The organism is Microbacterium sp. KR10-403 (assembly GCF_040196215.1).
Taxonomy (GTDB): Bacteria; Actinomycetota; Actinomycetes; order Actinomycetales; family Microbacteriaceae; genus Microbacterium.
Genome location: NZ_JBEGDC010000004.1, coordinates 115344 through 342243, shown reverse-complemented (window position 1 = coordinate 342243; position 226900 = coordinate 115344). Strand labels below are relative to the sequence as shown.

The window sequence follows — 226900 nt, the reverse complement described above, 5'->3', positions numbered from 1 at the left end:
GGGCTCACCGGTGCGGTCATACAGGGCGGCGCGGAGCATCGGCAGGCCTCCAGAGACTCAGTAGGTGCGCAGGATCTGCTCGGGCTCGAGCTGCACGGCCCATCCCTCGATGGTGCCGGCGTTCTCATACTCCTCTATCTGGAGGATCTGCCGGCCGCGTTCGACGGTCTGGTCCATGCCGGTCGTCACGAACGCGTAGATGTTCAGCCAGGCCGAGCCCTCGTATGCGACCCCGTCGATCACCAGCACGTTCGCATCGACGACCGCGCGGGCGGTGGCGGCGGCGCGGGGAGAGGTCGTGGTGACGGCGCGTGCGCCGTTGACCTTGTTCGCCGCGACGACCCCGGCCAGGGCCTCGTCGACCACGAGCACGGCGAAGGCGTCGATGCCGGCATCCTGGTCCTGCACCACCGCCTTCGCGACCGCGATCGCGTACGCGGGGTAGTCATCGCCCGGGTCGACCTCGTCGGCACCGTGCCAGACGACCTCGAAGCCGCCGTCGAGGGCGCGCTGCTCGAGCTTGCGGCCGAGTTCGTAGCCGCCGTGGTCGACGGCGAAGTGGATGCGTGTCATGATGCGGTCTTCCTTCGAGTCAGAGAGCGGATGCTGCGCGGGGTCACACCGGCGGGGCGACGAACAGGCCCTTGTCGATGTCGTTGAACGACTCGCGGGCGACGAGTTCGCTCATCTCGGCCGCGGTGCCCCATTGGTCCTGCGTGGACAGCTCGCTGATGTCGTGGCGGTGGGCCTCCCACAGGTCGTCGTCGACCATCGCCAGCTCGGTCGTGTACTCGATCGTGTTGCCCGCCGGGTCGAGGAAGTACGCGAACGTGTTGTCGCCCGCGTTGTGACGGCCCGGTCCCCACACCATCCGGGCGCCCGAGCGCAGGATCTTGCCGGCGCCGCGCATCCACTCCTCGATGCCGCGCATCTCGAACGACAGGTGGTGCAGCGAGTGGTGCGGGCCCATCGCGACCGCGATCGAGTGGTGGTTCGGGTTGCAGCGCAGGAAGTGCATCATCTCGACGCCGTCGGGGCGCACGAGCGAGTCGGAGATCGTGAAGTCGAGGTGGTCGACGTACCACTGCGCCGTGTCGTTCAGGTGCGCGGAGTTGAACACCATGTGCGAGAGCTTGGCCGGGATCGGCTCGCGCTCGCGGATCTTGCGCGCCTCGCGGGTCTGATACCCGGTCGAGAACTCGAGCACGCGGCCGTCGCCGTCGAAGATGCGGAAGCCGTAGCCGCCGCTGAACCCGGTGAGCTCCTGCGGCTCGTGTACGAACTGCACGTCCTCGGCATGCAGCTTGGCGGCCAGGGCGTCGACGTCGGCGCGGTTGCGCACCGCGAACCCGGCGAGGTCGACGCGCTTCTCGTCGCGGCGCAGGCGCAGGATGAAGGGCTCGGTCGAGCCCTCGGCGGCCAGGTAGCTCAGGCCGTCCTCGCCGTGCACCTCGGTCAGGCCCCAGTGCCGGATGAAGAAGTCGCGCTCCTCGTCGAAGTTCGGCACCGCGAGTGCCCCGTAGCGCAGATGTGAGACCAGTCGCTGTGTCATCGTCGACCCTTCATCGGGAGGGGACGCGGAGGGATGCCGCGGCCCGAGGCTTGTGACTCGAGCGTAGGTCGCCCGCGCCCGCGGTGGCCATGCGCCCACCGGATACCATGCATCTGTGGTCGACGAGGAACCCGATCTGAACCTTCTGGTGGCGCTGCGCGCGCTGCTGGAGGAGGCCAACGTCACGCGCGCGGGCGAGCGCGTCGGCATCGGGCAGTCCACGATGTCATCGGCCCTGTCGCGGCTGCGGGCGCTGTTCCAGGACGAGCTGCTGGTGCGCGTGGGCCGCGACTACGACCTGACGCCGCTCGCCCGTCAGCTGCTGCCGCAGGTGCAGCTGACGCTGCCGCTCGTGGCCCAGGCGCTCGGGCAGACCGAGCCGTTCGACCCGGCCACCTCGCGTCGGCGCTTCACGATGGAGATGACCGACTACGCGGCGCTCGAGTTGCGCCCGCTGCTCGCGCTGGCCAGCGCCGAGGCTCCGGGCATCAGTGTCGAGCTGTCGAAGCTCGACGTGGTCCCCACCGAGGGCAACCGCGACCTGCTCGCGCACGACTTCGTGGTGGCACCGCCGGCGATCGGCATCGACCTCGACGGCGTCGAGCTCTTCCGCGACGAGTACGTCGTCATCGCCGACCGCGACAATCCGGTCGTCGCCTCCGGCGCGATCTCTCGGGAGGACTTCGCGGCGGGCCCCAGCGTGCGCTGCGAGTTCGGGCACGCGCACATGATCCCCGTCGAGCGGCGCATGCGCGAGCTCGAGCTCTGGCCCCCCGTGCGCGTGACGACCTCGACGCTGCTGTCGATCCCGCTGGTGGTGCGGGGCACGTCGCTGATCGGGGTGGTGCCGCGCCGCCTGGCGCAGCGCAACGCGGCGGTGACCGGAACCGTCTTCGTCCCCACCCCGTTCGCGCCGGTGGAGCTGATCGAGCGCATCTGGTGGCATCCCTCGCGGGCGAACGATCCCGCGCACGCCTGGTTCCGTGCGCTCGCGGAGCGTGCCCGCGCCGACGGACTGTTCGCCGTGTGACGGCGCGATAGCAGTCATCGCGCACGACGATTGGTTCCGACCGCCGATCCCTCATACGTTCGAGCGGTGAGGCGTGAAGACGCGCCGTGAGAGGAATGGCGAGGATGTCGGTTCGGAATGTGCTCATCGTGGGCGGTGGATTCACCGGTTTGACGACGGCGATCGCCCTGGCACAGCGCGACGTGCGGGTCACCCTCGTCGACAAGGCGCCGGCATGGGCGCGCGTCGGCCACGGCCTGACGATCCAGGGCAACGCGCTGCGGGTGTTCAAGCAGATCGGGGTGATCGACGAGGTGCTGGCGGTCGGCCAGCCGGAGGAGGGCCTGACCCTCACCCTCGCGAACGGTCATGTGCTCGCCGAGACCCACACGCCCCGTACGGGCGGTGACGATCTGCCGCCGACGATCGGGGCCCTGCGTCCCGACCTGCACGAGATCCTCGTGGCGAAGGCCGAGTCGCTGGGGGTCGAGATCCGCCTCGGGCTCGAGCTCACCTCGTTCGAGACGCACGGCGACGAGGCGACCTCGGTGCTCTCCGACGGCACGACCGAGACCTGGGACCTCATCGTCGCGGCCGACGGCATCAAGTCGCAGAACCGGCCGAAGATCGGCATCACCGAAGACCGCGCCCCCAGCGGGCTGGGCATCTGGCGTGCGGTCACGAGCCGCCGCCCCGACATGACCGGCGGCATCGCGTTCCCGACCGAGGACGACGGCGGAGCCTTCAAGGTCGGCTACACGCCGGTCAGCGACACCCAGTGCTACATCTTCGTGCTGTGCCGTCCGCAGCGCCCCGACAACGGGCTCGAGGACTGGCAGGAGGTCCGCCGTCTCATGGAGAACTACCACGGCGAGTACGACGCGCTGCGCGAGTCGATCACCGCCGACACGTTCTTGAACTTCCAGGAGATCGAGTGGATCTTCGTCGAGGGCCCGTGGCACACCGGCCGCGTCGTCGCGCTCGGCGAGGCCGTGCACGCCGTGCCGCCGCTCATCGCCCAGGGCGCCGCGCAGTGCCTCGAGGACGCGGTGCTCTTCGCCGAGTACGTCACCGCCGAAGGCGATCTCGAACAGCAGCTCGCCGACTTCTACGCGCGCCGCATCCCGCGCATCAAGGGCGTCGTCGACGCGTCGATGCAGCTGGCGCAGTGGGAGCAGAACCCCGGCACCCCCGACGCCGACCCCGAGCGGGTCATGAACGACGCGCTGCTGGCGCTGGTGCCCGCACCATGAGCACCGGGGAGGTGGATGCCGCGGCCGCCGGCCTGCCGGAGGGCACCGTGCCCCGCCGCGTGGTGACGGGCCACGACGCGAACGGGGTGTCGGTCGTCGTCTCCGACGGGATCGTCCCCGTGCACCGGGTCATGCCCGAAGACGGGGCGGGCTTCTACGAGGTGTGGCAGACCAGCGGGATGCCGGCGCCGATCGTCGCCGACGAGGGCGATCCCACGATCGGGTCGATCCGAGTGCCGCCGCCGGTGAACGGCACGAAGATCCGCGTGAACGAGTTCTTCCCCGGGCACGTCGGTCCCGAGGGACGCCAGTCGCCCGTGCACCGCACCGAGTCGGTCGACTACGGGATCGTCCTGGAGGGCGAGATCGTGCTCATCCTCGACGACAGCGAGACGACGCTGCGCGCCGGCGACATCTGCGTCCAGCGCGGCACCGACCACGCCTGGGCGAACCGCACCGATCGGGTGTGCCGCATGGCGTTCATCCTCATCGACGGGCACTTCGAAGACGAGCTGCTCACCGTGCTGCCCGGCGATGTGCGCGACCAGCTCATGACCGCGGGGCCGCACGGGCCCGGCGCGCGGGGGGAGAAGAACTGAGATGACCCTGCACATCGACCACGTCGGCCTGTCGGTCGGCGATCTCGACGCCCAGCGCGACTGGTATCAGCGCGCGTTCGGCTTCGGCGCCGCGGGCGCGTTCGACGTGCCCGGCGCAGGTCTCCGCGGGGTGTTCCTGATCGGCCCCGACGGCATCGCCCTGGAGCTGCTCGAACTCCGCGGGTCGACGCACCGGGCAGCGGCATCCACCCCTCCCGACGAACTGCTCGCGCAGGGGTACGGGCACGTCTGCTTCCGTGTCGAGAGCGTCGACGAGACCTTCGCAGCCCTCGTCGAGGCCGGCGCGATCGTGGTCACCGAGCCGGGGCCGTCGCCCGAACCCGGGGTGCGCTTCGCCTTCGTGACCGACCCCGAGGGCAACTTCATCGAGCTGCTCGACCGCAAAGGACCGGTGACCGCATGACCGATCTGCAGCTGCCCGGCATCGCCGGCAATCTCTTCGTCGTCACCGGGGCCGCCGGCGGCCAGGGCGCGCAGGAGGCGCTGCTGCTGGCCGCGCAGGGTGCCGACGTGGTCGCGGCCGACATCCGCGACGATGCGCCCGAGCTGCTCGCCGATGCCGCGGCACTGCCCGGCACCGTCACCTACCGCACGCTCGACGTCGCCGACGAGGCGGGCTGGCAGGCGTTGGCCGCCTCGCTCGACGGCCGCACGGTCAAGGGCCTCGTCAACAACGCCGGCGTGACCCAGCGCACGCGCATCGGCGCGGTCGTGCGCGAGGACTGGGATCGCGTGCTCGCCATCAACGTCACGGGCCCCATGCTCGGCATCCAGGCCCTCCTTCCGCTCATGCGCGAGGGGTCGGCGATCGTGAACGTGGGCTCGGCCGCCGGCATGACCGGCCACTACACGGCGGCATACACCGCCAGCAAGTGGGCGATCCGCGGGCTGTCGCACTCGTGCGCGACCGAGCTCGGGCCGCGCGGCATCCGGGTCAACCTCGTGCACCCGGGCTACATCCACACCGACATGACCGCGAGCGCGCCGGCCGCGTTCCTCGCGGCGAACGAGGCCGTCTCGCCGCTGCATCGCGGCGGGCAGCCGCAGGAGGTCGCGAACGTGGTGGCGTTCCTGCTGTCGGACGCCGCCTCGTACGTGACCGGCGTCGACGTTCCCGTCGACGGCGGCCAGTACGTCTCGGGTGTGGCCACCTATCTCTCCGACGCCGTGCGCGCCTAGCCGCGGCATCCACCCTCCCCTGCGAAGGAACCCCCTATGTACATGTACTTCCCGACCAACTACGTGTGGAGCATGTCGGTGGTCGCGACCCTCAACAACGGCGGCCTGATCGACGACGTCGACAAGGCGTCGCGCCCGGTGCTCGAGGCGTCGGAGCACGGCGATGACGTCGGCACCGAGCTGCTGTACGCGTCGTGGCAGGCCGTCGCCGACCGGCTGCTGGCCTCGGCGCAGGAGGACGAGGCGCGCGGCTGGCGCCGCGGCGCCGCCGACAAGTACTACCGCAGCGCCCTGTACACCTCGCAGGCCGAGCGCCTGCAGTCGCCGAAGTGGGAGGGCCGCAAGGCCGCCTACCAGAAGTCGATCGACCTGCTGCTCAAGCACGTCGAGCTGGGCGACGTGCCGTTGACCACCGTCGACGTGCCGTATGCCGGCGACGATGCGCCCGAGGGCTCGGCCTTGCCGGGCTACTTCTACCGCGCTCCGGGCGAGGGGCCGCACCCGCTCATCGTGATGTGGAACGGCCTCGACTCGACCAAGGAGATGATGTACACCTCCGGGTTCGCGCAGGAGCTGGCCGAGCGCGGCATCTCGACGCTCATGATGGACCCGCCAGGGTCCGGCGAGGCGCTGCGCATGCGCGACCTGCACGCCCGCTACGACACCGAGGTGTGGGCGGCGTCGACGCTCGACTGGATCGAGGCGAACGCGTCGGAGCTGGGGGTGGATGCCGCGAAGGTGGGCCTCGTCGGATGGTCGCTGGGCGGCTACTACGTGCCGCGCGCGACCGCGTTCGAGAAGCGCATCGCGCTGGCGGTCGCCTGGGGCGCGAACTACGACTGGGCCGCTGTGCAGGAGGCCCGCCGGCGCCGCGAGGGCGAGAACCCCGTGCCGCACTACTGGGACCACGTGCACTGGGTGTTCGGCGCGAGCGACATGGACGACTTCATCGAGAAGACGAAGAACATGCGGCTCGAGGGCGTCGTCGAGAACATCACAGTGCCGTTCCTCGTGACGCACGGCGAGGGCGACCGGCAGATCCCGGTCGAGTACGCCCACAAGGAGTACGAGGCCGCCGTGAACTCGCCCAAGCGCGAGCTGCGCATCTTCACGCAGGAGGAGGGCGGCGCCGAACACATCGGCCTCGACAACATGCCCTACGTCTCGCAATGGACCGCCGACTGGGTGGCGGAGACCTTCGCAGAGCTGGCCTGACATGCGCATCGCGCGGTGGGAGACGTCCGCGGGGCGCGCCGACGGGTTCGTCGTCGACGACCGTGTGGTGCCGTTCCCCGGCGGGCTCACCGTCGCGGACGTGCTGGCGCAGGGGTTGGATGCCGCGCGCGGCATATACGAGCGGGTGAAGGGCTCCGCGGGCACGCCGCTGGCGGACGTGCGCCTGCTCGCGCCCGTCGCGCCTGCCTCGATCCGCGACTTCGTCGCGTTCGAGGAGCACGTCGAGGGCGTCAGTGCCTCGGTCGACGGCGAGGGCGGGGTGGTGCCGGAGTGGTACGAGGCACCCACGTTCTACTTCACGAATCCGCACACCGTGCTCGGCCCCGGCGCGCCGGTCGCCCCGCCGGTCACGCAGCGGCTCGACTTCGAGCTCGAGATCGCCGTGGTCATCGGCGCGGCCCCCGGTGTCGGTGAGACGAACCTGACGGCGGCGGAGGCGGCATCCACCGTCTTCGGCTACACGATCATGAACGACTGGTCCGCCCGCGACCTGCAGGCCCGCGAGATGAAGGTGCGGCTGGGGCCCGCGAAGGGCAAGGACTTCGGCCTGAGCCTCGGACCGTGGATCGTGACCGCCGACGAGCTCGAATCGTATCTCGATGACGACGGGTTCCTGGCCGTGCGGGCCGAGGCGTGGGTGAACGACCGGCTCGTCGGTGAGGATCTGGTCTCGAACATGGGCTGGCCGCTGCCCGAGCTCGTCGCGTACGCGTCGCGCAACTCGCGGGTCGTCCCGGGTGACGTACTCGGCTCGGGGACGGTCGGCAACGGCGGATGCCTCGGCGAGCTGTGGGGCCGGGGCGTCGACATCCCGGCGCTGCAGACCGGCGACGTCGTGCGGATGGCTGTCGAGGGCATCGGCGAGCTGACGGCCGCGGTCGGGCCCCAGGTCGCGGCGCCTGAACTGCCGCCGGCCCGCCCGCGCAGTCGCGCGCGCCGGCGCTGATACGGCCGCCGCGGCGTCCCGGCCGCCGGTGCTGAGGCCCCGCCCCGCGGCATCCCGCCCCGCAGCTCTGTCGGTGTGGGGCGTTTCCGCGCGCCGGAGCGCGCGACGGCGACAGATGTGCGCGGCGCGCGGGCCGGGGGTCTCCCGGACTACTCCTCGTCGGCGGCGCGGGTGGCCTTGCGGTCGGCGATGAGCGTGTCGCGCACGCGGCGGCGCAGCACCTTGCCGATCAGCGACTTCGGCAGCTCGTCCCAGACCAGGTACGACGTGGGGCGCTTGTACTCCGCGAGGCTGTCGCGGGCGGCGGTGCGTGCGGCGTCCTCGTCGAACGTCGCGCCCGGCTCGAGCACGACCACGGCCGTCACCACCTCGGCCCCTCCGCCGCGCGGCAGTCCCACGACCGCCGACTCGGCGACGCCGGGCACGCCGTTCACGACCCGCTCGACCTCGCTCGGCGAGACGTTGAAGCCGCCGGTGATGATGAGCTCCTTCTTGCGGTCGACGACGGTGACGAAGCCGTCCTCGTCCTGCACGACGAGGTCGCCGGTGCGCAGCCAGCGGTCGTCGACCATGGCGGCGGCCGAGTCGTCGGGCCGGTTCCAGTACCCGCCGAACACCTGGGGACCCGCGATAAGCAGCTCGCCGACCTCGCCCTGCGCGACCTCGCGGGTGGGCTGCTCGGGATCGACGACGCGGATGTCGGTGGACGGGAACGGGATGCCGATGGCCCCGATCTTGCGGACGTCGCTGAACGGGTTCGCCAGCGCCACGGGGCTCGTCTCGGTCATGCCATAGCCCTCGTTGAGCATGGAGCCGGCCAGGTCCTCCCAGCGCTTCACGATCGCGGGGGTCAGCGTCATGGCGCCCGAGATCGAGTACACGACCTGACTGAGGTCGAGCTTGCCGTCGCGCGCGACGCGCGCGAGCCGGTCGAACATCGGCGGCACCGCCGGGATGAACGTGGGCGGGAAGCGCTTGGCCGCCTGCGCCACCAGCTCGGGGTCGAACGTGGGGAAGAGCACCGCGCGCGATCCGGTCTCGACCGAGTAGATCACCGACAGCAGCAGCCCGAACGAATGGAACATCGGCAGCAGACCGTAGATGCTGCCCGCACCGCGCTCGAACTGCGGCATCCACGCCGCCCCCTGACGGGCGTTCGACCAGAGATTGCCGTGCGTGATGATCGCGCCCTTGGGCGTGCCGGTCGTGCCCGACGTGTACTGCAGGCACGCGGTGTCGCCCACCTGCGGACGGGGGTGGGATGCCGCGAGCGGCGCGCTGCGCTCGAGTCGCGCGAACGGCACCGTGCCGGGGGCGGGTGCGTGCAGCGCCGCGCGCGAGGCGCGGGCCTTGGCGATCGGCAGCCGCAGCGCGAGGCGCGTGCCGAACGGCATGGCGCGGGTGACGTCGACGGAGATCACGGTGCGGATGCCGAGGTCTGCCGGCAGCGCCTGGATGGTGGGCGCGACCTTGTCCCACGCGATGACGGTCTGCGCGCCGTGGTCGCGGAACTGCGTCTCGAGCTCGTCGGGCGTGTAGAGCGGGTTGTGCTCGACGACGATGCCGCCCACGCGCAGCACGGCGTAGAAGGCGACCACATGCTGCGGGGCGTTGGGCATGACCAGCGCGACGCGGTCGCCGGCCTTCACGCCGAGTTCGCGCAGCCCGTTGGCTGTGCGCGCGACCCGGTCGGCGAGCTGCCGGTAGGTGACCGTCGCGCCGAAGAAGCTGATCGCGTCGCGGTCGGCGAACTCGGCGACGCGCTCATCGAGCAGGTCGCACAGTGAGCCGGTGGCCGTCTCGATGTCGATGGGGGTTCCGGGGGCGTAGAACCGGTTCCAGGTGCGCGCCTCGTTCATCTGCACCGATCAAGCCTACGCGCCGCGCCGCGGCGCCACCTCCGGCGCCGCGCTCAGACCGAGGCCGCCCCGCGCTCAGACCGAGGCCGCGCCGCGCTCAGACGCGGGCCGCGGCATCCACCCGCGACGCGAGCCGGTCGACGAGCTTCAGGCCCCGGCGGGCCCAGTCGATCTCGCCGCGGGCGCGCTCGGCGAGCCCCTCGTACGAGAAGCGCTTGTACTCGATCGTGGCCTCGCGCTCGGTGTCGGGCGTGACCTCGAGCCGGCGGTTGAGCATCGAGCTGTCCATCCGCGCGATGTGGTCGAGCTCGCCCTGGAACGCCTCGAGCTCGCTCTCCCAATAGGCGATGTGCCGGCGGAGGAAGTCGCGGGCCGCCGCAGGCGTCGTGTTCTCGAGGTACGCGGCGCGCAGATGAGCAGGGTCGCGCACGCGCTGGTAGTCGAGCGGCGTGGCCATCCACTCCCGGTATGCGCGGTCGCCGGCCTCGGTGACGTGGTAGACGCGACGCATGCCGCGCTCGCCGCGGCGTTGCTCCTCGCCGACGATGAGGCCGTCGCCCTGCATCTTGCGCAGCTCGGGGTAGATCTGCGAATCGGGCGCATGCCAGACGTGCCCGACCGACTGCGAGAACTGCTTCTGCAGGTCGTAGCCCGAGAGAGGGCCGACCCGGAGGATCGCCAAGAGTGCGTAGCGCAGGCTCATACCACTCCTTCCGCAACGAGGTTAGCGGTGCGCGCCGGGATCCGCCGGAGCGTTACGCACCGTCTCGTCATCGGTGAGAGTGCATCTGGTGGACGAGAGGTAGGGAACCACCCATGCTCTCGTCCGCCCGTTGCACTCTCAACGAGAAGCGGGCGGGAGGGGGGGATGCCGCGGCCCGCGGCATCCCCACCGCTCAGTCCTGTCCGTACCCGGTGCGCCAGCCGCCGTGATAGGTCTGCCGCGCGACCGTCGAGTACGGCACCGGGCTGACCACGGCGCGCACCGCGACCTGCTCGTGCGGCTCGACCGTGGCCTTGGTCGTGTTCGGGTCCTCGCCCCACAGCACGGTCACCTCGGCGCCCTCGGGCACGTCGGGGTTCACGGTCGCCAGCGACAGCGCGCGGCGCTCGTTCGAGCTGTAGCCGGTGAACATGGAGTATCCGACGACGGCGCCCGCGGCATCCGTCACCGCGTCGTAGTTCGCCGAGCCGTAGTTGGCCAGCGGCAGGTCGAAGAACTTGTAGCTCGGGCCCTCGACGTCGAACAGCGAGGCGTAGAGCTTCGTCATGTCCTCGGCGTTCCAGGCGAGGGTCACCTTGCGGCGCTGGGTGTCCGGGTCGATCTTCTCGAGCGCGTCGCGTCCGATGAAGTCGTGGTCGAACTTCACGAACGACCCGTAGCCGAGCTCCCAGGGGGTCAGGTAGTAGTCCTCGATGTCGTCCGAGACGAACGATCCCGCGAGCGTCCCGGTGGCCTCGTAGCTGTCGACGCCGAGCCACTCGCGGTAGCCGCGCTCGCCCTCGCCGGTGTAGATGGCCGGCAGCGGCGAGGGGATCCACCCCGACTCGAGCGTGTTCGACGGGTACGCGCGCGACCCGACCGGCAGCATCCCGAACTCGGCGCCGGCGTCGATGATGGCCGCGGCGATCGCGTCGTGGTCCTCATACGGGCCCCAGACCTCGAGACCGGGCGCACCGGCCATGCCGTGGCGCAGCGTGCGCACGGTCTTGCCCGCGATCTGCATCGTCGCCATCGTGAAGAACCGCAGCTGCTCGAGCGGCCCCCCGTTGAGCTTCTCGATGATCTGCCACGCCACCGGCCCCTGGATCTGGAAGCGGTAGTACTGGCGCGACACCGCGTGCCCGTACGGCCGCGACGGCGAGCGGCGGTCGACGCTCAGGTCGAGGTTCGCATACCCGCCGGTCTCGGCGTGGTACATCAGCCAGTTCGACGCCGGCGCCCGGCCGACGTAGACGTACTCGTCCTCGGACTGGTGGAACAGGATGCCGTCGCCGATCACATACCCCTGAGAGGTCGTGGGCACATACTGCTTGGCACGGTCGACAGGGAAGTTCGCCACCGAGTTGATCGCGGTGTCGCTGATGAGCCGGATGGCATCAGACCCGCGCAGGAACACGTTGTCCATGTGGTGGGTCTGGTCATAGAGCACGGCGGTGTCGCGCCAGGCACGCTGCTCCTTGATCCAGTTCGTGAAGTCCGCGGGGACCACCGGGTAGATGTACGACCCGATCTGCGAGTTCCGCAGCAGCTCGACGGGATTCGTCTCGTCGATCAGCTGTTGCAGGTTGTCTGCCATGGGAACCTCCTTGTTCATGGATGGTGGATGCCGCGGCTGCGGCGTCCGGTCAGGTGAAGACGATGGTGTGGTTGCCGGATCGGATCACGCGGTCTTCGGCGTGCCATTGCACGGCGCGGGCGAGGACTTCGCGTTCCACGTATGCGCCGCGGGCCTGCAGGTCGGCGGCGGACATCGAGTGGTCCACCCGGGCCACGTCCTGCTCGATGATCGGCCCCTCGTCGAGGTCCTTGGTCACGTAGTGGGATGTCGCGCCGATCAGCTTCACGCCGCGCTCCTTCGCCTTGCGGTACGGGGCGGCGCCGATGAACGCGGGCAGGAAGGAGTGGTGGATGTTGATCACGGGCACCCCGACGTTCTGCAGGAAGTCGTCGCTGATGATCTGCATGTACCGGGCCAGCACGATGAAGTCCACGTTCCCGGACACCAGCTCGAGGATCTTCGCCTCGGCCGCGGACTTGTCGGGACCCTGCGAGGGCACGTGGAAGAACGGCACCCCGAAGGTGCGCACGTCCTCGGCGGTGTTGGTGTGGTTGCTGATGACCATCGGGATGGTCACCGGCAACTCCCCGCGCCGGTGCCGCCACAGCAGCTCGAGCAGGCAGTGGTCACTGGTGGAGGCCAGGATCGCCATCCGCTTGGGGATCGACTGATCGGTCAGCTTCCACGCCACGCCGTACGGCTCCAGCGTCCCGGCCAGATCCGCCTCGATCGCGGGGACCGCGGCGGCCAGATCTGCCCGGTGGAACACGACCCGCTGGAAGAACTCCCCACCGGCCGGGTTGTCGGAGTACTGGTCCAACGAGACGATGTTGCCCTCGTTGCGGGTCACCAGCGCGGTGACCGCCGCGACCAGACCCGGCTGATCCGGGCCGTGCACGATCAGGCACGCGTGATCACGCAGGGCTTCGTTGTGGACTGTCACAGAGGGGCCTCCTCAGGATCGTTCTGCGATGAAGCGGTCGGCCCACTGAGCCGTCGCCAGCAGTCCGCCGAATGTGTAGAAGTGGAGCTTGACGCTACCCGATGCCGGGTCCTGCGCGAGCAGGGCCGACAGGTCGGTCACGAACCGGTCGGGGCCGGCCGTTCCCATCAGGTTGGTCAGGCTGAATCCGTACTTCTTCACGATCATCGCATTCGCACCGATGCCGAAGCGGCGGGCGAAGCCGAGGAGTCGCTTGATCCCCGCGGGGCCGGGGGTGCCGATGCGGATCGGCGTGTCGATGCCGCGTCCGCGCACGGCGTCGATCCACGTCAGCACGGGATCGGTGTCGAACGCGAACTGGGTCAGGATGACGGCATCCAGTGCCTGCTCCTGCAGGGCCGCCGACTTGTCCTCGAGGTGCTGCCAGAGCACGTCGGTCGCGATGTCGGGGTGCCCCTCGGGGTAGCCGGCGATCGAGACCTCCTTCACGCCGTACTGCGGCAGCACACCGGTGCGGATGACGCTCAGCGCGTCGGCGTATGGCCCCTCCGGGGTGGCGGGGTCGCCGCCCACGCAGAACACGTGCTCGGTCGCGCCCACCTCACGCAGCGCCGACAGGAACTCTTCGAGGTACGCCTGCGACGGGATGCGGCGGGCCGAGATGTGCGGCACGGGGGTGAAGCCGAGATCCTTGACCCGCTTGGCCGCCGCCACGCGCATCTCGAGGTCCTCGTTGCCGAGGAAGGTGACGTTGATCTTCGTGCCGGCAGGGAGGGCCTGCGCGGCCTCTTCCAGTCCCGGGACGTCTTTGCCGGTCATCTCGAGTGAGAAGCCGTCGACCAGGTCGAGGGCGGCGGTCGTGTCGGGTGCGGGGCTGTGCGCTGTCACGTCGGGATCCTTCCGGGCCACAGGAGCGCTGCTCTGCGCTCGTTCGCCACTTTAACTATGCCCATAGGTAAATAGCAAGAGGGAAAAGCGGATGCCGCGGCCCGCGGTGCTCTCGTTCGATCACACGCCGCGGCCCACGGCATCCAGCCCCCTAGTCTGTGGCGAGGTTGAAGACGATCGAGTGCGAGCGCTGGTAGGACTCCATGGCCTCCGGGCCGCCTTCGCGGCCCCAGCCCGACGCCTTCACACCGCCGAAGGGCACCGACGGGTCCATCAGCGCCCAGCCGTTGATCCAGGTGATGCCGGCCTGCAGGCGGGAAGCGACGCGGTGCGCCTTCGCGAGGTCGCGGGTCTGGATGCCCGAGGCCAGACCGTATGCCGTGCCGTTCGCCAGCGCCACGGCTTCGTCTTCGGTGTCGAACGGCTGCACGGTGAGCACCGGGCCGAAGATCTCGTCGACGACCGCCTCGGCGTCCGCCGCCAGATCAGCGAGCACGGTCGGCCGGTAGAAGAACCCGTCTGTGCCGACCCGTTCGCCACCGGTGACGACGGTGGCCCCGGCATCCTTCGCCCGCTGCACCATGCCGGTCACCTTCTCGAGCTGGTCGGCGCTGGCGAGCGGGCCGATGACCGTCTCGGGCAGTGTCGGATCGCCGAACGGCACCTGCGGCACCGCATCGCGCAGGATGCCGAGGACCGTGTCGTGGATCGGCCGCTCCACGAGCAGCCGGGGGCCTGACATGCAGAACTGGCCGGAGTTGAACACGAACGCCGAGATCACGGTCTGGATCGCCTGGTCGAGGTCGGCGTCGGCGAACACGATGTTCGCGGCGTTGCCGCCGAGTTCGGCGGTGAACGGGGTGAGGGATGCCGCGGCGAGGGATGCTGCATGCGCACCGACCGCGGTGGATCCGGTGAAGGCGACCTTGTCGACGTCGGGGTGCGAGACGAGGTGGTCGCCGATCGTCCCGCCCGCCCCGGTGACCACGTTGTACACGCCGTCGGGCACGCCCGCCTCGGCGAGGATGCCGGCCATGAGCAGTGCCGACAGCGGGGTGTCGGAGGCCGGCTTGTGCACGACCGTGTTGCCGGCGATCAGGGCCGGGGCGATCTTCGAACTCGACAGGATGAGCGGGAAGTTGAAGGGTGTGATCGCCGCGACGACCCCGAACGGCTCCTTCTTCACATAGGCGTGGGTGGCGCCGGTGGTCTCGCGCACGGCGCCGTCGAGATGGTGGCCGTAGGCGGCGTAGTACTCGAACAGCTCGGCCGCGTTGTTCACGTCGACGAACCGGGCGAGCATGATCGGCTTGCCGACGTTCGCCGACTCGGCCTGGGCGAGCTCTTCCGTGTGCTCGCGCATCAGCTCGTACGCGCGCTGCAGGATGCGCGCGCGCTCGCGGCTCGACATGCGCGGCCACGGGCCGGAGTCGAAGGCATCGCGCGCGGCGGCCACCGCGGCGTCGACGTCTGCGGCGCTCGCCCGGGCGACATCCGTGATTTTCGCGCCGGTGGCGGGGTTGATGACGTCCTGGCGGGATCCGTCGGAGGCATCGCGCCACTGTCCGCCGATGAACAGGCGGCCCGGAGCGAATGCGGCGACAGGAGGTTCGGTGATGGTCATGGCCAGTTCTCCTCTGTGAGAGCGACATGCGCGGGCCGGTGCCCGGCCGGGATACCGGCGGCCCGCCGTTGGTTCGAGTATGGCGCGCGCGCCGGGGTGCCGGGCCGGTGCTCGGCGCCCCGTCCCGTTGATTCGGCAGTCAGCTTCTGCAGCTCTGAGCTCGACGCACCCGCCGAAGGCGACTGCTGAACCGGGCGCACCGAATCAGCAGTCGATATCTGCGGCCGCGAGACGCGGCGGGTTGCAGATACCGACCGCTGAACCGAAGGGTGGATGCCGCGGTGCGGTGCGTGGGCGGCCGCGGCGCGGTGCGTGGGCGGCCACGGCGCGGTGCGTGCGCGGCCGTGTCGAAACCGCGGCCCGCGGCATCCACCCCCTTCGTTCGGTCGTCACGAATCACCGTTTTCTCGCGCTACGGCGGTGATTCGCGACGACCGAATGCCGGCGCGGGGGCCGACGCCCGGCCGACGCCGGGGCAGGCGCCGGCCGCGACGAGCGTCAGCTGCGCGACCAGCGGTGGTGCACGGGCGTGTAGCTGCGGGCGTTGGCGAACACCGGCGGGCGGTAGTCGATGAAGCTGCTGTCGCCGTATCCGGTGCGGTCGGCGGCGCGGGTGAGGGCCCGTGCCGTCGTGCTCGGCCAGTGACCCGTCGACACCCGGGTGTGCAGCGTGTTCAGGGCGCCCACGATCTCGGCGGCGGTGAAGTTGCAGTGCCCGATGGACTGCGTGTACGCCTGCCGCAGCAGCGACGCGCGGCCGGCGCGCTGCACCTGCTTGGCGTACAGGTTCTCGTACGCGATCGGCGCGAGCTGGTCGCTGATGGTGTGCATCGTCAGCTCGGGCACCGTGATGCGTCCGGTGACCGTCGAGGTCGCGGTCAGCGACTTCAGCGCATCCGTGTCGGGGGCGATGTCGGCGGTGCGGGTGAGCGTGCGCAGGTCCTTGTCCAGGTTGAGTCCGGCCTGCCGGTAGAGCGTGCGGATCTGCGCGTAGTGCTCCGAGGAACGGATCAGCTTCGCGTAGTCGACCCCGACGTTCCACGAGGCGTTGCCGCCGGCCGAGGCCTCGATCGACGGGCGGCCCGAGATCGTGAAGCTCAGCATGCCCGGCAGCCAGGCGGCCTCGTGGGCCTCCTGCTCGGTGTACGACGTGGGCGGCTCGTCGCCGCTGATCCAGTCGGGCACCTGCATCAGCGCGGCGGCCAGCGCGATGCGGGCGCGACCCTCTGCGGTCTGCTGCCCGGCGTTCACGGCGTCCGTGAGGGCGGTCGTGGCCGCCTGCACCTCGGTGGCGTCGGCGTAGTCGACGAGCTGGATGTCGGGGTCGTCCGCCAGCAGCTGCGCGATCGCGTGCTCGCCGTCGAGCTGGTAGTTGTTCAGGTTGACGCCGCCGCCGAGCAGGCCGCAGGTCGACAGCGCACCGTCGATGCGGCCGTTGCCGCGCTCGGCCTCCTGCGCACTGATGAGCCCGCCCATCGAGGTGCCGAGCGCGAGTACTTGGCGCGGATGGCCGATGACCTTCTTCGCCGCCGCAAGGGCGGCGAATTGGTCATCGGTCGCCGAGGCGAGGGCCCACATGGTCGAGCCGCTGTACGACGAGCCGACCAGGGCGTAGCCCGAGTCGAGCAGTGCCTCCTTGGTGGCGGCGTTCGGGGCGTCCGATGCGTTCAGCGGGCCGAAGCCGTGGCTGTACAGCACGAGCACGCCGTTCCAGTGCGCGGGCTTGTCGGCGATCCAGGTGGCGCCGTCCGCGAGACTGCCGCTGAAACTGGTGGACGTGTCGGCCGTCGTCTCGACGGCCTGGGCGGCGATGCCGCCGGTGAGCACGAGCGCCGACGCGGCGACGATCGTGGTGAGGGCGCGTGTGATCCTTCTGGTCATGCGAACTCCTTCGTCCGGTGGGTGACGGAGTCAGGAGTATCAGGAAACCTGATAATTGCACAAGGGGGTGGATGCTGCGGATCACGGCCCGGCATCGATCGCGGATCGGGGGTTGACGGGGCGGTATGCGGCGTTCATACTGCCTGATAGTCAGGCAACCTGATACCCGCCCGGCTTCCTGCATTCAATGACGAATCGGAGTGACGATGAAGTCCAAGACCCTGCATGCCGCCGCGGCCCTCGCGGTGGCATCCGTCACCGCTCTCGCGCTGGCCGGCTGTTCCGGCGGCGCGAGCACATCGCCGACCGGCAACGCCGGCGGCACCATCAAGATCGGCGCGGTCATGCCCCTGACCGGCGCGCTGTCGGCGCTCGGCGCGGGTGACAAGGAGGCCGCCGAGCAGGCGGTCGACGACATCAACGCGGCCGGCGGGATCAACGGGCAGAAGGTCGAGCTGACCGTCGCGGACGACAAGACCGACCCGACCGAGTCTGTGAAGCAGTTCAACCAGATGGCCTCCGACTCGAGCTACTCGGCGATGCTCGCGAGCTCGATGACCTCCGCCGCGGCGGCCGTGAGCTCCAGCATCCTGCAGTACAAGATCCCGACCATCGCACTCAGCCCCGTCGACCAATACGTCGACGGCAGCAACGCGTACGCGTTCACCTCGCCCGGCAGCACGAAGATCTACGCGCAGGCGCTCGTCGACTACTGGAAGACCCAGGACGTGAAGAACGTCGCCGTCGCCTACACCGGCACCGACCTCTACGGTCAGACCGGCGAGAAGTCCACGAAGGAGCTCGCCGAGGCCGCCGGGATGAAGATCGTGCTCGACGAGTCGTACGACCCGTCGGCCACCGACTTCACCCCGCTGATCACGAAGGTCGTCGCCGCCCACCCCGACGCGTTCGTGCAGTGGGGCTCGGGACCGGCGCCGGTCATCATCACGAAGCAGATCGCCGGCAAGGGCGTGCCGTTCTATGTGACGGGCTCGCAGGCTTCGAACCTGTGGCTGGAGCCGTCGGGGGATGCCGCCGAGGGCGTCATCGGCGCGACGACCGCGGCCCTCGACCCCGACGCGCTGCCCGACGGTGCGTACAAGGATCTCGTGATGGCGGTCGCGACGCCCTGGCGCGCCGCGAACAAGAACGTGAACCCGCCCGAGTTCGCCTACGGCGGGGCGACGGCGATCCAGCTGATCAAGAACGCGATCGAGAAGGCCGGCTCGACCGACCGCGACAAGATCCGCGACGCGCTGGAGCAGACCGACCTGCTCACGCCGAACGGTCACTACCACTACAGCAAGACCGACCACATGGGGCTGGACTCCAGCGCCATCGGCATCATGGTCGTCAAGGACGGGGTGTGGAAGGCCACCGACTGGCAGATCGACAAGTTCAAGACGGACGCCCCGAAGTAGCCATGCTCGAGGTGGACCGGCTCTCGCGGGCGTTCGGTGGGGTGTACGCCAACCGTGACGTCACCCTCACCGTCGCCGACGGCGAGCTGCGCGGGGTGATCGGCCCGAACGGGGCGGGCAAGTCGACGCTGTTCACGATGATCAGCGGACACCTGCACGCCCAGTCGGGCCGCATCGCCCTCGACGGGCAGCCCCTCGACCGGCTGCCCCCGCATCGACGGGCGCGGCTCGGCGTGGCGATCGTGTTCCAGGGCGCGCGGCTGTTCCCGGGCATGTCGGTGCTCGCCAACGTCGCCGTCGGGGCGACTGCGCGCACCCGCGCGGGCGCCCTCAGCGCCGCCCTGCGGCTGCCGCGGCATCGGCGCGAGGAGCGCGGGATCTTCGCCGACGCATACGAGGCGCTGGCCCGGGTCGGGCTCGAGGACTGGGCGGATCGGGATGCCGAGCAGCTGCCCCTCGGGCAGCAGCGGCGCCTGCAGCTGGCGCGTGCGCTGACCGCCCGGCCGTCGCTGCTGCTGCTCGACGAGCCGGCCTCGGGGCTGCGCGCGAACGAGCGGCGCGAGCTGGCGCACCTCATCCGCGATCTGCACCGCGACGGCATGACGATCATGCTGATCGAGCACGACGTGGCGATGGTGACGAGCCTCGCCGATCGGATCACGGTGCTCGACCTCGGCGAGGTGATCGCCGACGGCACGCCCGACGAGATCCGGCGCGACCCACGGGTGATCTCCGCCTACCTCGGCAAGCAGGCCGCCGCATGATGCTCTCGGTGGACGACCTCGTCGTGCGCTACGGCGCGGCGACGGCCCTCGACGGCGTCTCGCTGCATGTCGACGACGCCGAGCTCGTGGCGCTGGTCGGCCCGAACGGGGCCGGCAAGACGTCGCTCGTGAACGCCATCTCGGGCATCGTCAAGCCCGTCTCGGGCCGGATCGAGGTCGGCGGCCGGGTGGCGCAGGTGCCCGAGGGGCGCCAGATGTTCGGCGAGCTCAGCGTCGAGGACAATCTGCGCCTGGGCGCATGGCGGCACCGCCCGAAGGACCCGACACCGGTCTACGAGCTGCTGCCCGACCTGCGGCGCCTGCGCAAGCAGCGCGCCGACACCCTCTCCGGCGGGCAGCAGCAGATGGTCGCCGTCGGCCGGGCGCTCATGGCGCAGCCCGACCTGCTCGTCGTCGACGAGCTGTCGCTGGGGCTGGCGCCGATGGTCGCGTCGCAGCTCGTCGAGCACCTGGCCACCCTCAACCGGACCCGCGGCACGGCGGTGCTGCTCATCGAACAGGAGATCGGCTTGGCCTTCGAACTCTGCTCGCGCGCATACGTGCTCGAGTCGGGGCGGATCAAGGCGGAGGGCCCGACGGCCGAGCTGCGCGACGCCCCCGAGCTGCAGGATGCCTACTTCGGCGGCCTCGACCTCAGCGGAACGGGGGAGTGACATGCAGGCGCTGCTCACCTACATCATCTCCGGACTCGCGCTGGCCGGCTCGTTCGCCCTCATCGGCAGCGGCATGGTCGTGGTCTACCGGGTCACGCACGTGCTCAACTTCGCCCAGGGCATGCTCGCGGTCTTCGGCGCGATGATCTCGTACTCTCTGCTGGGCGGGATGCTGCCGCACGGCCTCGCCGAGCTGGTCGCCGTCATCTGCTGTGCGGTCATCGGCGTCGCGATCGGCGTGATCGCGATCGGCAAGCCGGGCACTCCGCCGATGATCTCGCTGCTGATCACGCTGGGCATCGGCATGATCGCGCAGGCGGTGGTGATCGCGATCTGGGGGCAGGACCCCGTCTCGCCGCCGGGCATCAGCGGCAGCATCCAGATCCTCGGTGTGAACCTCGCCACCCAGCGGCTGCTCGTGTTCCTCGTGGCGCTGGTGACCTTCGCGCTGCTGAGCCTGTTCTTCGCGCGCACCGATATCGGCAAGGCCCTCACCGCGGCCGCGGCGAACCCGCGGGCGGCGCGGCTGGTCGGCATCCACCCCCTCGCCATGGGCCTGGTCGCGTTCGCGATCGCCGGCGCGCTCGGCGGGCTCGCCGGCGTGCTCATCGCGCCGACCACGGCAGTGTCGGTGTCGTCCGACCTGCCGCTGGTGCTGAGCGGGTTCGCGGCGGCGATCTTCGGGGGGCTCCGCAGCCCCTGGATGACCTTCCTCGGCGCGGTGATCCTCGGCGTGGTCGGGCAGCTCGTCGCCGCCTACGGCAACGGGTCATACCAGACGCCCATCGCGCTGCTGATGATGCTCGTCATCATGATCGTGCGCGCGGGCCGCATGGCGACGGAGGAGGCGAAATGAGCACGAGTGCCGTTCGGGTGCGCCCGAGTCTGGGACGCGCGCGCTGGATCGCGGCGATCGTCGTGTTCATCGTGCTCGCAGTCATCCCGCTGCTGCTGAACGATCTCACCTTCTTCGTGCAGACCGTGCTGGCGGCCGTGGTCGTCACCGGGCTCTCGCTGTTCATGGGCTATGCCGGTCAGGTCTCGCTGGGGCAGAGCGCGTTCGTCGCGGTCGGCGGGCTGACGGTCGCCGCGCTGACCGTCAACCTCGGCCTTCCGCCGCTGCTGACGCTCGTGCTCGCGCCGATCCTCGGGGCGGCGGTGGCGGCGCTGATCGGGTGGCCGCTGCTGCGGCTGCGCGGACACTACCTGGCCTTCGGCACGCTGGCCGTGCTGCTGATCATCCAGACCGTGATGGCCACGGTGCCGTTCCTCGGCGGCGGCATCGGCATCTTCGGCATCCCGCCGCTGTCGATCGGCCCGATCGTGTTCAGCGGGCAGCTGCCCTACGCGTACCTCGCGCTGGCGGCGCTCGCGGGCGCCATGGCGGTCGCGCACAACCTCGTGAACTCGCGGTTCGGCCGCGGCATCCGGGCGCTCGCCGGCAGTGAGAGCGCGGCGGCGTCGAGCGGCGTGCCGGTACTGCGCAGCAAGGTCGTCGTCTTCGCGGTCGCCGGTGCCTTCGCCGGGCTCGCGGGCGGCATCGGTGCGTTCTTCACGCCGTTCGTCAGCCAGGACACCTACCCGCCCTTCACCTCGTTCGGCTACGTGATCATGGCGATGGTCGGCGGGCTCGGCACGCTGTGGGGCGGCGTCGTGGGAGCGGTCGTGCTCAGCCTGTGGCTGCAGCTGCTCAGCACCCTGGCGTCGCTGCCCGGTCTGCCGCCCACGGCGGGGCCGATTCTGCAGTACGCCGGATACGGCGTGGTGCTCGTGGTTTTCCTCCTGCTGCTGCCGCGCGGTATCGTGCCCTCGGTGGGGGATGCCGTGGACCGATGGGCCACGCGACGCCGTCTGCCCCCGATCCCGGCCGACGAGCAAGAGGAGGAACGCGTCGATGCCCGCTAGCGCACGGTCGACCGTCACCGCGACGACCGCTGCGCCTCCGGTGACGCTGCTGTACCTCATCAAGCAGGTTGAGCTCGCGGTGCGGTCGCGCCTCGACCAGCTCGCCGCCGCGCATGGGATCACGACGATCCAATACACCGCGCTGACAGTGCTCGAGCGGCACCCGGGGGCGATCGCGGCCCAGCTCGCGCGCACGTCGTTCGTGCGTGCGCAGAGCATGACCCAGCTGCTGGACGCCCTGGAGCGCCGCGGACTCATCGAGCGCCGCCCCGACCCGTCGTCGCGGCGCCAGCTGCGCATCTTCCTCACCCCGGCGGGGCAGGAGCTGCTCGACCGCATGCGCGACCCCGCCGCAGAGATCGAGCGCGACATGACCGCGATGCTCGACTCCGGCGACGTCGACGCGCTGAGCGCGATGCTGCAGTCGTGCCGCGTCGCGCTCGCCGACGCCGCCGCGCGCTGAGGCGGCGCCGGGGCTTCGCGTCGGACGGGGACGCGCTGCGGCGCGCCGTGGCAGCCGGCGCCGGTCCGCGGCATCCGCTTCCCGCTCCCGGTGCGCCCGCCCGCGGCATCCACCCCCGTTCGGTCGTCGCAGATGACCGTTTTTCCGCGACAGAACGGTCATCTGTGACGACGGAGTGATCGCTCAGTCGTCCCGCGGGTGACGCCCGGTTCAACAGTCGGTTCCTGCAGGCCCCGCGCGCGAGCGGCTGCAGTTGTCGACTGCTGAATCCCGCGGCGAGATTTCAACAGTCGGCATCCGCAGGCCGACGCGCTCGTGGGCCGCAGAAATCGACTGCTGAACATTTGATGCCCGCGCCCGGCCGCCCGCGACCGCGGCCCGCGACGCCCGCGACCGGCTGCGCGCGGACGAGTGGATGCCGCGCCCGACCCCGTCAGCGCGCGTACTGCTCGCGCAGATCGCCCTTGCGGATCTTGCCGCTCGCGGTGCGGGGCAGCTCGTCGACGAACACGACGTCGCGCGGGATCTTGTACTTGGCCAGGCGCCCGTCCAGTCGCTCGATCACGTCGGCCGCCGTCAGCTGCGCGCCCTCGTCGAGCGTCGCGACGGCCAGCGGCACCTCGCCCCACTTCGCGTCGGGCACACCGATGAGCGCCACGGCCGAGATCTCGGGGATCTGCATGATCGCGCCCTCGACCTCGGCCGAGTAGATGTTCTCGCCGCCCGAGATGATCATGTCCTTGAGCCGGTCGACGATGAACAGGTAGCCGTCTTCGTCGATGTAGCCGAGGTCTCCGGTGTGCAGCCAGCCGTCGACGATCGTCTCGGCCGTCGCCTCGGGGCGCCGCCAGTACTCGGTGATGACGTTGGGTCCGCTCACCAGGATCTCGCCGACCTCGCCGGGCGGCAGCATCCCGCCGTCGTCGCCGACGATCCGCACGTCGGTGAAGAACTGCTTCAGACCCGACGACCCCATCTTCTCCATACTCATGTGCGCGGGCATGGCGGTCGCGCCCGGCGAGGTCTCGGTCATGCCGTAGCCGCACGAGAAGTGCAGTCCGCGCTGCTCGTACGCCTCGAGCATGCGCTTCGGCATCGACGAGCCGCCGCAGGTCAGGTGCCGCAGGCTCGACAGGTCGGTCTCCGCCCAGTCCGGGTGCTCCTCGATGAGCTGGTAGGTCGTCGGCACCCCCGAGAGCATGGTCACCCGCTCGTCCTGGATGGCGTGCAGCACGGCGCCCGGGTCGAACTTCTCATGAAGGATCACGGTGCCGCCCTGCAGGAGGATCGGCAGCGCGCCCATCCCGAGCGAGGCGACGTGGAACATCGGTGAGATCAGCAGCACCCGCTCACCCGACCCGATGCCGTAGTCGACCAGGGCGTTGAAGGTGTTCCAGGTGAGGTTGCCGTGCGTGAGCACGGCGCCCTTCGGGTACCCGGTCGTGCCCGAGGTGTAGAGGATGAGCGCCGCGTCATCGAGCGCGACCGGCACGTCGTGGTACTCGGCAGCGCCCGAGGCGACGACCTCGTCGTAGTCCTCCGCGCCGGGGATGTCGCCGCGGCCCACGCAGATGCGCCGCCGGGCCGACGACGACCAGGTGCCGGCACGTGCCAGGTCGAGCAGCGCGTCCTGGAAGATGAGCGTCGTCGCGCCCGAGTTGTCGACGGCGAACTCGATCTCGGGCGGGGCCAGCCTGGTGTTCAGCGGCACGAAGATCGCGCCGAGCATCGTCGTCGCGAACAGCGCCTCGAGGAACGAGGGATGGTTGTTGCCGAGATAGGCGACGCGGTCGCCGGGCTGCACGCCGCGCGTGCGCAGCGCGTCGGCCAGGCGCAGGATGCGCTCGTCGAGCTCCTCGTATCCGATGCGCCGACCGCGGAACGAGATCGCCGCGTCTTCGCGCATGCGCTGTGCACGCCGGTTGACCCAGGTGCCGATGCCGTTGTTGAGCATGTCTGTCCTTCGTCGTTGAAGGGTGAAGAGGGGGATGCCGCGGGCCGCGGCCTCAGGCGTACAGGCGCTGCAGGCTGCGCGCGACGACGGCCGGCTTCGTGCCGCCCTCAGTCTCGATGGTGGCGTCGACGACGAGGTGGCGGCCACCCGGGACCTCCTGCACCTCGGCGATCGTCGCCGTCATGCGGATGCGGGCGCCGACCTTCACCGGCGAGACGAACCGCACCTTGTCGAGGCCGTAGTTGACCTTCGTCGTGACGCCCGTGACCTCGAGCAGCTCGGTCCACAGCGGGATCAGCAGCGACAGGGTCAGGAAGCCGTGCGCGATCGCGCCGCCGAACGGGCCGTCCTTCGCCCGTTCGGGCTCGGTGTGGATCCACTGGTGGTCGTCGGTCGCGTCGGCGAAGGTGTTCACCCGCTCCTGCGTGATCTCGCGCCACTCGGTGTATCCGAGGTCCTGGCCGACGAGGCTCGACAGGTCGTCATAGGCGACGGTGGTGGTCATGTTCTCTCCTTGTGTCGTGAATGGGGGATGCCGCTGCCCGGCGTCGCTCAGCCGGCCAAGCCCAGCAGCCGCACCGCGTTGGTCTTCATGATCGCGGGCAGCACCTCGGGCTTGAACAGCTCGGCCTTCTCGGCGTCGGCGATCCAGCGGTCGGGTGTGATCAGAGGGAAGTCGGAGCCGAACAGGATCCGCTCGCGCAGGAACGAGTTCGCGGCCCGCACGAGCTGCGGCGGGAAGTACTTGGGGCTCCAGCCCGACAGGTCGATCCACGTGTTGTGCTTGTGCGTGGCCACCGAGATCGCCTCGTCCTGCCACGGCACCGAGGGATGGGCCATGATGATCTGCAGATCGGGGAAGTCGGCGGCCACACCGTCGAGCAGCATCGGGTTCGAGTACGCGAGGCGGAAGCCGTAGCCACCCGGCAGCCCCGCGCCGATGCCGGTCTGCCCGGTGTGGAAGAGTGCGGGCACGCCGGCGTCGGAGATCGCGGCGTACAACGGGTAGTACTGCTCGTCGCTCGGGTCGAAGCCCTGCACGGTCGGGTGGAACTTGAAGCCGCGCACGCCCGACTCGTCGACGAGCCGCCGAATGCGGTCGAGGGCGTCGGCCCGCCGCGGATCGACCGAGCCGTAGGGGATGAGCACGTCGTTGTTGCGGGCGGCGCCCTCTGCGATCGCGGCGCTGTCGACCGGCGGGTGGACCAGCTGCGTCTCGGCGTCGACCGTGAACACGACCGCCGCGGTCTTGCGCTCGCGATAGTAGGCGGCGACGGCGTCGAGGTCGCGGGCGGGGCCGCCGGCGCCGAAGTACTTGTCGGCCGCGGCGGCGAGCTCGGGCGGCAGCGAGTTGCCGCCGTGCCCGTCGTCCTCGATGTGCACGTGCGTGTCGATCGCCTGCAACGCGGCGACGTCGATCGCGGGTTCGTAGCGGGTCATGGGTGCCTTTCCGGTCGTTGAGCGCGGGGCGACGAGTCGAAACGACGCGGCTCTACCGCTGCAGCTCCTCCGGCAGGGGCGGGAACGTCTCGCCGACCGACTGCCGGTGCGCGTCGATGATGTCGCCGAAGGCCTCGTCGAGCGCCGAGACGCTCCAGCCGCCCTCGCGGTAGGCGCTGAAGACCGGCTCGGGGTGCGACCAGATCTGCAGCCGGTCGCCGCCGACGCCGACGGCCTGGCCGGTCACGGCGGCCGCGGCATCCGACGCGAGATACGCGACGAGTCCCGCGACGTCGTCCGCCGTGCCGAAGCCGAGGTCGTGACGGAAGAACGGCGGCATCGCCTCGCCGGCGGCGTCGGCCTCGACGGCCGCGGCGAAGTACGGCATGGTCGCGGTCATCGCGGTCGCGGCGACCGGGATCACGGCGTTCGCGGTGATGCCGGCCTTGCGCAGCTCCATCGACCAGGTGCGCACCATGCCGACGATGGCGGCCTTGACTCCCGAGTAGTTGGTCTGCCCGAAGTTGCCGCGCTGGCCCGCCGGCGAGCCGATGCAGATGATGCGTCCGGCGATCTCATGCTCGCGCATGTAGGTCGCGGCGGCACGCACGCAGGTGAAGGTGCCGCGCAGGTGCACGTTCACGACGGTGTCGAAGTCGTCGTCGCTCATCTTCCACAGCACCTTGTCGCGCAGCACGCCGGCGTTGGTCACGAGGATGTCGAGGCGCCCGAAGGTCTCGACCGCGGCCTGCACGAGGCGGTCGGCGGTCTCGGCCGAGCCGACCGGCGCGACGACGGCCGTCGCGCGGCCGCCGGCGTCGGTGATGGATGCCGCGGCCTCCGCCGCGGTGCTCTCGTCGACGTCGTTCACCACGACCGCCGCGCCCTGACGGGCGAGCTCCTGCGCATATGCGAGACCGAGTCCGCGACCCGATCCGGTGACGATGGCGACCTTGCCCTCGAGTGACATCCCTGCTCCTTCGCTCTTGCCGACGCGCTTGCGGTGGACCCGGCGTTCCTGCGGGTGCACCGATGCTCTTGCGCTGATCCGATGCAATCGCACATCATTGAGATTGTCAATGATTGTTTTCTGGCAGGATAGTCGCACGAGGAGGCCGGATGGGCGAGACGACGCAGGCGACGGCATCGCCGCTGTGGGCGACCACGGTCGGCAGTGACCCGGCCTTTCTGCTGGCGCGGGCGAATGCGCTCTCGCTCGCCGATGCGACATCGGCCCTCGCCCCCCTCGGCCTCAAGGTGCGCTCCTACTCGGTGCTCGCGCTGGCCGTCGCCGGTGCGCGGCCCACGCAGCGCGAGCTCAGCGAGTTCCTGCGGCTCGACCCGAGCCAGGTCGTGAGCGTGCTCGACGACCTCGAGCGACGCGGGTGGGTGCGGCGCGAGCCCGATCCGAATGATCGCCGGGTCAACGTGGTGGTCGCCACCGATGCCGGCCGCGACGCCTGCGACCGCGCGCGGACGGCGGTCGAGGTCGTGCAGCGTGCGCACTTCTCCGTGCTCGACGACGACGAGTTCGAGACCTTCACGGCGCTGCTGCGCCGCCTCGCCGGCGCGGGGGAGTAGCCCCGGTTCGCGGTTTCGCCCCGTGTTCAGCAGTCTGTTCTTACCGGCGCCAGCGCGCGACGCCTGCAGAAGCTGACTGGCGAACAGATGCCTCTCATGTTCAGCAGTCTGTTCTTACCGCCGCCGGGCCGTGACGCCTGCAGAAGCTGACTGCTGAACGGAGGAGGTGCTGCGCGGTCGGGGGCCGCGCCCGCGCTGCGCAGCCCGCTCGACAGTCTCTCGGGCGCTCCCGATGACTACGCAGATAGGCATATGCCCCGGCCGCGAGTAGCGTTGCTGATCATGCCCGACCGCCCCGCAGCATCCCGCTCCCTCCCGGTGCTCATCGTCGTGATCGTGCTGTCGGCGGCGATGCTGCGCGGCCCGATCCTCTCGGTCGCGCCCGTCGCGCGCGCGATCGGCGCCGACCTCAGCGTCGGCGCGGGCGTCGTCGGTCTGCTGACGACGATCCCGGTGCTCTGCTTCGCCGTGTGCGCACCGCTGGCCATCGCGATCATCCGGCGCGCGGGGGCGGATGTCGCGCTGTCGCTGACCCTCGGCGGGGTCGTGCTGGGCAGCATCCTGCGCTCCGTCGACGGCATCGCGATGGCGCTGGTCGGCACGGCGGTGCTGGGCGCGTTCGTCACGATCGGCAACGTCGTGCTGCCGATCATCATCGCGCGCGAGTTCAGCGCCCGGCGCGCGCACACGATGACCGGTGTCTACACGGCAGCCCTCAACGTCGGCACGATGACCGTCACCCTCGGCACCGCGCCGCTGGCCGACGCCGTCGGATGGCGCTGGGCCATCGCCTCATGGGCGGTGTTCGCCCTCATCGCGCTCGTGGTCTGGGTCGGTATGCGCGGGGTGCGGGCCGCGTTCGCGCCGAAGCCCGGTCCGCGCCGCGACGCCGATACGCCCCGGGTCTCGGTGATGCGGCACGGCCCGACCTGGCTGCTGGCGGCCGCGTTCTGCGGGCAGGCGTTCGCGTTCTACGCGATCACGGCCTGGCTGCCCACGCTGCTCGGCGATCAGGGCTTCGACAGCAGCGCCGCCGGTGCCATCGCCGCGCTCTTCCAGGTCGGGGGCATGATCGGCAGCCTGCTGCTGCCGGTGATCACGCTGCGCTCGTCGATCCTCATCGGCGTGCTGTGCGTGGGCATCGGATGGCTGACAGTGCCGCTCGGCTTCCTGTTCGCGCCAGGGCTGTGGCTGGCGTGGTGTGTCATCGGGGGACTGGCCCAGGGTGGCGGCATCACGATCGTCTTCATCATGATCAACGCGTTCGGCGACGACGAGCACACCACGGCCGGCCGCTCGGGCATCGTGCAGGGCCTCGGCTACGCGGTGGCCGCGTCAGGCCCGCTGCTGCTGGGCGCGCTGCACGAGGCGACCGGCGCCTGGACCGTGCCGCTGCTCGTCGAGCTCGTCGCCGTGCTGCTGTTCCTCTTCCCCGGGCTCGCCGTCGCCCGGCATCTGCGCACCCCTGCGCGCGCCGCGTGACGTAGTCTCGTCCGGTGACGTCTCCCGAACCGCTGCTGCTTCCCGCCCCCGCCGACACCCTCGCCTGGATCGGCACCCGCTGCGACGGCCAGCTCGACCATGCCCGCGACCTGGTCGCCCGGCTGCGCGCCGAGCGTCCGACCGACGCGCTCGCCGTGCTGAACGCCTGGAACGACGTGGAGCTCGCCGTCGCGAACGCGGCGGCCGCGGCATCCGTCTATTCCCAGACGAATCCCGAGCAGACGGTGCGGGATGCCGCCGACGAGGCCGAGCAGCGCGTCGACGCCTTCCACACCGAGCTGGGGCTCGACCGCGAGCTGTTCGAGATCGTCAGTGCCGTCGACCCGGCGGGCCTCGACGCCGACGCGACGCGGCTGCTTGAGCGGGTGCTGCGCGACTTCCGCCGTGCGGGCGTCGACCGCGACGAGACCACGCGCGCACGCCTGCGCGAGCTGGCGCAGCAAGAACTCGAGGCCAGCCAGGAGTTCAGCCGCAACATCCGGTCCGGGGTCCGTGAGATCCGGGTGCGCCCCGACGAGCTCGCCGGCATGCCCGGTGACTGGATGGCCGCCCACGCGCCCGGCGGCGACGGCCTCGTGGCCGTGTCGACCGACTACCCCGACGCGGTGCCGCTGGGAACGTACTGCTCCGTGGCATCCACCCGCCGTTCCATGACGCTGCAGCGCCTGAACATCGCGTGGCCCGAGAACGACGCCGTGCTGCACCGCCTGCTGACGCTGCGCGCCGAGCACGCGCGGCTGCTCGGCTACGCGAACTGGGCCGACTACGACGCCGAGGTCAAGATGATCGGCGACGGACGCGCCATCGGCGGGTTCATCGACCGGATCGCGGATGCCGCGGCCGACGCCGCGCAGCGCGACAAGGCCGTGCTGCTCGAGCGGCTGCGGCAGGACGTGCCCGACGCCGTCGACATCGACGCCGCCGACCTCTCCTACTACTCCGAGCTCGTGCGCAAGGAGCAGTTCGCGGTCGATGCGCAGCTCACCCGCACGTTCTTCGCGTTCGAGAAGGTGCGGCAGGGCCTGCTCGACGTGACCGGGCGCCTGTTCGGCCTGAGCTGGCAGCGCGTCGAGGTGCCGATCTGGCACGACGACGTCGCCTCGTACGATGTGCTGCGCGACGGCGTGCGCATCGGGCGCATCCACCTCGACCTGCACCCGCGCGAGGGCAAGTACAAGCACGCCGCGCAGTTCGACCTCGCCTCCGGCGTGCGCGGACGGCAGCTGCCCGAGGGCGTGCTGGTGTGCAACTTCGGCACCGGGCTCATGGAGCACAGCGAGGTCGTCACGCTCTTCCACGAGTTCGGCCACCTCATCCACCATGTGCTGGGCGGCGACCAGGAGTGGGTGCGCTTCTCGGGCGTGGCCACCGAGTGGGACTTCGTCGAGGCCCCGAGCCAGATGCTCGAGGAATGGGCGTGGGATGCCGCGGTCCTGGCGAGGTTCGCGACCGACGACGAGGGGCACACGATCCCCGCCGACCTGGTCGAGCGCATGCGCACCGCCGACGACTTCGGCAAGGGCTTCCACGCCCGCACGCAGATGTTCTACGCGGCGCTGTCGCTGCGCATCCACGAGCGGGTGCCCGACGACCTGACCGAGACCGTGCGCGAGACGCAGGCGCAGTACTCGGTGTTCCCGTACATCGACGACACGCACTTCCACTGCGCGTTCGGGCACCTCGACGGCTACAGCTCGGGCTACTACACCTACATGTGGTCGCTCGTGATCGCCAAGGACATGTTCAGCGCCTTCGACCGTGCCGACCTGTTCGCGCCCGAGGTGGCTGCGCGCTACCGCGACCGCGTGCTCGCGCGGGGCGGATCGGGCGATGCCGCAGACCTCGTCGCCGACTTCCTCGGCCGGCCGTACACGTTCGACGCGTACGCGGCCTGGCTCGCGGAGTAGGGGAGTGTTGGGCGGCTGCGCCTGGCACCTCACAGACTTCGGATGATGTGATGAAGTTCGGACCCGATCCCGCGATCGCATCCGAAGTTCGAGCGATTATCCGAAGCCTGTGAGGCGCGTGCCGTTCCGCCGCCTGCCTCAACCAGGGGCGGCCTCAGACGATGCGCTCCAGCGGCCAGCCGGTGTAGGCCTCGGCGAGATAGGTGCGCCCGGCGTGCGAGTCGGTGACGCTGCGCAGTTCGCCGAGCTGCCGCATCCGATCGAAGTCCGACGCATCGGGCATCTGGTGCAGCATGCTGGTCATCCACCACGAGAAGTTCTGCGCCTTCCAGATGCGGTGCAGCGCCGTCTGCTCGTAGCCGTCGAGCAGTCGGGCGTCGTTCTCGAGCAGGAACGCCCGCAGGGCTCCGGTCAGCAGCAGCACGTCGGCGATGGCCAGGTTCATGCCCTTCGCGCCCGTCGGGGGCACCGTGTGCGCGGCATCCCCCACCAGCACGATGCGGTCGCGGCGCAGCTCGCGCGCCACGAAGCTGCGGAACTGCAGCACATCGCGCTGGAAGATCGGCCCCTCGTGCAGCGTCGTGCCCGGCACGCGCGACTGCAGCGTCTCCCACAGCTGCTCCTGCGTGTACGCCTCGGGGTCGACATCGGGGGCGCACTGGAAGTACATCCGCTGCACGGTCTCGCTGCGCTGGCTGATCAGCGCGAAGCCGTTCGGCGAGTTGCTGTAGATGAGCTCGGGGGCGCTCGGCGGCGCCTCGCAGAGGATGCCGAACCACGCGAACGGGTACTCGCGGTAGAGCCCGGCGCGCGGGCCTGACATGGCCTTGCGCACGATCGAGTGCGAGCCGTCGGCGCCGATGACGATCTCGGCGACGATCTCGGTCTCGGCGCCCTCGGCATCGGCGACGACCACGCGCGGACGGTCGCCGGTCACGTCGTCGACGCGCACGGCGGTGTGCGCGAAGCGGATGTCGGCGCCGGCCGGCACGAGGGTGGCCAGCAGGTCCTGCAGCACCAGGTGCTGCGGATACAGCCAGACCCCGCGCCCGACGAGATCGGCGAAGTCGATGCGGTGCCCGGCGCCGTCGAAGCGCAGCTCGATGCCGTCGTGGCGCATGCCGACCTGGTGCGCGTGCGTGTCGACACCGGCCGCGACCAGAGCCTGCACCGTGCCCTCCTCGAGGATCCCGGCGCGGATGGTCTGCTCGATCTCGTCGCGTGAGCGGCTGTCGACGACGATCGACTCGATGCCGGCGTTCCGCAGCAGCTGTGCCAGCAGAAGCCCGGCGGGCCCGGCCCCGACGATGGCGACCCGGGTCTTCACGGTGGTGGTCATGTGCGTCTCCCTCGACTCCGCTCCCCATTGTGGATGAGGAGGGATGCTGCGGGCCCATTGTTCCCGTTGAATGGGAGTCTGCACGGGTCGTGGCGCGGCCCCTCGGCTGAGCCGAGGGGATCTGCTGCAGCGAGGAGAAAATCGGGCAGATCGGTCCGCGATCCGGCAGATCCCCTCGCCTCGGGCGAGGGGCGGGTGGGGGGCTGGGTGAGGGGTGGAGTGGAGGTGTCCCGGGGCGCGTGTTCAGAACTCCGGTCATCTCGGGGTGAAACGCCCCGAAGTGGCCGACCTCGGGGCTTTTGTGTGCGGATTTGCGGAGTTCTGAACGCGGTCAGGCGCCGAGTGTCGAGTGGATGCCGCGTGCCGCCGCGTGCAGAGCGGCCAGCGGCGGCTCCACCGCGGCGTCGCGGGCGACGACCACCGAGAGCGCCGCGACGACTCGGCCCGCGGCATCCCGAACCGGCACGGCAAGGCCCGTCGCGACCTCTTCGATCGATCCGGGCGCCACGGCGTGCCCGAGCCGGCGCACCTCGGCGAGTTTGCGGCGCAGCGCGGCGGGGTCGGTGATCGTGGCGCGGGTGAGTGCCGGAAGGGGCCCGGCCAGCACCTGCTCCTGCAGCTCCGCCGGCCCGTACGCGAGCAGGACGAGCCCCGAGCTCGAGGCGTGCAGGGGGAGGCGCCCGGCGATCCGGGTGATGTTGGAGGTCGCATCGCGGCTCGACAGGCGCTCGAGGAAGAGCGCCTCGCCCTGCTCGAGGATGGCGAGCTGGGTGTGCTCGCCGACGGCGGCCTGCACGCGTTCCATGGCCGGCATCGCCGCCTGGCGCAGGCGGAGCGCGGCCGAGGAGCGGGTCGCGAGCTCCCACAGGCGCATGCCCACGCGGATGCGCCGGTCCTCATCCCGCTCGAGCAGCCCCGTCTCGACGAGTTCGCCGATGAAGCGGTGGGCCGTCGACGCGGGGAGCCCCGCGCGGCGCCCGATCTCCGAGGCGCTCTGCACGGTGCGCGTCGGCGTGAAGGTCTCGAGCACCCGTAGCAGCCGCTCGGTGACCGAGTCGCCGGTGGGGGAGTTGGCCATGCCCCACTCTCTCACGCGAGGTCGCACGTGTTTTCGCGAGGTCGCACGGTTTTTCGCGAGGTCGCATGGGCCGACGGCATCCCGCACTGGAATCGTTGGGGTACTGACGATATAGTGGAGGCGCTCCACCGCAGGAGCGACGCATCGAGCCCGGATCGAAGGAGATCGCATGCAGTACTACCGTGACGGGTATCGGCCCGGCGACCCCGACCTCCAGCCCGCGGCGCCGCAGGCGGCATCCCGCACCGCCGAGTTCCCCGCCGAAGTCGATGTCCTCATCGTCGGCACCGGCCCCGCCGGCACTGTGCTGGCCGCACAGCTCGCGGCATTCCCCGACATCACGACCCGCATCGTCGAGCGCCGCGACGCGCCGCTCGCGCTCGGCCACGCCGACGGCGTCGCGTGCCGGACGGTCGAGATGTTCGAGGCGTTCGGCCTCGCCGACGCGCTGCTGCGCGAGGCGTACTGGGTCAACGAGGTGCACTTCTGGGGTCCGAGCGACGACGATCGCTCGCAGATCGTGCGCACCGGCTGGGTGCAGGACACCCCCGACGGGCTCAGCGAGTTTCCGCACGTGATCGTCAACCAGGCGCGCATGCAGCACTTCCTGCTGCAGCACGCGGCGCGCTCGGCGAGCCGCCTCGAGGCCGACTACGGCGTCTCGTTCGTGACGCTCACGGTCGGCGAGGGCGACGACCACCCGGTCGAGGTCGTGCTGCAGCGCGGCGGCGAGCAGTTCACCGTGCGTGCGAACTACGTCGTCGGATGCGACGGGGCGCGCAGCGCGGTCCGCACCGCCATCGGGCGGGAACTGGCGGGGGATGCCGCGAACCACGCCTGGGGGGTGATGGACGTGCTCGCGACCACCGACTTCCCCGACTGGCGCACCAAGAACGTCGTGCAGTCGGCCGGAAAGGGCAGCCTGCTGATGATCCCGCGCGAGGGCGGCAACATGGTGCGCTGCTACGTCGACCTGGGCGAGATCCCCGCCGGCGACAGCGCGATCCGTGCGACCACCGCCGAGCAGCTCACGGTGACGGCCAACGCGATCCTGTACCCGTACACGATCGACGTGAAGCAGGTCGCGTGGTCGAGTGTCTACGAGGTCGGGCAGCGCCTGACCGACCGGTTCGACGACGTCGATGATGAGGGCCGCACCCCGCGCGTGTTCATCGCGGGCGACGCGTGCCACACGCACTCGGCGAAAGCCGGTCAGGGCATGAACGTCTCCATGCAGGACGCGTTCAACCTCGGCTGGAAGCTCGCGGCCGTCCTGGAGGGCCGTTCGGCGCCCGCCCTGCTGCACACCTATTCGGGCGAGCGGCAGACGGTCGCGAAGGACCTCATCGACTTCGACCGGTTCTGGTCCGACTTCATCGCGCAGCCGACCGTCGACCCCGAGCACCCCGAGCGCGGCGGTGTCACGTCCGAGGCCATGCAGGCCGAGTTCGCGCGGCAGGGGCGGTACACCGCAGGGCTGGCGACGCGCTACGAGCCGTCGACGCTCACCGGAACGAGCGAGCACCAGGCCCTGGCATCCGGGTTCGAGATCGGCACCCGCTTCCACTCCGCGCCCGCCGTCCGCGTCGCGGACGCCTACCGCGGCGAACTCGGCCACGTGCACCGTGCCGACGGGCGCTGGCGCCTCTACGCGTTCGGCGACGAGGGCGGGCAGGGTCTGCGGGCGCTGGCGGAGTGGCTGACGGATGCCGCGGACGCGCCGACCGCACGGTTCACGCCGTCGGATGCCGACGTCGACAGCGTGATCGACGTGCGCGCGGTCTTCCGCGAAGACCACCACGACGTCGCGCTGGGCGGCCTGCCCGAGATCCTGCTGCCGCGCACGGGACCCCTGGGACTGCAGGACTGGGAGAAGGTCTGGGCCACCGGCGCGGCCACGGACGTCTTCGCGGCGCGCGGCATCGCGCCCGAGGGGGCGATCGTCATCGTGCGTCCCGACCAGTACATCGCACACGTGCTGCCGCTGGATGCCCGCGACGAACTCACCGCGTTCTTCGGCGGATTCCTGCTCGAGGCGGCGCGATGAGCGATCCGGTCGACGTGCTCGCCGCGCTCGACGTCGAGCCGCAGCGTCACCTCGGATACCTGATCCGCCGCGCGCAGCAGCGTCACGTCGCCACCTGGGCGCGGGTGGCCTCGACCGAGACGACGAGCGTGCAGTACGCGATCCTCGCCGTCCTCGACCGCCGCGGCGAGGCGAGTCAGCGCGAACTGTGCGACGAGGTCGACCTCGATCGTTCGACGGTCGCCGACCTGCTCGCGCGCATGGAGCGACGCGGTCTCGTCACCCGGCGCCGCGCCGCCGGCGACGCGCGGCGCAACGTCGTGACACTGACCGCGACGGGCCTGGGTGAGCGGCGCCGTCTGCGTCCGCTCGTCGAGCAGGTGCAGCGCGAGCTGGCAGAGGGCATGGATGCTGACGAGGTCGCGACCCTCGAGCGCGCGCTGCGCACGTTGCTGACCGGACGCGACTGACCCGCGGCATCCCGCCTCGCCGACCTCGCGAGGTCGCACGCTTTCTCGCGAGGTCGCGCGCTTTCTCGCGAGGTCGCGCGCTTTCTCGCGAGGTCGCGCGCTTTCTCGCGAGGTCGCGCGCTTTCTCGCGAGGTCGCGCGCTTTCTCGCGAGGTCGCGCGCTTTCTCGCGAGGTCGCGCGGAATCTCGCGAGAATCCACGCGACCTCGCGAGATTCCATGCGACCTCGGCGGAGACCACAGCCACGCGCTACCCTCGAGCCCTGGGGAGGACGGATGCCGGACGACGGAATGCTCGCGCGCGTCATGCGCGTGCTCTCGTGCTTCTCGGCCGATGAGCCGGCCGTCGGAGCCGGCGAGATCGCGGCGCGCAGCGGCATCCCGATCTCCACGGTGCACCGGCTGCTCGGTGATCTCATCGCCGAAGGGCTGCTGGCCCGTGCGCCCGGCCGCACCTACACGATCGGCTCGCGGCTCTGGGAGCTCGGCGAGCTCTCGCCGCTGTCGCTGCGCCTGCGCGAGACCGCGCTGCCGCACATGGCGCGGCTCTACGAGGCGACCGGCGAGAACGTGCACCTCGCCGTGCTCGACGGCGCGACGCCCGAGACCTCCGTCGCGCTGTACGTCGGCCGGGTCACCGGCACCGGGTCGATCCCGACGCTGAGTCGCATGGGCGGACGCCAGCCACTGCACACCACGGGTGTGGGCAAGGCGCTTCTGTCCACGCGCGATGAGAGCTGGCTCGAGCAGTACTTCCGGGTGCCGCTGCAGCGCGAGACCACCCAGTCGATCGTCGACGAGCAGCGCCTGCGCAGCGAGCTGCGACGCGCACAGCTGCGCGGATACGCCACCACGCGCGAGGAGATGACGCTCGGCAACGTGTCGGTCGCCGCCCCCCTCTCTCCCGTGCAGGGACTGCCGCCCATCGCGCTCGGCGTCGTCGTGCACCTCGGGCGCGCCGATGAGCGGCGGCTCGCGCCGCTGGTCGTGCAGGCGACGCGCGACCTGCATCACGACCTGCGTTCCTCTCAGTGAGTGAGATATACGACGGCCACGGGCCCGCGTTCCTGCGACCCTGGAGAGGTCCGTCACCACGTGGACGGTCGAAGGAGACACCATGACAGACACTCAGTCCACGGCGGCGGCGCCGGAGAGCCTGCTCGCGTCGGCCGATTTCCCGCCGCAGGCGCAGATCACCCGCGAGATCCAGGACATCCACGCCGAGTACGCGCGCCGCGAGGCCGCCGGTGAGAAGCTGCCCGCCACGATCTACGACTTCCCGCCGTACCGCTCGAGCCTGCTGCGCCACCCCACCAAGAACCCGCGCCTGGTCGACCCCGAGTCGATCGAGCTGTACTCCCCGGCATACGGGCAGCGGGATGTCGCGGCCATCGAGTCCGACCTGACGCTGCAGCACGCCGGCGAGCCGCTGGGCGAGCGAATCACCGTGCGCGGGCGCGTGCTCGACTCGTGGGGGCGCCCCGTCGCCAACCAGCTGATCGAGATCTGGCAGGCGAACTCGGCCGGCCGCTACATCCACCAGCGCGACCAGCATCCCGCCCCGCTCGACCCGAACTTCACCGGTGCCGGACGCGTCATCACCAATGACGCGGGCGAGTACCTGTTCACGTCGATCAAGCCGGGCGCCTACCCGTGGAAGAACCACCAGAACGCGTGGCGGCCCGCCCACATCCACTTCTCGGTGTTCGGCAGCGCGTTCACGCAGCGCATCGTGACGCAGATGTACTTCCCGGGCGATCCGCTGTTCGCGCTCGACCCGATCTACAACTCGATCCACCGGCAGTCCGACCGCGATCGCCTGGTCAGCACCTACGATCACGACCTCACGGTGCCCGAGTTCTCGATGGGCTACCGCTGGGACATCGTCATCGACGGCCCCGACGCCACGTGGCACGAACCCGAGGAGGGCGAGCACTGATGCCCGAGAAGATCCTGCAGCCCACCCCGGGCCAGACCGTCGGTCCGTTCTTCGCGTACGGCACCGTCTTCCCGAAGATGCACGAGGTCGTCCACCCGTACAGCCCCGGCGCGATCGTGCTGGGCGGCACGGTCTATGACGGCAACGGGGCGCCGATCCCCGACGCGATCGTCGAGATCTTCGGCGCCGACAGCGACGGCTCGGTGCCGCACGCCCGCGGAACCTTCCGCCGCGACGACCACACCTTCACCGGGTTCGGCCGGTCGTTCACGACCGACGACGGGCACTACGAGTTCTGGACCCGCAACCCCGGCGCCGAAGCCGGCAAGGCGCCGTTCTTGGCCGCCATCGTCTTCGCCCGCGGACTGCCCAACAAGCTGCACACGCGCATCTACCTGCCCGATGACGAGGAGGCGCTCGCCGCCGACCCGCTGCTGGCCTCGCTCGACGCCGACGAGCGCGCGTCGCTGGTCGCCACGCGCCAGGCGGACGGATCGCTGCAGCACGACATCCACCTGCAGGGCGAGGGCGAGACCGTCTTCCTGACGTTCTGAACAGGAGTTCGGGATGCCGCGGGCCGGTGGGTCTGCGGCATCCACCCGTTCGCTACGCTTCGCAGGGGAGGTGCCATGACCGCCATCGATGAGGGGCTGCTGAGCCCGGTGAGCGTCGGCCACGACGACCTCGTGAGCGACCGGTCCTTCCTGGATGCGCTCATCCGCGCCGAGGGCGCCCTGGTCAGCGCGTACGCGAGCATCGGGACCGCTCCGCGCGAGGCGCAGCGCGATGTGGACCACGCGCTCGGACTCGACGAGAAGGGCGCGCCCATCTCGTTCGACGTCGCCGAGATCGCGGCGGCCGCGGCCGGCGGCGGCAACCCGGTCATCCCGATGGTGCCGCGCCTCAAAGAGGCCGTGCCCGCCGATGCCCGCGTGTGGATCCACCGCGGCGCGACCAGTCAGGACATCTGGGACACCGCGATCATGGCGACGGCCCAGCGCGCCACCGCTCAGGTGCGCTCGTCGCTGGGCATCGCCGCGCACTGGCTGCGGCAGCTCGCCGCGACACACCGCGACGACCTCGCCGTCGCGCGCACACTGACCCAGCACGCCGTGCCCACGACGATCGGGCTGCGCGCCGCCACCTGGGCGCGCGGACTCGACCGCGCCGTCGCACGGCTCGAGGCCCTGACCTTTCCCGCCCAGCTCGGCGGGGCCGGCGGAACCCTGGCCTCGTTCGTGGAGATCACCGGATCGGTGGATGCCGCGCAGCGCCTCGTCGCCGCGTACAGCAGCGCCGCGGGCCTGGCCGCCCCCGATGCGCCCTGGCATGTCACCCGATGGCCGGTCACCGAGCTGGGTGACGCCCTGGTGCAGGCGGTGGATGCCGCGGGCAAGCTCGCGACCGACATCGCCACCCTGAGCCGCACCGAGATCGGCGAGGTCGCCGAGGGCACGGGCGGCGGTTCGTCGGCCATGCCGCAGAAGCAGAACCCCGCCGAAGCCGTGCTCATCCGCTCGGCCGCGCTGCGCGCGCCGCAGCTGGGCGCGACCCTGCACCTGGCGGCCGCGCTCGCCGGCGACGAGCGGCCCGACGGAGCCTGGCATGCCGAATGGCAGACGCTGCGCGAGCTGCTCCGGCTCGCACTGGGCGCCTCCCGGCACGCCTCGTCACTGGCCGCGCACCTGCGCGTCGACGTCGAGGCGTGCCGGCGCAACCTCGATCTCACCGGCGGCCTCGTGCTGTCGGAGCGCCTATCGCTCGTGCTCACCCCGCTCATCGGCAAGGAGCGCGTCAGTGCCCTGGTGCGGGATGCCGCGGCCGGCGGCGACCTCGTCGCCCTCGTGCGGGCGCTGCCCGAGGCATCCACCCTCGACGTCGATGCGCTACTCGATGCCTCCGGCTACACGGGGTTGGCCGGCCCCCTCGTCGACACCCTCCAGGAGAAGAGATGACCGTTCCCTCCCTCGCCGTCACCGAGCCCGTCGGCCCCGCCGGCGCACCGCTGCTGCTGCTCGGGCCGTCGCTGGGCACGTCGACGATCCTGTGGGACGACGTCGTGCCCGACCTGGCCGAGACCTGGCGGGTCGCCGCGTGGGACCTGCCCGGGCACGGCACGTCGCCTGCGGCGACCGCGGCGTTCACGGTCGCCGACCTCGCCGACGGCGTGGCCGACATCGCGGGTCGACTCGGATCCTCGCGCATCCTCTACGCGGGGGTGTCGCTGGGCGGAGCCGTCGGGCTGGAGCTGCTGCTGCGCCACCCGGACCTGGTGGGTGCGGCATCCATCATCTGCTCCGGAGCGAAGATCGCCGAGACCGCCGGCTGGCACGATCGCGCCGCGCACGTGCGCGCGCAGAGCACCTCGTCGCTGGTGGTGCCGTCGGCGCAGCGCTGGTTCGCGCCCGAATCGCTGTCGCGGCGTCCGGTCATCACCGGGCGGCTGCTGCACGCCCTGCAGGACGCCGACGACGAGAGCTACGCGCTGTGCTGCGAGGCGCTCGCCGCCTACGACGTGCGTGATCGGCTCCGTGAGATCACGGCGCCCGTGCTCGCCGTGTTCGGACGCTTCGATCAGGTGTGCCCCGAGGCGAGCGCGCTCGAGATCGCGCGCGGCGTGCAGAACGGCGAGGTGGCGGAGGTGCCGGATGCCGCGCATCTCGCCCCCGCGGAAGACCCCGAGGTGACCACGCGCCTGCTGCGCGACTTCTTCGCCACCGCCGGTCGCTGAGCGCGTGGAGACGACAGAACCGAAGGAGAACCCCATGACCGACCGCCTGTCAGACCAGGAGCGCTTCGACCAGGGCATGGTCGTGCGGCGCGAGGTGCTCTCCGACGCGCACGTGGATGCCGCGAACGCGAAGATCACCGACCTGACGGCCGACTTCCAGGACTTCATCACGCGCACGGCGTGGGGCGATGTGTGGTCGCGGCCGGGGCTCGACCGCCGGTCGCGGTCGGTCGCGGTGATCACCTCGCTGATCGCGCACGGACACCACGAGGAGCTGGCGATGCACCTGCGCGCAGGCCTGCGCAACGGCCTGACCGTCGATGAGATCAAAGAGGTCATCCTCCAGTCGGCGATCTACTCGGGCGTGCCGGCGGCCAACACGGCCTTCCGCATCGCGCAGCAGGTCTTCGCGGAGTCCTGACTCGCGCGCGAGTCGCCGAGGTCGCACGCTTTTTCGCGAGGTCGCACGACTTTTCGCGAGGTCGCACGACTTTTCGCGAGGTCGCACGTCTTCTCGCGAGGTCGCACGTCTTCTCGCGAGGTCGCACGTCTTCTCGCGAGGTCGCACGCTTTCTCGCGAGATCTGGTGCGACCTCGCGAGATCTGGTGCGACCTCGCGAGATCTGGTGCGACCTCGGCGCCGCGGGCTCAGACGCCGGCGCGGCGCGCGCCCTCGCCCAGGGCCTCGAGCTTCGCCCACGCGATGTCGGGGTGCACGCGGCCGCCGAGGCCGCAGTCCGTCGAGGCGATGACCCGCTCCGGCCCCACGATCGAGACGAACCGTCCGATGCGCTCGGCGACGAGGTCGGGGTGCTCGACGACGTTGGTGGCGTGGCTGACGACACCCGGGACCAGCACGAGGTCAGCCGGCACCGCGGCATCCCGCCACACCGACCACTCGTGCTCGTGGCGCACGTTGCCCGCCTCGAACGAGATCGATCCGACGTTCGCCTGCAGCACGACCGGCAGGATGTGCCGCAGCTCGATGTCGGTGGTGTGCGGCCCGTGCCACGAGCCCCAGCACAGGTGCAGCCGCACCTGCTCGCGGGGCAGCCCCTCGATCGCCCGGTTGAGCGCGTCGATGCGGATCTTCGTGAACGCCTGATAGTCCTCCACCGAGGGCTCGGGGTTGATCTGGTCCCAGTTCTCGGCCAGCGACGGGTCGTCGATCTGCAGCACGAGCCCGGCGTCGGTGATGGCCTTGTACTCCTCGCGCAGCGCGTCGGCCCAAGCGTCGATGTGCGCCTGCTCGGTGGCATAGTGCGTGTTCACGACACGCGCGGCGCTGCCCGGCGAGATCGCCGTGAGGAAGCCCTGCTCGCCCGGCTGCAGCGCGGCCTTCAGATGACGGATGTCGGCGGCCACGGCATCCTGCCCCCGATAGGAGATGGCACCCGTCGTGGTGGGGAATGCCGTCGCGATGTGCCCCTGCGGCACCGTCTCGGCGTCGTGGTACACGGCGGGGAACCGCTGCCGGTCGCGCCGGTCGACGAACGAGGTGAGGCGGATGCTGCCGGGCTCCGACCGCACGGCGCGCTGCCCGGCGAGGTCTTGCCCCGCCTCGGGCGCGGCGATGATCGGGTTGACGTCGGTGAGCGAGAGTCCCGTCACGCGCTGGAACGAGTACGACCACCACGCGCCGTAGTCGACGGCGCTCGACATCGCCTTGCCGAACTCGCCGTCGCCGACGAGCGTGATGCCCGCCGCGCGCTGCCGGGCGACGACATCGGCGACGGCGGCGGTCACGAGGTCGTCGAACGCGGGAGTAGTCTTCAGCGTGAACCCGTCGTCGGCGAGCTCGCGCGCGCCGTTCGCGTCGATGAGCGCCTGCGTGCGGGGAAGGCTCCCCGCGGTGGTGGTCGCGATCTGTGCCATGGTGCGCCTCTCGTCGTCGAAGAACGGTTCGCTCGCGAGCCTAATCGGCGGGTGGATGCCGCGGCCCGCGCATGTCGCCTCGTGACGGCGCGTGCGGCTCGGACGGCGATCGAGCCCTCGCCCGGGCTAATGACGACCGTGGGCCACGGGCACCGCAAGGAAGCCGATCGCCTGCTTGATGAGCAGGTCGTCGTCCAGGATGCGCTGACGGTCCACGGCGGGGAGGAAGGCCGACTCGGGCAGTCGTTCGTGCAGGGCGAGCGCCTGCGGGGCGTCCGGCTCGTCGATGATCAGCACCGGGGCGTGCAGCTGCGCGGGATCCAGACGCACGCCCGGGCTTGGAGCGAGCACGTCGACGTGCGCGTGGGAGCACAGGATGCCGATGCTCACCTCCGCATCCGTCATCTCCTGCGGTGTGATCCCCGTCGGCGTGAGCGAACCGGTCTCGTCGAGGTCGACTCCCGACGGATGCCACAGCACCACGCGGCGCACCCGTGCATCGTTGAGCGCGAGCAGGAGCGCGGGCGCCGCGCCCGTCCCTTCCGCCACCACGTCCACGGCCGGGGCCTGCACGTCGTCGACGGCGGCGGCCAGGGACTGCGCCAGGGCGAGATCGGGGTCGTGTCCCAGCGCGTGCGCCGAGTCGATCGTGCGGAGGTAATGCTCCTCGACGGTCGCCGACGAGCGGTGCGTGGACTGCAGCGCGGCCGTGAACCGCCGCCACACGTGCGCCGTCTCGATCAGGAAGCCCTGGTGCATGAGCACGAGGGGACCGGTGCCCGGCTCGGTGTGCAGGCGAGCGGCGCGCAGGGGAGCGAGCGCGGGCGACCATGGCCGGGGCGGGTCGATCAGCGGCATTGCTGCCCCCTATCATGGAGTCGATCACGGAGGGATCGGATCGGGAACGGTTCGGTCTCAGAGACGAAGATACGCCCTTATGGTTGTTCTGATCGGCTTCATGGGTGCCGGCAAATCCACGGTCGGCCGCATTGTCGCCGACCTGCTGGGGGTGCCCTTCGTCGACAGCGATGTGCTGATCGAACGCCGCGAGGGGCGATCCATTCGCGAGATGTTCGATCTCCACGGCGAGCCGTACTTCCGCCAGATCGAGCGCACCGTCGTGGCCGAGCTGCTCGAAGACCGCACCGCCGTCGTCGCGCTCGGGGGCGGGGCGGCGCTCGATCCCGAGATCGGTCGGATGCTGGCCTCGCACACCGTCGTCTACCTCGAGGTGCCGTACGACCAGGCCATGGAGCGGATCAACGGCGACGCGTTCCGGCCGCTCCTGCAGACCTCGGGGGTGCGGCAGGTCTATGAGCGCAGGCTCCCCGTCTACGAGTCCCTGGCGACCATCCGGATCGACACGGGCGGACGCCGGGCCGACGACATCGCGGTCGAGGTCGTCCGGGCGATGGTGCCGCCGCCCGTGCTGCCCGAGGTGTCCAGCCTGCTCGTCTCCACGGTCGGCGGCACGTACTTCGCACACTCGGGGCCGCGACTGATTCCCGAGACCGCTCGGCTGATACCCGGAATCGGGGATGCCGAGCACATCGTCCTCGTGACGGCCCGTGTCGACGAGACCATCGCCGAGACGGTCGCGGAGCAGCTCGGGCGTGACCGCGTCCTGATGCTCCCGGTCGACGACGGAGAGGCGGGCAAGACCTTCGAGGTCATCGCCGACATCGCCCAGCGGATGGCCGAGAGGGCGGTGCACCGCAGCGACATCGTCGTCGGGATCGGCGGCGAGGCCGTCTGCGAGATCGCCGGACTCGTGGCGTCGCTTTTCAACCGGGGGATGCCGCTGGCCCTGGTCCCGACGACGCTCGTCGCGCAGGCCGACTCGGCGCTCGGCGGCAAGAACGCCATCAGCCTGCCGCAGGGACGCAATCTCATCGGCACCATCCATCAGCCCGTCGCCGTCGTCGCGGACACCGATGTCGCCGCCCGCGCGGACCAGCGCGGGTACAGCGCCGGACTGGCGGAGATCGCGAAGCACGCCCTCCTGGACGGCGCCGCGGCCGTGGAACGGGTCATGGCGCTGGCGCCGCGCCTTCGTGAGCGCGAGCAGCAGGCCGTCGCCGAGGCGGTCGCGGCCAGTCAGGAGTTCAAGGCGGCGATCGTCGGCCGCGACGAGCGCGAGACGGGCGAGCGCACCTACCTGAACTACGGCCACACCTTCGGGCATGCGATCGAATGGCTGCTCGGACTCGATGCGAGCGTCGAGGGCACCCCCATCGCCGTCGGGATGATGGCGGCGGCGCACCTCGCCCGTGTGCAGGGGCGTCTCACGGATGCGGATGTCGACACGCACCGTCGTCTGCTGCACGCCCTCGGCCTGCCGATCGCCGCACGTATCGACGTCGATCGGCTGCAGAGCGCCTGGACACGAGACAAGAAGTACGACCACGGCGTGCGCCTCGTGCTGCTGGACGGCATCGGGGCCCCCGCCCGCGGCTGCACGGCCACGCGCGAGGAGCTCGCCGCGGCGCTCGACGCGCTCGCAGCCCACTGACGTCGACCTCGTTCCTGCCGTACGACCCCCGCTTCCCGGCGCGTACCGGCGTTAGTCGAACGTGAGCACACTGTGTTTACGAACCGGTGATCAATAGTTCTTGACGGATAATCAGGGCCGCTTTATGTTCGATGAGAGAACGCTCGTTCGTATAGCGGGCACTCCGGAACTGAGGCGGTGCGGGTCAGCAGCGTTGCCGCCTCCCCGACACGAAGAGGTGCAAGATGGTTCAACGTCGAATCAAGAGGACCGTGGTCCTGCTTGCCGGCGCCGCGGCAATGGGCATGCTGTTGGCCGGGTGCTCCGCACCCGGTGCGAACAAGGGTGCCAAGGCCAGCGACTCCAGCGGTCCGATCAAGATCGCCATCGTCGATGCGCAGAGCGGTCAGCTGAGCTCGCTGGGCGACTGGGAGGCCAAGGGCGCCAAGATGGCGTTCGACGAGCAGAACGCGGCGGGCGGCATCGACGGGAGGCAGATCTCCTATACGGTCTACGACGACCAGGGCGACCCGACGACCAGCACGAACCTGGCGAACAAACTGGCCAGCGACGGCAACATCGCGATGATCGGAACGGCCGAGAGCGCCGACTCCCTTGCGATGGCGCCCATCATGGCGCAGAACAAGATCCCGATGATCACGTCGGGGCAGTCGCCCCAGCTGGGCGAGCTGCACAACTCCTTCGTCTTCCTGAACAGCCCGTCCAGCACCGCGTACGACGTGACGCTGGCGAAGTACCTGGTCTCGGAGAAGGGATATAAGGACATCGCGATGATCACCAACAACGGCGCCTACGGTGCGGGCGAGCGCGACGCGTTCAAGGCCGCGCTGAAGGACCTCGGCGTCACGCCGCTCGCCGATCAGGTGGTCACCCCCGACCAGAAGGACTTCAGCTCGGCGTTGACGTCGATCCGCGGGAAGAGCCCCAAGGTGCTCTTCATCGGCGCGGAAGAGGTGGAGACCGGTCTGATCGTCAAGCAGGCCCGCCAGCTCGGGATGGATGCGGTCATCGCCGGAGGCGCGCCCGCAGGCACTCCCGTCTATGTCAAGACCGCCGGCGTGGACAACGCTGCGGGCACGATCGTGAGCACGCCGTACCTCGGCAACGACACGAACGACCAGACGAAGAAGTTCGCCGCCGCCTACAAGGCGAAGTACAACGAGACGGCCGAGCTGCACGGTGCGAAGGCATACGACGGCGCCAAGATCCTCATCCAGGCGCTGGAGAACTCCAAGGTCGCGACGGGGCAGGACCTCACTGATGCGATCCGTGCCGTCAAGTACGACGGACTCGTCGGCCACTTCGACTTCGACGCCAACGGCATCGGCGTCCACGAGACGCAGATCGGCGAGATCGACAAGGACGGCAACCTCGTCCCCGTGAACGGTTGATCCGTTCGGGTGGGGCGCAGCAGCGCCCCACCCACCCCCCAAACATCCGCTCTCCCGCGCCGAGCATCGTCGCTCGCAGGCGCGGGGAACCCGGGAGGTCACCATGCAGTTCGTACTGCAGACACTCGTCGGGGGCATCGGGCTCGGCGCCATCTATGTGCTGGTGGCGCTCGGCTTCTCCCTCGTCTACCGCACGATGGGCCTGGTCAACTTCGCCCACGGCGACATCCTCATGGTCGGCGCCTACCTCGCCGCGACGTTCTTCATCTCCGCGAAGATCCCGTTCTGGGTCGCGATGATCATCGCGATCGTCGCGACGGCCGTCATCGGCCTCGTCATCGAGCGGATCCTGCGACCGCTCGAGAACAAGGACTTCGATCTGATGCTCATCGGCACCATCGGATTCGGGATCATGCTCGAAGGCGTCGCGATCCTCATCTGGGGGACGACCGGTGAAGCGGTCCCCACCCCCATCGGCGGCGCACCCTTCGAGCTGTTCGGCATCTTCATCAAGCGCTACGAGCTCGTCGTCGTCATCGTCGCGGCGCTCGCCTCGCTGGTGCTGTGGCTGTTCCTCGACCGCACGAAGCAGGGCATCGCGATGCAGGCGGTGGCCATCAATCACGAGGAGGCCACCTCCCTCGGCATCAACGTCGGCCGCAGCAACGCGATAGCGTTCGCCATCGGCTCCGGCCTGGCCGCGCTCGCCGGCGGGCTGGCGGGACCCATCCTCTACGTGAGTCCGACCTTCGGCTCGAGTCTCGGGATCATGGGCTTCTCGGCCGCGATCCTCGGCGGCTTCGGCAACATCAAGGGCGCGATCGTGGGCGGCCTGCTCTTCGGCGTCCTCTACGCATTCGCATCCGGTCTGTCGCAAGGCTATGCAGATCTCGTGGCGTTCGTCGCGTTCGCATTGATCGTGATCATCCGTCCCACGGGGATCTTCGGAGAGAGCACGGTGAACCGCGCATGATTCTCAAGAAAGCGGCGACGCTCGGCATCCCGCTCGTCGTCCTCTTCGTCCTCGCACTCGTCTTCCCCTACCTGGTCGACCCGTACACGATCCACGTCAGCAACGTCGCCATGCTGTTCGGCCTGCTGGCCATCGGACTGTTCCTGTCGATGGGCATCGCCGGGCAGTTCGACCTCGCCCAGGTGGCGTTCCTCGGCGTCGGCGCCTATACGTCGGCGGTCCTGACGCTGCATGCCGGCTGGAACTTCTGGCCGGCGGCCCTGGCGGGCGTCGTGGTCTCGATCCTCGTGTCGCTCCTGGTGGGCATCCCGGCGCTGCGGGTGCAATCGCACTATCTCGCGATCGTCACCCTGGGGCTGTCGCTCGCGTTCACGAGTCTGATCGTGAACCTCCCGATCACGGGTCAGGCCGAAGGGCTCAGCGGCATCCCCGCACCGGTGTTCTTCGGCATCGACCTCGCCGACGACTACCTGTTCTACTACTTCGGTCTCGCGCTGCTCATCCTCGGCATCGCCTTCGCGGCGTTCATCGTCCACACCCGACTCGGTCGGCGCATGCGGGCGATGCGCGACGACTTCCTCGCGGCAGCGGCGATGGGCACACGCGTTCCCGTGCTGCGGATGATCGCGTTCGCCTTCGGCGGGCTGTACGGCGGCGTCGCCGGTGCGGCGTATGCGGGTCTGATCCGATTCATCGCGCCCGAGTCGTTCAGCCTCGCGAACATGTTCCTGCTGCTGGCGATGGTGATCATCGGCGGGCGGCACAGCCTGCCCGGTGTCGTGATCGGTGCGGTCGGACTCATCTTCGTCAGGTCATGGCTCGCCGACTTCTCGATCTACGCGCAGCTCGGCTACGGCGCCCTGGTCGTCATCTTCGTCGTGTTCCTGCCGACGGGCATCGCCGGGATCCCGGCGCGGCTCGTGCAGATCTGGCGGAGCAGGCGCATCAAGGAGTCCGCCGGCGGAATGGCGGTCGCGCCCTACGAGGCCTTCGCCGTCGACCTGCCGGGCGCCGTGCTCTCACCGGCCGAAGATGCGCCGGTCGTCCTGCAGGCCACCGACGTCGTCAAGTCGTTCAAGGGCCTGAAGGCTCTCGCGGGTGTGTCCCTGACGGTGCGAGAGGGTGAGATCCGCGGGCTCGTGGGTCCGAACGGGTCGGGAAAGACGACCCTGTTCAACGTGCTCAGCGGCATCCACCCGCCGACGTCGGGATCCGTGGAGATCTTCGGGGAGCGGTCCACGACGACCCCCTCGTACCGGCTCTCGCTCCGGGGAGTCGCCCGCACATTCCAGAACCTGCGACTGTTCCCGCTGATGTCCGTGCGCGAGAACGTCATGATGGGCGTGGACCGCACCAAGAGCAGGTGGAGCTGGCGATACATCGTCCGTCCGCTGTCGGTGGTGCGGGCCGATGCCCGGATGCGGCAGGAAGCCGACGAGATCCTGGAACGCTACGGGCTGCTGACCCTCGCGGAGGCGAAGCCGTCAGAGCTGTCGTACGGCGCGCAGCGCCGGGTGGAGATCGCCAGGGCGATGGCGACCAGGCCCCGCCTGCTCCTGCTGGACGAGCCCGCCGCCGGACTCAACGGCGACGAGGTCAATCAGCTCAAGGCGATCGTCAACGACATCCGCGCGACGGGTGTGACGGTGATCATCATCGAGCACAACATGGGCCTGGTCATGTCGATGTGCGATCGGGTCACCGTGCTCTCCACGGGCAGGGTCATCGCCGACGGCCTGCCCGAAGAGGTGGGCCAGTCTCCCGAGGTCATCGAGGCCTACCTCGGCGACGACGCGAAGCTGGAGAAGGAGATGCTCGACGCCAGCGGCGAGCAGACGGAAGGAACGGTGCGATGAGTGACGCATTCACAGCTGCGCATCGGCTGACATCGACCTCGGGCCACGCCCCGGCGAAGCTCGTCGTGGAGGGGCTGCAGGTGAACTACGGCGGTGTCGCCGCGGTGCGGGGCGTGAGCTTCGCCGTCGACATCGGGCAGGCGGTCGGGATCATCGGCGCGAACGGCGCGGGCAAGACGTCGACGCTGAAGGCGGTCCTCGGGCTGGTCGGGCGGCGCTCCGACAGGCTCGCCTACGGGTCGACGGACCTCGCCCGGGTGCACGCGCGGAAGATCGTCCGTGAAGGCATCGGCTACGTGCCGGAGGGGCGCCATGTCTTCGGTGGGCTCAGCGTCGAGAAGAACCTGCTGCTGGGGGCCTACATCCAGCGCTGGAACGCCGAGACGCGTGCGCAGCTCGCGGAGATCTATGAGATCTTCCCCGTGCTCGGCGAGATGCGCTCGCGGCTCGCCGGAGCGCTGTCGGGCGGGCAGCAGCAGATGCTCGCCATCGGCCGCGCGCTGATGTCGAAGCCGCAGCTGCTCGTGCTCGACGAGCCCTCGATGGGACTCTCGCCGAAACTCGTCGACGAGGTCCTGGCCGTCGTGCAGCGGCTGAACGGCGCAGGCATGGGGATCCTCCTGGTCGAGCAGAACGCGAAGCTGACGTTCGAGGCGACGACGTACTGCTACGTCATGGAGAACGGGCGCATCGAGATCGAGGGCTCCGCCGATGATCTGCGGGTCGACCCCCGCGTCCGCAAGATCTACCTGGGCATCTGAACGGAGCGGCGCGAATGGGACGGACGATGGCGGCGGAGCCGGAGGCGGAGCATCGGCACGGGCGATTCCTCGTCGGGCTCATCGGGCGGGGGATAGGACCCTCGCTCTCGCCCCCGCTGCACACGGCGGAAGCGCGGGCGCTCGGCTTCGAGTACGAGTATCGTCTCCACGACCTCGACGCGCTCGGCCTGCCGGCGGAGAGCGTCGGGGACGTGCTCGACGACCTCCGCGCCGCCGGGTACTCGGCCGTGAACATCACCTATCCGTGCAAACAGCTCGTGATGGCGCATCTCGATGAGATCGATCCGGACGCCGCACGACTGGGCGCCGTGAACCTCGTCGTGATCCGGGACGGCCGGTACATCGGCTACAACACCGACTGGGTGGGCTTCCGCGACGGCGTGATGGACGGCCTCTCCGGCCGCTCCGTCGATGACGTCGTGCAGTACGGGGGCGGTGGTGCCGGGTCGGCGTCCGCGTATGCGCTGCTGTCCTCAGGCACACGCCACCTCACACTGGTCGACATCGAGCCCCAGCGGGTCGAAGACCTCGCCGAACGGCTGCGCGGGTCGTTCCCCGACCGTCGCGTCGAGACCGCGGGTGCCGACGCCGCGGCGGCGTTCCTCGCCGCCGCGGACGGTGCGGTCAACGCGACGCCCGTCGGCATGGCCGCCCACCCCGGGACGCCGTTCGATGTCGCGGACCTCGCCGACACGGCGTGGGTCGCCGACGTCGTCTACTTCCCGATCGACACGGAGCTCCTCGTCGCGGCACGCGCCCGCGGCCTGACGACGCTGGACGGCGGACGCATGAACGTCGGCCAGGCGGTGGCGGGGATGCACCTGATCACCGGGGTCCGTCCCGATCCCCGCCGGATGCGCGCGCACTTCCTCGAGCTCGTCGAGGCGCGTGCCCACTCCGCGGCGCAGTGACCACTCCTCACCACGACGATCGACAGGGAGACGACGATGACACGGATCATGGTGCTGAACGGCCCGAACCTCAATCTGCTGGGACTGCGCGAGCCCCATCTGTACGGGACGGACACGCTCGACGATGTGCAGCGCCTGTGCACCTCGGTCGCCGGTGAACTCGGCGTCGAGATCGAGTTCCATCAGAGCAACCATGAGGGCGAGATCGTCGACCTCATCCAGCGCGCCCGCACCGAGGCGGACGGCATCGTGCTGAACCCGGCGGGGTTCACCTCGACCTCGATCGCGATCCTCGACGCGCTGCTGGCGGCAGAACGGCCCGTGGTGGAGGTGCACGTCACCAACATCCACCGGCGCGAGGAGTTCCGTCACCACTCGTACGTCTCGAAGGCGGCGACGGCCGTCATCATGGGCGCGGGCATCCAGGGGTACGAGTTCGCGCTCCGTCACCTCGCCGCGCTGACGGGCTCCTGACTCCGTCAGACCGCGACGACGCTCCCCGTCTGGGCGGAGGCGGTCACAGCCTCGACGATCTCGAGGTCCCTGGCGCCCTCGCGTGCATCGACGAGCGGCGCAGCCAGGCCGGCCGCCACCTCCCCCAGGTGCCGCAACTGCACGACGTAGGGGTCCTCGAAGACGACCTGCTCCCGATCGGCGTGCTGCGGCGTCGTCCACTCCGCGGGCCCGTCATGCTCCCAGACGTGGAGATCGGGCAGTGTCAGAGCGGCCCTCTCGCCGCCGATCCGGTGCGAATCGACATCGTGCACAGGGAAGCGTGGGGAGTCGCCCGCCGTCAGGTCCCAGCTCCACGGTCCGGTCGCGGCGTCCGAGACGACGAGACCGGCCAGCGCCCCTTCCGCGAACGAGAGCGCGATGGCGCCCGTGTCTTCGACGTCGAAGCCCCGTGTCGCCGACGACGCGAGGGCCGAGACCTGCGAGATCTCGCCGACGAGGTGCCGGAGGAGGTCCACCTCGTGGATGAGGTTGATGAGGAACGGACCGCCGGTGCCGTGCTCCCGGCGCCATGCGACGTCGAAGTAGTCGGAGGGCTTGCGCAGGAATGCCGTCGCACTGACGGCCACGATGCGGCCGAGACGCCCGGACGCGATCATCTCCTTCGCCCGCCGGACGACCGGATGATGGCGACGGTGGTGGCCCACGAGCACCGGGACACCTCGTGCCTCCGACGCCGCCACGAGCGCCTGTGCTTCGGCCGATGTCGTCGCGATGGGCTTCTCCACGAGGGTGGGGATGCCGGCGGCGACGGCATCCAGCGCCATCGGGACGTGCAGGTCGTTCGGCGTCGCGATGATGACGGCGTCCACCCCGCCCGTGGCGAGCAGCTCGTGGTGATCGCGATACACCGGTGCACCGAACTCTTCGGCGAGGGCTGCTCCGGACGGGAACGGGTCGGCCACGCCGGCCAGCTCGAACCCGGGCGTGCTCGCGATCGCCTGCGCGTGTGTGCGCCCGATGACCCCGGCGCCGATCAGTCCGATGCGCGTCATGACGCCGCCCGGTCGGCGGCGGCCGCGGCACCGGCGAGGAAGGCGCGGGTGATCGCGGAGCCGATCGTCGCACCTCCGCCGGGGTAGTTGTTCCGGAAGACCCCCGCGCTGGCGTTGCCGGCCGCGTAGAGGCCGCCGATCGGCGCGTCGTCCCACCCGAGCACACGGCCTTCGTCGTCGGTGCGCAGGCCTCCGGAGGTGCCGAGCACGCCGGGGTGCAGGGGCACGGCGGCGTACGGCGGTTCCGTCAGAGGCGCCAAGCAGGGGTTGGGGGCATGCGACGCATCGCCGAGGAACCGGTCCTCCGGCGTGCCGCCCCGTCCGAACACGGGGTCGTGGCCCTGCGCGGCATCCCCGTTGAACCGGTCGACGGTCGCCGTCAGCCCGTCGACGTCGATCCCGCACGCCGCGGCCAGCTCCTCGATCGAGTCCGCCGTGACCGCCCAGTCGGGTGCGGCACCGGGACCGGAACCGGCGATCGGATACTTCTGCGCGAACGCGTGGTCGAAGACGAGCCAGGCGGGGATGTTGCGCGGCCGGCCGGTCGCGGGATCCGTGTCGCCGAACATGCGGCACGTGTCGTGATAGGCGAGCGCCTCGTTGACGAATCGCTCACCGGCGGCGTTGACCACGATCGAACCGGGGAGGGTCATCTCGACGTTCGCCATGCGTCCCGACGGCTTGCCGTCGTAGCTCTGGGCGGGCGGCGTGATGACGGGAACACCCCAGATCGCGGTCATGTCCGCGACGGACGCGCCCGCTGCCATCGCCAGCTCCAGTCCGTCGCCCTCGTTCGACGGCGCGCTGATGGGCGTCACCGGGAAGGCGAGGAAGGCCGTGCGCAGGCGCGGGTTCCACTCGAAGCCGCCCGTCGCGACCACGACGCTGTGCGCGTGCACGGTCACATCGTCGAAGGCGACGTCCCATCCGTCATCGCGGGGCTTCAGGCCCGTCGCTCGTGCGCCGGCGATGATCGGGATGCCGCGGTCCAGTGCCGAGGCGACGAGAGCACCGACCAGGGCGCCACCCATCGTGCGCACCCCTCGGACCGTGCGGTCGGACAGGAGCCGGGGATCGGGCGCGCGCCCGTTGAGGTCGTCGCGTTCGGCCATCGACAGGGGCGGGAAGTAGGACGACGGCCGCAGCATCTGCGCGAGTCCCGGGAACGCGGAGGGGTCGAAGGCGTCGTTGTCGAGGCTGCGCCCGCCCTGCGCCGCACCCGGCCACTCACCGCGATAGTCGGGTCGTGCCAGTGGCGTCAGCCGCACACGGGTGCGGGTGACGAGGTAGTCGACGGCATCGCGCGCCGTCTGCACATAGCCGGTGATCGCCGCGTCGTCCATGACGTGGCCCGCCGAGGCCGACAGATAGGCGATCGCGCGATCCGGCGAGTCGGAGAACCCTCGCGCGCCGGCCAGCTCCGTCGCCGGCGCCCACATCACTCCGCCTCCGGCGCTCGTCGTCCCCCCGAGCAGCTCGGCCTTCTCAGCGACGCACACCGCCGCGCCGGCATCGGCGGCGCGGACGGCGGCGACGAGCCCGGCCGCGCCGGAGCCGAGCACCAGAACATCCACGGACGCGGGCAGGTGCTCCGTTCCTGTGGGGATCGGACCGGTCATTGCGCCGCACCTCCCTCCGGAGAGACGCGGATCACGATCTTCCCGGTCGGCACCGACCGGTCCGCCATCGTCCGGAACGCGGTCTCGAGCTCCTCGATCCCGAAGCGATGGGTGATCAGGGTCTCCGCCTCCTGTGGGTGACGGCCCAGCAGCGCGAGGGCATCCGGGATGAGTCCGCGGCTGTTGCGACTGCCGAAGAGCTCGATCTCCTTGTCGGTGAGGTCCTTGACCGTGATCGAGGCCTGCGCGCTGGAGATGCCGACCTGCACGATGCGGCCCGCGGGTGCGATCAGCCGGATGGCGTTCTGCAGGGAGGCGGGCGCTCCGGTCGCCTCGATGATGATGCGCGGCCCGGCGCCGCAGGTCAGCTCCGCAAGTGTCTGCTCCTGTGCGGCATCCGGGAACCGCGGGCCGACCGCGAAGGCGGCATCGGCGCCGAAGCTCTGCGCCGATGCGGCCCGTGCGGCGTCGATGTCGGCCGCGACGACGGTGACACCGAGATCGGTCAGCGCGACGGAGGCGAGGAGGCCGATGGGTCCGCACCCCAGAACGAGTGCGACGTCGCCGGGGCGGGGCTCGGCGCGCGTCACCGCCTCCATGGCGATCGATGTGGGCTCGGCCAGCGCCGCCACGTCGCTCGTCATCCCTTCTGGGACGCGGTGCAGCCGGGGAGAGGGGATGCTGAGGAACTCGGTGAGTCCTCCATCGCCGTAGCAGCCGAGCACCGAGAGGCTCGGGCAGACGTTCGCGTGGCCGGTGCGGCATGCGGGGCATGCGCCGCACGACGTGAGGGGGTCGACGACGACGCGGGTGCCGGCGGGGAGATCGGCGTCGGGGTCGGGGTCCACGACGGTGCCGCAGATCTCGTGGCCCTGGACGATCGGGAGGTCGGTGGCGTAGTCGTCCTGGAAGATGTGCAGATCGGTGCCGCACAGGCTGACGGCGTCGACGCGGATGAGGCATTCACCGGTTCTCCGTTGCGGCATGGCGACGTGTTCGAACGACAGCGTCTCCTTCTCGACCGTGCGTGCGGCCAGCGCGGTGCTCATCCCTGCGCCGTTCGAGGGTCGAAGACGACCCGCCACTCGGCGATGTCGCGGCGGGCGATCAACCCGTTCGCGAAGAACGGGTCCTGGTCCATCCGCGCCTCCAGGGCGGCACGGTCGGCCTCCTCCAGGATGAGGGTCGCGCGGGGAGGATCGTCGACCAGGGGGCCGCTCATGTACAGGACTCCCTCATCGTGCAGCCGTGTGAGGAACGCGACGTGGTCGGGACGATGCACGTTGCGGCTCTCCTCGCTGTCGTCTGCGTACTGATAGATGACGACGAACGTCGACATGAGTCCTGCCTCCTGGTCTGTCTCCCCGGTCCGTCGCCTCGTCGATGAGACGCCCACTGGTGGGGGTCCTTTCCAGTATTGATCGAAACTGTGTAAACAGAACGATGAAATTGATCATTGATTCTGCTTGTTAGCATCTCAATACCGCACTACCGTGGCCGCATGTCACACGTGTCGTTTTCGTTCAGCGGGATGCATGTCGTCGTCACGGGAGGGGCGGGCGGAATCGGGCGCGCCGTGGTCCGCCTGTTCGCCGAGTCGGGCGCGGAGGTCGTGGTGTGGGATGTCGCGCCGGCGGACGACGAGCACGCGACAGCGGTGCTGCGGGTGGACGTCACCGACGAGGGCTCGGTGCACGAGGCGCTGACCGCCACGAACGAGATGATGGGACGGATCGACGTCCTGGTGTCATGCGCCGGCGTGACGGGGCCGGTCGCATCCGCCTGGGAGTACGACGTCGAGCAGTGGCGCCGCGTCGTCGACCTCGACCTGACCGGGGCGTTCGTGACGGCCAAGGCGGTCATCCCGGGAATGCGCGAGCGCGGCGCGGGGCGCGTGATCACGATCGCGTCCATCGCCGGGAAAGAGGCCACTCCGGGGATCGCCGCCTACGTCGCGGCCAAGCACGGCGTCGTGGGCATGACGAAGGTGCTGGCCCGCGAACTCGTCGGGTCGGGTGTGACGGTGAACGCGGTCGCGCCCGTCATGGTGGAGACCGACCTGTTCGCGCAGCTCACGCCGGAGTTCATCGAGAAGACCCGCGCGCTGATTCCGATGGGACGGTTCCTCCGCGCGGACGAGGTCGCCGCGACGGTCGCGTGGATCGCGAGCGATCAGTGCGCGTTCACGACCGGGGCGGTGTTCGATCTGTCGGGCGGACGCGCCGACTACTGAGGGGCGCGTACATCGTCGCCGCGGACGGGGGAGTGGGTCGTCAGCGGGGCGCCGCGTGCTGCGTCGGTGTCGGCAGGATGCGTTCGGCGAGCTCGAGCACCGCGTCGAGGGCGGCCGTGTGGTCCTCGGTCATCCACGCGATCCCGTGGTACATGTAGACCTCCTGATCGTTCAACGGGACCCAGTGGACACCGCGCGGGAGGATCGATTCGAGATCTTTTGCGACGATGCTCACGCCCATCCCGGCGGCGACGAACGTGAGCAGCATGTACGGATCCGAGATCTCCTGGACCACGCGCGGGCGGAACCCGGCGGCGGTGCAGCAGCGCATGAGGGCCTCGGCCATGGCCGACGACCCGTCGGTCGGCATGCAGAGGAAGTCGTCCTCGGCGAGTTGGCTCACGCTGATCGAGGGCTCGTGGGCGAGGGGATGGTCCTCGGGCACGACGGCGCCCATCTCCATCGCGGAGATGAGCCGCGATGAGACGACGGACTGCGATCCGACCGGGAGGCCGACGAAGGCGAGGTCGATCGTGCCGTTGCGCAGTCGCGTGACCCCCTCCCCGGTGTTCACACGACTGATGAGCTCCAGCTCGATGTCGGGGAGCTCGCGGCGGATGGCGCGCGCCAGCGCGGGCAGCGTCAGGTGGTTGAACGCGCCGGAGAACGCGATGCGCACGGTTCCGCGCACACGGCCGGATGCCGCCTGGGCCGCGGCCGTGGCCAGCGACACGTCGCGCAGCACCCGATAGGCCATCGGCAGCAGCGCGGTGCCGGCGGCCGTGAGCGACACGCTTCGCGTGTTCCGGTCGAACAGGGGGACGCCGATGCTCGTCTCGAGCCGCCGAATGGTCTGGCTCAGCGGTGACTGCGCCATGTGAAGCCGCTGCGCGGCGCGTCCGAAGTGCAGTTCCTCGGCCACGGCGACGAATGCCTCGAGCCAGCGTGCTTCCACAGTGCCCCTAACCGTCTGCGTCGTGTGCGGCGTCCAGGGCGGCGACATACCCGAAGGTCATCCCCGCACCGACCTGGCATCCAGCCCCAGGGTACTCGGCCCCCATCGGCGAATCCGCGTCATTTCCCGCAGCGTACAGTCCCGCAACGGGTTTCCCGTCGCCGTCGAGGACGCGCGCATGCACGTCGGTCTTCAAACCGAGGGCGGTGCCCAGCGGGGTCGGGACGACCGCAAGCGCATAGAACGGGCCGGTCCGGATCGGGCCCAGGTTCCCGTTCGGCTGATGCCGGGGGTCGCCGTACTGCCGGCCGAACGTCGTCGTGCCCTTGCCAAACTCTTCGTCGACGCCCGATGCAGCCGCATGGTTGGCCGTGCGCACGGTCGTCTCGAGCCCTTCCGGATCGACACCGATCCGTGCGGCGAGCTCGCGGATGGTCCGCCCGCGGTAGAGGTAACCGTCGCGGATGTACTTCGTCAGGAACGGCCGTGACGTGTGCGGGCGGATCATCCCCAGCCCGTACGCGTGCAGCGTGGCGGCGTCGAGGACCAGCCATGCGGGCACGGTCTCGTCGTCGGTGTTCGCCCGGTACATGGCCCGCACGAACCGGTCGTACGACACCGATTCGTCGACGAAGCGGCGGCCGGATCGGCCGACAGCGACGATGCCGGGCTTCGCGCGGTCCCAGATGTGCGGGAACACCATCAGCGAGCCGTCACGGCGACGTCCGATCGAGCTCGGGAACCAGAGCGCGTTGTCACCATGGTCGGGGCCGAGCACGCCGCCCGCCTGCATGCCGAGCGACAGGGTGTCGCCGGTCGCGCCTTCGGCGGCCCGCGTGAACTGGGGGGTGGGGTGGGGCAGGTGCTCCTTCCGCCATGCGGCGCTTGCCGAGAATCCGCCGCCGGCCAGCACGACGCCCCGCCGGGCCGCGATCCGCACCTCGCGGCCGTGCGAGCCGACGACGGCTCCGACCACCCGGCCGCCGTCGAGGATGAGCTCTTTCGCCGTGCTCGAGAACGACACGTGCCCGCCGTGCTGTTTCAGCGTGTGGAAGAGATGGGCGACGAGCGCGTTCCCCATCGCCAGACGCGTCCCACGCGGGTGGCTGAGGCGGTCCACGAACCAGCGGACCCCGAGGCGAAGGGCCAGCCAGGCGGCGCGCGGCGATCCGCGGAACAGCTCGAGCAGCGTGTTGACCTCGGCGCGACGGACCATGAGGGTGCCGCCGAAGAGCGCGAATTCGGGGACGGGCCAGCGCACGCGGCGGAAGTCCTCGTCGCCGAGCAGGCGCCCGTCGAACGTCTCGGGCTCGAGGGCGCGGCCGATGCCGGCGCCCTCGACCTCGGGGTGGTAGTCGACGACGGTCCGTGAGTGCCAGAAGCGCACTCCGAGGTCGTCGAAGAAGTCGATCATCTCGGGCCCGCGATCCAGGTACGCCTCGCGCAGCTCACGCGGCGCCTTGTCGCCGACGATCAGGTCGAGATACCGGAGTGCGGCGTCGTGCTCGCCGGTCTGGCCTTCGGCACGCTGGTGGCGGTGCCCCGGAATCCAGCACGTGCCCGCCGAATACGCGGTCGTTCCGCCCAGGTACTCGGTCTTCTCCAGCACGAGGACGTCGAGGCCCCGAGCCGCCGCCGTCGTCGCGGCGGACAGCCCGGCCGCACCGGACCCGAGCACGAGCAGGTCGACGGTCTTGTCCCAGTCGGTCTCAGGCATCACGATCGCCTTCCGCGTTCGACGCGGCCGCGTCCGTGCGGTCGAGGAGCTCTCGTGCGGCCCGGACGTTGCGTGCCGCGAACTCGGTCGCGGAGAGGGTCTCGCGCAGGTGCTCGTTCGGAACCTCGAGGCTCACCGGCACATCGGCGGGAACGGCCGCGAGCAGCTCGGCCAGCGGCAGCTCGCCCTCCCCGACGAGAAGCCTGTGGCGCCGCGCCTCGTAGCGCCGCGCGTCGTCATCGTCGGCGCCGAGCTCTGCCGGCGCGTCGCACAGCTGCACCACGGGGACGAGATCGGCCTCGAGCGCGGCGACGTCATCGATGCTCGATCCGCTGCGCTGGATGTGCAGAGGATCGAGCATGAGGGCCGCTCCCGCGGCGCGGGCGATGGCGGCGGCTTCGGCGACGGTGGCGACGGATTGATAGGAGATGGCCTCGAGGGCGGGGCGGATGCCGAACCCCGCGGCCTCCTCGCAGAGCCGGCCGAGCGTGTCGATCAGCCGTGAGCGATCGGGGTCGGCGCCCGCGACGGTGAACACGCTCGCAGAGAGCAGTGCGCCGGACTCGAGCGCCCCGCGCCAGTCATCCGGCGTCGTCCGTGCGGTGATCGGGAGGAACTCGATGTCACGCACGGTCACCTCGCTGTCGCGCAGGCGGGAGAGCGTCTCATGCAGCGCCGGGGAGTGCGGGTGCATGTCGGCGATCTCCTCGTCCGGAGTGACGCGGTGCACGCGCAGGCCGACGAAGTCGAGGCCGACGGCGGCGGCGACGTCGACGACTTCGGGAGGCGTCAGCGGCAGCAGCGTGAGATGTGCAATGCCGAGCTGTCTGGTCATCAGTGCCCTCCTCGGGCTGTTTCGGCGAGTTCGCGGCCTGCGACGAACCCGAAGGTGAGAGCGGGGCCGATGTTGACGCCGCCGGCGGGATAATGGCCGCCGAAGACGTTGGCCTGGTCCGCGCCGACCGCATACAGGCCGTCGACCGGCCGCCCCGCGGCATCCAGCACCCGCGCATGGTCGTCGGCGGCCAGGCCGGCGAAGGTGCCGAACGAGCCCGGCCGCACCTGGACGGCGTAGTACGGCGCCTTGCTCAGCGGCGCGAGCGAGGGATTCGGCGTGCAGCCCGGGTCGCCGCCATAGCGGTTGAAGGGTGTCGCACCGCGCCCGAAGTCATCATCGGCGCCCCTGCGTGCGGCCGCGTTGAAGCGGGCGACCTCATCGACGAGGGCATCGGGATCGATGCCGCACTTGCGCGCGAGGGCCGCCAGCGAGCGTGCTCGCACGAGGTAGCCGCTGCGCAGGTAGGGGAACAGCGGCACCGGCCTCGGCTTGGCCATGCCGAGGGGGAAGCGTCGCACGAACCGCGCGTCCCCGATCTGCCACGAGCGCACCGGCTCGCCGTCGGGCGCCGCCTCGAACATGGCGGTGACGTAGTCGAAGTAGCCGTTGGCCTCGTTGACGAACCGCCGGCCGGTGCTCACGACCCCGATGCTGCCCGGCTTGGCGCGATCCATGATGTGCGGGAAGACCCCGACACGGCCGCTGCGGTAGGGCACTAGCGACACCGGGCACCACGCGCCGGCCGAGGCGCGCTGGGTGAGGACGCCCCCGACGCTCTCGCCGAGCGAGATGCCGCTCCCGTCGGCCGTCGTCGGCGCCAGCGTCCAGTGCTCGGCTCCGGTCGGCGTGCGGGGGAATCGTTCGCTTCGCCGGGCGACGTCGTTGGGGAAGCCGCCGGCCGCGAGGACGACGCCCGCGCGGGCGGTGAACGCGCGGGTGCCCGTGGGGGTGCGGGCGACGACGCCCGTGACACGCCCGTCTTCGTCGGTCAGCAGGCGCTGGGCGGGTGACGAGACGCTCACGCGGACGCCGGCGTCCTCCGCCGACTGGAGCAGGCGCCCGATGAGCGCGGTCCCGTTGACCAGCTGCATCCCGCGCCTGTAGAGGATGAGATCGAACACGTGGAGCGCCACGCGCCACGTCGCGTGCCAGAGCCCCTTCAGATCTCCGCGTGCGGCCGCGAGGAACCCCCCGAGATCGGGGCCGGCCATGATGCCCATGCCGAGGAAGGAGGTCTCATAGAGCTGGCGGCGCAGGAGGGAGCGCACTGCCCTGCTCAGCCGCCGCGCGTTGATGGGCTTCGCCCCCGCAGAGCGGTTGCCCGTGCCGGCGTGCGGCAGGTCTCCGTAGATGTCCTTGATCTGCGATCCGGGGACGAAGCGGAGCGCCGTGCGGGTGTGGAAGAACTCGATCATCTCGGGGGCGGCACGGAGGAACGCGTCGACGCGTTCCTCGTCATAGTCGTCGCCGACGGCCGCGCGCACATACTCCTTCACGTCCTCGATCGGCTCGTCGACACCCTCGGCCTTCGCGAGCATCGACCGGGGCGCCCACAGCCACCCGCCCGACCACGCGGTCGCCCCGCCGCACACCTCGGCGGCCTCGAGCACGAGCACGGTGGCGCCGCCGTGGGCTGCGCGGACGGCCGCTGACAGCCCTCCCGCTCCGGCGCCGACGACGATGACGTCGAAGGCGTCGTCCGTTATCGGGTCCGTCAGCGTCGACATGAATTACCTCCATTGGTCCATCGCACGGCGCCGGCACACACACTATGTTGAATATAGATATAAATGCCGATCGACCGTGTTGTCTGAACGCTATATCGTCATTCCTGTCTGCGCAAGGGCGACGTTCTTCCTCTCGGCGGTGTGCGGAGGTAGAATGTCCGTAATGCGCACGAGCGTTCGCAGTACGAACATCAGTCCGGCGAGACGCACGGTGCAGCTCACTGAGGAGGACCCGTGATCGACAAGACCGTGGCGGATGTCGCATCCGCCGTGGCCGGAATCCCCGATGGCGCGACCGTCATGATCGGGGGGTTCGGCCGCGCTGGCCAGCCCGTCGAACTCATTGACGCGCTCATCGAGTCCGGTGCGAAAGACCTGACCATCGTCAACAACAACGCGGGCAACGGTGATGTCGGGCTCGCGGCGCTGCTGGCCCGCAAGCGCGTGCGCAAGATCATCTGCTCGTTCCCGCGGCAGGTCGACTCATGGGTCTTCGACGGCCTCTACCGCGCCGGCGAGATCGAGCTCGAGCTCGTTCCGCAGGGCAATCTCGCCGAGCGCATTCGCGCCGCCGGCGCCGGCATCGGGGGCTTCTACTCTCCGACGGGCGTGGGCACGCAGTTGGCCGAGGGCAAGGAGCACCGCACCATCGACGGTCGTGACTATGTGCTCGAGTACCCGATCCGCGCCGACTTCGCCCTCGTCAGCGCCCGCAAGGCCGACCGCTGGGGCAACCTCGTCTATCGCGAGACGGCCCGCAACTTCGGGCCGATCATGGCGTCGGCGGCGTCGGTCACCATCGTCCAGGTCGACGAGATCGTGCCGCTGGGTGAGCTCGACCCCGAGGCCGTGGTCACCCCCGGCATCTTCGTGGACCGCGTCGTCGCCGTGGGCGAGCGCCGCTGGCTGCAGGGCGGCGCATTCGTGGGCGGCGTCGACCTCGAAGGCAATCCCCGTGAAGACGCCGAGCAGGAGGCCGCACGATGACCACCATCTCCCGCAATGATCTCGCCGCGCGCATCGCCGCCGACATCCCCGAGGGCTCGTACGTCAACCTCGGCATCGGGGCGCCGACCCTCGTCGCGAACTACCTGCCCGACGATCAGGAGATCATCCTGCACACCGAGAACGGCATGCTGGGCATGGGCGGTGCGCCCGAGCCGGGGCGCGTCGATCCTGATCTCATCAACGCCGGCAAGCAGGCCGTCACCGCGCTCCCCGGCGCCGCCTACTTCCACCACGCCGACTCGTTCGGCATGATGCGGGGCGGGCACCTCGACGTGTGCGTGCTCGGTGCGTTCCAGGTGTCGCAGACCGGCGACCTCGCCAACTGGTCGACCGGAGCGCCCGGGGCGATCCCCGCGGTCGGCGGGGCCATGGACCTCGCGATCGGCGCGAAGAGCGTCTACGTGATGACCGACCTGCTCACCAAGAAGGGCGATTCGAAGCTCGTCGCCGCGTGCACCTATCCGCTCACCGGCGTCGGCTGCGTCACCCGCGTGTACACCGACCACGCGGTGTTCGACGTCACGCCCGACGGCTTCGCCGTCCGTGAGGCGTTCGGTGACACCACCGTCGCCGAGCTGGAGCAGCTCACCGGGCTTACCCTGATCGATGCGACGGGGGATGCCGCGGCATCCACCCCCACGAAGGAGTGATCATGACCGCAAGCTATGTCTATGACGCCGTGCGCACGCCGTTCGGCCGCGCGGGAGGAGCGCTGTCGGGCATCCGGCCCGATGACCTCGCCGCGGTCGTGATGAAGGCGATCGTCGAGCGGACGGGGGTGGATGCCGCGCAGATCGACGACGTGATCTTCGGCGACGCCAACCAGGCGGGGGAGGACAACCGCAACGTCGCGCGCATGGGGGCGCTGCTCGCGGGGTTCCCGACGAGTGTGACCGGTGTGACCGTCAACCGGCTGTGCGCGTCGTCGCTCGAGGCGGTCGTGCAGGGGTCGCGGGCGATCGAGGCCGGCGACGCTCGGTTCGTGCTCGCCGGCGGTGTCGAGTCGATGAGCCGGGCGCCGTTCATCGTCGAGAAGTCGGCGAAGCCGTGGCCCGCCACCGGCAACCAGACGATGTGGAACACCTCGATCGGCTGGCGCATGATCAACAAGGCACTGCCGGCCGAGTGGACGATCTCGAACGGGCAGTCGGCCGAGAAGGTCGCCCGGCAGGTCGGGCTCACGCGCGCGCAGCAGGACGCCTTCGCGCTGCGCTCGCATCAGCTGGCGGCCAAGGCCTGGACCGACGGCGTGTACGATCGCGAGATCGTGCAGGTGCCCGGCGCCGAGCTGGCGCGCGACGAGGGCATCCGCGACGACACGTCGCTGGAGAAGCTCGGAAAGCTGCGCGCCCTGTTCGCGAGCGATGACGCCGGGACCGTCACGGCCGGCAACTCGTCGTCGATCAACGACGGGGCCTCGGCGGTGCTGCTCGGTGCGGAGGGCGCTCTCGACGTCGAGCCGCTGGCGCGCATCACCGGGCGCGGGGCCCACGGTGTGGACCCCGACGTCTTCCCGCTGGCGCCCATCGAGGCCGCGAACAAGGCACTCGCGCGCGCCGGCCGCACCTGGGCCGACGTCGACGTCGTCGAGCTCAACGAGGCGTTCGCGTCGCAGTCGCTCGCCGACATCAAGGGCTGGCCCGACCTCGATCCCGAGAAGGTGAACATCCACGGCGGGGCGCTCGCGATCGGCCATCCGCTCGGCGCCTCCGGCGGGCGCATCGTGGGCCACGCGGCCCACGAGCTCGCGCGCCGCGGCGGTGGGGTCGCGGTCGCCGCGATCTGCATCGGCGTCGGTCAGGGCCTGGCCGTGGTGCTCGAGCGGTAGAACGGTAGAACACGCCAGTCCACCACGGTAGAATGAGCTCATGAGTCTGAACATCAAGAACGAGCGCACGCACGCGCTGGTCCGTGAGCTCGCCGAGCGCACGGGGATGAGTCAGACGAGCGCGGTGGAGGATGCCGTGCGCCGACGCCTCGCTGAGTTGGGCGCGCCGACGGGTGCAGCGCGCAGGCCGGACTTCTCGCCTGAGGAGGTGGCGCGCCGGCGGGCGGCGGTGCACAGGATCCTCGAGGAGTTCTGGGCGGACACCACCCCCGAGCAGAGAGCAAGCCTCGCCACTGCTGAGGACGATCTCTATGACGACCTCGGGCTTCCGAAGTGATCGTCGACTCGTCCGCTCTTGTGGCGTTGCTTCAGGGAGAAGGTCTCGCTCCCGTCATAGAAGAACTGCTCGTCGAGCACGAATCATCCATGTCCGCGGCCACTCTTGTCGAGGTGCGTGCCGTGGTCGGGTCGCGGCTCGGCGAGTCAGGGCTGCGTCGGCTCGACGCGGTGCTGCGGCGATTCGCGACCGAGATCGTCGCATTCGACGCCGATCAGGCCGGCGTCGCGAGCATGGCATACCGCCGCTTCGGCCGCGGCTCACGGCATCCGGCCAAGCTCAACCTTGGCGACTCGTACAGCTACGCCCTCGCCTACGTCGAGGACGAGCCCCTGCTGTACGCCGGCGACGACTTCTCGCACACCGACATCCGCTCCGCTCTCGAGGAGTACGCCGAATGACCGACCAGGCCTCGCCCGACTTCGTCCAGTCCCTCGCGCGCGGGCTGGCGGTGATCCGCGCGTTCGACGCCGACCATGCGAGCCTCTCGCTCAGCGAGGTCGCCACCCGCACCGACATTCCGCGTGCGGCGGCGCGGCGCTTCCTGCGCACGCTCGAGACGCTCGGCTACGTGCGCAGCGACGGCCGCGCGTTCTCGCTCACCCCGCACGTCCTCGAGCTGGGCTTCAGCTATCTGTCGGGGCTGTCGCTGCCCGAGGTCGTCCAGCCGCACCTCGAGCGGCTCTCGCACCGGGTCGACGAGTCGGTGTCGTCGGCGGTGCTCGACGGCACCGACATCGTCTACGTCGCCCGCGTGCACACGCGCCGCATCATGAGCGTGCGCATCACGATCGGCACCCGTTTCCCCGCGCACGCCACGAGCATGGGCCGGGTGCTGCTGGCGGGGATGGGGGATGCCGCGCGCGACGCGGCGGTCGCGGCATCCACCGATCTGCACCTCACGGAGAAGACCCTCACCGGCGCCGCCCTGGCGGCTGAGCTCGATCGCGTGCGCGCCCAGGGCTGGGCGATGGTCGATGGCGAGCTTGAGCCCGGGCTGCGTTCGGTCGCCGCGCCCGTGCACGACCGCTCGGGTGCCGTCATCGCGGCGCTGAACGTCTCGACGAGCACCACCCGGGTCAGTGAAGAGCGCGTGCGCGACGAGTACCTGCCCGCGCTGCTCGAGACGGCCGGTGCCGTCGACGCCGAGCTGCGGCTGGTGTGACCTGTTGAACATCTGTTGAACTCGGCTTAGGCTTCACCTATGCCCAGCACGATCGGATTCCGGCCCACGGCAGAGGACGCCCGCATCCTCCGCGAGGCGGCGCGGCCCGGCGAGGCGACGTCCGACACGCTGCGGCGCGCTCTGCGGCTGCTCGATCACGAGCGGTGGCTGGAGGACTTCCGAATGGATGCCGCGGCCCTGGCCGACGAGGACGTGAACGCAGAGCCGGAGGCCTGGTGATCCGAGGTGCCGTCTACCGCATCGACCTCGGGCAGGCACGTGGCCACGAGCAGCGAGGACGGCGTCTCGGTGTGGTCGTGTCACCGTCGAGATCGCCCCTGACGGTTGTCACCGTGGTTCCGACGTCGACCTCGGCCGGCCGGGCGATCCATCGCCCGGAGATGGAGCTCGCCGGGCGGCGCACGGTGCTGCTCGTGGATCAGATCCGGTCGATCGACGTGGACTTCGTATCCGACGATCCCGTCGATTTCCTCACCCGCGAGCAGCTCACCGAGCTCGAGGGCGCACTCGCGCACTACCTCGGCATCCACGAGCTGTGGGGCGTCTGAGGTCCCACGCCGTCGACGCCGAGCTGCGCCTCGTGTGTGGGACGGTGGCGCCCAGCCTCTGATTGCACCACTTCATTCACATAGAGAGGCGTGAGCAGAGGCTGGTGGAGCCCGTGCAACAGCTTGAAAACGCGGGCGTGCTGCAGGCGATCGGACCGTAACGGCGCAATCGCGTCTGGATCGCCCAGGATGTCGTCGATGCGTTGGATGCATTCGCAGCGCGCCGGGCAGCGACGCTGAGGGCCGTTGTCCCGCGACGGCCCTCCATCGGAACGACCCATCCGCCCCATTCGCGCTCCGTATCATCCCTCGCGCGAGGACGCCGTCCGTCGATATCAAGGGAGGCGTACGCGTCTCACCGGAGGCGCGCGGAGCGAAGGAGTGATGGATGGCCCTGATTTCGAGTGCCCTCGTCGTCGGAGGAGGGATCGCGGGACTCGCCGCCGCGATCGCTCTCGAGCAGATCGGCGTCCATGTCGACGTCGTCGAGCTCGGTGAGCGCTTCGGCGCGGTCGGTGCGGGGATGGGGATCGCGGGGCGCGCGCCCGACGCTTTGGCCGAGCTGGGCATCTACGAAGAGGTCGCCGCGACCGGGCAGCCGGGCCTCGGCGCGCCCGGCATGTACGACATCGCCGGCCGGCTGACCAGTGCGCTGCCGCCCGCGCCGCCGGAGGGGCAGGGCCGCGGTCCGATCGGCGCCTATCGGCCGGCCATCGCCGAGATCCTTGTGCGGCGCGCCCGCGCGGCCGGCGCCCATCTGCGCACAGGGCTGACGGTCGATGCGATCGACGAGATGCCCGACGGAGTGACGGTCACGCTCTCCGGCGGCGAGGTCCGGCGCTACGACATCCTCATCGGGGCGGACGGCGCGTATTCCCGGATCCGCTCGCTGGTCTTCCCCGATGCACCCGCGCCGGAGTACGCCGGGCAGATGAGCATCCGCTGGCTGGCCGACGGTGATCCGATCGAACCGGAGGGCTGGTACGTGGCCGGCGCGCCCGGCCGGATGGCCTTCTACTACCAGCCGTATCCCCGCAAGCTGTACGTGCCCTTCGTCGTGAACATGCCGCGCACCCATCTGTCATCCGAGGATGCGTACGAGCTCGTGCGCGACTTCATGGCCCAGTACACGGCGCCGGCGATCGTCGAGCTGCGCTCTCGACTCACGCCCGGCGATGAGATCATCCCGCGCCCGTTCGACTGGCTGCTGTTGAAGGAGTGGTCGCGCGGCCATGTGCTCCTCATCGGTGACGCCGCGCACGCGACCACCGCTCACCTGGGCATGGGTGGGGGGATGGCGCTGGAGGACGGCGTCGTCCTGGCGCGCTGCCTTGCCGAAGCGGATACGGTCGCGGGCGCTTACGAGGCGTTCTTCGCGCGCCGGTGGGAGCGGGTGCGGACGGTCGTGGAGACGAGCGTCGTGCTGTCGCAGCGAGAGCAGGAGAACCTGCCGCCCGATCCCGCGCTCATGCACGGGGCGATGGCCGTGCTCGAGAGGCCGTACTGATGGCGCCGCAGACCGCGGCGGACGCCGCGGCGCATGCCGCGATCGCACGCCTCGTGGCACTGTATGCGAAGGCGCGCGACACGACCGAGCCCGCACTGTACCGGGAGGCGTTCGCCCCGGACGCCATGATCATCGCCGGCGACGGGCGGGTGCTCTCGGCGGGGCTGGAGGAGATTCTCGAGAAGGTGTGCGGCGACCAGGACCGTTTCACCCCCGGATACCGCCAGGGTGAAATCACCTGGAGTGTGATGCGCCATCAGGTCGCGAACCTCCTCGTCGATGTGGACGGTGATCGAGCCCGATGCGAATACCAGGTGGCGACGCTGGTGTATGACGAGGAGGAACGTCGACCCATGATCATGGCGACCGCCCGCAACGAGGATCTCTGTGAGCGGCGGGACGGGCGCTGGTGGATCATCCGGAGCACTCTGCACTTCGGGTGGTCCGACGAGCGGATGGCACGGCGCCTGCAGGTCGGGCCGTGGACCCCGCCTGCTTACCGCCGCTGAGGGTCTCTCCCGGTCAGGTCGAGGCCGGCCGATCGAACGCGTCGGCGTCGATGCCGGCCGTCGCGACCCGAGCGAGACGGGTCGGCAGGCACTTGTCAGGGCTCTCGCCTGCGATCACGCGGATCTGCTGTGGGGAGATGAGGATGTCGAGGATGGCCCGCGGATCCGGATGCCCCGTGATCTCGCCGCGCTCGCGGGCACGGTCCAGCATCCGGGTCAGATCCCTCACGCGCTCGCCGATCAGCTCCTCGCGTTGGGGCTGCAGCTCGCGCAGCACGTCGGGGGAGAAGAGCACCCGGGTGAGCGCCGTGCCGTCCGCGGTGGCGAGGTAATCGCCCAGAGCCTCGGCGTAGGCGGTGAGGTCACCGGCGAGCGTCCCGGTGTCGGGGGACCCTCCCTGCTTCTCGCCTTCGCTCACGATCGCGTCGAGGATGAGGTTCTCCCGGCTCGTCCACCGCCGGTAGACGGAGGTCGCGTTGACCCCCGCGGTGGCGGCGACCTTCGCGACCGTGAACTCTTCGACGCCCTCGTCCCGCAGAAGCTGCAACGCGGCCTCGATCACGGCGCGGCGGACGCGCTCAGACCGCCCGCCGGTCCGGCGTCGCACCTCGTGGTCGGTCATGGCGTTCCACTGTAGCGGCTCGGCGGCGGGCGTCCCGGCGCGCTCAGGCGGCGCGGGTGGCCGCGACCAGGCGGAGCAGATTGCGCGTCTCGACGGCGAAGTGTTCGGCGTGCTCCTCGACGTACACAGGCGGGCATGCGGCGGGATACCACACGCGCAGGCTCGCCTCGAGCCCCTCCGGGGTGTCGCGGAACTGCTGCAGCACGTACGTGAACGGTGTCCCGTCGTCGAGTGGGCCCTGCCCCGCGCGGCGGACGGGGTACGACTCGTCCATATGCGCGGCGACGAAGTCGGGCGGGGTCTCGATCGGGGCGATCCGCGTGAGGGTGGGCAACCCGCCCATCGTCTCGACCACGCCCGCGCCGGGGAGGACCATGTAGTGCTCGGGATGCGTCGGGAAGCCGGTGGCGAGGACCATGGCCTTGCGCTCCTCCTCATCGGCGGCGGCGCCGCCCAGCATGCTCTGGATGCCGGCGAGCAGCTCGGCGATGTGCACGCCGCGCGCACTCACCTCGACGTGGCACTCGGTGAACGCGCCGGCCGAGGCGGCGGCATACTCATGCGCCCGCCGGTCGGACTCGGCGATCTGGTCCGCAAGAAGGGCCTGCATCGGTGCGCCGTACAACAGGCGGCGCAGGTTCGTCATCCCGCGTCGCGCGGCCGCCAGCTCCCAGGCGTCCACTCGCGTGTCGTCTGCGGGGCCGTGCGCCGTCCGGACGTGGACCGTCACGTGCTCGTCCGTGCTGATGGCCGAAAGGCCGTCGTCTTCTGTCATGGGGAGATCCTCTCGTTAACGCAAGAATAGTTGCATTAACTGCGAAGGAGGTCAAGATCCGAGAGGCGACCGATTGCGGAAGTGCTCGAACTGCGCGCGCACCCACATGTGCTCAAGGTCGCCGTCGTAGGACGGATGCCACCAGAAAGCGAGGACGATGGGCGCGAGCGGGAACGGCGGGGCCATCACCCGCAGGCCGTCGTGCGGACCGAGGGCGTGCAGAAGACGCTCCTGGATGAGGGCGACCCGCTGCGTGCCGCGCACGCACAGCGGCATATCCGAGAAGCGGTCCACCACCACCGCCACGTCCCGGGCGATCGAGGCCCACTCGTGCCGGTGCATCTCTGCCGGCGAGACCAGAGCTGTCTCGAAGGTCGTCACCCAGGGCAGCTCGCGCAGCTCGCCGGCGCCGGGGCGGTCACCGAGCGCGGTGTTCTGCGCGTCGGCGATGATCACCCAGCGGTCGGCGAGCACATCGAAGTGCGGCATGTCCTCGGGGAACAGCCCATGGGGCGCGAGGATTCCGTCGACGTCGCGCGTGTGCACCTCGTACGGCGTGAGCTGCTCGACGGCGATCGAGCGGAAGGCAAGACGCATGTTCGGGGCGAAGCGGCCCACGCGTGCGCTCCATACAGCGCCCACAGCGCCGATCCCGTAGTCGGATGCCGCGATGCTGAAGCGCCTGGTGGAGGTCTCGGGGTCGATCGCCCGGTGCGCGGCGAAGACGCGCTGTGCCGAGTCGAGCGCGTCGGCGACCATCGGGCGCAGCCGCACGGCGAGTGGCGTCAACTCCATGTCCTTGCCGTTGCGTCGCAGGAGTTCGTCGTCGAAGTGCCGGCGGAGCCGGGCCAGCGACTGGGAGAGCGTCGGCTGGGTGAGGTTCAGCCGCTCGGCGGCGCGGGTGACGCTCGCCTCGCGCAGGAGCGCGTCGAGGGCGAGCATCAGGTTCAGGTCGAGGCCGCCGATCTTCACGGGCCCATTCTGCCCCGGCACTCCGCACTCGCCCATCGGCGGCAGCGATGACGCCCATCGTCGCTGTCCATCCGGTGATGAGCCACGGCCCGTTGCCCCGTTCAATGGAGTTCCGGGCGCATCCCGACGCCCGCCGGCTGTCATGTCGTCGAAGGAGACCACAGTGACCCTCCACTCCGCTCCCGATTCCCCGCAGATCAATGCCCCGCCGCGCCCGGCTCCGCGCCACCGCGGATGCAGTGGGGCATCGTCATCCCGATGGTGTTCGCGACGCTCGGGCTCTGGATGGTGGTCCTCGCACCCGTCGTGCTGCTCCTGCCGCTGCAGGTGGCCGCGATCGTCAACCCGACACACTCCGCCGGGGTGGACACCGGCGGGCCGCTCTCTCTGGTGCTGGCACCCGGAGCGCTCGCAGCGATCGTCCTGAACCCGATCGTCGGCCACTTCAGCGACCGGTCGTTCGCGCGTACCGGCAGCAGGCGCGTCTGGCTGCTGGCGACAGCGATCGCCGCGGCGTGCGGTGTGCTGTTCATCGGTGCCGCCGGATCGCTCTGGATGCTGGCGCTCGGTTGGGCACTCGCCTCGGCCGGCGGCAATGCGCTCCTGTCGATCATCTGGTCGCTCATGCCCGATCACATCCCGGTCGCCCGCCGAGGTGCGGTGTCGGGTCTGCTCGGCGTCTCGCAGGCGATCGCCGGAGTGGTGGCGGTCCTGATCGCGGGCTTGCCGACGATGACGGCGGTCTCGATCCTCGGCGGGGTCGCGGTACTCAGCGTCGTTTGGTTGGCGGTACGTCTTCCCCGCAGTGCGCCTCGACCCGTGGCATCCGGCGGCGGTCTGCTGGCCCTGGTGAAGTCGTACTGGGTGAACCCGGTGAGGCACCCGAACTTCGGTTGGACGTGGGTCAACCGCTTCCTGTTGTTCCTCGCGACATCGATGGTCGTGAACTATCAGGTCTACTTCCTGATGAGTGTGGTGCGCACGACAGCCGCCGAGACACAGCGGATCGTGCAGATCTCGACGCTGGTGATAACGGTCGGGACATTGCTCGGCTCGTTCCTCGGCGGCTTCCTCTCCGACCGCCTCCGTGGCCGCAAGTACTTCGTGGTCGCCGCAGCGCTTCTGGTGGTCGTCGGGTTCGCTGTCCTGATCCTCACCCAGAGCATCCCCGGGTTCTTTGTCGCCATGTTCCTCGTCGGCCTCGGCAACGGCACCTACTTCGCAGTGGACATCGCGGTGGCGACGCAGGTGCTGCCTGACGAGGGCCGCACCGCCGGCAAGGACCTGGCGGTCTTCAACCTGGCCAACAACCTGCCGCAGTCGCTCGCTCCGGCGATCGCACCGCTGTTCCTGGCGATCGGGGGCGTGGCCGGCGGCAACTACGTCGCGCTGTACATCGCCGGGTCGATCGTCGCGTTCGTCGGCGCCTTCCTCATCCTCCCCGTCCGCGGCGTCAAATGATGCTCTCAGCTGAAAGGCTCTCTATGACCGACTACCTCGTCCTCTACCGGCTGGCGCGCGGCGCCCCGGCTCCGGCTCCTGACCCGGCTGAGCTCGAGCGGGGGAAAGCCGCGTGGGGAGCCTGGCTCGGCTCGATCGGTGCTGCCCTGATCGACCCGGGTGCGCCGACCCGGCCGATCGGGCCGGAGGTCTCCGGGGTGGTGGATCGCGTCAGTGGGTTCACACTGCTGCGAGCCGCGTCGGACGACGAGCTACTCGGGATGCTGGCATCCCACCCCCATCGCGAGGTCGGCACATTCGAGGTGCACGCCGTGGACGTGCCCCCTATCGCACGCCCTTCATGAGCTTCAGCACGGGCTTGCTGCCCAACCACAGGCCGATGCCGACGACCACCGCGATGATGCCGAGGATCGAGAAGTAGGGCGCTTCGTTCTCGGGGTCGTAGAACTGCACGAGCCAGCCCGAGATCGCGGTGCCCAGTGCCACCGAGAGGAAGAACAGCGCCACCATCTGCGTCTGGAACGACGCCGGCGCGAGCTTCGTGGCCACCGACAGCCCGACCGGCGACAGCAGTAGTTCGGCGACCGTGAACACGAACAGGATGCCCACGATGGCCAGCAGCGGCGTCGAGTTCGGGCCGCCGCCGGCGAACGGCAGGAACAGCAGGAACGCGCCGCCCATGATGATCGCGGCCAGGCCGAACTTCACCGGCGTCGACGGCTGGCGGTGGCCCAGGCGCGTCCAGATCGCGGCGAACACGCCCGACAGGATGATGATGAAGACCGGGTTGATCGACTGCACCCAGGAGACCGGCATCTCCCAGCCGAACAGGTTGCGATCCAGCCGCTTGTCGGAGTACACCGTCAGCACCGTGAACTGCTGCTGGTAGAGCGACCAGAACGCGACGCTCGTGATGAACAGCGGCAGGAAGCCCCAGACGCGCGAGCGCTCGGTCGCGTCGATGCGCCGGCTGGAGAGGATCACCGCGAAGTACGCGATGGCCGCCACCACGGTGCCGATGATCACGATCGTGGAGAGGTTCTCGGCCCGGATCGCCCCGACCAGCACCAGCACGACGATGAGCACGATCGCGACCGCGGCGACGACCGCGACCCACATGTAGCGGTTGCGGGGCAGCGGGTTGGGCACGTGCCGCGCCTGCTCGGGCAGCTGCTTGCGGCCGAACGAGTACTGCAGGAGACCCAGCGCCATGCCGACCGCCGCCAGCCCGAAGCCCCAGTGGAAACCGATCGACGACTGCAGCAGACCCGTCAGGATCGGGCCGAAGAACGCACCGAGGTTGATGCCGAGGTAGAACAGCGAGAATCCGGCATCCCGCCTGTCGTCGTCGGCGTCGTACAGCGTGCCGACCACGGCCGTCGCGTTGGCCTTCAGTCCGCCCGACCCGAGCGCGACGAGGATGAGGCCGACCGCGACGCCGGCCACTCCCGGGATGAGGGCGAGCGCGATGTGACCGGCCATGATGACGATCGCGCTGATGAACAGCACGCGCTCGGAGCCGAGCATGCGGTCGGCGATCCATGCACCGAGGATCGTCGACAGGTAGACGGCGCCGCCGTACGCGCCGACGATGCCGCCGGCCACGCCCTGGTCGATGCCCAGGCCCCCGTCGGTGACCGAGTAGTAGAGGTAGATGAGCAGGATGCCCTGCATGCCGTAGAAGCTGAACCGCTCCCACATCTCGACGCCGAACACGTGGGCCAGGGCCCAGGGCTGTCCGAAGAAGCGCGTGTCGGTGCTGCCGTGCGATTCCTTCGTCTCGCTCATGGGTCAACGGTAGCGAGGCGGGGCGTGGGGCGCCTCCCCCTGTTCGGAGGACACGACGGGGCCGCGCGTTGCTGTTGACATTACTTAAGTGACTTACGAAAATAGAGACGTGCGTGGAGGGGCCAGGCACCTGTTCGGCCTCAGGAGGACACGTGGGCACGACGACACTTGACGGCGAGTGGACGCTCACGGCAGTGCGGGGACAGATCCCCGACGACATCGCGGGGCGACGCGTGCCCGCGATCGTGCCGGGATGCGCGCACACCGACCTGCATCGGGCGGGACTGATCGCCGACCCGTTCGACGGCGACAACGAGTCCGCCCAGCAGTGGATCGGCAGCACGGTGTGGCGCTACGAGCGCGCGTTCGACTGGCAGCCCGACGGCTCGACCCGGTATGACCTCGTCGCAGAGGGCCTCGACACGCTCGCGACCGTCTTCGTCAACGGCTCCGTCGTCGCCACGACGGCCAACCAGCACCGCTCGTACCGTGTCGAGGTCGGCCACCTGCTGACCCCGGGTGCCAACACGATCGCCGTCGAGTTCGATGCGCCCGTCGACGCCGCCGAGCGTATCGCCGCCGCTCACGGGGGAGCGCTGCCGCACGTCAACCACCACCCGTACAACTCGCTGCGCAAGACGGCCTCGAACTTCGGGTGGGACTGGGGCATCGACGTCGCGACCAGCGGCATCTGGAAGCCTCTCGCCATCGAGGGGTGGAGTGACGTGCGCATCGCGGCCGTCCGCCCGCTCGTGGATGTCATCGGCGGCGACGGCGTGCTCACCGCCCACGTCGACCTCGAGCGGCTCGGCACCGGGCCCGTGGATGTGGCCCTCAGCGTCTCGCGGGGCGGTGCGGTGGTCGCCGAGGCCGCCGGCTCCCTCGCCGAGAGCGGTGCCGTGCGGGTCGTCGTCGCGGACGCCGCGCTGTGGTGGCCCGTCGGGCACGGCGAGCAGCCGCTCTACGACATCGTCGTGAGGGCGGGGGATGCCGCATGGCACGGCCGCGTCGGGTTCCGCACCGTGACGCTCGACACCTCGGCCGACGAGCACGGCACGCGGTTCGTCGTGCACGTCAACGGCCGGCCGATCTGGATCCGCGGCGCCAACTGGATCCCCGACCACGCGTTCGCGACCGAGATCACGCCCGAGCGGCTCGCGCGCCGCGTCGACGACGCGCTGGACGCGCACATCAACCTGCTGCGGGTGTGGGGCGGCGGCATGTACGAGTCGGAGGACTTCTACCGCCTCTGCGACGAGCGGGGGCTGCTCGTGTGGCAGGACTTCCTGTTCGCGTGCGCGGCGTACGCCGAGGAGGAGTGGCTGGCCACCGAGGTCGAGGCGGAGGCCCGCGAAGCGGTGACGCGGCTGTCGCGGCATCCCTCCCTCATCCTGTGGAACGGCAACAACGAGAACATCGTCGCGTACGCCGAGTGGGGCTGGCGCCCGGAGCTCGGCGACCGCACCTGGGGCAACGGCTACTACCGCCGAGTGCTGCCGGCGATCGTCGCCGAGCTCGACCCCACCCGTCCGTACACCCCGGGCAGCCCCTACTCGTTCGCGGACTACCTGAACCCGAACGACGACCGCAACGGCTCGGTGCACATCTGGGACGTCTGGAACGAGAAGGACTACACGGCCTACCGCGAGTGGAAGCCGCGCTTCGTCGCCGAGTTCGGGTTCCAGGGACCGCCGGCCTGGTCGACGCTCACCTCCGTCGTGCACGATGAGCCGCTCGCCCCCTACGGGGCGCAGATGCTCGTTCACCAGAAGGCCGATCAGGGCAACCTGAAGCTCGAACGCGGGTACACGGGGCACTTCCCCGCACCGACATCGATCGACGACTGGCACTTCACGACCCAGCTCAACCAGGCGAACGCCATCCGCTTCGGCATCGAGTACTTCCGCTCCCTGACGCCGTACAACACGGGCACGATCGTCTGGCAGCTCAACGACGACTGGCCCGTGGTCTCGTGGGCGGCCGTCGACTTCGCCGAGCGCCGCAAGCCGCTCTGGTACGCGCTGCGCGACGCCTACCGCCCGCGACTGGTGACCATCCAGCCGGGCGACGACGGCCTCGAGGTCGTCGTCGTCAACGACACCGACGAGGCGATCGCGGCCCCGCTGCGCATCGAGCGGCTCTCGTTCGACGGCGCCGTGCAGGCGTCGGCGGTCGTCGAGGTCGAGGTCGCGGCACGGTCGGTGTGGCGGGGCGCCGTCGCCGCGCAGGTCGCCGCGGTGCAGGACGTCGCGGCCGAGATCGTCGTCGCCACCCTCGGCGAGGCCGACCGCGGCGAGCGTGCGATCTGGAACTTCGCCGAGATCGTCGACCAGGCACTGGCTGCCGATGCCGTCGACGCCCGTGCCGAGCAGACCCCCGACGGCGCGCGCATCACCGTCACCGCGACGGCCTACGTGCGCGGACTGACGGTGCTGGCCGATCGGGCGGATGCCACGGCCTCGGTCGACGCGTCGGTCGTCGACCTGCTGCCGGGCGAGACCGTGGTGTTCGAGCTGCGCGGTGCGGCGCCGATCCCGGCGGAGGCCGCCCTCTCGCCGTTGGTGCTGCGGCACGCGAACCAGCTCGTCGCGGCGGCGCGCGCCGTGTCGGCATGATCGTCGGCGTCGAGACCGGCGGCACGAAGGTCGTCTGCGCGTCGGCGTACGAGCAGGCGCCGACGCGGCTGGTCGACGCGGTCACGATCCCGACCGCGGATCCCGTCTCGACGATCGGGGCGATCCGCCGCGCGGTCGACCGCCTCGGCGGGCCTACGGGGGCGGCGGCGCTCGGCGTCGCGGCGTTCGGCCCGCTCGACGTCGATCCGGCCTCGCCCCGGTACGGGTATGTGACCTCCACGCCGAAGCCCGGGTGGTCGCAGACCGACCTGCTCGGCCCGCTGCGTGCCGGGCGTGAGGCGCCGACGGCGCTCACGACCGACGTCAACGCGGCGGCGATCGCCGAGCATCACGCCCGCGGCGCCGCGGCACCGGCCAACCTCGCGTATCTCACGGTCGGCACGGGCATCGGCTCGGGCGTGCTCGTCGACGGACACGTCGTCGGCGGCACGGGATTCCCCGAGGTCGCACACCTGCGGGTGGTGCGGCACCCCGACGACGACTTCGCAGGGGTGTGCCCGTTCCACGGCGACTGCCTCGAGGGGCTGGCCTCGGGCCCGGCGATCGCACGGCGGTGGGGGAGCGACGCGTCGCACCTCCCGGGCGCGCGGCGGGCCGCGGCCGTCGACATCGAGGCGTTCTACCTCGCCCAGGTCGCCGAGACGCTGCGATACCTCGTGGGCACCGACCTGCTCGTGCTCGGCGGGGGCGTCGCGAAGACGCCGGGGCTGCTCGCCGCGGTGACCGCCCGCATCGGCGGCGACGGGGCGGCCGCAGGCTCGGGGCGCGCGTCCCTGCGCGTCGAGAAGGCCGTCCTCGGCGACCACGCCGGGGTCACCGGCGCGCTTCTGCTGGCCGCGGGGCGACTGGAGGGGGCATGGGCTGTTGGCTGAGCTGCGCTGGGGCGGGCCGGCGCTCGACCTGACCTTCCTGCTCGACGCCGAGGGGCCCGTGTGCCTGGTCGCGGTCGCATCCGCCGACGGTGCCGACGCCGTCGTGCATGAGAGCGCGCGGGCATACGACCCGCACCGCGACCAGCCGCTGGTCGAGGTGTCGGCGATCGGGCACGGGCGGTTCCCGGGCGGGTTCCGCCACGTCGACACGGTGATGGGTCGCCGCCTCCGCTACGACGGGCACGACGAGACGGTCACGTCCGTCGGTGACCGGATGCTGCGCATCCATCAGCACGATCCGGTCACCGCGCTCGCGGTCACGAGTGTCTTCGTGCACCGCCCGGGCGTGGCGGCGTTCCGCACCTGGACCGAGCTGGCCCTTCAGACCGGTGCGCTCGTGATCGACTTCGTCTCGTCGTTCGCATCGGCGGCGGTCTACGACACGACGCGACGCGACGTCGACGGGCTCTCGCTCGTCTCGGCGGCCAGCGACTGGGTGGCCGAGAGCCGGTGGACGACCGTGCCGCTGCGACGGTGCGGGCTCGCCCGCATCGACCGCGAGCTGCAGCACCACCCGCCGCGCAGCCGCTGCGTCGTCATGAACCGCGGTGCGTGGTCGACCGGCGAAGCGCTGCCGACCGGTGCGCTGGTCGCCACCGACGGCGGGACCGATGCGGCGGCGGTCGCCTGGCAGGTCGAGCACAACGGGCCGTGGCTGTACGAGCTCGGCGAGACGCGTGCGTCGGCCTACCTGCTGCTGAGCGGGCCCACCGATCAGGAGCACCAGTGGACCACGACGGTGGCACCCGGCGCGCCGTTCGTGTCGGCGTCCGCGTCGATCGCGCTGGGGCCGGCGGGCGCCGGGCTCGACGGCGCGCTGGCCGCGCTCACCGACCAGCGCCGCGCCATCCGCCTGCCGCGTGGCGCCGATGAGGCGCTGCCGATCGTGTTCAACGACTACATGAACACGCTCATGGGCGACCCCACGACCGCGAAGCTGCTGCCTCTCATCGACGCGGCCGCCGACGCCGGCGCCGACATCTTCTGCATCGATGCCGGCTGGTACGCCGAGGGGCACTGGTGGGACACCGTGGGGGAGTGGATGCCGTCGCCCGGCCGCTTCCCCGGCGGGTTGCGCGAGGTCGTCGACCGCATCGTCGCCCGCGGCATGGTGCCCGGCCTCTGGCTCGAGCCCGAGGTCGTCGGCATCCGCTCGCCCCTGGCCGGCGCACTGCCCGACGCGGCGTTCTTCTCCCGCCGCGGGGTGCGGGTTGCCGAGCACGGACGGCACCTGCTCGACCTGCGGCATCCGGCCGCCCGCGCGCACGTGGACGCCGTGGTCGACCGGCTCGTCGCCGAGTTCGGCGTCGGCTTCATCAAGATGGACTTCAACACCATGCCCGGGCCGGGCACCGATCGAGACGGGCTCGCCCCCGGCGAGGGCATGCTGGGCCACGCCCGCGCTCTCCTCGACTGGTTCGACGACGTGCAGAAGCGGCATCCGCACCTCCTCATCGAGAGCTGCGCGTCGGGTGCGATGCGCATGGACTACGCGACCCTTGCGCGGCTGCACCTGCAGTCGACCTCCGATCAGCAGGACCCGGTGCCGTACGCGGCGATCGCCGCCGCCGCACCGGCGAGCATCCTGCCCGAGCAGGCCGGCAACTGGGCGTATCCGAACCCCGCGATGGGCGACGAGCTGTTCGCGCTGTCGCTGGTCAACGGCATCCTCGGCCGTCTGTATCTGTCGGGCCATCTCGGACGCATGTCGCGCGCCCAGCACACGATGGTGCGCGAGGCGCTCGCCGTGCACCGCCGCGTGCTCGAGGTCGAGCCGCGCACGCACGCGCGCTGGCCGCTGGGGCTCCCGGGGTACGACGACGAGTGGGTGTGCCTGGCCCTCGATGACGGCGCCGGCATGTTCATCTCGCTGTGGCATCGGGCCGCCGGCCCGGCTCAGACGCTCATCGCCCTGCCGGAATACGCCGGACGAGACGTGGATGCCGCGGTCCTGTTCCCGGCGGCGGCGCCGGGGTGGTCGCTCGAGTGGGATGCCGCGGCCGGCGCGCTGCGGGTGGGCACGACGGCGACCGAGGCGACGGCCCGCGTGGTGCGGGTCGAGCCGCGCTGAACGAACGCCGGCGAAGAACCTGACGGATCGGGCCCCGCCGAAAACGCTCGGCGGGGCCCGATCTCATGCGGCCGCGGTCTCGAGCCGGCCCTCGGCCTCGGCCTCGTCGATCGAGACCCAGTCGCCGCGGTGGTGGTCGTAGCAGCGGCTGTTGTCGAGGCGGGCCCGGTCGACCGCGGCCTCGTCGGAGACGACCTTGCCCAGCCGCTCGGGGTCGGGTGCGGCCGCGGCCAGCAGCCGGGTGTAGTCGTGATGCGGGTCGAGGATCACGGCGTCGGCCGGCCCCCGCTCGACGACGCGCCCCTTGTAGAGCACGAGGATGTCGTCGGAGAAGTGCCGGGCGGTCGCCAGGTCGTGCGTGATGTAGAGCACGGCCAGGTCGTCTTCGCGCTGCAGGCGGCCGATCAGGTTGAGCACGCCGAGACGGATCGACACGTCGAGCATCGAGACGGGCTCGTCGGCGATGAGCACCTGCGCGCCGGGCGCCAGGGCGCGCGCGATCGCCACCCGCTGCCGCTGCCCGCCCGACAGCTCATGCGGCCGCCGCGCCGCGAACGCCTCGGCCGGCGTCAGGTTGACGCGCTCGAGCATCTGCAGGGTCAGGTCGTGGATCGCCGAGGCCCCGCGCGCACGGTGGTGGATCGCGAGGGGTCGCGCGATGTGGTGCGCGATCGAATGGAACGGGTTCAGCGACGCGAACGGATCCTGGAAGACCATCTGCACGTGTCGCCGATACGCCGATCCGGGCACAGGCGTGCCGTCGTCGAGTCGCACGTCGATCGCGCCCGAGGTCGGCTTCTCGAGCCGGGCGAGCATGCGCGCGATCGTCGACTTGCCCGACCCCGACTCACCGACCAGCGCGACCGTGCGCCCGGGGACCAGGTCGAAGCTGACCCGGTCGACGGCGCGGAACGGCATGCGCCGCAGACCGCTCTTGATCGTGAAGTCCTTCGTGAGGTTCACCACGCTCGCACTGGTCATCGCACGGCCTCCTTCTCTTCGTCGACGCCCGTGCGGATGAACGCCCCACGGTCGCCGCTCAGGCTCGGGAACGACCCGAGCAGCTTCTTCGTGTAGGGGTGCTGCGGCGACCGGTAGATGTCGTCGGCCGACGCGAGCTCGACGATCTCGCCGGCGAGCATGACGGCGATCCGGTCGCTGATCTCCAGCAGCAGCGGCAGGTCGTGCGTGATGAAGATCACCGCGAACGACAGCTCGTCGCGCAGTCGGACGATCTCACGCAGGATGTCGCGCTGCACCACCACGTCGAGAGCCGTCGTCGGCTCGTCCATGATCATGAGCTGCGGCTCGAGCAGCATCGCCATCGCGATCATGACGCGCTGGCGCATGCCGCCCGACAGCTCGTGCGGGTAGGACGTGAGCCGCGCGGGATCGACGCCGACCCGGCGCAGGACGTCGGCCGAGCGCTCGCGACGCTCGGCGCGGCTCATGCCCGGGCGGTGCGTCCGCAGCGTGTCGTCGAGCTGAGAGCGGATCGTGGTGACGGGGTTGAGGGCGTTCATGGCGCCCTGGAACACCATCGACAGCTTGTCCCAGCGGAACGCGCGCAGCTCGTTCTCGCCGAGGCCGAGGATGTCGACGTCGGCGCCGTCGCGGTCGTGGAACACGATCGACCCGGAGGCGATGCGCGCCGGCGGCTTGTGCAGGCGGTTGATCGCGTACGCGAGCGTCGTCTTGCCGCACCCGGACTCGCCCGCGAGCCCCAGGATCTCGCCGGGGGCGAGCGACAGCGTCGCATCGCGCACGGCCGTGACCGGCTCGTCGACCTCGTACACGACCGTCAGGTCCTCGACGGTCAGCACCGCCGGGCGGTGTCGGGCCGCGGCATCCACCGTCGTCATGCTGTCGCCTTCCGTTCGAGTCGGCGCGCCGCGCGGGCGCGCTTGCGGTGCAGTCGCACGTTCTTGAGCTTGGGGTTGATGATCTCGTCGATCGAGAAGTTGATGAGCGAGAGTCCGGTGCCGAACAGCGCGATCATGAGGCCCGGCGGCACGAACCACCACCAGGCGCCCAGCGGCAGCGCGAACCCGTTCTGCGCGTAGAAGAGCATCGTGCCCAGGGTGGACGAGTTCGACGCGCCCAGTCCGAGGAACGACAGCCCGGCTTCGCCGAGGATCGCGGCGATGACCGCGAACACGAACTGCGACGCGAGCACCGGCAGCAGGTTCGGCAGGATCTCGACGGCGATCACCCGCCACGGGCGCTCGCCGGCGACGCGGGATGCCGCGACGTAGTCGCGATTGCGCAGCGACAGTGTCTGCGCCCGCAGCACGCGGGCCGACGCCGCCCAGCCGGTGATCGCCAGCACCACCGCGATCGTCCACAGGCCGCGCGACTCGCGGGGGACGAACCCGGAGATGACGATCACCAGCGGCAGGCCGGGGATCACGAGGAAGACGTTCGAGAAGAGCGAGAACGCCTCGTCGACGAGGCCGCCGAGATAGGCGCCCAGGATGCCGAACAGCGCCGAGAGCGCAGTGGCGAGGATGCCCACGAGGAACCCGATGACGAGCGACCCGCGCGTGGCGATCGCCAGTTGGGCGAGCACGTCCTGCCCGGTCTGCGTCGTGCCGAGCAGGTGCTCGGACGACGGCGGGGTGAGCCCGATGTCGCGGATCGTCGTCGGGTCGCCGGTGAAGAACGGGGCGAAGGCGCCGAAGGCGATGATGCCGAGCACGAGGACGAGGCCGATCGCCAGCCACGGGGTCATCGTGGGCAGCATCGAACGCCACGCGGAGCGGCTTGGGCGGCGTTCCGACTCCTCGATCACGACGGCGACGGTGCTGTTGTCGACGACCGGTTCGACGGCCTGTTGCACATTGGTCATGGCAGTGTCCTTTCCGGGTCGCCGGTCAGCTCTGCGCCCGCGTCCGCGGGTCGATGAGTCCGTAGAGCAGGTCGACGACGAGGTTCGCGCCGAGTACTGCGAGGGTGATGAACAGGAAGATGCCCTGCATGAGCGCGTAGTCGTTGTTCGTCACGGCCGACAGCAGCTTCGAGCCGATGCCGGGGTACGAGAACACCTGCTCGGTGACGATCGAGCCCGACACGACGAAGCCGAGCGAGATCGCGAAGCCCGCGATCGAGGGCAGCACCGCGTTGCGGGCCGCGTAGTTGCGGAGGATGCGGCCCTCGGCGAGCCCCTTGGCGCGTGCGGTGAGGATGTAGTCCTCGCCGAGCGTGGAGACCATCATGTTGCGCATCCCGAGCAGCCATCCGCCGATCGATGCCACCACGATCGTGAGCGCCGGCAGGAATCCGTACCGGATCGTGGAGGCGATGAAGTCCCACGACCAGCCGGGGTCGAGGGTGACGTCGTATCCGCCCTGTGAGGGGAACAGATGCAGCGTCGTGGCCAGCAGGTAGACGAAGATGAGCGCGAGCCAGAAGTACGGCACCGCGGCCAGCAGCGTGGTGGCCGGCACGAACGAGTCGAGCCAGGTGCCCGGCTTCCACCCGACGAAGGCGCCGAGCAGCACGCCGACGAACGCCGCGATGATCGTGGCGATGCCGACGAGACCGATCGTCCACGGCAGCGAGGTGCCGATCACCTGTGACACCGGCGTCGGGAAGTAGCTGACCGACGTGCCCAGATCACCGTGTGCGATCTGGACGAGGTAGTTCCAGTACTGGACGATCAGCGGGTCGTGCGAGTTGCCGCCGAGGAGGAGCTCGTAGGCCTTTCGGGTCTCCGCGGTCACCGTGCCGCCACGCTGCTGGAGCTTGGCCAGCAGGATGTCGACCGGGTTGCCGGGCAGAAGGCGGGGGATCAGGAAGTTGATGGTCAGCGCGGCCCACAGCGCCACGACGTAGAACCCGATCTTCCGTGTGAAATATCTCATCGTGAACACCCACCCACGACGAACTCCTCCTCGGTCATGCCACTCCTACTTACCGGTCGGGGTCAGCGCCTTGAAGATCTCGGCGTTGTCCGGTGACTGCCACACGGCGGGGAACGCGTACAGGTTGTCGGCCGTCGGCCATCCCGTGAACTTCTTCGCGTTGTACTCGCTGGTCGTGCCGCCCGTCAGGATCGGGATGTAGGGCATGTCGTCGACGACCTGCTTCTGGATGATGTCGAACTGCTCCTGCCGCGCCGCCGTGTCGGTCGGGTTGATCGATGCGAGCGCCTTGACCGCCTTGTCGACCGTGGCGTCGCTGAAGCGCGCGATGTTGACGGGTGCGGCCTCACCGACCTTGGCGGTGTTCGCGGTGGTGAAGTAGTTGTTGTACAGGTAGTACGGGTCGGCGGTCGGGCCCTGGCCGAGCGAGTCGATCGCCAGCTCGTAGTTGCCCTTCGACTTCTTGTCGGTCCACTCGTTCCACGACGACTGCGCGGCGTTCAGCTCGATGCCGGCCTTCTTCAGCTGCTGCGTCATGGTGTCGATGGCCGTGATGTAGTCGGTCCATCCGGTGACGACCTCGACCGTCAGCGACAGCTTCTTGCCGTCCTTCTGGTAGATGCCGTCCGAGCCCTTCGTCCAGCCGGCGTCCTCGAGGAGCGAGTCGGCCTTGGCGGCGTCGGCGGTCTCGGGCGCGACCGGTTCGGCGATGGCCGACGAGATCTGGTCCTTCTGCGTCGTGGTCAGGGCGAACGTCGGCGAGATCTCGCTCGCGGTGTTCTCGAAGGCGAGCGAGTTGAGCTGCTTGCGGTCGATCGCGTAGTAGATCGCGTGGCGCACGGCGGGGTCGGTCTGCGGTCCCTCGCAGCCGAGCGCGGCGCTCGAGCAGGTGAGCAGCGCCATCTGGTTCATGGCGACCGTGATGCCCTTGTAGCCCGGGTAGGTCTTCTCGATGTTGGCGATGTTCGGCACCGGGCCGGTCTGCCAGTCGATGCTTCCTGCGGCCAGCGCGTCGGCGCCGGCGGTGTTGCCCGACAGGGAGAGGTAGCGCACCTTCTTCACCTTGGGCTCGCCGCCCCAGTAGTCGGGGTTCGCCGACAGGGTGAACGCCTGGGGCTTGAAGTTGGAGAGCGTGTAGGGGCCCGTGCCGACGGGGTGCTCGACGACGTCGGTGGTCGGGTCGATGTCCTTCCACAGGTGCTCGGGGACGATGACGCTCTTGGCGAGCACGTACGGTCCGCTCACGAACGCCGTGTGGTCCCAGGTGAACTTCACGTGCGTGTCGTCGACCTTGGTCACGGTGCCGTCGAAGCCGTTGGAGTTCAGCGACGGGTACTTCTTGGGAATGCCGAAGGTGAACACGACGTCGTCCGCGGTGAACGGCTCGCCGTCCGACCACTTCACGTCCGAGCGCAGGGTGACGTCGAGCTCGGTGCCGTCGTCGTTCCACGTGTAGTCGGTGCCCAGCAGCGGCTTGGCGTCATCGCTGTTCGCGTTCGAGAGGAAGAAGAGGCTCTCGAAGATGGTGCCGATGCCGCCGATCTGCGAGGGCGAGAACGGGTTGAAGTTGATCTGGTAGTCGCCCGACTGCCCGGTGTAGGCGATGAGCGTGGAGGCGCTGTCCGAGGTCTTCGAGGTCGTCGTCGAGCCGGAGCACGCCGTCAGGGCGAGGGCTGCTGCCAGCGCGGCCGCACCCGCTGTCGTCGCACGGCGGGCGAGGCGCCGCCGTCGTGCTGTGCTGAGGAACATCCTTGATCCTTTCTCGCCCGCCGCCGAGGCGACGATGCATCACTTGGGGGTGGCGCCGATGCGCCGTGGCGATATTCTTGCCGCATTAAATAAAGTAGGTCAAGTTATTACGGCAAATTGATGGCGGATGGAGACGCAACGATGCGAGGACAGGTGCCCACCCTCTCCGTGGTGCTCGAGGCCATTCGGGATCGCGGCACCGTCAGCCGCGTCGAGCTGGCGCAGGCGACGGGGCTGACGGGGGCGACGATCACGCACGCGGTGCGCAGGCTCATTCAGCTGCGCTTCGTGCGCGAAGCGGGCCAGGTCAGCTCCGGCACGGGCACGCCCCGGCGGCTGCTCGCCCTCGTCCCGGAGGCGTGTCACACCGTCGGCATCCAGTTCGATCGATTCCGCACGGTGACGGTCGTGCTCGATCTCGCGGGGCGCGTGGTGGGCAGACGAATGGATGCCGGAGCCGGGGTGCGCGATCCGGAGTCGATGACGACCGCCCTGGCCGGGATCGTGACCGCGCTCCTGGCCGAGACGGGCGTCGCCCGCGCGACGGTGCTGGGTGCGGGGGTCGTCACGTACGGCCCGCAGGACCAGGAGGCCGGCGTGCTGCTGACGCCGCAGCCGACCGACGCCTGGCAGGGCTACCCTCTCGCCGACGAGCTCGCCCGGGCCCTCGGCATCCCGGTCCTCCTCGAGAACGACGCGACCGCGGCCGGTCTGGGCCACGCGGGTCTCGGCAGCGCCCGGTCGAGCTTCGCCACGGTGTACATGGCGGGGGGCATCGGGGCCGGCGTCATGCTCGACGGCCAGCCCTACCGCGGCTCGAGCTCGAACGGCGTCGAGCTCGGCCACATCTCCGTCGACGCGGCGGGCGAGGCGTGCACGTGCGGCAATGTCGGCTGCCTCGAGAACGTGGCGGGGCCGACGGCGATCGTCTCCCGGGCTCGTGCCGACCCCGCACTGTCGGCGCGCGTCGACCTGGCGGCCGACACGCTGACGGCGTTCCGGCGCATCGGGCGCGCCGCGCTCGGGGGAGATCGCGCCGCGGCCGAGCTCATCTCCGCGTCGGCGAACGCGCTGGCGATCGCCACGGTGACGCTCGTGAACCTCTTCGACGTCGCGCGCGTCGTGCTCGCCGGCGACGCGTTCGCCGACGTCGGCGCCGTCTACCGCGATCGTACGCAGCAGGCGCTCGCGCGCGCGTCGTTCATCCGCGCCGTGCATGCGGTCGACGTCGAGCTGTCGGTGCAGTCGACCGATGCCGCGGCGATCGGCGGCGCCGTCACGGTGCTGCGCGACCTGTTCGAGTCGGCGCGCCGGCCGCGCGTGCGTGGCTGAGTGGGCGCGTGGCTGGGCGGGAGCGTGGCTGAGCGCGGCGCGTCAGGACGCGCGCGGCGGAGTCGTGGTGCCGCGTTCGACGACGACCGCATCGGGCGCGCGCACGGTCGTCACGACCCGCCCGTCGATGACGTCGAGCAGAGCGGATGCCGCGGCGAAGCCGAGCGAGCGCACGTCGCGGTCCATCACCGACAGCGGCGGTTCGCTGAGCTGGCAGACGGCCGAGTCGTCCCACGCGAGCAGCGAGAGGTCGTCGGGCACGGTGAAGCCGAGGTCCTGCGCGGTCTGCACGCCGGCGGCGGCCGACACCGCATTGTCGTAGACGATCGCCGTCGGCGGCTCCGCGTCGGCGAGGAGCGTGCGGGTGCCCTCGCTGCCGGTCTCGGCCGTGTAGCCGCCACCCACGGTGCGCCCGGTGACACCGTGCTCGGCGAGCGCGGCGGCGAAGGCATCGGCGCGTGCACGGGTGTGCAGCAGGTCGGGTGGGCCGCCGACGCGGCCGATGCGCCGGTGCCCCAGCGTCGCGAGATAGGCGATGGCGTCGCTCATCGCGCGTGCGTTGTCGACGTCGATCGTGGGCAGGCTGCTCGACGGCTCGCCCCCGAGGAGTACGGCCGGCAGGCCGAGCTCGGTCACGAGGCGCACGCGGGGGTCGTCGGTCACGAAGTCGACGATGACCACGCCGTCGATGCGACCGTCGGACGACCAGCGCCGGTAGTCGGCGAGCTCTTCGTCGACGTCGTCGGCCATGCGCAGCAGCGCGGAGCCGCCGACCTCTCGCAGGCGGTCTTCCATCCCGGCGATGAAGTCGTTGTAGAACGGGTCGATCCCGAAGCTGTCGGGTGCCCGGCGCGCGGTGAGCGACAGCGTCAACGGTCGCCGGCTCGAATGCTGCACGATTGTAGTATTACGCAGATCTGCGCATCGGCCGTGGGGAGGAGTGCGCCGTGGTGAACCCGAAGCCCGACCTCGGCGGCGTCACCAGCCGCGGGGTGGTGCTCGATCTCATCCGAATGCGCGGACCGATCAGCCGCGTGCAGCTCGCGGATGCGACCGGGTTCACCCAGGCGACGATCTCCAACATCGTCCGCCAGCTGACCGCCGAGGGGCTCGTCCTCGATTCGGGTGCGCGCGAGTACACCGGCGGCAAGCCCCGCGTCATGCTGAGGCTCGATCCCCGCGCGCGCTTCGCCGCCGGCATCCAACTCGGCGCGGACTCGACCACATACGTCGTCATCGACATGATGGGCGATGTCGTGGGGCGCGTCCGCGCGCGCGGGCTGCGCGACGACGCGCCCGAGCAGGCCGTGCCGTTGCTGACCGATCGCGTCGTCGAGCTGCTCGAGACGCTCGACATCCCCCTCGCCGACGTGGTGGGTCTCGGTATCGCAGCGCCCGGTCCACTCGACCTCGAGGGCGGCAGCATCATCGGCGCGCCGACCATGCTGCAGTGGCGGGACTTCCCGCTGCGCGCCGACATCGAGCAGGCGATCGGTCTGCCGACGGTGCTCGACAACGACGCGACCGCCGCGGGCGTCGGCGAGTTCTGGCGCGGCGGCACGACCGATGCCGCCGCGCACTGCACGGTGTACATGGGCGCCGGGATCGGCGCAGGCATCATCATCGGCGGATCCGTGTATCGCGGGGCGAGCGGCAACACGGGCGAGATCGGCCAGATGCGGGCCGTCGGCCCCGACCCGGCCGCACGGGTGAGCGTCGAAGACGTCGCCGCGCCCCGCGCCGTGGCCGCGGCGGTGCGCGCGGCGATCGGCACCGGGCGGGTGACGGCGGCCCGGCTCGGCGAGACCGATGACCCGTTCGCGGACTTCTCGGCGGTCGCGCACGCCGCGACGCGGGGCGACGCGCTCGCGCGCGAGGCGATCGGCGCATCGGCCGAGGCGCTCGCCGACGCGGTGCTGGCCGTGGCAGACATCCTCGACCTCGACTCCATCGCGCTCGCAGGCCCCGCCTTCGCGCTCGCCGGCCCGCTGTACCAGCAGGCCATCCAGCACAGGCTCGCGCACGACTTCGGCGCGGGCGCGCGGCACCCCGTGCGCGTGGCTCTGTCGCATCATGTGGTGGATGCTGCGGCCGTCGGCATCGCGACGCTCGTGCTGCAGCAGCAGCTCGCCCCGCGCACGCTCGGGGTCACGGCATTCTCGGCGTGACGCCGACGCGGGAGGAGTGTCACACTGGGGTGATGGTCGAGCTTTCGGCGCCCGTCGACGTGCGGATCGCACCGCTCGAGACGGTCGAGCAGGTGTTCGCGGCATCCGCCGTGCTCAGCGAGGTGTGGGGCGGAGACCGATCGGGCATGCCGCCGAACCTGCTGCGCGCGCTCGCACACTCGGGCAACTACGCGGTCGGTCTGTATGACGGCGACCTCATGATCGGGGCATCCGTCGCCTTCTTCGCGGCGCCCTCCGCCCGGTCGATGCACTCGCACATCACGGGCATCCTGCCTCCGTACCGCGGGCACGAGCTGGGGCGTGCGCTCAAACAGCATCAGCGCGAGTGGGCGCTGGCGCGCGATGTCGGCCAGATCACGTGGACGTTCGACCCGCTCGTCGCGCGCAATGCGCACTTCAACCTGCGCGTGCTCGGCACGCGGGTCACCGAGTACCTTGTCAACCAGTACGGGCCCATGGACGACGGCGTCAACCGCGGCGACGAGTCCGACCGGATCATGGTGACCTGGGTGCTCGCGGCCCCGCCGGTGCCGACCCCCGATGACGCCGACGTCGTCGCGACCGTGCGCGTGCCGCCGGACGTCGAGGCGCTGCGGAAGGAGTCGCCGCGGGAGGCCGCGGCCTGGCGTCTGCGCGTGCGCGAGGAGTTCGACGAGTGCCGCCTCGAGGGCCTGGTGTGCCGCGGCTTCGACGACGAGCGCGGCTATCTGTTCGTGCGCCCCTGACGGGTCCCGCCTTCCGCGCCCGCCGCGGCGGTCCGCCGAGGTCGCACGCCGAGGTCGCACGCTTTTCCGCGAGGTCGCACGCGCCGAGGTCGCACGCATCTCCGCGAGGTCGCACAGGTTTTCGCGAGGTCGCACGGGTTTTCGCGAGGTCGCACGCTTCTTCGCGAGGTCGCGTCGCATCGATAGGGTGGGCGGATGCTCCCTGCAGACTGGACACCCCACCGCCGTGACGACGGCGAACTGCTCGGCTGGATCCGCCCGGCCGGCGACGACTGGGTCGCCGTGGATCTGCTCGGGCGGGCAGCATCCACCCCTGTCGACTGGCTCGAAGCCGAAGAAGCCCTCGAAGAGCGCGGCATCGCCTGGCTCGCCGACATCTGGGTACTGGAGAGAGTGGATGCAGCGCCCCTGCGCGTGCGCATGGTCGAGGTGACGCCCGACCACGTCGTGGTGCAGACCGACGACTTCGGTGCGATCGACGCGCCCGTCGAACGGTTCGAGCTGGAGTGGCCGGCGCCGGCCGCGCTGCGTCCGCGGCGGGCCGACGACCCGGATGGGCGCGTCTTCGCCCCCTGACGCGGGACGACGATCCGGATGGGCGCGTCTTCGCCCCCTGACGCGGGACGATCTCGCGAGATCTCGTGCGACCTCGCGAGATAACGTGCGACCTCGCGATAGCGACCTCGCGAAGAAGCGCGCGACCTCGCGAGAAAACGCGCGACCTCGGCGCGAGGCCGGCCGGCCGCGCGCGCCGGCGTAGCCTGTGGCCATGCCCATCACCAGGCCCGCGGCATCCATCACCCTCGACGGCTTCGAGCTGCGGGTGCTGCACATCCCGCTCGTGGCGCCGTTCACCACATCGTTCGGCACCGAGACGATGCGCGAGGTCATCATCGTGCGCGTGCTCACGCCCGACGGCGACGGCTGGGGCGAGATCGTCACGCAAGACGCTCCGCTGTATTCGAGCGAGTACACGCAGGGTGCGTGGGATGTCGCGCGACGCTTCCTGATCCCCGCGCTGCTCGATGCGCACACGCTCGCGCCAGAGCAGGTCGCGCCGATGCTCGAGCCGTTCGTCGGGCACCGCATGGCCAAGGCCGGTCTCGAACTCGCTGTGCTCGACGCCGCGCTGCGCACGCAAGATCGCCCGCTCGGCGAATACCTCGGCGCGACCGTCGACCGGGTGCCGAGCGGGGTGTCGGTGGGTATCCAGCGCGACCCCGCCGCGCTCGTCGACACGGTGGCCGCCTACCTCGACGAGGGCTACGTGCGCATCAAGATCAAGATCAAGCCCGGCCGCGACGTCGCCGAGACCGCCGCCGTGCGCGACGCGTTCGGCACGATCCCGCTGCAGGTCGACGCGAACTCGGCCTACACGCTCGCCGACGCCGACACCCTCGCCGAGCTCGACCGCTTCGACCTGCTGCTCATCGAGCAGCCGCTGCAGGAGGACGACCTCGTCGACCACGCGACGCTCGCCACGCGCCTGCGCACCCCGATCTGCCTCGACGAGTCGATCGTGTCGGCGAAGGCGGCGCGCGATGCGATCGCGCTGGGCGCGGCATCCATCATCAACATCAAGGCGGGCCGCGTCGGCGGATATCTCGAGGCCCTGCGCATCCATGATCTGTGTCGGGATGCCGGCCTGCCGGTGTGGTGCGGCGGCATGCTCGAGACCGGGCTCGGCCGTGCGGCGAACGCCGCGCTCGCCGCCCTGCCAGGATTCACCCTGCCCGGCGACGTGTCGGCGTCGAGCCGCTTCTACGAGCGCGACATCGTCACCGAGCCCGCGGTGCTCGACGGCGGCCACATCGCGGTGCCGACCGGCCCGGGCCTGGGCGTCGAGATCGACCCCGTCGCCCTCGACGACTTCACCGTCGAGCGAGTCGAGGTGCGGCGGTAGTTCGGTGTCACGGACGGCAGGCGTTCAAAACTCAGCACATCGGCGGCCTCAAGGCGCCTCAGACGCCCTATCTCGCCGATCTGTCGTCAGATTTGCGGAGTTCTGAACGTCACCCCGGCGCCACACCCTCATAGAGCAGGATCGACTCGGGCGGCAGCGGACGGTCGTGCACCCGCCGGTGCCGCACGTCGACGTCGGCGAACCTGGCGGCGCGCAGCGCGGGCAGCGGGTCGCGGTCCTGGTGGCATCCGCCGCACCACCGCCGCGTGAACGGGGTCGCCGCGCGCTGCAGTGTGCGCAGCGTCGCGCTGTGCGGCGCGAGGATGTGCTCGACCAGCAGCACCCGCCCGCCGGGAACGAGCACGCGCCGCGCCTCGGCGAGCGCGGCCGCGACGTCTTCGACAGTGCAGAACACGTAGGTGGCGACGACGGTGTCGATGGATGCCGCGGCCAGCGGTACCCGCTCGGCGACGGCGTCGAGTGGCTCGGCGGTGTGGCTCCACTCGTGCGCGCGGCGGGCGAGCTCTTCGCGCCGCTCGGCGTCGGGCTCGAGTCCGTTCCAAGTGATGTCAGGGTCGAACGCGCCGAAGTTCTCGCCGCGTCCCGCACCCAGCTCGAGCACGCGCCCGCGGGCTCTGCCCATCAGCTCGCGCTCGAGGTCGTCGAGCGCGTCGTCGTCGATCATCGGGGGCTTCGGCATGCCCCCAGTCTGCAACGACCCGGCCGCGGTGTCTTATGACGGGTGGGCCAGACCGGGTGTGACATCCGTCACCGGCGCTGCACGAGGAAGAGCCCGGTGTCCCCGCAGGCGACGACCGCGCCCCTGTCGGAGAGCGAGGTGCACCCCGACCGAGCCGCCGCCGCGAGGGCGTCGCTGAGCCCGTCCACCCGCAGGATCGCGCCGGTGGGCGTGCGCGGGTCGGTCGACAGCACCGTGCGCGCCGACGCGTTGACGAGCGTGAGCGACGCGTCGGACTGCAGCAGCGCGGGCAGCAGCAGTCGCTCGAGCCGTGCGACGTCCAGGTCGATCCCCGTCACGCCGGCGGTGTCGCCGTCGCGAACCGGCGCGGTCACGGTGATCGTGTAGTCGTCCGTGCAGAGGAAGTCGATGTACGGCCCGGTGAGGTGGCGCCGGCCGGTCTGCACCGGGACCCGCCACCACTCCAGAGCGGTGTAGTCGCGGAACGACTCGGAGTCGGGGTTCGCCGACGTCGCCAGGCGTCGGGCCGATGTGCCCGGGGCCGGCGGCGACAGCCACCAGGCGAGATGCCATTGTGCGTCGGCGAGGCGTCCCGGGGTCGCGACGAAGCCGGCGCCCACGATCGCGGTGCCGTCCGCCGTGACCCGCGGCACAGCCAGCCGTTGCATGTGCGCGTCGATCTGCGCGGAGTCGACCTCGGAGGCGCCCTCGAAGAAGAGCTCGAGGTCGCGGCGCCACAGCTCCACGAGGTCGATGAGCGGCGTGAACGTCTCGACCAGGTGCGCGGCCGCCGATGCGGTGTCGGTGATGGTGCGAATCATGATGCCTGCCCCTTCGCACGCTCGATTGCTGTCTTCTCGGCGACCAGCCACTCCGCCGCCTCGTCGATGAGGGATGTCGTCGCTGACCGTGCCGCCGCCGGGTCGAGGTCGCGCAACGCGTCGATCACGCGCAAACGCGCCCGATGGCTGCGTACACGGTACTCCTCTTCGCGCAGGCACAGCCACAGCACGGGGCCGACCTCGGCCTGCAGCTGCAGCTCGACATGCACGAGCCGCAGCGACTGGCTCGTCGCCGCAACCTGCAGCTGGAAGCGACCCACGGCCCGCCGTGCGGCGCCCGAGTCGGAGAGATCGGCGCGCGCGTCGATGTCGGTGAGCGTCTGGAGGTCGTCCTCGCCGGCACGGTCGGCGGCGACCTCGGCGGCCATGCCCGCGATGGCCGCGTAGTGCACCGCGAGGTCGCGCAGTTCGAGGCGGCTGAGGGCGTCGACGCGGGAACGCGTGATGGCCTCGGCCGCGTCGGGGTCGAAACGGACGTAGCTGCCTCCCGCACGCCCCCGCCGGGTGACCAGCAGTCCTTGTGCGCGCAGTGTCTCGAGGGCTTCGCGCGCCGTCACGACGGCCACCCCGAGCCGGGCTGCCAGGTCGGACTCGCTCGGCAGACGCTCGCCGTCTTCGAGCGTGCCCGACACGATGGCGTCGGTCAGCCGTTGCGTCACGCGCTCGGCGCGGCCGGTGCCGTCCAGCGCCGAATAGACGACGGCGTGCGCGGCGTCCATCATGACCGTCGCCTGGGGCATGGGCTTCCTCTCGCGGATCGTGACATGACCGTAACACGCAGGGTTTGCGTCAAACATCTATCACCATATGATTAGTCAGCATCTGGTTTCAGATGATTTGTGCATCGAGGGAGATGACATGACCGCAGCAGAGCCCGCCATCCGGTTGACCGGTCTCACCAAGCGCTTCGGAACGGTCACGGCCGTGGACGACGTCGACCTGGAGATCGCTCCCGGCGAGTTCTTCTCGATGCTCGGTCCCTCCGGCTCGGGCAAGACCACGGTGCTGCGCCTCATCGCCGGATTCGAAGCGCCCACCGCGGGCAGCGTGCAGCTGTTCGGCGAAGACGTCACGTCGCGCCCGCCGTTCGACCGGGATGTGAACACGGTCTTCCAGGACTACGCGCTGTTCCCGCACATGACCGTGGTCCAGAACGTCGCCTACGGCCTGCGCGTGCGCAAGGTCGGCCGCAAAGAGCGCACCGAACGCGCGTTGCACGCGCTCGAGTCGGTGCGCCTCGACCACCTGGCCGACCGCAAGCCCGCCCAGCTCTCGGGCGGTCAGCGCCAGCGCGTCGCACTGGCGCGGGCCACCGTTGTGCAGCCCAAGGCTCTTCTGCTCGACGAGCCGCTCGGCGCTCTCGACATGAAGTTGCGTGAGCAGATGCAGGTCGAGCTCAAGCAGATTCAGCGCGACCTGGGCATCACCTTCATCTTCGTCACGCACGACCAGGAAGAGGCGCTCACCCTCTCCGACCGCATCGCGGTGTTCAACGCCGGCCGCATCGAGCAGTTGGGCACCCCGTTCGAGCTGTACGAGAACCCCGTCTCGCGCTTCGTCGCGGACTTCGTCGGCTCGTCCAATCTGTTCGACGAGCAGCTGTCGGCACGCGTGCTCGGGCGCGACGGGTTCCACTCGTTGCGCCCTGAGAAGCTGTCGGTCTCATCGCAGCCGCCCACCGCGGAGGGTATTCGCAGCGCCGCGGGGGTGGTGGCCGAGTCCATCTACCTCGGCAGCGGGACCCGTATCGTCGTCGACCTCGACGCGGGCGGCCGGGTCAGCGTCCTCGAACAGAACACCCGTGACCGCATGCGCGGCGCGCACGGCGATCGCGTGCACGTCTCGTGGCACGACGACGACGTCGTCGCCGTCGACGGCGCGCCCATCGGCGCGCAGAACGCGACGCCGACCTCCACCGTCCGCATGATGCCCGGCACCGCCGGCTGACCCGCGACGCCGGCCGACCAGCGAAGCCGGCGGAGACCCCGACCCCGGCCGACGCACACGGCCGACACCAAGAAGGAGACGACGATGTTCCCACCCACCAAGCGCCTCGGCCGCGTTCTCGCGGTCGCGGCGGTCGCGGCATCCATCACTGCACTCAGCGCCTGCGGCACAAGCTCGGGCACGACCGATGGCGGCGGGGATGCCGCGCAGAAGCTCGGCGAGAACGAGGGCGCCATCTCGATCCTGGCCTGGCCGGGATACGTCGAAGACGGGTCGAACGACCCGAACGTCGACTGGATCCACCCGTTCGAGAAGGCCACCGGCTGCACCGTGACCGCCAAGACGTTCGGCACCTCCGACGAGGCGTTCAACCTGATGAAGACCGGCGACTATGACGTCGTCTCGGCCTCGGGCGACGCCTCGCTGCGCCTGATCGCCTCGGGCCAGGTCTCGCCGGTGAACACCGACCTCATCCCGAACTACGCCGACGTGTACGACTTCCTGAAGATGCAGAAGTGGAACTCGGTCGACGGCAAGTCGTACGGCGTGCCCCACGGCTACGGCGCGAACGTGCTCATGTACAACACCGATGTGTTCACCACGGCCCCCACCTCGTGGGACGTCGTCTTCGACAAGGCGAGTGAGCACAAGGGCAAGGTGACGGCGTACGACTCGCCGATCTACATCGCCGATGCGGCGCTGTACCTGATGAAGCACAACCCTGAGCTGAAGATCACGAACCCGTACGCCCTCGACGAGGACCAGCTCGCGGCGGCGGTCGACTTGCTCAAGGAGCAGCGGCCCAACATCAGCGAGTACTGGTCCGACTCCCTGAAGGAGGGCCAGTCGTTCCAGAACGGCGACTCGGTCGTGGGCACCACCTGGCAGGTCGTGCAGAACACGATCGGCGCCGAGGGCGCGAAGACCGCCGTCACGCTGCCCGAAGAGGGGGCGACCGGCTGGTCGGACACCTGGATGATCTCGTCGACGTCGAAGCACCCGAACTGCGCGTACGCCTGGCTGAACTACATCATCAGCCCCGAGGCGAACGGTGCGGCCACCGGCTACTTCGGTGAGGCGCCCGCGACGCCGAAGGCCTGTGACTTCCGCACCGACTGCGACGACTACCACGCCGGCGACGCCGACTACGCCAAGCAGATCTGGTATTGGACGACCCCGATCGCCGAGTGCGTCGACGGCCGCACCGACGTGAAGTGCACCGACTACTCGCAGTGGACGCAGGCCTGGCAGGAGATCAAGGGATGACATCCCTCACGGCGGTTGCCCGCCCGCGTCGCACGGCGGCGCGGGCGGGGTCCGCCTTCCTCATGCGTCACGCGTGGCTGCGGCTGACGCTGCTGCTGACCGCGCCGATGTTCTGGCTGGGCGTCGTCTACATCGTGGCTCTGGCGCTGCTGCTGGTCACCGCGTTCTGGTCGGTCGACAGCTTCACCGGTGAGATCAGCACCACGTTCACGTTCGCGAACGTCGCCCAGGTGCTCACCGACTCGCTCTACCGCGCGGTCACGCTGCGCACCCTCGGCGTCGCCGTCGCGGTGACCGTGATCGACGTGCTGCTCGCACTCCCGATCGCGTTCTTCATGGCGAAGGTCGCGACGCCTCGTGCACGCGGCATCCTGATGATCATGGTGCTGATGCCGCTGTGGGCGTCGTACCTCGTCAAGGCGTACGCCTGGCGGTCGGTGCTCTCGCATGACGGCATCCTGCAGTGGATCCTCACCCCGTTCGGCGGCCATACCCCCGGGTACGGCCTGACCGCCACGATCATCACGCTCTCGTACCTCTGGCTGCCGTACGTGATCCTGCCGATCCACGCGGGGCTCGAGCGCGTGCCCGACTCGCTGCTCGAGGCCTCTGCCGACCTCGGCGGGGGCACCTGGCGCACGATCAGGCACATCGTGCTGCCGATGGCCGTGCCGGCGATCATCGCGGGCACGATCTTCAGCTTCTCACTGTCGCTCGGTGACTACATCACGGTGAACATCGTCGGCGGCGCGAGCCAGATGCTCGGCAATCTCGTCTACACGAACGTCGGTGCCGCCAACAACCTTCCGCTGGCGTCGGCGATCGCGCTGATCCCGATCGTCATCATCTTCGCCTACCTGTTCCTGGTGCGTCGCACCGGGGCGCTGGACAACCTCTAAGGAGGGCCGATGCGTCTGTCGCGCGCCGCCCGCATCACGCTGGGCGTGATCACGGGACTCATCCTCGTGGTCGTCTACCTGCCGCTCGTCGTCGTGCTGCTGAACTCGTTCTCGACTTCGAAATCGCTGTCGTGGCCGCCACCCGGGTTCACTTTCGAGTGGTGGGTGAAGGCGTTCCAGAGTGAGGGAGCATTGGATGCCGTGGGCACAAGCGTGCTCGTCGGCCTCGTCGCCACCGCGATCTCGCTGGTGCTGGGCACGCTCATCTCGATCGCCCTGCAGCGGTTCCGGTTCTTCGGGCGCGACGTGATCAACTTGCTCGTGATCCTGCCGATCGCGCTGCCGGGCATCATCACCGGTATCGCGCTGAACAACTTCTTCCGCACGATCGTGGGGATTCCGCTGTCGATCTGGACGGTCGTCATCGCCCACGCGACGTTCTGCATCGTCACCGTGTTCAACAACGTGATCGCGCGCCTGCGGCGCATGGGTACGAGCCTCGAAGAGGCGTCTTCCGACCTGGGCGGCGGCATCTGGACGACATTCCGCCTGGTCACGTTCCCGCAGCTGCGCTCGGCGCTCCTGGCCGGTGGACTGCTCGCCTTCGCCCTGTCGTTCGACGAGATCATCGTGACCACGTTCACCGCGGGGTCGGGCGTCGAGACGCTGCCGATCTTCATCATGACCAACATGTTCCGGCCCAACCAGGCGCCGACCGTGGCGGTCATCGCCGTGGTGCTCGTGGTGGTCTCGATCGTGCCGATCTGGATCGCCCAGCGGCTGGGGGCCGACACCGACCAGCGGCGGTGATGGGCGGCGGCACGAAGGCAGGTTCTCCTGAAGTGCCCCCGCCGTGACGAAATCTCGGCCGGTGTCGTATCCGGCCCGCGCTGTTCGTTGAAGAGGTGAAAGGCGCCCCAGGGGTGGGCGTCGACGCCACGCAGAACGGACAGAGATGAAGCTCACGACGATCACCCAACTCACTCTCGACGGTGTGACCACACGACATACCGGAGGGGACAGCGCCATGACCACCCCAGAACCCCGCACCACCGACGAGGTCATCGACCGCTACAACACCGCTTTTCGTCTGCACGATCCGTCGCTCCTGGAAGACCTGATCGCAGACGACTGCGTCATCGAGGACACGAGTCCGGCCCCCGGCGGTGTTCGCCGCGAGGGCGGACGAGCCTGTCTCGCCCGCTGGTCCGAGCTCGCGGGCAACGCGGATCTCCGCTTCACGCCCGAGACCGGGGAGATCTTCGGCGATCTCGCCGTGGCGCCGTGGATGCTGCGCTGGGGGCCGGGTGAGGATGACTGGGTCCGCGGCATCAATCTCATCCGTGTCCGTGACGGCAAGATCGTCCAGGCACGCGGTTACATCAAGGCGTGAGTTCTGATGCACTGGGGGCGGATGGTGAGTTCGCGTAAGGAGGGGAGTTCGACATGCAGTACTTCGTATCCGTGATCGACGACGAGAGCGTCTCTGACAACACAGATAGGCGCCCCGCGATCAGCGCGTTCAACGAACGGCTGATCGCCCAGGGGTACTGGGTCTTCGCGGGCGGCCTCGCGGACACCGCCGCGGCCACCGTCGTCGACAACCGCGGCGAGCACCCGGTGATCACGGACGGGCCGTTCATCGAGTCGAAGGAGTATCTCGCCGGGGTGTGGGTGTGGGATGTGCCGGATCTGGATGCCGCGATGGCCCTCGCCACGGAAGCCTCGAAGATCTGCGATCGAAAGATCGAGGTGCGACCGTTCGCGTGAACGAGGCCCGTGAGGCGGTCGCCCGAGCCCACCAGGACGAATGGGCTCGAGTGGTCGCCGCCCTCACCCGGCGCTTCGGCAGTCTCGACATCGCCGAAGAGGCCACCGCCGAGGCGTTCCTGGTCGCGGTGGAGCGATGGTCGACCGACGGCGTGCCGCCGCGCCCGGGAGCCTGGCTCACCACCACCGCCAACCGCAAGGCCATCGACCGGTTGCGGCGCGAGAACAAACGCGAAGACAAGCACAGGGAGGCGCAGATGGTGCAATCGGGCGCCCCTCCCGAACCGGTCGGCGCTGTGCAAGACGACCGGCTCCGATTGATCTTCATCTGCTGTCATCCGGCGCTGGCGATGGAGAGTCGCGTGGCCCTGACGCTCCGTATGGTCGGTGGTCTGACGGTGGCGGAGATCGCACGCGCGTTCCTGGCGCACGAGAGCACGATCGGGCAGCGGATCACCCGTGCGAAAGCGAAGATCACGGCGGCCCACATCCCGTTCCGGGTGCCGTCAGAACTCGATCTCGCCGACCGCGTCTCCGGCGTCCTCGCCGTGCTCTACCTGATCTTCAACGAGGGGTATCTGGCCACCGGCCCGGGTGCCGCCCCGGTGCGCGCCGACCTGACGGCCGAGGCCATCCGGCTCACCCGCCTGCTGCGCGCCCTCCTGCCGACGAACGGCGAGGTCACGGGCCTGCTGGCGTTGATGCTCCTCACCGAGGCCCGCCGCACGGCTCGGATATCGGCTGCCGGCGAGTTGGTGTCTCTCGAGGAACAGGACCGTGGGGTGTGGGATGCGGCGCTCATCGCCGAGGGCCACGCGCTCGTTCGGGAGCGCCTGGCCGCCGCTGTGGCGGGAGAGGCGCCGGGGCGCTTCGCGATCCTCGCGGCGATCGGCGCCGTGCACACGTCCGCCCGAGACTTCCGCAACACCGATTGGTCACAGCTTCTCGCTCTCTACGACCGGCTCGTGGCCATCGACCCGTCACCCGTTGTCGCCCTCAACAGGGCCGTCGTCGTGGGCGAGATCGACGGGCCAGACGTGGCCCTTGCGATCATCGACCGACTCGAGCCGGAACTGAGCGGGTATCACGCGTTCCACGCAGCCCGCGCCGAGATGCTGCGCAGGCTGGGTCGTCGCTCTGATGCCCGCGCCGCCTATGACCGGGCGATCGAGCTGGCGGGCAACACCGCCGAGACCGCTGACCTGAGACGCCGTCGCGATCGGCTCGGGTAGCGCGCGTCGACGGACACCGTCTCAGTCCGCGTGTGCGCCGATGGTGAAGTCGACGTTGAGCGAGTACCGCTGAGGGACGTAGGCGCTCGAGGTGTACTCAAGGGGAAGGCCGCTGATGTCGTGGATCGTTCTGGTCTCGACCAGGAGAGCCGTGTCCGGGGTGACGCGAAGCCCGAGTGCGTCCTCGTCGGCCCTGCGGGCGCCGAGCGTGGAGTGGCCACCGGTCGGCACGCAGCCAAGAGCCCGCATCGCCGCGTGGAGGGAATCGGTCTCCAGATTCAGTTCCAAGAGTGCGGCGAGCGCGGGAACGAAGACGGCGCGCTCGATTGCGACGGGAACATCATCGAAGCAGCGGATGCGGGTGATCGAGATGACGCTTTCGGGGTTGCCCAGGGCGTGAGACTCCGTCGCCGTCGACGCCCGCCGTTCCGCCGAGACGACCACGGAGGTCGGCGTCTTCCCGGCGGCCAGGGCTTGGTCGTGGAAGCTGACGAGCTGGGCGATACGCCGGGATGTGAGTGACTTCCGGACGAAGCTGCCGCGTCCGGGGATGCGCTCGAGGAGTCCGTCACGTTCGAGCGCGCTGAGTGCTGCCCGCGCGGTCATTCGTGCCACACCGAACTCGTCAGCGAGTTGGTGCTCGGAGGAGACGCGGTCTCCGTCGCTGAGTGAGTCGATTCGCTGCCGCAGTCGGTGTTCGATCTGTTCATACAGGGGCTGTTTCGCCATCCGCCATCGCCTCTCGTTCGCTCCCCTGGATGCCGACGCTACAGGGTGGCGGTATGCTCGAAGCTGTATAGACAACCTAGACAGTGAGAAGGTGAGGATCGCAGATGCCTGAAGTGGCCGAGAAATCGAGGATGCCGCGCATGGTCATCCCGGAGGGAGTGCGCGGACAGGTGCGGGGAGCGCTCTTCGACTGCGACGGGCTGCTGGTCGCGACGGAGGACTTGTTCACGGTCGCCGAGACCGCGATCTTCGCCGATCGCGGGGTTGTGTTCACCCCGGAGCACAAGGCGCGCGTTCTCGGCCACCCGTTTCCTGAGGTGGGCAGGCGCATGGCGACGATGCTCGGCGTTCCGGGGCAGGGGGTGGCTCTTGCAGAGGAGCTTCTCGCGCGGATGGAGGTGCTGGTCGCAGAGCCGATGGCGCCCCTGCCGGGGGTCGTCGAGGTCCTGGCGTCGCTGCGGGGACGGGTACGGCGCGTCGTGGTCAGCAACAGCCCGCTTCGCCTTGTCGATGCGACCCTGCGGGCGGCCGGCTTGCATGAACAGTTCGACGCAGTGGTCACGGTCGAAGACGCAGAACGTGCCAAGCCGTTCCCTGATCTCTACCTGAGGGGGGCCGAGTTGGCGGGGGAAGAACCTGGCTGCTGCCTCGCGTTCGAGGACTCCGCCACGGGCGTCCAGGCGGCGCGTGCGGCGGGTATTCCCGTCATCGGAGTGCCCAAGCGCACCGGCCCGCATGCGAGCGCGGACATCGGTGCCGACTGGCACGTTCCGTCCCTGGACTCTCTTGCCGCCCGCGCTCTCATCGCGCAGCTCGTGCGCGCGTGATGCGGCGTTCCCGCAGCTGCGCTCGGCACTGCCCATCTGGATCGCCCAGCGGCTGGGGGCCGGCTCAGGCCAACGGCGGTGAGCAGCATCGCGGTCCGCGTCTAGGCTGACCCCCATGAGCAGCGTCGCCCCCGAAGACCCGGCGGCCGCCGTGCGCGGCATCGGCCGGCAGGTGCAGTCCGACATCTACCGCGCCGGCATCGGCGGGGCGAGGCCGGTCGTCCCGGTCGATCCCGCGCTGCTCGAGCGCGCCGCGCGCAAGGCCCTGAGCGCCGAGGCGTTCGCGTACGTCGCCGGGGGAGCGGGCTCTGAGCACACCATGGCCGCCAACCGGGCCGCGTTCGACCGGTGGCAGGTGTGGCCGCGGCCGCTGCACGACGTGTCCGAGCGTGACCTGTCCGTCGAGTTCCTCGGAGCCACGCGGCCGACGCCGCTGATCCTCGCGCCGCTGGGCGTCATGGAGATGGTGCACCGCGACGCCGACCTCGCCGTGGCGCGGGCCGCGGCATCCATCGGTCTTCCCTCCGTGCTGAGCAATCAGGCTTCCGTCGCGATGGAGCAGGTGGTGGATGCTGCGCCCGCCGGCCCCCGGATGTTCCAGCTCTACTGGTCGAGCTCTGACGAGCTGAACGCGTCTCTGCTGCACCGCGCCGAGCAGGCCGGCTGCGAGGCGATCGTCATCACGCTCGACACGCACCTGCTCGGCTGGCGCACGCGCGACCTCGACCTCGGATACCTTCCGTTCACCCGCGGGCTCGGCATCGCGCAGTACACGAGCGACCCGGTCTTCGCCGGGCTGGTGCGCGAGCGTGCGGCGTCGGGCGGGCCGACGTCGAGTGTGCGGATCACCCCGAAGACCATCGCCGCGGGGCTCTCGATCGCGCGCAAGGGGGCGCCGCTGACGGGCGCCGGACTGCGCGACAGCCTGCGCTCGCCGCTGCCGCGGGCGGCGGTCGAGACCTTCCTCGACGTGTTCTCGACCCCGGCGATCACGTGGGACGACATCGCCCGCGCCCGCGAATGGACGCGGCTGCCGATCATTCTGAAGGGCATCGTGCATCCCGACGATGCGATCAGGGCGTTGGATGCCGGAGCCGACGGCATCGGGATCTCCAATCACGGCGGCCGCCAGATCGACCGGTCGGTGCCCACGCTCGAGGTGCTGCCGACCATCGCCGACCGCATCGCGGGCCGGGTGCCGATCGTCTTCGACTCGGGCGTGCGCTCGGGTGCCGACGTCGCGATCGCACTGGCGCTGGGCGCGACCGTGGTGGCGCTCGGTCGGCCGTACGCCTACGGGCTGGCGGTCGCGGGGGAGGAGGGCGTGGCCGCCGTCGTGCGCCACGTGCTGGCTGAACTCGACATCACGCTCGGGCTCGCGGGTCTGACCGCGGTGGCCGACCTTGATCGCGGCGCGCTGCGCGAGGTGGTCGCCGGCTCCGGTCGTTGAGCGAGCGCAGCGAGGCGAAGCGCCGGTCGCAATCACGTGCCCATCGGCCCGCGCGGGCGACCTCGCTGCCTGGTACGGTCGCATCGTGGTGACGGAGAACGTGAGGCAGGCGCTTCGAGAGTTCGTCGCCGAGCGCGATTGGGCGCAGTTCCACTCGTCCGAGAACCTTGCGAAGAGCATCGCCATCGAGGCCGGCGAGCTGCTCGAATGCTTCCAATGGGAGCCGGATGCCGACACCGACCGCGTGCGCGAAGAGCTCGCCGACGTGCTGACCTACTGTCTTCTGCTCGCAGACCGGATCGGAGTGGATCCCGACACGATCGTGCTCGACAAGCTCGAGGTCACCCGACGCAAGTACCCCGTCGACAGAGCGCGAGGGCGGAGCACGAAGTATGACGCCCTTTAGCATCGAGCCCGTCGACTTCGACAGGGCCGCTGTCAAGGAATGGGCCGAGCTGAGCCCTCGCCATCGCAACTGGCCGGTCGTCTACGTCATCAACGGTCCCGGAAGCGGTGCCGGTGCCGTTTACGTCGGCGAGACGCTCAACGCCGCAGCCCGTATGAAGCAGCACCTCGACGGGCCGAAGAAACGCATGGGCCTGACCGATGTGCGCGTCGTCATCGACGACGAGTTCAACAAGTCGGCCTGCCTCGACCTCGAATCGCATCTGATCAGATGGTTCGCCGGGGACGGCATCCGCTCCGTCCTGAACGGCAACGAAGGCATCACCGACGCGCAGTACTACAACCGCGATCGGTATCGCTCGTCGTTCCGGGCGGTCTTCGACGCGCTGCACGCGCGGGGTCTGTTCACGCGATCGATCGCTCAGATCGAGAACTCGGATCTCTTCAAACTCTCTCCGTTCAAGGCGCTGACCGAGACGCAGGCGGTGGCCGTCGAGCAGATCCTCGAAGCGCTGCTGGCCGATCTCGAACGGCCGAGCGCATCGACGCGATCGGTGGTCGAAGGGCAACCCGGTACCGGCAAGACCGTCGTTGCGATCTACCTGATGAAGCTGATCGCCGACATTGGCGACAGCACCGACACCGACACCGATCCCGACGGGCGATTCGCCGAGTTCTTCGCCGAGGGCTATCGGCAGTTTCTCACGGGCATCCGGATGGGGCTGGTCATCCCTCAGCAATCTCTTCGCGAATCGGTCAAGCGGGTGTTCAAGAAGACGCCCAAGCTGCACGAGCGGATGGTCCTGTCGCCGTGGGAGGTTGCCGATGCGCGCGAGCGGTTCGACCTGCTCATCGTCGATGAGGCGCACCGTCTGAGCCAGAGGGCCAGCCAGGGGTCGGGTCCGATGAACACCCGATTCGCCACCGTCAACGAGCGTCTGTTCGGTGCGGACGACGTGAAGTACACGCAGCTCGACTGGATCTCCGAGCGAAGCCGGCATCAGGTGCTGTTGATGGATGCCGAGCAGAGCGTTCGCCCGGCGGACCTTCCGCTTGCGACGGTCAACGCGATCCTGCGCGAGGCCGCGCGTGAGCACAGGCGATTCGCGTTGCTGACCCAGATGCGTGTGAAGGTCGAGGCGGACTACGTCGGGTACATCCGGCGGCTGCTGTGTGGCGACGCCGTATCGGTGCCCGATCTCGGCGAGTACGACCTCCGCTTCTTCGATGACGTCGGCGCGATGCGACGCGAGATCCGAAGAATGGATGCTTCGCACGGTCTCGCGCGCATGGTCGCCGGTTACGCGTGGAAGTGGCGTTCGAAGAAGGACAAGGCCGCATTCGACATCGAACTCGACGGGGAGCGGATGCGCTGGAACAGCGTGCCCACCGACTGGATCAGCGCACCCGGGGCGATCGACGAGGTGGGCTCGATCCACACCGTGCAGGGGTACGACCTGAACTACGCCGGCGTCATCATCGGGCCCGACCTGCGCCGTGACCCGGCCGCGGGGCGGATCTTCGTCGACCGTGCGTCGTACATGGACCGCAAGGGCAAGGAGAACAACGGGTACACGAAGAAGACCTACTCCGACGATGATCTGCTGGTCTACATCCGCAACATCTACGGCGTCCTTCTCACCCGCGGCATCCGCGGCACGTTCGTGTACGTCTGCGATCCGGGGCTGCGGGAGTGGCTGCGCACGCGTCTGGCAGATCGACCGTCAGTCGTCGCGCCTCACGCCGACTGATCGACCGCGACGACCGTGTCATACAGCCCGTAGTGCGTGAGCCCGTCGTGCGAGTCGATACCGGTGTACGAAAGCGACGCGTCCTCGTACCGTCGGAAGGCGAACACGGCCTGGTTCATATGTCCCGCGTTGAAGACCCCGAGTGAGACCAGCAGGTTGAAGTCCTCGACCGAGAGTCCGGTCACGGCCTTGAAGAGATCAGGCTCGATCTTCGTGATGACGTCGTAGAGCGTGTTCTCGCGGTAGTCCGTGAGATACATGAACGCCGGGATCCGGGTCGCGAACTTGATCAGCTTCTCCTGGATCTGCTTGCGCTTGGACTTGTACTCCTTCTCTTCGGCCGAGAGCTCCTTCTTCTCGCCGGGTGTGAGGTCGTCGCCCTTCTCCTTCTTGGTCTTGCTGACCGCTTCGCTCTTGTTGACGACGGTCTCGAACACGTTCGAGCCGAGGGCGCGGAAGCCCTCGATGTTCATCACGGCTTCCATCGCCTCGGCCGAGCCCATGATCTTCATCAGCGTGAGGTTGTCGACGTTGACGAGCACCGCCGATTCCCACTTGCGCGCGAGCAGTGTGGCGGAGGTTCCCGACATCGCGATGTCGAGGATGCCCCCGGCATCCACCTGCGTCATGTTCGACCCGTCGTACGCGAGCACGGGCAGGAACTTGACCAACTCTTCGACGGCGTGCTCGGGGTTCGGCTCGTCGGGAGCGAGCCCGGTGCCGTATTCGCTGATCTGCCGCAGCGCTCGGGTCGGTGCGAAGTCGAAGACGAAGCAGACGGGCTTGAGGATGTCTTCGGCGTTCGGGTCATCGCCGTTCGGGTTGCGGATCACCCATGGCGACTGCACGCGGAACGCGGCCTGGAAGTACGACTCGGGCGCGCTGAGATTGCGCAGCATGAGAATCGATGACCACTGCGGCACCGTCACACCGGTGGTGAGCTTGCCGACCGTGAGGGTAATGGTCTTCGTGTCAAATCCGCTGCCGATGGCCTTGCGCACCGGCGGCAGGGCGTCGAGGCCGACGCCGACTTCGGGCGCTGAGACGTTCACGACCCGGTAGTCGCGCCAGAACGCGTTCTGCGGTTCGGCAAGCAGGTTCTTCATCGCCGCGCACGATGCGGTGCGCGGCAGCATCCAGATCGAATGCTGCAGGTAGGGGAGCAGGCGCGTGTCCGAATAGGGGAACGGCGGCCGCGTGCCGGCCTTCAGCTCGTCGACCTGCGTCGGCAGATACGCACCTCGGACGATGTCGAGCCATTTCTGCACGTCGTCCTTGTGCACGAACTCGGCGGCGGCGCCGTCGCCCTTCGCCTCGAAGAACGCATTCAGGTCGAACTCGTCGAACTCGCCCTGGTTCGCGATCGCGATCAGCTCATCGGGCATCCGGTAAGTCAGCAGCCGCATCTCGGGCAGCGCCGCATACGGGTTCGGCTCGCCCGGGTGATCGATGCCGTACTGCGCCTTCGCCCGCTGCTCGTCGGTGTAGGTCCAGTTGAAGATCTGCTCTTCGATGAACCGGCCCGTCGCGAGTGCCTTGAACGGCGTGCCCGACAGGTACAGGTACGCTCCCGCGCGGATCGGCACGAACGCGTCCTCATCGGCGTTCTGCACCTCGAGTTCGTCGGCGAAGGTCTCCTGCGCATCGCTGAACTCGAGCTTCATCTCCTTCTTGCGGGATGTCTCGTCTTCGCCCTCGAACAGTTCCTTCGCCGTGTCGCGCCAGGCGCCAAAGTGGTACTCGTCGAAGACCACAAGGTCCCACGAGACTTCGGTCAGCCACTTGTGCTTGGCCTTGAAGTTGCCGGCGGCGTCGCGGCCCAGCAGGTCTTGGAACGAGCCGAAAAAGACGAGTGGATGCTGCGCGTCGGCCTTGCTCGGATCGACTCCGGCCTTGTGCGACATGTAGGTCCAGCCGTCGAAGTCGACGTGCGATTCGAGGTCGGTCTTCCACGAGTCTTCGACGGCGGGCTTGAAGGTCACGACGAGGATGCGCTTCGACCCGAGCTTCTTGGCGAGCTGGTACGCGGTGAAGGTCTTACCGAAGCGCATCTTCGCGTTCCAGAGAAACTCGGGCACGGCATCGGAGTCTTCAGCCCATCGGGACTGGAAGTACCAGGCCGTCTTCTCGACCGCGTCTCGCTGTTCGTCGCGCATGGCGAAGTCGAGGTTGTGCGTGCCGGAGTAGGCCTTGTTCACGCGCAGCTCGGCGATCGCCGTGCGCACGTCTTCGACCGTGCACCGCATCCACTCGAGCGTCGTGTTCTCGAAGTGCTTCTCCTTCAGGCGGTTGCGCACCTGAAAGTCGGTGAACACGCTGCCGTCGGGCCGGTCGGCGGGTTCGTCGAGCACGATCTCGTAGTTCTCGATCGCCGCGGTCTTCAGCTGCTGCGCGACGCGGGCCTTCACATCCTGCGTCGTTTGCCCGACCTTCAGAAGGCCGGCATGCGCGTCGTCGTGGATCGCGTACGCGTAGATACGCGGGCGGCGCGTGTGCTTCTCGGGGAGAAGCTCATCGATGGGCTTAGGCATCGGAGGGCTCCGCGGAGCGTGTGCCCGATTCAAGCGGTCGGATGACCGACTCGATATATGCGATCTCGTCGTCGTTCAGGTCGTACATGTCGTACAAATCGGCGTCGGTCCACAGCCGATCCCATTTCTGCTGAGGGACCCACGAGTAAACCTTCGCCGCGGCGTCCTGAGTGATCTTGCGGAGCATCACGAGGAAACGGAAGAACTTGGTCAGGTAGTACGACTCAAAGCTCAGCGCTGCAGCCTCGTCTTCGAAAGCGGAGATGATGCGGTACGTACGGGTGCACACTTCTCCCGGCCCCGCCACGATAGGCCGGCCGAGCACGCGATCGGGGACTTGCTGGCTTCCATAACCCGCGGCTTTGGGGGCGAAGACTTTCCACTTGTCAACGAGCTCGATGCTCTTTGTGACTTGGTCTCGAGAGATGAAGCGCAATGCGCGCTTATGTCCCATGCCGCCGACGTTGACCTGGATGGCAATATCGCCTGGCTGATTCTCGATATGGAACTCGGAGAAGTTCGTGTCGAAGCCGAAGTCGCCGGAAAACATATCCCGGACTGGAGGTCCACCCTTCTTGAGAACCTTTTGCAGTATCTGTATTGCTTCGACGTCACGGACGAACACGTCGTACTCGTCGAGCGAGCGCTCCAGGGGCCCACTGACGTGTGAGCCACGTACCGTGGTCACCTGGGTCGATCCGGTGTGTGATTCATCTCGCAAGAAGTGGCACACTCCGCCTTTGACGCGAATACCGGTACCGAAGACATCGGAGGCATCGGGGTAGTCCACGAGGGACCGAATCTGTCTGTCGGTGAACATACGGTGGCGAAAGGAATCGAGGCCCTTGCCGCCCGCCATCCAACGGGAAGGGATGATCATGCTCAGGAATCGGGGCTCCAAGCGGATTGCCTGGTCTACGAACAGCTGATAGATCGGGCTCGCGCTCATCCCTTCGCCACCGTCGTCGAGCTGGTAGGGCGGATTCCCGATGATGACGTCGAACTGCACGTCGGCTCCAAACATGTGCGCGAGGCGCTTCTTGATGTCGGTGGTGTGGATGAAGGCATAGGCGTGAGTTTCGAGGTCACCCGACCGGTCGTAGGCCCGCTTGCTGGCCCCGCAGTACGCGCACTTGTCGCCTGCCCACGTGTGCTCGGTGCGCTCGAACCAGATGTTTCCCCAGTCGCGGTCGAACGACGTCGCGACCGAGTGCTCGCCAGTGGCATCCTTCGAGCAGTAGACGCTGCGTCGGGCGAGCAGTGCCGTCAGCCGGGTGATCCCGATGCCGTAGACCTGCTTCGTGAGGATGTGATCGACGCGCTTCCAGAGGTCAGGGATCTGCTCTGCCAGACCATTGGTGAGACGCCGCGTGATCTCGCGGAGGAAGACGCCCGACTTCGTGAAGGGGTCAAGGAACGTGACGTCAGGATCGCTCCAGATGCTCGCGCCATCGTGTGCGTCGGCCCAAGCCTCCGCCACGGTGTCGAGCATCTGATTCGCCAGCTCGGGTGGGGTGAAGACCTCATCATTTGAGAGGTTGGCGATGCAGGTCAGGACATCGGGGTTGTAGCCGCGGAGAGCGAAAGACGCCTTGCCGTCGACGACCGGAGTCGTCATGATTCCCCCTCGGGGGCGTCAGCAACGGCGGCAAGAGGCTCACGTCGTTCTGCAGCGTCAGCGTCCTCGTTCCCGTTGTCCGCCGACGCGACATCGTCTTCTCCGAGGCTCGCAAGATAGTCGTCGCGCACATCCGTGAGGCGACGGTCGGTCCCCGCCAGGCCCCAGAACCACCAGCCGTTCACGGCGCCTTTGCCCGTGTACACCCAGTTGGCTGCCGCCGACGGCGTGTCGAAGTGATGGTCGCCGACGTAGAGGCGACCGTCCTGCGCGACCACCGCCTCGGCTCCACGAGCGGCCTGCTGACGTGGGATGAGACGAGTGCCGGCGGACAACCACCCGGCGTCGACGAGTTGCGCGAGGTCGACCGTTGACCGCGTCACAGGAAGCGAGGCACGGGCCAGCAAGCCGACATGACCGGATGGCGCGGGCCAGACAACACAGATCTGCTTGATCATCTGCTCGGTACGCGTGACGATGGCTCGTTCGTCCCACGACCTGTCGCTTGTCAGGGCGAGGGAATCCTTCGTGATGAGGACGTCATCGGAGGCGAGGAAGTGCGCGCGCTTCTGCGCCCACGGACCGTTCGACACCCGGCTGTTCAGGGCCTGTGTGACGATCGTGAGGTTGCCGAGCTGCTGGATGCGGCGATCTCGCTCGCGCTCCCCATCGTCCGTGAGGTCTGCAGGCCAGTGCTTCCGCCACGACTGGGGCATGAGGTGCTCGATCGTGGCCTTGTGTCGCACGATCGGCCCCATCGCGAGCGGGTTCGCGCCGGGATAGCCTCGCTTCGCGTCCTCCAGCGCCTCGAGGACCATCCGCAAACGGCTCCGGCGGTAATTGTCGTAGACGTTCGTGTCAATGAGGGCTGCCCGCACCTCTTCGTCACCGGGCCAGTAGCCGACCGGTGTGTGGTTGGCCACGAGGAACGCGCGGGTCGCCTGACCGAGGGTCTCCTTCGGCTGACGGCTGAGGTGCTGCAGCAGGTCGACGAGGAAGCGGTTCGATCCTTGGGACGGCGCTTTCACGAGGGCGCGGCGTACGAACCAGCTTTCGAGCACTGCGAGAATCTGGTCTCGGTCCGTCTCCGGTATTCCCGCTTGCTCGGGCTCATGGAGCCAGATCAACAAGGGTCGGCTGATCTCGGAGTCGAGCGTGCCGACCCGATAACTGAAGAGCTGCGTCCTGGTGAGGGGGCCGATCGGGTTCGCCGACCCCTCGATGACGGATCGGTACCTGTCTGCGGCTGCCCGTATCTGGGGGAGCAGGACGGTGACGTCGTTCTCGACCGTGTTGACGTAGTGCTTGAACTGGGTGAACACCTCACGTATCGGAAAGTCGGTCAGCGTGCGTGCCACAAGCCACTGCCAAAGGAACAACGATGCACGCGGGTTCTTGATACGACCGGAGGTGACGTCGGTCTCCCACCATGGCGTCTCGAACTCGGCCCAGGAGGCGAGATAGGTGCGTTCGGCTTCGGCGGGATCGACGTGCTGGAAGATGAAGTTCTTGATGAGGTCGGCGGCGGACAGCGGCGTTCCGCGTGCGTTCAGGGTTTCGAAGATCGCCTGTGCGTCCTCATTTGCATCAAGCCTGATGCTGGCGATCTCCAGGCGCTCGATCACCGCGCCCACGAGCAGGGCGGCCTTCTGCTCGACCTCGCCGTCGTCCAGCCATTCGGCGATCGCCTCGGAGAAGAAGTGGTGGGCATCTCGCAACCGCGAGGCGGGCAAGCCGGCATAGTCGATCGGCGCGGGCGCAGACATGACGGCGTCGAACGCTTCACGATCTCGATTGGTTGGAGACAGCTTGAGGCGGTCCGCTGGAGCCTTCCGATAGCTCTTCGGATTCTCGACGAGCGGAAGCACCTGGTCGGCGAGGCCTTCAAGACCGCATTGATCGAGCACTGCGTGCAGCGCATCCAGCAGGAGTTGAAGGGTGGTGAGCCGCTGCTGACCGTCGATGACGTTCCACGTCGGAAGACCGCCGAGCGCGGCGGGCACCTGCTGGATGACGATCGCCCCTAGGAAGTGCGTCGCGGCAGGATTCGGACCTTCGATGACCTGAATGAGGCGGACGATGTCTTGCCACAGTGGCTCCCACTGCTCCTGCTGCGACCACACATACGGACGCTGGAAGAGGGGAACGGTCAGCCGAGTCGGGTTGTAGAAGATGTCTTTGGGCTGGACGACGTCGGTCTTCATGCGGCGATCTCCTGCACGGTCATGACCGGGTACGTCTCGACAGGCGTGAAAATCTCGTGCTCTTCGAAGTGCGCGAACAGTCCCTCAGAAGCGGCGGCCCGCTGGGTGAGGCTGTCGTAGCGGAAGTCTCGGCGCTGGTAGCGGCCGCGGCCGAGGTATCCCCACTCGGGGAAGACAATCGGCTGGCCCGCGGCATCCATCATCTTCAGGGCGTCACCCTGCACGATGTTCGCGGCGAGCACGGCATCAGCAGCGCGAAGCCACTGCTCTGTGGGTGAAAGAAACCGGGCGAAAGTACCCTTAAGGTTCTCGCGGCATTCGGCCGCATTGTCGGGCAGTAACTCGATGCCGTAGATGCACATGAGTGCGAAGAGGGCATAGTGCTGCTTCTCGAACTCGCTGCGGCCGTGCCGTTGTCGCACGGCATTGAGCTTGCGTTCGAGGACGGGGACGAGGAAGTTGCCCGACCCGCACGCAGGCTCAAGAAACCGGGAGTCGATGCGCTCCGTCTCGGACTTGACCAGATCGAGCATGTCATCGACCAGCCAGCGCGGAGTGAAGACCTCACCGTGATCAGCCACACGCTGGCGCGACTTCACGAGCTGTTCCTTGGGCACCCGTCGTTCCTCTCCACGCGCTGTTGTGGAGTGTACTAGTACCCGGGGACATGCACCCTGGCGCGATGAACCGGTGGCAAAGACCCTTGATGAGTGCCCCGAGTCGCCTCTGCTGCCGCCGAACACATCGGCGCCCAGATCATCGGGGCTCGAAGGCACCGCAAGATGACCCAGGACCAGCTGGCGGCGGCCACCGGTATCGACTCGTCGAACATCCGCAGCTACGAGGGCGGGCGTGCGACCCCCAGCATCCACACCCTCATCCGAATCGCGACCGCGCTCGATGTCGAGCCGGGCTCACTGCTCGACGGGCTCACCCTCGCGCACTTCAATGCCGGTAGCCGTACCCGAAACGCAAGTTGAGGCCGAGTCCGCTCGGCCGCGATACCCAACATGGAGTGAGGAAGATCAGTGAGCGAAACAGTCGCTGCGGCCAAGAAGACCGCCGGACCGAAGTGGGAAACAGACGCGAAGGATGACATCCGTTCGGCACTTCGTAAGTTCCAGAAGCCGCTTCAGGAACTCGTCCAGCGTGATGCGAATGAAGGCGACACCCGCCTGCTCGTCACCGATTTCCTGTGCGTTGCGCTGGGGTACGACAAGTACGAGGACCTGACGACCGAGTACGCCGTCAGGGGTGAGTTTGCTGACTACGGCGTCCGCATCGACAAGCAGCTCGTCGCGTTCATCGAGGTGAAGCGTGCCGCGCAACAACTGAACGCGCGTCATCTCCGCCAAGTCGAGACATACGCGGTCAAGGAAGGTCTCGAGTGGATCATCCTCACCAACGGGCAGACGTGGCAGGCGTACCACGTCACGGTCGTGGCGGGGCAGCAGGTGTCGACGACGCTCGCGCTCGACGTTGACCTTCTGGGCGAGGAGGCGCCGGCGAAGAAGATCGAGAAGCTGTTCCACCTGCATCGATCTGCCCTCAAGCGCGACACGATCAGCGAGTTGTGGAAGAAGCAGGCGGCCACCTCGCCGCAAGCGCTGGCTGACATCCTCCGAACGCCGGCTGTGCTCGACGCGGTTCGCAAGGAGATCCGTCGACAGAGCGGCTTCAATGCGGACGTCGAGGAACTCGGCCGGATCGTCCGAAGCGGCGTCATTCGACCCGAGCTCGTGATCGACGGCAAGAAGTAGTCGAGCGGCCGCCGCGCGAGCTGAGGCCGGCGTCTTACCCCGGCGGTACCAACCTCGAAATCGGGGACTCCTGCCGAGACCGATGCCGTCGTCCCTGGTCTCGACAGGAACCCCCGGTCTCGGCGATCGTGGGGCTCGCACCGCATACCCACCCTGGCGCCGCCGTACAGGAAACCCTAAGATTAGGCGCCATGACGACTCCGCCGATTCCTCCGCAGCAACCGCCGGTGCCTCCCCAGCAGCCCCCGCAGGGCCCGTACGGTCAACCGCAGCAGCCGCTGAACCCCGCCGACGAGAAGCTGTGGGCCACGCTGATCCACATCGGCGGCATCTTCTTCGAGTTCATTCCCGCGCTGATCGGCTACCTCGTCCTCAAGGACCGCGGACCGTTCATCAACGCGCACGCGAAGGCGGCGCTGAACTTCCAGATCACGATGGCCATCGCGTTGATCGTCGGCATCATCACGTCGTTCATCATCATCGGAATCGTGATCATCTTCGCCGTCGCGATCGTGAACATCATCTTCTCGATCATCGCGGCGGTGAAGGCCAACCAGGGGCAGCTTTACACCTACCCGCTGTCCATCCCGTTCATCAAGTGAGGGCGACCGGGGCTCTCAGCCCCCGTCGATAGAATCGAGGATGCCGCTGCATGCGGCATCCTCTCTTCTTTCTCCCCTTGCGACCATTGGAGCCACCGTGGCCGAGCCTTCCCGTCTCGACAAAGTCATCGCCCTCGCCCGTCACCGCGGGTTCGTGTTCCAGGCCGGTGAGATCTACGGCGGCTCGCGTTCGGCATGGGACTACGGTCCCCTCGGCACCGAGCTGAAGGAGAACATCCGCCGGCAGTGGTGGCAGACGTTCGTGCGCGGCCGCGGCGACATGGTCGGCCTCGACTCGTCGGTCGTGCTGCCCAAGCGGGTGTGGGAGGCCTCGGGTCACCTCGCGACCTTCACCGACCCGCTCGTCGAGTGCCTGCAGTGCCACAAGCGCTTCCGCGCCGACACGCTCATCGAAGACTTCGAGGCGCGCAAGGGCCGTAAGGCCGAGAACGGCCTGGCCGACATCCCGTGCCCGAACTGCGGTACGAAGGGCAAGTACACCGAGCCGCGCGAGTTCTCGGGCCTCATGAAGACGTACCTCGGCGTCGTCGAAGACGAGTCGGGCCTGAACTACCTGCGTCCCGAGACCGCGCAGGGCATCTTCATCAACTTCGCCAACGTCGTGCAGGCCTCGCGCAAGAAGCCGCCGTTCGGCGTCGGTCAGGTCGGCAAGGCGTTCCGCAACGAGATCACGCCCGGCAACTTCATCTTCCGCACCCGCGAGTTCGAGCAGATGGAGATCGAGTACTTCGTGCCGCCGGCCGACGCACAGGAGTGGTTCGAGCACTGGGTCGAGGAGTGCTGGAACTGGTTCATCGACCTGGGGCTGGATGCCGACAACCTGCGCCGCCTCGACGTGCCTGAGGAAGACCGGGCCCACTACTCCGACGGCACCATCGACCTCGAGTACCGCTTCGGGTTCGCCGGCAAGGAGTGGGGCGAGCTCATGGGCGTCGCCAACCGCACCGACTTCGACCTCACCAACCACACCGAGGCGTCGGGCCAGTCGCTCAGCTACTTCGATCAGGCGTCGGGGCAGAAGTACATCCCGTACGTGATCGAGCCGTCGTTCGGCCTCACCCGCGCGATGATGGCGTTCCTCGTCGACGCGTACCGCGAAGAAGAGGCCCCCAACGCCAAGGGCGGCACCGACACCCGCACGGTGCTGGGACTCGACCCGCGCCTCGCGCCGGTCAAGGTCGCGGTGCTGCCGCTCTCGCGCAACGAGAAGCTCTCGCCGTTGGCTCGTCAGCTGGCCGACACGCTGCGCGGCCACGGCTGGAACACCGACTTCGACGACGCCGGCGCCATCGGCCGCCGCTACCGCCGGCAGGACGAGATCGGCACCCCGCTGTGCGTCACGGTCGACTTCGACTCGCTCGACGACGATGCGGTGACCGTGCGCGACCGCGACACCATGGCGCAGGAGCGTGTGCCGCTCGCGAGCATCGAGCAGTACCTGGCCGAGCGGCTGAAGGGCGCGTAGCCGGGAGTGGATGCCGCGGCCGCCCTCTACGTCAGCGACCTCGACTTCACGCTGCTGCGCAGCGACGCGACGCTGAGCGCGCGCACCGTCTCCGTCATCAACGGTCTCATCGCCGCCGGCGTGCCGTTCACCTACGCGACGGCCCGGTCGTACCTCTCGTCGCGGCGCGCGACCGCCGCGCTCGACCTCGCCCTGCCGGTCGTCACGTACGGCGGCACGGTGATCGCCGATCCGCACGACGGCGCGCCGCTGCACGTCGAAGGGATGCCGGGCGTCGTCGTGTCGGCGATCCTCGACGCGGCGATCGACGCGGGGCTCGAACCCATCGTCTACGCGATGGAAGGCGGACGCGACCGGGTGCGCTGGCATGAGGGCTCGGTGTCGAGCGGGGTCCGTTGGTACGTCGCGCACCGCGAGGGCGACCCGCGGCTGGCGCCGCTGCGCGCGTGGAACGATGTGGACCCGGCATCCATCTTCTACATCACCCTGATCGGCACGCGCGAGCGGCTCGAAGCGCTGCGCGACGGGCTGGGCGGGGCGCTCGCCGAGTGTGCGCACTTTCTCTCCCTCGACGGATACATGAACGAGCACTGGCTCGAGATCCATGCGGGCAGTGGCACCAAAGCGCAGGCCGTGCGGCGCCTCGCGGGCTCGCTGGGCGCGGAGCGTGTCGTCGCCTTCGGCGACAACCACAACGACAGGCCCCTGTTCGAGGTCGCCGACGAGACCTGCGCGGTCGCGAACGCGGTGCCCGAGCTGCGGGCGCTCGCGACGCACGTGATCGGCGCAAACGACGCCGATGGCGTCGCGGAATGGCTTGCCGCGCGCTTCGCTTGACGGCGCGGGGTGAGGACGCGGGCCTTCGTGAAGTGCGACGGCTCGGTTAGCCGGCGTTCGGCAGTCACTTTCGGCAGGGTCCGATCCGCGATGGTTGCAGCTGTTGACTGCTGAACAGGGGGCGCCCGTTTCGGCAGTCAGTTTCGGCAGCCGGCCGAGCGCGGGGCCTGCCGAAACTGACTGCCGAACATGAGCGGGGTGGATGCCGCGGCCCGCGGCATCCCGCACCGCCGAACACCGCGGCATCCCGCACCGCCGAACCCCGCCCCGCCCGCGGCCCGGATCCCGGCGCGACCCACCTCGGCCGCGCCATTAGGCTTCAGGCATGAATCCCCGCGCCGACAGCGTCGACGGCGTCCTCCGCCGCAGCGCCGCACGTACCCCCGACCGCACCGCCCTGACCTTCGAGGACCGGGCCTGGACCTACCGCGAGCTCGACGATGCCGTCTCGCGCACGGCCGCCTGGCTGCAGGTCAAGGGTGCGGCGACCGGCGATCGCATCGCCGCGTACGGCACGAACTCCGACGCGTACCTGATCGCGTTCCTCGCGTGCGCGCGGGCGGGGCTCGTGCATGTGCCGATCAACTACGCGCTGCGCGGCGGCGAGCTGCAGTACCTGCTCGAGACGGCGGGCGCGCGGCTGGTGCTCGTGGATCCGGCGCTGGCCGAGGCATCCGCCCCCGTCTGCGCGGCACTCGGCATCGACGATGTCGTCCCGCTGCGCGGCGGTCCCGGGTCGCTGCTCGAGGCTGCGACCGACGGACCTGTTCCGGCCTTCGTCGACGAGACCGACGGCACCGAGCTCGTGCAGCTGTTGTTCACGTCGGGCACGACGTCCAAGCCCAAGGGCGCCATGATGAGCCACGGCGCGCTCGTGAGCGAGTACGTCTCGTGCGTCATCGCGCTCGACCTCGCCGCCGACGACAAGCCGCTCGTGTGCATGCCGCTGTACCACTCGGCCGCGATGCACGTGTTCATGATGCCGTACCTGTCGATCGGCGCGACGGTCACCCTGCTGGGGGCACCGGTCGTGCCCGAGATCCTCGAGCGGGTCGAGTCCGAGCGCATCGGGTCGCTGTTCCTCGCGCCCACCGTGTGGGTGCCGCTGGCGAACCACCCCGACCTCGAGACCCGCGACCTCTCGTCGCTGACGAAGGCGCAGTACGGGGCATCCATCATGCCGGTCACGGTGCTGCAGCGGCTGCGCGGGCGCTACCCCGACCTCGCGTTCTACAACTGCTTCGGGCAGTCCGAAGTCGCGCCGTTGGCGACCGTACTGCGACCCGAGGAGCACGAAGAGCGACCCGCCTCGTGCGGACGTCCGGTGTTCTTCGTGGAGGCGCGGGTGGTGGATGCCGCGGGCGACGATGTGCCCGACGGCGAACCCGGCGAGGTGCTGTACCGCTCGCCGCAGCTGTGCGACGGGTACTGGAACGACCCGGAGGCGTCGGCCGAGGCGTTCCGTGACGGATGGTTCCACTCCGGCGACCTCGTTACGCGCGACGCCGAAGGCTTCATCACGGTCGTCGATCGCATCAAGGACGTGATCAACACCGGCGGCATCCTGGTCGCGTCGCGCGAGGTCGAAGACGCTCTCTACACGCACGATGCCGTCGCCGAGGTCGCGGTGGTGGGCATGCCCGACGAGCGCTGGATCGAGGCGATCACCGCGTTCGTCGTGCGCCGCGATGGCGTCGAGGTCACGCCGGACGAGCTGATCGCCCATGTGAAGGGTCTGCTCGCGCCGTTCAAGGTGCCCAAGCGTGTCGATTTCATCGACGAGCTGCCGCGCAACCAGAGCGGCAAGCTGCTCAAGCGCGAGCTGCGGGCGCGGGGCTGACCCGCGCGCGGCGCATCGGGACAGGGCGGCGTCCGAGACGTACCCGGCGACGCACCGGCAGGATGTGCTCGAATACCGTATTGAACTTCCCGTTCACACAGGCTCGGCGGCACGGGCTGAACTCGCGGAGTGGTCGTGATTCCGTGCCGGGGCGGTGGGGCGTGCGATTCTGCATCCACACTGCTGTGTGAGCGGGAAGTTCAATACGTTGTGAGGACCGTGCCCGACCGGCAATCTAGACCCTGCCGCGGGCTCGACTCCGGCGGCGGCGCTCGACCAGGCCGCGGCCCGCGCCCGCGGGCGCCGGTCCCGGTCCCGGTCCCGCGGCATCCCCTCCGATCAACGCACGATCGCGGTGACGGTCCCGAGCCGAGCCAAGACCTCGTGGCTGATCGAGCCGAGCAGCAGCCGGGCGAACGCGCCGCGGCCGTGGCTGCCGACGACGGCCAGGCGCGCGTCCTGCGCGAGCTCGGTGATGATTGTCGACGGATACCCGCACTCCACGCGCTCGACGATCTCGAGCTCGGGGTATTCCTCGCGCACGGCCGCGAGTGCGCCGCGAAGGATCTCGGCGGTCACTCCCTGCATGTCGTCGAGGTAGGGCTCCGGGTAGCCGCTGAGCGGACCGGGGATCGGCATCGGGGTCCAGACGCTGAGCGCCGTCAGCGATTCGCCGAGGCGCACGGCCTCGGTCGCCGCAAACCGCACGGCCGCAGCCGACACCTCCGACCCGTCGGTGCCGACGAGCACGCCGGTGCGACCCGAGACGTCGAAGTCGGGCACGACCACGACCGGGCATTTCGCCGCGGCGCTGATGCGGATGCCGTGCGCCCCGCGCACCGACCCCGAACCCGGGCCCTTCGAGTCACTGCCGATCACCAGCAGCGTCGCGCCCTCCGATGCATCGACCAGCACCGCGACCGGATTGCCGCGGTCGACGCGGGTCGTGACATCCACCCCTGCGTCCTTCAGTCGTGCGGCGTGCGTGTCGAGCATCTGCTGTGCGGCGTCGCCGGCGGTCTGGGCCAGACTGTCTTCGCCGACCGCGCCCACCGCCCCGCCGACGACGGTGACGAGCTCGACGCTCTGTCCGAGTGCCTTCGCGTGCTGCTCCGCCCAGGTGACGACCCGCTCCGACACGGGTGCGGCGGAAAGCCCGACCACGATCTTCTCGCTCATGACCTCGACCTCCTTGTGCCCAGGCTAGGGCACGGCGGGGGCCGGGCGGGAGGGGGATGCCGTGACTATTCGCGCGCCCGTCGTCCGCTGGTCACTTCTGCTTCGCCGCGCGTGCCGCGGCCTTCATCTCGCGCTTGAACTCGCGCACCCGAGCGAGGGTCTCCGGGCTCGTGATGTCGGCGATGCTGCGCAGCGTGCCCTCGTCGCCGTAGGGGGCGGATGCCGCGCGCCAGCCGTCGCCGTCGAAACCGCACTGCTTGCCGAGGAGCGCGAGGAAGATCTTCGCCTTCATCTCGCCGTAGCCGGGCAGCGCCCTCAGCCGCTTGAGCACCGTCGCCCCGTCGGGATCGCCCTGCGTCCAGATGGCGCTCGCGTCGCCGCCCCAGTCGTCGACGACGGCGCGGCACAGCTCCTGCACCCGGCCTGCCATCGATCCCGGGTACCGGTGGACGGCCGGAGTCTGACGGAACAGCGCGACGAGCTCTTCGGGGTCGAAGGAGGCGAGGGTCGCGGCATCCACCGATCCCACCCGCTGCTCGATCTTCAGCGGCCCCGTGAACGCCGTCTCCATCGCGATCTGCTGGTCGAGCAGCATCCCGATCATCAGGGCCAGCGGGTTGCGCGTGAGCAGATCGTCGGCCGCGTCGTCGGCGGTGAGGTGAAGGGCCATGCGTCCAGTGTGACACTCGTGTGTCGGCAAGGAGTGCATGCAATAAGCATGTGAAGTATGCTTGATGCATGACCACGATCCAGGTGCGTAACGTCTCGGAGGAGACCAGTCGGGCCCTCAAGGCGAAGGCTGCGCTGGAGGGACGTTCGCTGAGCGACTTCCTGCTCCGCGAACTCGATCGCATCGCCACGCGCCCGAGCCGCGCCGAGCTGCTGGAACGCATCGAGCGCCGCGCGGTCGCCACGCTCGAGCCGGCATCCCAGGTGCTGGCGGAGCAGCGGCCGAATCGATGACCCTCGTCGTCGACGCATCCGCGGTCGCCGAGATCCTGTTCGGGACCGAGGCCGGTCGTCGCGCCGCCGCGTTACTCGACGGGCATGAACTCCTCGCGCCTCAGCATCTCACCGCTGAAGTCGCGTCAGTGATCCGTGGGTGGTCGCTCAGTGGGCAGATCACGGATGAGCACGCTCTGCGTGCGTTCATTGAATTCGAGGCACTTGGGGTGGAGCAGATTCCGATGATGTCTCTGCTTCCCTCCGTGTACTCCCTGCGGCACAACATCAGCGCCTACGACGCGATGTATGTCGTCCTTGCCCGAGCCGTGCCGTGTCAGCTGCTCACACTCGACGCTCGCTTGGCGGCTGCCGCGTCAGATTGCGCATTGCTGCCGTAGTCTCCGGCGGCATGCGGTCTGCGAACCAGCGCAGGTCGTGACTCAGGAGGGTGAGAACACCAAGATCACGTTCGCGAGGTGGCCACGCCGTGGCCACTCCCCACGTCGCCGGGGCTCATTGGCCGGCTCGGCGATGACCGCACGCAGGTCACCGAATCGACATCCGGCGGATCTCGGCCGCGTAGGCATCGAGGACCGCGAAGATGCCGCGATGCTGCCAGACCCGTCCGCGCGAGTTACCCGTGGTCTCCACGAGGACCTCTCGCTCGGTGAGTGCGTCGAGTGCGCGAAGCGCCGCCATCTCGCCGAGGCCGAGCGCGGTCATGAGGTACTTCGTGTTCACGGCGGGTTGGCCGACCAGCGCGGGCAGCACCTTCCATGCTGCGGCATCCGCCCGGATGCCCTTCATCCTCGCGCGGGAGTCCTCAAGCTCGTTGGCCAGGTCATCGACGAGCCGGCCGCCGCTCTTCGCCGCGATCCGGCTCGCCATTGCGAACTGGCGAACGATGGGGCCGGCGTCGCCGTCACGGAAGGCGCCGAGGGCGGCGAAGTAGTTGTCGACGTCGACGAGCAGCCCCGCGGAGATGGGCACCGCGGTGGAGTCGACAAGGCCCTTGCTGCGGAGGATGGACTGCGCCAGCGCCCGGCCGGTGCGGCCGTTGCCATCGACGAACGGGTGGATGGTCTCGAATTGGGCATGTGCGACGGCGACCTGCACGAGCACGGACACGTCCTCGCGCCGCGCGAAGGCGACGAGGTCCTGGATCGCGCCGGGGATGCGGTCATGATGCGGTGCCACGAACTCCGCCAGGCGCGGACCGGCGTTCCCGGTCCCGATCCACACCTGCTCGCGGCGGTACTTCCCTGCCTCGTGCTCGAGACCGGGCTGGTGGCTCAGCAGCGCCCGGTGCATCGACAGGATCGCGGTCTCGCTGATGTCATCGGCAAGTGCGAGAGCCGCCTCCATGGCACGGACGTTGCCGATGACGGTGAGTGCGTTCTGCTTGTCGCCCTCGTCGATCTCGGCGAGGGCGAGCTGCTTCGCCGACGCTGTCAGGTGCTCGATCTGCGACGACGACGCCGACTCGGTGCGCAGCAGGATCGCGGTCATCGGCCCGAGGGCCGGGCTCCCGGTGCCGAGGGTGCGCTGCGCGTGCTGGTCGAACGCGACCAGCTGCCGGGTCGCGTCCTCCACGTCAGCGGCGTCCTCACCGGAGATGCGCGGCTCCCAGTCGGCGATCGTCGCCGTGACCGCCGCCTCGTACGCACCCGTCTGACGCAGCACCTCCGCACGCGAGTACATCTCGGGGACGCGCGGACGCCAGTCGAAGCTCTCGTGCGCGATCGCGTCGATCGGGATCCGCGTGTCGACGGGAGGTGTGGACATGCGTCCATTCTACTAACGGCTAGATATATAAGTGTTGGTAAAAGCTGACTTGAGCACGGGCGCGGCCCCGTCCAGGCGGCGCCGAATCGGGAATGGGACAATGAGCGGGTGGCCCCCGCAGATCACGAACCCGTCCCGCTCGGCGAGCTCGCCGGGCACGCAGCCGCCGTCCGCATCGCGGTGATCGGGGGAGGTGTCGCGGGCCTGGTGGCGGCGCTCGAGTGTGCGAAGGTCGGCACGCAGGTCACCGTCTTCGAGGCCGCCGATGCCCTCGGCGGCACCGCGCACACGGTCGAGCTCGACTCGCTGCCCGTCGACCTGGGCGTCGACAGCGTCACGCCTGCGCTCGACGACCGGCTGCGCGATCTGGGGCTTTCCGATGCGCTGGTCGTGCCCGACACCGAGACCCGCTGGGTCGCGGGTGTACCGGGGGTGGATGCCGCGCCCCTGCCCGACGACGCGGTGCTGGGCATTCCCGAGAACATGTTCTCGGATGCGTGCCGGCGCATCCTCGGCACCGGCGGCTCGTGGCGTGCGTACGCCGACCGGCTGCGGCCGCCGCTGACGATCGGGCATGAGCAGGACCTCGCCAAGCTCGTGCGCACGCGTATGGGGCAGAAGGTGCTTGACCGGCTCGTCGCCCCGCTGACCGCCGGAGTGTTCGGCACGACGCCCGACCGCATCGACGTCGACATCGCCGCACCCGGACTCAACGCCGCGCTGACCCGCACCGGTTCGCTGTCGGGCGCCGTGGCCACCGTGCGCAGCGAGGGTCCGCACGTGCGCGGACTCGTCGGCGGCGTCGGCCGGCTCGTCGACGCGCTGGCGCAGCGGCTCGAACAGCTCGACGCCGATGTGCGCACCGGCGCGTCCGTCACCGCGCTCGAACGCACCGGCCGCGCGTGGGCGGTCGTCACCGCCGACATCGAGCTCGACGCGAGTGACGAGGCGCCCGGCCCCGAGACGTTCGACGCCGTCATCGTCGCGTGCGACGAGGTCGCCGCTCGTCGGCTGCTCGCCCCCGTCGCGCCGGAGCTGTCACCGGCGGGGGATGCCGCGGCCGCCGTCGAGACGGTCGCCCTGGTCGTCGACGCACCCGAGCTGGACGGCCGCCCGCGCGGCGCCGAGGTTGTGACCGTTCCCGGCACGCATCGCGCGCGCAGCGCGCTGCACCTGACCGCGAAGTGGGGCTGGCTCGCGCACCGCGCGGGCGCCGGCCGCCACGTGGTGCGGCTGAGCTTCGACGCCGCTTCTCTCGCCGGGCTGAGCGACGCCGATGTCTTCGCGCTGGCGCGGGACGAGGCATCCACTCTCTTCGGCGTCACCCTCGACGAGGGGAAGGTGCGCGCGGCGCATCGCGAGCGCTTCGTCCCCGCGCCCCCGCGCGCGCGACGCGGTCGCGTCGCCGAGGCCGAACGTGCGCGCCGCGCGATCGAGGCCGTGCCGCAGCTCGCCGCCACGGGAGCGTGGCTGGCCGGCAGCGGGCTGGCGCAGGTGATTCCGGATGCCGTGGCCACCGCCGATCGGCTGCGCCGGAGGGCGCTGTTCGGCGGCGACGATGCGTCTGCATGAGTGGATGCCGGAAATGGCATACAGCGTTACCCTGGGGTGAGGCAACGAGGTGAGGAGACCGGATGAGGGGCAAAGTCGGGCTGGTGATCGGACTCGCCGCGGGGTACGTCCTGGGGACGCGCGCCGGCCGTGAGCGCTACGAGCAGATCAAGGAGCAGGCTCAGAAGGTCTGGAACCTCCCCCCGGTGCAGAAGCAGGTCGACAAGGCCAAGGACTTCGGCAAGTCCGCGGCCATGGCGCTGCCCAACGCACTGTGGAACGGCACGGTCAAGGTCGTGAAGGCGGCCTCCGAGCGGGGCACGGCGGGTGAACGACTGGATGCCGCGGTGAAGGCCGGCAAGGATTCGGCCGATGACATCGCGGCCGCTGCCGAGACGGCGGCGGACGAGGTCAAGGACGCCCTCCGCGACCGCGACGGGAGCTGAACCCATGCCGCGCTTCCGTGATCGCGCCGACGACGGGTTCCTCACCCTGATCGGCGAGCTGCCCGAGCTGATCCGCAATCTGATCGTCGCCGAGATCGACGCGGCCAAGACGTGGGTGCGTCGTGCGGCGAAGGATGCCGGGTTCGGCGCCGGGTGGATGGTCGTCGCCCTCTTCTTCCTGTTCTGGGCGATCCCGTCGCTCGGCGCGTTCTTCATCGCGGGCCTCTCGTCGTGGTGGCCGGTCTGGCTGTCGGCGCTCGTGGTCTTCGGGATCATGCTCGTGATCGCCGTGGTGTTCGCGCTGCTCGGCATCCTGCGCTTCCGCAAGCTCACTCAGCGCGAGAACCCCGGCAAGGCCGTGGCCGAAGACGTGAAGATCGTGAAGGATGTCGCCGATGAGTTCTGAGAGCAGCCTGCCGCGCACGGTCGTCGACCTCGACGTCGATGACCCGGTGCTCAAGGCCCGCGCCGAGCTGAAGGCGGCGCTGGCGGCCATCGAAGAGAAGGCCAACGTGCCCAAGCGGGTGGCCCGCGCGACCGAGCGCGGCACCGCCAAGGCCCGCGTGTTCGCACGGAAGAACCCCGCGCTCGCCGCTGCCGCCGTGATCGGTGTGGCCACCGCCGTCGGGCTCATCGTCTGGGGTGCCGTCTCGCTGTACACGCGTCCGGGGCGCTGACGCAGCATCCACCCCTCACACGCTGCTTTTGACAGCGCGGGGTATGCTCGGAAGTCAGGCAGTGGCAATGGTGCGAGTGCTGCCGACGGCGCGGACCCGAAGCGCGCAGGTTGCGTACCGGGTGCGGTGTCGCCCGTCGGTTGCTCGAACGTGGGGCGGCCGACGTCGTAGAACCTTCAGCCGACCCCGAACACCAGAAGATGAACACAGCCGAAACACTCCACGGCACCACTGCCGACAAACCGCTCAACGGATGGCGCGTCCTCGTGCCCCGCGGCGGCCCGTGGGGTGACGGCGTCGCCGCCAAGCTGCGTTCGCAGGGTGCGGTGCCGGTGGTCGCACCGCTCATCAACTTCGCGCCGACCGAAGACCTCACGACGCTCGAGTCGGCGCTGGCCGCTCTCGCCGACGGGGCGTTCGACTGGCTCACGCTGACCAGTGCCACGACGGTGGACGTGCTGTACGCCTACCGTGCGGTCATCCCCGCGACGACGAAGGTCGCGGCGGTCGGCGAGACCACGGCCGCCGCACTGACCGCGGTCGGATACCGGGTCGACCTCGTGCCCGAGAAGGACAACTCCGCCGCCGGCATGGCCGACGAGCTCATCGCGCTCGAGCCCGAGCCCAAGCGCGTGCTGACCCTGCGCAGCGAGATCGCCAAGCCGGTGCTCACCAAGCGGCTCATCGCCGCGGGGCACGACGTGCGCCAGGTCGTCGCGTACCGCACGGTCGGCGTGCCGGTGACCGAGCGCATCGCGCGCGACGTCGCCAACGGGCGCATCAACGCCATCCTCGTCACGAGCGGCTCGGTCGCCGAGCAGGTGCGGAACCAGTTCGAGCACATCCCCGACGACACCGTGATCGCGGCGATCGGCCCGCGCACCGCGAAGGATGCGCGCAAGGTCGGCCTGACCGTCGACATCGTCGCGCGCAAGCAGACGGTCGACGACCTCATCACCGCCGTCTCGCAGTTGCCGCTGCCGCACGCGTCGGACGAGTTCCACCTGTAGGTCTGCCCGGCCCGGGTGCCGCGGCATCCGCTCCCTCCGTCTGCGCGGCCGGCCCTGCGGCACGATCCGTTCCCTGCGCCGCCGGGTGCTCCGATAGCCCAGTCCTTGTCGCGGTGGTCCGCTCCTCGGCCGAGGCGAGGGGAATGGCCGAAGCGAGGGCCGTTTCTGCGTGTTCAGTCCTCGCCTCGGCAGATCCCCTCGCCCGAGGCGAGGACTGCGCAGGAGCCAGGGGTTCACGGGCGGGCGTCCGCGAGAGGGGGCGGATGCTGCGGGTCGGGGTGCCGCGGCCCGGGTGCCGCGGCCCGATAGCCTGGGGACGTGGCATCCTCCCCTCGCGTCGTCGTGCTCGCCGGCGGTGTCGGCGGCGCGAAGTTCACCCTCGGGGTGCGCGCAGCGCTCGCGCGCGCCCAGGCCCCCGAAGCGACCGTGGTCGTCAACACCGGCGACGACCTCTGGCTCTCCGGCGTGCGCCTGCAGCCCGACATCGACTCGGTCCTCTACGCGCTCGCCGGGCAGAACGACACCGTGCGCGGCTGGGGCCGGGCCGGCGACACCGAACGCGTGAACGCCGAGCTGCAGGCCTGGGGCGCCGGGTGGCCGTGGTTCACCCTGGGCGACCTCGACCTGGGCACCCACCTGGCGCGCACCGGCTGGCTGCGCGACGGGCTGTCGGTCACCCAGGTGGTCGAGCGGCTGTCGGCACGCTGGCCGATCGGCGTGCGGATGCTGCCGATGACCGACGCCGAGGTCGACACGCACGTCGTGACGGACGAGGGGACCATGCACTTCCAGGAGTGGTGGACCCGCCACCGTGCGACGATCGCGCCGCGTGCGTTCGAGAACCCCGGGATCGAGACCGCGGTGCCCGCGCCCGGCGTGCTCGAGGCGATCGCCGACGCCGAGCTCGTTCTGCTGGCGCCGTCGAACCCCGTCGTGTCGATCGGGCCGATCCTGGCGGTGCCGGGCATCCGCGACGCCGTGCGCGCGGCGACGCGCGTCGTCGGCGTCTCGGGGATCATCGGCGGCAAGGTCGTCCGCGGCATGGCGGACGTGTGCCTGACCGCGATCGGCGTGGAGACACGCTCCGACGCCGTGGCGGCGCACTACGGCGCTCGTGCCGACGGCGGCCTGCTCGACGCCTGGGTCATGGCCGAGGAGGACGCGCAGCTGGCGTCCGCGGTCGCGGACCGCGGCATCCACCCGGTCGTCGCACCGCTCTGGATGAACGATGCCGCCACGGGTGAAGCCGTGGCGCACGCGGCGCTGGGTGCCTGATCGCCGCACGCGGCCCAGGTTTCAGACGGACGGCGGCCGATCCGGCCCCAGCGTCGAGGCGACGGTCGGGATGCCGAGGTCGGTCCGCCCGCTCAGGTCGATGTGCACGCCTCCGATGCCCGGCGGCCGTGCCGCGGCGTCGTCGGCGGGCATGGTCCAGACCTCGACCTGGTCGCGGGCCGGCAGCGTCGCGGACCGCTTCGCCTCGGGAGTCTGTTCCCAGGTGATCTTCGCCAGACCGGAACCCCGCCAATCGCGTTCGACGAGCCGCTCCGCGAGAACGAGCGCGCGCCCGTCGCGCGCGGAGGTGGGGGAGACGCCGGTGCCCGCGATGAGAGCATCGGCACGGCCCCAACAGGAGGGCGGGATGGACGCGATCAGCGCCGCGAGCAGGTTCGCCCGCGTCGCGATGCTTGCGGTGTCGCCGACCGGGTCGCCGTAGCAGAGGATCACGCCGGCGCGGATGACCACGGTGCACGACGGCGGTGCCGTCTCGAGCGTCGCGACGAACGCGGGCGTGAGCAGCTCGGCCGCGAAGGGGGCGACGAAGCCCTCGAGCGACCAGCGCGGGCTGAGACCGTCCGGAACGGCGAGGGGCGGGAGCCGGACGCCGTCGTCGTCGTGCAGCTGCGTGTCGACGATCCGCAGTTCGGGGAGGGAATCGGGCAGCGGCATCCACACGACCTCGACCGAGACGCGATCGCCGTAAGCCGTCGCCTGCCGCGTCGTGCCGAACGCGTAGCCGACGAGATGACCGCCGGTGAACGGCCGTCCGCCCACCGCGCCATTGACGACGTCGCTCAGCCCCGTCGGCCACACCGGGTGCGTGCCGTGCCGGCGCAGCACGGCCTCGCAGATCTCCTGCGCGGGCGCCGGCGCGGCATCGCGCCATGTCCAGCCGGCGGCCTCGGCCTGCGGGCGTGCCGCGCGTCGCAGGTTGGTCGCCTTCTTGTCCTTGCGGCCGAACATCAGAGGGGCACCGCCGCGGTGGCGTCAGATGTGGCCGAAGTGATCCGGTCGGTCATCGTGCGCCGTCTTTCTTCTGTCGTGGGGAGGGTGCCTCCGCGGCGCGGCGGGGTGTCACCAGCGTCGCGGTGCGCGCGCCGAGCCCGAGGCGTGCGGCGGCCTCCAGCTGCGCGGGCGTGTCGACGTCGCGGCGCAGCGAGGGGGCGGCATCCAGCGCGACAGCACCGAGGGCGAGGTGCCGGGCCAACGACCCGTCGCCGAAGGCGGCGGCCCAGGGCACGCCGGCCCGCGCGGTCACGAGCGTCGAGCCGGTGCCCTCCGCATCGGCCACCACCGTGCGCTCGAGCGCCGCGGCGCGCCGCAGTGCGTCGGCGAGATCGGCCGGACGCAGCGCGGGCAGGTCGCCGAGCATGGCCGCGCGGTGACCGGGGCCCGTGGCATCCACCCCCGCCGCGATCGCCGCGTTCAGCCCCGCCGGCGCGGTCTCGTCGACCACGGTCGCTCCGAGCAACCGCGCCTCGACGGCGACCTCGGCGTCGGCGGTCACGACGACCACCGCGCACACCGCGCAGGCGGCCTCGATCGAGTCGAGCGCTATCGCGCGGGCCAGTGCCACGCGGTCGCCGGCTCCCGTCAGCCGCGATTTGCCGTGCGCGGCGGGTTTGACCGGGATGACGACGGTCCAGTCCGTGCAGAACTCAGCAGATCTGCGCACATCGCTCCGTGAAAGCGCCGATTTCGGCCCCCGGCCGCACAGAATTGCGGAGTTCTGAACCGGTCGCTGCCCGTACCGCCGCTCGCACCCCGCTCACGCGTCGTACTTCGCGCGCAGCCGCGGCAGGATCTCGGCGCCGTACATGCGCAGGAACTCCTCCTGGTCGAAGCCCGGGTCGTGGAACACCAGGTGCCGGAAGCCCAGGTCGATGTACCTTCCGATGGCCTCGACGTGCTCATCGGGATCGGTCGAGACGATGAACCGGGATGCCACGCGCTCGATCGGCAGCTCGGCGGCACGCCGCTGCATCTCGATCGGGTCGTGCACGTCGCGCTTCTCCTCGGGGGTGAGCGCGAGCGGCGCCCAGAAGCGCGTCTTCTCGAGCGCGGTCTCGTGGTCGGGGTGGTACGAGACCTTGACCTCCATGAGGGTGTCGACGTCGTCCGCCTGTCGCCCGGCCTTTGCCAGCCCGTCCTGCAGCGCCGGCAGCAGCGTGTCGGTGTACAGGGCGGGGTCCTTGCCGCTGGTGGTGATGTACCCGTCGGCGATGCGGCCCGCCAGCCGCGTGGCGGCCGGTCCCGACGCGCCGATGTAGATCGGCACCTCGTGCGCCGGACGGTCGTAGATCGTGGCATCCTGCACGTGCCAGAAGTTGCCGTCGAACGTGACGCGCTCGCCGCGCCACAGCTCGCGGATGAGCGTGATCGACTCCTTGAGCCGCTGGAAGCGCTCGGGCGCGTCGGGCCACTCGAGCCCGAGCGTCACCTCGTTGAGCGCCTCGCCGGTGCCCACGCCCAGGATCACCCGCTCGGGGTACATCACGCCCAGCGTCGCGAACGCCTGCGCGATGACGGCGGGGTGGTAGCGGAACGTCGGGGTCAGCACCGAGGTGCCGATCAGCACCCGCTGCGTCTGCGCGCCGAGCGCGCCCAGCCAGGGGAGCGTGGCCGGGGCGTGCCCGCCCTCGTGCATCCACGGCTGGAAGTGGTCGGAGAGGAAGACGGAGTCGAACCCCATCTCCTCGGCGAGCACGCCGAACCGCAGCAGCTCATTCGGCCCGAACTGCTCGCTGGAGGCCTTGTATCCGAATCGCAGCGTCATCGCGCTCCTCTTTCGATCGTCACGGGCAGGAACTCGCCCCCGTCGGTGTCCAGTCGCTCCCGGAACGCATCGACCGTTCCGGGCCACAGCAGGGTCAGCCGTCCCGACCTCTCGTCGACGTACCAGTTGCGGCATCCTCCGGAGATCCAGGGGGTGGATGCTGCAGCCTCGTCGATCTCGGCGGTGTAGGCGTCTTCGGCCGCCGGGTCGACCCGACGCACCCCGGGGTGGCGCGCGAGGGTGCGGGCGGCGTAGTCGGCCTGCGCCTCGATCATGAGCACCGAGGAGTTGTGGCCGAGCGAGGCGTTGGGGCCGTCGAGCACGAACAGGTTCGGGAACCCGGCGACCACGGTCGAGCCGAACGAGGTCATGCCGCGGTCCCAGTGCGCGGCGAGCGTGCCGTGCTCGCCGCGCACGAGCTCGGCGTAGGGCTGCTCGGTCGACTCGAACCCGGTCGCGAGCACGACCGCGTCGACGGGGTGGCGCGTGCCGCTCGCGGCGATCAGGGTCGAGCCCTCGACGGCGGCCAGCGCCGACGCCTCGAGCGTCACGGCGCCCGAGGCCAGCGCCGGGTAGAACGCGTCGGAGAGCAGCACGCGCTTGCACCCGAAGGCATAGCCGGGGGTCAGCGCGCGGCGCAGGGCGCGGTCGGGCACCTGGGCGGCGAGGTGGGTGAGGGCGACGGCTTGGGCGGCGGCCGCGGCATCCCGATCGCCCGACCGCGAGGCGAATCGGGCCTCACCCTCGGCGTACAGCTCGGCGCGCAGCCGCGTCAGCACGGCCGGGTCGCTCGCGAACTCCGCGCGCTCGGCGGGGGAGTAGGCGTGGTCGTCGCGAGGCACGATCCACGCAGGCGTTCGCTGGAACAGCGTGACCTCGGCGACCTTCGCCAGCTCGGGGGCGAGCTGCACCGCGGTCGCGCCGGTGCCGATGACGGCGACGCGCGCGCCGCGCAGGTCGGCGGTGTGATCCCAGCGCGCGGAGTGGAAGATGGGACCCGGGAACGACTCGAGACCCGGCACGTCGGGGATCTTGGGTTCGGTCAGCCGCCCGCAGGCGAGCAGGAGAGTGGATGCCGCGACCTCGCCGGCATGCGCGCCGCCGCAGCGCACGCGCCACACGCCGTCGTCCCAGCGCGCGTCGAGCATCGGAGTGTTCAGCAGGGGCGCCACGTGCTCGGCCTCGGCGACCCGCTCGAGGTACGCGCGGATCTCGTCGCCGCGCGCGAACAGCCCCGACCACTGCGGGTTGGGATGGTTCGCGAAGCCGTACAGGTGACTCGGGATGTCGCAGGCCACGCCCGGGTAGGTGTTGTCGCGCCACGTGCCGCCGACGGCCGGTCCCCGCTCGATGACGAGGAGGTCGTCGACGCCCTGCGCGCGCAGCGCCATGGCCGCGGCCAGGCCCGCGAAGCCGGCGCCGACGATGAGGGCGTCGACGCGGTCGGGGAGGGGCTCACGCATGCCGCACCTCCGAGTAATCGGTGGCGCGCTGCCGGAAGGGGCGGAAGAGGTGGGATGCCAGGGCCGCGGCATCCGGCAGCGGCAGCTCCTGCCCGTGCTCGATGCCCGCCTGCGGGCGCACGCGCCCGTCGAGGAGCGTGCCGCCGAGGTCGTCGCCGCCCGACTGCAGCAGCGTCTTCGACGCCTCGCGGCCGACCCGCGTCCACGGGATCTGGATGTGCCGGATCGATCCGTTCAGCAGCAGCCGTGACACGGCGACCATGGCGCGATGCTCGTCGAGCGGCGCGCGGCCGTCGACGAGCGGCACGCCGCCCGCCGGGCTCGGTAGGGGAATGGGCACGAACTCGGCGAAGCCGCCGGTCTCGTCCTGGATCGCCCGCAGCGTGCGCAGGTGGGCGATCCGCTCGGCCACCGTCTCGACGTGCCCGTAGAACAGCACGCTCGTGGAGCGGAAACCAGCGCGGTGCGCGGCGGTGATGCCCTCGATCCACCGGTCGATCTCAAGGTCGCCGGGGGCGACGAAGGCCCGCACCCGCTCGGAGAGCACCTTCACCCCGGTGCCGGGCACCGTGTTCACGCCCGCGTCGCGCAGCGCGTGCAGCGCGTCGTCGAGCGAGAGCCCGCTGCGCTCGGCGAAGTCGCGCACGTCCTGCGGGCGGTAGGCGTGGAGGTGCAGGCCCGGGGCCGCGGCCCTTGCTGCCCGGACGATGTCGAGGTAGACGGCCGGGTCCGCGGCATCCGGCACCCGTCCCTGGATGCACAGCTCGGTCGCGCCCAGCTCCGCCGCGTCGGCCGCGATCGCCGCGACGTCGTCGAGGGTGAAGGTCGCGGCGTCGTCCTCAGGGGCCGTGCGGAAACCGGTCGTGGTGAGGTTGCGGTTCACGACGATGCTGACGGCCTCGCCGACCGTGTACCGTCGCACGTCGTCGGCGGTCTGCGCCAGCGCATCGAGGTCGGGGCCGGTCGCACGCAGCAGACGCTCCCAGTCGCCGTCGTCGAGGGCGAGGGGGGTGGATGCCGCAGCTGCCGCCAGCGCTTCGACCCTCCTGTGGTGTTCAGAACTCCGCCGATCCGTGAGGCTCAACGTCGTCACGGGCCCGTGCGGGCGGATTGCGTGCGGATCTGCTGAGTTCTGAACCGACCGGTGCGCATCCGCCGCGAGCCCCGTCACCGGGTCGGCCAGGGCCGCGACGGCGTCATGCAGGGCGGGGTCGATCCAGGTCGCGGCATCCCGCACGTACTCGGGGTGAGCGGTCAGGCGCTCGGCCAGCCGGTAACCGGCGGCCGCGGTGTGCGCGGCCAGGTCGTCGATCTGCGGCCACGGGCGCTCGGGGTTGACGTGGTCGGCGGTCAGCGGCGAGACGCCACCCCAGTCGTCGATGCCCGCGCGCACGAGCAGCTCGAGCTCAGCCGCGTCGGTGAGGTTCGGCGGCACCTGGATGCGCATCCGCGGCCCCATCACGATGCGGGCGACGGCGATCGTCGCGAGGTACTCGCGCAGCTCGGCGTCGGGCGCGCCGCGCATCGCCGTGCCCGGCTTGGCCCGGAAGTTCTGCACGATGACCTCTTGCACGTGCCCGTGCCGCTCGTGCGCCGCGCGGATCGCGACCAGCGACTCGGCGCGGTCGTGCACGGTCTCGCAGATCCCGACCAGGATGCCCGTGGTGAACGGGATGCGGGCGGCCCCGGCATCCTCGATCACCCGCAGGCGCACATCGGGGTCCTTGTCGGGGGATCCGTAGTGCACCTGTCCGGGCTCTTCGTAGAGCCGCCGCGACGTGGTCTCGAGCATCATGCCCATCGACGGCGCGACGGGGCGCATCGCGTCGAGCTCGTCGCGGCTCATGACTCCCGGGTTCGCGTGCGCGAGCATGCCGGTCTCGGCCGTGATCAGCCGCGCCATCGCCGCCACGTACTCGAGCGTCGACGCATAGCCGTGCTCGTCGAGCCATGTGCGTGCGGCGGGCCAGCGGTCTTCGGGCCGGTCGCCGAGGGTCAGCAGGGCCTCCTTGCACCCGAGCGCCTGCGCCTGCCGCGCGACAGTGAGCACCTGCTCGGCCGACATGTACATCGGCTTGTGCAGCTTCGCGAGCTGACCGGGGGTGTCCACGAACACGCAGTAGTGGCAGCGGTCGCGGCACAGCGTCGTCAACGGCAGGAACGCCTTGCGCGAGTAGGTGATGACGCCCGGCCGGCCGGCGGCGGCGAGTCCTTCGTCGCGGAGGGATGCCGCGATCTCGAGCAGGCGCTCGAAGTCCGGACCCTCCGCATGCAGGAGGGTCTCGGCGTCGTCCAGGCCGATCCGTGCGCCGGAGGCTGCGGCATCCAGCACCCGGGCGGACGCGGTGGCGGTGTCGATCGACGTCACCGTTCCAGTCTGTCACCGGTGGGCCATGCCGGGTGCGATCCGCGATCGTTGTCGCACTGTGAGCAAATCAACCCGGATGTGCGCGAGGACGCTGGCACACTGGAAGTCATGGTGACCCTCATGCTCGACTCGACGCAGCTCGAGGTCGTGCTGTCCGTCACCGAGCACGCCCTGAGCCTGCGCAAGCAGAACGTCATCATGGACCGCTCGCAGATCGTCAAGGTGCAGCTCACCGATGACGCCTGGACGTGGCTGCGTGGCGTGCCCGACCCGGGGGTGTACGTCCCGTCCGCGTTCGCCATGGGCACCTGGAAGTCCGCCGGCGGCAAGGACTTCGCCATCATCCGCCGGCGTCGTCCCAGCGTCGTGATCGACCTCGAGGGGCACGAGGAGTTCCAACGGGTCATCGTCACGACCCGCCACGGGCTCGCGCTCGTGCGCGCGCTGCGCATGGACACGGGCGACGAGCTCGCCGACGTGGTGGACATCGCCGAGGCCCCTGCGAAGAAGAAGCAGCGGGGAGCGAAGCCGCGCCCCGCGACCGCCTGAGTCACCGCGTCCGGTCGCCCCGCGACCGTGTGAGCGAGCCGCCCGCGTCGGCGGACGGCCCGGGCCCGGTCAGCGGAACTCGACCTTGGCGTCCTCGTTGTTGAGCACCACGACCGGCGTGATGGGGTCGAAGCCGGCGGCCATGATCTTCTTGCGGTCGAACCGCAGGATCGGCGTGCCCTCGGTCACGTGCGCGCCCTTGTCGACCAGGGTCTCGAAGCCGTCGCCCTTCATCTCGACGGTGTCGATGCCGACGTGGATGAGCACCTCGGCGCCGTCGTCGAGGGTGAGCGCTATGGCGTGCGAGGTGTCGAAGGTCGCGCCGATCACGCCGTCGCCGGGGGCCACCACGGTGTCGCCGGTGGGCACCACGGCCAGGCCCGGGCCCATGATCTCCTCCGCGAACGTCGCGTCGGGCACGCGGCTGAGCGGCACGACCTCGCCGTCGAGCGGCTGTCGCATCACGACGACGGCGGGAGCCGCGGCATCCCCCGTCTTCTCCTCGGTCAAGACCGTCGTGGCCCCGCTCTCGTCGCCGGCGATGGATGCCGCGGCCGTCGCGGTCTGCTCGGGCGCGCTCACCTCGCCCGACATGAGGCGCTCCATGGCGTCCTTCACGAACTGCACGTTCAAGCCGTAGACGACCTGCACGGAGTGCCCGCCCGACTTCATGGTGCCGGCCGCGCCCGCGCGCTTGAGGGCCTTGTCGTCGACCTTCGCGACGTCGTCGATCTCCATCCGCAGCCGGGTCGCGCAGTTGTCGAGGTCCGTGATGTTGGCGGCCCCGCCCAGTGCTTCGATGAAGCCGGCGGCGGTGGTGAGGTATGCGTCGTCCTTCGAGCCGGTCGTCGTGACCTCGTCGTCGACGAGGTCGTCGTCTTCGCGCCCCGGGGTCTTCAGGTTGAACCTCTTGATGAAGAAGTAGAAGACGAAGAAGTAGATGAAGAACCAGAACACGCCCATCACCGGGATGAGCCATGGATTCTGCGCCATCGGGTTCGCCCAGCCCAGCACGAGGTCGATGAACCCGCCGGAGAAGCCGAACCCCATCCTCACCGGGAGTATCTGGCTGATCGCCATCGAGATGCCCATGAACAGCGCGTGGATCAGATACAGCACCGGCGCCAGGAACATGAACGAGAACTCGAGCGGCTCGGTCACGCCGACGAAGAACGACGAGATGGCGCCGGAGAGCAGGATGCCGTAGGCGATCTTCTTGCGCTTCGTCTTGGCCGTCATGTACATGGCCAGCGCGGCGCCGGGCAGGCCGAACATCATCACCGGGAAGAAGCCGGTCATGTACTGACCGGTCTCGCCGAAGGTGCCCTGCCCTGCCAGGAAGTTGTTGAGGTCGTTGATCCCCGCGACGTCGAACCAGAACACCGAGTTGAGGGCGTGGTGGAGTCCGACGGGGATGAGCAGGCGGTTGAGGAATCCGTAGATGCCGGTGCCGACCGGGCCCAGCGTCACGATCCACTCGCCGAAGGCGACGAGCCCGCCGTACACGAACGGCCACACGAAGAACAGGACGACCGCGGCGACCAGCGACACCCCGGCGGTCACGATGGCCACCGAGCGCTTGCCGGAGAAGAACGACAGCGCGTCGGGCAGCTTGGTGTCTTTGAAATGGTCGTAGCACCACGCGCCGATGAGACCGCAGAGGATGCCGACGAACACGTTCTCGACGTTGCTGAACGCCGCGTTGACCTTGTCGACCGCGACGCCCTGGAAGAGGGCGACGGTATCGGGCTTGAGCAGCGTGGTGATGACCAGCCATGACACGAGGCCCGCCAGTGCCGAGGTGCCGTCGGTCTTCTTCGCCATGCCGATCGAGATGCCGATCGCGAACAGCAGCGCCATGTTGTTGAGCAGCGCGCCGCCCGCCGCTGCGAGGAACGTCGAGACGATGTTGTCGCCGGCGGCGCTCTGGATCCAGTAGCCGATGCCCGAGAGGATCGCGGCGACGGGGAGCACCGCCACCGGGAGCATGATGGAGCGGCCGAGCCGTTGGAAGAACTTCATCGTTGGTCCTCCTGCCGAGGGGTGGTCCGCCGATGATATCCGTATGCCTTCGCGATGGGAAGGCTATGCGTGAACGGGGGGTGGGAGGCGCTCAGTCGACGTCGCGCCGCCAGCTGGTCAGATGTCCGAGCACGATCAGCACGATCGCGTAGGCGAGCAGCACGACGCCGCCGGCCCACCAGTCGAGCGGCTCGGCGCTGCTCGTCGATCCGGTCGTGGCGGTGTAGATGCTGGTGCCGACCAGGGCGTCGCTCGCGGCCCCGGGCAGGAACCGCAGGATCGAGTCCAGGCCGTTGACGAACACGCCCGCCACGCGGGCGATCGGCTCGACGAACTGCGTGAACGCGAGGACGATCACCACCGCGGCGACCTGGTTGCGCACCAGGGCGCCCACGCCGAGGCCCACGAGCACCCAGAGCGCGAACGCGATGACGATGCGACCGAGCATCGCCCAGGTGTCGGACTGGTCGAGACCGGTGTCCTGTCCGAATCCGGCGAGGAAGCCCGCCGAGGGGCCGACCGCCGCGATGAGCGCGATCACCGCGTAGACGACGCCGATGCCGATGCCGACGAAAGCCTTGGCCCACAGCACGCTGCCGCGTCGTGGAGTCGCCAGGAACGTGGGGGTCAGCGTGTGGTGGCGGAACTCGGCCGTCACCATCAGCGTGCCGATGAGGAGGGGGAACACATACCCGATCGACGCGGCGATGCTGTACAGCACGGGGGCGGAGTCGCCGGTGGGCAGACCCGCCTGATGCGACTGGCCGGGCAGATCGCCCGCGGCCGCGGCGCCGAACACGAACCCGAGCCCGGCGGCCGTGAAGCCGATGTAGGCCACGAGCACGATGGCGAGCACCCACCACATCGCCGTCGTGAGCAGCTTCGTGGTCTCCGAACGTGTGGCGGCAGAGAGGCTCATCGCCGGTCACCTCCGTCGTGCGCGTCGTCTTCGGGGCGGGATGCAGCATCCGCGGCGTCCTCGTCGTGCGGGGCGTCGTCGGGGGCGGCGTCGGCGCCGGGCTCGGCCGCGGCTTCGGTCTCGGCCGCCGGTTCGGTCGCTGCGTCCGGTTCGGTCGCTGCGTCCGGTGCGGGCTCTGCTTCTGCTTCGGCCTCTGCCTCGGCGGGGGCGTCTGCGGCGGGCTCGGAGTCGGCGGCATCGGCGGCGTCAGGAGTTCCCGACGCATCGGGGGTCTCCGAGGAGTCGAAGGAGTGGAAGAAGGCATCGGCGTCGAGGTCGGCCTGGGTCTTCTCCTCGTGGCGCCAGTCATCGGGTGGCAGCTCTTCGGGCTCACCGGCCACGACCTCGTTCCGGTCGGCCGAGGGCTCCGTCGAATCGGCGACCGCCTCGGGCGCCTGCTCGGCCGCGGACCCGGTCTCGGCCGGGGGAACGATGTCGATGATGCCCGTGGCCGCGACCGCGAACGACGCGGTGCGCGGCGCGGGTTCCGCCGCGGGTGCGGGTGCCGCTTCGGGGCCGGGTGCCTCGGGCTCGGGCTCCGTGTCGGATGACGGCTGCGACTCGGCCTCCGCCTCGGACTCGGTCTCTGCCTCGGGGGAGGGCGTCTGTTCCGCCTCTGCCGCCTCTGCGGGTTCCTCGGTTTCTTCCGCGGCGGGTGGTTCCGCCGCCTCTGCGGGCACTTCTGTCTCGGGCACGGCCTCTGCAGGCACTTCTGTCTCGGGCGCCGCCTCTGCAGGCGCTTCGGTCTCGGGCGCGGCCTCTGCAAGTGCTTCGGTCTCGGGCGCTTCCGTCTCTGCGGATTCCTCGGCGGCCGCGGCATCCGTCCCCTCCTGCGGGGCGCCCTGCGCGGACGGGTGCACGCGCAGCCCGTTGACGAGCTCGAAGAAGACCTCTTCGAGCGCAGGGCCGCGGCGCTGCAGCAGCGACAGGGCGACGCCGGCATCGGCGGCGACACGGCCGACTGCGGCGACGTCGGGGTCGCGCACGGTCAGCCCCGAGCGGAGCACCTCGTAGGGCACGCCGGCGCTCTCGAGCGCGGCGGTCAGCGCGGCGCGGTCGGGGGCGTCGACGACGGTCGCGTACTCGGTCGGGTCGACGAGGTCTTCGATGCCGCCCTGGAAGACGAGGCGGCCGCCCGAGATGATGAGCAGCCGGTCGACGGTCTGCTGCACCTCGGAGAGCAGATGCGACGACATCAGCACGGTGCGTCCCTGGCGGGCGAGCTCCTGCAGCAGGCCGCGGATCCAGGTGATGCCCTCGGGGTCGAGCCCGTTGACCGGCTCGTCGAGGACGAGCACCCCCGGATCGCCCAGGAGGGCCGCGGCCAGTCCCAGGCGCTGGCGCATGCCGAGCGAGTATCCGCCCACCTTGCGGCCCGCGACGTCCGCGAGCCCGACCGTGCCCAGCGCCTGATCGACGCGCGCGGTCGGCAGGCCGGACGCCTGGGCCAGCACCTTCAGGTGATTGGCCGCCGTGCGCCCGGGATGGAAGCTCGACGCCTCGAGCACGGCGCCGACCGTCTGCAGGGGGTGGTCGAGCTTCGCGTACGGAACGCCGCCGATGGTCGCCTGCCCCGAGCTCGGGCGGACGAGCCCCAGCAGCATGCGCAGCGTGGTGGTCTTGCCTGCCCCGTTCGGCCCGAGGAATCCGGTCACCGATCCGGGTTCGACACGTGCGGTGAGGCCGTCGACGGCGAGCACCGACCCGAAGCGCTTGGACAGTCCTGCGAACTCGAGCACCTGACCTTCGGGCATGCCGAACCTCTCGTCGCATGGGCAATCGTCCTCCCTATCTTGGCGGAAAGTCACGATTCTGTCCTCCCCCCTGTGCAGGTGTCGCCCACATCGCCCGGGTAACCTGGCGAACGTGTCAGAGTCGCCCGATACCCCTGAGCCCACCGTCCTCGCCCGCGTCGAAGGCGCCGTGGGCCGACTGACCCTCAATCGCCCGCGCGCGATCAACGCCCTCGACCTCGCGATGATCGGCCTCATCGACGAGGCGCTCGATGCGTGGGAGGCCGACTCGACCGTCACCGTCGTGGTGCTCGACGGCGCCGGGGACCGCGGACTGTGCGCGGGCGGCGACGTGCGCAGCCTGCACGATGAGATCGTCGCCGGACGCCCCGCGGACACGGCGGCGTTCTTCCTGGCCGAGTACCGGCTGAACGCGCGCCTGGCCGAGTATCCGAAGCCGATCGTGACGCTCGCCGACGGCATCACCATGGGCGGCGGCATCGGCCTCGCCTCGCATGCGGCCCTTCGCGTGGTCACCGAGCGCTCGAAGCTCGCGATGCCCGAGACCCGCATCGGCTTCACCCCCGACGTGGGCGGCACGTGGCTGCTGGGTCGCGCCCCGGGGCATCTCGGCGAGTATCTCGGCGTGACGGGGACGACGCTGGATGCCGCAGACGCCGTCTACGCCGGGTTCGCCGACCACCTCGTGCCCAGCGATCGGCTCGACGCGCTGCGGGCGGCGCTCGCCGGCGGCGGAGACCCCGCCGCGACCGTGCGGGAGTTCGCGGTCGCGCCGGGTGCCTCGCGGCTGGAAGCCGCCCGCGCCTGGGTCGATGAGACGTTCTCGGCCGACACCCTGGTGGAGGTCGTCGAGCGCCTGCGCACATATGCCGAGCCCGCAGCATCCACCGCACTCGACCTCATGGGCGAGCTCGCGCCCACCGGCATGACGGTGACGTTCGAGGCGATCCGTCGTGCGCGCGAACTGCCCGGCCTGCGGGCCGACCTCGCGCAGGAGTACGGCCTGGTCATGTGGTTCGCGCACACGCAGCCCGATCTCATCGAGGGGATCCGCGCGCAGCTGGTCGACAAGACCCGCGATCCGCACTGGAACCCGGCGTCGCTCGCCGACGTCGACCCGGCCACGGTCGAGGCGGCGTTCGCGTCGGTGCCCGCGCTGCCGCTCTGGGCCTGACGTGTTCGACAGCCCCCTCTCGGCCTCGGCGTACGAGGTGCTCGGCGTCGAGCCGGCGGCCGATGACGACGTGCTCCGCAAGGCATATCGTCTGCGGCTGCGCCAGACGCACCCCGACACCGGGGGAGACGCGGCGCTGTTCATCCAGGTGCAACGCGCGTGGGAGCTTGTCGGCACCCCGGAGGCCCGCGCGGCCTATGACCGCGGGCACGGGTTCGGCGCGGCGGCTCCCACCGCCGCGGACTGGAGCGGATGGCACGCCCCCGCGGCCCGCGCCGACACCCGGCCGCGCGCGCGGTCGAGCGGGCAGCCTGGCGGACGCCGGCGCGAGCAGTTCCTCACGCTGATCCGCGAGTGGGCGGGGCGGGGCGTCGACCTGCCCGACCCGTACGATCCGGCGCTCGTCCGGACGGCGCCGGTCGAGATCCGGCGGCTGCTGGCCGATGCGCTCGCCGAAGAGGCCACCGCGCGCATCGTCGCGGATCTCGGCATGGGATACACCGTCTGGCACGATGTGGCGGCCGGGCGGCATCCCGACGAGAAGGTCGATCACGTCGTGCTCGCGCCGAGCGGACTGTACGGGATCCTGTCCGAAGACCTCGGCGGGCCGGTGCGCACGCGGCGGGGCGAGCTGGTGGGCGACACCGTGGCCGGGACCCCGATCGCCGACCTGATCGCGGGCATGCGCACGATCGCGCGCGCGGCGCACGTCCGCTTCGGCGGGGCGATCGTCGTGCTACCCGACGACGACCTCGTCCAGCCGGTGGAGCAGCTCGGAAAGGTGCGCGGCGTGCGCACCGCGCTGGTCGCGCGCAGCTCGCTGGCGAACGTGCTGCGCCAGGGGATCCCCGGCGCGCCCGAGATTGGCGGCAACGAGATCTTCGACGTGCGCACGCGCCTGAATCAGACCCTGCGCTTCGCGTAGCGGGCGCGGGCGGCCCGTCCTCCCCGCGGCGACACACCGCACGAGTAGGCTCGCCGCGTGGACCCCGTGATCGCGACGTTCGTCATCCTCGGACTGGCCGTGATCGCGTTCGTGAGCGGGAAGATCGCGCTGCCGGTGGTGGCGCTGGGCGTCGCGCTCGCGCTCTGGGCCACCGGCGTGCTCACCCTTCCCGAAGCGCTGTCGGGCTTCGGCGACCCGACGGTCGTGTTCATCGCGACGCTGTTCGTCGTCAGCGAGTCACTCGACGCGACCGGGGTCACGGCCTGGGTGGGTCAGCGGGTGATCGGCCGCGTCGGCACACGCCGCGGCATCCTGCTCATCGCCGTCATGATCATCGCGGCGGTGATGTCCGCGTTCATCAGCATCAACGGCGCCGTTGCCGCGCTGCTGCCGGTGGTCGTGGCCGTCGCCGTGCGCGCCGGGATCGTGCCCTCGAAGCTGCTCATCCCGCTCGCGTTCGCCGCGAGCGCGGGGTCTTTGCTGACCCTGACCGGCACGCCCGTGAACGTGGTGGTGTCGGATGCCGCGGTGAACGCCGGCGGGCGGACATTCGGTTTCTTCGAGTTCGCCCTGGTGGGCATCCCGCTCGTCGTGCTCACTGTGGTCTTCACCACGGTGTTCGGCGAGCGACTGCTGCCCCGGCGCGAGCCCGAGCACCTGGACGTGCCCGACACGAGCCGGGCCGCCCAGCGCCTGCGCGAGAGCTACGCGGTCACGGCGGAGACCGGTCAGCTCTTCAGCGCCCGGGAGGGCGCCGCGGAGGTCATGATCGCGCCGCGGTCGCGGCTCGTCGGCCGCACGATCTATGCGGGCATGACCACGCGTGAGGAAGACCTCGTGATCCTGGGCCTGCGCCGCGGTGGAAGCGACGTGGACGCCACCCACACCCACAGCGGCGAGCTCACGCTCCAGGCCGGCGACTCGGTGCTCGTGCAGGGGCCGTGGGCGGCGCTGGAGCGCTATGTGCGCTCGCCCGACGTCATCGCGGTCACCCAGCCGCAGACGCTGCGGCGGGCCGTGCCGCTCGGGCGCGGCGCGAAGCGGGCGCTGGTCGTCCTCGCCCTGATGGTCGTGCTGCTGGCCACCGGCGTCGTGCCGCCGGCGGTCGCCGGCCTTCTGGCCGCCGGCGCGCTCATCGTCACCCGCGTGCTGACCCTGGCGCAGGTCTACCACTCGATCTCGTGGACCACGGTGATCCTCATCGCGGGGATGTTCCCGCTCTCCGACGCATTCGTCTCGACGGGGGCGGCGGATGTCGTCTCGAACGTCGTCCTGACCATGACCGGCGGCGCCTCGCCCGTCCTGGCGCTGCTCGTGCTGTGCGTCGTGGCCCTGATCCTCGGTCAGTTCATCTCGAACCTGGCGACGGTGCTGATCCTGGTGCCGATCGCGGTGTCGGTGTCGCAGACGCTGGATGTCAGCATCCAGCCCTTCATGATGGGCCTGACGGTCATCGGCGCCGCCGCGTTCTTCACCCCGATCGCGACCCCCGTGAACCTCATGGTGATGCAGCCCGGCGGGTACCGGTTCGGCGACTACTGGCGGCTCGGCCTGCCGCTGGCACTCATCTACCTTCTGATGGCCGTGGTCTACGTGCCGCTCATCTGGAAGTTCTGACGCCGCCGGGTTCTGACGCCGCCGCCGCGCGTCAGCCGATGCCGAGCAGGTCGAGCGGGTGGGTCAGCCGCCACCCCAGGCTGGGCCCGGTCAGCTCCGAGTCCAGCGTCACCGACACCGTCGACGAGTTCAGCGGACCGCTCGCCGTCAGCGTGCCCGCCTTGGCACCCGCCGCCCAGTCACCGAGATCGAGATCGGCCGTCACCTTCGCCGCGGCACCGTTCCACAGGACGACGACCGCGTCCTTCGCGGTCGTGATCGGCACGGTCTCACCCCAGCGCGTGTGCACGGTGCCCACCGTCGTGCCGGCGGTGACCGACGGCGACGCCTTCAGCTGCTTCTGCACCTGGGCGAGCAGATCGCGCGACACCGACCAGCGCTTCTTGTCGGTCGGCTGGTTGAGCACAGCCGAGTACGTCCGCACGGTGATGCCGTCGATCTCGACGTCTTTGACCGCGAGCAGGTTGTAGCCGTCGAGGCTGCCGGTCTTCAGCCCCACGACGCCCTTGTCGGCGAGCAGCTCGTTGGTGTTCTCCACCGAGCCCGCGCCGGGCAGCGTGAGCTTCTTCGTCTTGACGATCCCGGCGATGACCGGGTCGTCCATCGCCAGTTCGGCCACGTCGATGAGGGCCGTCGGCGTCGCGGTGTTGCCCGCGTCGAAACCGGTGGGGTCCGCGATCGTGATGCCGGAGATGCCCCGTGCGTGCAGCCACGCGTTCGCGGCGCTGGCGAAGGTCGCGTCCGATCCCCACCAGGTGGCGCCAAGGCGTGCGGCGTAGTTGTTCGCCGAGCCGATCAGCATGCCCTGCAGCACCTGGTACTCGGTCAGCGACGCGCCCACCGGTACGTCGAGCGCCGACTCGCCGCGGGCCCGGTACTGCCAGTACTCGAGCATGTCGTTGTAGGTGAACGCGAACTCCTGGCCCTGGTCCTTCTTGGTGACCGGACTCTCGTCGAGCACCATGAGCGCCGTCACGACCTTCGTGATGCTCGCGATCGAGCTCTGGTCGGCGGTCGAGGCGGTCGGCTTGCCCAAGCCCTCGACGCCGACTCCCGCGGCCCCGCTCTTCGGCCACGTCAGTGCGGCGGCCTTTGCCGTGACCTGCTGCAGGTCGGCCTTCGCCACCGTCGGGGCGACGGCCGTCAGCGGCCACACCGCCATCGAGACGCAGTACGCGAGCACGATCGCCACGACGATCCCGATGGGCACCAGCACGCCGGGGCGCAGGGGAGAGCGACGCGGCCGCTCGGCGAGCAGGTCGACCGACGCGGGCTGAGCCGTCGAGGTCACGTCGAGGGGCAGCGACCGCGTGGGGGCGGTGAGGGATGCGGCATCCCACCAGCCGAGCGCCGACGCGCTGTCTGCGGTGGACGACGCCGCCGGCTCGTCGGTCGGCGGGTCGGTGGTGTTCACCAGCCCAAAATACCCGACGGGTCTTTGAACCGGTGATGCACGAGCGGCCTGTCATCGGCGAGGCCGAGTCGCCGTGGCGCCGCTATAGTTGTCGGCATAACCACGGGAGTCCGGTGTGCCGGGCTGAGAGGAAGCGCCAACGCTTCGACCGTCGAACCTGATCTGGGTCATGCCAGCGCAGGAAGGGAGCTTCAATGCACACAACCACGTCCGCAGGGCCGAAGGCCGCGGCATCCACTGGTCGTCTGAACTGGCGCGTCGTCGACATCGTCGTCGCCGCCGTCCTCGGCGTCGCGATCGGCCTGGTCTTCTGGGCCTGGAACACGATCGGCTACGCATGGTTCGAAGCCGCCGACGCGCTCACCCCCGGGTTCGGCGGCATCGCCGTCGGCATCTGGCTGATCGGCGGTGTCGTGGGTGGGCTGGTCATCCGCAAGCCGGGCGCCGCCCTGCTGGTCGAAGTGGTGGCCGCGGTCGTCTCGATGCTGATCGGCAACGTCTGGGGCGTCTCGACGGTGCTGGAGGGCATCGCACAGGGGCTCGGCGCCGAGCTGGTCTTCCTGCTGTTCCTCTACCGCCGGTTCACCCTGCCGGTCGCGATGCTGGCCGGCGTCGTCTCCGCGCTCGGATCCTGGATCTTCGAGCTGTTCTACGGCAGCTCGCCCAACATCCTCAAGACGGTGGAGTTCAATCTCATCTATCTCGGCACGCTGGTCGTCTCGGGAGCGCTGCTGGCGGGGCTCGTCGGTTGGCTGCTCGTGCGGGCGCTCGCCGCAACGGGGGCGCTCAGCCGTTTCGCGGCCGGGCGGGAAGCGCGCGAAGAGGTCTGAGATGACCCGTCCGGCGCGTGTCGAGGCGACGGGGTGGGGCTGGCGCTACGCCGGCCGCAAGGCCCCGGCGGTGCGCGATGTCACCTTCACGGTCGAACCCGGTGAGCGCGTGCTGCTGCTGGGCGCCTCCGGCGCGGGCAAGTCGACTCTGCTCGCCGGCATCGCCGGGCTTCTCGGCGGGGCCGATGAAGGCGAGCTCACGGGAACCATCACCGTCGACGGCGAGCCTCCCGAGGCGCAGCGCGGCCGGGTCGGGCTGGTCCTGCAGGATCCGGATGCCGGGGTCGTGCTCTCGCGCGTCGGCGACGATGTCGCCTTCGGCTGCGAGAACCTCGGTGTTCCGCCGTCCCAGATGCCGGCGCGCATCGCCGAGGCGCTCGATGCCGTGGGACTGGATGTGCCGCTGGACCGCTCCACCGCGCAGCTGTCGGGCGGTCAGAAGCAGCGCTTGGCGATCGCCGGGGTGCTCGCCATGCGCCCCGGCGTCGTGCTGCTCGACGAGCCCACCGCCAACCTCGACCCGGCCGGCGTGCGCGAGGTGCGAGCGGCCATCGAGCGCACGGTGGCGGCGACGGGCGCCACGCTCATCGTCATCGAGCACCGCACCGAGGTGTGGGCCGATCTGATGACGCGGGTCATCGTGCTCGACGCCGCGGGCGGCCTGCTGGCAGACGGGACTCCCGATGAGGTGTTCGCCGCCGAAGGGGCGACTCTGGCCGCAGCGGGTGTCTGGGTGCCGGGGCGCGACATCGAGCTTCCGCGGCTGGCGATGGGGGTGGATGCCGCACCGGTGCTGTCGGCGCACGACCTGGCCGTCTCGCGCGACCGGCGCACCGCAGTGCGCGCCGGTCTCTCGTTCGGCGTGCCGGCGGGGGCCGCGACCGTCATCACCGGGCCCAACGGGGTCGGCAAGTCGACGCTCGCGCTCACGCTCGCCGGTCTCCTCCCCGAGTTCGCCGGCGAAGTGCTGGCGGCGCCCGAGTTGGAGGGGCGGCGTGGTCGCCGCCCCTCGCTGTGGCGCTCGCGCGAGCTGCTCACGCGGATCGGCACGGTCTTCCAAGAGCCCGAGCACCAGTTCCTCGCGCAGACGGTGCGCGACGAGCTGGCCGTGGGCCCGCGCGCCCTTCGGCGCGACACCGCGACGGTGGACGGCATCGTCGACGGGCTGCTCGAGCGTCTGGACCTTGCCCATCTCGCCCGCGCGAACCCGTTCACCCTCTCCGGCGGACAGAAGCGTCGCCTCTCCGTGGCCACGGTGCTCGCCAGCGGGCCCCGCGTCGTCGTGCTCGATGAGCCGACCTTCGGCCAGGACCGTCTCGGCTGGATCTCTCTCGTCCACCTCCTGCAGGAGGAGATCGGCCGCGGCACGGCCGTGGTCACCGTGACGCACGACGAGGCCGTGGCGCGCTACCTGGGCGGGCAGCGCATCGGGCTGGTCGCAGACCCGACGGCCCGAGGAGTGGCCGCATGAGCACTCTGACCGCACGGCCGCGGTCTGCGGCATCCACGTCTCACCCCGCGGGCGACGCGGCCTGGCTTGACGGCGTGAACCCCGCGACGAAGATCGTTCTCGCACTGGTGCTGTCGATCCCGCTGCTCGCGTCGATCGACCCGGTGAGTGCGCTGGTCGCCGTCGCACTGCAGCTGCTGTGCGTGCCGCTGACCGGGCTGCGGCTGCGTACGGTGCTGCTGCGTCTGCTGCCGATCCTGCTGGTCGCGCCGATCGCGGGAGTCAGCATGCTGCTGTACGCCGACCCGGGCGGCGAGGTCTACGCGACGTTCTGGCATGCGACGATCAGCGATGCCTCGATCGCGCTGGCCGTCGCGGTCGGGGTCCGCGTGTTCGCGCTGGCACTGCCGTCGATCCTGCTGTTCAGCCGTACTGACCCGATCGACCTCGCCGGAGCCCTCGCGCAGATCGTGCACCTGCCGGCCCGCTTCGTGCTCGGCGTGCTGGCGGGCACGCGCACGCTCGGGCTGTTCGTCGACGACTGGCGGCAGATGGAGCTCGCGCGGCGCGCTCGCGGTGTCGGCGACCGCGGGGCGGTGCGCCGCTTCTTCTCGATGGCTTTCGTGCTGCTGGTGTTCGCCGTGCGCCGCGGGACGAAGCTCGCGATGGCGATGGAGGCGCGCGGCTTCGGCGCCGATGCGCACCGCACCTGGGCGCGACGCTCGCAGCTGCACCGACGCGACGCGGTCGCGCTGTGCGGCGGGGTGCTGCTCATCGCGGTCGCGCTGGCGGTCGCGGTCTGGGCGGGCACCTTCCGCTTCGTGTGGTCGTAACGGATCATCGCGTCAGGATCGCGAGGCCGTCGGCCGCGGCATCCATCGCCGTCGCGGCGGTGCGGAGCCGCTTCGCACGTCAGAACCCGAAGGCCGTCAGCGGCGGCATCCCACCCTTCGCCCACTGCGTGAGCACGAACCGCTCGTGTGGCGGCATGGCGTCGGGCAGCGCGGTGAGTGGATACCACTCCAGCGCCGCGCACTTGCGCGGCTCGCACACGTGCGGGATGCCGCGCCACGTCGACACCGTGAAGAAGAACTCCACGCGCTGCTCGCGCGGGGTCGCGCTGCCGTCGGTGCGCAGCAGGGTCGTGAGGAACGCGAGATCGCCGTCGTCGAGGTCGATGCCCAGCTCTTCGCGGGCTTCGCGCTGCGCGGTGGCGGGGCCGGTCTCGCCGAGCTCGACGTGCCCCGCCGCGGCGGCAGCCCAGTGGCCGTCCATGTATCCGGTGTTCTGCCGCAGCTGCAGCAGCACCTCGTCGCCGCGGCGCAGATACACGTAGCTGGCCGGCACGAGTGCGAAGGAATGGGGGGATGCCGCGGTCATGAACTCGCCTCCGCGTGCACGAGAACGCAGCACCGGCCCGTGCACGGCGACAGCTCGGCGCGGCCGGGGTCGTCTCCGGCGCCCACGAGCGTACCGCGCACGAACGACGCGTTGAGCGTGCAGACGAGCTCGGGATGCTGCTGCACGACGGAGTGGAACGGACAGTTGCGCAGCACGATGTCGCCGTCCTCGGCCGTCAGCGGCTCATAGCCGGCGGTCGTCAGGGCCGCGGTGACATCGCCGGACTCCTCGCCCAGTGCCCGACCCTCGCGTTCGGCGGCCTCGGCCAGCGCCGTGCGGAAGGCGCCCGATGCGGGGGCGGCGTCGGCGGCCGAGGCCAGCAGCTGCGCGAGCAGGCTGTAGTTGCGCGGCGGCAGCGACACCGCGACCTCGCGCGAGCCGGGGGCGTAGCGCTTGGCCGGGCGGCCGGCACCGGGGCCGGCGCGTCCGTTGGTGCGCGCGTAGTCGACGTCGACGAGCCCCGCCTCGGCCAGCCTGTCGAGGTGATAGGCGGCCAGGGTGCGGCCGATCCCGATCGCCTGTGCGGCCTCGTCGCGGGTGACGGGCTCGGCCTGTGTGCGCACGAACGCGTACAGCCGACGGCGGACCTCGTCGGCCAGCATCCCGACCCCGTCGAGGTCGTCGCGAGTGGTGTTCATGAGCGGGTCTCCTCTGTAAAACCAGCGTATCTTGACGAAACTCGTCGCGGGTGGCAATCTAAAAATTAGAGGGATTGTCAATAGAAGGGTGCCGGGGATGTCGATCGCGGAGATGTATGCGCAGACGATGGACGACGAGGGCGTCGAGAAGCCCGTGCACGTCGGCACCGGCGGCATCGGTCGCGACATGGCGCGCGCCGAGCTGGCCGCCGCCGACTTCCTGCGGGCGCTCGGGGTCCCGCTCGACTCGCCGCATCTGCGCGCGACGCCCGGCCGGATGGCCCGCGCATGGGCCGAGATGCTCACGCCGCGCGCGTTCGAGCTGACGACGTTCCCGAACGACGAGGGCTACGACGAGCTGGTGCTGGTGCGGGATGCACCGGTGCGGTCGGTCTGCGAGCACCACCTGCTCCCGTTCACCGGGCGCGCCTGCGTGGGCTATCTGCCGGGGGAGCGCATCGTCGGCCTCTCGAAGCTCGCCCGCATCGTCGAGCACTTCGCCTGCCGACCGCAGACGCAGGAGCGCCTGACCAAGCAGATCGCCGACTGGCTGCAGGAGAACCTCGCGCCCCGCGCCGTGGGCGTGGTCGTCGTCGCCGAGCACACGTGCATGACGTTGCGCGGCGCTCAGGCGATCGGTTCGAGCACGGTGACCTCCACGCTGCTCGGGCAGCTGCGCGACGACCCGCGGTCGCGGCAGGAGTTCCTCACGCTCGCGGGGGTGTGAGCGCAAAGCCCGCTCGCCGCTGACGCGCAACCCGTCGCGAGAACACGACCGTGCACGGTTCTGGGCGCCGGCGGCGTGCAGAGGCGTGTTCTCGCGCGGTCAGGTCGCGTTCCACAGGTCGCGGTAGTACGCCAGGCGCTCACGGTCGGGCTCGATGCCGTACGCCGCGATGAGGGCGTCTTCCCATCCCGGACCGTAGTTCCATGCCGTGCTCATCGAGGCCACGGCGATGTCGGCCCAGCGGTCGGCGACGCCGAGTGCACCCAGGTCGACGTGCGCGACGGGAGCCCCGGCGGCGTCCAGCAGGGTGTTGGGGCAGCATGCGTCTCCGTGGCAGACGACGAGCGCATCGATCGGCGGCGGCGTGCGCAGGGCATCGGGAACGTGGATGCCGCGGCCCGCGGCATTCGCGATGCGCGCCGGCACTCCCCAGTCGAACGGGCAGTCCTCCACGCGGAGGGCGTCGTGCAGGGCGCGCAGACCCGCGCCTACCGCCCGCACCGCGGTCGCCGGATCGGCGATCCAGCGCGGATCGACGGCCGAACGTCCGTCGATCGCCGCGGTCACGAGCCACTCCTCGGTGGCGTCGTGTCCCACATCGAGAACGCGCGGCACAGGTGTGTGCGCGCCGGCCCAGACGAGGCGCTCGGCCTCGGCCGCGGCATCCCCCTCCGGATTCCGCGGGCCCCACTTGATGTACCGCCCGTCGTCGGTGCGGAAGGTGAGGCCGCCGGCCTCGTTCGCCCACACCGGGGTGAGGGCAGCGTCGGCGGCGAGAGTCCGCACGCGCGCGGGCACGGCGACGGGCTCGACGGGGATCGACATGGGTCCATCCTGCCGGGCGGCGTCGTCGCGTCGGGACCATGCCGTGTCATTGCGTGGGGCAGCCTGCAGATCAGACCCGGCGATGTCTGCAGACCATACCCTAGATAATCTGCAAACGATACCCTGGGTGAGCTGCAAACCATACCCTAGAGTGCCTGCAAACTGTACCCTGGGGATGTGGGAGCGTCTCGTGGCATCGTGCCGAGAGACCCGAGGCACATCGAGTGGGAGGGCGCACGTGGACACAGGGCCGGCCGTCGGCGTCGAATACCGGGCGCGCCTGATCGATGCATCGGTCGCTGAAGCGCTGGAGACCGCAGGCGCCGTCGTCATCGAGGGTCCGCGTGCGTGCGGCAAGACCATGACAGCCCTCAACGCGGCGCGGTCGTACGTCTTCCTCGATGACCCGGGCGTCGCCCAAATGATCGATGTCGCACCCGAGGCACTGCTCGACGGAGCGCGCCCCAGACTGCTCGACGAGTGGCAGCTTGCGCCGGAGCTCTGGAATCTGACGCGGCGGGCCGTCGACAGGGCGGCGGCGCCGGGCCAGTTCATTCTGACCGGGTCATCCGTGCCCCCGGATGACGCGACACGGCACTCGGGAGCAGGACGATTCCTACGACTGCGCCAGCGCACACTCACCTGGCAGGAACGCGACGGCGCCGTCGTGGGAGGGGTCAGCCTCCGAGGACTTTTCGACCGGCGAGAGGTCGCCGCGACCAGCAGCGACGCGCTCGGGCTCCCCGAGGTGTTGGAGCGCGTGACGGCGTCGGGATTCCCTGCGATGGCAGGCCTTACGGTGGATCGACAGAGAAGGCTCCTGGTCGCGTACCTCGAAGAGGTGTCGCGGACCGACGTACGGACTGTCGGCGACGTTCGACATGATCCCGCGGTCATCCGGCGCCTGATCGCGGCGCTGGCCCGGAACACGGCCGCACCGGTCAGCTATGCAACGCTCGCAGCGGATATGACGGCCGTCGCTCCGGACATCAAGTCGACGACGGTTGCAGCGTATGTTCGCGTCCTCGAGCGATTGTTTCTCGTGGAGCGCCAGCAAGCCTGGACGCCGCGTCTTCGCTCTCGCGCACGCCTGCGATCTAGCGACAAGCTGCACCTGGCGGATCCGGCGCTCGCTGCCGCGGCGCTCGGTGCGGATGCCGAACAGCTTCACCGCGATGTCGAGACCGCAGGGCTCCTCTTCGAGAGCGCCGTCTTCCATGACCTGAGCGTGCTCGTCGACCGGCTGGGAGGCGAGGTCCGACACTATCGGGACTCCAACGGCCTCGAGATGGACGGTGTCCTCCTTCTCCCGGATGGACGTTGGGCGCCGGTCGAAGTGAAGCTCGGCGGCGGGCGGATCGCGGATGCTGCGCGGTCTCTCAATGCGGCATTGGACGTGATCGACACCTCGGCGGTGGGGGCTCCGGCCTTCCGGTTGATCGTCACAGGAACCGGTTCGACGTTCACGCTCGATGACGGCACAGTCACCGTTCCTCTTCATCGGCTCCTGCCGTGACGCGGCGGTTCCGCCTTCGCCCGGCGATCTGGGTCGGTGTCGCGGTGTTCGCGCTCGTCGCAGGAATCGGGGTCGCCGGCGAATGGGATGAGATCAGCGGCGCGGCCGAACCCGCGGCGACGCCCGGCACGACGGGTGTGCCAGGGGCCGCCACGTCCGGAGCGACCGCAGAATCCGAGCCCGCGGCATCCACCACTTCGTCCGTCACTCCGACGGCCCTCCCCACCGCGCCGACCGCGCCGTCCGCGGCACCGGCGGACGGCACGGCGCTCGCGCTGCTCGAGACGCTGCCGGTCAAGGGACGTGCGCCCAAGACCGGCTACGACCGCGATGTGGTGTTCGGCACCGCGTGGAAGGACGTCGACCGCAACGGATGCGACACCCGCAACGACATCCTGCGCCGCGATCTGACCGGAGTGGTCATCAAGGCGAACACGCAGGGCTGCGTCGCGCTCGCCGGAAGCCTCACGAGCCCCTACACGGGTGAGAAGATCTCGTTCGTGCGGGGCGTCGGCACCTCGACCAAGGTGCAGATCGACCACGTCGTCGCCCTCATGGACGCCTGGCAGAGCGGCGCACAGAAGCTCACCCAGACCCGTCGCGAACAGCTGGCCAACGACCCGCTCAACCTGCTCGCCGTCGACGGGCGCTCCAACGCGCAGAAGGGCGCCGGCAATGCCGCGACCTGGCTGCCGGCGAACAAGGGCTACCGCTGCGAGTACGTGGCCCGGCAGATCACGGTCAAGGCGAAGTACGAGCTGTGGGTGACCAGCGCCGAGCGCGTCGCGATGGCGCGCATCCTCTCCACGTGCGCTGATCAGCCGGCGGCGACGGCCGGAACCATCACGCTCATGCCGAACGCGGTCGGCCCGGTGCCGTCCGCGACGAAGGCACCGTCCTCGACCCCGTCGAAGACGCCGGCCGAGAAGAAGCCGACGCCGTCGCCGACGAAGAGCTCCGCGCACAAGGAGACCGCCCTGCCGGTCGTGCACCCGGGAGCGTTCTGCACCCCCGAGGGCGCGCGCGGGGTCACGGTCAAGGGCACGGCCATGCGCTGCACCCTCAAGGGCGGGGACTCACGCGCCCGCTGGCGGTCGGCCGGCTGATCCGGGATGCCGCGGGCCGCAGCATTCGCTCGTCGCGCCCGCTACGCCTCCAGCGCGTCGCGCAGCAGTCCCGCGTGATTGTGGTCGGGGTCGTGCATCGCGTACAGCAGGGTGACGACCTCGTGCCCGGCGATCTCGTCGCGCAGCTTCTCGACCTCGGCCGCATTCGACGCAAGCTCCGCGCGGTAGGCGGCCACGAAGTCGTCGAACGGCATTCCCTCGTGATGAAAGGCCTTGCGCAGCTCGGCGGAGGGCGCGACCTGCTTGGCCCACAGGTCGACGTCGGCCTTCTCCTTCGACAGGCCGCGCGGCCAGAGCCGGTCCACGAGGACGCGGTAGCCGTCGGATGCCGCGGGCTCGTCGTACACGCGCTTGGTGCGGATATCCATGTGCCCAGTCAACACCCGCGCGGGCTACCCTGGGGTGGACCCAGGTCGGCAAGAGCGAGACGCAGTCTCGCGTAAGCTGGCACTGGATGCCGAACCCCGCGCCTTTTCCGAGCCGCTGAAGAGGCCGTTCGAAGGAGAACACATGCAGATCAGCCACGCTGCCGCCCTCGTCACGGGCGGCGCGAGCGGACTGGGCCTGGCCACCGCCCGTGCCCTCGCCGCGCAGGGCGCGAAGGTCACGATCGTCGACCTGCCCACCTCGGCCGGCGCCGAGATCGCCGCCGAGCTGGGGGGAACCTTCGCCGCCGCCGACGTCACGGACCCCGAGCAGGTCGCGAACGCGGTGAAGGTCGCCGCCGATGCGGCTCCGCTGCGCGTCGTCGTGAACTGCGCGGGCATCGCGCCGCCGGCCAAGGTGCTCGACCGCGACGGCAACCCGTCGCCGCTGTCGTCGTTCGCGAAGATCATCCAGGTCAACCTGATCGGCACCTACAACGTGATCTCGCAGGCCGCGGCATCCATCTCCAAGAACGACCCGACCGAGTCGGGCGACCGCGGCGTCATCATCAACACCGCATCGGTCGCCGCCTTCGAGGGGCAGATCGGCCAGCCGGCCTACTCCGCCAGCAAGGGCGGCGTGCACGCGATGACCCTGCCGATCGCGCGCGAGCTGGCGCGCTACGGCATCCGCGTGTGCACCATCGCACCGGGCATCATGGAGACCCCGATGCTCGCAGGTCTCCCGCAGGCCGCGCAGGACTCCCTGGGCGAGCAGGTCCCCTACCCGGCGCGGCTGGGCACTCCCGCCGAGTACGCGAAGCTCGCGCTGTCGATCATCGACAACGGGTACCTCAACGGCGAGACGATCCGCCTCGACGGTGCGATCCGGATGGCGCCGCGATGAACGACGCCGTCCTCCTGCGCATCGAGAACGGGCTCGCCCGCATCACCCTCAACCGGCCCGAGCGCCTCAATGCGTTCGACGCCGACACCGCACACGCGTGGGCCGACGCCACCCGCGAGGCGACGACCCGCGACGATGTGGGGGCGATCGTGGTGGATGCCGCGGGCCGCGCCTTCTGCGCGGGCGGCGATGTGCGCGAGATGGCCGAGAGCATGAGCGCGGGCAGTGCGCTGACCGAGCTGGCCGAGGTCATCAACTCCGGCATCCGGGCCCTCACCGAGTCGGCGATCCCGGTCGTGGCCGCCGCGCAGGGCACGACCGCCGGGGGAGGCCTCGGCATCCTCATGGCGAGTGACTACGCCATCATCGGCGAGAACTCGAAGATCGGCAGCCTCTACGCGAACATCGGCCTGACCCCCGACCTCTCGGTGAGCGCGCAGCTGGCCCGCGCGGTCGGCGAGCGGCGGGCGCTGCAGCTCGTGCTGCAGGACCGCATGCTCTCGGCCGACGAGGCCCTCGACTGGGGACTCGTGGCCGAGGTCGTCGCCCCCGACGCCGTCGGGGAGCGCGCCGACGAGGTCGCGCACTTCTGGCTCGCCGGCGCCCACCGCGCCTACGGGCAGGCGAAGCGCCTCGTGCGCTCGCAGCCGAGCCGCAGCTTCGCCGAGCAGCTCAGCGAAGAGGCCCGCTCGATCGGCGCCTCGTTCGACACCCCCGAAGCACAGGCGCGCATCCACGCGTTCGCGAAGCGCTGACCACGCAAGGAGAGACGACATGACCGACCTCGCCGGAAAGACCATCCTCATGTCGGGCGGCAGCCGCGGCATCGGGCTCGCCATCGCCCTGCGCGCCGCCCGCGACGGTGCGAACATCGCGCTGCTCGCCAAGACCGACACGCCCCACCCGAAGCTCGAGGGCACCGTGCACACGGCCGCGGAGCAGATTCGGGATGCCGGGGGCCGCGCCCTGCCGATCGTCGGCGACGTGCGCAATGACGACGACGTGGCCGGCGCCGTGCTCAAGACGCAGGGCGAGTTCGGCGGCATCGACATCGTGATCAACAACGCCAGCGTGATCGACCTGTCGGGGTCGCTCGAGCTCGCCGCCAAGAAGTACGACCTCATGCAGGACGTCAACGTGCGCGGGACGTTCATGCTCTCGCGTGCTGCGCTGCCCATGCTGCAGGAGGCCGAGAACCCCCACATCCTGTCGCTGTCGCCGCCGCTGAACATCACGCCGCGCTGGCTCGGCGCCCACACCGGCTACACGCTGGCCAAGTTCGGCATGACGATGGCCACGCTCGGCATCGCGGCCGAGTTCGCCGAGCAGGGGATCGCGGCGAACACGCTCTGGCCGCGCACCACGATCGCGACCGCCGCGGTGCAGTACGCGCTGGGCGGCGACCGGATGATGAAGGCCAGCCGCACGCCCGAGGTCTACGCCGACGCGGCCTACGCGGTGCTCACGCAGCCGTCGCGCGGGTACACCGGGCAGACGCTCATCGTCGAAGACGTGCTGGCGGCCGCCGGAATCACCGATCTGTCGGCCTACGCGGCCGTGCCGGGCACGCCCGACAGCGAGCTGTTCCCCGACATCTTCCTGGACTGACGGATCCGTCCGATCCCCGGGCGCGGTGCGCCCGGGGATCGTCGTGCGCCTCTTGACAGCAAATGCTCAGACATCATATTGTCCTGACAAATAGCACGAGGCTGTCGTCGCCGTGAGGCGGACCCTCTGTCGCGCGCGTCCGGCGACGCCTCACCCGAAGCCTTCGGGCGAAGAGAGGAAAACGGATGTCTCATCGATTGCGTCGACGTGGACGCGTCGGAACCGCGTCACTCATGGCGGGCGCCCTCATCGGTGCCCTGTTCCTTCAGGGCGCACCGGCGTTCGCCCATGGCCACGGCCATGGGCACGACGGCGGTGATGCGCAGACGGTGCGCACCACCGGCAACCTGTACGGCACGAAGGCGGTGTACGAGCCGTTCCAGGATGCGAGCACATATGAGAAGGCGCCGCGCAGCTACCACCCGGTGCTGGTGGAGCACGTGAGCCGACACGGCGCACGACTGCTCTCCAGCAAGAAGTACGACGACCTGCTCTGGCAGCTGTGGCAGATCGCCGACGCCGATGACGGGCTGACAGATCTCGGGCGCGAGCTCGGCGCCGATCTGCAGGAGATCATCGCTGTCCATGATGACCTCGGCTACGGCATCCTGAGCACTCTCGGTGCGCAGGAACAGGAGCAGATCGCGGAGCGCACCGTGGCGCGCATGCGGTCGCTGTTCACATCGGCGGTCAGGCAGGACAAGCCGATCAGCATCGTCTCGTCGGGGGTCGACCGAGCGGTCGACAGCGCCGACAGCTTCGTCGACGGCCTGGAGGAGGCCTACCCCGCCCTGGCCGAGATCGCGCAGCCGCAGACCTATGACAAGGACCTGCTCTATTTCCACGACACCGACCCGGAGTACCTCGAGTACGAGGACTCCGACCAGCTGGGCGACGTCAACGACGAACTCGAGCAGCTCCCGGCGATCGAGACCACGGCGAGGGATGTCGTCAGCGGCCTGTTCACACCGGAGTTCATCGCCCGCATCGACGCCGGCGAGTTCGACCTCGTCGACAGCGGCAAGGGCAGCAAGCATCTGAAGACCGTCGTCGATGTGGCCTCCTACATCTACGAGCTCTACGTCATCGCGCCCGGGATGGCGCTCGATGCCGACGTGGACATGACCCCGTACATGAGCGACGAGGATGCCGCGACCTTCGCGTATCTCTCCGACGCGAAGGACTTCTACGAGAAGGGTCCGGCGTTCGCCGGATCGGACGTCACCTACGAGATGTCGCACGTCCTGGTGGACGCGTTCCTCGACTCGATCGAGGCCGCGGCGAACGGTGACGAGGAGTATGCGGCCGAGTTCCGGTTCGCGCACGCGGAGGAGATCATTCCGCTTGCGGCGCTGCTGCGTCTCCCGGGCAGCACCGTGCAGCAGTCCGTGAACGACCTGTTCACCTATGACGACAACCCGTGGCGCGGCGCGCAGGTCGCGCCGATGGCCGCGAACGTGCAGTGGGACGTCTATCAGGGCCCGCATGGTCGCACGATCGTGAAGATGCTCTACAACGAGCAGGAGACGGCGTTCGCGGGAGACTGCCGGCCGATCCACCGCGGCAGCTACTTCTACACCGTCGACGAACTGACCCGGTGCCTGGCTGACGTACGGTAGGAGGACGTCGGTGCAGGGGGGCGCCCAGGGTCACCTGGGCGCCCCTTCTGCGTCGGCGGGTTCGTCTGAACGAACACTGGACATCAGCTCCGAATGTGTTATTGTAAGGACATATGGACATTACGTGCGCAGCGCGGATGTCCGGGTGGCAGCGATGCCGCCGGATCACTGACCGGATGATGAAGGACGACGGCGTCTGCGATGAGTCAAACCCTGACCGCTCCGACACATGAGCACACCGAGCCCGGTGCCACACCCCCGCCCTCGCGGGGCTCGCGCCCTCCGTCGCGGCGGTGGCTGTACAAACTGAAGATCTCCTTCCGCGAGCCGACCACGCTGATCGGCATCGCCGCTCTCGCGCTCTTCCTCTACCTGATCGTCGTGCCGATCGTCACGATGCTCAGCGACGCGGTGCGTGTTCAGTACGGCGACGAATCGCGCGCCGGCAGCGACTTCGGGTCGCTGACCGCCTATTACCTGAAGCGGGTGTTCGCCTCGCCGGTCGCCGCGGACCTCTTCTGGAGGCCCCTCGGGCACACGCTCGGCATCGCCGTCACCGCGATCGTCCTCGCGCTGCTCATCGGCGGGGTGCTCGCCTGGCTGCTCAGCCGCACGAACATCTGGGGCCGCAAGTGGTTCATGACGGCCCTCATTGTGCCGTACATGCTGCCCGCCTGGACCTTCGCGCTCGCCTGGACGAACCTGTTCAAGAACCGCAAGGTGGGCGGACAGGCCGGCTGGCTCGAGACGCTCGGGATCGAGCCGCCCGACTGGATGTCGTACGGGTTCATGCCGATCGCGCTGGTGCTCGCGCTGCACTATTCGCCGTTCGTCATCCTGCTGTTCGGCAACGCACTGCGGCGATTCGACTCGCAGCTGGAGGACTCGGCGCGCATCCTCGGTGCGGGCAAGATCCACGTCGCACGCCGCGTGATCATCCCCCTCATGCTGCCGTCGCTCACCTCCGCGGTGATCCTGATGTTCGCGAAGTGCCTCGGTGAGTTCGGCGTCGCCTACGTCCTGGGCATGCCCGTCCGGTACGACGTGCTCGCGACATCCCTCTATCGCAACATCTCCTCTCGGCAGACCGGCGTCGCCGCCGTCATCGCCGGCGCGATCATCCTGATCGGCATCATCTCGCTCGTCGTCGACGCGTGGATGGTCCGCGAGGGACGCAAGTTCGTCACGATCGGATCGAAGGGATCGATGGACCGCCTCACCCAGCTGGGACGGTGGCGGCTGCCGATGACGCTCGTGCCGGTCGCCGTGTTCGCCTTCAGCGTCGTGCTCCCGCTGCTGACGCTGTTCCTCACCACGGTGATGAAGATCCCCGGGAAGTTCACCTGGGACAACTTCACGCTCGACTACTGGATCGGTCGCGGGCTGAAGACGGTCGCCATGCCCAATGGCGTGCTGTTGACCGGGGACTTCTGGATGGCGGCCTGGAACAGCCTGTGGATGGTCGGCGTGGCCTCGGTCACGGCCGGAATCCTCGGCATGCTCGTCGGATACGTCGTCGTGCGCACGCCGGTCCGCCCGGTGGGCTGGCTGCTGCGGAACGTGACGTTCATGCCGTACCTGGTCCCCGGCATCGCCTTCGCCGTCGCCTACCTGTCGCTGTTCGCGGTGCAGCGCGGCCCGATCCCCGCGCTGTACGGCACGTGGGCGATCCTGGTGCTCGCCTTCATCGCCGAGCAGATGCCGTATGCGTCCCGCGCCGGCATCTCCGCGATGATGCAGCTCGGCAAGGATCCCGAGGAAGCGGCGCAGATCGCCGGTGCCGGCTGGTGGACGCGGATGCGCCGGGTCGTCATCCCGATTCAGAAGAGCTCGTTCTCCAGCGGCATCCTGCTGCCGTTCATCTCGGGTGTGAAGGGCCTGAGCCTCGTCGTCATCCTCGCCGTGCCCGGCACGAACGTACTGACGACCTATTCCGTGCAGCTCGTCGACTACGGCTACGACCAAGCGGCCAACGCCGTGGTCCTGATGGTCGCTGCACTCGCATTCTTCGGAACTGTCCTGGGACAGAAGCTCGCGGGGAGCAACCTCGCAGATGGGATGGGCAAGTAGACATGCCGACGATCAACCTCGAGCGCGTCGAGAAGAACTACGGTGGCGGTGCTGCCAGCGCGGTGCGCGAACTGAACCTGGAGATCGGCGACGCCGAGTTCATGTGCCTGCTCGGGCCGTCCGGGTGCGGCAAGACCACGACCCTGCGCATGATCGCGGGCCTGGAGCACCTCACCGGCGGCAAGATCGTCGTCGGCGAGCGGGCCGTGGATGCGGTGGACGACGGGGTCTTCGTACCGCCGGAGAAGCGGGGGATGGGCCTCGTCTTCCAGAGCTACGCGCTCTGGCCGCACCTGACGATCCGCGACAACGTGGAGTTCGGGCTGCGTCTGCGCAAGGTCGACAAGAAGAGCCGCAATGAGCGCGCCGACGGCGTGATGAAGGCGCTCGGCATCGAGAAGTACAAGGACCGGTACCCCTCGCAGCTCTCCGGCGGGCAGCAGCAGCGCGTGGCGCTCGCGCGCATGCTGGCGGTCAGCCCCGACGTGCTGCTGCTCGACGAGCCGCTCTCGAACCTCGACGCGCGGCTGCGCCTGGAGATGCGCGCCGAGCTCAAGCGCCTCCACGGCGAGTTCGACACGACCATCGTGTTCGTCACGCACGACCAGTGGGAGGCCATGACGCTCGCGACCAAGATCGCGGTCATGAGCGAGGGCGTGCTGCAGCAGGTCGGCAGCCCCGACGAGATCTACAACCGCCCCGCCAACCGGTTCGTCGCGGAGTTCGTCGGCAACTCGCCGATCAACATCGTCGAGCTGGCCAACGACGCGGCCGGCGGTCTGGGCGTGGCGGCGATCTCCTACGTGAGCACGCGACTCGGAAAGCTGAAGGACCTCGGCTCGATCGGCATCCGCCCGGAGGCCGTGCACCTCGTCGGGGAGGACGAGCCGGCGCCGGACGCCGCGTTCTCCTGCCCGGCCGAGGTCACCGGAATCCTCCCCACCGGCGGCAGCTGGATCGTGGAGTTGACCGCCGCCGACCAGAAGCTCTTCATGATCACGAGCGAACCGCCCACCGTCGCGATCGGCGACCGGGCGCGGACGTGGGTCAAGCCCACCGATCTGCATGTGTTCGACACCCAGGGCACGCGCTCCGAGCAGGCCGACGAACAGCTGGCCGAGCTCTGAGTGCGTGCGGCCATCGTCCCGACATCGAGATTTCCGAAGGAGAGAGAAGATGACTGACAAGAAGACCCGACGCACGCGGACGACGCTGTTCGCCGTCGTGGGACTGGCCGTGAGCGGTCTCATGCTCGCAGCCTGTGCGCCGTCATCGGCCCCCGCCGATGCCGCCGTCGACCCCGGAACGCTCGGCATCTCCGACGCCGACTACTCCCTGGACGCCCTCATCGCGGCGGCGAAGAAGGAGGAGCCGCTCACGGTCTACGACTCGACCGGCAAGATCACCGACATCGCCGAGGCCTTCACGAAGAAGTACGGCATCAAGACGACCGGCGTGAAGATGAAGGCGGGCGAGCAGCTGGATGTCATCTCCCGCGAGGCGCAGTCCAAGAACGTGCGCGGCGACGTGTACCTGAACACCGACGTGTCGGCGATCGAAGCGGAGCTCGTTCCGCAGGGGTACGTCGTCAGCTGGTTCCCTCCCGACCTCACTGACCAGGTCCCGGCCGAGTATCAGTCGCCCGCGGTCGTCACGCAGGAGGCGAATGTCTGGGCCTACAACACGGAGCTCAGCGACTCCTGCCCGATCGACAACATCTGGGACCTCACGGACGCGAAGTGGAAGGGACATCTCTCCTTCCAGGATCCGCTGCTGAAGTCCGACTACATGTACTGGTTCAACCAGTGGGCGACGCACGCTGACGACAAGGTCGCGCAGGCGTATCAGGACAAGTACGGCGAGCCGCTGAAGACCGACGAGGACAGCGCCACCGCCGAGTGGGTCAAGCGCCTCGCTCAGAACGAGCCGCTGGTGACGAAGTCCGATGACGATGCGGCGACCACCGCGGGCGCGCCCGGTCAGAGCGAGCAGTTCCTCGCCTTCATCAGCACCGCGAAGTTCCGTGACAACGACGACGCAGGGCTCAAGCTCGGACTCTGCAAGGACATCGATCCGTTCTCGGGGCGGGCCTATCAGAAGGCGGCCGTGATCGCGTCGGGCACGGACAGCCCGAACGCGGCCAAGCTCTTCGTGCACTACGTGTTCACCGCCGAGGGCATCGCCCCGCAGACCGAGGACGGCAAGTTCTCGACCAACAGCACCGTGCCCGCGGCGCCCGACGAGCCGAGCGGTGTCGGCGACATCTGGGATCAGATCTACCAGTTCGACGCGTCCACCGCGAAGGACGACTACGAGGCGCTTCCGGACTGGCAGGACTTCTGGCAGGTGAACTCGTGAACGACGTCCTCGAAGACACCCTGATCGCCGAGTCCGTCGCGCTGCGCGGGACGGCCGTGGCCGCCGCCCGCAGCGTCGCAGATCAGTTGAGGCGGGCATTCCGCACCGACATGCACCTCGACTTCAAACGTGACATGCACGACATCGTCACCGTCCACGACAAGGCGGCCGAGACGGCGATCGTCGCCCGCATCCTCGACGAGGTGCCCGACTCGGCCATCGTGGGCGAAGAAGGGGGCGTGCGTGGCGAGGGCCGGGTCACCTGGTACATCGACCCCATCGACGGCACGTCGAACTTCGCGCGCGGCATCGCGCTGTGGTGCGTGTCGATCGCCGCGGCGATCGACGGACGGGTGATCGCGGGCGTGGTGTACGACCCGGTCGCGGAGAACCTGTTCTCGGCGGATCTGACCGGTGCCTGGCGGAATGACGACCCGCTGAACGCCCACGCTTCGCCCGTCGAGGCCGGCGCGACGATCGTGTCGAGCTTTCCCGCGGCCATCGACGTGAAGATGTTCGGCGATGACGCGCTGCAGGCGCACCGGCTGCTGCTGGAGAACTTCCAGGCGGTGCGCAACCTCGGCAGCGGTGCGCTCAACCTCGCGCACGTCGCGGCGGGATGGGCGGACGCCACCATGGGGTTCGCGACGAGTCCGTGGGACGTGGCGGCCGGCATCCTGATCCTGCATCAGGCGGGCGGGCGGTATCGCGGCTACGTGCACGGCGCGGAGTATGAGCCACTGCAGCACGCGGAGGACTACTTCGCCGTCGGGCGCAGCGCCGACTACCCCACCCTCGAATCGGTCATCGCGACGCTGTCGCGCACCCGCGGGGCCAGCTGAGATGTCGTCCGGAACACTGGCGGCGCCCCGGGGGCTTCTGCTCGACTTCGGTGGCGTCATCGTCCAATCCGAGCGGGCGGTGGACTGGGAGCGCGACCTGGGCGCCCACGTGCACGCGCTTCTCGCGCAGCGCCTCGGCGGCCACGCGGTGCCGAGCCGCCGCCGCGTCGTCGGCGACATCGCCGCGGGCGTCACCGGGGCCGGCAAGTGGCGCGATGCCATGTCCCGGCCCTTCGCGCCGACCGAGCTCGGATGGGAGATGTTCTGGGGCGACTTCGTCGCCGCCGACTGGCCCGCCCCCGCTCGCGAGGTGGTGGTCGGGCATGCACGCGAGCTGTGCCACCGGCTGACTCTCGCGAAGTCGCACCGCAGAGTCCGGCCCGGCATCCCCGAGCTGCTCGCAGCCGCATGGGACCGCGGCATCCCGGTCGCTGTCGTCAGCAACGCGCTCAGCGGGCAGGTGCATCGCGAGTTCCTCGAACAGGAGCGGCTCACGACGTTCGTCGCGGCGCAGATCTACAGCGACGAGGTGGGCATCCGCAAACCGAACCCGCGGATGATCGAGCTCGGCGCCGAGTCGATCGACGTCGCCGTGGCCGAATGCTGGTACGTCGGCGACAACTTCGACCGCGACACCGTGTGCGGCCGGCGTGCCGGCGTGGGCGCGAACATCATCATCGAAGCGCGCAGCACCTACGACCTTCCTTATGACCTCGATGAGCGGCCGGATGCCGTGGTGCCCGATGGCCACGCGCTTGCGGCGCTCTTCACCGACTCACTGAGCCGCCTCGGCTCGCCGCACCACTGAACCGGAGAGAACACATGCCTCGCACCCCCGACTTTTCCGACGAGCTCTGCCTGCCGCGCGCGCTGCTGCTCGACTTCGGCGGCGTCGTCGTCGAGACCGAGAACAACGCCGATTGGCAGGCGGTCTTCGCCCGCGATCTGGTGGCGCAGATGCACGCCGACGGTCTCGACCTGCTCGATGTGCCCGCCGTCGAGCGGGATCTGCGCGCCGGCGCGAAGGCGGACTCGCGGTGGAAGGACGCCATGTCGCGTCCGTTCGCCCCCGCCGAGCTGCGCTACGACCAGTTCTGGGGCGATTTCGTCGCGGCGGACTGGCCGGAGCCGGCTCGCCGCTGGGTGCTCGACCGTGCCCGCGAGCTGTGCCGCCAGATGGGCGAGACGAAGCAGACGCGCCGCACGCGCATCGGCATGATCGAGCTGCTCGATGCGGCCGACGCCGCCGGCGTGCCGGTGGCGATCGTCAGCAACACGCTGATGGGCGTGGTCCACCGCGACTACCTCGACGCGCACGAGCTGACCGAGCGCTTCGCCGCTCAGATCTACAGCGACGAGGTCGGTGTACGCAAGCCGAACCCCGCGATGATCGAGTTGGGCGCCCGCGCCGTCGACGTGCCCGTCTCGGACTGCTGGTACGTCGGCGACAACTTCGACCGCGACGCGCTCTGCGGCGCCCGTGCGCACGTCGGCGGCAACATCATCATGGAGGCCCGCGACACGTACGAACAGCCGTACGACCTCGCCGTCCGCCCGCACGCCATCGTCGCCGACCCCGTCGAGCTGCGCACGCTGTTCCTCGACGCGCTGGGCACCTCGATCGACGCACAGACCCAATCCACCCCCGTGTAGCACCCTCACAGACAAGGAAGTCCCTGATGATACGCACCATGACGCGGCGGACGATCGTCCCCGCACTGAGCATGGCAGCAGCCTTCGCACTCGGCATCTCTCTCGTCGGCTGTGCACCCTCGTCGGCACCGCAGAGCGAAGGGAGCGGTGACGTCGAGCTCGGCATCCCCGATGACGGGTTCACGCTCGACGCACTCATCGCCGCAGCGAAGGAGGAGGACGGGATCACCGTCTACGACTCCACCGGCAAGATCGTCGACATGGCCGAGGCCTTTGCGAAGAAGTACGGCGTGAAGGCCACGGGTGTGAAGGTCGAGGCCGACGCGCAGGCCGACATGGTGATCCGAGAGGGTCAGTCCGGCAACGTCCAGGGCGACGTGATCCTCCTCAGCGACGCCGCCGAGGCGACGGGCGAGCTCATCCCGCGCGGCTATGTGACCAGCTGGATGCCGCCGGACAAGACGGACGTCGTCCCCGAGGACATGCAGGACCCCCTGGTGGTCAACTTCAGCGCGAACGTGTGGGCCTACAACACCGAGGCGTACGACAGCTGCCCGGTCGACAACATGTGGGCGCTCACGACCGACGACTGGAAGGGCAAGGTGTCGCTGCAGGACCCGCTGCTGAAGCCGCAGGACACCGACTTCTGGAACCAGCTGGCCACCCATGCCGACGACGAGGTCGCCGCCGCCTACAAGGAGTACTTCGGCGAGGACCTGAAGACCGACGAGGACAGCGCGACCGCCGAATGGGTGAAACGGCTCGCGCAGAACGACCCGCTGATGAACAAGAGCTCTGACAACATCGCCGAGTCGATCGGAGCGCCCGGTCAGGCGGACCCGTTCTTCGGGGACATCGCCACGTCGAAGTTCCGCGAGAACGAAGACAGCGGATACAAGCTCGGCCTGTGCGACACGATGTCGCCCTGGCCCGGGCGGATGTATCCGAAGGTCGCGCTGATCGCGACGAAGACGAAGAGCCCGAACACCGCCAAGCTGTTCGTCGACTACCTCCTCACCGAGGAAGGCATCGCGCCGCAGACCGACGATGGCAAGCCGTCGGTGCTGAAGGGCGTGGATCTGCCGGCCGACGAGCCCAGCGGCGTCTCCGCCGTGCTGGACGACCTCTACGTCACCGACACGTCGACCGCCGACAAGGACCTCGATTCGCGTCAGTACTGGCAGGACCTCTGGCAGGTCAACTATTCGGGCTGACCCGACGAACGGACCACCCTGTGCGGGGCCGCCGAGAGGCGGCCCCGCACCCATGAGAGAGGACAGATGATGACCACAGACACGACGGAGTCCCGGAAGCTGAAGGATGCCGCGGCCGCCGCCGCACGAGCGCGCCGTGACCCGCTCCGTGCGGTGTTCCGCGGCGAGATGGCACTCGGCTTCAAGCGGGACGCGCGCGACATCGTCACCGAGCACGACAAGGCGACGGAACGCGCACTGATCGCGGATCTGACCGCGGTCGTCCCCGACTCGGCATTCCTCGGCGAGGAGGGCGGCGCCGTCGGTGACGGCCGTGTCCGCTGGTACATCGACCCCATCGACGGCACGAGCAATTTCGCCGCGGGGGTCGCCTTCTGGTGCGTGTCCATCGCGGCCGAGATCGACGGCCGCATCGTCGCCGGTGTCGTCTACGACCCGATCGGCGACATCCTGTTCTCGGCCGACCTCGACGGCGCCTATCTCGACGGTGCGCCGCTGCGCTCGCGCGGTGCCCGGAGCGAGGCCGAGGCGACGCTGATCACCGGCTACCCCAACGCACGCGACATCGCCGAGCACGGTGACGTCGCACTCGAGCGGTTCGGGGCGCTCGTGCAGGCATGCCGCACTCTTCGCCGCCCCGGCAGCGCCGCGATGAGCGTGTGCCATGTGGCGGCCGGGTGGGTCGACGTCGCCGCTGGGTTCAGCGTGAACCCCTGGGACGTCTCGGCTGCCGGATTCATCCTCACGCAGGCCGGAGGCACCTACCGCGCGATGGGCGGACCCGCGGGTGCCCCGTTCCATCTCCACCCCGGTTACGTCGCGACCGTCGAGGGGCTGTCATGCCCGACTCTCGATGCCGTCGCAGCGGCGATCGCGGGATGAATCGTCGAAGGGGCGGGCGGCGAAGCCGCCCGCCCCGTTCTCAGTACTCGTCCTCGTTGTCATCGTCGTTCACCCACCAGCGGGCGCGCTTGACCTTGGGATCGAGCGTCATGCGCGACACCGCTCGCTCCAGCGGGCCGGCGTCTTCGAGCGCCGACTGCAGTGAGGCCTGCAGCGAGACGGTGCTGTTGTTCTTCTTGTGCGACGCGGAGACCGCGAGCAATCGATACTCGGGGCGGTTCAGCGTCTGCAGCAGCAGCGCGCGCACGCGCGGTTCGGACTTCTCCGTGGTGACGACCTCGAACACGTACTCGGTCTCGTCGGGTGTGTTCGACAGCGCGCGCCGGTTGCGCCTGCTCACCGACTTGCCGAGCCAGCGCAGGAGCACGTTCGCGGCGATGATGACGACCGTGCCGATCGTGGCGACGAAGTACATGCCCATGCCGGCCAGGCATCCGAGCGCGGCCGAGCACCACAGCGTCGCCGCGGTGTTCAGCCCCCGGATGTTGAGACCCTCGCGCAGGATCACCCCGGCCCCGAGGAATCCGATGCCGGAGACGACCTGTGCCGCGACGCGCGTGGGGTCGGCGCTGCTGCCCTCTCCGAACGCGTATGCGCCCATGACGACGAACAGCCCTGCGCCCGTCGAGACGAGCGCGTTGGTGCGCAGTCCGGCGAGTCCGGCGCGCCATTGCCGCTCGAGGCCGACGGCAGAGCCGACGATGAGGGCGAAGATGACGCGAAAGGCCAGCTCCACGGTCCCTGGCTGCGAATTGACGGTCAGGAGATCGGAAAGGTCCGTATGTAGTGACATGTAATCCCTCCGTCTTCCGCGGATCTTTCCGGCGGATATCGGCGTTTGGTTGAAAGTATGTCAGTATGTTAGAACATATTCAGGTGGATCACCACCCAGAAGGGAAGATGCACAGTGGCTGCAGCAGACAAGGTGCACCCGCTCGACGTTGTGACGATGGGGCGGGTCGGCGTCGATCTGTACCCGACGCGATCCGACGTGGGGCTCGAAGACGTCGACACCTTCACGAAGTCCGTCGGCGGCAGCGCGACCAACGTCGCGATCGCGGCGGCCGCGCACGGGCACAGTTCCGGCGTGATCACCCGGGTCGGGGATGATCCGTTCGGGCGCTACATCATCCGCGAGCTCGGCCGGCTGGGCGTCGACGCGAGCCAGGTGAAGGCGCTCGCCGGTGAGCAGACGCCGCTGACCTTCTGCGAGATCTACCCGCCCGACGACTTCCCCCTCTACTTCTACCGGCGCCCGAAGGCGCCGGATCTGCAGATCGAGGCGCACGAGCTCGACGCGGAGACGATCCGCGCGGCGCGGGTGTTCTGGGCGACGGTGACCGGGCTCAGCGAAGAGCCGAGCCGCGCCGCGCATCACGAGGCGTGGGCCATCCGCGGGCGCGCCCCCCTGACGGTCCTCGACCTGGACTACCGCCCGATGTTCTGGGCGAGCCGCGACGAGGCGTCAGCCGCCGTCGCCGCCGCACTGCCGCAGGTGACCGTCGCGATCGGCAATGCCGAGGAGTGCGAGGTCGCCGTGGGGGAGACCGACCCGTACCGTGCCGCGGACGCGCTTCTCGAGCGCGGAGTGGAGCTCGCGGTCGTCAAGCGCGGCCCGATCGGCGTGCTCGGGCGCACCGCCGACGAGACCGTCGAGGTCCCCGCGCACCCCGTCGACGTCGTCAACGGCCTCGGTGCCGGCGACGGCTTCGGCGGAGCCCTGTGTCATGCCCTGCTGGAGGGGTGGTCCCTCCAGCGCAGTCTTCGCTTCGCCAATGCGGCAGGAGCGATCGTGGCCGGCCGCCGCGAGTGCTCGACGGCGATGCCGAGCACCGCCGAGGTGGAGGCGATCATGTCGGGAGGAACCCATGGATGACAACTTCGAGCACATCCGCCGTGTGCGGCTGCACCACCCTGAGCGGATCGGTGAGCTCGCGCGCGTACGGGTGACCCGGCCGGTCGCCCGCGACGACGGGCGCCTGCTGCTCATCGCGGCGGATCATCCGGCTCGCGGCGCGTTGCGGGTGGGCGCGGATGCCACGGCCATGGGCGACCGGTACGACCTGCTCGAGCGGCTCGCGGTGGCACTGGCGTGCCCCGGGGTCGACGGCCTGCTCGCCACGCCGGACATCGTCGAGGACCTGCTCATCATGGGCGCCCTCGATGACAAGGTCGTCGCGGGGTCGATGAACCGGGCGGGACTCCCCGGAGCGGTCTTCGAGCTGGACGACCGCGTGACCGCGTATACGCCCGGCGCGCTCTCGCGCGACCGCCTCGACTTCGGCAAAGTGCTTCTGCGGATCGACATGGAGGACGCGGCCACCGCGTCCACGCTCGAGACGGTGGGGCGCCTCGTCAGCGAGTCCGCCGCGCTGCAGCTGCCGATCATGATCGAGCCCTTCCTGAGCAGGCGCGAGAACGGCCGTGTCGTCAACGTGCTGACCGCCGACGCGATGGTCCAGGCGGTCTCGATCGCCGCCGGCCTGGGCGACAGTTCCGCGTACACGTGGCTGAAGCTCCCCGTCGTGCCCGACATGGAGAAGGTCATGGCGGCCACGACACTGCCCGTCCTGTTGCTGGGCGGCGACCCCGACGGCGGGGTGGATGACATCTACCGCGCGTGGGAGGACTCCCTCGCCCTCCCCGGTGTGCGCGGTGTGGTCGCCGGGCGCCGGCTGCTGTACCCCGAGGACGGACGCGTGGCGGATGCCGTGGCCACAGCCGCCGGCATCGTCCACTCCACCGCGCACGTCGTGGCTCGCTGAGTCGCCGACGTCTCAGCGCGATCCCGAGAAGAAGGAGAAGACCGCATGGTCAATGACAGCCCGATCATTCCGCATTGGATCGACGGTGCACGCACCGTCGGGTCCGGAGCACGCACCGCCCCGGTGTTCGACCCGGCCGTCGGTCGTCCGCACGCCGCCGTCGTACTGGCCGACGACGCCGACATCGAGGCGGCGATCTCGAGCGCTCGAGGAGCCGCCGACGCCTGGGGTGATCTGTCCGTCGCCCGACGCCAGCGTGTTCTCTTCGCGTTCCGCGAGCTGCTCAATGCGCGCAAGGGAGAGCTGGCGCAGATCATCACGCAGGAGCACGGCAAGGTCGTGTCCGATGCGCTGGGCGAGATCGCGCGCGGTCTCGAGGTCGTGGAGTTCGCCACCGGCTTCGCACACCTGACCAAGGGGGAGTACTCCGACAACGTCTCCACCGGCGTCGACGCGTTCACGTTCCGGCAGCCGCTGGGTGTCGTCGGCATCATCTCCCCGTTCAACTTCCCGGCCATGGTGCCGCTGTGGTTCGCGCCCATCGCGCTTGCCGCGGGCAATGCGGTGATCCTCAAGCCCAGCGAGAAGGACCCCAGCGCGGCGGTGTGGATCGCCGAGCTGCTGCAGGAGGCGGGCCTCCCCGACGGCGTGTTCACTGTGCTGCACGGCGACAAGCAGGCCGTCGACGGCCTGCTCGACAGCCCCGATGTCGCTGCGATCTCGTTCGTGGGGTCGACCCCCATCGCGAAATACGTGTACGAGCGGGGCTCTGCCCAGGGCAAGCGGGTGCAGGCGTTCGGCGGGGCGAAGAACCACATGATCGTCCTCGGCGATGCCGACCTCGACACCGCCGCCGACGCCGCCGTGAGTGCCGCGTACGGGTCGGCGGGTGAACGATGCATGGCGGTCAGCGTCGTCCTCGCCGTCGACGAGATCGCCGACGAGCTCGTCCGGCGCATCGACGAGCGCGCGGCGACCCTGCGCGTGGGTGACGGCCGACGCGAGTGCGACATGGGGCCGTTGGTGACGGCTCAGCACAGGGAGAAGGTCGCCTCGTACATCGACGTGGCCGCGCAGGACGGCGCCACCATCGTGCGTGACGGCCGGGACGTCGTCGCCGACGGCCACGACGACGGCTTCTGGCTCGGGCCCACGCTGATCGACCGGGTCCCGACATCCTCGACCGTCTATTCGGATGAGATCTTCGGCCCTGTGCTCTCCGTGGTGCGTGTGCGCGATCTCGCAGAGGGCATCGCGCTGATCAACACGTCCAGCTATGGGAACGGCACCGCCCTGTTCACGGCGGACGGCGGTGCGGCGCGCCGATTCCAGCGTGAGGCGCACGTGGGCATGATCGGGGTCAACGTGCCGATCCCCGTGCCCGTCGCCTTCCATTCGTTCGGTGGATGGAAGGACTCCCTGTTCGGCGACACGAAGGCGTACGGCCCGCAGTCGTTCCAGTTCTACACGCGCGAGAAGGCCGTCACGCTGCGCTGGCCCGAGCACATGAGTGCGGGGCTGAGCATGGAGTTCCCCGGCAACGACTGAGGCTACTTCTCCACGAGGGTCGTCTCGAACGAGTACATGTCGGGGAGGTACGAATGGTTGCCGAACTCGATCGCGTTTCCGGAGTCGTCGTACAGGGTCCGCGACATCGTGAGCACGGGGGAGCCGACCGGGCGGTGGAAGAGGGTCCCCTCTTCTGCCGTCGCCGCGCGGGCGCCGATGCGCTGTTTCGCGACACGCATCGTCGTCCCGCGCGTGCGGAGCAGCTGGTAGAGGCCGTGGTCCTTCAGCAGCGACACGTCGAGGTCGCTGAACTGCGGGCTGAGGTAGTTCTCGAGCAGCGCGAAGGGTGTCTCGTCCGCGTAGCGCAGTCGCTTGATGCGCAGCACGGGCGTGGCCACGGAGATGCCGAGCGCCTCGACGACCTCGTCGGGCGCGGGGGCGATCTCATGGAGCAGCAGCATCGTGCTCGGATGCATGTTGGAACGTTTGAGGTCGTCGAAGAGGCTCGTGAGCTCGACCTTGCGGTTGACGCGACCATGGACGACCTGGGTGCCGACGCCGCGCCGGCGCACGAGCAGGCCCGAGTCGACGAGCTCTTGGATCGCCCGGCGGACGGTGGGGCGGGAGAGGCCCAGCTCCTCGGCGAGCTTGACCTCGTTCTCAAGCTTGGACCCCGGTGGCAGATCGCCGCGCTCGATGGCGGCTTCGATGCGCCGCGCGAGCTGGAAGTACAGAGGCACGGGACCCGTACGATCCAGGTCGAGGAACAACTGCGAGATCTTGTCCATGGGACCCCCGAATCGCGGTGGCGTTTTTCTTGATGATAGGACAAATGACCACGTTGTGTCATATTGTCGGAATGTTCTAACATAAGTGTATCGCCCGATGACGGGCACGAGGAGCGATGGAGGTCCGCATGCGACTGGGAGTGATCGGCACCGGCAGGATCGGGAGCCAGCATGCCGCTGTGCTCGCCGCACGGGACGACGTGGACGACGTGATCGTCTGCGACGTCGACGGGGTGCGGGCGCAGGAGGTGGCCGGGCGCATCGGTGGCTCGGCGGCGGAAGGCACGGAGCGGCTCTTCGCCCAGCATCCGGACGGGGTGCTCATCGCCGCTCCGACATCGCAGCATGCCGCACTCATCCGTGAAGCCGTGGATGCCGGCGTGCCGGTCTTCTGCGAGAAGCCGGTCGCGCAGTCGCTCGCCGACACGCTCGCGACCGTCGAAGCCGTCGAGGCATCCGGAGTGCCGGTGCAGATCGGGTTCCAGCGTCGCTTCGACACCGGGTGCCGCAACGTGCGCGACGCGATCATCGGCGGCGACATCGGTGAGCTGCGGCGCATGCACCTGCTCACCTGCGACCCTGCGCCGCCGCCCGCCGAGTACGTCCCGCACAGCGGGGGCATCTTCCGCGACTGCCACATCCACGACTTCGACATCCTGCGTTTCGTCACCGGTCGTGAGGTCGCATCGGTCACCGCGCTGGGCGCCAACCGCGGCGCCGACTTCTTCGCGGCCGCCGACGACGTCGACGAGTCGGTCGTCCTGCTCACGCTCGACGACGGGACGCTCGTGACGATGCAGGGGTCGCGCTACAACGGCGCCGGGTACGACGTGCGACTCGAGGCCGCGGGTACGGCCGGAACGGTCATGGCCGGGCTCTCCGGCAAGACGCCCGTGCGCAGCGCCGAGCCCGGTGTCGTGTTCCCCGACGACGCGCCGTGGGAAGGATTCCTGGAGCGGTTCGCCGACGCGTACGTCGCAGAACTGGTCGCGTTCCTCGACGTCGTGCGCTCGGGCGCGCCCGTGGTCTGCACTCCGCGTGACGCTCTCGAAGCGCTCTACACCGCCGAGGCCGCGGATCTCTCGCGCAGAGAGGGGCGCACCGTGCGCGTCGCCGAGGTGCGCGCGGCAGGGGTGCCGGCATGACGGGTTCGCGCATCGCCGGTGCCCCGATCAGCTGGGGCGTGTGCGAGGTTCCCGGATGGGGGCATCAGCTGCCCGTCGCGCGGGTGCTCGGCGACATGCGCGACATCGGCCTCGCCGGCACCGAGTTCGGTCCCGACGGCTTTCTCCCCGACGACCCCGAGTCCCGCCGCGAGATGCTCGCCGACTATGGCCTGTCGGCTGTCGGCGGGTTCATCCCGATCGTGCTGCACGACCCTGCCCTGGATCCTGTCGCCGACATCGAGAGCCGCATCCCGGCCTTCCTGCGGGCGGGAGCGGAGCGCGTCGTCCTGGCGGCGGCGACCGGCGCGGATGGCTATGACTCGCGGCCGGTGCTCGACGACGACGGGTGGGCGACGCTGCTGCGCAACCTCGACCGCGTCGCGCGGGCCGCGCAGGCGCACAGCCTCGCCGTGTCGCTGCACCCGCATGTGGGGACGATGGTCGAGACCGCCGACGATGTCGACCGCGTGATCGCGCGGAGCGGCATCCCCCTCTGCCTGGACACCGGTCACATGACCATCGGGGGCGTCGACGTCGCCGCGTTCGTCGAGGCGCATGCCGACCGTGTGGGCCACGTGCATGTGAAGGATGTGGATGCCGCGCTGGCGGCCCGCGTGCGCGAGGGCGGGGTCGCGTACACCGACGCGGTGCGCCAGGGGCTGTACACGTCCATCGGCGCGGGTGACATCGACTTCGGCCGGATCGTGCGAGCCCTCGAAGACGCCGGGTATGCGGGCATGTACGTGCTCGAGCGCGACGTGATCCTCGACGCGGCGCCGCAGCCCGGTGAGGGACCGGCGGCCGACGTCGCGGCCGGTGCGGACTACCTCTCCGGCCTCATCTCATCGGTGACGGTGTGAACGAGCTCATCCGTGCGCAGAGCGGAGCGACGGTCGTCGATGTCGCCCCGGACGGCGGCGACTGGCGGTACACGGGTCTCACGGTGCGGCGCTTCGCCGCCGGTGAGAGCGCGGCGCTGCCCACATCGGGGCGCGAGACGCTCGTCGTCCCGCTCGCCGGGGGCGCACGGGTCGAGGTGGACGGCGACGTGCACACGCTGCGCGGACGCGATGCGGTGTGGGAGCAGACCGACGTCCTCTACGTTCCCGCGGGCGCGACGGCCGCGGTGACGTGCGGACTCGACGCGCGGATCGCGTTCTGCTGGGCGCCGACCGAGGTGCGGCATCCCGTGCAGCACATCACTCCCGACGAGGTCGCCGTCGAGCTGCGCGGGGCCGGGGTGTGCTCCCGTGAGGTGCGCAACTTCGGCACGCCTGCGCATCTGGAAGCCGAGCGGCTCATCGTCTGCGAGGTCCTCACCCCGGGTGGCGACTGGTCGAGCTACCCGCCGCACAAGCACGACCGGGCGGGGACAGACGAGTCCGAGCTCGAGGAGATCTATCACTACGAGGTGGCCGCGTCGCCGTCCGGCAGCCCCGGGTTCGCGCTGCAGCGCGTGTACGCATCGGATGAGCGCGAGATCGACGTGGCGCGCGAGGTGCGCGACGGCGACACCGTGCTGATCCCGTACGGATACCACGGCCCGACGGTCGCGGCCCCCGGACACGACCTCTACTACCTGAACGTCATGGCGGGCCCGGGCAGCGGCCCGGACCGCCGATGGCTCATCACGGACGATCCCGCGCACGCGTGGATCCGACAGACCTGGCCGGAGCTCGACATCGATCCCCGGCTCCCGTTCCGGAGGTGACATGACCACCGTCAGACTCACGGTCGCGCAGGCGACCATCCGCTTCCTCGCGCAGCAGTACACCCGACGTGACGGAGACGAGCAGCGACTCGTCGACGGGTTCCTCGGCATCTTCGGCCACGGCAACGTCGCGGGGATCGGCCAGGCGCTGCTCGAGGCCGAGCTGCACGATCCCGGAGAGATGCCGTATCTCCTCGCGCGCAACGAGCAGGGCGCGGTCAACGCGGCGGTCGCGTTCGCCAAGGACCGCGATCGGCTCTCGACGATGGCGGTGACGACCTCGGTCGGCCCCGGCGCGATGAACATGATCACGGGGGCGGCGCTGGCGACGACCAACCGCATCCCGGTGCTCCTGCTGCCCGCGGATGTGTTCGCCAACCGCCGCCCCGACCCGGTGCTCCAGCAGCTCGAACGCCCGCAGAGCGGCGACGTGAGCGTCAACGACGCCTTCCGGTCGGTGTCGGTGTTCTTCGACCGGGTGTGGCGGCCGGAGCAGCTTCCGGCCGCGCTGCTGGGCGCCATGCGCGCGCTGACGGATCCGACGCAGTCGGGCGCCGTCGTGGTCGCGTTCCCCGAAGACGTGCAGGCCGAGGCATACGACTGGCCGGAGGAGCTCTTCCGCCGCCGGATCTGGACGATCCCGCGCACGCCCGCCGACGCCTCGTCGGTCGCCGAGGCCGCGGAGTGGATCGCGCAGGCGCGCCGCCCCGTCATCGTCGCGGGCGGAGGTGTGCACTACTCGCACGCCGCCGATGCGCTCGCGTCGTTCGCGGAGAGGCTGGGCATCCCCGTCGGCCAGACGCACGCGGGAAAGGGCGTGCTGCCCCACGGGCACCCGATGGACATCGGCGGCATCGGCTCGACCGGCACCACGGCCGCGACGGAGCTCGCCGCCGAGGCCGATCTGGTCATCGGCATCGGCACCCGGTACTCCGACTTCACGACCGCGTCCATGAGTCTGTTCGCCGACCCGGGCGTGCGGTTCGTCAACGTCAACGTCACGCCGATCGACGCGCCGAAGCTCTCCGGTCTGCCGGTGCTGGGCGATGCGCGGGCGGTCCTCGCCCAGCTCGACGAGGCGACCGCGCATCTGTCGGCGGACGCCGACCACGTCGCCCGCGTCGCCGCGCTCCGCGCGGAGTGGGACCGGCAGCGTCAGGCCGCGGTCTCGCAGGGCTGGGCGGCTCACAGCGAGCTGGGGCTGCCGAGTCAGGCCGAGCTCATCGGGGTGCTCAACGACGAGATGGCACCCGACGACGTGATCGTGAACGCCGCCGGCAGCGCGCCGGGCGATCTGCACCGGCTGTGGCAGCCGCGCTCCCGCCGGCAGTACCACGTGGAGTACGCGTTCTCGACGATGGGCTACGAGATCGCCGGTGCTCTGGGCGTGGCGCTGTCGGACGACACCCGGCAGGTCGTCGCGCTCGTCGGCGACGGGTCGTACCTGATGCTTTCGCAGGAGCTCGTCACCGCCGTTGCCGAGCGCCGCAAGATGGTCGTCGTGCTCGTGGACAATCGCGGGTTCGCCTCCATCGGAAACCTCTCGGAGTCGGTGGGTTCGCAGCGGTTCGGCACGAGGTACCGGTATCGGGATGCCGCATCCGGCCGTCTCGACGGTGACGCGCTGCCCGTCGACTTCGCGGCGAACCTCCGCAGCCTCGGGGTGGAGGTCTTCGAGGCCGGCTCGACCGAGGAGTTCCGCTCGGCGCTGCGGCGGGCGCTGGATGCGCCCGACTGCGCGGCGGTGTACGTGCGCACCGATCCGCTCGCGCCTGCCGTGCCGGGCGGAGCCTGGTGGGACGTGCCGGTCGCCGAGGTGTCGGGCATCGAGACCACACGACGCGCCCGCGACGAGTATGAGCGGGACCGGCGCGCGCAGCGGTGGCATCTGTGACGGTGTATTTCGCCGTCGCGGGCGACATCCACGGGCGTTGGGCGGGCCTGGCCGACGACGTCCGGGTGGCCGAGCGATTCCTGCCCGACGGCGCCGAGCTGGCGGCGGTGTTCCAGGTGGGGGATGCCGAGCCCACCGCCGATGAGGACCAGCTGGCCGAAGTGCACATCAAGCCCGAGCGGCGGCGCCTCAGCGACTTCGCCGATGTGGTCGCCGGCCGCATCCGCTTCCCGGCGCCGGTGTACTTCATCGGCGGAAACCATGAGCCCTGGCGGACCCTGGACGAGAACGGCGGCGTCGTGGTCGGCGGCCCGCGCCTGGCGCCGGACGTGTGGTTCCTCGGACGCGCCGGCCACGTGCACGTCGCGGGGCTCGATGTCGCCTTCCTCTCCGGCATCCGCCCGCCGGACGGCCGCCCGCTCTACACCTGGGAGCGCGCGCGGAGCACCGACACGCGCGTGCACGGGTACTACAGCGTCGAGGAAGTCTTCACCGTGTGCTCGGCGGGCAAGGCCGACATCGTACTCACCCACGACTGGCCGTCGGGGAGCGGCTACGTGCACAAGACCGCGCACGTCGGCGATCCGCTGGTGCGACGGGCGCTCGAACTCGTGGGACCCAGCGCGAGCTTCCACGGCCACTATCACCGCAGTGAGCGGTTCCGCACCCTGGGCGTCGATGTCTTCGCCCGAGGATGCTTCGACCAGGGCGTCCCCGAGGCGGTCGCCGTGTACGCGTTCGACGAGCAGACGCGGCGCGTGAGCCCGCTCTCCCACGTCGCGGCCTGACCCGTCTTCTCCTCGTTCTCGCGAGGTCGCACGGTATCTCGCGAGGTCGCACGGTATCTCGCGAGGTCGCGTGACATCGAGATGGTGCAGAGAAGTGGATGCCGCAGGCCGATGCCCGCGGCATCCCGGCTCCGGCGCGCTAGCGTTGCCTGGTGCCCCTGTCTGAGCTGAGTGTCCTCGCGTGGGTCGCCCTCGCGGTCGGCGCGGCGGTCATCGGCCTCTCCAAGGCCGCGCTGCCGGGCGCGGCGACGCTTGCGGTCGCGCTGTTCGCCGCGGTGCTGCCGGCGCGGCAGTCGACCGGCACGATCCTGCTGCTGCTCATCGTCGGCGACGTGTTCGCGCTGCTGATCTATCGCCGCCACGCCGACCTGCGCACGCTGCTGCGGCTGGCGCCCGCGGTCGTCGTCGGGCTCGTCGGCGGGGCGGTCTTCCTGGCGTTCGCGTCCGACGCCTGGGTGCGTCGGATGATCGCCGTGATCCTGCTGGCGGTCGTGGCGGTGACGCTGTTCCGTCGATGGCGCGCACGCCCCGGTGAACACGGCCCGCGCGCACACCGGGTCGCGGCCGCCGTCTACGGCTCCCTCGGCGGATTCACGACGATGGTGGCGAACGCCGCCGGACCCGTGATGTCGATGTACTTCCTCGCGGGGCGCTTCCCGGTGAAGGCCTTTCTCGGCACGACGGCCTGGTTCTTCGCGATCGTGAACGTGGCGAAGCTGCCGTTCTCGATCAGCCTCGGCCTGATCACGCCGCAGGGACTGCTGATCGATCTCTTCCTGGCACCGGTGGTCGTGGCAGCGGCCGTGCTCGGCCGCTGGATCTCCGGGCGCATCAGCCAGCACCTGTTCGAGCGGATCGTGATCGCGCTCACCGTCGTCGGCGCCGTGTACCTGCTCTTCTGACCGGCGGGAGGGGTGGATGCCGCGGCATCCACCCCACCCATCAGCCGATGTCAGCCCTGCCGTGCTCCGCGCCGCTTGTTGACGACGTCGAAGGCGACGGCGGCCAGCAGCACGAGTCCCTTGATGAACTCCTGCCACTCGGTGCCGACGCCCATGATCGTCATGCCGTTGTTGAGCACGCCGATGATGAGACCACCGACGATGGCCCCGCCGATGGTGCCGATGCCGCCGCTGACGGCGGCCCCGCCGATGAAGACGGCGGCGATGGCATCCAACTCGAATCCGTTGCCGGCGCTCGGGCCGGCGAGGTTCAGCTGCGCGGTGAAGACGATGCCGGCCAGAGCCGACAGAACGCCGATGTTCACGAACAGAAGGAAGCTCACCCGGTCGGTCTTCACGCCGCTCAGCTGCGCCGCGCGCTTGTTCCCGCCCAGCGCATACACGTGGCGGCCGAACACGCTGTTGGCCATGACGGCCGAGTAGACGACGACCAGCACGCCGAGGATGATGAGCACGACCGGAGTACCGCGATAGCTGGCGAGCAACCAGGCGATGCCCAGGATCAGCACCGCCATGAAAGCGGTCTTCAGCGTGAACCAGCCCAGGGGCTCGAGCGCGAGTCCGTTCTTGGCGCGCGAGCGGCGTGAGCGCACGCTCATCCCCACGAGGGCGACGACCGCACCGACGCCCAGGATCATGGTGAGCGGCTCGAGGAACGACGTACCGCCGCCGAGGTCCGGGAGGAAACCCGACCCGATGGCACGGAAGCCGTCGTCGAACGGTGAGATCTGCGTGTTGTGCAGCAGGATCTGGGCGAGGCCGCGGAACAGCAGCATGCCGCCCAGCGTCACGATGAACGACTCGATGTGGAAGTACGCGATCCAGAAGCCCTGCCACGCGCCGATCACCGCCCCGGCGATCAGACACAGGACGACGGTGGTCCCCCAGTCCAACCCGAGCTTGTTGTTCAGCACGCCGGCGAGGGCGCCGATCACCGCCACGACCGACCCCACGGAGAGGTCGATGTGACCCGCGATGATCACCATCACCATGCCGATGGCGAGGATCAGGATGTAGCTGTTCTGGACGATGAGGTTCGAGACGTTCCGCGGGCTCAGCGTGATGCCCTGCGTCACGATCTGGAAGAACAGCACGATGACGATGAGTGCGATGAACAGGCCGATCTGGCGCAGCTGACCGCTCATGTAGGAGACAGTGCTGGCGATCAGCCCTCCCTTCTCCGGGCGGGCCTCCGTCTGTGTCGAGCTCATAGGTGGTCCTCTTCTCGGATCTTGGTCATGCTCTGCATGAGACGTTCGGGCGATGCCTCGCTGCGCGTGACCTCAGCGGTGATGACACCCTCCGACAGGGTGTAGATGCGGTCGCACAGGCCGAGCAGCTCGGGCAACTCGGAGGAGATGACGATGACGCCCTTCCCCTCATCGGCGAGGCGATTGATGATCGTGTAGATCTCGTATTTGGCACCCACGTCGATGCCGCGGGTGGGTTCATCGAGGATGAGTACGTCGGGGTCCGCGAACATCCACTTCGACAGCACCACCTTCTGCTGGTTGCCGCCCGACAGCTTGCCGACGATCGAGGAGACGGAGGGCGCCTTGATGTTCATGTCGCGGCGATACTGTTCGGCGACGACGTGTTCGCGGTTGCCGTCGACCCAGCCGAGACGGTTGCTCAGCGAGCTCAGACCCGCCGCGGACACGTTGCGGGCGATGTCGTCGATGAGGTTGAGACCGTAGGTCTTGCGGTCTTCGGTCGCGTAGGCCAGGCCGGCGCGTATGGCGGCGGGCACGCTGCGCGTGTTGACCGGCTCACCGCGTTTGTACACCGTGCCCGAGATGTCGACGCCCCAGCTGTGACCGAACACGCTCATCGCCAGCTCTGTGCGCCCGGCGCCCATGAGCCCGGCGATGCCGACGATCTCACCCGCACGCACGGTGAGGTCGGCATGGTCGACGACGACACGTGCGCGGTCCGAGGGGTGGTGGACCGTCCAGTCCTCAATGCGCAGCAGCTCTTCGCCGATGTGCGGCGTGTGCTCGGGGAATCGGTGTGTCAGGTCGCGGCCGACCATTCCCTTGATGATGCGGTCCTCGTTCACCTCGGGGCTGGCGGCGTCGAGTGTCTCGATCGTCTGACCGTCACGGATGATCGTGACGGTGTCGGCCACCTTCTTGATCTCGTTGAGCTTGTGGGAGATCAGGATGCTTGTCACGCCCTGCTGCTTCAGCTCGAGCATGAGATCGAGCAGACGGTCGGAGTCGTCGTCGTTGAGCGCGGCGGTGGGCTCATCGAGGATGAGGAGTGTCACATCCTTTGAGAGCGCTTTCGCGATTTCGACGAGCTGCTGTTTGCCGACACCGAGCTCGTTTGCCTTCGTCGCGGGGTTGTCATGGAGCCCGACGCGCTCCAAGTAGGTGCGTGCGAGCGTCTCGGTCGCGCCCCAGTCGATCCACCCGGCACGACCACGCTCATTCCCGATGAAGATGTTCTCGGCGATGCTCAGGTAGGGGCTCAGGGCGAGCTCCTGGTGGATGATGACGATGCCGGCCTTCTCGGAGTCGGTGATGCCTCCGAACTGACAGATCTCTCCTTCGAAGACGATGTCGCCCTCATACGTGCCGTGCGGATACACGCCGCTGAGGACGTTCATGAGCGTCGACTTGCCGGCGCCGTTCTCGCCGCAGATGGCGTGGATCTCGCCGCGGCGCACGGTGAGGTTCACGTCGGAGAGTGCTTTGACCCCGGGGAATTCCTTGGTGATCGCTCGCATCTCGAGGATGGCGTCCTCGGCCATGGTGTCTCCTTCGAACGGGGTCGGGCGTCGCGCGGGCGCCCGACCCGGCGGGTGCTACTTGAGGTCGCCCTCGGTGTAGTAGCCGCTGTCGATGAGTTCCTTCTGGTAGTTGGCCTTGGTGACGACCACCGGCGGCAGGAGATAGGTGGGGACGACCTTCTTGCCGTTGTCGTAGCTCTTCGTGTCGTTGACCTCGGGCTTCTTGTCCTGCAGCAGCGCTTCGGTCATCGCGACGGCCTGCTTCGCGAGGTTCCGAGTGTCCTTGAAGATCGTCGAGTACTGCGAGCCCGCGATGATCTGCTTCACGCTGGCGACCTCGGCGTCCTGTCCGGTGATGATCGGCCAGGTGTCGCTGCCGACCTTGTAGCCGCCGCTCTCGAGCGCCGCGATGATGCCGTCCGAGAGGCCGTCATAGGGCGAGAGCACTCCGTCGAGCTTCGTCGCGCCGGTCGAGTAGCTCTTGGCGAGAAGGTCGTCCATGCGCTTCTTGGCGGTCGCCGGGTCCCAGCCCTGGATCGCGGTCTGGTTGAAGTCGGTCTGGCCGCTGGTCACCACGAGCGTGCCGTCGTCGATCAGCGGCTGCAGAACGCTCATCGCGCCCTTGTAGAAGAACGTCGCGTTGTTGTCGTCGGGGCTGCCGGCGAACAGCTCGACATGCCACGGCCCCTTCTGACCGGTCTTCGCGCCACTGTCATCGAGGTACCCGAGCCCCGTCAGCAGGGAGTTCGCTTGCAGAACGCCGACCTTGAAGTTGTCGAAGGTGGCGTAATAGTCGACGTTCTCGTCGCCGGTGAGCAGTCGGTCGTACGAGATGACCTTGACGCCTGCGGCCTTCGCGTCGTCAAGCTGCTGACCGAGTGCGCCGCCGTCGATGGACGCGATCACGAGCACCTTCGCGCCCTTGGTGATCATGGCTTCGATCTGCTGCGCCTGGGTCGGGATGTCGTTGTTCGCGTACTCCAGGTCGGTCTTGTAGCCGGCCTCCTTGAGGTACTTCACGACGTTGTCGCCATCCTGGATCCAGCGTTGGTCGACCTTCGTCGGCATCGCGATGCCGACCAGGGCGCCCTTGTTGGCGTCGGCGCCGTTGTCGGCGTTGCCCGAGCCGCCGCGCCCGCCGGAGCAGGCAGCGAGGCTGAAGACGAGGCCGGCCGCGACAGCGACGGCGGCGATCTTTGTGGTGCGGAACGACATGGTTCCTGCCTTCCTCTTGATGGTTGTCAGACGTTGAGGCTGAGGGGGAGCGGATGCCGCGGGGCGGAGAATGCGCGGCGACGCGACGTGACGGCCGCGCTCATGGCACGGCATGAGTGAGGGTGCGGAGTCGGCGGAGTGTCTGTGTTCACGGGGAACTTCTTTGTTCGCGGATGCTTCTACGGATCCTCGGCAGCGAGGGAATGTTACCGGTAACAGGACCGGGAGTCAGACTAGGCACACCCAACCGGAGGAGTCAAGCGTTCGCGTGCGACGGGTTGTCTGCCGGAGGGGATCCGTCGATCAGGCCGCGGTCACGACGACGGATCCCGCGCCGCGTTGAGGAGCGATCCGGAGCCCGGGCGAGGCGAGCGCCCTCGCCTCAGGCGAGGAGAACGGCCCGGGCGAGGGCGCGATCGGGCAGAAAGGCCCTCGGATCGGCAGATCCCCTCGCCCCGGCGAGGGGAGACGGATGCCGCGGCTCAGACCTCGTAGTCGGCGCGGACCACGTCCCAGAGCTGGGCGCTACACGCGGTGACGGCGGCGCGCCAGTCGGTGATCGCGTCGTCCTGCGCGCGGTCGGAGACCGCCTTGAGCACGCGGATCGGCACACCCAACCGCTCGGCGACCCACGCGTACGCGTAGGTCTCCATGTCGACGAGGCGCGCGCCGAGCGCCTGGATCGAGGCCACCGCCACGGCGTCGTCGACGAAGTGGTCTCCGGTGGCGATCGTCATCGCTGCTCGCCGGATCACGTCCGCCGGCAGCGTGACCCGCGCCGGCAAGGACACGTGCTGCCCGACGACGCCGTCGATGTCGCTGACGTCGTGCTGGATGGCCGCGTCGATGTCGTACACCTCGGGGGCGAGCTCGTCGTCGATCGCGCCGGCCGTGCCCACGACGAGCACCTCGTCGTAATGCGTCGCATCGAGCGCACGGGTCAGCGCGTAGGTCGCCTGCAGCTTGCCGGGCCCCGTCACCAGCCGGTCGAAACCGGGGATCTCGGCGGGGAAGGCGACCAGTTCGGCGTCCAGCGCCGCGACGAGGAGTCTCACCGATCCATTCTCTCAGGCGCCGACCCCCAGCATCCGCGCATCCGGGTCGCGTACCCTGGAGGGCATGACCACACCGCGCGCGCAGGTGCGGCCGCGCACCGAAGGGTGGACGCAGAAGAAGGATGCCGACGGCCGGCCCCTGCTGCAGTTCGCCAGCCCCCGCCGCGGCAAGCCCCCGGCACACTTCGCCGATCTCACCCCCGAACAGCGTGTCGAGAAGATGAGCGAGCTCGGGCTGCCGGCCTTCCGCGCCAAGCAGCTCGAGAAGCACTTCTTCACCCACTACACGCACGACCCCGCCGAGATGACCGACCTCCCGGCCGAGGGGCGCGAAGAGCTCGTGCACACGCTGCTGCCGCCGCTTCTCACCGAGGTGCGGCGCCTGTCGACCGATCGTGGTGACACGATCAAGTTCCTCTGGAAGCTGCACGACGGCGCGCTCGTCGAGTCGGTGCTCATGCGCTACCCGGGCCGCATCACGCTGTGCGTGTCGAGCCAGGCCGGCTGCGGCATGAACTGCCCGTTCTGCGCCACCGGCCAGGCGGGGCTGACCCGCAACATGTCGGCCGCCGAGATCGTCGCGCAGGTCGTGCACGCGAACCGTGTGATCGCCGAGGGCCAGCTGGGCGACCCGCGCCACGTCGGCCACGAGGGCGAGCGTGTCACCAACATCGTCTTCATGGGCATGGGTGAGCCGATGGCCAACTACGCCCGCGTCATGCACGCCGTGCGCGTGATGGTCGACAAGAAGCACGGTCTGGGCATGAGTGCCCGCGGCATCACGATCTCCACGGTCGGTCTCGTGCCCGCGATCCGCAAGCTGACGAACGAAGAGATCCCCGTCACCTTCGCCCTGTCGCTGCACGCGCCCGACGACGAGCTGCGCGACGAGATGATCCCGGTGAACTCGCGGTGGAAGGTCGACGAGGCGCTGGATGCCGCGTACGAGTACTTCGCGAAGACCGGGCGCCGCGTGTCGATCGAGTACGCCCTGATCAAGGACATGAACGACCACGGCTGGCGCGCCGACCTGCTCGCCGAGAAGCTCAACGCCCGTGGCCGCGGCTGGGTGCACGTGAACCCGATCCCGCTGAACCCGACCCCGGGATCGGTGTGGACGGCGTCCGACAAGCCGGTGCAGGACGAGTTCGTGCGCCGCCTCGAAGCGCACGGCATTCCGACCACGATCCGCGACACCCGCGGCAAGGACATCGACGGCGCCTGCGGGCAGCTCGTGGCCACCGAGGCCGACCAGGAGGCCGCCGCGGCGACCCCCGTCGAAGCGTGACGCCGGGCGGGCGGTCATAAGCGGTTCCAAGGAACCGTCCACCCGACGTCCAGGACGCCCCGCATACCCTGGCACGATGTCTTATTCCGCCCACAGGCCGGGCCGCTTCGGCTCCGACGGCCGCATCGTCCTCGATGAGGCCGAGCAGGAGGAGACCGAGCCGCTGTACCTGAGCGACGTCCGCGCCGCGACCGCCGACCCGCTCGAGCAGGCCCTGGAGCCGTGGGGCGCCCCGTCGATCGACGAGCAGCGTGAGTACGGCGCCGATGCGACGACCGCGGTCCTGACCGAACCGGTGCCCGCACCCGCGCCGCACCCGGCGCCCGCGCCGCAGGCCGAGCCTGTGCCTGCGTCGGACCCTGCGCCGCACACCGCACCCGTGCCTGACCCCGAGCCCGCGCACGAGGCGCCGGCCGTGGCATCCACCCCCGCTGTCCTCGCCCCGCGCCGGCGTCGCCTGCCGTGGACGCGCCGCCTGGCCGTGCTCGGCGGCGCCGACCTCGAGGTGCTCGAAGAGGTGCCGATCGAGACGTCGCGCTTCGTGCAGATGTTCTTCGTGCTCGTCGGCACCGCGCTCGTGTCGGCCCTGTCGATGTTCTTCGCACTCATCACCGGGGTCGGCGTGCTCGTCTGGGTCGCGATCCCCGTCGCGATCGTGTGGGCGCTCATCATCTTCAACCTCGACCGGTTCCTCACCTCGACGATGAAGGCGTCGACGAGCGTCCTCAAGCTCATCTGGCTCGCCCTGCCGCGTGTGGTGATGGCCGCGATCATCGGCATCGTGGTCGCCGAGCCGCTCGTGCTGCAGGTGTTCCACAACGACATCGCCCGCGAGGTCACCTCCACGAACGTCACGAACGCCGTCTCGGATCAGCAGGCCGTCTCGAACGGGCCCGAGAAGAAGGCGCTGGATGCCGCGAGCACGCGCGTCAGCCAGCTCGAAGACCAGGCGGCCAGCGGCATCGTGGCGGGCACGTCGACCACCTCAGCGGCCGCGGCGGCCGCGCAGCAGTCGGTCGACGACCTCACCAAGAAGCTCGACGCGCAGCAGAAGGTCATCGACCAGGCGCGGGCGCTGTACCAGTGCGAGCTGACCGGCGAGGGCAAGGGCAGCGTGGCCGGCTGCACCGGTGTCAGCGGCGACGGCGCCAGCGCGGACGCGGCCAAGAAGCAGCTGGCCTCGGCACAGGACTCGTACGACGCCCTGGCCGCCAAGCTGAAGGACGCGAACGCCACGCTCGCCGCGGCCGACGCCTCGAGCACCCAGGCCGCCGACGCCTCGGCGGCGCAGAACAAGAAGCAGGCGCAGGATGAGCTTCCCGCCGCCCGCGAGCAGTACCAGCAGGCGCTGCAGGCCTACAACGATCGTGCGGCCTCGGTGGCCGGCGGCAACGCCGGGGCCGAGGGGCTGCTCAGCCAGATCAGCGCCCTCGACCGGCTCTCGCAGAAGGAGCCCACGCTCGCCTGGGCGCACTGGCTCATCGCCGCGCTCTTCTTCATGATCGAGCTGCTGCCCGTGCTCGTGAAGGTGCTCACCAGCTACGGCGATCCCTCGCTCTACGAGAAGGCCGAGACCATGCGCCGCCAGGTCGCGCTCGACCGCACGAGCCGGCGCACGTGGGACGAGCGGGCCGAGATCGCGAGCGGGGGCGCCGCCTGACCCGAGTAGCGTAGGGCCATGGTCGAACATCGCTATCTCGGCAACAGCGGACTCAAGGTCTCGGAGATCACCTACGGCAACTGGGTGACGCACGCGTCGCAGATCGACGACTCGGGCGCCATCGCCACCGTGCATGCGGCGCTCGACGCCGGCATCACGACCTTCGACACCGCCGACACCTACGCGAACACGGCCGCCGAAGTCGTGCTGGGCAAGGCGCTGGCGGGCCAGCGGCGCGCGTCGCTGGAGATCTTCACGAAGGTCTACTTCCCGACCGGTCCGAAGGGGCCGAACGACAGCGGACTGAGCCGCAAGCACATCTTCGAGAGCATCGACGGCTCGCTGCAGCGACTGGGCACCGACTACGTCGATCTCTACCAGGCGCACCGCTTCGACTACGAGACCCCGCTCGAAGAGACGATGCAGGCGTTCGCCGACCTCGTGCGCGCCGGCAAGGCGCTGTACATCGGCGTGAGCGAGTGGACCGCCGAGCAGCTGCGTGAGGGCGCGGCGCTCGCGAGAGAGCTGCACGTGCCGTTCATCTCGAACCAGCCGCAGTATTCGATGCTGTGGCGCGTGATCGAAGACCGGGTCGTGCCGACCAGTGAAGAGCTCGGCATCTCGCAGATCGTCTGGTCGCCGATGGCGCAGGGCGTGCTGTCGGGCAAGTACCTGCCCGGGCAGCCGGTGCCCGCCGGATCGCGCGCGACCGATGAGAAGAGCGGCGCGCACTTCATCCAGCGCTTCCTGCGCGACGACGTGCTCACCGCCGTGCAGAGGCTCGAGCCCATCGCGGGCGACTGCGGGCTGACCATGCCGCAGCTGGCCATCGCCTGGGTGCTGCAGAACAAGAACGTCGCGGCGGCGCTGGTGGGGGCATCCCGCCCCGAACAGATCGCGTCGAACGTCGCCGCGTCGGGCGTGACGCTCGATGCCGATGTCATGGCGGCCATCGACGCCGCGCTCGGCGACGTGGTCGAGCGCGACCCGCAGAACACCTACGAGGTCTCGCCGAAGTCGCGCCCGGCCTGATGATCCGCAGCGCGGGGCTCCTCCTGCACCGCCGCACCGCCGGCGGGCTCGAGGTGCTCATCGCGCACATGGGCGGCCCGTTCTGGGCACGCAAGGACGAAGGCGCGTGGTCGATTCCCAAGGGTGAGTTCGACCCCGAGACCGAATCGGCGATGGCTGCCGCGGTCCGGGAATTCCGCGAAGAACTGGGCGTCGACCCGCCTGCGGGCCCCTACGACGAACTCGGGACCTGGGCGTACGCGTCGGGCAAGCGGGTGACGGTGTTCGCCGTCGACGGCGCGGAGTTCGCGGCATCCCGTTTCGCCTTCGGGACGTTCGAGATGGAATGGCCGCCGCGCTCGGGGAGGCGGCAGGAGTTCCCCGAGGTCGACCGGGCCGAATGGATGACGGTGGATGCCGCGCGCCCGCGCCTGGTGAAGGGGCAGCGGCCCGCGCTCGACGCGCTGGAGAGTTTCTTGTAGCGGAGTGTCGGGGCTCCGTGGCAAGCTGGTAGATCCGCGCGTTCGCGCGATCCTGTTCTGGAGTCCTCCGTGCTCGGCAAAATCCTCTTCCGATATCTCACGACGTACCGCTGGCTGCTGTTGGGCGTCCTCGTCTTCCAGTTCGCATCGGCGATGGCGCAGCTGTATCTGCCTCGACTGAACGCCGACATCATCGACAAGGGTGTCGCCACCGGTGACACCGGGTTCATCTGGACTCATGGCGCGTTCATGCTGGTGATCTCGCTCGGCCAGATCGTGGCATCCATCATCGCCACCTTCTTCGCCGCGCGTGCCGCGATGGCGGCCGGTCGCGACATCCGCCGCGATGTGTACGACCGGGTCAGCTCGTTCTCCGAGCGCGAGATCTCGACGTTCGGGGCGGGCTCGCTCATCACCCGCAACACCAACGACGTGCAGCAGGTGCAGATGCTCGCGATGATGGGCGCGACCATGCTCGTCACCGCGCCGCTGCTGGCGATCGGCGGCGTCATCATGGCGCTGCGTCAGGATGTGGGGCTGAGCTGGCTGATCGCCGTGTCGGTGCCGATCCTGCTCGTGCTCGCGGTGCTGGTGATCAGCCGGATGGTGCCGCTGTTCCGCAGCTACCAGGCGAAGCTCGACGCGGTGAACCGCATCATGCGCGAGCAGCTGACCGGCGTGCGCGTCGTACGCGCCTTCGTGCGCGAGCGCATCGAGGAAGAGCGCTTCCGCGGCGCGAACACCGACATCATGGTGGTCGGCCGCAAGGTCGGCTCGCTGTTCGTGCTGCTGTTCCCGCTCGCGATGCTCGTGCTCAACCTCACCGTGGTGGGCGTGATCTGGTTCGGCGGGCTCGCCGTGCATGACCGCGGCCTGCCCATCGGCACGCTGTTCGCGTTCATGCAGTACATCGGCCAGATCCTCATGGGTGTGCTGATGGCCAGTTTCATGACGATCATGATCCCGCGCGCGGCGGTGTCGGCCGAGCGCATCGGCGAGGTGCTCGACACCGACAGCTCGCTCGAGCGTCCCGAGAGCCCGGTCGCCGACTTCACGGCGCCCGGCACCGTCGAGTTCGATGACGTCACGTTCGCGTACCCGGGCGCCGACGAGCCCGTGCTGCAGAACGTCTCGTTCCGTGCCGAGCCGGGCGAGACCGTCGCGATCGTGGGATCGACAGGAGCGGGCAAGACCACGCTGGTCTCGCTCATCCCGCGGCTGTTCGACGTGACCGGCGGCGCCGTGCGCGTGGCGGGCGTCGACGTGCGCGAGGCCGACCTCGACGCGATGTGGCAGGGCATCGGCCTGGTGCCGCAGCGCCCGTTCCTGTTCACCGGGACCATCGCCTCGAACCTGCGCTTCGGTCGTGAAGACGCCACCGACGCGGAGCTCTGGGAGGCGCTCGAGATCGCGCAGGCCCGCGACTTCGTCGCGGAGAAGGAGGGCGGGCTCTCGGCACGCATCGCCCAGGGCGGCACGAACGTGTCGGGCGGGCAGCGCCAGCGGCTCGCCATCGCGCGCGCCATCGTGCACGACCCCGACGTGCTCGTGTTCGACGACTCGTTCTCGGCGCTCGACCTGTCGACCGACGCCGCGCTGCGCAAGGCGCTGTGGCAGCGGATGCCGCGAGTGACCAAGATCGTCGTGGCACAGCGCGTGTCGACCATCACCGACGCCGACCGCATCGTGGTGCTCGAAGCCGGGCGCATGGTGGGCGTCGGCACGCACGACGAACTGCTTCAGACCTGCACGACCTACAAAGAGATCGTCGACTCGCAGCTGGGGGTGCAGGCATGAGCGCGCCCGACCTGCCCACCGAGGAGGAACGCCTCGAAGAGGAGCTCGCCGAACAGGCCCGGCAGAACTCCGGCGACTGGGACAGCGTCGCCCCCGGCAAGGCCGCGAACTTCCGAGTGAGCTTCTTCCGCATGATCGCGCTGCTGAAGCCCCACTGGATCGGCTTCTCGCTGGTGTCGCTCGCGGGCGCCGTCGGTGTCGTGCTCGCGGTGATCGCGCCGAAGGTGCTGGGCGAAGCGACGAACATCATCTTCGAGGGCGTCGTCTCCGCCGCGCTCGGCGGTCAGTTCCCGGCATCCGCCACGCAGGATCAGGTCGTCGAGGCGCTGCGGGCGGCCGGCCAGGGCGAGATCGCGAACATGGTCGCGGCGATGTCGAACTTCCAGGTCGGGGCGGGCATCGACTTCGACCGGCTGCGGGGCGTCATCATCGCGGTGATGGTGATCTACGTGGCATCGGCACTGCTGAGCTGGGTGCAGGGCTATGTCATCAACGTGATCATGGTGCGCACGATGTGGCAGCTGCGTGAAGACGTCGAGGCCAAGCTGAACCGGCTGCCGCTCTCGTACTTCGACAAGGTCCAGCGCGGCGAGCTCATCTCGCGCGTCACCAACGACATCGACAACATCACGCAGACCATGCAGCAGTCGCTGTCGGGCGCGCTCACGAGCGTGCTGACGGTGGTCGGCGTGCTCGTCATGATGTTCTCGATCTCGTGGCAGCTGGCTCTCGTCGCGCTCGTCGCCCTGCCGCTGATGGCGGTGATCTTCGGCATCATCGGGCCGAAGTCGCAGAAGGCGTTCAAGACGCAGTGGCGCAAGGTCGGGCGCCTGAACGCGCGGGTCGAGGAGTCGTTCTCAGGCCACGCGCTCGTGCAGGTGTTCGGGCGCGACGCCGCGTCGCGCGCGCAGTTCGCCGAAGAGAACGAAGAGCTCTTCCAGGCCTCGTTCAAGGCGCAGTTCCTGTCGGGCATCATCATGCCCGGCATGACGTTCATCGGCAGCCTCAGTTACGTCGGCATCGCGGTGCTCGGCGGGCTGATGGTCGCCTCGGGCAACCTGCGCCTCGGCGACGTGCAGGCGTTCATCCAGTACTCGCAGCAGTTCACGCAGCCGCTGTCCGAGCTCGGCGGCATGGCCGCGGTCGTGCAGTCGGGCACGGCGTCCGCCGAGCGCGTGTTCGACCTGCTCGACGCCGATGAGCAGCAGCCCGACGCGCCCGACGCGCCGGCGTACGTGCCCGGTCGCGGGGTGATCGAGTTCGAGCACGTGAAGTTCTCGTACGACCCCGAGCAGCCGTTGATCAGCGACCTGTCGTTCCGCGTCGAACCGGGACAGACGGTCGCGATCGTCGGGCCCACGGGTGCCGGCAAGACGACGCTGGTGAATCTGCTCATGCGGTTCTACGAACTCGACGGCGGGCGGATCCTGCTCGACGGGCAGGACGTGGCATCCCTCACCCGTGACGATGTGCGCACCCGCACCGGCATGGTCCTGCAGGACCCGTGGCTGTTCGCCGGCACGATCCGGGAGAACATCCGGTACGGTCGGCAGTCGGCGACGGATGACGAGATCGTGGATGCCGCGACCGCGACGCGTGTCGACACGTTCGTGCACTCGCTGCCGGACGGCTACGACACCGTGCTCGACGAGGACGCCTCGAACGTCTCGGCGGGCGAGAAGCAGCTGATCACGATCGCGCGCGCGTTCGTCGCGCAGCCGTCGGTGCTGATCCTCGACGAGGCGACGAGTTCCGTCGACACACGCACCGAGCTGCTGCTGCAGCACGCGATGGCCGCGCTGCGCGCCGGGCGCACCTCGTTCGTGATCGCGCACCGCCTGTCGACGATCCGAGACGCGGACCTCATCCTCGTCATGGAGCACGGCGACATCGTCGAGAAGGGCACGCACGACGAGCTCATCGCTCGGGAGGGCGCCTACTGGCGCCTGTATCGCGCGCAGTTCGAGCAGGCCGCCGCCGACATCGACCTCGAGGAGGCGCTGGAGGCCGAGACGAGCGCGGTCCCGGTCATCGCGCCCGACGCCGGAGCCTGACCGGGGTGCCGCGTGCCAGGCTCAGAGCAGCGCGCGGCGCCGGCCCTCGTTGACGGCCTCGGTGCGGGTGGTGGCGCCCAGCTTCCGGTACAGCGAGCGCTGGTGTGTCTTCACTGTGTTCACGGTGATGAACAGCTGCTGAGCGATCTCGGTGCGTGACCGGCCGCGAGCCAGCTCTGCGAGCACGTCGAGCTCGCGGGTGGTGAGCGCGCGTCGGCGCAGCGTGTCCACGGTCTCCGGCGCGGTCCGTGGCGCCGGCCATCCCGGGATGTCGTTCGCCGCGCGCGCCGCGAACGACGGCGCGAAGCGGGTCAGCATCGCGTGCGTGAGGACATCGGGTCGGGGGAGGATGTCGGAGAGGATGGCATCGGCGTCGTCGTGCGCGCCGCTCACATCGTGGGCGACAGCCAGTACCATCCGCCGGAAGTTGTCGGCGCGAGGCAGTCCCGCGGTCTGGTCGGCGACCCCGTGCAGAAGCCGTATCGCCGGGGGTGCCGATCCGCGGACCAGCGCCTGGCCGGCCGCGAGGGTGGCTGTCTCCCACAGCCGCGGGTCGGCCGTCGCGAGCAGTCGCTCCGACTCCGAGCTCGCTCCCGCGAGCAGCGCGTGCAGCCCGAGGGTGTGGGCGACCACACTGCCGCCCAGGCCGGTGCCGCCGACGCCCGCTGGGTTCAGCGCGCGGAACTGGCTCGCCCGATCGTGCATCTCGCGCAGGCGGCCGGTGATCATCCCGATGTGCTGCGTCGCGACCACGTGATACGGCCAGAGCTCCTGCATCCGCGGGATGGGGATCCGCAGGAGCGCGGTGAAGGCGGCATCCGGATCGGTCTCGGCGGTGCTCAGCGCTTCGACCAGCGATTCATCCGTGTCGAGCCCCGGCTCGGCCCAGCTGGCCGTGCGAGGCACCTGACGGGACAGATCGAGATGCATCCACGCGAGGGCGCCATCGCCGTAGAGGGCATGGATCATGGCGATGCGCAGGTGCGCATCGCGGTGGAAGAACGCCAGCGCGGGCGGAATCGGAAAGAGCAGTGACTTCTCGAGCAGCATGAGCGCGTCGTGCAGGCGCCCCGCGAGCATGGCCGTGATCCCCGCTTGAAGGACGATGCTGGCACCCGTGCCCCGGGTGGGGTCGAGCAGCGGCGCGACCGGGGCTCGTACCAGTGGATCCTCGCTCATGAGCGCATACGCCTGCACGGGATCACCCGACATGCGCAGATGGAGCGCTCGGATGAAGGTGCGCGCCCGGCGGATCCCCGGCGCGGCGCCGGCATCCGTCCCATCCGGAAGATCGGCGCGCGCCGGCCCTGCCAGGAAGGCGCGCAGGATGTACCCGCCGAGGTCGGTGGCCCGCGCGGAGCCGTCGTCGGCGGTGTCGACGATCACCTGGAGGTCGGCGGGAAGGATGCCGAACCACAGCTCGAGCGGATACGTGGAGACCAGTGCGGAGATCCGCGGGCGATCGTCCGCCGCGACGGCACGCCGCAACAACGCGACCGGATCGGTCCCTTCCGTCCCACGCACAGCTTCGCCCCCCCGGGTGTCGTGAATAGGGCGTGATGACCGGCGCCGCGGCGAAAGCCCGTGCAGCGGTGGTCCGTCCCCCGTCCCACGATAGCGAGGACGACCGTTCCCGGCGGCGCACTGACACCGGGTGAGGGGTGAGGGCGGGGGGTGAAATCCACCGCTTTGAGCGGAATCGCCCCCGGCACGACTGCTTGGATCTCGATGGCGCCGCCTGCGGATCGAACGCGGGGGGAGCGGCGCGTGCCCGGGCGCGTCATGAGCGCGCTTCTCTGCGCGCGCCCGGATCTGCAACGCGCTGACAGGGGAGGCATCGCCGCGATGATCGGACGGGGACCACGACGGGGACACGAGGCACGCCCTAGGAGCGCCGTACGCCGGGTGATGGCGCTGGTCGGCGTCGCGGCGGTCACCGCCGCGACGTTCCTGGCGCTCCCGACGGCGGCCGAGGCGGCCGGCCAGAACACGGCGATCGTCGTGGGCGACATCACGATCGCCCCGGCGGACACCCAGGCGACGGTCGGCGACACTCTGACGGTGTCGGGGTCGTGGGATGCGTCGGACGCCGATCCGCACGAGGGCGACACCTTCACGATCGGCCTGCCCGACGAACTCGCGTTCCCCGCGAGCGTGCCGTTCAACCTCTCCGGCCCGAACGGTGCGGGTGACACCGTCACCTGGGCGACATGTCTGACCGATGCCGGCACCGGCCTGGCCACATGCACGCTGACCGCCGAGGTCGAGGACTTCCCCGAGCTGGTCAAGGGTGCTTTCGAGTTCGACGTGACGGCGATCGTGGCGACCGACGAGAAGGACGTCGTCTTCGATCTCAACGGCACCGACGTCGAGGTCCCGCTGCCCGGCGGGGGCGGGATCGACGACGGGCTCGAGCCGCCGTCGCCGTGGGACAAGAGCGGGGCCATGAACTCCGACCACTGGTCGATCGGATGGACCATCAACCTGCCCGGCGACCGTCTCGTCGGCAACGACGCCCTCAACATCGCAGAGACCCTCAGTGACGATCACCGGCTCTGCGACCCCTCCGGCCTGAAGGTCGTCGCGATCCGCGGCGGTTCGTCGAGCACCGTGTCCGACGTGGCGACGATCGTCGCCGGCGCCGACGATCAGCACTTCACGATCCACATCACCGAGCCCGCCGGTGGCTGGGACGATAAGACGACGTACCGCGTCACGTACAACACGTGCACACCGGACGGGCAGATCGACCCGGTCGGGACCGAGTACACCAACGAGGCGACGATCGACGTCTGGGGCGAGAGCTCGGGGGTCATCGGCGTCACGCAGGACTGGGACTACCACGGCAAGATCTCCAAGAGCGGTTCGGTGCTCGGCGGCGCGGACCGCAACGGCAAGATCGCCTGGACGGTCACCGTCGACGGCGACAACCTCGCCGGGAAGACCGGCATCCCGTTCACCGAGAGGCTGTCAGGCGCGCATGCGCTGTGCAGCGACACGATCAGCGGCATCCGGATCTACGAGCAGTACGGGCCCAGCGGCTCGAAGCGCACGGAGATCACCGACAAGGTCGACGTCGCGACCGTGTCGTCGAGCGCTCAGGCGTTCAGCACGACGCTCTCGCCGAAGGACGGCTTCGCCTTCCGCGCCCACCCCTACATCTACCTGATCACGTACGCGACCTGCGCGACGACCGACGGACTCCCCGAGGGCGGCGAGACGTTCGGCAACTCGGCGAGCGTCGCCGGCGGCGAGACCTCCAGTGATGCGAAGGTGCCCGGGCGCACGGACGCGAAGACCGGATCGATCAACGGCAGCGCCGTGACCCTCGACGGCGTGGAGTACCTGCCGCAGACGACGGTCGGCTGGAAGATCACGGTTCCCGGCCAGGACCTCGTCGACGTCGACTCCGACCTGACCGTCACCGACACGCTCAGCCAGTCCCTGGCCGTGTGCGAGGGATCGGGCGGCAGCGCGGCATCCCGTCTCGGACTGAAGGTCCAGGCGGTCGACCAGATCTCCGGCGGCGGCCTCGCCACCGTCGACCTCACGGACTCCGTCACGACGGCCCAGAACGGCAACGACCTGACGTTCGTGATCCCGCAGCCGACGCTGACCCAGCCCGACGGCTCCACGGCCACCGGCTTCAGCCGCGAATACCAGTACGTCATCAGCTACACGACGTGCACCGCGAGCGGCGGCATGGATGCGCCCGGCACCGTGTACAGCAACAACGCGGTCGTCAACGGCAAGACCTACACGTCGAGCTCCCGGCAGAACAACAGCGGCAGCGGCACCGGGCAGGGCGTGTCACGCGGCTCCGTCGCGGTGGTCAAGCACCTTGCCGACACCGCGGGCGCCGATCTCGTGCCGGCCGACACGACCTTCACGGTGCACGCCAAGGAGATCGATCCCGACGGCACCGTCCAGAAGGAGTACGACCTGAACGTCCCGCTGGACGGCTCACCGATCAGCGGCCCGAACGCGCGTGGCAAGGGATGGAAGATCCAGCTCTCCGAGCCGACGATGCCGAAGGTTCCGGGCGTCGTGTTCGGCGACCCGGTGTTCACGGCTTCCGACGGTGTCGTCGTCGGCGACGGCGGCAAGACCGCGACCGCCACGATCACTCCCGCGACGAACATCGATGTGACGCTCACGAACACGGCCCAGCTGGGTTCGCTGCGGGTCGTCAAGGCGATCGACGGGCCGGCGGCCGCCCGTGTGCCCTCCGGTACAGAGTTCCCGGTCACCGCGCACATCGACACGAGTGGCCTGTCCGGCGTGCCCGCGCAGCCCGACCGGTCGTTCACGATCACCGACGGCACGCCTGCCGTGCTCGACGATCTGCCTGTGGGCGCGGTCGTGACCCTCACCGAGGGCACCCCGCCGGCCGTCGACGGCGTCACGTGGGGCGCCGTCGCGATCACGGGCGACGGAGTGGAGGATGCCGGGGACGGCAGCGCCACCGTCACGGTGACCGGCGCGCAGACCGACGTCTCGTTGACGACCGTCACCAACACCGCGCAGTGGACCCCGGCCACGTTCTCGCTGCACAAGGACGTGACCGGTCCCGGTGCCGACCTCGTTCCCGACGACACGCGGTTCACGGTGCACGTCAAGGAGATCGACCCCGACGGCGCGACCAAGGCGGAGTACGACCTGTCGGTCCATGCCGGCGACAACGCGTCCGTCACCGCCCGCGCGGCGTCCGGCCCCGGCTGGACTCTCGAGCTGTCCGAGCCGACGTTCCCCGACGTGCCCGGAACGACATTCGGCGACCCCGCCTTCACTGCCGCTGACGGCGTCACCGTGAACGGGGACGGCACGGTCGCCACGGCGACCCTGACGCCCGGCGCGAACACCGCCGTGGCGCTGACGAACACGGCACAGCTGGGTGCCGTGACCGTGACGAAGCAGGTCGACGGTCCGGCCTCCGCACTTGTCGGCGCGCAGCAGACCTACCTGGTCACGGCGCACATCGACGTCAGCGGCATCGACGGCGACATCCCCGCGCAGCCCGACCGCACGTTGACCGTCACCGCGGGCGACCCGTACACGATCGACGACCTGCCGATCGGTGCCGCGGTGACGTTCACCGAGGCGCTGCCGGTGGACGACGACGTGCTCACCTGGTCGCAGCCGACGTTCTCGCCGGCGACGATCACGCTGTCCGCCGACGACGCGACCGAGGCCGCCGTCGAGACCGTCACCAACCATGTCACCCGCACGGTCGGAACGTTCTCGCTGTCGAAGACGGTCACCGGTGCCGAAGCCGCGAACGCCGCGGTGCCGGCCGAGGTCACGGTGACCGCGACCTGGGATGAAGAGGGCGCTCCCGGGCAGAAGACGCTGACGCTGCCCACCGACGGCACACCGGTGCCGTTCGGCGAGGACCTGCTCGTGGGCACGAAGGTGACGCTGACCGAGACGGTGCCGTCCGACGGCTCCGGCATCGCGTGGGGCGCCCCCGTGTGGTCGGGCACCGGTGTCGCCGTGGACGGCGCGAGCGCGATCGTGACGGTGGGACGGGATGCCGATGCCGCCGTGTCGGTGGAGAACCACGCGGCCACGTCGACCGCCGGCATCAGTCTCCTCAAGGGCGTGGCCGGTGAGGCGGCAGGCGACGTTCCCGCCGACGCCCGGTTCCCGGTGACGGCAAGCTGGTTCGATGCCGAGGGCGTGCTCCACACCAAAGAACTGCTCATCGGCAGCCAGGAGCCCACGTCACTCGGTGAGGACCTGCCGTACGGCACCGTCGTGAGCCTCGTCGAGCACGACGCCCCCACCGCCGACACGGTGGTGTGGGGACACACGGTGGTACTCGGCGACGATGTCACCGACAACGGCGACGGCACCGCGACCGTGACGGTCTCGGACCAGCAGGGCGCCTCGACGCTCGTGACGGTCGTGAACGAGGCGACGTGGGCGCCCGGCACCCTGTCGGTGGCCAAGCAGGTGACCGGCATCGCCGGCGACGACCCGCGGGTGCCCGACGATGTGACCGTGACGGCGAACTGGATCGATGCCGACGGCGCCGATCAGTCCGCAGACCTCACCGTGCCGACCGATGGCACGGTCGTCTCGCTCGGGCGACAGCTCCCCTACGGCACGCAGGTGACGCTCACCGAGCAGAAGCCGGCCGCCGACGCGGCGTTCACATGGGATACGCCGACGTGGGCGGGCGACGTCGCGGCGCAGGCCGACGGGTCGGCGGTCGTGACGATCGGCGCGGCGACGACCTCGGCGGCGACGCTGACGAACCACGCGTCGCCCGTGCGGGCATCGGTAGCACTCACGAAGAAGCTCTCGGGCCCGGCAGCGGGCGATGTTCCCGCCGGCACGACCTTCCCGGTGACACTGTCCTGGACGGATCTCGAAGGCGCCGACCAGCAGCGTGACGTCACGCTCTCGGCCGGCGAGCAGACCGTGATCGCCGATCTGCCGGTGGGCACGACGATCCAAGTGAGCGAGGGCGAGACCGATCTGCCCGACAACGTCGCGTGGACCGGCGCGGCCTGGACGAGTGCTGATGACGCGGTGACGCTGACGGCCGACGGCGATGCCGCCGATCTCACGCTGGCGGCGGACGGCACGCACGCCGTGACCCTCACGAACGCGTACGTCGACCCGCCCGTCCTGCCGGTGACCGGCCTCGACGGTGCGCGGACGCTCGCGCTCGGTGCGCTCGGTGTCGCCCTCCTGATCGGCGGGGCGGTGCTGCTCGCCGTCCGGCGGCGTCGCACGGCGAAGTGATGTGAAGTGATGTGCTTGAGGGGCCGGGAGCACGTGTTCCCGGCCCCTCGTGTCACGCTGCGCGTACGCTCCGAGACCGGTCAGCGACCCGCGGAGCGCTCGATCTCCCACTCGTCGATGAGCCGCGGCATCCGCTTCGCGAGAAACCGCAGGAACCCGGCGATGTCGGCCGCGCGCTGCTGCGCGGCGGGGTCGGCATCCAACTCACCCGCCATCTCGTCGAGCGTCGCCGCTGCCCGCGTGTAGACCGGGTCGTTGTCGACGACCGAGCGGTAGAAGGCGTCCTCGAGAAGCACGTAGCGCTCGCGGCGCTCGCCGGGCACCGTACGCCGCTGGATGAAATGCAGCTGCTGCAGGTACCGCACAGCCCCCGACACCGCAGCCGCGCTCACGCCGAGTCGCTCGCACAGCTCGCCGGCGGTGTATCCGTCTTCGGGCGCGGCGATCAGCGCCATCATGACCCGCGCGGGCATGCGCGGCATGCCGGCCGCGGTCATGACGGCAGCGCCGCGTTCGGCGGCCTCGATCGCGCGGTGCTCGGTCATCGTCTTCGAATCTATCCGTTCGTCGCCAGCTCGCGCCGCCGCATGAGGGTGAGGGATGCCACGGCCCCCACCGCGACCACCAGCACCAGCCACCACAGCCCGCGCACATCGACGTCGCCGCCCGAGACCACGGGCGTCGCGCCGAACGGCGAAATGTTCGTCGTCCACTCGGGCATGCCGAACAGCGGTCCGAACAGGCCGAGCATCGTGGCGATCAGCAGCAGCGCCCACGCCAGACCGATCGTCGCGCGCGGCACCAGCACGAACACGAGCCCCGTGATGACCGTGAACACGGATGCCGCGACCGCCTGCCCTGCGCCGTCCACGAGCACGGTGCGCGCGATGTCTGAGCCGCCGCCCGACGAGGCCATCCCGATGAAGGCGAACACCACCGCGGCAGCGGCGACGATGAGCACGGCGCAGGTCGCGACGATGAGGTAGTCGGCCAGCCACATCACGCGACGCGTCGGCGTGCCCAGGATCGGCTCGGCCGTGCCGTGGGCCTCTTCCTGCCGGGCGCGTGCGACGGTCTGGACCGCGCAGCATCCCGCCACGATCCCGAGCATCGTGAAGAACACCGTCACCATCGCCTCGTCGAGGGTGCCGGACTGCGAGATCTTCTTCAGGATGTCGGCCACCGCCGGGTTCTCGGTCGACACCTGGTCGATCACGCCGCCGAGGCTGGTGGCGAGGATGCCGGTGAGGGCGCCGCCCACGGCCCAGCCGATGAGCGAGCCGCTCGACAGTCGCCAGACGAGTGCGTGGGTCGAGGCCAGGGCGGGGCGCGCATGCACGCGCCCCATGCGCGGCGCGATGAAGCTCGCGCCCATGTCACGCGCCGACTGCAGCACGGCCGCGACGACTGCGAGACCGATGCCGACCACGAGCGCCAGTGCGACCGGCCACCAGATGTCCTCGTCGAAGGGGCGGGCCTGCTCGGCCCAGCCGAACGGTGAGATCCATGCCGGCCATGCGCTCGTGACGTGCGTGAGGTCGTCGCTGGGCGTGCCGGCCGCATTGCCGATGCCGCGCAGCAGGAACGTCGCCACGAGCACCCAGACGGTCAGTGAGTTCGCCCCGCGCGAGGTGCGCATCAGCTGCGCCGCGATCAGGCCGATCCCCAGGAAGACGATCCCGGTCGCGCCGGCGGCGGCTCCCGCGAGCGTCGAGCCCGCGGCATCCAACCCCACCGACAGTAGGGCGAGTGTCGTCAGCACTGCGAGGACCACGTTGGCGAGGACGCCGTGGACGATCGTTGCGACGGTCGGCAGCGTGCGCGAGGCGGGGGTCGCCGACAGCAGCTCGCTGCGGCCGGCCTCTTCGTCGGCGCGCGTGTGACGTATGGCGAGGAACAGCGACATGAGGGCGGCGAGGATCGCGAGCCAGGGGAGCACCTCGAACGCAAGGAAGGCTCCTTCACCCGGACCCGATGGAAGCCCGCGGAACATGAGGATCACGGGGTTCGCGAGGGCGGCGGCGAGGATGTTCTGCCGGTCTTCGAGCGTGCCGTACGACTGGGTGACGCCGGAGTAGCCGGCGACCGCCATCAGCACGGTGCCGAGGATCCACAGCAGAAGCTGCAGCCAGTCGCGTCGGAACCGCTGACGCAGAAGCGTGCCGATCATCGCTTGTTCGCCTCGATCTTCTCCAGGTCGTCGCCGTAGTGCCGCAGGAACAGCTCTTCGAGCGACGGCGGCGCGATGCGCAGCCCCGCGACCCTGCGGCGGGCGAGCTCGGGCAGCACGGCGTCGACGTCGTCGCTGTCGACGGTGAAGGTCGCCCGCCCCGACGCGAACGCGGCGTCGTGCGCGGCGGCGATGCCCTCGAGGGCGGCGAGGCCTTCCGCTTCGAACGAGATCTCCGAGCGGGTCAGGTGCCGCAGCTCGTCGAGCGTGCCCGACTCGACGATGCGCCCCGCGCGGATGATCGAGACGCGGTCGCAGAGCAGCTCGACCTCGGAGAGGATGTGGCTCGAGAGCAGCACGGTGGCTCCGGCATCCCGCACCCGGGTGATCTCGTCGCGGAAGGCGACCTCCATGAGGGGGTCGAGGCCACTGGTCGGTTCGTCGAGGATGTACAGGTCGGCGGGCACCGCGAACGCGGCGATGAGCGCGATCTTCTGCCGGTTGCCCTTCGAGTAGCTGCGGCCCTTCGGGCGCGGGTCGAAGTCGAAGACCTCGGCGAGGCGGTCGCGCTCGGCGCGGTAGGCGCGGTCGCGGCGCGAGGCGCCGCGCAAGCGGGCGAGCAGGTCGATGGCTTCGCCGCCGGAGAGGTTCGGCCAGACGCTCACGTCGCCGGGCACATAGGCGGTGCGCTTGTGGACGGCGACGGCGTCGTTCCACGGGTCGAGTCCGAAGACGGATGCCGCGCCTCTCGTCTTGCGCGCGAGCCCGAGCAGAATGCGGATCGTCGTGGTCTTGCCGGCGCCGTTCGGGCCGAGGAAGCCGTGCACCTGCCCCGACTCGACGCTCAGGTCGAGGCCGTCGAGGGCGTGGACGCGGCGGTAGTGCTTGTGCAGCGACTCTGTGTGGATGACGGTGCTCATGGGCGACGAGTGTACGCGTTGTTCATGAATTTGTGAACAGTACGAATGGATCTGCGTGTCGCCCCCGTTCAGAACTCAGCATGTCTGCGCGCTTCAGGCCACGAAACAGCCGTATTCGTCGCTCGCCGGCACCGATCGGATGAGTTCTGAACGGGCGATCGGCGGTTCCGAGGCCTCAGAGCCGTTCGATGATGGTGGCGTTGGCCATGCCGCCGCCTTCGCACATGGTCTGCAGGCCGTATCTGCCGCCGGTGGCTTCGAGGGAGGAGAGCAGGGTGCCCATCAGGCGCGCACCGGTGGCGCCGAGCGGGTGGCCGAGGGCGATGGCGCCGCCCCAGGGGTTGAGCCGGGCGGGGTCGGCGCCGATCTCGTGGGCCCAGGCGAGAGGGACGGGGGCGAAGGCCTCGTTGACCTCGTAGGCGTCGATGTCGTCGATGGAAAGCCCGGCCTTCTCGAGGATCTTCTTCGTGGCGGGGATGGGGCCGGTGAGCATGTAGAGGGGGTCGTCGCCGACCACGGCGAAGGTGTGGAACCGGGCGCGCGGGGTCAGGCCGAGTTCGGTGGCCTTCTGTTCGCTCATGATCAGCAGGGCGGAGGCCCCGTCGGTCAGGGGCGAGGAGTTGCCGGGGGTGATGTTCCAGCCGATCTGCGGGAATCGTGCGGTGGCCTCATCGGTGCGGAAGGATGCCGGAAGTCCGGCGAGCTTCTCGGTGGTGGTGCCCGCGCGCACGGTCTCATCGACCGCGACCTCGCCGTTCTCGGTGGGCACGGGGATCAGCTCCCGGTCGAACCGGTGGGCTTCCCATGCGGCGGCCGCGCGGCGGTGCGATTCTGCGGAGAACGTGTCGAGCGTGTCGCGGTCGAAGCCCCATTTCGCGGCGATGAGCTCGGCGGACACGCCCTGGTTGACCAGCCCGTCGGGGTAGCGCTCGCGCATCTTCGGGGAGGTGGGTGATCCGCCGGTGGAGGAGGAGCCCAGCGGGACCCGGCTCATGGATTCGACGCCTCCGGCGATGACGATGTCGTAGGCGCCGGCGATCACGCCCTGTGCGGCGAAGTGCGCGGCCTGCTGGCTGGACCCGCATTGCCGGTCGATGGTGGTGGCTGGCACGGTCTCGTCGAACCCGGCCGCGAGCACGGCGTTACGGGCGAGGTTGACCGACTGGTCGCCGATCTGGCTGACGCATCCCATCAGCACGTCATCGATCTGTGCCGACTCCAACCCGTTGCGCTCCAGCAGCGAGGAGAGCACCAGCGCCCCCAGATCCACCGGATGCACCCCCGAGAGCGCGCCCCCGGGCTTGCCCCGACCCGACGGGGTGCGAACAGCGTCGACAATGACAGCGGTAGCCATGACCTCACTCTAGATCGACCGGCGAGAGCCGGACGAATGTATACGCTAGACGACCCGGTCTGCGTCTCAGGTCGCATTCTGTGGTGATTGTGCATACACTAGCTCCGGAGTCACCGAAGAAGGGGGAGCGTATGCGCGCCAGCGACCGTGCCTACGGCATCCTTCTCGACGAGATCCAGTCGGGCGTGCTCGCACCGGGTGCCGTGCTCGGCGAGGTCGAGCAGGCCGCCCGGCTCGGCGTCAGCCGCACACCGCTCCGCGAGGCCATCGGGCGTCTCGCCGCCGACGGCCTGGTCGTGCAGCAGTCGCCGCGCGTGACCGTGGTCAGCGAGATCGATGCCGGTGACATCCGCGAGATCTTCGAGATGCGCCGCGCGCTGGAAGAGACGGCGGCTCGCCTGGCGGCGCAGCGGGCGGATGCCGCGATCTTCGCGTCGCTGGCAGACGGCTTCGCCGCCGTCCGCATCGGCGAGACCGATGCGCCCGACGCCTACCACGAGCTGTTCGCCCGGTTCGATGCGGCGCTCGATGCGGCCGTCGCCAACGATTATCTGACCTCCGCGCTGCGCACGATCCGCACGCACCTCGTGCGGGTGCGGCGCATGGCGCGCGAGAACCCCGAGCGCCTCGCCTCGGCCGTCGCCGAGCACAAGCTCATCTCCCAGGCGATCGCGGCCGGCGACGAAGAGCTCGCCGCGCACGCGACCCACATCCATCTGCACAACGCCCTGGAGAGCATCCTCGCCTCCGTGGCCTCGGAACAAGGAGCAGCATGACCGTCACGCACCACGTTCGCGTCTACAAGAGCGAAGAGGAGCTGCCCCGTGACCAGCAGCTCGCGTACAAGATCGCCGAGGTCGCCGCCGACCCCATCCCGGTCGACGACGACGTCGTCGACATGATCATCAACCGTGTGATCGACAACGCGGCCGTGGCCGCGGCATCCCTCACCCGGCGGCCCGTCAGCGCGGCACGTCAGCAGGCCCTCGACCACGCCGTGTCGGTCTCGGGCGACGGCTCGACCGTGTTCGGCTGCGCGCTCGACCGCCGCACGAGCCCGGAGTGGGCGGCGTGGGCGAACGGCGTGGCCGTGCGCGAGCTCGACTACCACGACACGTTCCTGGCCGCCGAGTACTCGCACCCGGGCGACAACATCCCGCCGATCCTCGCGGTCGCGCAGCACGCGACCAAGGACGGCGCGGCGCTCGTGCGCGGCATCGCCACGGGATACGAGATCCAGATCGACCTCACCCGCGCGATCAGCCTGCACAAGCACAAGATCGACCACGTCGCGCATCTCGGCCCGTCGGCCGCCGCCGGCATCGGCACGCTGCTCGACCTGCCCGTCGAGACGATCTACCAGGCCGTCGGACAGGCGCTGCACACGACCACCGCCACGCGCCAGTCGCGCAAGGGCGAGATCTCCAGCTGGAAGGCGCACGCGCCGGCATTCGCAGGGAAGATGGCGGTCGAGGCCGTCGACCGCGCGATGCGCGGCGAGACCAGCCCCAGCCCGATCTACGAGGGCGAAGACGGCGTGATCGCCTGGCTGCTGGACGGGCCGGATGCCGCGTACGACGTGCCGCTGCCGGGCTCGGGCGAGTCCAAGCGGGCCATCCTCGACTCGTTCACCAAAGAGCACTCGGCCGAGTACCAGGCGCAGGCCTGGATCGACCTGGCGCGCAAGCTGCACAACGAGCACCCCGCCGAGGCGTTCGCGCCCGACAACATCGCCTCGATCGTGCTGCACACCAGCCACCACACCCACTACGTGATCGGCTCGGGCGCCAACGACCCGCAGAAGTACGACCCGCACGCCTCGCGCGAGACGCTCGACCACTCGATCCCGTACATCTTCACGGTCGCCCTGCAGGACGGGGCATGGCACCACGTCGACTCGTATGCGCCCGAGCGTGCGCAGCGAGATGACACGGTCGCGCTGTGGAAGAAGGTCACCACCGCCGAAGACGAGGAGTGGACGCGCCGCTACCACTCCGAGGATCCGAACGAGAAGGCGTTCGGCGGCCGCGTCGAGATCACCTTCGCCGACGGCGGAAGGATCGTCGAGGAGATCGCCGTCGCCGACGCGCACCCGCTGGGCGCCCGCCCGTTCGCGCGCGAGGACTACGTCCGCAAGTTCCGCATGCTGGCCGAGCCCGTGCTCGAGCCCGAAGAGATCGAGCGGTTCCTCGAACTCGCGCAGCGCCTGCCCGAGCTGAGCGCCGAAGAGGTGCAGCAGCTCACGATCGTGGCCAAGCCGGGCGTGCTCGCGACGGCTCCGGCGCCGAAGGGGCTGTTCTGATGCGCGCCGATCGCTCACAGACTTCGGAAGATCACGCCAAGTTCGGAGGATTCGGCGGAAAACGTCCGAAGTTCGCGCGATCCTCCGAACCCTGGATGGCGTCCGCGCCGCGTGGCGGGGCGTCGATGCGAGAAGAGAGCGTGTTCTGATGCTGTACGCAAAGACCCCGGCCGCCGAGAAGCGGCGCCTGTTCCGCGAGCGGCTCGCGAGCGGCGAGCTGCTGCGGTTCCCCGGCGCCTTCAACCCGCTGTCGGCCCGGCTCATCGAGCAGAAGGGCTTCGAGGGCGTCTACATCTCGGGAGCCGTGCTCTCCGCCGACCTCGGCCTGCCCGACATCGGCCTGACGACGCTCACCGAGGTCGCCGGCCGCGGCGAGCAGATCGCCCGCATGACCGAGCTGCCCGCGATCATCGACGCCGACACCGGCTTCGGCGAGCCGATGAACGTCGCCCGCACGATCCAGACGCTCGAAGACGCGGGCCTTGCCGGCACGCACATCGAAGACCAGATCAACCCCAAGCGCTGCGGCCACCTCGACGGCAAGCAGGTGGTCGATCAGGACACCGCGGTCAAGCGCATCCGCGCCGCCGCCGATGCCCGCCGCGACCCGAACTTCCTGATCATGGCGCGCACCGACATCCGGGCGGTGGACGGGCTGGATGCCGCGAAGGACAGGGCGAAGGCGCTGGTGGATGCCGGTGCGGACGCGATCTTCCCGGAGGCGATGCGCACCCTCGACGAGTTCGCCGCGATGCGGGATGCCGTCGACGTGCCGATCCTCGCGAACATGACCGAGTTCGGCAAGAGCGACCTCTTCAGCGTCGAGCAGCTGCGCAGCGTCGGGGTGAACATCGTGATCTGGCCGGTCTCGCTGCTGCGGATCGCCATGGGTGCGGCATCCCGCGCTCTCGACACCCTGATCGACGAGGGCCATCTCACGAGCAGGCTCGGGGAGATGCAGCACCGCGCCGACCTCTACGATCTGGTGGACTACGAGTCGTACAACCACTTCGACACCGGCGTCTTCAACTTCCAGATCGCCCGATAGGAGAACCATGACCGACATCGAGATCAAGAAGGGCCTTGCCGGGGTCACCGTCGACTACACCGCGATCAGCAAGGTCAGCCCCGACACCAATTCGCTGCTGTACCGCGGGTACCCGGTGCAGGAGCTCGCCGCGACGCAGCCGTTCGAGGCGGTCGCCTATCTGCTGTGGCACGGGGAGCTGCCCACCGAGTCGCAGCTCGCGCAGCTGCGCGCGACCGAGCGCGCGCATCGTGCCCTCGCCGACGATGTGAAGGCGGCCATCGACCTGCTGCCGACGGGCGCCCACCCCATGGACGAGGTGCGCACCGCCGTCTCGGTCATCGGCGCCGCCGACCTCGCGGGCATCGGCAACGTGCTCGACGCCGTCGGCACCCCCGAAGAGAACCTGGACCGCAGCATCCGCCTGTTCGCGGCTCTTCCGGCGATCGTCGCGTACGGCCAGCGCCGGCGTCGCGGGCAGGAGGCCGTGGCTCCGCGCGACGACCTCGACTACGGCGCGAACTTCCTGTGGATGACGTTCGGCGAGGAGGCCGACCCGGTCGTCGTCGACGCGTTCAACCGCTCGATGATCCTGTACGCCGAGCACTCCTTCAACGCGTCGACGTTCACGGCCCGGGTCATCACCTCGACCCTGTCGGACGTGTACTCGGCCGTGACCGGTGCGATCGGGGCGCTCAAGGGCCCGCTGCACGGCGGGGCCAACGAGGCGGTGCTGCACATCTTCGATGAGATCGGCTCGGCGTCGAAGGTGAAGGAATGGCTGGATGACGCGCTCGCGCGCAAGCGCAAGATCATGGGCTTCGGGCACCGGGTGTACAAGCGCGGCGACTCGCGCGTGCCGACGATGAAGGCGGCGCTCGACAGCCTCGTCGCGCACTACGACCGGCCCGACGTGCTCGCGCTCTACGACGCGCTCGAGAGCGAGTTCGTGGGCCGCAAGGGCATCTATCCGAACCTCGACTACCCGTCGGGCCCGGCGTACAACCTCATCGGCTTCGACACGCTCACCTTCACGCCGCTGTTCGTCGCGTCGCGGGTCACCGGCTGGACGGCGCACATCATGGAGCAGCAGGCCTCCAACGCGCTGATCCGGCCGCTGTCGGCGTACAACGGCTCGGACGAGCGGCACATTGAGGGATACGTGCCGGATGCCGCGGCCACCGCGGCCGCGGACCGCCCCGAGGAGGCCGCGGGCTGACACACCTGGCGCTCGCCCCTGATCGCTGAGAGTGCAGCGGGTGGACGAAAGGTAGGGGCGTTCCCTACTCCTCGTCCACCCGCTGCACTCTCACCGTTTGGGGGGGCGGGGGAGGCAGCGCGGACGGCCGTGAGTTCGTGGCATCCCGACCCGTCATGTTCAGCAGTCAGCAACTGCAGGCCCGCGGCGCCTCGTCCTGCAGAAACAGACTGCCGAACATGAGGGTGCGCGCGGAGTTCACGCCGTCGGCTGTTCGGCAGTCGCCAACGGCAAGGGGGCGGCAGTTCGGCTTGCAGAAATCGACTGCTGAACCCGGGGCACGGTGCCGAGGTGGGTGCGAGTGCACCGGGTGCAAGCGGTTGCGGAGAGGGGATGCCACGGCCCGCGGCATCCCGCCGCACACCCGCCTTCTCGGTGAAACGTTGATGCAAGCGCTTGCAATCCGCTGAGTGTCCGCACTAGAGTCGGCCGAGACGACGGGCACGTGGCCGTGCCCCCACCCCCAGGAGTCCCCCGTGTCGAAGATGTCGCAGCAGACCCCCGCGCGCGCCTGGCGTGCGCTCGCCCTCACCGCCGTCGCCGCGGTCGCCCTGTCGGGCGGCCTGGTCGCGACGGCTCCCGCGCCGGCGACGGCGGCCGACCGCACCGTGACCCTCGTCGGGGACCTGCAGAGCGAACTCGGCTGCAGCGCCGACTGGACCCCCGACTGCACGCAGACCGCCTTGACGGCGACGGATGCCGCGGGCCAGTATTCCGCGACGTTCACCGTGCCCGCGGGCAGCTGGAACTACAAGGTCGCGATCGACGGGTCGTGGGACGAGTCGTACGGACTGAACGGGGGCGACGACAACATCCCGCTGACCATCGCCGGTGACACGACGATGACGTTCACCTACGATGACACGACGCACCGCATCGGCCTCACCGTCGACGACGGGGCGCTGCGCGCCGGGTACACCTCGGTCGACGATGATCTGGTCGCAGCCCCCGCCCGACAGGCCGGCGCCGACCAGCAGTTCTACTTCGTGATGACCGACCGCTTCGCGAACGGCGACACCTCCAATGACACCGGCGGGCTCACCGGCGACCGGCTGACCACCGGCTACGACCCCACCGACAAGGGCTTCTACAACGGCGGCGACCTGAAGGGCCTGCGCGACAAGCTCGACTACATCCAGGGTCTGGGCACGACGGCGATCTGGCTGACCCCGAGCTTCAAGAACAAGCCGGTGCAGGGCACCGGCGACGACGCGAGCGCCGGCTACCACGGGTATTGGGTCACCGACTTCACCCAGATCGACCCGCACCTCGGCACGAACGCCGAGCTCAAGGACCTCATCGCCGACGCCCATGACCGCGGCATCAAGGTCTACTTCGACATCATCACCAACCACACCGCCGACGTGATCTCATACGCCGAAGACCAGTACAGCTACATCGACAAGGCCACCTCGCCCTACACCGATTCCGACGGCAACGCCTTCGACCCCGACGACTACGCGGGCACCGACGACTTCCCGACGATGGATGCCGCGACCTCGTTCCCCTACACGCCGGTCGTCGACGACGCCGAGAAGGACGTCAAGGTGCCCTCCTGGCTCAACGACGTCACGCTCTACCACAACCGCGGCGACTCGACCTACACCGGCGAGTCCACGACCTACGGCGACTTCAGCGGTCTCGACGACCTGATGACCGAGAACCCGAAGGTCGTGAACGGCTTCGTCGACGTGTACGACAGCTGGATCGACCTGGGCATCGACGGCTTCCGCATCGACACCGCCAAGCACGTCAACTTCGAGTTCTGGCAGAAGTTCACGACCAAGGTGCTCGACTACGCGCACGCGAACGGCAAGCCCGACTTCTTCATGTTCGGCGAGGTGTACGACGCCGACCCGGCCAAGCTGTCGCCGTATGTGCGCAAGAGCGACATGAACTCGGTGCTCGACTTCACGTTCCAGTCGTCAGCGGTCAGTTACGCGTCGGGCAACTCGGCGAAGGGGCTGCGCAGCCTGTTCGCCGGCGACGATATGTACACGACCTCGACCACCTCGGCGACGGCGCTGCCGACCTTCCTTGGCAACCATGACATGGGCCGCGTCGGCTACTTCCTGCAGAACACCGACGATGCCGCGCAGCGCGACGAGCTCGCGCACGACCTGATGTTCTTCAGCCGCGGCCAGCCGGTCGTCTACTACGGCGATGAGCAGGGCTTCGCGGGCTCGGGCGGCGACAAGGACGCGCGCCAGTCCCTCTTCGCCAGCCAGGTCACCGACTACCAGGACCAGAAGCTCATCACCGGCGAGACGCTCGGCGACACGGACCACTACGGCACCGATGCGCCGCTGTATGAGCACATCGCCGAGCTGTCGACGCTGCGCGCGGCCAATCCCGCGCTGCAGGACGGCGCGCAGATCGAGCGGTACGCCGCCGACGGCGCCGGCGTGTACGCGTTCTCGCGCGTCGACCCCGACGACAAGGTCGAGTACCTCGTCGCCCTCAACAACGCCGACTCCGCGCAGACCGTCGACCTCACGACGCTGACCGCGAGCGCCGACTACGCCCCGCTGTACGGCGCGACCGGCACTCTGAAGACCGACGCGTCGGCCGCGGCATCCGTCACCGTCCCGGCCCTGTCGGCCGTCGTCTACAAGGCCGACCGCACCGTGTCGGCGCCGGCCGAGGCGTCGCCCCTCACGATCAGCGCGCCGGAGGCGGGCGCGGGAGTGAGCGGATCCACCGCGATCTCGGCCACGGTCGACGACTCGTGGCGCCAGACGAGCTTCGCGTGGCGCGTCGTCGGCTCCGACACCTGGCACGCGCTGGGCACCGCCGAAGACACCGACCCGCGCGTCTTCCAGGACGTCGCAGGGATCGATGCGGGCACCCTCGTCGAGTATCGGGCGGTGTCGGTGGATGCCGCCGGGCAGAAGTCCGCGGCATCCACCTTCGCCTCCGTCGGCAATGCGGTGACGCTCGCCGCGGGCGACGACACCCCGCAGACCGACTACGACTCCGTGACCATCGCCGGCGACCTGAACACCGAGATGGGCTGCAGCGCCGACTGGCAGCCCGACTGCCTGTCTGCCCAGCTGAAGCGCGGCGCGGACGGCGTGTGGACCGGCACCTTCGATCTGCCCGCCGGAGACTACGAGTACAAGGTCGCCATCGACGGCGCCTGGACCGTGAACTTCGGGGCGAACGGACAGAAGGACGGCGCCAACATCGCCATCACCCACAAGGACGGCCCCGTCACCTTCTATTTCGATCCGCGCACCGGTATCGCCCAGTCCACGGACGAAGGGCCCATCGTGACCCTGCCCGGCTCGTACCAGAGCGAGGTCGGCTGCGCGGCCGACTGGTCACCCGACTGCCTGGTCACGCTCATGGCCGACGGCGACAAGGACGGCGTGTACGAGTACTCGACCGCGGATATTCCCACCGGGGCATATGAGGTGAAGGTCGCCCACGGACTGGGATGGGACGAGAACTACGGCGCGGACGGCGTCGCCGGGGGCGCGAACATCTCGTTCAGTGCGACCACGGGCAAGACGGTCACGTTCCGCTACACGCTGGCCACCCACGTGCTCGAGGTCGAGGTGGCCGACCCGCCGCTGGCGGGCACCGGCGAGCAGCGCGCGCAGTGGATCGATCAGAACACGATCGCCTGGCCGGCCGACCTCGGCGGCGACGCCAAGAGCTCGACGTGGCAGCTGTATGCGTCGCCCGACGCCTCCCTGGCGGTCGCCGACGGCGAGGTCACCGGGGGAGCGGACCCGGTCACGCTCACGGTCGTCGACGGAGGGCTGACCGACGCGCAGAAGAAGACGTTCCCGGCGCTGGCGGGCTACGTCGCGCTGCACGTCGACGACACGGATCGGGATGCCGCGGCCGCCCTGCTGAAGGGGCAGCTCATGGTCGCGCAGCGTGATGCGGACGGCGCGCTCACCGGCTTCACCGGGGTGCAGATCGCGGGTGTGCTCGACGACCTGTACGCCGACGCGGTGGCCGACGTCGACCTGGGCGTGACGTTCACGCACAACAAGCCGACGTTCCGGCTGTGGGCGCCGACCGCGCAGAAGGCGACGCTGCTGACGTGGAACGCCGGCAAGGGCAGCGGCGACCCGCAGCGCCACGAGGCGACGTGGGATGCGGCATCCGGCGTCTGGACCGTCGACACCCGCAACGCCTCGCTCTCGGGCGACGAGTATCTGTGGGAGGTCGTGGTCTACGCACCCACCACCGGAAAGATCGAGACCAACCAGGTGACCGACCCGTATTCGGTCGCCCTGACCGAGAACTCGGTGCACTCGATGGCCGTCGACATCGATGCGAAGAAGTGGCGTCCGACGCAGTGGGAGCGCACGCCGTCCCCGACGGTGGAGAAGGCCGTCGACCACTCGATCTACGAGCTGCACATCCGCGACTTCTCGATCAGCGACGAGACCGTGCCCGAGAAGCTGCGCGGCACCTACGAGGCGTTCACGCGCGACAGCGCGGGCACCACGCAGCTGCGCCAGCTGGCCGATGCCGGCATCACGACCGTGCACCTGCTGCCGTCGTTCGACATCGCGTCGATCAACGAGGACAAGAGCGCGCAGGAAGAGCCCGACTGCGACCTGGCCTCGTATGCCCCCGACAGCGACGAGCAGCAGGCGTGTGTCGCCGCGGTCGCCGACGCCGACGGGTACAACTGGGGCTACGACCCGTACCACTACAACGTGCCCGAGGGCTCGTACGCGGTCGACGCGAACGGCGGGGAGCGCGTCAGCGAATTCCGCGACATGGTCGGCGCCCTGCACAAGATGGGCCTGCAGGTTGTGCTCGACGAGGTGTTCAACCACACCGCGGCCTCGGGGGAGGACCCGAAGTCGGTGCTCGACCAGGTCGTGCCCGGCTACTACCAGCGGCTGAACGCGGCCGGCGGCGTCGAGACCTCGACGTGCTGCCAGAACGTGGCCACCGAGCACGAGGTGGCGCAGAAGCTCATGGTCGACTCGGTGGTGCTCTGGGCCAAGGAGTACAAGGTCGACGGCTTCCGGTTCGACCTCATGGGGCACGCGTCGAAGGCGAACATGCTGGCGATCCGTGCGGCGCTGGACAAGCTCACCCTGAAGAAGGACGGCGTCGACGGCAAGAGCATCTACCTGTACGGCGAGGGCTGGAACTTCGGCGAGGTCGCCGACAACGCCCTGTTCGAGCAGGCGACACAGGGGCAGCTGGGCGGCACCGGCATCGGCACCTTCAACGACCGGTTGCGGGATGCCGTGCACGGCGGTAGCCCGGTGGATTCGGGGTCGACCTACCAGCAGGGCTTCGGCACCGGCCTTGCGACCGACCCCAACGGCGACGCCGTGAACGGCGACGAGGACCAGCAGCTCGCCACCCTCGCGCACGACACCGACCTCGTCAAGCTCGGGCTCGCGGGCAACCTGCGCGAGTACTCGTTCCTGACCTCCGACGGCACCGCCAAGAAGGGCTCCGAGATCGACTACAACGGGCAGCCGGCGGGTTACGCCGACGAGCCCGACGAGGTGATCAACTACGTCGACGCGCACGACAACCAGACGCTGTACGACCTGTCGGTGTTCAAGCTGCCGAAGGACACGTCGATGGCCGACCGGGTGCGCATGAACACGGTGCAGCTGGCGACCGCCACGCTGTCGCAGTCGCCGTCGTTCTGGCAGGCCGGCACCGAGCTGCTGCGCTCGAAGTCGCTCGACGCCAACAGCTACAACTCCGGCGACTGGTTCAACCGCATCGATTGGACCGGACAGGAGTCGACCTTCGGCTCGGGCCTGCCCATGGCGGCGGACAACACGGACAAGTGGACCGACATGTCGCCGCTGCTGGCCGACGCGTCGCTGAAGCCCACGGCCACCGACATGGCGCAGGCCGAGAGCGGCGCCCTCGACCTGCTGCGCCTGCGCAGCGACGTCGATCTGCTGCGGCTGGGCTCGGCCGACCTCATCGAGCAGAAGGTGTCGTTCCCCGACGGTGGCACGAAGGCCACTCCCGGGGTCATCGTGATGCTCATCGACGACCTCGTCGGTCAAGACGTCGACCCCGACCTGCAGGGTGCGCTGGTCGTGTTCAACGCGTCGCCGGATGCCACGACCCAGACCATCGACAGCCTCGCCGGGCGCTCGTTCCAGCTCGCGCCCGCGCAGGCGAAGGGGTTCGACCCGGTCGTGAAGAAGACGACGTGGGATGCCGCAACCGGCGCCGTCACCGTGCCGGGGCGCACGGTCGCTGTGCTCGTGCAGAAGCAGCTCAAGCCCGTCGCGACGAGCGTGACGGCCGGCCCGCTCCTGCACCTGTCGGCGAAGGGCAAGACGGTCGCGGTCAGCGGCTCCGTGCACGCGGCGGGTCGCGGCATCCCGACCGGCACCGTCACCGTGACCGACGCCGGCAAGACCGTGGGCACCGCGCAGCTGACGGCCGACGACCACGGCCGGTTCCGCATCGATGTGAAGGGGCTGAGCCGGGGCGCGCACAGTCTGCGGGTCTCGTTCACCGGCAACGAGCCGTACCGGTCGTCGCGGGCGCCGATCCCGCTGCTGGTCATCGTCTGGTAGCCGCAGAATGCGTGGGCGCCCGCGCATTTAGTAGGACGTCCATGTAAAATGGAGGCGATGCCGGGGTGCGGCATCCCCTCGCGGTCACACGATGACGTTGCGCGGGGGCGATCGACAGGGGCTGCCATGAGCATGACGACGACCGAAGAACGCCGCGCGATCCTCGAGGCGGTGCACGAGTTCGCCGAGACCGAACTCGCGCCGCACGCGCAGGAGTGGGATCAGAACAAGCACTTCCCGCGCGACGTCATCCAGCGCGCGGGCGATCTGGGCCTCGGCGGCGTCTACGTGCGCGACGACGTCGGCGGCACCGGCCTCGGCCGCACCGAGGCGGTCGCGATCTTCGAGGAGCTCGCGAAGGGCGACCCGGTCATCTCGGCGTACATCAGCATCCACAACATGGTCGGCTGGATGATCGACCGCTTCGGCAGCGAGGAGCAGCGCCATGCGTGGCTGCCGCCCTTGACGGCGATGAGCGCGCTCGGCGGCTACTGCCTCACCGAGCCGGGAGCGGGGTCGGATGCCGCGGCGCTGACGACCTCGGCGATCCGCCAGGGCGACGAGTACGTGATCACGGGCGTGAAGCAGTTCATCTCGGGCGGCGGCGAGGCCGACGTCTACGTCGTCATGGCCCGCACCGGCGAGCCGGGCGCGCGCGGGGTCACCGCGTTCATCGTTCCCGATGGGCTGCCCGGGCTCAGCTTCGGCGCGAACGAGAAGAAGATGGGCTGGAACGCCCAACCCACCCGCCAGGTGATCTTCGACGAGGTGCGGGTTCCCGCCACGGCCGTGCTCGGTGAGGTCGGCAAGGGCTTCAAGATCGCCATGCAGGCGCTCAACGGCGGGCGCCTGAACATCGCCGCGTGCTCCATCGGCGGGGCCCAGTGGGCGATGGACCGCGCCATCCGCTATGTGCACGAGCGCTTCACGTTCGGCGAACCGCTCGCCGAACGGCAGGCCGTCATGTTCGCCCTGGCCGACATGGCGACCAAGCTGCGGGCCTCACGGGCTCTGGTGCGCGATGCCGCGGCCGCCCTCGACGCGGGCGAGCCCGACGTCGCGCTGCAGTGCGCGATGGCCAAGCGCTTCGCGACCGACGCCGGCTTCGAGGTCGCCAACCAGGCCCTGCAGCTGCACGGCGGCTACGGCTACCTGCAGGACTACGGCATCGAGAAGGTCGTGCGCGACCTGCGCGTGCACCAGATCCTCGAGGGCACGAACGAGATCATGCGCGTCATCATCGGGCGCGAGGTGCTGGGCGGCTGAGCCGGTTCACCGGGGTGGGATCAGCTGTAGCCGCCGCGTGGCGCCGGGTCGAGTTGCGGCCCCGTGGGTTCCACGAACCGCACGCTGATCGAGCCGGACACCGACGTGTCGGTCAACGCATACGACACGACCACGCGGTCGCGGTTGACCTTGCCCCCGTCGGGGGTGATCACCAGTCTGGTCGGCCGAAGCCGCTGCAGGAAGTCGTCCTTCTCATCCGCGTCCCGGTCGTTGTTGCGCATCCAGGCGGTGAACATCTGATCGGCAGCCGTTCCGGCACGCATGATCCCCGCGGCGATGGTCGTGCGAGCAAGGTTGTCGACGAACTCCAGGTTGCCGAGCACGTTGTCGACGTCGTCGATCGTCGTGTCCCCGAAGAAATCCGTGTTCTCCATCCGGCCCGGGTAATCGATCTCGAGGCGCACAGACAGGGGTGATCCGTCGTAGGTGATCGTGGCGTCCATCATGCCGCCGCCGGGCCCACCGTCCAGGTTGACGGTACCGAGGTACTTGCTCTCCATGGGTGGCCTCACGAATCCAGCTCAGACATCTCGGCCTCTTCCGCAATCAGTGTGCTGACGGTCTTCTTGGCCTCGGCGTCGGTGTTGAAGTAGTCATCGACGGTCGCTTCGAACAGCTTCTTTCCCCGTTCGTACTCCGCATCCGTGAGCGTCAGGCACCTGGCAGTGAGCGCGTACAGCTCGCTTGCGGCGGCATGTGTGCCGTCCGAACTCCGGCCGACGCCATAGTTTCGTGGTGTCGGGTTGGAGTACGGGGCACTGCCGAGGGATGCTGATGCGCTGCCGAGCGCCGAGCTGATGCGCTGCATGCTGTTGGACACGATCTGAGCGTCTTCCTCCTGCATCTTGATCGATCCGTCGTCGCCGGCGTAGGTGCCCAGGGAAAACGCGTCCAGATCGAACTCGGCCGGATCCCCGTTGATCGTGTTGACCGCGTCCACCATCATCTTGTTGAGGGCGTCCTCCTGGTCGACCAGGGCTTTGTTCAGCGCTCCCAGGGCCGTGTCCAGGGAGTCGAGGATGTCCAGATAGCTGCTGCCGGAGACCGCTGCGTTCGCTGCGATGCCGGCCATCACCCCGGTCGCGACCGTGGACAGTCCCATGAGCGCCGCAACTGCCGGCGCCGCAGAGCCCGCCGTCGCCACGGTCGCGATCGCGCCGGCGACGGCGCCGACCACGGTGAGGGTGAGGGTGCCGGATGCCGCCGCCGCTGTCCCCGCCTGGGTCGCCCAGGCATCACGCGCCTGCTCCAGGATCTTCGCCACATCATCACGTGCGGCCGGCCACATCTTCTGCTCGGCCGCGTAGTTCATCTCGAGGATCGCGCACGCCGCACCCAGCCCATAGGAGATGTTGGAGAACTGCGCGTGATACTTGTCGAGGAACGGCGCTTTGAACTTGCCGCTCATCTGGGTGATGACGACCTTGCTCACCGTCTCGTTCGACGTGACGATCTCGCCGTTGTTCTGAACGGAGGCGCCGGTGCCCGACGCTCCGAAGATCGCGGCGGTGGAGCTCACGGACTGCTGTGGTGTGGCGCAGGCCGACCCATCGGGGAGATCGAGCCAGGCGGATACCCGCGAATCGATGACCGCACGGATGTCATCGAACTGCGCAGCGCATGACGAGCTCATGCCGGACCTCCCCCGCCATTGCCGTTCTCATCCGGCCGATGATAGAAGTTGAGCATCCATCCCCACTTCGAGTAGATCTTGTCGTTGCCCCAGTTCGGGTAGAAGCTCTGACCCGCCATCCAGCAGTCGATCGCAGCGCGCTTCATCTGTCCGATCGTCGTAGAGATATCGTCGTACCCGGTCATGGTGCCTCTCTCGTGTCGCTCGTGTCGCTCGTGTCGCTCGCGTCGATGCCGCTGCCGGGTGATCCGACCTGTGTCGGTGGTGTACGCCCGACTCGCGCATCATCAAAGGGGAATAGTACCGTCCTGCAGGGTACGGGCGTCGATAGACTCCCGGAGACCACCCCGTCACGAGACGGTTGCCGACCAGCACGGAGTGTGAGATGACCATTCAACAGCGACAGCCGGAACGCGGTGCGACTCGTCGACCTCACCGGGCGGCACTCTGGGTGTGGGTCGTCGCGCTGCTCGTCGGCGTCGCGCTGATCCCGTTCCTGCCGGGCTTTCCGAGCCCCGCATTCACGATTGCGCTGGTCGTCGGTGTGGTGGCGGCCCTCATCGCCGCCGTGATCGATATCCGCAGTCGGCGCAGGGGAGCCTCGCCCCGGCTGATCGGCTGGGGACGGGGTCTGGCCATCTTCGCCCTGATCATCGACCTCGTGCTGGTGATCACGCTCATCCTCGGTGTGCTGACGCGCCCGCACCTGACACTGGTCGAGTTGCGTGCGACCGGCGGGCCGGTCTTCACCGTCTCATTCAGCGACGATGTGCAGCAGCACGTCGACGAAGAGTGGCACGACAGCGGGTTCGCACGGTTCAACACGGCGAAGTCGTCGACGGAGATCACGGTGAAGACGCCGGACGACCAGACTCCGCAGACGGTGACCTGCGAGATCGAATGGAATGGCGAGGTGGTGGCCCACGAGACGTCGACCAGTGGAACCGTCACCTGCCGGTACCCCGCAGGGTGAAAGCGCTTCGCGACGGCAGCGGGCTTCGCAGCGGCCGACGAACGGCCGAGACCGTGCGCGTCATCATCGGGCGCGCAGTGCTGGACGGGTGAGGCGAGCGGTCACTTCGCGGCGGCCGCGGCCGCGCGTTGCCGTCGCCGCCGGATCCGGAACGGGATCATGAAGTACAGCGCGAGGGCGAGGTAGCCGAACACGGCGACCATCGGCCAGAACAGGCCGACCACGATCAGCACGGGGTAGGCGATGAGCCCCTGCGGCAGCCGCTGCGAATTGGCGGCGACTTCCTTGTCGTCATCGGCACCGTGGGTGAGCAGTCCCGCGCGCTTCGCGTAGACCCAGAGGCACACGACGATCAGCGCGAGCACGAGGAAGGCGATCCCGTAGATGGTCACCGCCACCCGCTCGGCGTCCTGGACCTGGATGTACTGCGACAGGAACCGCGTCGGGAACGGCGTGAACGCCACGAACAGCAGCAGGACGAGGTTCAGCCGCATGTAGGTCGAGTCGACCTTGGTCAGGTGCTCGCTGATCGAGTTGTGTGCGAGCCAGATCGCGCCGATCGTCGCGAAGCTGACCACGTACGCGACGTACTCCGGCCACTGTTCGAGGAACGCAGCGAGCAGATCACGGTCACCCTCGGCGCTGGGGATCACGATGTCGAGCACGAGCAGCGTGATGGCGAAGGCGAACACCCCGTCGCTGAACGCCTCCATGCGTGTCTTGTCGTAGCGGCGCGGCGTGCGCGCGGGGCGCGCGGTCGCGGCATCCAACTCAGTGTCCATCGGGCTCCCTCTCGCACTGCGGTCCCTTCGATCCTGGCACCGCGGGCATGACACGATGGGGAGCATGACCGAGTACGCCACGATTCTCACCGAGACGCGAGGACGCGTCGGGTGGATCACCCTCAATCGCCCCGAAGCACTCAACGCCCTGAACTCGCAGGTCTGCGCCGACGTCGTCGCCGCCGCGACCGCGTTCGACCGCGACCCCGGCATCGGGGCCATCGTCGTGAGCGGCTCCGAGCGGGCGTTCGCCGCCGGCGCCGACATCAAAGAGATGGAGTCGAAGACCTCGCTCGACATGCTCATGGGCGACCACTTCGGCGGCTGGGCCGACTTCGCCGCCGTCCGCACGCCCGTGATCGCCGCGGTCAGCGGCTACGCACTGGGCGGCGGCTGCGAGCTGGCCATGATGTGCGACATCATCTTCGCCGCCGACACCGCGAAGTTCGGGCAGCCAGAGATCAACCTCGGGGTCATCCCCGGCATGGGCGGCACGCAGCGGCTCATCCGCGCGATCGGATACTACAAGGCCGCCGAGCTTGTGCTCACGGGGCGACTGATGGACGCCGACGAGGCCGAGCGCGCGGGGCTCGTGTCGCGCGTCGTGCCGGTCGCCGACCTGCTCGACGAGGCGGGCAAGGCGGCCGAGACAATCGCGTCGAAGTCGCTGCCGAGCGTGTTCGCCGCGAAGGCGGCGCTGGATGCCGCGATGGAGACCACGCTCGCCGAGGGCCTGCGCTTCGAGAAGCAGGCGTTCGCCGGGCTCTTCGACACGCAGGATCAGAAGGAGGGCATGGCGGCCTTCCGCGAGAAGCGCGCACCGGAGTTCGAGAACCGCTGAGGCGTTCTCTGCGCCCCACCCCCCTACGTCGAGACCGGGGATTCTCGTCGAGACCCTGGGCGTCGCCCTGTGTTTCGGCGAGAAGCCCCGGTTTCGTGCCTCGCGGGGTGGGCGACGCCTTCGAATCCAGGCACCTGAGCGTGCCCCGCGGGACGAAGGGCTGAATGCCACGGGCGCAGGGCCCGAGTGCTTCGGGTATCGCCGAGAGTCGTCTGGGGCTGACGCGATACGTCCGGGATGGGGGCGACGCGTTCGAAAAGTGTAGTGAACTTCCGGTTCACACAGCCCCCTCAGCTCTGTGAACCGGAAGTTCAATACGACTGGAAGACGTGTCGGTCCGCGGGGCGGTGCCTCGGCCCGCGGGGTGCCGCCTGGTCGGCCCGCGGGGTGCCGCCTGGGTCCGCCGGGTAGTGCGTCGTCCCGCCGACCACGACTTTGGCTCCGTGCCATTGCCCGGGGCCTATGGCTGAGCGCGCTCGGCGGCGAGCGCCGCAGCCTCGGCCCGCTGCGCGCGGATCACGGCCACGCTCGCGACCGCCATCGCGAGCGCGCCGGCGATGCCCGCGACGACGAACGTCGCCCGCGGCCCGAGCAGGGCGTTGCTCACACCGCCGAGACCCAGAGCGATCAGCGACGCCGTGCGCGCCAGGCCGTTCAGCGCCGCATAGACGCGACCGCGCTGCGCGTCGGGCGTGCGCGAGGTCAGCAGGGCGCCGAACGTCGCATTGCCGGTGCCGAAGGCGGCGATCATCGCGGTCAGCATCACCGCGTAGATCCAGAAGCTCTGCGCCGCACCGGCGGCGATCATGACGAGGGCGGCCGATCCGAAGCCGATCGTCGCTGCCCGGGCGCGGGCGGTGTTGCTGTGGATGCGCCCGGCGATCGCCGCGCCGATGAGCCCGCCGGCGCCCGCGAAGAACTCACTGAGTCCGTACTGCCAGTTGCTCGCGCCCAGCGCGTCGCGCACGAGGAAGACCTCGACGGGATTGATCCCCTCCACGAGCACGACGAACACGAGGATCGCGATGAACAGCGGCACGATGATGCGGTCGCGCATCACGATCCGCAGGCCGGCCGTCCACGTCGCCTTCGGCTCGTCCGCGGCACCCGCGGCCGTCGGCGCATCGACGGACATGTGCCGTCGGGTGCGGATGATGAGGGCCCCTGCCGCGAGCAGCACGTAGGTCGCGGCATCCGCCCAGAATCCCCACGCCACGTCGTCGAGGGTCACCAGCAGGCCACCGAGACCCGCGCCGATGGGCGAGGCGATCGCGGCGAGACCCTGCTGCCACGAGATGGCCTGACCGATGCGGTCTTCGCCGACGATGCGGGGGACCAGCGCGCTCCAGGTCGGCTGTTCGAACGACTGCGCCAGCGAGATCACGACGCCGGTGACGAAGATCATCGCCGTGTCGTGGGCGAAGCCCAGGGCGACGACGGCGGTCGCCTGGACGAGGGATGCCACGACCAGCACGACGCGGGAGTCCATCGTGTCGACGACCCGTCCCGACAGACCCATGGTTGCGATGGCGGGGATGACGAGCGCCGCGAGGAACGCGGCGACGCCGAGGGCGCCCACCCCGCCGTTGTGCAGCAGGAGGATCGCGGCGATCGACGTCACCGAGGTGCCTGCGGTGCTCAGTGCCCGGGCGCTGAGCGCGATACGGGCGTCGCGGATCGCCCACACCGAGTTCTGAAAGGACCGCTTCACAAGTATGAAGGATATGTTTCATAAACGCAGAGCGCAACTAGACTGTCGCTATGGCGGGCAAGAAGGCTGAGCCGATCGAGGTCAAGGACCTCGCTCAGATGCGTGCGCTGGTGCATCCGGCGCGCTGGACGGTCTTGCAGGCCCTCTATGACGGGGACCCGCTGACGGCCACCCAAGCCGCCGAGCTCACCGGCCTGACGCCCTCCGCCATGAGCTACCACCTGAAGCAGCTGGCGAAGATGGGGCTCATCGAACGCGCACCGAAGGCCGACGACGGCCGGGAACGGCCCTGGGTGCCACGCGGCAGCGGGCTGCGCATGTCGGCGCAACCCGACGAGTTCGTCGGCGGCATCATGATGCGCCACCTGATGACCGCGCTCACCAAGGTCGTCGGCGCTCCGCCGCCGAAGGACCCTGAGGAGCGTCCCTGGCCGGCAGGCTACTCACAGATGCGCATGCGCATCTCGAAGGAGCGCCGCAAGGAGATGCTCGAGCGACTGCAGGCGATTCTGGACGAGTATGACGAGGTCGAAGACCCCGATGCGCCCGAGATCGACTTCTTCTTGATCCACGGCCCGCGTGTCGAGCCGGGGGAGGGGCAGGATGCCGCGGCCCCCGCATCGCCCGACGAAGGCGGGGCATCCGCGCGCCGCAGCGCGTAGCGCGGGGGAATCAGCCGAGCCGCCGCCGGTAGGCCAGCATCGCGAACACATACGCGACGATCAGGATGCCGCAGCACCACGCCAGTGCGATCCAGATGTCGCCCGACACGGGGCGCTGGGCCAACAGGTCGCGGATCGTGTTCACGATCGGCGTGACCGGCTGGTACTCGGCGAACCACTTCACCGGTCCCGGCATCGTGTCGGTCGGCACGAACGCCGAGCTGATGAACGGCAGGAAGATCAGCGGATACGAGAACGCGCTGGCCCCGTCGACGGTCTTCGCCGACAGCCCCGCGAGCACAGCGATCCAGGTGAGCACGAGCGTGTACAGCACCAGGATGCCGGCCACGGCCAGCCAGACGCCCACGCCCGCTCCGCTGCGGAAGCCCATGAGCACGCCGACCGCGACCACGAGCACGAGCGAGACGGCGTTGGCGGCGAGCGAGGTGAGCACGTGCGCCCACAGTGCCGCCGACCGGGCGATCGGCATCGACTGGAAGCGCTCGAAGATGCCGCCCCGCAGATCCAGGAACAGCCGGTACGACGTGTAGGCGACACCGGAGCCGATCGTGATGAGCAGGATGCCGGGCAGCATGTAATCGACGGGCGCGGCGTCTCCGGTCCGCATCGCGCCGCCGAAGACGAACACGAACAGCAGCATGATCGCGATCGGCATCACCGCGGTGGTGATGATGGTGTCGAGGCTCCGGGTGACGTGCCGCAGCGAGCGGCCGGTCAGTGTGACGGTGTCGGTCAGGATGCCGGTGGTCACGATCCCTTCTCCCTCGAGGTCGAGCCGACCAAGGCAAGGAAGACCTCTTCGAGCGTCGGCTGCTTCTCGACGAACTCGACCTTCGCCGGAGGCAGGAGTGCCTTGAGCTCGTCGAGCGTGCCGTTCTGGATGATCCGGCCCTCGTGCAGAATCGCGATGCGGTCGGCCAGCTGCTCGGCTTCGTCGAGATACTGCGTGGTCAGCAGCACCGTGGTGCCGCCGGCAGCGAGGCCTCGGATCGCGTCCCACACCTCGTTGCGCGCCTGCGGGTCGAGCCCGGTCGTCGGCTCGTCGAGGAACACGACCGGGGGATCGCCGATCAGGCTCATCGCTATGTCGAGGCGGCGTCGCATGCCGCCGGAGTACGTGCCGGCACGGCGGTCGCCCGCCTCGGTCAGCGAAAAGCGCGCGAGCAGTCGATCGGCGACGGGGCCGGGGTGGGTGACGTGGCGCAGGCGGGCGACGAGCACGAGGTTCTCGCGCCCGGTGAGCACTTCGTCGACCGCGGCGAACTGCCCGGTCAGACTGATCGCCTGCCGCACCGCGGCCGGGTCAGTGGCGACGTCGACGTCTGCGATGCGGGCGGTTCCGGTATCCATTCTCGACAGTGTCGACAGGATGCGGATCAGCGTGGTCTTGCCGGCGCCGTTGGAGCCGAGCAGCGCGAAGATCGTGCCGGGCGCGACGTCGAAGTCGACGCCGCGCAGCACCGCGAGGTCGCCGAACGACTTCTCGACGCCCGCGACGGCGATGGCGGGTGCGGTCATGATCCGCCCTCTTCGGACTCGGCCTTCGTGATCGTGTCGGTCAGGCGTGTGCGTTCCTTGGAGATCCACTCGTCCTCGGAGAAATTGGCCAGGAACGCGTCGGCGAACTCGACCGGGTCGTCACCGACGATCGTGCGGATCGGTGTGGCGTCGGCCGCGGCCTGCTCGAACAGGTCGGCCAGGTCTTCGAGCATCTTCACGAGGGTCGCGCCGCGGGTGATGGCGCCCTTGTACATGAGGTAGCGCTCGACACCCTCGATCGCGGTGCGGTACGGGGCGGGCAGCGCCTTGGTCCGGGCTTTGTACTCCTTCCACCGGCGCTTCTCGCCGAAGTCGCCGACCATCTTCTCGATGAAGTTCGTCATCGCTCTTCTCCTTCGTGCAGGTGCGCGAGTCTGTCGGTGAGGAAGCCCCACGATGTCCAGAAGCCGCGCAGCTGTTCATATCCTCGGGTGTTGAGGGAGTACACCTTGCGGGGCGGGCCCTTTTCGGAGGGCACCTTCTCGACGTCGACCATTCCGCGCTGCTCGATGCGCACGAGGAGCGCATAGACAGTGCCCTCGGCGATATCGGTGAAGCCCTGCTCACGCAGCCACGCCGTGATCTCGTAGCCGTACGCCGGGCGGCGGGCGAGGATCGCCAGGACGATGCCCTCGAGCACCCCCTTGAGCATCTCGGTCTCCTGCTTGCCCACGGCGCCCTCTCTCAGTACTCAGTGTTGCTGATTACCGGTACACGGTAACACTGAGTAGTGAACGGCGGCAAGGCGACCCTCGCCCACACGCGAGATCATCATTGTGCACGCTTTTGGGCAGCAGAACCGTGCACGAGGGTGATCTCGCGGAGAGACGGCGGGAGGACGGTGCCTCCGTCAGAGGGGCTCGGCCACCGGACGCGGGTCGTCGAAGTCGCCGGCGTTGCGGCGCATGCGCGCGACGAGCCCGACCAGCTGTTCGACGTCGGTGCGCTCGAGCCCCGGCTGCTCGAACACCTCGGCGTTCAGTGCTGCCGTGGCGCGCTCGGCGAGCTCGCGACCCGACGCGGTGAGTGCGATGAGCGTCGCCCGGCCGTCGTCGGGATGCGGCTCGCGCCGCACGTGACCGGATGCCTCCAGGCGATCGACGGTGTTCGTCACGCTGGTGGGGTGCACCTGAAGCCTCAACGAGGCCGAGGCCATCGGCATCCTCCCGCTCCTCGTGAAGCTCAGGAGGGTGAGCAGCTCGTAGCGCGCGAAGGTGAGCTTGAAGGGCTTGAGCGTCGCGTCGACGCGGGCCAGCAGCAGCTGCTGCGCGCGCATGATCGAGGTGACCAGGGTCATGCCGGGGGCGGCGTCCGTCCACCCGTGGTCGAGCCACTGGCGCTTCGCCTCGGCGATCGGATCGACCGGCAGTCTCTTCACGCGGGCCACGGGCAACCTCCTGGATCAACGGTAGCGGGTGGCGCGGCGTCGGAGAGAATGGGCGGATGCAGGAGCGAGAAGAGCCATCGCCGATCGCGGCCGCGCTGCGCGCGATCGCGGATGGCGCGCAGATGGATGCTGCTGCTGTGGCCGGCGTCGCCGCCGGTGACGCGGAGGTGGCGGATGCGCTGCTCGACCTCTCGGCCCGGGCTGCGTCGCTGCGGCGGCGCGGCGCCGAGCTTCGCGCACTCGTCTCCTCCACGCGCGAACTCCTGGGCACGCACGACACCGCGGTTCTGCTGCAGCGGATCGTGGAGCGCGCTCACGAGCTGCTCGACGCCGATGTGGCATACCTCTCGGTGTACGAGCCGTCCACGGATGAGCTGTACGTGCGTGCGCAGACAGGAACGATCTCGCCTCGCTTCGCAGGGATGGTGGTGCCGGCGGGCGTCGGCTTGGCAAGCCACATCGTCCGCACCCGACGCCCGCAGAGCGTCGATGACTACCGGGAGATGACCGGCCTGCCGCACGATTCGACGATCGACCAGATCGTGTCGGAGGACCAGTTGCGCGCGCTCGTGGGTGCGCCGCTCGTCGTGGACGGCCAGGTGCTCGGGGTGCTGTTCGCTGCCAGCCGCACCCCGCACTCGTTCCGGGCGGAAGAGATCGCGCTGCTGAGCGCATTCGCAGGCCACGCTGCCCTGGTGCTGCACGTGGCGCGGCTGCTCGCGTCGGCGACCGAGGCCTCGGCAGAGGCGACCTGGCGTCAGCAGCAGGCAGAATGGGCGGCAGCGCTGCACGCGGAGCTCACCGAGCTGGTCGTACGGGGACATCCCGCCGGCGACATCGTCGCCGCGCTGGCGGGAGCGCTGGGGCGAGAGGTGGCCCTGATCGCGCAGGACGAGGCGATCGCGGGGCCGCAGAGCCTGGTGGATGCCGCCGTGCCGTTGCGGGATGCCGCGGCAGAGGCCACCGCGTCCGGTCGCGGGATCGTGCTCGACGGCGGCGCCGTGGAGATGGTCGCCCCGGTTCCGTCTGGAGCAGGCCGGCCCGCCCTGCTCGTCGTGGGGCGGGGCACAGTCCCGATGACGGATGTGGAGCAGCGGACCGTCGAGCGCTCCGCGCTGACCGCCGCGCTGGTCCTTCTGCGTCGCGATGTCGTGGATGACGCCGAAGAACGCGTACGCGGAGAGCTCGCTGCCGACCTCCTGGAGACCGAGAGCAGTCGTCGGTCGGCGCTCCGACGTGCCACAGCGCGTGGTCTGCAGATCGATGGCCCCTGGTGTGCCGTCGTGGTGCCCTCGGCTGTCGGAGATCGTGCCCGTGTCGTCAGCGCTCTGCGCGCGGTCGGGGATCGTCTCGTGACGAAGGTTCCCGACGGCGTCGTTGCGTTCGTGCCCGGCGCGGATGTGGCGGCGATCGGCCGTGGCACGACTCTCGCCGACGTCGCGCCGCTGGTCGTGGTGCGCGCGCATCGAGATCTTGAGCAGGCTGCGGCCGATGCCCGGCATACGCGCCGCGTGGCGGAGCTCGCGCGCGGGTTGGGAGCGTCGGGCATCCTGGATGCGAAGCTGCTTGCGCCATACGCACTGCTCACCGACGGCGACCCGGGGGCGCTGCTCGAATTCGTCGAGGAGATGCTCGCACCGGTTCTCGCCTGGGACGGCCCGGGTGGAACGACCCTCTTCGACACCCTCGTGGCGCTGCAGGACGAGCACTGGGCTGCGAGCGCGACAGCGCGGAGGCTGCATGTTCATCCGAACACTCTCAAGCAGCGACGCTCGCGGCTTCGAGCGCTGCTGGGGGCGGCGATCGACGACCCTGAGGCGCGATTCCGCCTGGAACTCGCCGTGCGCGTCGAGCGGGCCCGTCGCCTTCTCGGCCATGCCGCCCGGTAAGCATTCCGGACACTCGGACCCCGCCCATTGTGGCTGATCTGGACCTGTCTACCTCGGGGCCGGGTTGCTTGGCTGAGAGGGCTGCGGCGAAGACGCCCGCAGGAAAGGAAGCATCGTGGCCACCACCTCTCGACTCAGCGGTCTGCGGAACAGTACGGTCGATGACCGCAGGGCAGCCGTCATCCAGGCGATCGGCCTGGAATCCGACGCGCTCCGTGCGCTCGAGGGCGATGGCCTGTCGATGGACCAAGCGGACCGCATGGTCGAGAACGTGATCGGGCAGCTCGGCGTGCCGGTCGGCGTGGCGACGAACTTCATCGTGAACGGCCGTGAGGTGCTCATCCCGATGGCGACAGAGGAGCCGTCGGTGATCGCTGCAGCATCCAATGTCGCGCGGATGGCGCGCCCGACCGGCGGCATCGTCGCCACAGCCGCGGAGCCGCTCATGCAGGCTCAGGTGCAGCTGCTCGATGTCGCGGATCCGTTCGGCGCGAAGGCGCGCATCCTCGAAGCGCGGCAAGAGATCCTCGATCTCGCCGATGCGCAGGATCCCCGGCTCGTCGAGGTCGGCGGGGGCGCGCGGGACCTTCTGGTGCGTGTGATCGATGGGGCGCCCGCGCCGCACCTGGTCGCGCATCTGGTGGTCGACGTCGGCGATGCCATGGGTGCCAACGCCGTCAACACGATGGCGGAGGCCATCGCGCCGCGCCTGGCCGAGATCACCGGGGGGCGATCTCTGCTGCGCATTCTCACCAACCTCGCCGATCGTCGGGTGGTACGGGCGCGCGTCGTCATCGATCCTGAGCAGATCGGCGGCCCCGCGATCGTCGATGACATCATCGAAGGCGCCCGCCTCGCCGTCGACGACCCGTACCGGGCGGCGACGCACAACAAGGGCATCATGAACGGCGTCACCGCCGTGGTCCTGGCGACGGGCAACGACACGCGGGCCGTCGAGGCCGGCGCGCATTCATACGCCGCACGGGACGGGCAGTACCGATCGCTG

General features: G+C 69.6%; 207 protein-coding genes and 1 riboswitch (2 of these 208 only partly in view). Of the genes, 126 read left to right on the top strand and 81 right to left on the bottom strand.

The genetic code is table 11. The features are described from left to right. The 3 genes in view from ABMQ42_RS10880 to ABMQ42_RS10870 are tightly spaced (at most 43 nt apart) and all read right to left on the bottom strand, a layout consistent with a single transcriptional unit that may run on beyond the window. Positions 1 to 39: the beginning of an NADP-dependent oxidoreductase gene (locus ABMQ42_RS10880; protein ID WP_349723008.1), read on the bottom strand. The gene continues 873 nt to the left of window position 1, outside the view; only the first 39 of its 912 coding nucleotides appear in the window; the start codon lies at positions 37 to 39; its stop codon lies beyond the left edge, outside the window. 18 nt (positions 40 to 57) lie between these two features. Next, positions 58 to 573, bottom strand: a complete 516-nt coding sequence (locus tag ABMQ42_RS10875; protein ID WP_349723007.1) for an RpiB/LacA/LacB family sugar-phosphate isomerase — start codon at positions 571 to 573, stop codon at positions 58 to 60. 43 nt (positions 574 to 616) lie between these two features. Next, positions 617 to 1552, bottom strand: coding sequence for a VOC family protein (locus tag ABMQ42_RS10870; RefSeq protein ID WP_349723006.1), 936 nt, complete (start codon positions 1550 to 1552; stop codon positions 617 to 619). 115 nt (positions 1553 to 1667) lie between these two features. Here ABMQ42_RS10870 and ABMQ42_RS10865 point away from each other — a divergent pair, with 115 nt between their 5' ends. From ABMQ42_RS10865 to ABMQ42_RS10835, 7 genes are all read left to right on the top strand, one after another. Further along, on the top strand, positions 1668 to 2582 hold the full coding sequence (locus ABMQ42_RS10865) for a LysR family transcriptional regulator (RefSeq protein ID WP_349723005.1): 915 nt from the start codon (positions 1668 to 1670) through the stop codon (positions 2580 to 2582). 104 nt (positions 2583 to 2686) lie between these two features. Further along, entirely contained in the window at positions 2687 to 3814 is a 1128-nt protein-coding gene (locus ABMQ42_RS10860) for an FAD-dependent oxidoreductase (protein WP_349723004.1), read from the top strand. Continuing rightward, complete coding sequence (locus ABMQ42_RS10855) at positions 3811 to 4413, top strand: cupin domain-containing protein (RefSeq protein ID WP_349723003.1); 603 nt, start codon at positions 3811 to 3813, stop codon at positions 4411 to 4413. The genes ABMQ42_RS10860 and ABMQ42_RS10855 overlap by 4 nt, the downstream gene beginning before the upstream one ends. Position 4414: 1 nt before the next feature. Next, positions 4415 to 4837 carry a VOC family protein gene (locus ABMQ42_RS10850; RefSeq protein ID WP_349723002.1) on the top strand — a complete coding sequence of 141 codons (423 nt, stop codon included), beginning with the start codon at positions 4415 to 4417 and terminating at the stop codon, positions 4835 to 4837. Then, positions 4834 to 5613 carry an SDR family NAD(P)-dependent oxidoreductase gene (locus tag ABMQ42_RS10845; protein ID WP_349723001.1) on the top strand — a complete coding sequence of 260 codons (780 nt, stop codon included), beginning with the start codon at positions 4834 to 4836 and terminating at the stop codon, positions 5611 to 5613. The genes ABMQ42_RS10850 and ABMQ42_RS10845 overlap by 4 nt, the downstream gene beginning before the upstream one ends. 36 nt (positions 5614 to 5649) lie before the next feature. After that, the gene (locus ABMQ42_RS10840) at positions 5650 to 6828 is read left to right on the top strand and encodes an alpha/beta hydrolase family protein (RefSeq protein ID WP_349723000.1); all 1179 of its coding nucleotides are present in this window, start codon (positions 5650 to 5652) and stop codon (positions 6826 to 6828) included. Between the two features lies 1 nt (position 6829). Further along, complete coding sequence (locus tag ABMQ42_RS10835; protein ID WP_349722999.1) at positions 6830 to 7795, top strand: fumarylacetoacetate hydrolase family protein; 966 nt, start codon at positions 6830 to 6832, stop codon at positions 7793 to 7795. A gap of 149 nt (positions 7796 to 7944) precedes the next feature. On the opposite strand, the gene ABMQ42_RS10830 is transcribed toward ABMQ42_RS10835, so the two are convergent. From ABMQ42_RS10830 to ABMQ42_RS10800, 7 genes are all read right to left on the bottom strand, one after another. Then, the gene (locus tag ABMQ42_RS10830) at positions 7945 to 9654 is read right to left on the bottom strand and encodes a long-chain-fatty-acid--CoA ligase (RefSeq protein ID WP_349723170.1); all 1710 of its coding nucleotides are present in this window, start codon (positions 9652 to 9654) and stop codon (positions 7945 to 7947) included. Positions 9655 to 9751: 97 nt separating this feature from the next. Beyond that, the gene (locus ABMQ42_RS10825) at positions 9752 to 10357 is read right to left on the bottom strand and encodes a PadR family transcriptional regulator (protein ID WP_349722998.1); all 606 of its coding nucleotides are present in this window, start codon (positions 10355 to 10357) and stop codon (positions 9752 to 9754) included. Between the two features lie 193 nt (positions 10358 to 10550). After that, a complete protein-coding gene (ligM, locus tag ABMQ42_RS10820; protein WP_349722997.1) occupies positions 10551 to 11954 on the bottom strand; it encodes a vanillate/3-O-methylgallate O-demethylase in 1404 nt (467 codons plus the stop codon). 49 nt (positions 11955 to 12003) lie between these two features. Then, complete coding sequence (purU, locus tag ABMQ42_RS10815) at positions 12004 to 12879, bottom strand: formyltetrahydrofolate deformylase (RefSeq protein ID WP_349722996.1); 876 nt, start codon at positions 12877 to 12879, stop codon at positions 12004 to 12006. A gap of 12 nt (positions 12880 to 12891) precedes the next feature. Beyond that, positions 12892 to 13698, bottom strand: coding sequence for a methylenetetrahydrofolate reductase (locus ABMQ42_RS10810; RefSeq protein WP_349723169.1), 807 nt, complete (start codon positions 13696 to 13698; stop codon positions 12892 to 12894). Between the two features lie 220 nt (positions 13699 to 13918). Further along, complete coding sequence (locus ABMQ42_RS10805; RefSeq protein ID WP_349722995.1) at positions 13919 to 15391, bottom strand: aldehyde dehydrogenase family protein; 1473 nt, start codon at positions 15389 to 15391, stop codon at positions 13919 to 13921. Between the two features lie 498 nt (positions 15392 to 15889). After that, positions 15890 to 17272: an alpha/beta fold hydrolase gene (locus tag ABMQ42_RS10800; protein ID WP_349722994.1), complete on the bottom strand. Its 1383-nt coding sequence runs from the start codon at positions 17270 to 17272 to the stop codon at positions 15890 to 15892. 206 nt (positions 17273 to 17478) lie between these two features. On the opposite strand from ABMQ42_RS10800, the gene ABMQ42_RS10795 reads away from it, so the two are divergent. The 6 genes from ABMQ42_RS10795 to ABMQ42_RS10770 are packed head-to-tail and all read left to right on the top strand — an operon-like array spanning position 17479 to position 22499. Next, the gene (locus tag ABMQ42_RS10795; RefSeq protein WP_349722993.1) at positions 17479 to 18693 is read left to right on the top strand and encodes an ABC transporter substrate-binding protein; all 1215 of its coding nucleotides are present in this window, start codon (positions 17479 to 17481) and stop codon (positions 18691 to 18693) included. 2 nt (positions 18694 to 18695) lie between these two features. Then, positions 18696 to 19457: an ABC transporter ATP-binding protein gene (locus ABMQ42_RS10790; RefSeq protein ID WP_349722992.1), complete on the top strand. Its 762-nt coding sequence runs from the start codon at positions 18696 to 18698 to the stop codon at positions 19455 to 19457. Continuing rightward, positions 19454 to 20131, top strand: coding sequence for an ABC transporter ATP-binding protein (locus ABMQ42_RS10785; RefSeq protein ID WP_349722991.1), 678 nt, complete (start codon positions 19454 to 19456; stop codon positions 20129 to 20131). Before ABMQ42_RS10790 ends, ABMQ42_RS10785 begins: the two co-directional genes overlap by 4 nt. A 1-nt stretch (position 20132) precedes the next feature. Then, positions 20133 to 20987, top strand: coding sequence for a branched-chain amino acid ABC transporter permease (locus tag ABMQ42_RS10780; protein WP_349722990.1), 855 nt, complete (start codon positions 20133 to 20135; stop codon positions 20985 to 20987). Next, positions 20984 to 22036 carry a branched-chain amino acid ABC transporter permease gene (locus ABMQ42_RS10775; RefSeq protein ID WP_349722989.1) on the top strand — a complete coding sequence of 351 codons (1053 nt, stop codon included), beginning with the start codon at positions 20984 to 20986 and terminating at the stop codon, positions 22034 to 22036. Before ABMQ42_RS10780 ends, ABMQ42_RS10775 begins: the two co-directional genes overlap by 4 nt. Then, on the top strand, positions 22026 to 22499 hold the full coding sequence (locus ABMQ42_RS10770; protein ID WP_349722988.1) for a MarR family winged helix-turn-helix transcriptional regulator: 474 nt from the start codon (positions 22026 to 22028) through the stop codon (positions 22497 to 22499). The genes ABMQ42_RS10775 and ABMQ42_RS10770 overlap by 11 nt, the downstream gene beginning before the upstream one ends. A gap of 433 nt (positions 22500 to 22932) precedes the next feature. On the opposite strand, the gene menE is transcribed toward ABMQ42_RS10770, so the two are convergent. The 4 genes from menE to ABMQ42_RS10750 are packed head-to-tail and all read right to left on the bottom strand — an operon-like array spanning position 22933 to position 26863. Next, entirely contained in the window at positions 22933 to 24453 is a 1521-nt protein-coding gene (gene menE / locus ABMQ42_RS10765; RefSeq protein ID WP_349722987.1) for an o-succinylbenzoate--CoA ligase, read from the bottom strand. A gap of 52 nt (positions 24454 to 24505) precedes the next feature. Next, entirely contained in the window at positions 24506 to 24958 is a 453-nt protein-coding gene (locus tag ABMQ42_RS10760) for a MaoC family dehydratase (RefSeq protein ID WP_349722986.1), read from the bottom strand. 47 nt (positions 24959 to 25005) lie between these two features. Further along, entirely contained in the window at positions 25006 to 25893 is an 888-nt protein-coding gene (locus tag ABMQ42_RS10755; protein ID WP_349722985.1) for an amidohydrolase family protein, read from the bottom strand. A 52-nt stretch (positions 25894 to 25945) separates the two neighbouring features. After that, the gene (locus tag ABMQ42_RS10750; protein WP_349722984.1) at positions 25946 to 26863 is read right to left on the bottom strand and encodes an SDR family NAD(P)-dependent oxidoreductase; all 918 of its coding nucleotides are present in this window, start codon (positions 26861 to 26863) and stop codon (positions 25946 to 25948) included. A gap of 149 nt (positions 26864 to 27012) precedes the next feature. Here ABMQ42_RS10750 and ABMQ42_RS10745 point away from each other — a divergent pair, with 149 nt between their 5' ends. The 3 genes from ABMQ42_RS10745 to ABMQ42_RS10735 all read left to right on the top strand — a co-directional run bounded on the left by ABMQ42_RS10745 (position 27013) and on the right by ABMQ42_RS10735 (position 30884). Continuing rightward, a complete protein-coding gene (locus ABMQ42_RS10745) occupies positions 27013 to 27474 on the top strand; it encodes a MarR family winged helix-turn-helix transcriptional regulator (RefSeq protein WP_349722983.1) in 462 nt (153 codons plus the stop codon). Between the two features lie 282 nt (positions 27475 to 27756). Next, positions 27757 to 28956: an MFS transporter gene (locus tag ABMQ42_RS10740; RefSeq protein WP_349722982.1), complete on the top strand. Its 1200-nt coding sequence runs from the start codon at positions 27757 to 27759 to the stop codon at positions 28954 to 28956. A gap of 14 nt (positions 28957 to 28970) precedes the next feature. Continuing rightward, complete coding sequence (locus ABMQ42_RS10735; protein ID WP_349722981.1) at positions 28971 to 30884, top strand: M3 family metallopeptidase; 1914 nt, start codon at positions 28971 to 28973, stop codon at positions 30882 to 30884. Between the two features lie 154 nt (positions 30885 to 31038). On the opposite strand, the gene ABMQ42_RS10730 is transcribed toward ABMQ42_RS10735, so the two are convergent. Continuing rightward, entirely contained in the window at positions 31039 to 32223 is a 1185-nt protein-coding gene (locus tag ABMQ42_RS10730; protein ID WP_349722980.1) for a 4-hydroxybenzoate 3-monooxygenase, read from the bottom strand. Positions 32224 to 32554: 331 nt separating this feature from the next. After that, a complete protein-coding gene (locus ABMQ42_RS10725; RefSeq protein WP_349722979.1) occupies positions 32555 to 33301 on the bottom strand; it encodes an IclR family transcriptional regulator in 747 nt (248 codons plus the stop codon). A gap of 169 nt (positions 33302 to 33470) precedes the next feature. On the opposite strand from ABMQ42_RS10725, the gene ABMQ42_RS10720 reads away from it, so the two are divergent. The 8 genes from ABMQ42_RS10720 (at position 33471) to pcaC (ending at position 40886) form a co-directional block, all read left to right on the top strand. Then, positions 33471 to 35348 (top strand): FAD-dependent monooxygenase, encoded by a 1878-nt coding sequence (locus ABMQ42_RS10720; protein ID WP_349722978.1) that lies wholly within the window; start codon positions 33471 to 33473, stop codon positions 35346 to 35348. Next, positions 35345 to 35797 (top strand): MarR family winged helix-turn-helix transcriptional regulator, encoded by a 453-nt coding sequence (locus ABMQ42_RS10715; RefSeq protein WP_349722977.1) that lies wholly within the window; start codon positions 35345 to 35347, stop codon positions 35795 to 35797. The genes ABMQ42_RS10720 and ABMQ42_RS10715 overlap by 4 nt, the downstream gene beginning before the upstream one ends. A 274-nt stretch (positions 35798 to 36071) precedes the next feature. Continuing rightward, entirely contained in the window at positions 36072 to 36830 is a 759-nt protein-coding gene (locus ABMQ42_RS10710) for an IclR family transcriptional regulator (protein ID WP_349722976.1), read from the top strand. Between the two features lie 82 nt (positions 36831 to 36912). Next, positions 36913 to 37734 carry a protocatechuate 3,4-dioxygenase subunit beta gene (gene pcaH / locus ABMQ42_RS10705; RefSeq protein ID WP_349722975.1) on the top strand — a complete coding sequence of 274 codons (822 nt, stop codon included), beginning with the start codon at positions 36913 to 36915 and terminating at the stop codon, positions 37732 to 37734. Continuing rightward, positions 37734 to 38288, top strand: a complete 555-nt coding sequence (pcaG, locus tag ABMQ42_RS10700) for a protocatechuate 3,4-dioxygenase subunit alpha (RefSeq protein WP_349722974.1) — start codon at positions 37734 to 37736, stop codon at positions 38286 to 38288. Before pcaH ends, pcaG begins: the two co-directional genes overlap by 1 nt. 75 nt (positions 38289 to 38363) lie before the next feature. After that, positions 38364 to 39689 carry a lyase family protein gene (locus ABMQ42_RS10695; RefSeq protein ID WP_349722973.1) on the top strand — a complete coding sequence of 442 codons (1326 nt, stop codon included), beginning with the start codon at positions 38364 to 38366 and terminating at the stop codon, positions 39687 to 39689. Continuing rightward, a complete protein-coding gene (locus ABMQ42_RS10690) occupies positions 39686 to 40465 on the top strand; it encodes an alpha/beta fold hydrolase (RefSeq protein ID WP_349722972.1) in 780 nt (259 codons plus the stop codon). Before ABMQ42_RS10695 ends, ABMQ42_RS10690 begins: the two co-directional genes overlap by 4 nt. A 34-nt stretch (positions 40466 to 40499) precedes the next feature. Continuing rightward, complete coding sequence (pcaC, locus tag ABMQ42_RS10685) at positions 40500 to 40886, top strand: 4-carboxymuconolactone decarboxylase (protein WP_349722971.1); 387 nt, start codon at positions 40500 to 40502, stop codon at positions 40884 to 40886. 227 nt (positions 40887 to 41113) lie between these two features. Here pcaC and ABMQ42_RS10680 read toward each other — a convergent pair whose 3' ends face one another. Together ABMQ42_RS10680 and ABMQ42_RS10675 are read right to left on the bottom strand one after the other, a co-directional pair. Then, the gene (locus ABMQ42_RS10680) at positions 41114 to 42340 is read right to left on the bottom strand and encodes a cobalamin-independent methionine synthase II family protein (RefSeq protein ID WP_349722970.1); all 1227 of its coding nucleotides are present in this window, start codon (positions 42338 to 42340) and stop codon (positions 41114 to 41116) included. Between the two features lie 126 nt (positions 42341 to 42466). Then, a complete protein-coding gene (locus ABMQ42_RS10675) occupies positions 42467 to 43198 on the bottom strand; it encodes a hypothetical protein (RefSeq protein ID WP_349722969.1) in 732 nt (243 codons plus the stop codon). 79 nt (positions 43199 to 43277) lie between these two features. Here ABMQ42_RS10675 and ABMQ42_RS10670 point away from each other — a divergent pair, with 79 nt between their 5' ends. The 7 genes from ABMQ42_RS10670 to aroQ all read left to right on the top strand — a co-directional run bounded on the left by ABMQ42_RS10670 (position 43278) and on the right by aroQ (position 51239). Further along, positions 43278 to 44852 carry a bifunctional shikimate kinase/3-dehydroquinate synthase gene (locus ABMQ42_RS10670; protein WP_349722968.1) on the top strand — a complete coding sequence of 525 codons (1575 nt, stop codon included), beginning with the start codon at positions 43278 to 43280 and terminating at the stop codon, positions 44850 to 44852. 251 nt (positions 44853 to 45103) lie between these two features. Further along, positions 45104 to 46243: an ABC transporter substrate-binding protein gene (locus tag ABMQ42_RS10665; protein WP_349722967.1), complete on the top strand. Its 1140-nt coding sequence runs from the start codon at positions 45104 to 45106 to the stop codon at positions 46241 to 46243. Positions 46244 to 46346: 103 nt separating this feature from the next. Continuing rightward, positions 46347 to 47216, top strand: a complete 870-nt coding sequence (locus ABMQ42_RS10660; RefSeq protein ID WP_349722966.1) for a branched-chain amino acid ABC transporter permease — start codon at positions 46347 to 46349, stop codon at positions 47214 to 47216. Then, positions 47213 to 49072, top strand: a complete 1860-nt coding sequence (locus tag ABMQ42_RS10655) for a branched-chain amino acid ABC transporter ATP-binding protein/permease (protein ID WP_349722965.1) — start codon at positions 47213 to 47215, stop codon at positions 49070 to 49072. The genes ABMQ42_RS10660 and ABMQ42_RS10655 overlap by 4 nt, the downstream gene beginning before the upstream one ends. Further along, positions 49069 to 49833 carry an ABC transporter ATP-binding protein gene (locus ABMQ42_RS10650; protein WP_349722964.1) on the top strand — a complete coding sequence of 255 codons (765 nt, stop codon included), beginning with the start codon at positions 49069 to 49071 and terminating at the stop codon, positions 49831 to 49833. Before ABMQ42_RS10655 ends, ABMQ42_RS10650 begins: the two co-directional genes overlap by 4 nt. Positions 49834 to 49847: 14 nt before the next feature. Beyond that, positions 49848 to 50765: a shikimate dehydrogenase gene (locus tag ABMQ42_RS10645; protein ID WP_349722963.1), complete on the top strand. Its 918-nt coding sequence runs from the start codon at positions 49848 to 49850 to the stop codon at positions 50763 to 50765. Between the two features lie 36 nt (positions 50766 to 50801). Then, on the top strand, positions 50802 to 51239 hold the full coding sequence (aroQ, locus tag ABMQ42_RS10640; RefSeq protein WP_349722962.1) for a type II 3-dehydroquinate dehydratase: 438 nt from the start codon (positions 50802 to 50804) through the stop codon (positions 51237 to 51239). Positions 51240 to 51244: 5 nt separating this feature from the next. Here the strand turns inward: aroQ and ABMQ42_RS10635 are convergent, their stop codons facing one another. Genes ABMQ42_RS10635 through ABMQ42_RS10620 form a run of 4 tightly spaced genes read right to left on the bottom strand, consistent with a single transcriptional unit; the run spans position 51245 to position 55231 of the window. Further along, on the bottom strand, positions 51245 to 52273 hold the full coding sequence (locus ABMQ42_RS10635) for a Gfo/Idh/MocA family protein (protein ID WP_349722961.1): 1029 nt from the start codon (positions 52271 to 52273) through the stop codon (positions 51245 to 51247). Continuing rightward, positions 52270 to 53892, bottom strand: a complete 1623-nt coding sequence (locus ABMQ42_RS10630) for an FAD-dependent oxidoreductase (protein ID WP_349722960.1) — start codon at positions 53890 to 53892, stop codon at positions 52270 to 52272. The genes ABMQ42_RS10635 and ABMQ42_RS10630 overlap by 4 nt, the downstream gene beginning before the upstream one ends. Next, positions 53889 to 54941 carry an alcohol dehydrogenase catalytic domain-containing protein gene (locus ABMQ42_RS10625; protein ID WP_349722959.1) on the bottom strand — a complete coding sequence of 351 codons (1053 nt, stop codon included), beginning with the start codon at positions 54939 to 54941 and terminating at the stop codon, positions 53889 to 53891. Before ABMQ42_RS10625 ends, ABMQ42_RS10630 begins: the two co-directional genes overlap by 4 nt. Further along, positions 54938 to 55231, bottom strand: a complete 294-nt coding sequence (locus ABMQ42_RS10620; RefSeq protein ID WP_349722958.1) for a YciI family protein — start codon at positions 55229 to 55231, stop codon at positions 54938 to 54940. Before ABMQ42_RS10620 ends, ABMQ42_RS10625 begins: the two co-directional genes overlap by 4 nt. A gap of 162 nt (positions 55232 to 55393) precedes the next feature. Here ABMQ42_RS10620 and ABMQ42_RS10615 point away from each other — a divergent pair, with 162 nt between their 5' ends. Then, positions 55394 to 56125: an SDR family NAD(P)-dependent oxidoreductase gene (locus ABMQ42_RS10615; protein WP_349722957.1), complete on the top strand. Its 732-nt coding sequence runs from the start codon at positions 55394 to 55396 to the stop codon at positions 56123 to 56125. A 40-nt stretch (positions 56126 to 56165) separates the two neighbouring features. Here ABMQ42_RS10615 and ABMQ42_RS10610 read toward each other — a convergent pair whose 3' ends face one another. Genes ABMQ42_RS10610 through ABMQ42_RS10595 form a run of 4 tightly spaced genes read right to left on the bottom strand, consistent with a single transcriptional unit; the run spans position 56166 to position 61362 of the window. Next, positions 56166 to 57080 carry a LysR family transcriptional regulator gene (locus ABMQ42_RS10610; protein WP_349722956.1) on the bottom strand — a complete coding sequence of 305 codons (915 nt, stop codon included), beginning with the start codon at positions 57078 to 57080 and terminating at the stop codon, positions 56166 to 56168. Positions 57081 to 57087: 7 nt separating this feature from the next. Then, the gene (locus ABMQ42_RS10605; protein WP_349722955.1) at positions 57088 to 58797 is read right to left on the bottom strand and encodes an FAD-dependent oxidoreductase; all 1710 of its coding nucleotides are present in this window, start codon (positions 58795 to 58797) and stop codon (positions 57088 to 57090) included. Next, positions 58790 to 59632, bottom strand: a complete 843-nt coding sequence (locus ABMQ42_RS10600; protein WP_349722954.1) for a sugar phosphate isomerase/epimerase family protein — start codon at positions 59630 to 59632, stop codon at positions 58790 to 58792. The genes ABMQ42_RS10605 and ABMQ42_RS10600 overlap by 8 nt, the downstream gene beginning before the upstream one ends. Then, positions 59632 to 61362, bottom strand: a complete 1731-nt coding sequence (locus ABMQ42_RS10595) for an FAD-dependent oxidoreductase (protein WP_349722953.1) — start codon at positions 61360 to 61362, stop codon at positions 59632 to 59634. The genes ABMQ42_RS10600 and ABMQ42_RS10595 overlap by 1 nt, the downstream gene beginning before the upstream one ends. Before the next feature lie 234 nt (positions 61363 to 61596). Between ABMQ42_RS10595 and ABMQ42_RS10590 the strand changes: the two genes are divergently transcribed. The 10 genes from ABMQ42_RS10590 (at position 61597) to ABMQ42_RS10545 (ending at position 68285) form a co-directional block, all read left to right on the top strand. Beyond that, a complete protein-coding gene (locus ABMQ42_RS10590) occupies positions 61597 to 62349 on the top strand; it encodes a 3-oxoacid CoA-transferase subunit A (RefSeq protein WP_349722952.1) in 753 nt (250 codons plus the stop codon). Then, positions 62346 to 63020: a 3-oxoacid CoA-transferase subunit B gene (locus tag ABMQ42_RS10585; protein WP_349722951.1), complete on the top strand. Its 675-nt coding sequence runs from the start codon at positions 62346 to 62348 to the stop codon at positions 63018 to 63020. The genes ABMQ42_RS10590 and ABMQ42_RS10585 overlap by 4 nt, the downstream gene beginning before the upstream one ends. A gap of 2 nt (positions 63021 to 63022) precedes the next feature. After that, positions 63023 to 64198, top strand: coding sequence for a thiolase family protein (locus tag ABMQ42_RS10580; RefSeq protein WP_349722950.1), 1176 nt, complete (start codon positions 63023 to 63025; stop codon positions 64196 to 64198). Between the two features lie 40 nt (positions 64199 to 64238). After that, the gene (locus tag ABMQ42_RS10575) at positions 64239 to 64535 is read left to right on the top strand and encodes a type II toxin-antitoxin system VapB family antitoxin (RefSeq protein WP_349722949.1); all 297 of its coding nucleotides are present in this window, start codon (positions 64239 to 64241) and stop codon (positions 64533 to 64535) included. Beyond that, the gene (locus tag ABMQ42_RS10570) at positions 64532 to 64936 is read left to right on the top strand and encodes a type II toxin-antitoxin system VapC family toxin (RefSeq protein ID WP_349722948.1); all 405 of its coding nucleotides are present in this window, start codon (positions 64532 to 64534) and stop codon (positions 64934 to 64936) included. Before ABMQ42_RS10575 ends, ABMQ42_RS10570 begins: the two co-directional genes overlap by 4 nt. After that, on the top strand, positions 64933 to 65700 hold the full coding sequence (locus ABMQ42_RS10565) for an IclR family transcriptional regulator domain-containing protein (RefSeq protein WP_349722947.1): 768 nt from the start codon (positions 64933 to 64935) through the stop codon (positions 65698 to 65700). Before ABMQ42_RS10570 ends, ABMQ42_RS10565 begins: the two co-directional genes overlap by 4 nt. A gap of 39 nt (positions 65701 to 65739) precedes the next feature. Then, positions 65740 to 65940, top strand: coding sequence for a hypothetical protein (locus tag ABMQ42_RS10560; protein WP_349722946.1), 201 nt, complete (start codon positions 65740 to 65742; stop codon positions 65938 to 65940). Further along, positions 65865 to 66269: a type II toxin-antitoxin system PemK/MazF family toxin gene (locus ABMQ42_RS10555; protein WP_349722945.1), complete on the top strand. Its 405-nt coding sequence runs from the start codon at positions 65865 to 65867 to the stop codon at positions 66267 to 66269. Before ABMQ42_RS10560 ends, ABMQ42_RS10555 begins: the two co-directional genes overlap by 76 nt. 388 nt (positions 66270 to 66657) lie before the next feature. Further along, positions 66658 to 67776, top strand: coding sequence for an FAD-dependent monooxygenase (locus tag ABMQ42_RS10550; RefSeq protein WP_349722944.1), 1119 nt, complete (start codon positions 66658 to 66660; stop codon positions 67774 to 67776). Next, positions 67776 to 68285, top strand: a complete 510-nt coding sequence (locus ABMQ42_RS10545) for a nuclear transport factor 2 family protein (protein WP_349722943.1) — start codon at positions 67776 to 67778, stop codon at positions 68283 to 68285. Before ABMQ42_RS10550 ends, ABMQ42_RS10545 begins: the two co-directional genes overlap by 1 nt. A 13-nt stretch (positions 68286 to 68298) precedes the next feature. Here ABMQ42_RS10545 and ABMQ42_RS10540 read toward each other — a convergent pair whose 3' ends face one another. Genes ABMQ42_RS10540 through ABMQ42_RS10530 form a run of 3 tightly spaced genes read right to left on the bottom strand, consistent with a single transcriptional unit; the run spans position 68299 to position 70654 of the window. Further along, the gene (locus ABMQ42_RS10540) at positions 68299 to 68907 is read right to left on the bottom strand and encodes a TetR/AcrR family transcriptional regulator (RefSeq protein ID WP_349722942.1); all 609 of its coding nucleotides are present in this window, start codon (positions 68905 to 68907) and stop codon (positions 68299 to 68301) included. A gap of 43 nt (positions 68908 to 68950) precedes the next feature. Next, positions 68951 to 69682, bottom strand: coding sequence for a hypothetical protein (locus ABMQ42_RS10535; protein ID WP_349722941.1), 732 nt, complete (start codon positions 69680 to 69682; stop codon positions 68951 to 68953). Positions 69683 to 69733: 51 nt separating this feature from the next. Next, complete coding sequence (locus tag ABMQ42_RS10530; RefSeq protein WP_349722940.1) at positions 69734 to 70654, bottom strand: LysR family transcriptional regulator; 921 nt, start codon at positions 70652 to 70654, stop codon at positions 69734 to 69736. A gap of 234 nt (positions 70655 to 70888) precedes the next feature. Here ABMQ42_RS10530 and ABMQ42_RS10525 point away from each other — a divergent pair, with 234 nt between their 5' ends. After that, a complete protein-coding gene (locus ABMQ42_RS10525) occupies positions 70889 to 72115 on the top strand; it encodes an MFS transporter (protein ID WP_349722939.1) in 1227 nt (408 codons plus the stop codon). A gap of 23 nt (positions 72116 to 72138) precedes the next feature. Beyond that, complete coding sequence (locus tag ABMQ42_RS10520) at positions 72139 to 72459, top strand: hypothetical protein (RefSeq protein WP_349722938.1); 321 nt, start codon at positions 72139 to 72141, stop codon at positions 72457 to 72459. Here the strand turns inward: ABMQ42_RS10520 and ABMQ42_RS10515 are convergent. Beyond that, positions 72440 to 73903, bottom strand: a complete 1464-nt coding sequence (locus tag ABMQ42_RS10515; protein WP_349722937.1) for a peptide MFS transporter — start codon at positions 73901 to 73903, stop codon at positions 72440 to 72442. The genes ABMQ42_RS10520 and ABMQ42_RS10515 overlap by 20 nt on opposite strands. A gap of 152 nt (positions 73904 to 74055) precedes the next feature. Between ABMQ42_RS10515 and ABMQ42_RS10510 the strand changes: the two genes are divergently transcribed. The 3 genes from ABMQ42_RS10510 to ABMQ42_RS10500 are packed head-to-tail and all read left to right on the top strand — an operon-like array spanning position 74056 to position 79542. After that, positions 74056 to 76518, top strand: coding sequence for a glycoside hydrolase family 2 protein (locus ABMQ42_RS10510; protein ID WP_349722936.1), 2463 nt, complete (start codon positions 74056 to 74058; stop codon positions 76516 to 76518). After that, positions 76515 to 77411, top strand: a complete 897-nt coding sequence (locus tag ABMQ42_RS10505; protein WP_349722935.1) for an ROK family protein — start codon at positions 76515 to 76517, stop codon at positions 77409 to 77411. The genes ABMQ42_RS10510 and ABMQ42_RS10505 overlap by 4 nt, the downstream gene beginning before the upstream one ends. Continuing rightward, positions 77404 to 79542, top strand: a complete 2139-nt coding sequence (locus tag ABMQ42_RS10500; RefSeq protein ID WP_349722934.1) for a glycoside hydrolase family 36 protein — start codon at positions 77404 to 77406, stop codon at positions 79540 to 79542. Before ABMQ42_RS10505 ends, ABMQ42_RS10500 begins: the two co-directional genes overlap by 8 nt. A 63-nt stretch (positions 79543 to 79605) precedes the next feature. Here the strand turns inward: ABMQ42_RS10500 and ABMQ42_RS10495 are convergent, their stop codons facing one another. From ABMQ42_RS10495 to ABMQ42_RS10475, 5 genes are read right to left on the bottom strand one after another with little or no spacing between them, the layout of a single operon-like run. Continuing rightward, positions 79606 to 80523, bottom strand: a complete 918-nt coding sequence (locus tag ABMQ42_RS10495; RefSeq protein ID WP_349722933.1) for an ABC transporter ATP-binding protein — start codon at positions 80521 to 80523, stop codon at positions 79606 to 79608. Next, the gene (locus ABMQ42_RS10490; RefSeq protein WP_349722932.1) at positions 80520 to 81404 is read right to left on the bottom strand and encodes an ABC transporter ATP-binding protein; all 885 of its coding nucleotides are present in this window, start codon (positions 81402 to 81404) and stop codon (positions 80520 to 80522) included. The genes ABMQ42_RS10495 and ABMQ42_RS10490 overlap by 4 nt, the downstream gene beginning before the upstream one ends. Further along, positions 81401 to 82390: an ABC transporter permease gene (locus ABMQ42_RS10485; protein WP_349722931.1), complete on the bottom strand. Its 990-nt coding sequence runs from the start codon at positions 82388 to 82390 to the stop codon at positions 81401 to 81403. The genes ABMQ42_RS10490 and ABMQ42_RS10485 overlap by 4 nt, the downstream gene beginning before the upstream one ends. A 25-nt stretch (positions 82391 to 82415) precedes the next feature. After that, the gene (locus ABMQ42_RS10480; RefSeq protein WP_349722930.1) at positions 82416 to 83405 is read right to left on the bottom strand and encodes an ABC transporter permease; all 990 of its coding nucleotides are present in this window, start codon (positions 83403 to 83405) and stop codon (positions 82416 to 82418) included. 45 nt (positions 83406 to 83450) lie between these two features. Then, complete coding sequence (locus ABMQ42_RS10475; protein WP_349722929.1) at positions 83451 to 85154, bottom strand: ABC transporter substrate-binding protein; 1704 nt, start codon at positions 85152 to 85154, stop codon at positions 83451 to 83453. Between the two features lie 153 nt (positions 85155 to 85307). Here ABMQ42_RS10475 and ABMQ42_RS10470 point away from each other — a divergent pair, with 153 nt between their 5' ends. Then, positions 85308 to 86486, top strand: coding sequence for an ROK family transcriptional regulator (locus ABMQ42_RS10470; protein ID WP_349722928.1), 1179 nt, complete (start codon positions 85308 to 85310; stop codon positions 86484 to 86486). A 42-nt stretch (positions 86487 to 86528) separates the two neighbouring features. Here ABMQ42_RS10470 and ABMQ42_RS10465 read toward each other — a convergent pair whose 3' ends face one another. Beyond that, a complete protein-coding gene (locus tag ABMQ42_RS10465; protein WP_349722927.1) occupies positions 86529 to 87383 on the bottom strand; it encodes a LacI family DNA-binding transcriptional regulator in 855 nt (284 codons plus the stop codon). A gap of 50 nt (positions 87384 to 87433) precedes the next feature. Here ABMQ42_RS10465 and ABMQ42_RS10460 point away from each other — a divergent pair, with 50 nt between their 5' ends. The 4 genes from ABMQ42_RS10460 to menC all read left to right on the top strand — a co-directional run bounded on the left by ABMQ42_RS10460 (position 87434) and on the right by menC (position 91303). Beyond that, positions 87434 to 88654 (top strand): ROK family transcriptional regulator, encoded by a 1221-nt coding sequence (locus tag ABMQ42_RS10460; protein WP_349722926.1) that lies wholly within the window; start codon positions 87434 to 87436, stop codon positions 88652 to 88654. A gap of 32 nt (positions 88655 to 88686) precedes the next feature. After that, entirely contained in the window at positions 88687 to 89400 is a 714-nt protein-coding gene (locus tag ABMQ42_RS10455; RefSeq protein ID WP_349722925.1) for a GNAT family N-acetyltransferase, read from the top strand. Between the two features lie 195 nt (positions 89401 to 89595). Beyond that, positions 89596 to 89976, top strand: a complete 381-nt coding sequence (locus tag ABMQ42_RS10450) for a hypothetical protein (protein ID WP_349722924.1) — start codon at positions 89596 to 89598, stop codon at positions 89974 to 89976. Positions 89977 to 90169: 193 nt separating this feature from the next. Continuing rightward, a complete protein-coding gene (gene menC / locus ABMQ42_RS10445) occupies positions 90170 to 91303 on the top strand; it encodes an o-succinylbenzoate synthase (protein ID WP_349722923.1) in 1134 nt (377 codons plus the stop codon). A gap of 109 nt (positions 91304 to 91412) precedes the next feature. Here the strand turns inward: menC and ABMQ42_RS10440 are convergent, their stop codons facing one another. The 3 genes from ABMQ42_RS10440 to ABMQ42_RS10430 all read right to left on the bottom strand — a co-directional run bounded on the left by ABMQ42_RS10440 (position 91413) and on the right by ABMQ42_RS10430 (position 93585). Then, complete coding sequence (locus ABMQ42_RS10440; protein ID WP_349722922.1) at positions 91413 to 92003, bottom strand: class I SAM-dependent methyltransferase; 591 nt, start codon at positions 92001 to 92003, stop codon at positions 91413 to 91415. A 68-nt stretch (positions 92004 to 92071) separates the two neighbouring features. After that, complete coding sequence (locus tag ABMQ42_RS10435) at positions 92072 to 92824, bottom strand: cache domain-containing protein (protein ID WP_349722921.1); 753 nt, start codon at positions 92822 to 92824, stop codon at positions 92072 to 92074. Continuing rightward, on the bottom strand, positions 92821 to 93585 hold the full coding sequence (locus tag ABMQ42_RS10430) for a FadR/GntR family transcriptional regulator (RefSeq protein ID WP_349722920.1): 765 nt from the start codon (positions 93583 to 93585) through the stop codon (positions 92821 to 92823). The genes ABMQ42_RS10435 and ABMQ42_RS10430 overlap by 4 nt, the downstream gene beginning before the upstream one ends. 118 nt (positions 93586 to 93703) lie before the next feature. Here ABMQ42_RS10430 and ABMQ42_RS10425 point away from each other — a divergent pair, with 118 nt between their 5' ends. The 7 genes from ABMQ42_RS10425 (at position 93704) to ABMQ42_RS10395 (ending at position 99959) form a co-directional block, all read left to right on the top strand. Further along, complete coding sequence (locus ABMQ42_RS10425; protein ID WP_349722919.1) at positions 93704 to 94792, top strand: ABC transporter ATP-binding protein; 1089 nt, start codon at positions 93704 to 93706, stop codon at positions 94790 to 94792. A gap of 84 nt (positions 94793 to 94876) precedes the next feature. Further along, on the top strand, positions 94877 to 96058 hold the full coding sequence (locus ABMQ42_RS10420; RefSeq protein WP_349722918.1) for an ABC transporter substrate-binding protein: 1182 nt from the start codon (positions 94877 to 94879) through the stop codon (positions 96056 to 96058). Beyond that, positions 96055 to 96957 (top strand): ABC transporter permease, encoded by a 903-nt coding sequence (locus ABMQ42_RS10415; protein ID WP_349722917.1) that lies wholly within the window; start codon positions 96055 to 96057, stop codon positions 96955 to 96957. The genes ABMQ42_RS10420 and ABMQ42_RS10415 overlap by 4 nt, the downstream gene beginning before the upstream one ends. A 9-nt stretch (positions 96958 to 96966) precedes the next feature. Next, the gene (locus ABMQ42_RS10410) at positions 96967 to 97767 is read left to right on the top strand and encodes an ABC transporter permease (protein ID WP_349722916.1); all 801 of its coding nucleotides are present in this window, start codon (positions 96967 to 96969) and stop codon (positions 97765 to 97767) included. Positions 97768 to 97984: 217 nt separating this feature from the next. Beyond that, complete coding sequence (locus ABMQ42_RS10405) at positions 97985 to 98350, top strand: nuclear transport factor 2 family protein (protein WP_349722915.1); 366 nt, start codon at positions 97985 to 97987, stop codon at positions 98348 to 98350. Positions 98351 to 98403: 53 nt separating this feature from the next. After that, the gene (locus ABMQ42_RS10400; protein ID WP_349722914.1) at positions 98404 to 98727 is read left to right on the top strand and encodes a YciI family protein; all 324 of its coding nucleotides are present in this window, start codon (positions 98404 to 98406) and stop codon (positions 98725 to 98727) included. After that, positions 98724 to 99959, top strand: coding sequence for an RNA polymerase sigma factor (locus tag ABMQ42_RS10395; protein WP_349722913.1), 1236 nt, complete (start codon positions 98724 to 98726; stop codon positions 99957 to 99959). The genes ABMQ42_RS10400 and ABMQ42_RS10395 overlap by 4 nt, the downstream gene beginning before the upstream one ends. A 21-nt stretch (positions 99960 to 99980) precedes the next feature. Here ABMQ42_RS10395 and ABMQ42_RS10390 read toward each other — a convergent pair whose 3' ends face one another. After that, positions 99981 to 100763 carry a GntR family transcriptional regulator gene (locus ABMQ42_RS10390; protein WP_349722912.1) on the bottom strand — a complete coding sequence of 261 codons (783 nt, stop codon included), beginning with the start codon at positions 100761 to 100763 and terminating at the stop codon, positions 99981 to 99983. Between the two features lie 29 nt (positions 100764 to 100792). On the opposite strand from ABMQ42_RS10390, the gene ABMQ42_RS10385 reads away from it, so the two are divergent. The 4 genes from ABMQ42_RS10385 (at position 100793) to ABMQ42_RS10370 (ending at position 105121) form a co-directional block, all read left to right on the top strand. Next, positions 100793 to 101515 carry an HAD family hydrolase gene (locus ABMQ42_RS10385; RefSeq protein ID WP_349722911.1) on the top strand — a complete coding sequence of 241 codons (723 nt, stop codon included), beginning with the start codon at positions 100793 to 100795 and terminating at the stop codon, positions 101513 to 101515. Between the two features lie 115 nt (positions 101516 to 101630). After that, on the top strand, positions 101631 to 102965 hold the full coding sequence (locus tag ABMQ42_RS10380) for an alpha-hydroxy-acid oxidizing protein (protein ID WP_349722910.1): 1335 nt from the start codon (positions 101631 to 101633) through the stop codon (positions 102963 to 102965). 85 nt (positions 102966 to 103050) lie between these two features. Next, entirely contained in the window at positions 103051 to 103371 is a 321-nt protein-coding gene (locus tag ABMQ42_RS10375) for a nucleotide pyrophosphohydrolase (protein ID WP_349722909.1), read from the top strand. Further along, complete coding sequence (locus tag ABMQ42_RS10370; protein WP_349722908.1) at positions 103358 to 105121, top strand: DNA/RNA helicase domain-containing protein; 1764 nt, start codon at positions 103358 to 103360, stop codon at positions 105119 to 105121. Before ABMQ42_RS10375 ends, ABMQ42_RS10370 begins: the two co-directional genes overlap by 14 nt. Here ABMQ42_RS10370 and ABMQ42_RS10365 read toward each other — a convergent pair. From ABMQ42_RS10365 to ABMQ42_RS10350, 4 genes are read right to left on the bottom strand one after another with little or no spacing between them, the layout of a single operon-like run. After that, positions 105109 to 107652, bottom strand: a complete 2544-nt coding sequence (locus tag ABMQ42_RS10365; protein WP_349722907.1) for a DEAD/DEAH box helicase family protein — start codon at positions 107650 to 107652, stop codon at positions 105109 to 105111. The genes ABMQ42_RS10370 and ABMQ42_RS10365 overlap by 13 nt on opposite strands. After that, positions 107645 to 109270 (bottom strand): Eco57I restriction-modification methylase domain-containing protein, encoded by a 1626-nt coding sequence (locus ABMQ42_RS10360; protein WP_349722906.1) that lies wholly within the window; start codon positions 109268 to 109270, stop codon positions 107645 to 107647. Before ABMQ42_RS10360 ends, ABMQ42_RS10365 begins: the two co-directional genes overlap by 8 nt. Continuing rightward, positions 109267 to 111474, bottom strand: a complete 2208-nt coding sequence (locus ABMQ42_RS10355) for a GmrSD restriction endonuclease domain-containing protein (protein ID WP_349722905.1) — start codon at positions 111472 to 111474, stop codon at positions 109267 to 109269. The genes ABMQ42_RS10360 and ABMQ42_RS10355 overlap by 4 nt, the downstream gene beginning before the upstream one ends. Next, a complete protein-coding gene (locus ABMQ42_RS10350; protein ID WP_349722904.1) occupies positions 111471 to 112091 on the bottom strand; it encodes an N-6 DNA methylase in 621 nt (206 codons plus the stop codon). The genes ABMQ42_RS10355 and ABMQ42_RS10350 overlap by 4 nt, the downstream gene beginning before the upstream one ends. Before the next feature lie 93 nt (positions 112092 to 112184). On the opposite strand from ABMQ42_RS10350, the gene ABMQ42_RS10345 reads away from it, so the two are divergent. From ABMQ42_RS10345 to ABMQ42_RS10320, 6 genes are all read left to right on the top strand, one after another. After that, positions 112185 to 112454 (top strand): helix-turn-helix domain-containing protein, encoded by a 270-nt coding sequence (locus tag ABMQ42_RS10345; RefSeq protein WP_349722903.1) that lies wholly within the window; start codon positions 112185 to 112187, stop codon positions 112452 to 112454. Positions 112455 to 112502: 48 nt separating this feature from the next. Next, positions 112503 to 113234, top strand: coding sequence for a type I restriction enzyme HsdR N-terminal domain-containing protein (locus tag ABMQ42_RS10340; protein WP_349722902.1), 732 nt, complete (start codon positions 112503 to 112505; stop codon positions 113232 to 113234). 191 nt (positions 113235 to 113425) lie between these two features. Continuing rightward, complete coding sequence (locus ABMQ42_RS10335; protein ID WP_349722901.1) at positions 113426 to 113836, top strand: DUF4870 domain-containing protein; 411 nt, start codon at positions 113426 to 113428, stop codon at positions 113834 to 113836. Between the two features lie 97 nt (positions 113837 to 113933). Next, positions 113934 to 115322, top strand: a complete 1389-nt coding sequence (locus ABMQ42_RS10330; RefSeq protein WP_349722900.1) for a glycine--tRNA ligase — start codon at positions 113934 to 113936, stop codon at positions 115320 to 115322. Positions 115323 to 115328: 6 nt separating this feature from the next. Continuing rightward, complete coding sequence (locus ABMQ42_RS10325; RefSeq protein ID WP_349722899.1) at positions 115329 to 116159, top strand: HAD-IIB family hydrolase; 831 nt, start codon at positions 115329 to 115331, stop codon at positions 116157 to 116159. Between the two features lie 325 nt (positions 116160 to 116484). Beyond that, entirely contained in the window at positions 116485 to 117999 is a 1515-nt protein-coding gene (locus ABMQ42_RS10320; protein WP_349722898.1) for a fatty acyl-CoA synthetase, read from the top strand. 339 nt (positions 118000 to 118338) lie between these two features. Here ABMQ42_RS10320 and ABMQ42_RS10315 read toward each other — a convergent pair whose 3' ends face one another. Beyond that, positions 118339 to 119178 (bottom strand): universal stress protein, encoded by an 840-nt coding sequence (locus tag ABMQ42_RS10315; protein ID WP_349722897.1) that lies wholly within the window; start codon positions 119176 to 119178, stop codon positions 118339 to 118341. 91 nt (positions 119179 to 119269) lie between these two features. Next, on the bottom strand, positions 119270 to 119848 hold the full coding sequence (locus ABMQ42_RS10310) for an HhH-GPD-type base excision DNA repair protein (RefSeq protein WP_349722896.1): 579 nt from the start codon (positions 119846 to 119848) through the stop codon (positions 119270 to 119272). 68 nt (positions 119849 to 119916) lie between these two features. On the opposite strand from ABMQ42_RS10310, the gene ABMQ42_RS10305 reads away from it, so the two are divergent. Both ABMQ42_RS10305 and ABMQ42_RS10300 read left to right on the top strand, forming a co-directional pair. Beyond that, complete coding sequence (locus tag ABMQ42_RS10305; RefSeq protein WP_349722895.1) at positions 119917 to 120141, top strand: FitA-like ribbon-helix-helix domain-containing protein; 225 nt, start codon at positions 119917 to 119919, stop codon at positions 120139 to 120141. Beyond that, on the top strand, positions 120138 to 120521 hold the full coding sequence (locus ABMQ42_RS10300; RefSeq protein WP_349722894.1) for a type II toxin-antitoxin system VapC family toxin: 384 nt from the start codon (positions 120138 to 120140) through the stop codon (positions 120519 to 120521). Before ABMQ42_RS10305 ends, ABMQ42_RS10300 begins: the two co-directional genes overlap by 4 nt. A 148-nt stretch (positions 120522 to 120669) precedes the next feature. On the opposite strand, the gene ABMQ42_RS10295 is transcribed toward ABMQ42_RS10300, so the two are convergent. Further along, positions 120670 to 121908, bottom strand: a complete 1239-nt coding sequence (locus ABMQ42_RS10295; RefSeq protein WP_349722893.1) for a Fic family protein — start codon at positions 121906 to 121908, stop codon at positions 120670 to 120672. A gap of 108 nt (positions 121909 to 122016) precedes the next feature. Here ABMQ42_RS10295 and ABMQ42_RS10290 point away from each other — a divergent pair, with 108 nt between their 5' ends. The 6 genes from ABMQ42_RS10290 (at position 122017) to cofD (ending at position 126867) form a co-directional block, all read left to right on the top strand. Beyond that, entirely contained in the window at positions 122017 to 123480 is a 1464-nt protein-coding gene (locus ABMQ42_RS10290) for a protoporphyrinogen/coproporphyrinogen oxidase (protein WP_349722892.1), read from the top strand. Positions 123481 to 123542: 62 nt separating this feature from the next. Beyond that, a complete protein-coding gene (locus tag ABMQ42_RS10285; RefSeq protein ID WP_349722891.1) occupies positions 123543 to 123905 on the top strand; it encodes a hypothetical protein in 363 nt (120 codons plus the stop codon). Positions 123906 to 123909: 4 nt separating this feature from the next. Then, positions 123910 to 124311, top strand: coding sequence for a phage holin family protein (locus ABMQ42_RS10280; protein ID WP_349722890.1), 402 nt, complete (start codon positions 123910 to 123912; stop codon positions 124309 to 124311). Further along, entirely contained in the window at positions 124301 to 124582 is a 282-nt protein-coding gene (locus ABMQ42_RS10275) for a hypothetical protein (RefSeq protein WP_349722889.1), read from the top strand. Before ABMQ42_RS10280 ends, ABMQ42_RS10275 begins: the two co-directional genes overlap by 11 nt. Before the next feature lie 200 nt (positions 124583 to 124782). Continuing rightward, a complete protein-coding gene (locus ABMQ42_RS10270; protein WP_349722888.1) occupies positions 124783 to 125592 on the top strand; it encodes a uroporphyrinogen-III synthase in 810 nt (269 codons plus the stop codon). A 318-nt stretch (positions 125593 to 125910) separates the two neighbouring features. Continuing rightward, positions 125911 to 126867 carry a 2-phospho-L-lactate transferase gene (cofD, locus tag ABMQ42_RS10265; protein WP_349722887.1) on the top strand — a complete coding sequence of 319 codons (957 nt, stop codon included), beginning with the start codon at positions 125911 to 125913 and terminating at the stop codon, positions 126865 to 126867. Positions 126868 to 126888: 21 nt separating this feature from the next. Here cofD and ABMQ42_RS10260 read toward each other — a convergent pair whose 3' ends face one another. The 5 genes from ABMQ42_RS10260 to cofG form a co-directional block, all read right to left on the bottom strand. Further along, positions 126889 to 127836, bottom strand: coding sequence for a hypothetical protein (locus ABMQ42_RS10260; RefSeq protein ID WP_349722886.1), 948 nt, complete (start codon positions 127834 to 127836; stop codon positions 126889 to 126891). Between the two features lie 52 nt (positions 127837 to 127888). After that, complete coding sequence (gene cofC, locus ABMQ42_RS10255) at positions 127889 to 128548, bottom strand: 2-phospho-L-lactate guanylyltransferase (RefSeq protein ID WP_349722885.1); 660 nt, start codon at positions 128546 to 128548, stop codon at positions 127889 to 127891. 93 nt (positions 128549 to 128641) lie between these two features. Further along, positions 128642 to 129649 (bottom strand): glucose-6-phosphate dehydrogenase (coenzyme-F420), encoded by a 1008-nt coding sequence (gene fgd, locus ABMQ42_RS10250; protein WP_349722884.1) that lies wholly within the window; start codon positions 129647 to 129649, stop codon positions 128642 to 128644. Continuing rightward, a complete protein-coding gene (locus ABMQ42_RS10245) occupies positions 129646 to 131112 on the bottom strand; it encodes a flavin-containing monooxygenase (RefSeq protein ID WP_349722883.1) in 1467 nt (488 codons plus the stop codon). Before ABMQ42_RS10245 ends, fgd begins: the two co-directional genes overlap by 4 nt. Next, positions 131105 to 133480: a 7,8-didemethyl-8-hydroxy-5-deazariboflavin synthase CofG gene (cofG, locus tag ABMQ42_RS10240; protein ID WP_349722882.1), complete on the bottom strand. Its 2376-nt coding sequence runs from the start codon at positions 133478 to 133480 to the stop codon at positions 131105 to 131107. The genes ABMQ42_RS10245 and cofG overlap by 8 nt, the downstream gene beginning before the upstream one ends. Positions 133481 to 133588: 108 nt before the next feature. Here cofG and ABMQ42_RS10235 point away from each other — a divergent pair, with 108 nt between their 5' ends. Beyond that, on the top strand, positions 133589 to 134029 hold the full coding sequence (locus tag ABMQ42_RS10235; RefSeq protein WP_349722881.1) for a hypothetical protein: 441 nt from the start codon (positions 133589 to 133591) through the stop codon (positions 134027 to 134029). Between the two features lie 69 nt (positions 134030 to 134098). Here ABMQ42_RS10235 and nagE read toward each other — a convergent pair whose 3' ends face one another. From nagE to ABMQ42_RS10220, 3 genes are all read right to left on the bottom strand, one after another. Then, a complete protein-coding gene (nagE, locus tag ABMQ42_RS10230; protein ID WP_349722880.1) occupies positions 134099 to 136051 on the bottom strand; it encodes an N-acetylglucosamine-specific PTS transporter subunit IIBC in 1953 nt (650 codons plus the stop codon). A 91-nt stretch (positions 136052 to 136142) separates the two neighbouring features. Beyond that, the gene (locus ABMQ42_RS10225; protein WP_349722879.1) at positions 136143 to 136970 is read right to left on the bottom strand and encodes an ABC transporter permease; all 828 of its coding nucleotides are present in this window, start codon (positions 136968 to 136970) and stop codon (positions 136143 to 136145) included. Then, entirely contained in the window at positions 136967 to 138763 is a 1797-nt protein-coding gene (locus ABMQ42_RS10220) for an ABC transporter ATP-binding protein (RefSeq protein ID WP_349722878.1), read from the bottom strand. Before ABMQ42_RS10220 ends, ABMQ42_RS10225 begins: the two co-directional genes overlap by 4 nt. Before the next feature lie 112 nt (positions 138764 to 138875). Here ABMQ42_RS10220 and ABMQ42_RS10215 point away from each other — a divergent pair, with 112 nt between their 5' ends. The 3 genes from ABMQ42_RS10215 to ABMQ42_RS10205 are packed head-to-tail and all read left to right on the top strand — an operon-like array spanning position 138876 to position 142500. Next, the gene (locus ABMQ42_RS10215; protein WP_349722877.1) at positions 138876 to 139937 is read left to right on the top strand and encodes an enoyl-CoA hydratase/isomerase family protein; all 1062 of its coding nucleotides are present in this window, start codon (positions 138876 to 138878) and stop codon (positions 139935 to 139937) included. A gap of 1 nt (position 139938) precedes the next feature. Further along, positions 139939 to 140862, top strand: a complete 924-nt coding sequence (locus ABMQ42_RS10210) for a J domain-containing protein (RefSeq protein WP_349722876.1) — start codon at positions 139939 to 139941, stop codon at positions 140860 to 140862. 57 nt (positions 140863 to 140919) lie between these two features. Further along, positions 140920 to 142500 carry an SLC13 family permease gene (locus tag ABMQ42_RS10205; RefSeq protein WP_349722875.1) on the top strand — a complete coding sequence of 527 codons (1581 nt, stop codon included), beginning with the start codon at positions 140920 to 140922 and terminating at the stop codon, positions 142498 to 142500. A 31-nt stretch (positions 142501 to 142531) separates the two neighbouring features. Here ABMQ42_RS10205 and ABMQ42_RS10200 read toward each other — a convergent pair whose 3' ends face one another. Then, entirely contained in the window at positions 142532 to 143914 is a 1383-nt protein-coding gene (locus ABMQ42_RS10200; protein WP_349722874.1) for a D-alanyl-D-alanine carboxypeptidase family protein, read from the bottom strand. Between the two features lie 92 nt (positions 143915 to 144006). Next, a riboswitch (TPP riboswitch) is annotated at positions 144007 to 144115 on the top strand. Here ABMQ42_RS10200 and ABMQ42_RS10195 point away from each other — a divergent pair. The 3 genes from ABMQ42_RS10195 to ABMQ42_RS10185 all read left to right on the top strand — a co-directional run bounded on the left by ABMQ42_RS10195 (position 144109) and on the right by ABMQ42_RS10185 (position 147027). Further along, positions 144109 to 144744: an ECF transporter S component gene (locus tag ABMQ42_RS10195; protein WP_349722873.1), complete on the top strand. Its 636-nt coding sequence runs from the start codon at positions 144109 to 144111 to the stop codon at positions 144742 to 144744. It overlaps the preceding riboswitch by 7 nt. 1 nt (position 144745) lies before the next feature. Then, on the top strand, positions 144746 to 146215 hold the full coding sequence (locus ABMQ42_RS10190; RefSeq protein WP_349722872.1) for an ABC transporter ATP-binding protein: 1470 nt from the start codon (positions 144746 to 144748) through the stop codon (positions 146213 to 146215). Further along, complete coding sequence (locus tag ABMQ42_RS10185; protein ID WP_349722871.1) at positions 146212 to 147027, top strand: energy-coupling factor transporter transmembrane component T family protein; 816 nt, start codon at positions 146212 to 146214, stop codon at positions 147025 to 147027. The genes ABMQ42_RS10190 and ABMQ42_RS10185 overlap by 4 nt, the downstream gene beginning before the upstream one ends. Positions 147028 to 147106: 79 nt before the next feature. Here the strand turns inward: ABMQ42_RS10185 and ABMQ42_RS10180 are convergent, their stop codons facing one another. Both ABMQ42_RS10180 and ABMQ42_RS10175 read right to left on the bottom strand, forming a co-directional pair. Further along, positions 147107 to 147574, bottom strand: a complete 468-nt coding sequence (locus ABMQ42_RS10180; RefSeq protein WP_349722870.1) for an NUDIX domain-containing protein — start codon at positions 147572 to 147574, stop codon at positions 147107 to 147109. Further along, on the bottom strand, positions 147571 to 148233 hold the full coding sequence (locus ABMQ42_RS10175; protein ID WP_349722869.1) for a helix-turn-helix transcriptional regulator: 663 nt from the start codon (positions 148231 to 148233) through the stop codon (positions 147571 to 147573). The genes ABMQ42_RS10180 and ABMQ42_RS10175 overlap by 4 nt, the downstream gene beginning before the upstream one ends. A gap of 97 nt (positions 148234 to 148330) precedes the next feature. On the opposite strand from ABMQ42_RS10175, the gene folE reads away from it, so the two are divergent. Then, positions 148331 to 148960 (top strand): GTP cyclohydrolase I, encoded by a 630-nt coding sequence (folE, locus tag ABMQ42_RS10170; protein ID WP_502884669.1) that lies wholly within the window; start codon positions 148331 to 148333, stop codon positions 148958 to 148960. A 99-nt stretch (positions 148961 to 149059) separates the two neighbouring features. Here folE and ABMQ42_RS10165 read toward each other — a convergent pair whose 3' ends face one another. Further along, positions 149060 to 149785, bottom strand: coding sequence for a phosphotransferase (locus ABMQ42_RS10165; protein WP_349722868.1), 726 nt, complete (start codon positions 149783 to 149785; stop codon positions 149060 to 149062). Here ABMQ42_RS10165 and ABMQ42_RS10160 point away from each other — a divergent pair. Together ABMQ42_RS10160 and ABMQ42_RS10155 are read left to right on the top strand one after the other, a co-directional pair. Beyond that, complete coding sequence (locus ABMQ42_RS10160; RefSeq protein WP_349722867.1) at positions 149784 to 151301, top strand: ATP-binding protein; 1518 nt, start codon at positions 149784 to 149786, stop codon at positions 151299 to 151301. The genes ABMQ42_RS10165 and ABMQ42_RS10160 overlap by 2 nt on opposite strands. Further along, positions 151298 to 152407: an HNH endonuclease family protein gene (locus tag ABMQ42_RS10155; protein WP_349722866.1), complete on the top strand. Its 1110-nt coding sequence runs from the start codon at positions 151298 to 151300 to the stop codon at positions 152405 to 152407. The genes ABMQ42_RS10160 and ABMQ42_RS10155 overlap by 4 nt, the downstream gene beginning before the upstream one ends. 41 nt (positions 152408 to 152448) lie before the next feature. Here ABMQ42_RS10155 and ABMQ42_RS10150 read toward each other — a convergent pair whose 3' ends face one another. Next, positions 152449 to 152796, bottom strand: a complete 348-nt coding sequence (locus ABMQ42_RS10150) for a DUF488 domain-containing protein (protein WP_349722865.1) — start codon at positions 152794 to 152796, stop codon at positions 152449 to 152451. Between the two features lie 142 nt (positions 152797 to 152938). On the opposite strand from ABMQ42_RS10150, the gene ABMQ42_RS10145 reads away from it, so the two are divergent. The 12 genes from ABMQ42_RS10145 (at position 152939) to ABMQ42_RS10090 (ending at position 165946) form a co-directional block, all read left to right on the top strand. Then, on the top strand, positions 152939 to 153700 hold the full coding sequence (locus ABMQ42_RS10145; RefSeq protein ID WP_349722864.1) for an SDR family NAD(P)-dependent oxidoreductase: 762 nt from the start codon (positions 152939 to 152941) through the stop codon (positions 153698 to 153700). Further along, positions 153697 to 154455, top strand: a complete 759-nt coding sequence (locus ABMQ42_RS10140) for an enoyl-CoA hydratase/isomerase family protein (RefSeq protein WP_349722863.1) — start codon at positions 153697 to 153699, stop codon at positions 154453 to 154455. The genes ABMQ42_RS10145 and ABMQ42_RS10140 overlap by 4 nt, the downstream gene beginning before the upstream one ends. A 19-nt stretch (positions 154456 to 154474) precedes the next feature. After that, positions 154475 to 155308, top strand: a complete 834-nt coding sequence (locus ABMQ42_RS10135) for an SDR family oxidoreductase (RefSeq protein WP_349722862.1) — start codon at positions 154475 to 154477, stop codon at positions 155306 to 155308. Positions 155309 to 155541: 233 nt separating this feature from the next. Next, positions 155542 to 156927, top strand: coding sequence for a histidine-type phosphatase (locus tag ABMQ42_RS10130; protein ID WP_349722861.1), 1386 nt, complete (start codon positions 155542 to 155544; stop codon positions 156925 to 156927). 201 nt (positions 156928 to 157128) lie between these two features. Then, positions 157129 to 158997: an ABC transporter permease gene (locus ABMQ42_RS10125; protein WP_349722860.1), complete on the top strand. Its 1869-nt coding sequence runs from the start codon at positions 157129 to 157131 to the stop codon at positions 158995 to 158997. Between the two features lie 2 nt (positions 158998 to 158999). Then, positions 159000 to 160124, top strand: a complete 1125-nt coding sequence (locus tag ABMQ42_RS10120) for an ABC transporter ATP-binding protein (protein ID WP_349722859.1) — start codon at positions 159000 to 159002, stop codon at positions 160122 to 160124. Between the two features lie 49 nt (positions 160125 to 160173). Next, a complete protein-coding gene (locus ABMQ42_RS10115) occupies positions 160174 to 161355 on the top strand; it encodes an ABC transporter substrate-binding protein (protein ID WP_349722858.1) in 1182 nt (393 codons plus the stop codon). Further along, the gene (locus ABMQ42_RS10110) at positions 161352 to 162197 is read left to right on the top strand and encodes an inositol monophosphatase family protein (RefSeq protein WP_349722857.1); all 846 of its coding nucleotides are present in this window, start codon (positions 161352 to 161354) and stop codon (positions 162195 to 162197) included. The genes ABMQ42_RS10115 and ABMQ42_RS10110 overlap by 4 nt, the downstream gene beginning before the upstream one ends. A 1-nt stretch (position 162198) precedes the next feature. Next, the gene (locus ABMQ42_RS10105) at positions 162199 to 163005 is read left to right on the top strand and encodes an HAD family hydrolase (RefSeq protein WP_349722856.1); all 807 of its coding nucleotides are present in this window, start codon (positions 162199 to 162201) and stop codon (positions 163003 to 163005) included. 14 nt (positions 163006 to 163019) lie between these two features. Continuing rightward, complete coding sequence (locus ABMQ42_RS10100) at positions 163020 to 163850, top strand: HAD family hydrolase (RefSeq protein WP_349722855.1); 831 nt, start codon at positions 163020 to 163022, stop codon at positions 163848 to 163850. A gap of 26 nt (positions 163851 to 163876) precedes the next feature. Further along, the gene (locus ABMQ42_RS10095; protein ID WP_349722854.1) at positions 163877 to 165064 is read left to right on the top strand and encodes an ABC transporter substrate-binding protein; all 1188 of its coding nucleotides are present in this window, start codon (positions 163877 to 163879) and stop codon (positions 165062 to 165064) included. Between the two features lie 66 nt (positions 165065 to 165130). Beyond that, positions 165131 to 165946: an inositol monophosphatase family protein gene (locus ABMQ42_RS10090; protein ID WP_349722853.1), complete on the top strand. Its 816-nt coding sequence runs from the start codon at positions 165131 to 165133 to the stop codon at positions 165944 to 165946. Positions 165947 to 165986: 40 nt separating this feature from the next. Here ABMQ42_RS10090 and ABMQ42_RS10085 read toward each other — a convergent pair whose 3' ends face one another. Then, positions 165987 to 166703, bottom strand: coding sequence for an MgtC/SapB family protein (locus tag ABMQ42_RS10085; protein WP_349722852.1), 717 nt, complete (start codon positions 166701 to 166703; stop codon positions 165987 to 165989). Between the two features lie 213 nt (positions 166704 to 166916). Here ABMQ42_RS10085 and iolC point away from each other — a divergent pair, with 213 nt between their 5' ends. Genes iolC through ABMQ42_RS10070 form a run of 3 tightly spaced genes read left to right on the top strand, consistent with a single transcriptional unit; the run spans position 166917 to position 170280 of the window. After that, complete coding sequence (iolC, locus tag ABMQ42_RS10080) at positions 166917 to 167843, top strand: 5-dehydro-2-deoxygluconokinase (protein ID WP_502884683.1); 927 nt, start codon at positions 166917 to 166919, stop codon at positions 167841 to 167843. After that, positions 167836 to 168732 (top strand): Cgl0159 family (beta/alpha)8-fold protein, encoded by an 897-nt coding sequence (locus ABMQ42_RS10075; protein WP_349722850.1) that lies wholly within the window; start codon positions 167836 to 167838, stop codon positions 168730 to 168732. Before iolC ends, ABMQ42_RS10075 begins: the two co-directional genes overlap by 8 nt. Positions 168733 to 168777: 45 nt before the next feature. After that, entirely contained in the window at positions 168778 to 170280 is a 1503-nt protein-coding gene (locus tag ABMQ42_RS10070; RefSeq protein ID WP_349722849.1) for a CoA-acylating methylmalonate-semialdehyde dehydrogenase, read from the top strand. A 2-nt stretch (positions 170281 to 170282) separates the two neighbouring features. On the opposite strand, the gene ABMQ42_RS10065 is transcribed toward ABMQ42_RS10070, so the two are convergent. Continuing rightward, complete coding sequence (locus ABMQ42_RS10065; protein ID WP_349722848.1) at positions 170283 to 171029, bottom strand: GntR family transcriptional regulator; 747 nt, start codon at positions 171027 to 171029, stop codon at positions 170283 to 170285. Positions 171030 to 171157: 128 nt separating this feature from the next. Between ABMQ42_RS10065 and ABMQ42_RS10060 the strand changes: the two genes are divergently transcribed. The 6 genes from ABMQ42_RS10060 (at position 171158) to ABMQ42_RS10035 (ending at position 177490) form a co-directional block, all read left to right on the top strand. Further along, positions 171158 to 172174, top strand: a complete 1017-nt coding sequence (locus tag ABMQ42_RS10060) for a Gfo/Idh/MocA family oxidoreductase (protein WP_349722847.1) — start codon at positions 171158 to 171160, stop codon at positions 172172 to 172174. After that, on the top strand, positions 172171 to 173055 hold the full coding sequence (locus ABMQ42_RS10055; protein ID WP_349722846.1) for a TIM barrel protein: 885 nt from the start codon (positions 172171 to 172173) through the stop codon (positions 173053 to 173055). Before ABMQ42_RS10060 ends, ABMQ42_RS10055 begins: the two co-directional genes overlap by 4 nt. Continuing rightward, on the top strand, positions 173052 to 173906 hold the full coding sequence (iolB, locus tag ABMQ42_RS10050) for a 5-deoxy-glucuronate isomerase (RefSeq protein ID WP_349722845.1): 855 nt from the start codon (positions 173052 to 173054) through the stop codon (positions 173904 to 173906). Before ABMQ42_RS10055 ends, iolB begins: the two co-directional genes overlap by 4 nt. A gap of 1 nt (position 173907) precedes the next feature. Further along, complete coding sequence (gene iolD / locus ABMQ42_RS10045) at positions 173908 to 175800, top strand: 3D-(3,5/4)-trihydroxycyclohexane-1,2-dione acylhydrolase (decyclizing) (RefSeq protein ID WP_349722844.1); 1893 nt, start codon at positions 173908 to 173910, stop codon at positions 175798 to 175800. After that, positions 175797 to 176588 carry a metallophosphoesterase family protein gene (locus tag ABMQ42_RS10040; RefSeq protein WP_349722843.1) on the top strand — a complete coding sequence of 264 codons (792 nt, stop codon included), beginning with the start codon at positions 175797 to 175799 and terminating at the stop codon, positions 176586 to 176588. Before iolD ends, ABMQ42_RS10040 begins: the two co-directional genes overlap by 4 nt. 149 nt (positions 176589 to 176737) lie before the next feature. Further along, positions 176738 to 177490, top strand: a complete 753-nt coding sequence (locus ABMQ42_RS10035) for a sulfite exporter TauE/SafE family protein (RefSeq protein WP_349723167.1) — start codon at positions 176738 to 176740, stop codon at positions 177488 to 177490. A gap of 50 nt (positions 177491 to 177540) precedes the next feature. Here the strand turns inward: ABMQ42_RS10035 and mmsB are convergent, their stop codons facing one another. From mmsB to ABMQ42_RS10015, 4 genes are all read right to left on the bottom strand, one after another. After that, positions 177541 to 178761, bottom strand: coding sequence for a multiple monosaccharide ABC transporter permease (gene mmsB / locus ABMQ42_RS10030; protein ID WP_349722842.1), 1221 nt, complete (start codon positions 178759 to 178761; stop codon positions 177541 to 177543). After that, positions 178758 to 180305, bottom strand: coding sequence for a multiple monosaccharide ABC transporter ATP-binding protein (gene mmsA, locus ABMQ42_RS10025; protein ID WP_349722841.1), 1548 nt, complete (start codon positions 180303 to 180305; stop codon positions 178758 to 178760). The genes mmsB and mmsA overlap by 4 nt, the downstream gene beginning before the upstream one ends. 54 nt (positions 180306 to 180359) lie before the next feature. Beyond that, entirely contained in the window at positions 180360 to 181499 is a 1140-nt protein-coding gene (chvE, locus tag ABMQ42_RS10020; protein ID WP_349722840.1) for a multiple monosaccharide ABC transporter substrate-binding protein, read from the bottom strand. 482 nt (positions 181500 to 181981) lie between these two features. After that, positions 181982 to 182554, bottom strand: coding sequence for a phosphorylase family protein (locus ABMQ42_RS10015; protein WP_349722839.1), 573 nt, complete (start codon positions 182552 to 182554; stop codon positions 181982 to 181984). Between the two features lie 64 nt (positions 182555 to 182618). Between ABMQ42_RS10015 and rlmN the strand changes: the two genes are divergently transcribed. The 6 genes from rlmN (at position 182619) to ABMQ42_RS09985 (ending at position 190846) form a co-directional block, all read left to right on the top strand. Continuing rightward, complete coding sequence (gene rlmN, locus ABMQ42_RS10010; RefSeq protein ID WP_349722838.1) at positions 182619 to 183842, top strand: dual-specificity RNA methyltransferase RlmN; 1224 nt, start codon at positions 182619 to 182621, stop codon at positions 183840 to 183842. A 76-nt stretch (positions 183843 to 183918) separates the two neighbouring features. Continuing rightward, positions 183919 to 185502, top strand: a complete 1584-nt coding sequence (locus tag ABMQ42_RS10005) for a DUF4407 domain-containing protein (RefSeq protein ID WP_349722837.1) — start codon at positions 183919 to 183921, stop codon at positions 185500 to 185502. 18 nt (positions 185503 to 185520) lie between these two features. Beyond that, positions 185521 to 186534, top strand: coding sequence for an aldo/keto reductase family protein (locus ABMQ42_RS10000; protein WP_349722836.1), 1014 nt, complete (start codon positions 185521 to 185523; stop codon positions 186532 to 186534). After that, positions 186531 to 186995, top strand: a complete 465-nt coding sequence (locus ABMQ42_RS09995; protein WP_349723166.1) for an NUDIX hydrolase — start codon at positions 186531 to 186533, stop codon at positions 186993 to 186995. The genes ABMQ42_RS10000 and ABMQ42_RS09995 overlap by 4 nt, the downstream gene beginning before the upstream one ends. Before the next feature lie 69 nt (positions 186996 to 187064). Next, positions 187065 to 188792 carry an ABC transporter ATP-binding protein gene (locus tag ABMQ42_RS09990; RefSeq protein WP_349722835.1) on the top strand — a complete coding sequence of 576 codons (1728 nt, stop codon included), beginning with the start codon at positions 187065 to 187067 and terminating at the stop codon, positions 188790 to 188792. Further along, positions 188789 to 190846 carry an ABC transporter ATP-binding protein gene (locus tag ABMQ42_RS09985; protein ID WP_349722834.1) on the top strand — a complete coding sequence of 686 codons (2058 nt, stop codon included), beginning with the start codon at positions 188789 to 188791 and terminating at the stop codon, positions 190844 to 190846. Before ABMQ42_RS09990 ends, ABMQ42_RS09985 begins: the two co-directional genes overlap by 4 nt. 21 nt (positions 190847 to 190867) lie before the next feature. On the opposite strand, the gene ABMQ42_RS09980 is transcribed toward ABMQ42_RS09985, so the two are convergent. After that, entirely contained in the window at positions 190868 to 192334 is a 1467-nt protein-coding gene (locus ABMQ42_RS09980; protein WP_349722833.1) for a helix-turn-helix transcriptional regulator, read from the bottom strand. A 420-nt stretch (positions 192335 to 192754) separates the two neighbouring features. Here ABMQ42_RS09980 and ABMQ42_RS09975 point away from each other — a divergent pair, with 420 nt between their 5' ends. Continuing rightward, positions 192755 to 197599: a DUF5979 domain-containing protein gene (locus ABMQ42_RS09975; RefSeq protein ID WP_349722832.1), complete on the top strand. Its 4845-nt coding sequence runs from the start codon at positions 192755 to 192757 to the stop codon at positions 197597 to 197599. An 80-nt stretch (positions 197600 to 197679) separates the two neighbouring features. Here the strand turns inward: ABMQ42_RS09975 and ABMQ42_RS09970 are convergent, their stop codons facing one another. From ABMQ42_RS09970 to ABMQ42_RS09955, 4 genes are all read right to left on the bottom strand, one after another. After that, positions 197680 to 198144 (bottom strand): GbsR/MarR family transcriptional regulator, encoded by a 465-nt coding sequence (locus ABMQ42_RS09970; RefSeq protein ID WP_349722831.1) that lies wholly within the window; start codon positions 198142 to 198144, stop codon positions 197680 to 197682. A gap of 11 nt (positions 198145 to 198155) precedes the next feature. After that, the gene (locus ABMQ42_RS09965; protein WP_349722830.1) at positions 198156 to 199769 is read right to left on the bottom strand and encodes an ABC transporter permease; all 1614 of its coding nucleotides are present in this window, start codon (positions 199767 to 199769) and stop codon (positions 198156 to 198158) included. Then, a complete protein-coding gene (locus ABMQ42_RS09960) occupies positions 199766 to 200689 on the bottom strand; it encodes an ABC transporter ATP-binding protein (RefSeq protein WP_349722829.1) in 924 nt (307 codons plus the stop codon). The genes ABMQ42_RS09965 and ABMQ42_RS09960 overlap by 4 nt, the downstream gene beginning before the upstream one ends. A 175-nt stretch (positions 200690 to 200864) precedes the next feature. Beyond that, complete coding sequence (locus tag ABMQ42_RS09955) at positions 200865 to 202043, bottom strand: thiolase family protein (protein WP_349722828.1); 1179 nt, start codon at positions 202041 to 202043, stop codon at positions 200865 to 200867. A 131-nt stretch (positions 202044 to 202174) separates the two neighbouring features. On the opposite strand from ABMQ42_RS09955, the gene ABMQ42_RS09950 reads away from it, so the two are divergent. The 6 genes from ABMQ42_RS09950 (at position 202175) to ABMQ42_RS09925 (ending at position 214435) form a co-directional block, all read left to right on the top strand. After that, positions 202175 to 202819: a GntR family transcriptional regulator gene (locus ABMQ42_RS09950; protein WP_349722827.1), complete on the top strand. Its 645-nt coding sequence runs from the start codon at positions 202175 to 202177 to the stop codon at positions 202817 to 202819. After that, the gene (locus ABMQ42_RS09945; protein WP_349722826.1) at positions 202816 to 204345 is read left to right on the top strand and encodes an MmgE/PrpD family protein; all 1530 of its coding nucleotides are present in this window, start codon (positions 202816 to 202818) and stop codon (positions 204343 to 204345) included. Before ABMQ42_RS09950 ends, ABMQ42_RS09945 begins: the two co-directional genes overlap by 4 nt. 148 nt (positions 204346 to 204493) lie before the next feature. Further along, on the top strand, positions 204494 to 205393 hold the full coding sequence (gene prpB / locus ABMQ42_RS09940) for a methylisocitrate lyase (protein WP_349722825.1): 900 nt from the start codon (positions 204494 to 204496) through the stop codon (positions 205391 to 205393). Between the two features lie 7 nt (positions 205394 to 205400). Beyond that, a complete protein-coding gene (locus tag ABMQ42_RS09935; RefSeq protein ID WP_349722824.1) occupies positions 205401 to 206591 on the top strand; it encodes a bifunctional 2-methylcitrate synthase/citrate synthase in 1191 nt (396 codons plus the stop codon). Between the two features lie 524 nt (positions 206592 to 207115). Next, complete coding sequence (gene pulA / locus ABMQ42_RS09930; RefSeq protein WP_349723165.1) at positions 207116 to 213169, top strand: pullulanase-type alpha-1,6-glucosidase; 6054 nt, start codon at positions 207116 to 207118, stop codon at positions 213167 to 213169. 126 nt (positions 213170 to 213295) lie between these two features. Next, positions 213296 to 214435 (top strand): acyl-CoA dehydrogenase family protein, encoded by a 1140-nt coding sequence (locus ABMQ42_RS09925; protein ID WP_349722823.1) that lies wholly within the window; start codon positions 213296 to 213298, stop codon positions 214433 to 214435. Positions 214436 to 214455: 20 nt separating this feature from the next. Here ABMQ42_RS09925 and ABMQ42_RS09920 read toward each other — a convergent pair whose 3' ends face one another. From ABMQ42_RS09920 to ABMQ42_RS09910, 3 genes are all read right to left on the bottom strand, one after another. After that, the gene (locus ABMQ42_RS09920) at positions 214456 to 214968 is read right to left on the bottom strand and encodes a hypothetical protein (protein WP_349722822.1); all 513 of its coding nucleotides are present in this window, start codon (positions 214966 to 214968) and stop codon (positions 214456 to 214458) included. Further along, on the bottom strand, positions 214965 to 215864 hold the full coding sequence (locus ABMQ42_RS09915; protein WP_349722821.1) for a hypothetical protein: 900 nt from the start codon (positions 215862 to 215864) through the stop codon (positions 214965 to 214967). Before ABMQ42_RS09915 ends, ABMQ42_RS09920 begins: the two co-directional genes overlap by 4 nt. 221 nt (positions 215865 to 216085) lie before the next feature. After that, a complete protein-coding gene (locus ABMQ42_RS09910; RefSeq protein ID WP_349722820.1) occupies positions 216086 to 216274 on the bottom strand; it encodes a hypothetical protein in 189 nt (62 codons plus the stop codon). A gap of 200 nt (positions 216275 to 216474) precedes the next feature. Between ABMQ42_RS09910 and ABMQ42_RS09905 the strand changes: the two genes are divergently transcribed. Next, positions 216475 to 217062 carry a hypothetical protein gene (locus tag ABMQ42_RS09905; RefSeq protein WP_349722819.1) on the top strand — a complete coding sequence of 196 codons (588 nt, stop codon included), beginning with the start codon at positions 216475 to 216477 and terminating at the stop codon, positions 217060 to 217062. Between the two features lie 101 nt (positions 217063 to 217163). Here ABMQ42_RS09905 and ABMQ42_RS09900 read toward each other — a convergent pair whose 3' ends face one another. Continuing rightward, on the bottom strand, positions 217164 to 217844 hold the full coding sequence (locus tag ABMQ42_RS09900; RefSeq protein WP_349722818.1) for a TMEM175 family protein: 681 nt from the start codon (positions 217842 to 217844) through the stop codon (positions 217164 to 217166). 64 nt (positions 217845 to 217908) lie between these two features. Between ABMQ42_RS09900 and ABMQ42_RS09895 the strand changes: the two genes are divergently transcribed. Next, a complete protein-coding gene (locus ABMQ42_RS09895; RefSeq protein ID WP_349722817.1) occupies positions 217909 to 218685 on the top strand; it encodes an enoyl-CoA hydratase in 777 nt (258 codons plus the stop codon). 460 nt (positions 218686 to 219145) lie between these two features. On the opposite strand, the gene ABMQ42_RS09890 is transcribed toward ABMQ42_RS09895, so the two are convergent. Continuing rightward, positions 219146 to 220396, bottom strand: coding sequence for an MFS transporter (locus ABMQ42_RS09890; RefSeq protein WP_349722816.1), 1251 nt, complete (start codon positions 220394 to 220396; stop codon positions 219146 to 219148). 50 nt (positions 220397 to 220446) lie between these two features. Between ABMQ42_RS09890 and ABMQ42_RS09885 the strand changes: the two genes are divergently transcribed. Further along, entirely contained in the window at positions 220447 to 221058 is a 612-nt protein-coding gene (locus tag ABMQ42_RS09885) for a MarR family winged helix-turn-helix transcriptional regulator (RefSeq protein WP_349722815.1), read from the top strand. 10 nt (positions 221059 to 221068) lie between these two features. Here the strand turns inward: ABMQ42_RS09885 and ABMQ42_RS09880 are convergent, their stop codons facing one another. The 5 genes from ABMQ42_RS09880 to ABMQ42_RS09860 all read right to left on the bottom strand — a co-directional run bounded on the left by ABMQ42_RS09880 (position 221069) and on the right by ABMQ42_RS09860 (position 224005). After that, complete coding sequence (locus ABMQ42_RS09880) at positions 221069 to 221830, bottom strand: ABC transporter permease (protein WP_349722814.1); 762 nt, start codon at positions 221828 to 221830, stop codon at positions 221069 to 221071. Next, positions 221827 to 222597 (bottom strand): ABC transporter ATP-binding protein, encoded by a 771-nt coding sequence (locus tag ABMQ42_RS09875; protein ID WP_349722813.1) that lies wholly within the window; start codon positions 222595 to 222597, stop codon positions 221827 to 221829. Before ABMQ42_RS09875 ends, ABMQ42_RS09880 begins: the two co-directional genes overlap by 4 nt. Next, the gene (locus tag ABMQ42_RS09870; RefSeq protein ID WP_349722812.1) at positions 222594 to 222962 is read right to left on the bottom strand and encodes a DUF1048 domain-containing protein; all 369 of its coding nucleotides are present in this window, start codon (positions 222960 to 222962) and stop codon (positions 222594 to 222596) included. Before ABMQ42_RS09870 ends, ABMQ42_RS09875 begins: the two co-directional genes overlap by 4 nt. Further along, positions 222959 to 223291 (bottom strand): PadR family transcriptional regulator, encoded by a 333-nt coding sequence (locus ABMQ42_RS09865; protein ID WP_349722811.1) that lies wholly within the window; start codon positions 223289 to 223291, stop codon positions 222959 to 222961. The genes ABMQ42_RS09870 and ABMQ42_RS09865 overlap by 4 nt, the downstream gene beginning before the upstream one ends. A gap of 177 nt (positions 223292 to 223468) precedes the next feature. Next, positions 223469 to 224005, bottom strand: a complete 537-nt coding sequence (locus ABMQ42_RS09860; RefSeq protein WP_349722810.1) for a MarR family winged helix-turn-helix transcriptional regulator — start codon at positions 224003 to 224005, stop codon at positions 223469 to 223471. A gap of 56 nt (positions 224006 to 224061) precedes the next feature. Here ABMQ42_RS09860 and ABMQ42_RS09855 point away from each other — a divergent pair, with 56 nt between their 5' ends. Beyond that, complete coding sequence (locus ABMQ42_RS09855; RefSeq protein ID WP_349722809.1) at positions 224062 to 225894, top strand: helix-turn-helix domain-containing protein; 1833 nt, start codon at positions 224062 to 224064, stop codon at positions 225892 to 225894. 115 nt (positions 225895 to 226009) lie between these two features. After that, positions 226010 to 226900, top strand: partial view of a hydroxymethylglutaryl-CoA reductase, degradative gene (locus ABMQ42_RS09850; protein WP_349722808.1) — the 5' portion only. Its footprint extends 378 nt past the window's final position; only the first 891 of its 1269 coding nucleotides appear in the window; its start codon is at positions 226010 to 226012; the stop codon falls past the right edge of the window.

Excerpts from the sequence above, each read along its gene's own strand:
- ABMQ42_RS10005 (WP_349722837.1), top strand. The coding sequence starts at position 183,919 with ATGTCTTATTCCGCCCACAGGCCGGGCCGCTTCGGCTCCGACGGCCGC.
- ABMQ42_RS10145 (WP_349722864.1), top strand. The coding sequence starts at position 152,939 with ATGCAGATCAGCCACGCTGCCGCCCTCGTCACGGGCGGCGCGAGCGGA.
- ABMQ42_RS10475 (WP_349722929.1), bottom strand. The coding sequence starts at position 85,154 with ATGTTCCTCAGCACAGCACGACGGCGGCGCCTCGCCCGCCGTGCGACG.
- ABMQ42_RS10720 (WP_349722978.1), top strand. The coding sequence starts at position 33,471 with ATGCAGTACTACCGTGACGGGTATCGGCCCGGCGACCCCGACCTCCAG.
- ABMQ42_RS10440 (WP_349722922.1), bottom strand. The coding sequence starts at position 92,003 with ATGCCGAAGCCCCCGATGATCGACGACGACGCGCTCGACGACCTCGAG.
- ABMQ42_RS10595 (WP_349722953.1), bottom strand. The coding sequence starts at position 61,362 with ATGTCGACGCTGACGGACCCGATAACGGACGACGCCTTCGACGTCATC.
- ABMQ42_RS10740 (WP_349722982.1), top strand. The coding sequence starts at position 27,757 with ATGCCCGACCGCCCCGCAGCATCCCGCTCCCTCCCGGTGCTCATCGTC.
- ABMQ42_RS10480 (WP_349722930.1), bottom strand. The coding sequence starts at position 83,405 with ATGAGATATTTCACACGGAAGATCGGGTTCTACGTCGTGGCGCTGTGG.
- ABMQ42_RS09915 (WP_349722821.1), bottom strand. The coding sequence starts at position 215,864 with ATGAGCGGCAAGTTCAAAGCGCCGTTCCTCGACAAGTATCACGCGCAG.
- folE (WP_502884669.1), top strand. The coding sequence starts at position 148,331 with ATGTCGATCGCGGAGATGTATGCGCAGACGATGGACGACGAGGGCGTC.
- ABMQ42_RS09955 (WP_349722828.1), bottom strand. The coding sequence starts at position 202,043 with ATGGCTACCGCTGTCATTGTCGACGCTGTTCGCACCCCGTCGGGTCGG.
- ABMQ42_RS10315 (WP_349722897.1), bottom strand. The coding sequence starts at position 119,178 with ATGAGCGAGAAGATCGTGGTCGGGCTTTCCGCCGCACCCGTGTCGGAG.
- ABMQ42_RS10850 (WP_349723002.1), top strand. The coding sequence starts at position 4,415 with ATGACCCTGCACATCGACCACGTCGGCCTGTCGGTCGGCGATCTCGAC.
- prpB (WP_349722825.1), top strand. The coding sequence starts at position 204,494 with ATGCTGTACGCAAAGACCCCGGCCGCCGAGAAGCGGCGCCTGTTCCGC.
- pcaG (WP_349722974.1), top strand. The coding sequence starts at position 37,734 with ATGCCCGAGAAGATCCTGCAGCCCACCCCGGGCCAGACCGTCGGTCCG.
- ABMQ42_RS09895 (WP_349722817.1), top strand. The coding sequence starts at position 217,909 with ATGACCGAGTACGCCACGATTCTCACCGAGACGCGAGGACGCGTCGGG.
- ABMQ42_RS09960 (WP_349722829.1), bottom strand. The coding sequence starts at position 200,689 with ATGAGCACCGTCATCCACACAGAGTCGCTGCACAAGCACTACCGCCGC.
- ABMQ42_RS10410 (WP_349722916.1), top strand. The coding sequence starts at position 96,967 with ATGCGTCTGTCGCGCGCCGCCCGCATCACGCTGGGCGTGATCACGGGA.
- ABMQ42_RS10270 (WP_349722888.1), top strand. The coding sequence starts at position 124,783 with ATGAACACAGCCGAAACACTCCACGGCACCACTGCCGACAAACCGCTC.
- ABMQ42_RS10060 (WP_349722847.1), top strand. The coding sequence starts at position 171,158 with ATGCGACTGGGAGTGATCGGCACCGGCAGGATCGGGAGCCAGCATGCC.
- ABMQ42_RS10790 (WP_349722992.1), top strand. The coding sequence starts at position 18,696 with ATGCTCGAGGTGGACCGGCTCTCGCGGGCGTTCGGTGGGGTGTACGCC.
- ABMQ42_RS10430 (WP_349722920.1), bottom strand. The coding sequence starts at position 93,585 with ATGCCCCAGGCGACGGTCATGATGGACGCCGCGCACGCCGTCGTCTAT.
- ABMQ42_RS10220 (WP_349722878.1), bottom strand. The coding sequence starts at position 138,763 with ATGCCCGAAGGTCAGGTGCTCGAGTTCGCAGGACTGTCCAAGCGCTTC.
- ABMQ42_RS10450 (WP_349722924.1), top strand. The coding sequence starts at position 89,596 with ATGCTCCCTGCAGACTGGACACCCCACCGCCGTGACGACGGCGAACTG.
- ABMQ42_RS10195 (WP_349722873.1), top strand. The coding sequence starts at position 144,109 with ATGCACACAACCACGTCCGCAGGGCCGAAGGCCGCGGCATCCACTGGT.
- ABMQ42_RS09870 (WP_349722812.1), bottom strand. The coding sequence starts at position 222,962 with ATGACGAACTTCATCGAGAAGATGGTCGGCGACTTCGGCGAGAAGCGC.
- ABMQ42_RS10380 (WP_349722910.1), top strand. The coding sequence starts at position 101,631 with ATGAGCAGCGTCGCCCCCGAAGACCCGGCGGCCGCCGTGCGCGGCATC.
- ABMQ42_RS09875 (WP_349722813.1), bottom strand. The coding sequence starts at position 222,597 with ATGACCGCACCCGCCATCGCCGTCGCGGGCGTCGAGAAGTCGTTCGGC.
- ABMQ42_RS10575 (WP_349722949.1), top strand. The coding sequence starts at position 64,239 with ATGAGTCTGAACATCAAGAACGAGCGCACGCACGCGCTGGTCCGTGAG.
- ABMQ42_RS10845 (WP_349723001.1), top strand. The coding sequence starts at position 4,834 with ATGACCGATCTGCAGCTGCCCGGCATCGCCGGCAATCTCTTCGTCGTC.
- ABMQ42_RS10680 (WP_349722970.1), bottom strand. The coding sequence starts at position 42,340 with ATGGCACAGATCGCGACCACCACCGCGGGGAGCCTTCCCCGCACGCAG.
- ABMQ42_RS10805 (WP_349722995.1), bottom strand. The coding sequence starts at position 15,391 with ATGACCATCACCGAACCTCCTGTCGCCGCATTCGCTCCGGGCCGCCTG.
- ABMQ42_RS10305 (WP_349722895.1), top strand. The coding sequence starts at position 119,917 with ATGACCACGATCCAGGTGCGTAACGTCTCGGAGGAGACCAGTCGGGCC.
- ABMQ42_RS10825 (WP_349722998.1), bottom strand. The coding sequence starts at position 10,357 with ATGAGCCTGCGCTACGCACTCTTGGCGATCCTCCGGGTCGGCCCTCTC.
- ABMQ42_RS10625 (WP_349722959.1), bottom strand. The coding sequence starts at position 54,941 with ATGAGCACCGCGCTGGCCGCACGCACGGTCGAGAAGGAGACGCTGTCG.
- ABMQ42_RS10275 (WP_349722889.1), top strand. The coding sequence starts at position 124,301 with ATGAGTTCTGAGAGCAGCCTGCCGCGCACGGTCGTCGACCTCGACGTC.
- ABMQ42_RS10175 (WP_349722869.1), bottom strand. The coding sequence starts at position 148,233 with ATGAACACCACTCGCGACGACCTCGACGGGGTCGGGATGCTGGCCGAC.
- ABMQ42_RS10690 (WP_349722972.1), top strand. The coding sequence starts at position 39,686 with ATGACCGTTCCCTCCCTCGCCGTCACCGAGCCCGTCGGCCCCGCCGGC.
- ABMQ42_RS09985 (WP_349722834.1), top strand. The coding sequence starts at position 188,789 with ATGAGCGCGCCCGACCTGCCCACCGAGGAGGAACGCCTCGAAGAGGAG.
- ABMQ42_RS10300 (WP_349722894.1), top strand. The coding sequence starts at position 120,138 with ATGACCCTCGTCGTCGACGCATCCGCGGTCGCCGAGATCCTGTTCGGG.
- ABMQ42_RS09970 (WP_349722831.1), bottom strand. The coding sequence starts at position 198,144 with ATGACCGAGCACCGCGCGATCGAGGCCGCCGAACGCGGCGCTGCCGTC.
- ABMQ42_RS10760 (WP_349722986.1), bottom strand. The coding sequence starts at position 24,958 with ATGACCACCACCGTCGCCTATGACGACCTGTCGAGCCTCGTCGGCCAG.
- ABMQ42_RS10140 (WP_349722863.1), top strand. The coding sequence starts at position 153,697 with ATGAACGACGCCGTCCTCCTGCGCATCGAGAACGGGCTCGCCCGCATC.
- ABMQ42_RS10260 (WP_349722886.1), bottom strand. The coding sequence starts at position 127,836 with ATGTTCGGCCGCAAGGACAAGAAGGCGACCAACCTGCGACGCGCGGCA.
- ABMQ42_RS10615 (WP_349722957.1), top strand. The coding sequence starts at position 55,394 with ATGTCACACGTGTCGTTTTCGTTCAGCGGGATGCATGTCGTCGTCACG.
- ABMQ42_RS10620 (WP_349722958.1), bottom strand. The coding sequence starts at position 55,231 with ATGTCGACGTTCGTCGTCATCTATCAGTACGCAGACGACAGCGAGGAG.
- ABMQ42_RS10405 (WP_349722915.1), top strand. The coding sequence starts at position 97,985 with ATGACCACCCCAGAACCCCGCACCACCGACGAGGTCATCGACCGCTAC.
- iolD (WP_349722844.1), top strand. The coding sequence starts at position 173,908 with ATGACCACCGTCAGACTCACGGTCGCGCAGGCGACCATCCGCTTCCTC.
- ABMQ42_RS10120 (WP_349722859.1), top strand. The coding sequence starts at position 159,000 with ATGCCGACGATCAACCTCGAGCGCGTCGAGAAGAACTACGGTGGCGGT.
- ABMQ42_RS10755 (WP_349722985.1), bottom strand. The coding sequence starts at position 25,893 with ATGACCCGCTACGAACCCGCGATCGACGTCGCCGCGTTGCAGGCGATC.
- ABMQ42_RS10545 (WP_349722943.1), top strand. The coding sequence starts at position 67,776 with ATGGCGCCGCAGACCGCGGCGGACGCCGCGGCGCATGCCGCGATCGCA.
- ABMQ42_RS10635 (WP_349722961.1), bottom strand. The coding sequence starts at position 52,273 with ATGACGCGCATCGGACTGATCGGCGCCGGGGTCATCGGGCGCACACAC.
- ABMQ42_RS10810 (WP_349723169.1), bottom strand. The coding sequence starts at position 13,698 with ATGACCGGCAAAGACGTCCCGGGACTGGAAGAGGCCGCGCAGGCCCTC.
- ABMQ42_RS10490 (WP_349722932.1), bottom strand. The coding sequence starts at position 81,404 with ATGACGACGGTGGATGCCGCGGCCCGACACCGCCCGGCGGTGCTGACC.
- ABMQ42_RS10280 (WP_349722890.1), top strand. The coding sequence starts at position 123,910 with ATGCCGCGCTTCCGTGATCGCGCCGACGACGGGTTCCTCACCCTGATC.
- ABMQ42_RS10515 (WP_349722937.1), bottom strand. The coding sequence starts at position 73,903 with ATGAGCGAGACGAAGGAATCGCACGGCAGCACCGACACGCGCTTCTTC.
- ABMQ42_RS10100 (WP_349722855.1), top strand. The coding sequence starts at position 163,020 with ATGCCTCGCACCCCCGACTTTTCCGACGAGCTCTGCCTGCCGCGCGCG.
- ABMQ42_RS10795 (WP_349722993.1), top strand. The coding sequence starts at position 17,479 with ATGAAGTCCAAGACCCTGCATGCCGCCGCGGCCCTCGCGGTGGCATCC.
- ABMQ42_RS09975 (WP_349722832.1), top strand. The coding sequence starts at position 192,755 with ATGGCGCTGGTCGGCGTCGCGGCGGTCACCGCCGCGACGTTCCTGGCG.
- ABMQ42_RS09935 (WP_349722824.1), top strand. The coding sequence starts at position 205,401 with ATGACCGACATCGAGATCAAGAAGGGCCTTGCCGGGGTCACCGTCGAC.
- ABMQ42_RS10055 (WP_349722846.1), top strand. The coding sequence starts at position 172,171 with ATGACGGGTTCGCGCATCGCCGGTGCCCCGATCAGCTGGGGCGTGTGC.
- ABMQ42_RS10435 (WP_349722921.1), bottom strand. The coding sequence starts at position 92,824 with ATGATTCGCACCATCACCGACACCGCATCGGCGGCCGCGCACCTGGTC.
- ABMQ42_RS10000 (WP_349722836.1), top strand. The coding sequence starts at position 185,521 with ATGGTCGAACATCGCTATCTCGGCAACAGCGGACTCAAGGTCTCGGAG.
- ABMQ42_RS10725 (WP_349722979.1), bottom strand. The coding sequence starts at position 33,301 with ATGGCCAACTCCCCCACCGGCGACTCGGTCACCGAGCGGCTGCTACGG.
- ABMQ42_RS10485 (WP_349722931.1), bottom strand. The coding sequence starts at position 82,390 with ATGACCAATGTGCAACAGGCCGTCGAACCGGTCGTCGACAACAGCACC.
- ABMQ42_RS10670 (WP_349722968.1), top strand. The coding sequence starts at position 43,278 with ATGGTTGTTCTGATCGGCTTCATGGGTGCCGGCAAATCCACGGTCGGC.
- ABMQ42_RS10320 (WP_349722898.1), top strand. The coding sequence starts at position 116,485 with ATGAATCCCCGCGCCGACAGCGTCGACGGCGTCCTCCGCCGCAGCGCC.
- ABMQ42_RS10125 (WP_349722860.1), top strand. The coding sequence starts at position 157,129 with ATGAGTCAAACCCTGACCGCTCCGACACATGAGCACACCGAGCCCGGT.
- ABMQ42_RS10550 (WP_349722944.1), top strand. The coding sequence starts at position 66,658 with ATGGCCCTGATTTCGAGTGCCCTCGTCGTCGGAGGAGGGATCGCGGGA.
- pcaH (WP_349722975.1), top strand. The coding sequence starts at position 36,913 with ATGACAGACACTCAGTCCACGGCGGCGGCGCCGGAGAGCCTGCTCGCG.
- ABMQ42_RS10235 (WP_349722881.1), top strand. The coding sequence starts at position 133,589 with ATGGTGACCCTCATGCTCGACTCGACGCAGCTCGAGGTCGTGCTGTCC.
- ABMQ42_RS10095 (WP_349722854.1), top strand. The coding sequence starts at position 163,877 with ATGATACGCACCATGACGCGGCGGACGATCGTCCCCGCACTGAGCATG.
- ABMQ42_RS10860 (WP_349723004.1), top strand. The coding sequence starts at position 2,687 with ATGTCGGTTCGGAATGTGCTCATCGTGGGCGGTGGATTCACCGGTTTG.
- ABMQ42_RS10360 (WP_349722906.1), bottom strand. The coding sequence starts at position 109,270 with ATGACGACTCCGGTCGTCGACGGCAAGGCGTCTTTCGCTCTCCGCGGC.
- ABMQ42_RS10565 (WP_349722947.1), top strand. The coding sequence starts at position 64,933 with ATGACCGACCAGGCCTCGCCCGACTTCGTCCAGTCCCTCGCGCGCGGG.
- ABMQ42_RS10150 (WP_349722865.1), bottom strand. The coding sequence starts at position 152,796 with ATGGATATCCGCACCAAGCGCGTGTACGACGAGCCCGCGGCATCCGAC.
- ABMQ42_RS10455 (WP_349722925.1), top strand. The coding sequence starts at position 88,687 with ATGGTCGAGCTTTCGGCGCCCGTCGACGTGCGGATCGCACCGCTCGAG.
- ABMQ42_RS10225 (WP_349722879.1), bottom strand. The coding sequence starts at position 136,970 with ATGAGCCTCTCTGCCGCCACACGTTCGGAGACCACGAAGCTGCTCACG.
- ABMQ42_RS10855 (WP_349723003.1), top strand. The coding sequence starts at position 3,811 with ATGAGCACCGGGGAGGTGGATGCCGCGGCCGCCGGCCTGCCGGAGGGC.
- ABMQ42_RS09950 (WP_349722827.1), top strand. The coding sequence starts at position 202,175 with ATGCGCGCCAGCGACCGTGCCTACGGCATCCTTCTCGACGAGATCCAG.
- ABMQ42_RS10645 (WP_349722963.1), top strand. The coding sequence starts at position 49,848 with ATGGGACGGACGATGGCGGCGGAGCCGGAGGCGGAGCATCGGCACGGG.
- ABMQ42_RS10130 (WP_349722861.1), top strand. The coding sequence starts at position 155,542 with ATGGCGGGCGCCCTCATCGGTGCCCTGTTCCTTCAGGGCGCACCGGCG.
- ABMQ42_RS09965 (WP_349722830.1), bottom strand. The coding sequence starts at position 199,769 with ATGATCGGCACGCTTCTGCGTCAGCGGTTCCGACGCGACTGGCTGCAG.
- ABMQ42_RS10335 (WP_349722901.1), top strand. The coding sequence starts at position 113,426 with ATGACGACTCCGCCGATTCCTCCGCAGCAACCGCCGGTGCCTCCCCAG.
- ABMQ42_RS09925 (WP_349722823.1), top strand. The coding sequence starts at position 213,296 with ATGAGCATGACGACGACCGAAGAACGCCGCGCGATCCTCGAGGCGGTG.
- ABMQ42_RS10495 (WP_349722933.1), bottom strand. The coding sequence starts at position 80,523 with ATGACCAGTGCGAGCGTGGTGAACCTCACGAAGGACTTCACGATCAAG.
- ABMQ42_RS10830 (WP_349723170.1), bottom strand. The coding sequence starts at position 9,654 with ATGAACGAGGCGCGCACCTGGAACCGGTTCTACGCCCCCGGAACCCCC.
- ABMQ42_RS09885 (WP_349722815.1), top strand. The coding sequence starts at position 220,447 with ATGGCGGGCAAGAAGGCTGAGCCGATCGAGGTCAAGGACCTCGCTCAG.
- ABMQ42_RS10185 (WP_349722871.1), top strand. The coding sequence starts at position 146,212 with ATGAGCACTCTGACCGCACGGCCGCGGTCTGCGGCATCCACGTCTCAC.
- ABMQ42_RS10540 (WP_349722942.1), bottom strand. The coding sequence starts at position 68,907 with ATGACCGACCACGAGGTGCGACGCCGGACCGGCGGGCGGTCTGAGCGC.
- ABMQ42_RS10355 (WP_349722905.1), bottom strand. The coding sequence starts at position 111,474 with ATGAAGACCGACGTCGTCCAGCCCAAAGACATCTTCTACAACCCGACT.
- ABMQ42_RS10660 (WP_349722966.1), top strand. The coding sequence starts at position 46,347 with ATGCAGTTCGTACTGCAGACACTCGTCGGGGGCATCGGGCTCGGCGCC.
- ABMQ42_RS10505 (WP_349722935.1), top strand. The coding sequence starts at position 76,515 with ATGATCGTCGGCGTCGAGACCGGCGGCACGAAGGTCGTCTGCGCGTCG.
- ABMQ42_RS10070 (WP_349722849.1), top strand. The coding sequence starts at position 168,778 with ATGGTCAATGACAGCCCGATCATTCCGCATTGGATCGACGGTGCACGC.
- ABMQ42_RS10655 (WP_349722965.1), top strand. The coding sequence starts at position 47,213 with ATGATTCTCAAGAAAGCGGCGACGCTCGGCATCCCGCTCGTCGTCCTC.
- ABMQ42_RS10710 (WP_349722976.1), top strand. The coding sequence starts at position 36,072 with ATGCCGGACGACGGAATGCTCGCGCGCGTCATGCGCGTGCTCTCGTGC.
- ABMQ42_RS10650 (WP_349722964.1), top strand. The coding sequence starts at position 49,069 with ATGAGTGACGCATTCACAGCTGCGCATCGGCTGACATCGACCTCGGGC.
- ABMQ42_RS10370 (WP_349722908.1), top strand. The coding sequence starts at position 103,358 with ATGACGCCCTTTAGCATCGAGCCCGTCGACTTCGACAGGGCCGCTGTC.
- menC (WP_349722923.1), top strand. The coding sequence starts at position 90,170 with ATGCCCATCACCAGGCCCGCGGCATCCATCACCCTCGACGGCTTCGAG.
- iolC (WP_502884683.1), top strand. The coding sequence starts at position 166,917 with ATGGGGCGGGTCGGCGTCGATCTGTACCCGACGCGATCCGACGTGGGG.
- ABMQ42_RS10295 (WP_349722893.1), bottom strand. The coding sequence starts at position 121,908 with ATGTCCACACCTCCCGTCGACACGCGGATCCCGATCGACGCGATCGCG.
- ABMQ42_RS10835 (WP_349722999.1), top strand. The coding sequence starts at position 6,830 with ATGCGCATCGCGCGGTGGGAGACGTCCGCGGGGCGCGCCGACGGGTTC.
- ABMQ42_RS10160 (WP_349722867.1), top strand. The coding sequence starts at position 149,784 with ATGGGTCCATCCTGCCGGGCGGCGTCGTCGCGTCGGGACCATGCCGTG.
- ABMQ42_RS09905 (WP_349722819.1), top strand. The coding sequence starts at position 216,475 with ATGACCATTCAACAGCGACAGCCGGAACGCGGTGCGACTCGTCGACCT.
- ABMQ42_RS10770 (WP_349722988.1), top strand. The coding sequence starts at position 22,026 with ATGCCCGCTAGCGCACGGTCGACCGTCACCGCGACGACCGCTGCGCCT.
- fgd (WP_349722884.1), bottom strand. The coding sequence starts at position 129,649 with ATGACGCTGCGATTCGGATACAAGGCCTCCAGCGAGCAGTTCGGGCCG.
- ABMQ42_RS10075 (WP_349722850.1), top strand. The coding sequence starts at position 167,836 with ATGGATGACAACTTCGAGCACATCCGCCGTGTGCGGCTGCACCACCCT.
- ABMQ42_RS10285 (WP_349722891.1), top strand. The coding sequence starts at position 123,543 with ATGAGGGGCAAAGTCGGGCTGGTGATCGGACTCGCCGCGGGGTACGTC.
- ABMQ42_RS10525 (WP_349722939.1), top strand. The coding sequence starts at position 70,889 with ATGCAGTGGGGCATCGTCATCCCGATGGTGTTCGCGACGCTCGGGCTC.
- ABMQ42_RS10745 (WP_349722983.1), top strand. The coding sequence starts at position 27,013 with ATGGGCGAGACGACGCAGGCGACGGCATCGCCGCTGTGGGCGACCACG.
- ABMQ42_RS10580 (WP_349722950.1), top strand. The coding sequence starts at position 63,023 with ATGACCGCAAGCTATGTCTATGACGCCGTGCGCACGCCGTTCGGCCGC.
- ABMQ42_RS10605 (WP_349722955.1), bottom strand. The coding sequence starts at position 58,797 with ATGCCTGAGACCGACTGGGACAAGACCGTCGACCTGCTCGTGCTCGGG.
- ABMQ42_RS10065 (WP_349722848.1), bottom strand. The coding sequence starts at position 171,029 with ATGGACAAGATCTCGCAGTTGTTCCTCGACCTGGATCGTACGGGTCCC.
- aroQ (WP_349722962.1), top strand. The coding sequence starts at position 50,802 with ATGACACGGATCATGGTGCTGAACGGCCCGAACCTCAATCTGCTGGGA.
- ABMQ42_RS09855 (WP_349722809.1), top strand. The coding sequence starts at position 224,062 with ATGCAGGAGCGAGAAGAGCCATCGCCGATCGCGGCCGCGCTGCGCGCG.
- ABMQ42_RS10415 (WP_349722917.1), top strand. The coding sequence starts at position 96,055 with ATGACATCCCTCACGGCGGTTGCCCGCCCGCGTCGCACGGCGGCGCGG.
- ABMQ42_RS10840 (WP_349723000.1), top strand. The coding sequence starts at position 5,650 with ATGTACATGTACTTCCCGACCAACTACGTGTGGAGCATGTCGGTGGTC.
- ABMQ42_RS10715 (WP_349722977.1), top strand. The coding sequence starts at position 35,345 with ATGAGCGATCCGGTCGACGTGCTCGCCGCGCTCGACGTCGAGCCGCAG.
- ABMQ42_RS10245 (WP_349722883.1), bottom strand. The coding sequence starts at position 131,112 with ATGCGTGAGCCCCTCCCCGACCGCGTCGACGCCCTCATCGTCGGCGCC.
- ABMQ42_RS10675 (WP_349722969.1), bottom strand. The coding sequence starts at position 43,198 with ATGCCGCTGATCGACCCGCCCCGGCCATGGTCGCCCGCGCTCGCTCCC.
- ABMQ42_RS09900 (WP_349722818.1), bottom strand. The coding sequence starts at position 217,844 with ATGGACACTGAGTTGGATGCCGCGACCGCGCGCCCCGCGCGCACGCCG.
- ABMQ42_RS10730 (WP_349722980.1), bottom strand. The coding sequence starts at position 32,223 with ATGACCACCACCGTGAAGACCCGGGTCGCCATCGTCGGGGCCGGGCCC.
- ABMQ42_RS10780 (WP_349722990.1), top strand. The coding sequence starts at position 20,133 with ATGCAGGCGCTGCTCACCTACATCATCTCCGGACTCGCGCTGGCCGGC.
- ABMQ42_RS10695 (WP_349722973.1), top strand. The coding sequence starts at position 38,364 with ATGACCGCCATCGATGAGGGGCTGCTGAGCCCGGTGAGCGTCGGCCAC.
- ABMQ42_RS10870 (WP_349723006.1), bottom strand. The coding sequence starts at position 1,552 with ATGACACAGCGACTGGTCTCACATCTGCGCTACGGGGCACTCGCGGTG.
- ABMQ42_RS10385 (WP_349722911.1), top strand. The coding sequence starts at position 100,793 with ATGCCTGAAGTGGCCGAGAAATCGAGGATGCCGCGCATGGTCATCCCG.
- ABMQ42_RS09945 (WP_349722826.1), top strand. The coding sequence starts at position 202,816 with ATGACCGTCACGCACCACGTTCGCGTCTACAAGAGCGAAGAGGAGCTG.
- ABMQ42_RS10585 (WP_349722951.1), top strand. The coding sequence starts at position 62,346 with ATGACCACCATCTCCCGCAATGATCTCGCCGCGCGCATCGCCGCCGAC.
- rlmN (WP_349722838.1), top strand. The coding sequence starts at position 182,619 with ATGACCACACCGCGCGCGCAGGTGCGGCCGCGCACCGAAGGGTGGACG.
- ABMQ42_RS10165 (WP_349722868.1), bottom strand. The coding sequence starts at position 149,785 with ATGTCGATCCCCGTCGAGCCCGTCGCCGTGCCCGCGCGCGTGCGGACT.
- nagE (WP_349722880.1), bottom strand. The coding sequence starts at position 136,051 with ATGAAGTTCTTCCAACGGCTCGGCCGCTCCATCATGCTCCCGGTGGCG.
- pcaC (WP_349722971.1), top strand. The coding sequence starts at position 40,500 with ATGACCGACCGCCTGTCAGACCAGGAGCGCTTCGACCAGGGCATGGTC.
- ABMQ42_RS10560 (WP_349722946.1), top strand. The coding sequence starts at position 65,740 with ATGCCCAGCACGATCGGATTCCGGCCCACGGCAGAGGACGCCCGCATC.
- ABMQ42_RS10535 (WP_349722941.1), bottom strand. The coding sequence starts at position 69,682 with ATGACAGAAGACGACGGCCTTTCGGCCATCAGCACGGACGAGCACGTG.
- ABMQ42_RS10180 (WP_349722870.1), bottom strand. The coding sequence starts at position 147,574 with ATGACCGCGGCATCCCCCCATTCCTTCGCACTCGTGCCGGCCAGCTAC.
- ligM (WP_349722997.1), bottom strand. The coding sequence starts at position 11,954 with ATGGCAGACAACCTGCAACAGCTGATCGACGAGACGAATCCCGTCGAG.
- mmsA (WP_349722841.1), bottom strand. The coding sequence starts at position 180,305 with ATGGCCGAGGACGCCATCCTCGAGATGCGAGCGATCACCAAGGAATTC.
- ABMQ42_RS10420 (WP_349722918.1), top strand. The coding sequence starts at position 94,877 with ATGTTCCCACCCACCAAGCGCCTCGGCCGCGTTCTCGCGGTCGCGGCG.
- chvE (WP_349722840.1), bottom strand. The coding sequence starts at position 181,499 with ATGTCGTTCCGCACCACAAAGATCGCCGCCGTCGCTGTCGCGGCCGGC.
- mmsB (WP_349722842.1), bottom strand. The coding sequence starts at position 178,761 with ATGAGCTCGACACAGACGGAGGCCCGCCCGGAGAAGGGAGGGCTGATC.
- ABMQ42_RS09910 (WP_349722820.1), bottom strand. The coding sequence starts at position 216,274 with ATGACCGGGTACGACGATATCTCTACGACGATCGGACAGATGAAGCGC.
- ABMQ42_RS10105 (WP_349722856.1), top strand. The coding sequence starts at position 162,199 with ATGTCGTCCGGAACACTGGCGGCGCCCCGGGGGCTTCTGCTCGACTTC.
- ABMQ42_RS10800 (WP_349722994.1), bottom strand. The coding sequence starts at position 17,272 with ATGACCAGAAGGATCACACGCGCCCTCACCACGATCGTCGCCGCGTCG.
- ABMQ42_RS10425 (WP_349722919.1), top strand. The coding sequence starts at position 93,704 with ATGACCGCAGCAGAGCCCGCCATCCGGTTGACCGGTCTCACCAAGCGC.
- ABMQ42_RS10090 (WP_349722853.1), top strand. The coding sequence starts at position 165,131 with ATGATGACCACAGACACGACGGAGTCCCGGAAGCTGAAGGATGCCGCG.
- ABMQ42_RS10875 (WP_349723007.1), bottom strand. The coding sequence starts at position 573 with ATGACACGCATCCACTTCGCCGTCGACCACGGCGGCTACGAACTCGGC.
- ABMQ42_RS10190 (WP_349722872.1), top strand. The coding sequence starts at position 144,746 with ATGACCCGTCCGGCGCGTGTCGAGGCGACGGGGTGGGGCTGGCGCTAC.
- ABMQ42_RS10400 (WP_349722914.1), top strand. The coding sequence starts at position 98,404 with ATGCAGTACTTCGTATCCGTGATCGACGACGAGAGCGTCTCTGACAAC.
- ABMQ42_RS10750 (WP_349722984.1), bottom strand. The coding sequence starts at position 26,863 with ATGTCACTCGAGGGCAAGGTCGCCATCGTCACCGGATCGGGTCGCGGA.
- pulA (WP_349723165.1), top strand. The coding sequence starts at position 207,116 with ATGTCGCAGCAGACCCCCGCGCGCGCCTGGCGTGCGCTCGCCCTCACC.
- ABMQ42_RS10135 (WP_349722862.1), top strand. The coding sequence starts at position 154,475 with ATGACCGACCTCGCCGGAAAGACCATCCTCATGTCGGGCGGCAGCCGC.
- ABMQ42_RS10365 (WP_349722907.1), bottom strand. The coding sequence starts at position 107,652 with ATGCCTAAGCCCATCGATGAGCTTCTCCCCGAGAAGCACACGCGCCGC.
- ABMQ42_RS10310 (WP_349722896.1), bottom strand. The coding sequence starts at position 119,848 with ATGGCCCTTCACCTCACCGCCGACGACGCGGCCGACGATCTGCTCACG.
- ABMQ42_RS10630 (WP_349722960.1), bottom strand. The coding sequence starts at position 53,892 with ATGACCGGTCCGATCCCCACAGGAACGGAGCACCTGCCCGCGTCCGTG.
- menE (WP_349722987.1), bottom strand. The coding sequence starts at position 24,453 with ATGCTCAACAACGGCATCGGCACCTGGGTCAACCGGCGTGCACAGCGC.
- ABMQ42_RS10775 (WP_349722989.1), top strand. The coding sequence starts at position 20,984 with ATGAGCACGAGTGCCGTTCGGGTGCGCCCGAGTCTGGGACGCGCGCGC.
- ABMQ42_RS10785 (WP_349722991.1), top strand. The coding sequence starts at position 19,454 with ATGATGCTCTCGGTGGACGACCTCGTCGTGCGCTACGGCGCGGCGACG.
- ABMQ42_RS10600 (WP_349722954.1), bottom strand. The coding sequence starts at position 59,632 with ATGACCAGACAGCTCGGCATTGCACATCTCACGCTGCTGCCGCTGACG.
- ABMQ42_RS10115 (WP_349722858.1), top strand. The coding sequence starts at position 160,174 with ATGACTGACAAGAAGACCCGACGCACGCGGACGACGCTGTTCGCCGTC.
- ABMQ42_RS10520 (WP_349722938.1), top strand. The coding sequence starts at position 72,139 with ATGACCGACTACCTCGTCCTCTACCGGCTGGCGCGCGGCGCCCCGGCT.